The organism is Streptosporangium sp. LJ11, assembly GCF_051918945.1.
In the GTDB taxonomy this organism is placed as follows: domain Bacteria; phylum Actinomycetota; class Actinomycetes; order Streptosporangiales; family Streptosporangiaceae; genus Streptosporangium.
Genome location: NZ_JBPXMB010000015.1, coordinates 1 through 225859 on the forward strand (window position 1 = coordinate 1; position 225859 = coordinate 225859).

The following is a 225859-nucleotide window of genomic DNA, read 5'->3' on the forward strand; positions in this document are numbered from 1 at the left end:
GAACCACTGTTCTACCGGCCCAAGGACGCCGCCGTGATGCTCGGCATGAGCCGTACCGCCGTCTTCCGACTGATCAAGTCCGGCGAACTGAAGTCGATCAAGGACGAGGGATATCGACTGGTCCCCGGTGGGCGCTTCACGAGTTCGCGCGTGCCCTGGAGGCCAAAGCGGGTCTCTCACATGACGAGGCGGCGTGATGGCGACCAGGAAGCCCAACGGCCGTTCTTCCATCTACCTCGGTAAGGACGGCAAGTGGCACGGGTGGGTCACTGTCGGGGTCAAGCCGGACGGTTCACCCGATCGCCGGCACCGTAAGGGCAAGACCCAAGCCGAGGTGACCGCCCGCGTTGCCAAGCTGGAAAAGGAGCGTGAGGCGGGCCAGGTCAGCAAGCCGGGCAAGGCGCCTACCCTCGCCGAGTGGATGGCCGAATATCTCGACGTGATCTGTGCTCGGCTCGTCGCCTCGGGCACGATGGCTCCCCGGACGCTCGACGACTACCGGTCCAAGACGGAGCACTGGATCAAGCCACTGCTCGGCCGTCACCGGCTCGACAAGCTCACGCCGGAGCACCTCGACCAGGCGTATTCGACCATGATGGAAAGCGGGCTCTCGCCCAGCACCGTGCTCAAGATCCATCGCATTCTCTCCCGCGCGCTCAAGATCGCGATTCGCCGGAACAAGGTGGCCAAGAACGTCGCGACGCTGATCGACGCACCGGTGGCCAACGATCCTGACCTTGAGCCGCTGACCCGCAATGAGGCGCGCAAGGTTCTGGAAGCCGCCAAAACCAGGCGCAACGCGGCGAGGTGGTCGGTCGCGCTGTCGCTCGGGATCCGCCAGGGGGAAGCGCTCGGGCTGCGGTGGTCGTTCGTCGACCTGGAAACCGGTGTCATCAAGGCGTGGTATCAGGTGCAGCGCAAGCCATGGGAACACGGCTGCGACGACCCCCACGAGTGCGGCAAGGAGTGGCATCGCTGGCCGTGCAAGAAGAGGTGCACCGAGCACAAGCACCGGCCGGACTGCGCCAAAGCATGCAAGAGGCACGGTCACGTCTGCCCGAAGCGCACATGTCCCAAGGACTGCACCGGTCACGCCGATCGCTGCCCCAGGCGCACGGGTGGCGGCATGATCTTTCGTCAGCGCAAGGGCCGGAGCAAGCTCACCCTTCAATGTCCCCCCGAATTACTGCCTTTCCTGCGGGCTCATCGCGACGCACAGGCGGCCGAGCGGGAAAAGGCGGGAGATCCGTGGGAAGAACATGATCTTGTGTTCACCACCCGGCATGGCAGGCCGATGGAACGGAGCGAGGACTACAAGGCGTGGAAAGCGCTCCTGAAGCGGGCGGGCGTCCGTGACGCACGACTCCATGACGCTCGTCACACGGCCGGAACACTCCTTGTGGAACAAGGTGTGCACATCCGCGTCGTACAGGAGATCCTCGGCCACGCGCGGGTGACCACCACCGAGCGCTACACCCACGTGGCCGGCGCGTTGATGCAGGACGCGAGCACCCGCATGGGAGCCGCCCTCTGGGGCGACGCGTGAGAACTGCAACCCAAACTGCAACCCTGACAGGGTTCAGAGATCAAAAAGGCCCTCTCCCAAGACTCGGGAGAGGGCCTCTGATCTGCGGAGGCTCGGGGATTTGAACCCCGGATGGGCGGTAAACCCAAACCGCATTAGCAGTGCGGCGCCATAGACCTGACTAGGCGAAGCCTCCTGGTTGCCGTTCGGCTCAGCACAGAGTACCGGCCATCAGGCAAGGCGGCAAAGCGGTTGACGATCGCGTCTCGGGCAAGAGTTGGGGGAGAGTTATCCACAAGTAGTGGATAACTCTCCCCGCCCCTGTGGACAAACTGAGGAGTCCGCAGCTGAGCACGGTGGAAATCCTGTGGATTCCCAGTTCGCGAGACACCACATCTCAACAAGTGGACACCATTGAGGCCTCCCACCGCCTGCCGGGACGGGAGAGACCTCGGGTGGTCACGAAGATCAGGCGGCCGGGTTGGCCTCGCCCTCGATCTCGATCTTGATCTTCTTGCCGACCAGGACGCCGCCGGTCTCCAGCGCCTGGTTCCAGGTCAGGCCGAACTCCTCGCGGTCGATCTCGGTCTTGATCGAGAAGCCCCAGACGTCCTGGCCCCACGGGTTGGTGCCGGCGCCGCCGTACTCCACGGTGAGCTCGACCTGCTTGGTGACGTCGCGGATGGTGAGGTCGCCGACGAGGGTGAACTCGTCACCGGAGTGGCCGAGGACGCGGGTGCTGCGGAAGGTCAGCTCCGGGAACTTGTCAACGGAGAGGAAGTCGTCGCTGCGCAGGTGGTTGTCACGGTCGGGAGCGCCGGTGGTGATGCTCACCGTCTTGATCGAGAGCTGCGCGGAGGAGTCCAGGGGGTTCTCGGCGATGGTGACGGAGCCGGCGAACTCGTTGAACTGACCGCGAACCTTGCTCACCATCATGTGCTTGACGACGAAGCCGATCTGGGTGTGGGCGACGTCCAGAGCGTAGGTGCCCGGGGCGGGGATCTGAAGGTTCTCCCAGGTCCGAGTGGTCATTTTTCTGCTCCCGAAGAGGTGTTGCCGAGTGGATGCTTGCGTCAACAGATTTCTACACGAGGAATATTCCTCTCGTCAACTACTGTCCGGTAGAGTGATGAGAGTGAACCACTTCGACGACTCCCGGCTGACGGCGATGGGCCTCCTTGCCGAGGTCTACACCGGCATCTCAGCGAAGACGCATGAGTCCTTCGTCGCCGCGAAGCTCTCAGAGATCGACTTCGAGACGTTGATCAGGCTGGCGCGCTCGCCGCAGCGGCGGCTGCGGATGAGCGACCTGGCGGCGCAGACGGGGTTGTCCACGAGCGGGACGACCCGGGTCGTCGACCGGCTGGAGCGCGAGGGACTGGTCACGAGGCAGGCGTGCTCCAGCGACCGGCGGGCCTCCTACGCGGCCATCACCGAGGCCGGTGCCGACCGGCTCTGCGGCGTCCTCCCGCAACACCTGATCGACATCGACACCTGGTTCACCGGGCTTCTCCCTCCCGCGCAGCTCGAGACCTTCCTCGACACCCTGCGGACCATTCGCGACGCCGTACGACCGTGCGCCACCGCGGGAGCGGAGGACCTCCGGCCGGAAGCGGAGGAGACCACGCTCATCTCGTCCGAGTGACGCGTCCATCCGGCACGAAGTCCCGCGAGTTCCACACAGGTTCCGTGCGAGTCCCCCGCCGGGTGCGCGAGTCCTTACGAGACCCGTGGGCGACCGGTAGAGATTCCGTACGGGCGAACCGGCGGGGGTTCCCGCACAAGGTGCGCCGGTGAAGGTTCGCAGGCGAACCGGCGGGGGGCGTGCCGGCCACCTCAGATCTGCGGTTCCAGATGCCGCGGTTCGGAGGTGAGGTCGCCCCGGAGCTTGGCCATCCCCCGGGAGACCGTGCTCTTGACCGTCCCGACGCTGATACCCAGGGCCTTGGCGATCTCCGGCTCGGTCATGTCCTCGTAGTAGCGCAGGACGACGGCGGCCCGCATCCGGGTGGGCAACCGGTCGAGGGCCTGCTCGACGCGCTCGGGCAGGTGCTGGGCGCTCGCGACGACCGGCTCGGGGAGTTCGCTCGACGGATACTCCTCCAGCTTGCGCCGCCGCCACCAGGAGATGTTGATGTTGACCATCGCCCGGCGCACGTAACCGTCCAGGGCGGTACGGTCCTGGATGCGGTCCCAGGCGAGGTAGGTCTTCACCAGCGCCGCCTGCAGCAGGTCCTCGGCGTCGCTCGGGTGCCCGGTGAGCCGGTGGGCGGCACGCAGCAGTGCCGGGCCGCGAGCAACGACATACTCGCGGAACTCCTCGTCGGTCCCGCCGGCCACCGCGATCACCAGCCTGTGCTCCAGGTGCGTATGGTGGCCAGAATCGCAGCCAGATCCCATACTGCGGCTGAACCGAAATCTATATTTCATCCCGTCAACGGTAAAGATCAGCTTCGATGGGCGATGGAGCCTACAAGAAGGTTTAGATAGCGGTTTGTCATCAGGCAGACACCAATGCGTTCTACCGGGGAGGGGAACTTTAGTACCCGGTTGGACACCTGCCGTGATTATTGGTGGAGCGGACAGCGGGATTCCGCGAAGCGTGTGACGCTGGCTGCGACACCTTGCAGAACTGGGGAGCGACGATGCCCTATCGCAGCGCCGATCGCCGCCGTACGCTGGCGGCCGCCGCGCTTGGCCGGACCGTTCAGGAACCGGGTCCCCTCCCCGCGGAAGGTGAGCTCTTCCAGGCGGTCAGCGGCACGATCCTCGACGTCAGCCCGCACCTGATCGTCATCGACACTCCTGACGGCGACGAGGAGCGGCTCGTCATCGCACCGTGGGCGACCGCCTGGCGCGGGGAGGCCGTCAACCCCGCCGACCTCTCCCCGGGGTCCAATGTGATCATCAAGGCGCTGCGGGCCGGCCGGGTCGCGGACCGGATCTGGGCGGACATCACCAGGATCACCGGAGTGATCCAGTCGATCGGTTCCGAGGGCAAGGACCACACCGTGGAGCTGTACTGCGGGCCGCACCGCGGGCGGCGCACGATCGTCATCCCCTACCGGTCCTCCGGGCGGCTGCGGGTCAGGCACCCGCAGTTCGAACCCGGTTACCTGTTCGACGCCATCGGGGTCCGTGAGGACGGCACGGCACTGGCGCGGCTGCCCGCGACCTCGCAGCCGCCCTACCGGTGGACGGCCGTGCCGCCACCGCCCCCCGGCTACGTCGGCGTGCAGTCGCGGATCTCGGGCACGGCCACCTGGTCGGACACCTTCGACTGCGGGGAGCAGGGGGTGGCCTACCCCATGCTGGAGCGGGCCGACACGGCGTGCGACGACACCGGGGTGTCCTGCGCCGGCTTGCCCTACCTGGCGCTGGGGTCGATGCTCAACGTGCGCAACGTGTGCGCCGGGCGCACCTCGGTCCTGCCGATCGTGGCGTGCGGCTGCCTGGCCGGCCGGTTCTGCGATCGGTGCCTGGAATGTGGCACCTCGCCGCGCGGCCGGATCCTGGAACTGTCCCCGAGCTCCTTCGTGGAACTCGGCGGAGACCTGACCACCGGGTGCTTCAACGCCCGGCTTGGAATGGGGTGACACAGATGCTGACGACGATCGCCGCCGCGCAGTTGCCGGTCGTGTTCCTGCTGCTGGCCGCGGGTACGGTCGCGAAGATCTGGACGGTCGTGCGCGAGGCCGAACCGGGCATGCTGAGCAGGCTGGGACCGGCCGTGCTGGTGCCCGAGCGCTGGCGCGCGCCCGCGATGCTGGGCTGCGCGCTCGGAGAACTGTTCCTGGGGAGCGGGCTGCTGCTGACCGGCCATCCGCTCTTCCGATGGGGAATCGGCGGGTTCTTCGCGGTCTCCACCTACGTCCTGTGGGAACTGCGGCGCCGTCGCCCGGACGTGGGCTGTGGCTGCTTCGGCGAGGTGAGCGCGCTCCCGGTGGGACGGCGGTCGCTGGGACGCACCATGGTGCTGACGGCCATGTCCCTGGGACTGGTCTGGACGCCCGAGATCCCCGGCTGGGTGGCGATGGCGGACCTGACGTGGGCGCACGCGCCGGCCACGCTCACGGGACTGCTGGTGCTCGCCGCGCTCTCACCGGAGATCGAGGAGACGGTCGCCAGGCTCCGCTACCGGGCACCCTGCGAGCAGCGCCGCCTCGACCCGGCCTCCGCGCTCGGGCGGCTGCGGTCGAGCGCGGTCTGGCGCTCACACGAGGAAGTGCTGTTGAGCAAGGACCCGGTCGACAGCTGGCGGGAGCTGTGCTGGCGGTTCTTCGTCTATCCGGGCAACAGCCACGCGGGCGACCCCGTCGACGTGGTCTTCGCGATCTACCTGAGCGGGCGGCACCCGGCGGTGCGGGTCGCCATGGTCGGCTCTGACGGGCAGCCGGTGAGGACCGGAACTCTGCCGGAATCTCTGCCGATATCGGCTGGACACTAGAGAACCCTAGATTTTCCTAGGGCAGCATGATTGAGCTCTATATGGCTCTCTAGCTTCCCCACTAGAGAGCCATATAGAGGGCTAGGGTCTCCCTCGCATCATATCGAACAAATGTTCAGTCAGACCGGTTGTGACCGCAGGAACTTTCCGAAGTGCGGCACGGTGAACGCGATCAGCCCGCGTTCCGCGCTGTAGATCAGGCCCTTCTTGATGAGGCTGTCGCGAGCCGGGGAGAGGCTCGACGGCTTGCGGCCGAGCCCTTCGGCCACCTCGGCGGTGGCGACGGGCTCGTCGCCGATGGCGGCCATGGCGTGCATGTAGTCGCGCTCGGCGGGGGTGGCCCGCTCGTAGCGGCTGCCGAAGAAGCCGACCGCGAGCTCCTCCTCGGCCTCCGGCGCGGAGACCCTGATGTCGTCGGCGGTGATCGGGCTGCGCAGTGCCAGGTCCCAGGCGACCTTGCCGTACGCCTGGACGAAGTAGGGGTAGCCGTCGGCGGCCACGTAGAGGGCGTCGAGGGCGTCCTGGGTGAACTCCACGCCCTCGCTCTCGGCCGGGGCGATGAGCGCCAGGTCGGCCGCCTCGCGGTCGAGACGATCGATCCTGGCGTAGCGGAAGAGCCGCTCGGAGTAGCTCTTGCTGGCCGACAGCACGCTGGGCAGGTGCGGCAGCCCCGCGCCGACCACGATCAGCGGGCCGCCGCTCTGGGAGAGCTCGTGGCAGGCCGCGCAGAGCGCCGAGACGTCGGGGGCCTGCACGTCCTGCATCTCGTCGATGAACAGCGCGATGCCGACACCCAGGTCGGTGGCGACCGCGGCGGCGTCGACGAACAGCTCGGTGAGGTCGATCTCCAGGTCTCCGGAGTCGGCGCGCCCCCGTCCCGCGGGCACGTCGATCGCGGGCGACCAGTGCGAGGTGCCCTTGGCCGCGGAGGGGTCGCGCATCGCGAACGCCTTGAGCACGCCGAGGAACTCCTCGATGCGCTCGGGCGCCCGATGCCTCGGGGCAAGCTCCCTGACCGCCATGTGCAGGGCGGCGGCCACCGGGCGCCGGATCGACTGGTCGGGCCTGGCCTCGATCTTGCCGGTGCCCCACAGCCGTTGCATGGCCATCGACTTGAAGGTGTTGAGCAGAACGGTCTTGCCCACGCCGCGCAGCCCGGTGACCACCATGCTGCGCTCGGGGCGCCCTCGGGCCACCCGTTCCAGAACGATCTCGAACTGCTGTAGCTCGCGGTCGCGACCGGCGAGCTCTGGGGGGCGCTGTCCGGCACCGGGAGCGTAGGGATTGCGCACGGGGTCCACGCTCTCGGACTTTATGACGGGATATAGCGGCCGGCTTAGAATTCCGTAGAAAGTGCTACGGCGTGTCGCGCCGCGCTCCGCCGGCGACCGGGGAAGCGGGGGGCACGCCGTCGGCGGCACCGCGAGCATCGCCATGGCACACCCCTTCACCTGCGAGAACGTCAGCCCGAACCCGTGTTCGATCCCGTGCCCATGACTGTAGCGCGGGTTCGAACACAGGCGCGATACGTTTCGGTGAAAAGCCTTCCCAAGGAATGTGGACCCCGCGCCGAGCCGCCACGAATCAGACCGGGAGCCGCACCGGGCCGCACGAGGGACACAAAGGGATGTACAGGGACGTGACGGGGACGGAGGAGGACGGACGGGGACGCGTGGGGACGCGGCAGGGATGCGCGGGCGCGTGCGGGTGACTCAGTCCCGGACGGTGAGCCCCATCGAGCGCGCGGTGCCGGCGACGATCTTCTCCGCCTGGTCCAGGTCGGCGGTGTCGAGGTCGGGCAGCTTGGTCCTGGCGACCTCTCTCAGCTGCGCACGGGTGATCACTCCCGCCGCCTGGTGACCGGGGCGGGAGCCGCCCCGGTCCAGGCCGACGGCCCGGCGGATCAGCGAGGCCGTGGTGGGCATCTTGATCGCCAGCTCGAACGAGCGGTCCTCGAACACGGTGACGACGACGGGGACGACGAACCCCCGCCGGTCCTGGGTGGCCGCGTTGTACCGGCGGCAGAACTCCATGAGGTTCAGGCCCAGCGGGCCCAGGTCCTTGCCCACGGTGGCGGGACCGGCCTCACCGGCCGGGAGCTGCAGTTTCGCGATCCGACTTACCTTCTTCGACATGCCCGCCAAGCTAAAGTCTCCCGTAACTGGAAACTCAACGGAATAATCGAGGTCATGAGCTATACGATCGGACAGCTCGCCAGACTCTCCGGGCTGCCGGTGAAGACGATCCGCTTCTACTCCGACATCGGGGTGCTCCCCGAGCGCGGCCGCACCCGGAGCGGTTACCGCCTCTACGGCGACGAGGACCGCGGGCGGCTGGAGCTCGTCAGGACGCTGCGCGAGATCGGCGTCGACCTGGCGACCATCAGGTCGCTCGGCGACCGCGACCTGGGCGAGGTGCTCTCCCTGCACCTGCGTACGGTGGAGACGCAGATCAGGGCGCTGCAGCGGACCCGGGCGGTGCTCAGGGCCACCCTGGAGCGGGACGAACCCGCCGACGAGGACCTGCGCCGGCTCAACGCCCTCGGGCGGCTCGGCGCGGCGGAGACGGCGGCGCTGGTGAACGAGTTCGTCGACGAGGTCGCCGGCGAGAACGCCGTCAAGCAGGAGTGGCTCGGCGGCCTGCGCGAGGCCATGGTGCCCGACCTGCCCGACGAGCCGGGCATCGAGCAGCTCGACGCCTGGCTGGAGCTGACCGAGCTGCTCGCCGACGACGGTTTCCGCGCCGCGCTGCGCGAGATGAGCGGCGACTTCTGGGAGAACGCCTCCGAGATCGACGTGGCGGCCTGGCACGAGGCCAACACCCTGGTCACGAAGACGGCGCTGGCCGCGGCGCGGGACGGGGTGGCCCCGGACTCGCAGGCCGCCGCGCCCGTCGTGGCCGAGCTCGTCGCGGTCCTGGCCGGAGCGCAGAGGCGCGCCCCGGAGTCGGTCGTACGGGACTACGCGGAGCACGACCCGCGCGCCGGGCGATACTGGGAGCTGGTGGCCGTGGTCAACGGCACGCCCTGGCCACCGGAATCCGTGATCGCCCACGAGTGGATCGCCGCGGCGGCCGCCTCTCACCTCGGATAGCCGGTCACCTACAATGACTTTTTGTCGCTTTTGTCCGTTTTTCTGAGGGGGCGGCACGTGTCAGATTCCAGATTCACGATCCGCACGCGGGCCGTGCTCGCGACGACCGTCGGCTGCCTGGCGGCGGCCTCGTGTGGCACGGCCGCCTCCCAGCCCGCCCCCGCCGCGCCTCCGGCCACCTCGGCGCCGATCCCGGCATCCTCGTCCGCCACCGGTGCGTCCGCCCCGGAACCGACCGCCGCGACGCCGACGACCGGCCCGTCCACCACCGTGTCGCCGACCCCGACGGGCCCGCCGGCGTTCTCCGCGAAGGTCTCCCGGGTCCCCCGCGAACGGCTCGAATACTCGTGGCGGCCCGGATGCCCGGTCCCGGTGAGCGACCTGCGGCTGATCACGATGACCTACTGGGGCTTCGACGACAAGCCGCACACCGGCGAGCTGGTCGTGAACAAGTCCGCGACCGACGACATCGTCGCCGTCTTCCGCCGCCTGTACGCCTGGCGCTGGCCCATCTACAAGATGCGGCTCGTCGACGTCTACAAGGCCGACGACTACGCCTCGATCGACGACGACAACACCTCGGCCTTCAACTGCCGCCCCGCGGAGGGGTCGAGCAGCTGGTCCAGGCACGCCTACGGCCTGGCCGTCGACATCAACCCGCGCGAGAACCCGTACATATACGCCAACGGCACGGGGTCCCACAAGAACGCCCGCAAGTTCTTCAAGCGCCCCGTCCGGGCTCCCGGGGTGATCAACCCGGGCGACCGCGTGGTCAAGGCCTTCCAGCAGAGAGGCTGGGAGTGGGGCGGCTACTGGTCCGGGATCAAGGACTACCAGCACTTCTCCAAGGGCGGGAACTGAGACTCGCGGAAGCGCTCGTCCGGTGGTCCCGGGCCGCTGTTCGAGGGGGCGTCGGCGGGGACCGGGCTCAGCCGTACGCCGGTGAGACGTCGGCGGGCTGGAGCAGGTCCCAGCGGTTGCCGTACAGGTCCCGGAAGACGACGACCCGGCCGTAGGGCTCGTTGCGCGGGGCCTCCTCGAAGACGACGCCCGCCGACAGCAGCCGCTCGTAGTCGCGGGCGAAGTCGTCCGTGTGCAGGAACAGGCCGACCCTGCCGCCGGTCTGGTCCCCGATCCGGGCCTCCTGCTCGGGGCCGTCGGCGCGGGCGAGGAGCAGAGCCGTCTCCCGGGCGCCACGTGGGCGGACGGTCACCCAGCGCTTGCCGCCGCCCAGAGGCGTGTCCTCCAGAAGCTCGAAGCCGAGGACGTGGAGATAGAAGCCGATGGCCTCGTCGTAGTCACGCACGACGAGAGTGGTGAGCCCCAAGTAGGACCCCACCGGCGGCCCGGGCCTCTTCAGGGGCCGTCCCCCCGCCGGCAGGCCGGCACGGGCGGTCTCCTGAAGCTTGGTGATCGTCAGGACGACCCGGGCGGCGAGCACGCCCGTGACGATCGGCAGCGGGACGCAGGCGACCAGGGCGATGGTCTCCAGCGCGGTCATTCCCGCGTTCCCGAAAGCCACGAACGCCACCTCCATCACCGTCCACAGCAGCCACGTCAGCCACCACGCCCAGACCAGACCCGAGCGGCGTCCCCGGTAGAGGTCGGTTCCCGGCCGCAGCCCGCCGGGCCGGGAGGTGGTCAGAATGTCGTCGACGAGCCCCTTGGGGACGAACAGGTTGACGAGGGGAGCGAACCACCCGAACACCAGGAACGGCGTGGCGTACCTGTGGAAGACCCCGGGAGAGATCGCGTACGCGTTGCCCCGGGCGCGGAACAGCCAGCATATGAAGGCGATGCCCGCCAGCAGGGGGATGATCGAGAAGAGAAGGACGGCCGGGGAGAGGAGCAGCGTGTACAGGGCGTTCCACTGCCGGACCGTCAGCCACGACCAGCCCTCCCGGGAGACGAGCAACAGCGTCGAGGCGCCGGCGGAGGCGACCGAGCTCAACGCGATCAGGGTGAGGGCGACGGTCGCGTACGCGCGGATCGGCCGCAGAAAGCGAACGGGCGCGAAAAACGCGCTCGGGTAGACGCTCGAGTGCATGGGAGTCCTTCAACGAGGATCAAGGCGGCCAGTATGTCGGATTACGACATAGCGCCATTAATGCTTTTCCGCCTGTCGACGGCCTCCTCCGCCACCGGTGTCTCCCCGGTGGCCGGGGGCGGGGAGTACGCGTCCGTGCCCTGATGCATCATTGGTCCATGACGGCCGGGGACGGGGACGGATGGGCTCGCTGCGATCTCGGGCACCGGCACTGGGGGGTGCACGGCGCGGCCGGCCTGCTCGCCGTCCATCACGACGCCACGGACGGCCCCCGCGTCCTGATGCAGAAACGCTCCGCGTGGAGTCACCACGGCGGCACCTGGGGGCTGCCGGGCGGTGCCCGCGACAGCCACGAGGACACGATCGACACCGCCCTGCGCGAGGCCTTCGAGGAGGCCGCGCTGGACGGCACCGGTCTGCGGGTCCAGGGCGTCTACCTCGACGATCACGGCGGCTGGTCCTTCGAGACCGTGATCGCCGAGGCCGCCGAGCTGCTGCGCGCGATCCCCGCCAGCACCGAGAGCGACGACCTGCGCTGGGTTCCCGCCGAGGAGATCACCGCCAAGAACCTCCACCCCGGTTTCGCCGCGACCTGGCCGGTCGTCGGCCTCGCGCTCGCCCCCTCCCTCGTCGTCCTCGACGTCGCCAACATCGTGGGCGCCCGCGCCGAGCACGGCTGGTGGCGGGACCGCGCGGGGGCGGCGGCCAAGCTGCTCGCCGAGGTCGGCGCGCGTGCCGCCGACGGCCGGGTGACCGCGCCCGACCGCGCCCCGGTGCTGGCCCGCTGGTTCCCCAGGCTGACCGCGGTCGTCGAGGGTGCCGCCCGCGACACCGCCCCCGCGCCCGGTGTCTCCGTGATCGCCGCACCGGGCAGCGGGGACGACGCCGTCGTCCAGGCCGTACGGGACGCCCGCCCCTGGGAACGCGTCCTGGTCGTCACCGCCGACCGGGGGCTGCGCGAGCGGGTCACGGAACTGGGCGCCGAGGTCATCGGGCCTCGGTGGCTGCTGGCGCAGGTGTGATGTTCCACGTGGAACATCGACGCGACATCGCACGATGAGAGGCGTGTCCGAGCTTCGCAACCGTCTCGCGCACCCGTGAGGTCACGCGCGGAACGGCTCCGGTTCAGTCAGGTCAGGCCCGGGACGGCTCCGGTTCCGGGATCGGCACCGGTTTCAGATCTCGGGTGGCCCGGTGGAACAGCCAGTAACTCGCCGCGGCGACGGCGAGGAAGAGCAGCCTGGCCGGCCCGGGGATGTCCAGGACGAGCAGGCCGTCGCTGAGCGAGTGGAGCGTGGCCGCCGCGACGAAGGCGACGACGACGGGCAGGGTCACGACCGCGCGCCTTCTGACCTGCCAGGCCCCGAAGGCCACCGCGCAGACCAGGCCGGTCCAGACGAGGTGGCTGAAGGGGGTGCTGAGGCCGCGCAGGAAGAGGACCGTACCCGCGCCCACGGCACCGTCGTGGTTGGCGATGCTCTTCCAGGCGTAGGCCATCGACTCCATGATCGCGAACCCGGTCGCGCAGGACAGGCCGAGCGCGACCCCCGCGGCCTTGGTGAGGTGACGGCCGGTGAGCGCGACCGCGAGGGGCGGGACGAGTTTCGCGGGTTCCTCGATCCAGCCGACCCGCAGGATCGAGGTGCTGTTCTTCTCGGAGATGAAGAGCGCGTCGAAGTAGCCGCCGAGCAGGAGGGCGACGCCTCCGCCGAACAGGAACATGCCCATCAGCGTCATGGGCGGCACGCTGGTGGCGACGTGGATACGGTCGTGGATGGCGAGCAGGAGGGCGAGGGGCCCGGCCGCGGCCCCGTAGAAGAAGGCCGCGGGCAGGAGCGCCTGGTTGCCGGCCGCCTGCATCATGGCGATGAGCGAGAAGGACAGAACGATCAGGGCGATCCACACTTTGAACCATCGATGCCGATAGAAGCGCAAATGGTCTCGCATGGTAAGTAATTCCCCAGTACGTTTGCCCTAGATTCGGGTGATTTGTCGATATTTATCTAAATATCGACTCCGCCACGATGACGGCGCCGATGACCATGAACACCACGGGCACCAGCCACGCCCCCGTCCGCTCCACCAGGGCGATCACCTTCCTGTGCGACCCGAGCCAGGAGGCCGCCGCGCACCAGACCGCGACGAGCACCGCGAACACGGCCACCGTGACGGCGCCGGACGCCGGGCCGATCGTGCGGAGCATCGGGGTGTAGACGGAGATGTTGTCGGCCCCGTTCGCGATGGTCACCCCCGCGATCGAGAGCACGCCCGAGGCGACCCGGGGTGCCCCGTCGTCGCCGTCGCCGTCGCCGTTCTTCCCGGCTCTCCCGGCCTTGACCAGCCCCCACACCCCCATGCCGAACGGCACCAGGCCGAGCAGTCCCACCCAGCGGTCCGGCACCACCGCGAGGCCGAGCGCCGCCGCCGCCGAGACGGCCACCAGCGCGGCGATGCCCGCGTACTGGCCCACGACGATCTGCCAGGGGCGGGGAACGCCCCCCGCTCTGGACGCCAGGAAGAGCACCGTCAGAATGATGATGTCGTCCACGTTGGTACCGGCGAAGACGGCGACGGCCGTACCGATCGTCTGAATCACGCGCGCATTATGTCGGCTCCCCTTCCGGGTACGCGATGACCGTGGTCAGCCGAGAACCACGGACGTTATGATCACCTTCATCCGCTCTTGCCATTTCCCCGGAGACCGCACGTGGGCTATCCGCCGCAGTACGGCCAGCCGCCGCGGGGCGAGACGGGACGAGGGCTGGTCGTGATGGTCGTCATGGCCATCGGCGTGGCCATCGGGGCCGTCGTCACCGTCTTCATGGTGTTCAACCCTCCCTCGTCGCCACCGAGCGCGGCGACCCCGGCGCGCGGCGGCGAGCACTCGGAGGCCTCGGTCCGCCAGGCCGTCCAACCGGCGCTCGACGCCTACAGCAGCGGGTTGTACGGCGACTTCTGGGACCTGTGGACCACCGAGGCGCAGGGACTGATCGCCCGGGAGGAGTATGTGCGGCTGTTCGAGATCTGCCCCCCGATCCTGCCGAACTCCCCGCTCACCATCGCCACCGTCACGATCACCGGCGACCTCGCCAGGGTCCAGGCGACCCGGCTCGACGACTCGACGGACTTCGACTTCGCCTTCGAGGGCGGTACGTGGCGGTACGAGCCCTCACCCGAGGAGCGGCTCACCTACCAGGCCCCGGTCGACCAGATAGCCGAGCAACGGCGGGCCATGGGGTTCTGCGGCGCGGCCGCCCCCACCTCCACCCCCGGTGCGCCCACCCCCACCCCTCCCACCGACCCCTCCGTGCCCACCGGCCCTTCGGCGCCCGCCGTTCCTACGAATCCCACTGTTCCCACCGATCCCACCGCTCAGCCGCCCGGGTTCCTGTAGTGATGACCTTTGGCCCAGAAGTGCTGCCATAATCGACAATTCACAGCTACTGTCGAACGCATGGCCCACTCCATGCCGGCATGGCGAGACGGCACAGGATCGGAAAAACCATCATCGAATGATCACGATGGCGCCAGACAAGAGTCGGATTCGGTTCCGCTGTGGCTGGCCCATCTCCAGCTCAGAGAAGGACAAAAGGCGATCGGCACGCCGACTTCCGATACATCTATCACCATAGAGCTGGATAAAGCGGATTATGAGGCGCTTTCCCGTAAGGCGCGACTGACCGGAAACCGGGTCGCCGACGTGCTCCACGCGGCCGTCCAGCGAGAGATCGGCAACAAACCTCACGTGATCACCCTGATGCACCGCTGGAACCTGCATCGCGAAGACCTCGACACGGCGGCCGACTCCCTCGGGGTCGACCAGCTCTCCGAGGCGGAGTGGGGCCAGATCGGCATACGCCGTTTCCGGAGGCGCTGAGCCATGCTTCCCGGTCGAGTGCTCGACGTGAGCGCACTGGTCGACATCGCGGTGGCGAAGACCGAATACTCCCGGAGCGTCGCCGCCATGTGTCTCTTCCGTGGCGGCGGGATATGCGTCCCGGCCACCAGCCTCGCGGCCGTCCTGTCCATCTCCCCGCTCTCGACCCAGGAGGAGCTGTTCGAGCTCGTCACGACGCCCGGCGTGAGGATCGACGACTTCACCCACGGGAAGGTGGGGGACATCGCGGAGATCCTCGACGGGTCGCGCGACATCACGGCCGGACACGTCGTCTGGTGTGCCCGCGCCACCCGCTGGCCCATCCTCACCGATCGCGGGGCGGAGCTCATCCAGTACGACCAGAACATCGGGATCGACCCCCTGCCCTAGCGATCTCCGCTCCTGGTGGCCCACGGCGGTCTCGGTGACTACGGCCCTCGCGAGGCCCGGACCGAGGAGGGGGCCGGGCGCCCATACCTTTCCCGTCGAAAATGATGCCAAATATCGTCACGCGCACGATCGATTTTCGGGGCCGAGGCTTTCACACTGGGAGAGTGACATTCCAGACGAGGCGCATCAAGCTAGACATTCCTGACGGACCAGAATACGACCAGGTGCGCGATATGCACGGTCACGCGGTCACGGTGTTCGCGTCCACGGAGATCAACGGTGAACGTTCCCTGAAAATCGGCAGCCGGACTTTGCTGCTGAGGAAGGTGGGGGTGGACGAGGACGACGAGGGACCGATGGACGTCTATCGAGCCGAGTCGATTTCGGAGCCCTCTTACTGACGTCGTGGCGGTGCGTCACGGAGGTACACCGCGAGGGATGTCCGGGTGGGGGGGCGCGCGGGAATACGCCGTTCCAACGGGGGAACTCGTGAGGGAAACGTGCACGCCCGTCCAGCGCGGGCCCGTCCAGCACGAGGAGCCCCGAACCGATGCGCATCACCTTCGCCACCGAAGCGGCACCCGGCAGACAGAACGCGGACACCGGAAACGCCAGGAACGCCGGAAACGCCGGAAACGCCGGAAACACAGCGGGCAACGACGACAACGAGGACTTCTTCGGGGCGACCCCGGACGCCTTCGTCCTCCTCGACGGCGCGGGCACCCCGGCGGGGGCGGAGTCCGGGTGCGATCACGGCGTCAGCTGGTACGTCCGTTCCCTGGGCTCGACCCTCCTCGCGGGCATGACGCAGGACACCGGAACGCTCACGGAGATACTCGCGAACGGGATAAAGGCCGTCGCCTCCCTCCACGACTTCGTCTGCGACCTCACCCATCCCGGATCACCGTCCGCCACGGTGGTGATGGTTCGCCGTACGGCGGGCGACCTGGACTTCCTCGTCCTGGCGGATTCCGTCCTCGTCCTGGACGTGACCGGCCAGGCGGAGCCGACGGTCGTCTGCGACGACCGGGTGGATCAGATCGGCAGGGCGCACCGGTCGACCATGGACGGCCTCGCCTACGGAAGTTCCGAGCGTGTCACCGCGCATCGGGAGTACGTGGAGGCCATGCGGGACCATCGCAACCGCGAGGGCGGTTTCTGGATCGCCGCCGTCGACCCGCTCACCGCCGAGCAGTCGCTCACCGGCACGCTCCCCTCCCACCGGGTACGGGCGGTCGCCCTGCTCAGCGACGGAGCCTCCCGGCTCGTCGATCGGTTCGAGCTGGCCACCTGGCGTGAGGCCCTCGACACCCTCGAACGGTCCGGCCCGGGAGAGCTGATCCGCCGGGTCCGCGAGGCGGAGCACACCGACCCCGAGGGCTCCCGCTGGCCCCGGACGAAAATCCACGACGACGCGACGGCCGCCTACTGCCTGTTCGGCTGATCCCCGGCCCGCCGGCCCGCGTGGCAGGTGATCATCCGATGCCCCTCACCCGGACGGCGCCGGGCCGTCCAGATGGTGGAACAGCTCGTGCGCCGAACCGATGCTCGCGCGCAACGCCTGCTCCAGCTCGTCGGCCTCGCCGGTGAGATGCCCGATCTCGGGCATGCTCAGGCCGTCGGCCCCCGACTCGGCGAGCAGTTCCTCGTAGCGGGGCAACCGCTCCACCAGCGCCTCGATCTGGCCACGGGCCCGGTAGGCACGTTCGGCGTCGGCGACATGGGCCGCGTAACGCTCGAGCGCCTCGACCCTCGCGGTGACGGCGCTCTCGCTGCCGGCGAGCACGCGCTCCAGCGGCTTCATCGCGGCCGCCACCTCCTGGGCGACCCCGCCACGCATGAGATCGCGGTGTTCTCCACGCAGGGAGGACAGCTTGGCCAGCAGGCGTGCGACCTCCCATTCCTGCGGCGGCAGCATGACGGCGTTCCGTACGTCGTCGAGCAGTCCCTCGGCGTTGACGCGCGATCGCAGGACGGAGTCGACCGCCAGCCGCGCCCGGCCGAGCAGGCGGCTCGCGGCGGCGTCGAAGTCGTCGGGGAGAAGGTAGGAATCGCGGTAGCGGTGCGCGAGCTCGAACAGTTCCTGCTCCGGGCTGTCGCTCTCCTCGGAATCCCTCGCGGCCCTGATCGCCGCGAAAACGAAGTACGCGAGCATGACGAGCAGCAGGATTCCGAGCCCGGCCCCTTTTTCGAAGGAAAGCACCGCCAGAAAGCCGACCGCCGCGAACATACCGGCGACGGCCGGGAGAACCGCGGATCTCCTCGGCGGATTCTCCAGCGGCCTCCAACCTGCCCGTATGCGTTTGAGCAGGGATGGATTCGCGCGAAACAAACCCGCGACCTCGGGCGGCAGCCCGGGATCGACCACCACACCGGGCCGCTGCCTTCCTGAGCCTTCCAGATCCCACCGTCCTTCCTTCCGGTGGTCATTGTAAGACCCGGAAGCCCGATGACATATGAATCCCCGGCCGGGAGACGAAGAACATCGGAACAGACCGGAAGCATGAGAATCGATGGTTATTTCACGTCGCACAATGACTGTGGACACATAATGAGATTCTGGTGCAGACCGATAATCGCGGAGAATCGACGCGTCTCATGGCGCCGGTTCCTCGCCGCTCACTATGACCGATCAGCGCGCGTCCGGCGAGCCTGTTTTCCTGAGATCTCCGTGAGAGCGAGGGCCCAGGGGTGGCCCTCCCCGCTCTCGTCTCCGGTGTCGGCCGGGTCGGACTCGGAAGCGCTGGGCAGGACACGGACGCCTTCGGCCCGGAGTCCTTCGACGCTCCGGCGGAACGGCGCGCGGGTGGCGAGAGCGTCGTTGACGAAGGGCAGGACGACCACGGGGATGCCGAGGCCGGGGGCTTCGGCGAGGAGGCCGAGGGCGTAGGTGTCGGCGATGCCCTGGGCGAACTTGTTGACGGTGTTGTACGTGGCGGGGGCGACGATGATCGCGTCGGCTCGCGGGGGCTTGGGCTCGTCCGGTGTCCGGTACCGGCTGCGGACGGGGCGTCCGGTCTGCCGTTCCAAGGCGGGGACGTCGACGAAGTCCAGCGCGGACGGGGTGGTGACGACCTGGACGGTCCAGCCCTCGTCCTGGGCGAGGGTGACGAGACGGCCGACGTCCCGGGCGGCACCGGCCGCGCACACGATGACCTGAAGAAGCCGGCCGGACTCGTTCACGCGATCACTCCCGGGGACGCGGGTGGGTTCAAGGGGTCAGCGGGTTCACGATTCCACAGGGCTGTACCCCGTGAGATCAACGGGTTCACGATTCCACAGGGCCGCACCCCGTGAGATCAACGGGTTCTCTCCGCGAGGAGATCCTTCGCGGCCTGCGACGCCTTGGCGGGGGATCCGGCGTCGAACGGCCGAGAAGCACGTCGTCGAGCGGCGCCCGGCTCCCAGGACCTCCCGGGACGAGCAGCACGTCACAGGAATCGATCCCGGCGAACGCCGCGCTCACGGTGAGAGCCGGGACCGGCGACGTGCCGTCCCGCGCCCCGGAAGGCGCCTTGACGGGCGTGACGGACGGTGGAGACTTGTCCGGTGGTCAAAACACTACGTCCCCAGAACTACAACGAAGCGATCTACGTCGGGCACTTCTTCCGTACCGGCGTACCGGTGGTGATGGACCTCACCGCGCTACCGGACGACGAGGCGAAGCAGTTCGTCGACTTCGCCGCCGGCCTGGTGTTCGGCAGAGGCGGGGACATGGACCGCCTGTCACCCAAGGTGTTCCTGCTGATGCCCCGTGGACTGGGCAATCGGGTACCGGTCGCCGAAGAGGCGCCGTAGGCGGGTGACGTGCCGGTGGTGCGGCGGGTCGACCGCTCCCCGGAAAACGCCGGGCGGTCGTCGTACACGGCCCGCGCCGGTGTCCTTCGCCCTGCACAAGAGCCGGTCATGACGAAGAGCCGGTGGTGTCGTCTCCGGCCTGGGTCGAGGTGGCGGTGGCGGACGTGGTCGACGCGTGGCGGTCGTGAGCCGAGAACGCCGGTTCGCGGGTGGCCGCCCGGCCGGGTCGAAGGCCGGTTCTCACCGGGGTGAGCCCAACATGCCATGCTTTTCGTCTCATGCGGTACCGGTGCCGGGAAGCAGGGCGGATGCGAGTCCAATGGTGGTGGTCGGTGACTGCGTTGCTCGTGCTTCTTCCCTCGGTCACGGCCTGGTTCGGCAGCGAGGTCATCGCGAGCACCGGCCTCTTCCACTACGACTTCCACGTCATCGACGGGATCGGGATCTTCCCTCTGTCTCAGGGCCTCGGCATCGGCTACCTGGGCTCCGTCGGCATGGACGTCATGCAGGTGCTGTGGAATGCCGAAATCATCGTGCTGGCCTTCGCGCTGCCCGTACCCATGGTGGCCGTGGCGGCCCTGCTCCGGCGAAGGTGGCGGGATCGAACCACCCTGGTCCTGGCGGTCGTCCTGGCAGCTCTCGCGGTGGTCAATCTCGCCGCCAACATCGTCGGCCCCTGGTCGGACCTGACCCACTGCCCGCCGGCCGATTACCTGTCGCTCCCCAGCTGGTACTCCTGCTACCGGAACGGCACAGGTGTCGGCATCCCGCCTTTCTTCTACGGTCCTGCTTACGCCTTCGCCGCCTACGTCCTGATCGAGATCCATCGTCGTAACCTCACCGATATGCCTCATCGCCCTGAGGTGCAAAGCGGCGTCGACGTCGTTTCCTGACGTTCGCCCCGCGGACGGGACTCCGTGAAACACGCCCCTGTCTCGGATCCGGTGGTGACAGAACGTTCTGATACGCCGGTCGGTGCGCAAGAACTGACGTTTTCGGGTGCGGCCTCTCCTTTCATCGGAGAGGCCGCACCCGTCCCCTTCGCCGGTCGGGCTTCAGGGGCTGTTTCACCCGCCGGTCAGACCACGGTGCAGGCGATGCCGTTGAGGGTGAAGGCGGTCGGTTCGGTGGTGTTGCCGGTGTGGTTGGCCTGGAAGCCGATGTCGACGGTCGCTCCGGGGGCGAGCGTGCCGTTGTGGCTGACGTTGCGGGCGCTCACCTGACCGCTGGAGGGCGAGTAGGTGGCGTTCCAGCCCGAGGTGATGGACTGGCCGGAGGGCAGGGTGAAGACCAGCGTCCAACCGTTGATCGTCGAGGTCCCGGTGTTGGTGATGCTGATGTTGGCGGTGAAGCCGTTGTTCCAGGGGCTCATCGCGTAGGCGACCCGGGGCCCGGTGCCGGGCGTCGGGGTGGGCGTCGGAGTCGGGGTGGGACTCGGGGTGGGGGTCGGGGTGGGGTTGGAGCCCAGGCTGGTCACGAAGGTCATCACGCTTCGGGCGGGAAGCGTGACGGTGAGGGAGCCGTTCGACATGGTGGTCGCCCCCTGGGGCGCGACGTTCCTGCTCGCGTCGGTCAGCCAGGACGAGACACTGGATGATCCGGTGCTGTTCGCCACGGTGAACTGCTGACTCACCGCGGAGGTGCCCTTGTTGACGGCGACGATGACGACCGAGGAGTCACCGCCCCGGTACGCCGAGACGTAGACGTTCGACGCCGGGTTCGCCGTCGCGTCGACCCGCACATATCCGGGGCGGACGAACCTGGCGAAGTGCGCCATCATCGCGCCGCGCTTGCTGATCTGGCCGTCCTCCCGCATGGGGCCGTAGCTGCGCCGGATGTACCACCAGATGTACGCCTGGAACTCGGCGTCCACCATGGCGCGGTGGATGTGCTCCCCCACGTCGAGCGCCTGGGGCCAGGTGTCCGCTGAGTCGGTGCTGTTGGGGAGGTAGACCTCGGTCATCCAGAGTTCCTTGCCCGCGCCCTTCTGCTTGAAGAGGGGGTAGGGGAAGTTCGAGAACTGCGTGCCGTAGAGGTGAGCGCCGAGGATGTCCATGTTGGCGAGCGCCACGGGGTCGTTGAGGATCGGGTCCGAGATGTTCTTCAGGTACTGGAAGGACTCGGGCGCGATGACCCTGGTGTTGATCGAGCCGGCGTTCTCCCGCATGAACCGGAGGATCTCGGCGGGAGTCCACCACGTCCAGTCATGCGCGTAGTCGGGCTCGTTCTGCACTGATATGCCGTACAGGTTCACCCCGTTGTTCCGCATGTGCGTGCTGAAGTCGTTCAGGTGCTGGGCGTAGGCCCCGTACATGTTGGACCTGAGGCGTTTCGCATTGGTCTGGCTGCCGCGGACGAAGGTCTCGACCATGCCGGCGGGGGGATTCCACGGCGACGCGATGACCGTCGCCCCGAGCTCGATCGCGCGCCTCGCCGTCGCCACATCGCGGCTCCAGTCCGCCTGGTTCTCGGGGACGGGAATCCTCAGCACGGAGAACCCGAGCCGGCCCTCGCCGGTGCCGAACGCCGTTTCCCGCTGGGCAGCCGTCAGGTCGCCGATCCAGGACGCGAAGGTCATGCCGCCGAAGCCCCGGATCGTCTGCCGTTGCGCCGACGGATTGATGACCGCCGTGGCGGCCACGGCCTCCGAGGCTCCCATGACCGTGGTCGCGGCCGTGAGGACCGGCAGGGCCCCCATCGTCGTCAGGATGGTTCTCCGGCTCAGCGGCTTTCGCTCGCCGCTTGCGGGCTCATTCTGATCTTGCGTCATGTCTCGTCCTTTTGCCCGTTGGTGCTGATCCGCGCCTTCTGAGTCCCGTCGGCCCACTCGGCGCCGGTCCCCGGCGTCGTCATGGGATGAACGTTGATCGTGTTACCGCTAACATGAGCGGCTGCTATCGGCTCCCAAAATTGTTGGCGTTAACATTTCCCGCTACGAACCGGCGTGCGGGTGCGACGGCGAGGTGGACCACTCAGGTGGTCGCGCGGAGGGGTGACACTCCAGCGGAGTGTGGTTCCGTCCCGGCGGCCGGGTCAAGCACGAGGCGGGCCGGCGAGCAGGCGAACTGCGTGAACCTCTCGTCGAGCCGTGAAAATTTCAGATAAGGAACCCGCGGTCCCGCGCCGGTGCCGCGGGCGGGGACATCGGCAGCCATGTGAGCCGCCACCTCTCGCTCGACCATCCTGAGAGGGTTGTGGCCGTTCACCGTACCGACGCGTACCGAACGGCGATGACGGGCTGAGCGCGCCGGCACGGCGTCAACGGCGGCCCGGTTGTCGTACCCGTGCCTTCCCACCGGCTCTGGCCACTGTTGACGCCGGAACGGGCTGGGCCGGTCACAACGTGCCGTTCTCCCAGTGCGGGGTGTGCGATTCGATGTCCTCCGGCACGCGAATCCGCCCGTTCACGAGGACAAGTGACGCGATCTCGGTGTTCTCGTGAAAGCGCAGGTAACCGATGAAGGATTCGACACCGCCGGCATGCGCGTCGGCCGAACATCGGCCGAGCCAGTCCAGCAGTGTCCGGAGCCGGTAGAAGTCGTCGGGATGGAGTTCCTGGCGTACCGCCAGTGCCCAGCCGTCCGGTCGCTCTCGCGCGACCAACTCGGCGACGAGCGCGCCCCCCACTCGCCGGGCGGCGCCGCGCTGCGCGAACACGGGCTCCGCCTCCGCGTCCTCCCACTCGCAGTCGGGGTCGTCAGGATCACCGAGTGGATAGGTTCCCACGTATCTGTCAGTGCCGATCGGCAGTCGCTCAGGTCGTGGCCCCTGTCCCACATGCCACCGCAGCTCGGCGAGCTCGTCGTCGGTGACATCAGCACGGATGTTCACCGACAGTACGAATTCGTAGATGTCCGCCATCGGCACACCGTACCGTCGCGACACCCTGAAAGATCATCTTGAGGGGCTACGGCGGGGCGGGGCGGTTCGAGGGCCGGATCACGAGTGCGGTTCCGGCGACAAAAGTGATCGCGGCCGTCGCGAGGAGGGACCAGACCACGGGCCGATACCATTCGGGGCCTTCCGACACCGACAGATGAACCGGCTCCCCGTTGCCATGGACGAACGGCCCCAGCGCCACGGTCGCGAGCAGCACCGTCATATACGGCACGACCGCCACACCCGCCAGCGTCGCCGCCGTCACGTGCGCCCCGTTTCCGCCGCGTGCCGCGCCGATGGCGACCGCGCAGGCCACCAGCGCGGCCACGGCCAGCAGCGCCGCGTACACCCAGGCGTCTCGAACGGACAGGTCGAGCAGGCGATCGGCGGTGCCGGGATCGTGGACGAAGCCGCTCGCCGCGTCCGCTCCCTCGGCGACGGTCTCGCCGAGCGCCGCCTTCCTCGCCTGAGCGATGCCCGCGAAGTTCAGTGCCGCCACCGCCAGGGCACACGTCGCCGTCACGGCCATGAACCCGGCGGCGAGAGGGCGGGCGGACGCGGGCCCGCCGGTCGTTCTGACCGACCATCGAGCGATCAGGATGAGCACGACCATGTGGACAGCCGCCGCGAGCGCGATCACCACGGTCCGGGCGGGCGCGTACCAGTACGGGTGGACGGCCCGCAGCGCCTCCCCGTAGGGGGCGGTGAGCCTCGGCTCGGGCAACGGCTGGAACCACAGCGCCGCGCCGAGCCCGCACAGGTAGGGAGCCGTCACCACCCCAGCCCAAAACGACATGGCGACCGACCGGCGCCTCCAGGCGAACCAGGCCAGCGTGCCCAACGTCCCCGCGGCCACCGCGATGAACAGCGCGAAGGCGGTGGTCCGCCCCGCGGCCTCCTCCCTGACCCGCCGCACCTTCTCGGCCAGGCCACCATCCGAGCCCGCCACCCCTTCGATGTCCGGCCTCGCGTCCGGCAGCCGTGCGGCCGCCGATCCCAGCTCGGCAGAGGCGAGTACGTCGAGCACCACCACGGCCAGGCCCCACATCATGACGAGAGCCAGCACGACCATGGACACGACCAGGCCGCGGTCACGTCCGTCCGCGAAAGTCTTCGGCGCCATGGCCACCTCTGGATCTCAGGTCGTGTCCCGATGGGGGACCAAAGTATCCGTCATATGGGGAAGATTCCGATATCACCGATGTGAGGGTGGCTTTCCTGATCGCCGGAACCTGTCGGTGCCGGACCACGCCGTACGAGTTGTGCCAAGCCCGGAGGGCGGGGCGTCATCCGCGCACGCTCCGGCCGGACGGCAGTCCGGCAGTTCACGAGACCTGTCGAGGGCCGATCCGGCAGAACGGCGATGAAAGGAGTCGGCAGCAGCGGCTCGATGACCGCCCACAACTCGTCGCCGAGTGGGCGGGCCGCAGCAAGGCCACACCCGCCCCGTCTACGACGTGGCGATCGGCAAGCGCAGCAACGGCACCGCGGTCATCGTCTCCACCGGAGAGGACGGGACCGTACGAATCTGGGATCTCGACACCGGAAAGTCTCTGGGTAAGCCACTCAGATCCGGGCACGATCTCGTACACGCGGTGGCGACGGGCAGGCGCGACGATGGCACTCCTGTCATCGTCTCCGGTGGTGAGGGGCGTATCAGGGCGGCCTTCCATATCTGGAATCTGGACACGGGAAAGCTCATCGGCAGACCGATCAGAGGGCATTACTCCGGTGTCATGGACATAGAGGTCGCCAAGCGTGGCGACGGCACACCCGTCTTCATCACGGGCAGCACCGACGGCAGAGTGCGGGTGTGGAAATCGACGAGGTGAAGGCGCGGAAGCCTCCGAAGGTCCGGGAGGTCCTGGATCGGCGCGTGGCGGTCGATCCGGTTCAGGCGCGCGAACTGCTCACCGCGGTGACCTGCGTGAGCCGTCTCGACCGTGGTCGGCACCTGCGCGACTTCTTCGTCTGCCTCTACTTCGCCGGTCTCCGCCCGGCCGAAGCGCTCGGGCTCCGCAAGCATGGCTGCCGCCTCCCGGCGACACGCGGCGGTGTCCCGGTGGCTCGACGCCGGGGGCGGCTCCCGACGTGGCGGAGCAGGCGGGGTCGGGCTGAGGCCCGCAGGTGGCGAAGGTAGATGATGCGGGCCAGGGCGTGCAGCCCTTGATGCAGATCGGTTCGGCCGTGCCGGCATAGACCGACGCCCTGTCCGCGTCCTTGCTTGGTGACATCGCGAGGAGGACAGGTGGATCCAGGATTTGAGGCGGACTTCCGGGAGTTCGTCGTCGATCGATCGGGAGCGCTGTTCCGTACCGCGTACTTGCTGACCGGTGACCGGCACGCCGCCGAGGACCTGATGCAGTCGGCGTTGGCGAAGACAGCGGTGAAGTGGCGCAGCCTGCGCGACCCGGCGGCCATCGAGGGTTATGTCCGCCGTGTCATGTACCACGAGCAGGTGAGCTGGTGGCGGCGCCGTTCCCGCGTCGCCGAAGTGTCCACCGGATGGCTGCCGGAACAGATCGGCGACGGGCACGCCGAGATGGTGGACCTTCGCCTGGTGATGCGCGCGGCTCTTGCCCGGCTGACCCCGAGGCAGCGGACCATGCTCGTGCTGCGCTACTTCGAGGACCTGTCCGAGACCGAGATCGCGCGGTTGCTCGGTGTCAGGGTGGGCTCCGTGCGCAGCCAGATCTACCGGTCGTTGGAGCGTCTGAAGAAGGCCGCACCTGAACTGAGCACCGTGAGGGAGTTCGGATGAACATCGAGGATCTGCTGCGCGAGACCCTCTCCGACATGGCCCATGAGGAGCAGCCACCCCCACCGGGCCGGTTCTTCCCTGCCAACCGGAATCGATCCCGCCGGCGCGGCCTCGCCCTGACGGCAGCGGCGGCCGTAACCGTGATGGCGGTCGGATCCACGCTCGTGGTCCAGGGGCTGTCCTCTCCGGCGGCGGCCCCCAAGGACCTCACCGGGCGGGGCTCCGGTGAGACTCTTGCGGAGACCAGGCCAGGGCAGACCACCCTGACCGTGAGAGAAGGACAGCGGCTCACGCAGATCCTGAAGCAGCTGTCGACCGCCACCGGCAGACCGCTCGCGGAGTTCGAGCGGGCCGCCAGGGACGGCGAGGCACTCGGCCTTCCGGCCTACGCCAAGGGCGCGCTGGAAGGATTCGCCTTCCCCGCGACCTATGAGGTCTCACCCGCGTCGAGCCCCGGCGAACTCCTCGCCGCGATGGTGACACGCTTCAACCGCGCCGCCGAGGACAGCGACCTGGTGAACGGCGCCAGGCACGTCGGCCGTACGCCATTGGAGATCATGACCATCGCCAGCATCGTCCAGGCCGAGTCGACCGACAAGCGCGACATGCCCAAGATCGCGCGGGTTATCCACAACCGGCTGAACCACACGCCCGAGATGACGCTGCAACTGGACAGCACGATCATGTACGGCCTGAACAAGTTCGGCGCGAAGGTCTCGAACGAGGATCTCAGGAGCAGGTCGCCGTACAACACCTATGCGCACCTCGGCCTGCCGCCCGGTCCCATCTGCAACCCGGGTGCCGCCGCCATCAAGGCTGCCCTGAAGCCGGCCGCCGGGCCCTGGCTGTACTTCGTGAGGACCGATCCGGAGAAGGGCATCACGAAGTTCGCCAGCTCCGAATCCGAGTTCATCAAGCTGGTCGAGGAGTACAAGAAGAACCGCAGGACGGGGTGACGGAGCGGCGCGCCACGGCCTTGTTTGTCCGGGGCCCTCTCTTCTCGCCTGGCCGACCTGAACGGAGCCCGTGGAAGGCACCTACCTTGTGACCTCACCGGCCAAAACCTCACGAAACTCGCCGATAGCGGGACGGCTCTGCTGGTCAAAGGGAACCGTACGGAGCAGCATTCTTCCGGTTTCGATGATGTGGTTACTCCGGTAGACGGAAGGGAGAGGGGCTATCACCGCCGCCGCCTGTCGCATGCCTTCGTCGATGCCTCCTCTGACGACCGTGCAGAGTGCCTCATGGAGCAGCACATTGGCCTGATACTGATAATCCCCGGTCAGTCTGAGGACTTTCTCTCGGGCCTCGTCTGCCTTTTCCTCATCACCGGCACCAGCATAAACCCAACTCTCCGTAAAATGGATCTGGCTTTCCTTCCAGAAGCCCAGAGAGTCTCCGGTGGAACCCTTTTCTGTCAGGTCGAGAAGAACGTTCAGCGCTTCGCGTGCCTCGTCATGTCTGCCGAGCAGAGTGAGAGCCTTCGCCTGGGTGGACATTAGGTCGACAGAAGGTCCACCGCCAATCTGCTTCGCATTGTGGACGAGGTGCAGGATCGTCTCCGGAGCACGCTGTCCGTAGAGACCGTGGCCCACCTCCTCGCACCGGACCAACAGGCGCAACTCCCGATCTCCCGAGGCGTCGGCCGCATGACGGGCCGTGTGCCACCAGCGGATGGCGGCTCCGTGGTCACCTAGGCGGGTCAAGGCGTTGGCGTGGATCGTGGAGAGCCCCGCCATGACCTTTTGCAGTTCGACTACTTCGGCGGGAGGAGACATCTCCATCTGCCGTCGCACAGCGAGCAGATCGATGACAAGATCGGCTACGACCTGCGCGGGCGCACGGGTTCGAAGCGCGTACAAGTGATCGCTGGATGCCAGTTCCCATTCCTCGACGCTTCGGAAGTCGTGGCCGAGAGACAGGTCGAGCAGGTGGCGAACCGGCTCACCGAGCATTCCGATTCCGGCGCTCGCGACGGCAAGCTGCAGAAGCCTTCGGCGTTCCGTGTCCATGTCGTCTCCATGAGGTTCTTCCCAAACGAGACTACTCTGCGGCGATCTCTCCAGATTGGAGGCGCCTGGCACAAGGCCGGTGTACGCCGAGATCAGTGCCTCGACCAGGGCCGCGTCCATACGAACTCGCGGCATTCGCGCGAAGCCCTGAACCGGAAGACCTCCGTCGTCGGGAACAGCCGGTAGGCGGGCCTGAGCCGTTTTCCCGATGGCGAAGAGTTCCGCTTCGGTCATGTCGAACGCCCGGCAGTAGAGCGTGAGGTAAGGATTCTTGGGCTTGTGCCTGCCCGCTTCCCACCCCTTGATCGAACGCACCAGGGAATCTCTGGCCGGCAGACGTTCGCGTGCCCATTCGTCAGCCACCTCAGCCAGGCGCTTCGCCATTTCCTTTTGCGACCAAAGTCGGGCGCATCGCTCAACACGGAGTCGAACGGCCCATTCCGGAAACTCCTTCATCACGCACCTCGGACCAAGGGGGAAACGCCCGTCTCCCTCAGTTTCCCCTAACACCACCTGCCCATACACGGCTTTACGCCATGTGATTAGAGGACGGTCTCTTGAACAGACGGGACCCGCAGGCGCTCGCAACGCCGTACGGGTCCCTTGACCAGGAAGCGAGTCCTGACCCATGAACAAGGCTAGAACCATTCGTGTCCGCTGGAGAGCGGATGCCCCGCCCTTGCCGCTCGGTTGTCGCTGGTGCGGACACGCCCCCTACGCCCACGAGGCGCACAGCCTCCCCCATCGCCGCGACCATCTGTGGGAGCAGCCCACTCCCCGGCAGGTGCAGGCCCGTATGACCGCACGGCGCCGCCTCGGCCTGTGCGGTCCACTGCCGGCGGTGGCGTCACAGCCGACGAAAGTCCAACCGCCCATCATGTCCGCCCACGCACGCCCCGGGCGTCACGCCCGGCCGGTACCGGTCTCCGTCGTTCACGACCGGGGCCATTCGCCGGACACCCTCTTGCCGCGACAACACGACAGGAGGTCGTGGCGTGAGCGCATCCCCACGAGGTGACGCCCTCATGAGCGGGTACGACGACAGGCTCGCTTCCCAGACGCACCCCGTCGCGTCGTCGATCACCACTGGTCCGCCGCCGACCGAAGACCAGACCGGCACCGCTCGACCTGGCGAGCGGTCTCCCGCCTTTCGTCTCGCCGAGGAGCTGGCCGCCCTGCTGGACAGCACTCACGGCATCTCGGCCGACGTCCACCAACTCCGTTGCGGGAAGGCCGTGCTGTCGGTCTATTACGGGCTGCTGGTCTACACCGACGGTGAGAAGTTCTGGTGGACCACTCCCAGGCTCAGCCATTCCGGCGGTCCCCTGCTCACGTCCGCGGCAACGTCGACCGTGGCCGCCGAACGGCTCAGCGAGCACTACGCGATCCTGCGTACCCGCCCCCTTACCACGGTGCTGGGCAGCGAACTGCCGCTGCTGGCAGACGTGATCCTGGCCGACCATGTCGTCCCGCGCTGACGTGCACGCGCCTCGGCTTCGTCCCGAGGCGAAGAGACCAGAGCAATCCACATCGGAGAAACAGCCGTACGAGAAAGGACGCCCATGATGACCTCCCTGGCACAGCAGGTCGCCTGCACCGGGACGATCGACGCCGACGTGTTGGAACGGGTCCGTCACGAGACATTGACCGTCCCAGAAGGGTGGGTCGCCCAGTACGGCGAATACCAGTCGGGCGGCTGGGGGACGCTGTCGCTGCTGAACATGACCGGCGACGCCACCGACGTGACCATCACCGACTGCGATCCCGTGGAGACCGCCCTGCTGGCGTCGATGCCGGCCACCCGGCGGCTCCTGTCCACGCTCGGGTTGCGGTACATGTGGGCGCGGATCGCCCGCCTCGACGCAAGGACTTTCCTGTGGGAGCACCGCGACTACGGAGAGCTGCGATCCGTCGAACGGCACCGGCTGCACATCCCCCTCATCACCAGTTCCTCGGCCTATCTAGTCCTCGCGGGCTCAGCGGTCCACCTGACAACGGGCAACATATGGCGGCTCACTCCGACCTTCGCGCACGGCGCCTGCAACCTGTACGGGCCGACCCGCCTCCATCTGATCCTGGACTGCTACGCCAGCCCTGAGCTGACCGAACTGACCAGGGGACAACAGCTTCCGGACGACTGCGTACACCATCTGCCACACCTCGACGACGATCTGCTCCGGCGAAAGGTCGAGCAGGCACGCTCTCTGATCCGGTTCGGATACGGCCAGGCAGCCGAGCGGCACCTGCTGCGGCTGTTCTTCACCCACGCTCTTCCCGAAGGGCGCGCCTACGACCTGATCAGTGAGCTGTACGAGCACAGCGGCGCGACGCGAACCGCCGAGATGTGGCGTGATCGAAAATCCGTCCTGCTCGGTACGGACATTAGCTGAGAAGACCAACGACCAAGAAAGGAAACCCATGTTCGACACCTGCCATGAGGCCATCGACCGGCTTGCCGCGGTGAACCGGCCCAGCCAGTTCGCCGTCATGGAAAACGCGATCAATCACCTCGTCGCCTGCCCTGCCGTCACCCAACTGCTCATTCGCGGGTCCTTCGCTCGTGGAACCTCCGACCGGCTCTCCGACGTGGATCTCGTCGTAGGAGTCGCACCATCGGCCTTCGCCGAGTTCGTCGACATGCTCGACGCGCTCGCCGTCACCGAGTTCGGCGCGATCATGCCCGGCTGGCCCGACAAGATCGTGCCTCGCATGGGTGGCCTCGGCTATGTGCACCTGCTCGAGGCCGACGGCAAGCTCCACCAGCTCGACCTGTACGTGGCTCCCTCCGACAGGATCGACGACATCACCGCCTCGACCCACGGCCACATCATCTACACCACCCCCCATGCCAGGCACGAGACGTCTGATCCGGCCGTGGCTCAGTTCGTCACCGACCATCTGGCCACCCCGCCCACATGCGAGCAACTCATCGTCGAAGCGCTGGTGCTGGGCTGGATGATCCACAAACGGATCGCCCGGGGACAGAAGTTCATGGCCTACGCCGAGACGCACATGCTTCACACTGCGGCCCGCTCCCTGATCCGGACCGCCCTGTCCCCACGGACGGCGTTCTACGGCTGGTATCACCTCGACACCGACATCGGCGCCACTCCCATCGGCCGCTCCTGCCTCCGAGAACTGGAAGTGCTGATCACCTCCCCGCCGACCCCCACCGTCGCGTCCTTGAAGAACTCCCTCGAACGGATCCTGGCACTGGCCCAGCGCGCGGCCCCGGAGGCGGTGAGTCCCCTGCGCCTGTCCATCGACGCCTACCTCCACCATCTCGACCTCGGCTGAACACCACCGGCCGGTACGGTGAACTCGTGCCCTTACCCGCTACTGAACAGCGAGCTACCGGCGCCGAGCGGGGATAGACGAGACAGCGTCCCGTCCCGCTCGGCGAGATCGCGTCCGCGTCCGATCCATCCCAACACGTACAGGGCTTTCTCCATGTCATTCGACCGGTTCGGTGATCCACCGCTCGGCTTCACCGCCGTACGTCCCTCATGGGACGAGCTTCCTCACGAGCTGCGCGACTTCCTCACCACCCACCTCGGTTCGCCTGTTGTCAGGGCGGATGTGCAGAGCGGCGGTTTCACACCGGGGGTCGCGGCGCGCCTCACCCTCATCTCCGATCGAGTGTTCGTCAAGGCGATCCCGGACGACCACGTCCTGGCCGCCAAATACCTGGTCGAAGCCGAAACCTCAGAATGTCTTCCCTCCGGTGTACCGAGCCCGCGACTGCGATGGCACGGCGCGGCAGCCGGGTGGACGATCCTCATCTTCGATGACATCGAAGGACACCATCCCGACCTGACCCCGGGCTCGCCGGACGTCCTCACCGTCGCGTCGGCACTTTCCAGCATGGTCACCCTGCTGACACCGAACCCGATCCCCGGCCTTCCGCTCGCCTCCGCCACCCGGACGCACCAGCTACACGGCTGGCGCGACCTGCTCCTTTCTCCTCCCCAGGATCTGGGCGACTGGGAGGGACGCCACATTTACGCGCTCGCCGACCTGGAGACCCGCTGGATGCGCGACGCGGACGGCGCGACACTGGTCCACGGGGACATCCGGCCCGACAACCTGATCATCACCGCGAATGACACCACCGCGGTCGTCGTGGATTGGGCACAGCCCTGCCAGGGAGCCGCCTGGCAGGACATCACCGATCTCGTCCCTCACCTGATCATGACCGGCCACTCTGCCGAGGCTGCGGAGAAAATCCTGGCCGAATTCTCGGCTTGGAACCTCGCCGCGCCAGAGGTGATCACCAGCTACGCGGCGGCGTTCGCCGGATACTGGACCCGGATGAGCCGACAACCCGCACCACTGGGCGTTCCACACCTGCGCGGCTACCAGCGCAGGGCCGCCGCGGCGGCCATCACATGGACGATGTACCGCACCGGCTGGTAGCAGCCCGCGATGGCACCTCAATACCGGGGAAAGGCTACACACCTCGGAAACGATCAACGGCGCCCGATCCGAGGGAAGTCCCTGGTCAGACGCCGTTTGCGATGCTCAGCGGAGAGCGTGGGATTCGAACCCACGAGACCGGTCACCCGGCCTAGCGGTTTTCAAGACCGCCGCCATCGTCCACTAGGCGAGCTCTCCTGATGGCACGTCCGGAGAACGTGTCAGATTGCACCCTAGTCTCTCATTGACCCGGGCGTGCCCGGACCCGGCGGGCGCCTCGTCCCCGAATCGGGGACGAGGCGCCCGCCCGGTGCGGGTCAGGGCTGGGGACCGGCGAAACCGTCGCCGACCGAGGCGGCCAGGCGGAGGTAGGACTCGCGGGTGCCGGGCTGGAGCCTTTCCAGGTCGATCTCCGCGCCCTCCTCGAGGTGCGGGTCGTAGGGGACGCGGATGACGGCGCGGCAGCGGGCCGCGAAGTGGGCTTCCAGGCGGTCGAGGTCGACGGTCGACTTCGAGCGCGGACGGACGCTGCACAACACCACGGTCGCGGAGCGGACGAGCTCCTCGTAGTGGTGGGCCTCCAGCCAGTCGAGGGTCGCCGAGGCGGCGCGGGCGCCGTCCACGGAGGGGGAGCTGACCAGGACGAGCTGGTCGGCCAGGCCGAGCACACCGGACATGGCCGAGTGGAGTAGGCCGGTGCCGCAGTCGGTGATGCAGATCGAGTAGAAGTTCTCCAGCACCTGGGAGACCGACTGGTAGTCGGCCGCGCTGAAGGCCTCGGACACCGACGGGTCACGGTCGGAGGCGAGGATCTCCAGGCGCGACGGGGCCTGGGAGGTGAAGGCCCGGATGTCGACGTACCTCTTGATCTGCTGCCGCTCGTTGAGCAGGTCGCGGACGGTCGCGGAGGTTTCAAGCTCGACCTTGTCCGACAGGGTGCCCCGGTCGGGGTTGGCGTCGACCGCGATGACCCGGTCGCCGCGTACCTGGGCGAGCGTGGCGCCGAGGCCGACGGTGGTCGTGGTCTTGCCGACACCGCCCTTGAGGCTGAGTACGGCGACGCGGTGGTGGCCGGTGGCCACCGGGGTGCGTGCGCGGCCGACCAGCTCCCTGCGGCGACGGACCTCCGGGGACTCGCCGGGCTTGATCAGCCCGGCCGACGCCTTGTAGACCAGCTTCCGCCAGCCCCCGGCGGGCGCGTTGCGACGGCCCCTCAGCAGCGACTCCGGATCCAGGCTGTCGGCGGACTGCCGGGGAGCCGTGCCCGGAGGTTGGTGCCTGGCCGGTGCGCCGAAGGCGGGTGCCGGAGCCGTCTGGCGGCGGCGTGCCTGGTACGGCTCCCGCACCGGTTCGGCCGCGTCCCGTCCGGGCGCGAAGGGGCTCTCCCGTTCCACGCGCTCCTGGGACGAGTCCCGCTCGGGGGCGGGGGGCGCGTCCCGTCCCGGCGCGAAGGCCGTGGGGCCGGAGAAGGCGGCGAACCCGGAAGAACCGGAAGAGCCGGAAGGGGGCGGAGCCGAGCTGGAACGCTCCGTGCCGAAGGAGCCACGGGAGCCGGGGGCGGTGTCCGTACCGAAGGAACCCGAGGAGGACTCCGGGCCGAACGCGCCCGAGGTCGCGGGACGCTCCGGCGCCGCGGCCGGTTCCGGCCTGTCGGTGCCGAAGGACTCGGGGGCCCGGAACGACTCGGCGGGCTCCGGCTTGGGCTCGGAACCGGACGTGGGAACGGGCGCCGCAACGGGTTCGAAGCGATCCGAGTCGGGTTCGAAGCGCTCGGGCGCCTGCCTGGGCGGCTCCTTCACCACCGACGTCACCGTGGATTCGAAGGACTCGAAGGGTTCGAAGATCGTACGGTCGCGGTCGTGCTCGGCACCGGCGGCGGGGAAGCGGTCGGCCTCCGCGGCACCTGGCGAGAACCGGTCGCCACCGTCGGACGCACCGGACGTGCCGGACCCGGTCGTACCGGACGCGGACCGGTCGGTCTCGGCGGTTCCAGCGGAGAAGTCTCCGCCGGTCGAGGAGCCGGTCGAGGAGAAGTCCTTGCCGCCCGAGGTGGAGCGCGTGCCGCCACTCCCGAAGGAGAAGCGGTCGGGGTCGGTGCCGCCGAACTCCGTGCCGCCGAAGGTGAACCGCTCGGTGTCCGAGGACGACGGCTTGAGCGGCTCCAGGTCGGAGGGCTCGGCCGGGGCGGAGGCGGGGGACGTGAAGGGTTCGGCCGGCTCCGCCTGGCGCCGGGGTTGCTCGAACAGCCCGCGGGACGGCTCCTGTGCGGGCGCCGCGAACGGGGTGCGAAGGTGCGGCTCGGTGAAGTCGGCGACGCCGTGGTCGCCGGTGTCGCCCTCCTCCTGGCGCGGCAGCGGCTTGAGCGGCGCGAGGAAGCCGTCGTTGTCCTGCTCGCCGGATACCGGAGCGGGCACGGTGAAGGAACTCACCGTGTCGGAGGCCTCCATCCACTCGGCCGCGTCGGCGTCCTCCACCGGCGGGTCGGCGACCGGGTGAGCCGAGTCGACGGCCGCGCGGAACAGCGGCGAGGACGTCGTGTCCGGCTCGGTCGGGACCAGACTCCAGGGGTCCTTCGGGTACGGCGAGACGACGGCGTCGTCCACCGCGGTGGCCTTCACCGCCAGGGCGGGCGCCTCCTCCTCCTGCTCCTTGATGGCGTCGAGCCATGCGAGCTGTTCCTCGAGAGATTCCTCACGATCGTGTCTTGCCACCGTGTTCCCCCTCGGGATGGGCATAAAAGGGCAGCAAACACATAGCAGGTTAACGCCCTGTGTTCCTGTCAACGCGAGCAACCACCAAGTTGGGGCTCAGCGGATACCTTTGCTCACATGCGCGCCATCGTGATCGATAAACCTGGTGGACCGGAAGTGCTGACGTGGCGGGAGGTTCCCGATCCGCTCCCCGAACGCGGCGAAGTCATCATCGACGTGGCCGCCTCCGCGGTCAACAGGGCCGACGCGCTGCAGCGTCAGGGACTCTACGACCCGCCCCCCGGCGCCTCGCCGTACCCGGGCATGGAGTGCTCCGGCGTGGTCGAGGCGGTGGGCCCGGACGTCGAGGGGTTCGCGCCGGGTGACCGGGTGTGCGCGCTGCTCAGCGGCGGCGGGTACGCGGAGAAGGTCGCCGTTCCCTGGCAGCAGGTCATGCGGGTGCCGGAGGGCGTCGACCTGGTCGAGGCCGCCGGGCTGCCCGAGGTGGCCTGCACGGTCTGGTCCAACGTCTTCATGACCGCGCGCCTGCGGAAGGGCGAGACCCTCCTCGTGCACGGTGGCGCCAGCGGGATCGGCACGATGGCCGTACAGCTGGCGAAGGCGTTCGGCTCGCGCGTGGTCGTCACCGCCGGGTCCCCCGAGAAGATCGACCGCTGCCTGGAGCTGGGCGCCGACGAGGGGATCGACTACCGGCGGGAGGACTTCTCGGAGAAGGTCAGGGCCGATGTGGTCCTCGACATCATGGGCGGCAAATATCTTCCGGGGAACATCAGGGTTCTCAAGACGGGCGGCCGGCTGGTCGTGATCGGCCTGCAGGGTGGCGCGAAGGGCGAGCTGAACCTGGGAGCCCTGCTCGCGAAGCGGGCCTCGGTGTACGGCACCACGCTGCGTTCCCGGCCCGTCGACGAGAAGGGGGCGATCGTGCGCGGGGTCGTGGACAACGTCTGGCCCCTGCTCGACGCCGGGGCCATCCGTCCCGTCGTGCACGCCAGGGTGCCGATGAGCGACGCGGCCGAGGCCCACCGCATCCTGGAGTCCGGAGAACACATCGGGAAAATCCTGCTAGTAAGTTGAGGCTATGAACGCTGAGGAGAGCACTCCGCACATCGTGGTCGTGGGTCCCCAGGGCTCCCAGGGCGAGGAGGAGGGTGAGAGCCGGTCGATCGCCGACCTCGTTGAGCAGCCCGCCAAGGTGATGCGCATCGGCAGCATGATCCGCCAGCTCCTCGAGGAGGTCCGGGCGGCTCCGCTGGACGAGGCCAGCCGCAAGCGGCTCAAGGAGATCCACGAGAGTTCCATCAAGGAGCTCGAAGACGGTCTGGCACCGGAACTGGTCGAGGAGCTGGAACGGCTCTCACTGCCGTTCACCGAGGACGTCAACGGCACCCCGCCCAGCGAGGCGGAGCTCCGGGTCGCCCACGCGCAGCTGGTCGGCTGGCTCGAAGGACTGTTCCACGGCATACAGACCACGTTGTTCGCCCAGCAGATGGCGGCTCGCGCCCAGCTGGAGAACATGCGCAGGGCCCTGCCCGGCGGCATGTCCCTCCAGCAGCAGGAGGGCTCCCCGGGCGGCAACGCGGGTCCCTACCTGTAAGGCCCCGCACGACATCCCCACCGGCCCGCCGAGGGGCGTGGTGAAGGCTCGCGAACCGGGCGGAGAGTCCGGCGGACGCCGTCGGCTCCCCGATCGCGAAGCCTTCACCGGGCTTTCTGAGGGCTCGCGGAGCCCGTCACGATCTGTAGAGCTCCTCGAGAACCCCGGCGACCCCGTCGTCGTTGTTGGCCGCGGTCACGTGATCGACCGCGGCCAGCACCTCCGGGTGGGCGTTGGCGACGGCGTACGAGACGCCGGCCCACCGGAGCATCGGAAGGTCGTTGGGCATGTCGCCGAAGGCGATCACCTCTTCGGCCACGATGCCGAGCGTCATGGCCAGGTGGGACAGCGCCGACGCCTTCGTCACGCCGTGCGCGCTCATCTCGATCAGTGCCCGGCCGCTGGAATGGGTGGGGGTGACCAGGTCGCCGACCAGCCCGTAAACCGCCGCATAGAGGATGTCGGGGTCCATTCTGGGATGTAGCGCCAGAAGTTTGGCGCATGGCCGCGAGGTGAGCGTGTCCGTTCCGACGCGGCGTCCGCCGACCGTCTTGCTGTCCCATCCTCCGAGACGGAAGTCCGATTCGTGGGCGAATCCACCCTCGTATTCCACAGAGAACGCGAGGTCGGGAACCTTTTCGCGGAGACGCCTCACCACCTCTTCAAGCACGTCCGGGTGGATGAGGTGGGATTTGACGATCTGCTCACTGTGCAGGTCGTAGACGAGAGCTCCGTTGGCGCATATGGCCAGCCCTCGATGGCGTACGGCTCCCGCGACCATGTGCATCCAGCGAGGTGGCCTGCCGGTCACGAAGACCAGCGTGGCCCCGGCGTTCTCCACAAGCGCAAAAGCGGCGGCCGTACGGGGGGAGACGGTGCCGTCCGAGCGCAGAGCGGTGCCGTCGAGGTCGGTGGCGACCAGCCTGGGGCTTTGCATAACACGTCCCAGTGTGCACTGTGATGGTCGGCGTGTCGGCCCCAGGGATCCGGTCCGAGGAATCTTCCTCATGGCGGGAACACGCATGCGCCGGATAGTGTTAGATGTGATGGCGTTGTATTAGCTGAATCCCGTTGTGAAAACCAGTTTGACTGAGCCACCCCGGGGCCCGCTGTACGACACATGGGGTTCATGAGGTGTGAATCCCAAAGTTTCAAATCCTGAGGGAGAGCTTTAATGGCTCAGGGAACCGTCAAGTGGTTCAACGCTGAAAAGGGCTTCGGCTTCATCGCACCGGACGGCGGTGCACCGGACGTGTTCGTGCACTTCTCCGAGATCCAGGGCAACGGCTACCGTAGCCTCGAAGACGGCCAGCGGGTCGAGTTCGAGATCACCCAGGGCCAGAAGGGCCCGCAGGCCTCGCAGGTCCGCGCCGTCTGACGCATAGACCTCTTGGTTGAACCGGAAGGCGGGGTTCGCTTCTAGCGAACCCCGCCTTCTACCTTTCACCGGCGCTCCGGGGCCTTCCAGGACGTCCCGGAGCACTCCGGCGGCCCGGCCCCGGCCCGCTCCCCGGAGCGCGCCCGCAGACCGGCCCCCGCATGTTTCGCCCCGCTGCCGCCCGCGAGGACCGCTCCGCTCCCTCTGAGGACACCGGGCCGGCCCCTGGGGACACCGGGCCGGGATCCGAGGGCCTCACCGGTAGACCAGACCCGAGAGCCGCCAGGCGAGTCGCCGGCGGAAGGCCGGGCTGAGCGCCAGGAGTCGCAGGATCAGGTTCCTGAGCGGTCGCAGGCGCCTGTTCATGTTGGCCAGCCCGGAGAGCCGCCCGGCGAAGGTGACGACCTGGAGGGCGATGGGGCGACGGGCGGCGGCGTAGCGGTCCAGTGCCTCCTCCGCGCCCTTGAGAGCGATCGTGAGGGCTTCGGCCAGGGCGACGGCGTCCTGGATTCCGATGTTCATTCCCTGCCCTCCCGCGGGACTGTGGACGTGCGCGGCGTCACCGGCGAGCAGGACCCGCCCGGCGCGGAACGTACGGGCCACGCGATGGTGGATGCGAAAGCGCGATCCCCAGACGACCTCGCCGACCACGGCACGCTCCTTCCGGGGGCCCCGGGCGTCCAGCAGTCCCTGGACGAAGGCCACATCCGGCGTGGGAGGCGCCTCGTCCACGGTGGAGACGATCCTGTGGGTGCCGTCGGGCAGCGGCGCGACCACGACCAGACCGGCGGGCGAGAAGTAGAGGACGACCTCGTCGCGGGGCACGCCGCCGGTGAGGCGCACGTCGGCCAGGCTGAACGACTCCGCGTACCGCTCACCCTCGAACGCGACTCCCACCTGCTCACGGACCGTGCTGTGCATGCCGTCGGCGCCGACGAGGTACTTCGCGGTGACGACCGCGCCCCCGGAGAGGCGCGCGGTCACCCCCTCGGCGTCCTGGGTGAGGCTTTCCAGGGTGTACGGCCTGGCGACACGTCCGCCCAGTTCGGCGAGGCGCTCCAGCAGCACCCGCTCGGTCACCGCCTGGGAGATCATCAGCGTGTACGGGTAGCGGGTCGGGAGCCGGTCGAAGCCGACGGGCACCAGGATCCTGTCGCGGTCCCTGATGGTGAACCGCCGGGCGTGGATTCCCAGGGCCGCCAGACGCGCGGAGACTCCGAGGTCCTCCAGGACCTCCAGCGTCCTGGCGTGCACGACGGCGGCTCGCGAGGTGTTGTCGCCGACCGCCTGGTCGTCGACGACGGTCACGTCGAATCCCTGCCCGGCGAGGTGGACGGCGGCGGTGAGGCCGGTCGGGCCCGCGCCGACGACGAGAACGTCCGTGGTCGCGGGAAGCGTGGGGAGCATTTCGTCCTCCTTGAGAATGCCAACGCTTGTTGGTCAACGCTCGTTGGCATAACTGTGCATCTCCGCCCTGGCGATGTCAACAGTCGTTGGCCTACAGTTGTTGGCATGCGCAGAACCTCGGAGGACACCAAGGCCGCGATCCTGACCGCGGCACGCGAGCGCTTCGCGGCGGACGGTTACGAGCGAGCCACCATCCGGGCCATAGCCTCGGACGCGGGCATCGACCCGTCCATGGTCATGCGCTACTACGGCAACAAGGACAGGCTCTTCGCCGCCGCGGCCGACGTCGACCTGAGATTTCCGGATCTGGCGGCGGTCCCCCGGGAGGAGGTGGGCAGGACGCTCGTCGCCCACTTCCTCGACCGCTGGGAGGACGACGAGGGCATGATGATCCTGCTCCGTACCGGGGTCACCAACGAGGGCGCCGCCGAGCGCATGCGCGAGATCTTCGCCGCCCAGCTCGGCCCCCTCGTCGCCCGCCTCAGCGCCGACCCCGCCCAGGCCGCGCTACGGGCCGGGCTCACCGCCACCCAGGTCCTCGGCATGGCCCTGTGCCGCTACGTCCTGCGACTGCCGCCCGTGGTGGCCATGTCCCGGGAGGAGATCGTCGACTGGCTCGGCCCCACGATCCAGCGCTACCTCGCCGAGTGAGCGGAACGGCGAGGCGAGCGGGACAGGCGAGGCCGACGGGACAGGCGGGAGGATCCGCCGGGCACCGGGGGCGTGCGAGCCGCCCGGGTTCCGGGACACGCCTCGGTCACGAATGCCGCCGCACCCGAACCGGGCCGCGCCGCGGCGGATCCAGCCGGTCATGGAAAGTTCGCAAGAGCCCCTCCTCGCCTGGTTCGGGCATCCGGCGACCGTGACCGCCACCTTCGTCCTGCTGGTCAACGACCATCTCCTCAAGGCCCTGTGGCCGGGGCTCGTCACCGGCAAGCTGAGCGACGTCGCGGGGCTGCTGGTCGCCCCGCCCGTACTCGCCCTCGCCCTTTCCCTCGCCTTCTCCGCGGTTCTCGCCCTCCTGCGAATCGGTTCCTCCTCCTCTGCTCTCGCCTCCCTCCGAACCGGTTCCTCCCCGGTCCTCGCCTCCCTCCGAACCGCAGCCTCCCTCGCCCCCACCCGGCTCGCCGCCCACGGGGCGATCGTCGTCACCGGTGTGGGCTTCACCCTGGTCAAGACCACGGAGGCGGGCGCGGAACTCGCCTCCCGGGCCTGGACCCTGGCCGCGGGCCCCTCACGGACCCTGGCCGACCCGACCGACCTGGTGGCCCTGCCCGCGCTGGGCGCCGCGTGGTTGATCTGGCGCCGGTGCGGCACCGGTCACCGGGCACGGCGAGCCCGCGCGCTGATCATCGTCCCGGTCGCCCTCGTCGGGGTGACCGCCACCGCGGCCGAACCGCAGCCGCCCGCGGCGACGCAGGTCTTCGTACGCGGCGGTGGCATCACCGTGGTCCTGGACCAGGGGGCCGAGATCCTCTCCCGCGACGGCGGCCGTACGTGGATCGGTCGTCCCGCGCAGGAGCGGAGCCCTATGAGCCCCTCGCCCTCGCCGGACTCGGGCCTCCCGGGAGCCGGGCCCTCGCCCACCCCCGATCCGGTGACCCGGGCCTGTCTGCCCGACGAGCCCGCGCACTGCTACCGCGTCGTCCCTCCTCGGCTGGCGGTGGACGAGTCCCGGGACGGCGGGACCAGCTGGAACACGGTGTGGGCGGTCTCCGAAGGACGTCAGGGAGCACTCCGGCGGCAGATGGAGGACCGGTGGCAAAGACCGTGGCAGGGTTCCTCGGCCATCGCGGTACAGCGCGTACCGGGCGGGCACGTGGTGGTGGCGGCCAACGGCGACGACGGCGTCGCCGTGCGGGACGCGCGGGGGAACTGGCGGCGGATGGGCCTGTCCGACGGGGGTTTCTCCGCGGAGGCGGCGATCCCGCTCGACGCGCCGGGCGTCGACCTGACGACGGAGCACCGCGTCGGCCTCTTCGTCGGCCTGCTCGGCTTCATGTCCGGCATGGCCGTGGCACGCCGTCACACGCGGCGGGCCACCGGCTTGACCGTGCCCGCGTACGTCCTCGCCGCGGTCGGTTTCGTGCTCACCCTGCCGTCCGACAAGATTTACATCATCGGCGCTCTGGTGGCCCTGCTCGGCGGCGTCTGCGCCCTCGTCGCGACGATCCTCACGGCGGCGGCGGCGATCCGGGCGCGCGTACCGGCGCGGACCTGGCTGGCGCTGGTCGCCATCGCCGTCTGCACGCCGTTCTCGATGTGGATGCTCTTCACGGCCTGGCGGTCGGGCACCATCGACGATTATCCGACGGCCGGATTCCTCGCCTGGCTCGTCGGCGGGATCGGAGTCGGAGGATCCGTCCTGGTCGGCTGGGCGGGCGCGGCGCAAGCGGGGGAATCGGTGGAGGCGGAGGAGCGTCCGGCGTGAACACCGTGAGGGCCTCGCCGCGCGGCGGGGCCCTCACCGTGAGCCTCGCCGCGCGGTGCGGGTCTCTACTTGACGGGCTCGAGCACGTCGAGGCCGACGTACGGGCGCAGGGCCTTGGGGAGCACGACGGAGCCGTCGGCCTGCTGGTGGTTCTCCAGGATGGCGACGATCCAGCGGGTGGTGGCCAGCGTGCCGTTCAGGGTGGCCACGTGCTGGGGCTTGCCGCCGGAGTCACGGAAACGGACGCCGAGGCGGCGGGCCTGGAAGTCGGTGCAGTTGGAGGTCGAGGTGAGCTCGCGGTAGCGGCCCTGGCTGGGCACCCACGCCTCGCAGTCGAACTTCCGCGCGGCCGAGGACCCCAGGTCTCCGGCAGCGGTGTCGATCACCCGGTAGGGCAGCTCGACCTTGGCCAGCATCTCCTTCTCCCAGTCGAGCAGGCGCAGGTGCTCGGCGTGTGCCTCCTCGGGGCGCACGTAGGAGAACATCTCCACCTTGTCGAACTGGTGGACCCGGATGATGCCACGCGTGTCCTTGCCGTACGAGCCCGCCTCGCGGCGGAAACACGAGGACCATCCCGCGTAGCGGTACGGGAGCGCGGAGCCGTCCAGGATCTCGTCACCGTGGTAGGCCGCCATCGGCACCTCGCTCGTGCCGACCAGGAACAGGTCGTCGTCGGGCAGGTGGTAGACCTCGCTGGCGTGGGCGCCGAGGAAACCGGTGCCCTTCATCGACTCCGGCTTGACCAGCACGGGCGTGATCATCGGGATGAAGCCCGCCTCGATCGCCTGCTGCATGGCCATGTTGAGCAGCCCGAGCTGCAACCGCGCGCCGACGCCTTTCAGGAAGAAGAACCGCGAGCCCGAGACCTTCGCGCCGCGCTCCATGTCGATCGCGCCGAGCAGCTCGCCCAGCGCCAGATGGTCCTTGGGCTCGAAGCCGAAGGACGGCTTCTCGCCGATCTCCTCCAGCACGACGTAGTCGTCCTCGCCGCCGGCGGGAGCCCCCTCCTCCACGAGGTTGGGCACCGTGTAGAGCAGCTCGTCGAGCTCGGCGCCGAGCCCCTCCGCCTCGGCCTCGGCGGACTTGACCTGCGAGGAGAGGTCTTTCGCCCGCTCCAGCAGGGTGGCCTTCTCCTCCCCTGAGGCACGGGAGACCGACTTGCCGACGGTTTTCTGCTCGGCGCGGAGCGTCTCGAAGCGGCTCAGCGCGCCGCGCCGCCGCTCGTCGAGGTCGAGCAGCGTGTCGACGACAGAGTCGTCCTCACCGCGGGCACGCTGCGACGCCCGTAGCCGGTCGGGATCCTCACGAAGGGTACGCAGGTCAATCACAGCCACAAGGCTACCGATGTACGGCTCGCGCCCGCGCCCGGATTGACCGGCCCGCCCCAGCGGCGGCGGTGGCGAGCCGGCCGCGGCATCCGTTTCCCGCCCGCCGGGACGCCTTCGGCGGGCGTACGCCGGCACCGTCCCGGAACCGGGTGCCGGCTCTCGGGCCGGGTGGCGATCAGACCTGACCGGTGCGGACCCTGCCGAGCCAGCCGGCGGCCTCGGCGAAGTCGTTGTCGTTCGTACCGCGCTTGATCTGCGGGAAGAGACCGTCGGCGCGCGGGTAGCTGCCCAGGAAGCGCACCTTGGCGGAGATGCGGTGCAGACCCGAGATCGCCTCTCCGACGCGGGCGTCGGCGGCGTGGCCCTCGAATTCGAAGTGGAAGAAATAGCGGCCGATGCCGTCGCCGGTGGGCCGCGACTCGATGCGGGAGAGGTTGACGCCGCGGACGGAGAACTCGGTCAGCATCTCCTGCAGCGCGCCCGGGTGGTCGTCGGCGAGGAAGACGACCAGTGAGGTGCGGTCGGCACCCGTCGGCTCGGGCAGCGGGCCGGGACGCGACACCTGGACGAACCGGGTGACGGTGTCGGTGCGGTCACCGATCCTGGCCGCGAGCTCGACCAGGCCGTAGTGCTCCCCGGCGATGCGCGCGGCGATGGCCGCGTCGTACGGCGACCCGGGAAGCGCGACCTCCTGCGCCGCGGCGGCGGTCGACGGGGCGGCGACCACCACGGCGTCGGGCAGCTCGCGGGCGATGAAGTTGCGGCACTGGGTGATGGCCGCCGGGTGGGAGAAGACCCTCTTGATGTGGCCGATCTCGGTGCCGGGACGCGCCAGGAGCGAGAACTCGACGGGGAGCAGCAGCTCGGCGGTGATGAGCAGCGACTCACCCCGGGCGAGCTCGTCAAGGGTCGTGGTGATGGCGCCTTCGAGCGAGTTCTCCATCGGGACGACGGCTCCGTCGGCCTCGCCTCGCCGGACGGCCTCCAGGGCCGCGGTGACGTTCGGGCTCGGCAGGCGCTCGGCCTCGGGCGCCAGGATGCGCAGGGCTTCCTCGGTGAAGGTCCCCTCCGGTCCCAGGTAAGCGAGTTTCGACATGCCCCCAGGTTATCCGGCGACTGTCGGAAAATGTGCGCAGGATTACCTACTGACGCGACCGATTCCGACATGATCACTCGGAGTCGTTCCACGTCAGAGGCCATCTCCTGTCGATCATCCCCTCGACGGCCGCGTGCGGGGGCCGTCAGGAGAGCGCCCGGAACGCCTCTCTCCGCCTGGGCAGCCATACCCCCAGCAACCAGACCAGGGCCAGCGCGCCCAGGCCGAACCCGTTCTGCACGATCTTGCCCAGCACGGGGCTGAGCACCGGGATCTCCGCGGCCTTGATCGTCACCCCCCACCAGGGGATCGGCAGCACGTAGTAGAGCCAGACCCCTGCGGCCACCCGGAGCCTGACCGGGTCGCGCCCGTCACCGGCCAGCGCGCCGAGCACCACGACCACCCAGGCCAGATGATGGATCCAGGCGACCGGCGACAGCAGTACGGCCATCAGCCCGACCAGGGCGACCCCCGCCACGAGGTGCCCGTCGAGCAGGGCCCTGCGGGCGTGGCGGAAGCCGTACCAGGCGACCACCGCGACCAGCGCCACCCAGAGCAGGCTCGTCAGCACGTCGGGCAGGTAGAGGCGGATCAGCATGCCGCGCATCGACTGGTTGGTGGTCGCGGCGTTGGCACCGAGCCGCTCGGGATCGAGCAGCGCGCGGAACCAGAAGTCGGCGGCGTCCGCCGGGATCACCAGGAACGGCAGCAGGGTCAGCAGCGCCGCGGTGAGCGCGGCCACGAAAAAGGTGCCGCGCTGCTCCCGCCTCGCGCCGGGCCCGAAACCGACGATGAGAAGGTAGATCAGGAAGACGCCCGGGGTGAGCTTGACCGCGGTGGCCAGGCCGATCAGCATGCCGCGCGGCCACACCGGACGCCGGGCCACGCAGTCGGCCAGGCAGAGCGCGACGAGCAGGATGTCCACCTGGCCGAAGCGGACCTGGTCCCTGATCGGCATCAGGTAGGTGCACGCGATCATCAGGGCGGCGAACAACAGCGGCGTCCACAGGCGGCCCGCTCCGCCCTCGCCGCCCTCGCCGAACCTGGCGAGCCCGCCCAGCCGGGCGCGTACGCCCTCGAACGTCCCCGTTGTGCGCGCCGCGTCTCCGGCGGGCGCACCGGAGGCGGCGCCCGGGCCCGCGACGGCCGCACCGGGAACGGCCTCCGGGCCTCCGAGCACGGCGCGGAAGGAGAGCCGGACGGTGACCGCCAGCGTCAGGAAGATCAACGCGGTCCACGCCCACTGCGCCGCCGTCCAGGACATCACCGCCAGCGGCGTGGCCAGCAGCGCCGCCACCGGTGGGTAGGTGAAGGGCAGCAGCTGCGGCGCGGGAGTGATGAACCCGTAAACGGGCCGGCCCTCCAGGATCGCCGCTCCGCCGGTACGGTAAACATCGAGGTCGACCAGGCGCTGGTCGTCCACGTTGCCCAGCCAGTAGAGCACCAGCGGGGCCACCGCGGCGGCGACGAGCAGCAACGCGGGCAGCCACGACAGCCATGACAGCCACGTCGGGGGGCGCCGCTCGGTCGTGGTCACCTCGCCAGTCCTCACGAGCAGGCAGGTTACCGTGGGGCCGGGAAAACGGCCGCCCGGCGGATACGGACAGGGGGAACCGGATGGCTTCGGCACACCGCGGTCACGGGACCGCGCGCCCGGCCACCGGGGGGACCGCGACGCGACCGGCGCTCCACCGGGTCGCCAGGACCGCTCCGGCCGCCGCGTCCCTGCTGCCGTCCCTGCTGCTGACCGTGCTGCTGGCCGTGCTCTGCGTCCTCCTCGGCGTCCCGGGCGCCTCGAAGTCCTTCGCCGCCTCCGGCGCTCCAGGCGCTCCGGCCACCCTCGGTGCCGGTACGACGGGCGCCTCGGCGAGGACGCTTCCCGAGAAGGTGGTGATCGTCGGGATACCGGGCCTGGAGTGGGGTGACCTGGACCGGGAGCGGACCCCGAACCTGTGGAGGCTGGTGGGCGAGGGCGGTTCCGCGTCCATGTCCACCCGGGCGGTCCCGCCGCCCGACCGGGGGATCACCTGCCCGGTGGCGGGCTGGCTGACGGTCTCGGCCGGCCAGCGCGCGGGCGCGCCCGGTGCGGGCTGCGAGCCCCCGCGCCCGCCGGAGCCGGCCCCCGGCGGCGGGGCGAGCGTGCCCGGCTGGGCCGAGCTGGCCGCTTTCAACGCCGCCACCTCCTACCGGCCGGTTCTCGGGCAGCTGGGCGAGCTCGCGACCGGGGCGGGCCTGAAGGTGGCCGCCGTCGGGCCGGGAGCCGCCCTGGCCGCCGCCAACAAGTCAGGAAAAATCGGGAAATACGCGGCGAGCATCGAGCAACTGGGCGACCTGTCCCCGTACGGCCTGATCGTGGTCGAGGCCGACGACCTCACCAGGGCCTGGACCGGCCCCTCCCCGGACGGCACCGCGGACGGCACCGGGGACGGGATGACCGGCGAGGCCAGGCGGGAGGCCGTGGCCGGGGCCGACCGCGTGGTGGGCGCGGTCCTCGACCGCCTGCCCCCGTCACGCGGGACCCCGTCGCCCGGGACGGAGACCACGGTCCTGGTCGGGGGCCTGGCCGACACCTCGGTGATGCCCCACCTGCACGTGGCGATCGCCCGGGGCCCGTCCCCCGACGGGGGAACGTACGCGCGCGGCTACCTCACCGCCACCTCCACCCGCCAGGACGGCCTGGTCACGAACACCGACCTGACCGCCACCGCGATCGGCCTGCTGAACATGCAGATCCCCAAAGGGGTCGTGGGACGCCCCTGGCTGGGCGACGTGCCGAGCGGGGAGCCGGTCGCCGCGACGGCCGGGAAGCTGGCCGACGACGACCTGGCGAGCCAGGTGCTGCGCGAGGTGAGGGGACCGTTCTTCGCGGTGTTCGTGGCGGTCCAGATCCTGTTCTACCTGCTGGCCGCCGCCGCGATCCGCCGGGGCTGGGGCGGCTCCCGCGCCCTGACGGCCGTCCGGGTCGTCGCCGTGGTCAGCGGGGCGATCGCGGTCTCCACCTTCCTGGCGCAGCTGGTCCCCTGGTGGAGCCTGCCCGCGCCGATGTTCTGGGTGATCGTGACCATCCTCGGCTTCGCCTGCGCGGTCGCCGGGGTGGCGCTCGCCGGCCCGTGGCGGACGCACCCGCTCGGCCCGCTGACGGTGGTCGCCGCCGTCACCTCGGTGGCGCTGCTGGCCGACGTGATGAACGGCTCGACGCTGCAGGTGAACGCGGTCACCGGCTACGAGCCGGTCACCGGCGGACGCTTCTACGGTTTCAGCAACATCGCCTTCGCCGTCTACTCCGCCGGCACGATCCTGGCCCTCGCCGGGATCGCCCAGTGGCTGATCTCGCGCGGCCGGCGCTCGCTCGCGCTCACGGTGTGCGCGGCGTACGGGGGGCTGGCGGTGTTCGCCGACGGCTGGCCCGCGTGGGGTGCCGACTTCGGCGGGGTCCCGGCCTTCCTGGTCGGGGTCGCGGTCTTCCTGATCCTGCTGTCCGGCGGGCGGGTCTCGCCGGTCAGGCTGGTCCTGGTCGGCCTCGCGGGCGGCCTGCTGATCGGCGCCATAGCGGTGGCCGACTGGCTGCGGCCCGCCGAACAGCGCACCCACCTGGGCGCCTTCGTGCAGCAGGTGCTGGACGGGGAGGCCTGGACCGTGGTCGGCCGCAAGTTCGGCGCGATGATCGGGGTCACGGTCGGCAACTGGTCGCTGTCGCTGCTCACGCTGGTCGCGCTGGCGTTCCTGTTCCTGGTGCTCGACCGCCCGTCGCGGTGGGGCGCGTCGGCCCTGGGCCGGGCCTACGCGCTCGCGCCCGCGCTGCGCGCCGGGCTGATCGGGGCGCTGGCCTGCGCGCTGATCGGTTTCCTGATGAACGACTCGGGCATCGCGATCCCGGCCATGGCCCTCACGGTCGCTGTGCCGCTGACGCTGGCCGCCTGCGTGCGCGCCGTCCGGCTCTCGCCGCCCACCACGCCAGGGCGACCGTCAGTGCCAGCAGCGTCCACGGCACCACCGTCTCCCTGAGCAGGGTCTTCGTCCAGAGCAGGTCGTCGGGCCGCAGTGCCTCCCTGGCCGGGAGATAGCCCAGCGACAGCACGACGACCCTGGCCACCATGAACGCCTCCAGCGCGGGCCAGGACGCCAGGGCCAGCAGCGCGAAGGCCAGCCCGTCGTACCAGGGCAGCGCGTACGGCGCGGCGAACAGCCAGGCGACCACCATCGCGGCGGCGACGGCGGGCGCGGTACCGGCGGGCTGCATCTCCGGCGTCCCCGGCGTCCCCGGCGACCCCGACGCCCCCAGCGCCCGCAGCACCAGCCAGGCCAGGCAGGCCATCAGGAGCAGGGATCCGATCTGGATCCAGGCCGAGTACGCGCCCGGCCCGAAGAGCGACTGCAGCCCCACCTTGACGAGCTGCCAGGGCGTGGCGAGGGAGACCTTCCTGCTGGCGGCGCTCACCTGGTCGAGCACGTGCGGCCCGGCGACGGCGTAGATCGCCACCACGGTGGCCGTCGCGGTCCCCGCCACCACGGCGAGCCTGCCCGGCGAGCGGCGCAGCTCCCACGCCGGTCCGAGGGCGACGAGCCCGGCGTTGAGCTTGACCCCGATGCCCACCCCGAGCAGCAGCCCCGAGGCGGCCCCGCGAACCGTGAGCGCGGCGACCATGCAGGCGATGGCGAGGGTGTCGACGTGCATCCCGGCGGCCAGGTGGTAGATCATCAGCGGGTTGACCGTCCACAGCAGCGCCGCCCGCCGCTGGAGCTCGGCGTTCCCTCTGGCGAAGCGGTGCAGCAGCAGCGCCGTGCCGATGAACGCCGCCGCGTTGACGACGGCCATCGCGAAGACCGTCAGCCTGGCCGAGTCGCCGCCCACGAAACTCGCCAGCGCCTGCACCGCGGTGGCGACCGGGCCGTAGACGCTGGTCACACCGGCCCACTCCTCCACCGCGCCGGTGACCGGGTCGCCCGGGAGCGCGGCGGGGGTGATCGCGTACGGGTTCTGGCCGAGCGTGACCAGGCGGCCGTACGCGGCGTAGTTGAGGTGGTCGGCCGAGCCGGAGGGCGGCAGGAAGGCGAGCAGGCCCGCCACCGCGCAACCGGCGTAGAGCAGCCGGCGCGGGTCGGGCCGCCACCGGGACCTGAGCGCGGCGGCGAGGCCGAGCCCGCCCAGCACGATCGCGGCGGCGCCCAGGGCGATGACCAGATGGGCGCCGGGGTGGGCCTCCAGCGAGTACGGAGGGTGCCAGGAGGGCCCGGGCAACCTCGGGACCATGGCCGAGGGGCCCAGCAGCCCGATCAGGACCGTGGTCGCCACCGAGAGCCCCACGGCTCCGAACGCGGCCACGTCGAGCCCCCGCGGCGTATCGCCGGCGGGACTCCGCCTCTCGTCGACGACCGACGCATCCCGAGTCACCCGCAAATTCCAGCACACCCGGCACGGTGCACGGTGCAGTGCCCGGTGCGGGGCCCGGTGCGGGGCCCGGTGCGACACCGGTGAACCGGGTGGTGCCGCGGAGGCCGGCCGGGGTCAGCGGCGTGCCAGGAGGGCGCGGGCGACGTCGCGGAACTGCCTGGCCCGGTGGATCTGGGCCTTCCAGTCGGTGCCGGTGGCCCGGTGTGCCATCTCGACCGGGACCTCGCGCACGCGAAAGCCCTTCCTGAGCAGGTCGATCGTGAGACCGGTCTCCACGCCGAAGCCGCGCGCCAGCGGCCGGGCGGCTTCGAAGGCCGCCCGGGTCAGGCAACGCTGCCCGTTGAGCGGCTGGGCGGGCGTCCAGCCGGTGGCGCGCTCGACGCCCTCGCGCGCGAGCCTCACGACGAACCCGTGGCCGCCGAGCTTCACGCGGGTGACGAAGACGGCGATCGTCATGTCGGCCTCGCCCGCCGCGACCGGTTCGATCAGCGGAACGGCCGTACGGGCGGTCTCGCCCAGGTCGGCGTCGAGGAACAGCAGGTGCCGGGGTTCCTCGCCGTCGAGCAGGCGTACGGCGTGAGCGCCGCTCTCCATGGCGGCGGCCTTTCCCCGGTTGTGACTGTGCCGCACGACCCGGGCCCCGGCGGCCTTGGCCACCCGCCCCGTCTGGTCGACGGAGCCGTCGTCGACGACCACGACGAGATCGACGCCGGGCAGCGCCAGGACCGCGGCCACGGTGGCCCCGATCCTGTCGCCCTCATCCTTGGCGGGAATGATCGCCGCCGTGCCGGTCATCGAACACCTCCATTGTGGAGACCCCGGGCATCAGCCGTGGGGAGGACGTCATCCTTGGGAGTCGGAGGTCAGCAGCTTCTCCGGCAACGTCTCGTGCACGACGAAGACGGAGTCGAGGCCGGTGACCTGCAAAATCTTGCGTACGGCCGGCCGGGGCGCCGCCACCTCCAGCGTGCCACCCCGCTCGCGCAGTCGCTTGAGCGCGGAGAGCAGCACGTTCATGCCGGTGGAGTCACAGAACTCCACGGCGGACATGTCGAGGACGACAAGCATGGTCTGGCTCTGCCCAAGCAACCGAGTGAACTCGGCCTGCAGGCGAGGCGCGGTATATAGGTCGATTTCGCCAACGATGGTCACGACGGTGTGCCCGGCATGAGATCGAGTTGAGACTTTTAGCTCCACAGCGGGCACACTAGCGGCGCGAGAGCCGCTGGTCACGTTCTCTTGAACAACCCGAGTCGTCCGCCCTTTGTCCCCCGTTTCCGCCTCACGGAAACCCTGAGTGCGCGAAGCTTGACACTAAGCAACACCGGCTTGGCCGGAAAGGGGAGGAGACCCGGCGCCTCCCGATCGTCGCTGCGCTACGTCAGTGGCGGCCGTTGAGTTACAAGAAACGGGCTCGAACGCACCCATGAACACCGACCTACCTGAGGATCTCCAGCGACAGCGGCTCCGGGAGCACCTGGAGTCCATGATCACTCGCACCGACAAGGCCACCTCGTGGCGCGACGCGGCGAGTTCACTGCGCAGCCTGGTGAACCACGAGGGATACGTCCCGATCAGAACCCGCCTGTCGACCGAGGACCTCGACTTCCTCGAGGGAGCGCGCGAAGAGCTCCTCGACTTCGCCACGCTCGGCGTCAGGCTGCTCGACCTGCACCAGCCGCGCGACGCGGGCGGCATCACCAGCGACGCCGCGCATCCGATCCTGCGCTGCCGCAGCTGCATGTGGCGCTGGCCGTGCCCGACGTTCCGGGCGATGGTGGAGTCCCTCGGCACCACCAGGAGGCTGACCTCCTGCCAGCACGTCGAACCCGACACCGAGGGCGGCGAGTGCGCGCAGATGACCCTCATGGTCTCCGTGAGGCCCGAGGGCCCGCAGGGCACCACGAGCCACGTCACGCCCGCGCCGACCGCCAACGGCACCGCCGCCGGCAACACCGGTTCCAACGGCACCGGCGCGAGCTGACCGCCCGCCGCCCGCCCGCCCCGCGTTCCGCGCTCACCGGTGTCCGCCCGGACCGGACAGGACCCGGCAGGACCGGCCGGGCCGCTCAGGCGGAGAGCGGCAGGCGGATCTCGAAGCGGCAGCCGGGGCCGGAGTTGACGACGCCGATCGCCCCCTCGTGAGCCTCGACGATGCCGCGCGCGATCGCCAGGCCGAGACCCGCCCCGGCGCCGTCGGCGCTGGGAGTACGAGCCGTCTCGCCGCGGAAGGCGACGTCGAAGACGCGGGGCAGGTCGTCGGCCGGGATGCCGCCGCAGCCGTCGGCGACGGACAGGCAGGCGGTGTCGTCCTCGACCGAGGCGCGGACCACGACCGCGCCGTCGCCCGGAGTGTGCCTGATCGCGTTGACCACCAGGTTGCGCAGCGCCCGGGAGAGCTGGGCCGCGTCGGCCTGCACGGGGACCACCGGGCCGACCTCACCGCTCAGCCGCACTGCCTTGCCCCTGGCCAGCTCCTCCACCCCGGCCAGCGCGTCGGCGACCAGGTCGCCGAGGCCGATCCGGTCGCGCGACAGGCGCAGCGTCCCCGCGTGGATCCTGGACAGCTCGAACAGGTCGTCGACCATGCCCGACATCCGGTCCACCTCCAGGAGGATCTGCCGGTGGTAGCGGCCGACGGTCTCCGGATCGGCGACCACCCCGTCCTCCAGGGCCTCGGCCATGGCCCGCATGCCCGCCAGCGGGGTGCGCAGGTCGTGGCTGACCCAGGAGACGAGCTCACGGCGGGCGCTCTCCAGGGCGCGCTCGCGCTCATGGCCGAGGCGCAGCCGCCGGTAGGCCTGGTCCAGGCTCCCGGCGATCGTGCCGAGCTCCGCGGGCAGTCCCTCGGGGGGCGTGAACTCCCCCGAGGCCGGTACGGCGTGCACGGCGTCGACGAGCCTGCGGCTGGCCGCCACGACCCGGCGCGAGAGCACCGTCGCGACGCCCAGCCCGACCAGGCCGCTCACGGCGACGACGCTGAGCACGATGTCCCTCAACGTCCCCTCGATGATCATTTTCAGGGTGAGGGCCGTCATGCCGCCGACCGTCGCCATGACGGTCACCACGACGACCACCGCGAGCATCACGCCGATCGACCGCTCGCGCAGCAGCCGCATCGTGCCCAGCCCGGCCAGCGCGATCAGCAGGCCGAGCCCGGCGGTGACCGCGACGATCAGCAGGATCTCCGGGATCACGGCTCCGCCAGCGGTTCGTAGCGGTAGCCGACGCCCCACACGGTGACGATGCGCCGGGGGTCGGTCGGGTCGGGCTCGATCTTCTCGCGGAGGCGGCGGACGTGGACGGTCACCGTGGACGAGTCGCCGAAGGACCAGCCCCAGACCTGGTCGAGCAGGGCGGAGCGACTGAAGGCCTGGCGGGGGTTGCGCATCAGGTGGGCGAGGAGGTCGAACTCGCGGGCGGTCAGCATGATCTCGTCACCGCGGAGCCGCACCTCGTGGGCACCGACGTCGACCGCCAGCTCGCCGTCCCTGAGCACGCCGGTACCGGCCGGCAGGGAGGACCCGCGCGCCCGCCGCAGCACGGACTGCACGCGCAACGCCAGCTCCCGGGGGCTGAAGGGCTTCGTGACGTAGTCGTCGGCGCCGGTCTCCAGGCCGACGACCCTGTCCAGCTCGTCGCCGAGCGCGGTCAACATGATCACCGGAACCGGCCACCGCTCCCTGAGCTTCTTGCAGACCTGGAGGCCGTCCATCTTGGGAAGCATCAGGTCGAGCACCATCAGGTCGGGCGGATTGGCCAGCGCGCGTCTGAGCGCCTCGGCGCCGTCTCCGACGCACTCGACCACGTGACCGTCGCGTTCCAGGTAGCGGGCCACCACCTCGGCCACCATCGAATCGTCGTCGACCACCAGAATCCGCGCACTCATGGCCCCCACGGTAGGCCCGCGAGGGGACGATCCCTAAGCCGTGTCACCGGTCCGTAAGCACTCGATCGTTATGACCATCGTTACGATCAAGGCGCCCGCCGTCGCCCCGCCCGGCGTACGGTGGGCCGCATGAGTCGTATCGTGCTGGGAGTTCTGGGCGTCCTGCTCGCGCTCTACGTGGTGTTCGGGTTCGTGCTGCCCGCCCTCTTCGGGCTGCTGAAGTTCGCGCTCGTCCTGGCGGTGGTGGCCTTCGTGGTCGTCGCGCTGGTCACCGCGGTGGCCAAGTTCAAGAAGTGAACCTGCTGCTCGCCGTCCAGACCCTGGCGGTCTGGATGTTCGACGGCGGCGGTGTCCTGACGGCCGCCGCCGTGGTCGGGCTGGGCGTGCTCCTGCTCGCCTGGGCGCTGCGCCCGGCGCCTGTCACCTCGGGTACGGAGTCACGGTCGCCGATGTCCCGGCGCGACCGGGCCAGACGGACGATGTTCGTCCGGCAGCGCGACCCCGACGCGGCCGGGAGATCCCGGCCCAGAGCACCCTCCGCGGGCCCGGCGCCCGCGTAATCCTCCGCGACCTCTCGCGATCCCCGCGTGCCCCGCGCACACGTGACCGGCATGCCCCGCACGCGCGTGATCACCGTGTACACACGTGATCACCGTGCCCTCGCGGCCACCGGCCGCCGTGCGCCGCGCGTACGCGTCCCGGGAAAGACCCCGCGGTTCGCGGGCGCCTTCTGTGCCGTCTCCACTCCGCTCAGAAGGGCCCTTCCATGTTCGACCCCGTCATCGCGTTCACCGCCGGCCTCATCGCCGCGCTCGCCGAGCCGCTGGGCTCCACCGCACCGGCGATCGTCGTGTTCACCGTCCTCGTCCGGCTGCTGCTGCTCCCGCTCAGTGTCATGCAGGCCAGGGGCGAGCGGGCCAGGGTACGCCTCGCCCCGGAGCTCCAGAGGCTCAAGAAGCGCCACGGCCGCAACCCCGAGCGGCTCCAGCGGGGACTGGCCGCCCTCTACGCCAGGGAGAAGACCTCACCGCTGGCCGGGTGCCTGCCGTCCGTGGCGCAGATGCCGTTCCTCATGGTGACGTACCAGGTGTTCATCTCCTCGACGATCGCCGGGCAGGCCAACGCGCTCCTGACCCACGGGCTCCTGGGGGTGCCGCTCGGTCAGCAGTTCGCGGGCACGGTGGCCGGATTCGGGCTGTTCAGCGGCCCGACCCTGGTCTTCGCCGGGCTCTTCCTGCTGCTCGTCGCCGTGGCGTGGATCACGTCCCGCCGGATGCGGCGCACGATGAGCGAGGACGTGCAGCCCGCGGCGCTGCGCCGGATACTGCCCCTGCTGCCGTACGGGACCGTCCTGGTCGCCGCGGTGCTGCCGCTCGCGGCGGGGGTCTATCTCCTCGTCACGACGGCCTGGACGGCCGGGGAGAAGGCCGTGCTGCACCGTCCGGCGCTCGCCGGGGGGTGAGGGCGGGGCGGGCCTCCGGCGTTCCTGCGTCGGCGGAGAGACGGCAAGGAGGGAGACGGTGGAGAGTCAGGGGACGGACGCGGGCGTCTTAGGAGTCCACCGGTCCGGATCGGGGTCCACCGGTCCGGACCGGCCGGGGAGCGCCGGCGTCCCGTGAACGTTTCACGTCCACCGCGCGCCTTCTCGCCGATGTCGCCAGGTCAGGACCGCTCCGCGGGCCGGGGCCGCGTGACCGCCCGCGGACGACGCCGCCCGGCGGGACCCGGCCCGAGCGGTCGGCGGCGGGCGGGCACTCGGGGACCCGGGTACCGGACATCGAGGAAGAATCGCGTCCCGCCGATCGGCGGGAGGGGTGGCCGGCGCCGGAAAGCCTTCACGCCTGGTAAGGACGCCATTCCACCGGAAGACTTTCACGCCTGGTAAGGGCGTCATCCTGCAGGAAAGCCTTCACGCCCGATAACGACCTCGCCCGCCGGAAAGCCTTCACGCCTGAAACGACGTCGCCCCGCCGGAGAGGTGCCTGGTCACGTCCCGCTTCACGACATTTGAAGCGGGACGAAACCCGGAAAGAGGGTTATCCGCATTCCCTGAGAGCGGGTTCGGGAGTGGAAACGTGGCCGTTACCTACCGTGTCGACCGCCGTGACCACCGCCCATACCGTGGTGATGTCCCCTTCGTGTCTGACGCCCCAATTGGAGGCCAGATACTCGACGATTCCAAGACCTCGCCCTCCCAGGGAGGAGAGCGTCGGGCGTCCCGCCCGCGGTTCGGTGGCCGCGCCACCGTCACTCACAGCGACCTCGACATGCTCCTCGGTCCAGCGCCATGACACTTTGATCTGTCCTGACGGCAACGGGTGGGCGTGACGCAGCGCGTTGCTCAGCAGTTCGCTGACCACGAGCACCGCGTCGTCGATAGCGGTCTCGTACACACCCCGTTCCTGCAGGTCAGAGCAGAGGCGCTGGCGTGCGACAGCGACGCTGGACGGTGCATACGGCAACAGAACGACGCTCGACGCACTCACCTCCCCGTATGCCTGTTCCCCCCTGAGGAACTCACCCCAGTACGACCGAAATGCCCCGTTAGATAGTCTTGGAAACCGGGCGTCAATTACAGCTTGTGCACATTCGACAATAGATCAGCACATCCGTTACTGACTCGTTACTGGTTCGGCGTGTCGATCAGGTAAGGGTGCCCGGCGTGTCGGCGATACGAAGGGCCAGCCTCATCCGGGTGCCGCCGGAGGGACGCGGATGCGCCGAGACGTCCCCGCCCTGGGCCCGCGCGAGGCTCCGCACGATGTAGAGGCCGAGGCCGACCCCGCCGAACCTGCGGCGGTCGCCGCTGTCGGCCTGGACGAAGCGCTCGAAGACGCGCTCCCTGCTGGCATGGGCGATGCCGACGCCCTCGTCGTCCACCACCAGCACCACCCTGTCGCCGTCCACCCAGGCCTCGACCCTGATCAGGCCACCGTCCGGCGAGTACTTGAAGGCGTTCTCCAGCAGCTGGGCCAGCAGGATGTCGGTGGCCAGCGCGTCACCGGAGACCGGGGGCAGATCGTCGGGGACGTCGACCTCGACCCGGTGCAGGTCCGACAGGATCGGCAGGCCCAGCGTGGCGGCCCGGACCAGCTCGGCCAGGTCGAAGCTCTCGATCCTGAGCGTGAGCTCGCCGGCCCCCGCGCGCGAGCCCAGCAGCAGGTGGTCCATGAGCTGGCCCAGCGAGCGGGCCCGCTCGGCGATGGTGTGCACGGCGGCACGTCGCTCGGCCTCGGCCATGCTGTCCCAGCGGCTGTCGAGCGTGCTGGCGAAACCGCGGACCACGGTGATCGGCGTGCGGAGCTCGTGGCTGGTGGTGGCGAGGAAGAGGTCCTTGGCCTCCTCCAGCTCCTTCGCGCGGGTGACGTCGCGGAAGTCGACCACGATCTCGCCCGTCTCCACGATCTCCGCGCAGAGCACGTCCAGCCAGGTGCCCGAGGGCAGCTGGATGCTGAGCTTGTCCCCCGGCCCCGGCAGCTGGAACGGCGGCGGCCCGCCGATCACCTCGGCCGCGTGGAAGCCGGTCAGCTCGCTGGCGGCCGGGTTCCACTGGACCACCCGGCCCGTGTCGTCGAGGACCGCGATGCCGTCGGCGCTGGCGTCGAACACCGCCCGCTCGTGGGCGCGCTGCCGCACGGCCTCCTGGTAGGCCATGGCGTTGCCCACGGCGATGCCCGCGTGACCGGCGAGGAGCTCCAGCAGCTCCAGCTCCAGGTGGCCCGCCTTGCGCTTGGCGAACAGCGCGTACAGCGCGCCGTACGACCGCCCGCCCATGGCCGCGAGGCCGAGCGCGATGGTGTGCAGGCCGGGCAGTTGCGACCAGATCAACCGGTCCAGCCGGTCCTGGTCGCCGGTCTCCAGCAGGACGGTCCTGCCCTCGCGCAGCAGCTTGCCGACCAGGCTGGTGCGGAGGTCGGCGGTCGAGTCGCGCATCGAGTCGGGCAGGTTGTGACAGGCCACGAGGCGGAGCCGGTCACCCTCGATCATCACGAACCCGCCCGCGTCGGCCCCGGTCAGGTCGGCGAGGCTGGCCGCGATCCGGTCGAGCACGGCGGGCAGCTCCAGCTCGGCGTTGATGTCGGCGACCACGTCGGTGAGCCTGCGGACGAGCTGCGCCCGGCGGGCGTTGCGGTCGTTGGCGGTCTCGTCGTCCTGGGCCAGGTGGTAGACGCTGACGTAGCCGAGGAGGGCGCCGTCCGGCGCGGACAGCGCGGCGGTGTCGACCCGCACGTCGAGCAGGCTGCCGTCGCGGCGGAACCGCTTGGTCCTCAGCGAGACCTGGCCGCCGGTGCGGACCTTCTCCAGGACCGCGTTGTGCTCGGCCGTCAGCTCCTCGGGGACCACCGGCACCCGGCGGCCGACCATCTCGCCGGCCGACCAGCCGAACAGGCGCTCGGCGGCGGGATTCCAGGCGAGGACCGTCTGCTCGCGATCGATGGCGACGATCGCGTTGGGCGCCGCGGCGACGACCTCACGGCCGATGCCCCCGTCACTGTCGGCCCTGTAGTCCACCACACACCCATAGTGCCGTCTCAACCGGTCTGATCTTGGCACTTTCGTCCCGCACGTGTTGCCACTGGCCGGGCGATCCGTCCGATACTCTGCGGTCACCACACACCTGGATACGAAAGGGTGGGGCCATGTCATCCGGCGACATCGATGCATTGCTACGGGTGACCTCGCCCGACTACGTCGGCACGAGCCATCCCGACATCGCGTTCGGCACGCTCGACGGCCCGCTGGGGCGTCTGACCCTCGCCGTGACGAGCAGGGGTGTGGTGGCCTGCAGCTACGAGGACGAGAACGTCGTCTTCGAGCGGATCAGCAGGGAGGTCGGCACGTTCATCGGGCCGGACGCCCGGCGGCTCGACCCGGTGCGCCGGGAGCTGGACGCCTACTTCTCCGCCAGGCTCCGCGCCTTCACGACGCCGGTCGACCTGCGCCTGGCCACCCAGTTCTCCAGGACCGTGCTGCAGATGATGCTCGCGGTGCCGTACGGGACGGTGACGACCTACCTCGAGATCGCCGAGCGGATCGGCAGGCCGCGCGCGCTGCGCGCGGTCGGCAACGCGCTGGGCAGCAACCCGGTGTGCGTCATCGTGCCGTGCCACCGGGTGGTCGAGAGCGAGGCGGTCCTCGGCGGGTACGCCGGAGGCTCGGCCGCCAAGGAACGGCTGCTGCGCATCGAGTCCGCCGCCGTGCTCCGCGGGCCCGGCGGGCCCGGCGGCGCGTAGCCCGCCTTCCCCCGGGGGACCCCCTGGGGCCCCCTGTGACCGCCCACGACCACCTATACGACCGGAAGCCGAGCCGTAGGGCGGCGTGGTCAGGAGCGGCGCCGGAGCGCGCCGAGCCCCAGGGTGACGAGACCCGCGACGAGGAACGCGCCGACGGACGCGCTCATCCACGGCTGCGGGACGAAGCCGAGCGCGTCGCGGGCGCCGTTCCAGAACGAGGTCCACCACGCGACCTCCGGGGCGGCCGGCAGCGCGGCGAGCATCCACCAGGTCACGAAGCCCAGCACCCACGGGAGCACCATGAGCGGGCGCGAGGGCGCGGTCTCCGAGATGTCCCAGCGCCTGGCGCCGCCGAGCAGGAAGTAGTCCGCGGCGAGCACCGCGAACATCGGCACGAAGACCGCCCCGATGAGGCCGAGGAAGCCGGTGTAGGTCTCGGCGTTGACGAAGATCGCGAGCAGGGTGACCAGCACGCCGATGGCCACGGAGATGATCCGGCGGTCCAGCCGGGGCAGCAGGTTCTGCAGCGACATCGCGGTGGAGTAGACGTTCACGAACGACTGGTCGGTCTCGCGCAGCACCAGGATGCCGAAGAACAGCGGGCCGAGTGCCGCGGCCACGAAGGGGTCCCAGACCTGGTTCGGGTCGTTGCCGACCAGCGCGAGCGCCGCGATGCCGAGGACCAGGCAGGCCACCTGGGCGATCGTGTAACCGCCGACGACCCCGGTGAAGGCGGCCCTGCCGGAGCGGGAGAAGCGGGCGAAGTCCGCCGCGACCGGCACCCACGAGACCGACAGCGCGATCACGTAGTCGACCGATGGTGCGAACGCCTCCCAGGATCCGCCGCCGATCGCCGGTCCCCGCTGGAACAGGGCGACCATGAACCAGATCATCGAGATCACCACGCCGGCGGTGACGTACCTGCGGAGCAGGCGGACCGCTCCCAGCGGCCGGATGGTCAGCGCGGTGGTGATCACCCCCGCGACGACCACCCAGACCGCGTAGGGCACCTCGACGCCGAAGGATCCGGCGATGGCCTGGGCGCCCTGGGCGATGACCCACAGCTCGAAGGCCCCCCAGCCCAGCATCTGGACGATGTTCAGCACGGTCGGCAGGTAGGAGAGCCTGGCCCCGAACAGCCCGCGCAGCAGGACCATCGCCGGAGCGCCGGTCCGCTGCCCGGGAATCGCGGCCAGGCCGACCATCGCGGTACCGATGACGCTGCCCACGACGGCGGCCAGGATCGCGGCCACGAAGCTCAGCGGCCGGTCGCCGAGCGGATTGATCAGCGCGATCGCGCCGGAGAACCCGAGCAGGCTGACACCCAGGTTGGCCCAGAGCGCGCCCTGGTCGAGCACGCCGAGGGCCTTGGGAGGAGCCTCGCCGAGCGTGAGGGGCGCCTCGGCCGCACCGGAGTCCCCGGAATCACCGGAGCCCTTGGAATCAACGGCGGCAGACGTCATCACGCACACTCCCTACGCCGGCATTACCCGGACAGGTTCATGCGGTCGGCGGCGCGTCGGAGGTCGATGAGACCCTCCGCGTGGTTCCGCCCTCTCAGCCCGGTTACGCCCGAGCTCCCGCGGTAGACATTCGCCCTGATTATGCCATTCATTCCTTTCTTGGCAAGAGTCTCGGCGGAGGCTCCCCCTCACGTCTCGGCGAGGGCTCCCCCCCTCGCGCGGTTCGGACGGCTCAGGCGACGAAGGGGTCCTGGCCGCTCTCGGCGATCATCGGACGCCCCGCGCCGTCCCAGGACCGCATGCCGCCGCCGACGTTGATCGCGTCCCAGCCGACGTGGTTGAGCCAGGCGGTGGCGTTCGCGGAACGGCCGCCGACCCGGCAGATCACGTAGACGGGCGCGCCCTTGGGCACCTCGTCGACCCGGGACTGCAGCTCACCCAGGGGGATGTGGACGGCGCCGGGCGCGTGCCCGGCACGCCACTCGTCGTTCTCGCGCACGTCGAGCAGGAACGCGTCATCCGGCACGGCCTGCGCCTCGACCTCAGGAACACTCATGCGCCCATTGTTCCAACTCCTCCACCGGATGGGACGCAAAGCCCCGTGGATGCCCTCATCCGGACCTTCGATTTCCCCTGATAGCAGGCCAATTCGGTACGTCCAGCCCTACCGGGTCACCCGACCCGCGGCTGCAGCCGGGCAGCGAGGCGGACGGGGTCAGGGCACGTCCCAGAAGGCGAGTTCGTGAGCCATTCCCTCGGCGAAAAGCTTCCCGGCCCTGTCCGGATCCGGCGCCACCTCGTCGATCATCACCGCGATGCGCCCGGTCAGCTCGGCGAAGGCCGGGTGGGCGTAGGTGTCGACCCAGGCGCGGTAGCGGGGTTCGGCGGGCGGATTCTCCGCCAGGGCGCGGCCGAGCGTGGAGTAGCCCCACATGCAGGGGTAGAGCGCGGCCAGGCCGTCGGCGTAGACGGCCGCGGAGTCGAGCAGGAAGGAGGTGTACGCCGCGCAGGCCGGGCCCTTCCTCGCCCCGCCGAGGTCGGCGCCGAACTCGGCCGACAGCGACCGGTGCAGGCTCAGCTCCTCGTGGAAGGTGGAGTGCGCCAGGTCCACCAGGTCGCCCAGATGCCCGTCCGGGGCCTGCCAGGCGAGTCGCGAGAAGACGCGGACGTAGTCGAGCAGGAACAGGTAGTCCTGCTCCAGCCACGACCGGAACACCGGCTCGGGCAGATCTCCCCGCGCGATGCCCGCCACCGTCGGATGGGCGAGCTGCGCCTCGACGAGCGGGCGGCCGATGACGTGGAGTTCCTCAGAAACGCTCATGGGTCGGAGATTGTGTCAGGTCAGGGCGGCGGCGCCGAAGGAGACGCTGAAGCGCCTGCACCAGATGGTGACGGACTTCAGGCTGTCGAGGTCGGCCCCGGCGGGAATGACGTAGTTGGCGTTGCCCTTGTTGCCCTTCAGGTCGCCGAGTTCGAGGTGCTTGCCGTCGTCCAGGTTGAACCATCCCGCGTTGCCCTTCTTGACGGGCTGGTCACTGAGCCAGACCCGCAGGTCCGGGCCGTCGGAGGTGTTCAGGTCCTCGATCCGCAGGACCCGGCTCCCGTCGGGCAGCTCCAGCACCCTCGCCCTGCCCTCGGTCTCGTGCTCGTGGGAGATGAACGTGCCCGTGGCCAGGACCTTCGGCTCCGGGTCCTGAGCGGTCTCGGTGGCCCTGGCGGGCCCGCCCGTCTCGTCCTGCCGGGTGGCCTCCGGCCCGGGGGACGCGGCCGCGGCGGGCAGCGCCTCGTTCACCTCGACGGTGGTGAACAGGCGCCATGGCTGGAACAGGTACAGCGCGACACCGAGCGCGACGGCGCCCAGCGCCAGGACACCCCACGTGACGGGGTGCCGGAGCAGCCTCTTGACCCTCATCTGGACTCCCATCGCATACCTCCGGTGTGGAGACCCTGGCCTCCGGTTACGGCGAGGAAGCCGAGACGTCCCTCAGGCCTCGGTGCCGACGCTATCCGCGATACCGCCCTAGATCGCTTACGGAGTGCTTACGGCCGCGAAGCGCCCGCGACGTAGTGTCGAACGATGACGACGATCGCTGAGGAAGTGCTCCTGCTCGCGTACGACGAGGAGCAGGGCAGACAACTCATCGGCTCCTCGGAACTGGACGCCGCGCTCGGCGGCGCGTTGCTGGCGGAACTGGCCGTCGGCGGCCGGATCGACCTCGCGGACAGGAAGGTCGCCGTTCTCGACGCGACCCCGGTCGGGGACGAGGAGCTCGACACGGCGCTGGCCAGGATCGCGGCGGAGTCCAAGGCGCGCAAGCCCGAGTGGTGGGTGCCAAGGCTCCACTCCGGCAAGCTTCGCGCCCGCCTGCTGTCGCGCCTGGCGGAGCGGGGCGTGCTGGACGAGGAGCGGCGCAAGATCCTGGGGATCTTCCCGAGCACCCGCTACCCCGAGCGTGACCCGGGCGTCGAGCTGGCGATCCGCGAGCGGGTCCAGAGCGTGCTGTCCGGCGCCACCCCCGACGAGCGGGCCGCGGTGCTGATCGCGATCCTGCACGCGGCCAAGATCGACCGAAAGGCGTTTCCCGGCGCGAGCAAGGAGCGGATCAAGGAGATCACCGAGGGCGAGTGGGCCGGCAAGGCGGTCTCCCGGACCATCGCCGCCGTCAACGCCGCCGTCATGACGGCCGTGATGGCGGGGGTCGTCGTCAGCAGCGGCAGCTGAGGTCCGCCGGCCCTCGCCGGGCGGGCACTGTCACGAAGGTGCTCCGCCCGGCGAGGACGTCCGGTCCCGTGCCCGCCCCGCCTTCGCGTCGTCTTCGCGTCGTCTTCGCGTCGCTTCGCGGGGAAGACCGGGGCGAGAGGGCCGGAGGAAGGTGCCGTGGACGGGAACCGCCCGCCGGCGCCCCGGCCCGGGGGCCGGGGCGGGTCGTCACTTGCCGAGGGCGTCCTCGGGAACGGGCTTGTCCTGGGCCAGGGCCTCGAACATGCGCAGGGCCTTCTCCCGGTCCCACTTGACGACGGACTGGCCGTCGATGGTGGGCAGGGAGCCGATGGGCACGACCGTGGTGACCGGGTTGCCGCCCATGGCGAGGCCGAGGGAGAGCAGGTCGAAGGCGCCGGTCTCCTCGCCGACGGACACCGAGTCGGCCGCGCTCAGCGCGAGCGGGACGGACGTGAAGGGGTTGATCAGGACGCCGGGGCTGGCCGCCTTCTTCACCACCGCGGAGAAGAACTGGCGCTGGCGCTGGGTCCTGTCGAGGTCGGGGATCGCGCCGGTGGCGCGGGTGCGGACGTAGCCGAGGGCCGTCCCCCCGTCCATCGTCTGCAGGCCCTTCTTCAGGTTGATCCCGGCCTTGGGGTCCTTGATCGCCTGCTTGACGTTGATCTCGACCCCGCCGATGGCGTCCACGATCCCCACGAAGCCGCCGAAGCCGATCTCCATGTAGTGGTCGAGACGCAGCCCGGTGACCTGCTCCACGGTCTTGGGAAGCAGTTGCTGGCCGCCCTGGAAGGCGTAGGCGGCGTTGAGCTTGTTGCTGCCGTGACCGTCGATCGGCACGTACGAGTCACGCGGGAGGCTGACCAGGGTCGGGCGGCCGTCGCCTTCGGGGATGTGCAGCAGCATCATCGTGTCGGTCCTGCGGCCCACGGCCTTGCCCGTGGCGAGCTTCCTGCGCTGGGCCGCGGTCAGGCCGGCGCGGCTGTCGGAGCCGACCAGCAGCCAGTTGGTGCCGGGGGTGTCGGCGGGACGGCCCTCGTAGTCGGTGAGCGCCTCTATCTTGGTCAGCCGCGAGTTGATCATGAAATATCCGCCGACGGCCAGGACGAGCAGCACGACGACCAGCCCGGCGAGGATCCGTACGATGAGCCTGCCGGGACGCTTCGGCCGCCAGCCGGGCATGCGCGACGCGCTCCCGCTTCCCCGGCCGCCGGAGTCCCCGGGCGGGGCCGGGGGCGCGTTCAGCGGCTTGACCGGGCTGGAACCCGACCTGGCCTTGCCGTACACCCGCCCGCCCCGGGGCGGCGGCACCTCGCGCGGCGTCTCCTCCCGGACGGGTGCCTCCCGCCGCGAGGACGCCGGCTGCCGGACGGGCGTCCCCGGGCCGCCAGGCGAGGGGTAGGCGGGCTGCCCGGCCGCTCTCGGCGGCACGGGCCCCGGCGTGGGCGATCGCAGCGCGCGAGTGCGATCGTCGTCTTCGGGCCTGTCAGCCACGTCTTGTCCCGCCACTTCTTGATCTCATGGTGAAAACGTCATTATCGACGCTACGTCGTGGCTGGAGCGCCTGCCGCCAGGCGCCCAAGGTTTCCCTGTGTAAAAGTACTCAGACAGGTTGTTAGCGACCAACAATGCGATCGTCGGCCGATCCGGAAACATCGACCCCCACCCGGATCGTTACGGTAGAGGACTACCTCTGCTCGAAAGGATGATCGTGTCCACTCCGGACCCGTGGAATACCTGCCCGTGCGAACGCACGGGCACCACTGAACCGACCGGGAGAGCCGCCCGGTGAACACGGCTCTGGGCCTGCTGGCCATCCTCCTGCTCACCCTCGCCACCGGCTATTTCGTGGCCCAGGAGTTCGCCTTCGTCGCGGCGGACCGCGGCGTGCTGCGCGAGCAGGCCGACTCCGGCGACGCGGCCGCGGCACGGGCGCTGGAGGTGACGGGACGCCTGTCGTTCATGCTGTCGGGGGCGCAACTCGGCATCACCGTGACCGCCCTGCTCGTCGGCTTCATCTCGGAACCCGCCATCGCCACGGTCATCCGCCCCTGGCTGGAGACCGCGGGAGTGCCGAGTGGGGCCGTACCCGGCATCGCCGTGGCGCTGGCCGTCGCGGTGGCCACCGTCATCCAGATGGTCTTCGGTGAGCTGGCCCCCAAGAACCTGGGCATCGCCCGTCCCGAGCCGGTGGCGAAGTTCCTCGCCCGCTCGACGATGATCTACCTGCGGATCGCCGGGCCGGTCATCCGCCTGTTCGACTCCGCCGCCACCGGCCTGCTGCGCCGGGTCGGCGTGGAGCCGGTGGAGGAGATCGAGCACGGCGCCAGCCCCGAGGAGCTGTCCCGGATCATCTCCGAGTCCGCCACCACGGGTGACCTGCCGCCGAGGTTGTCGGAGCTGCTGGGCCGCGCTCTGGAGTTCGGCGACCGCACCGCCGAGGACGTCATGGTGCCGCGCCCCCGCGTGGTGCTGCTGAGGGACGACCGGCCGATCTCCGACCTGATCGACGCCGTCCGCAGGCACGGTCACTCCCGCTATCCGGTGCTCTGCAACCAGAACGGCGACGACGTCGTCGGCGTCACCGGCGTCCGCGAGCTGCTCAGGTCGGGACTGGCCGACGGCACGCTGGAAAAGATCACCCGCCCCGCGCTCCTGGTGCCCACCTCCTCGCCGCTGCCCCTCGTGCTGGAGCGCATGCGCACCGCCCACGACGACCTGGCGTGCGTCATCGACGAGTACGGCGGCCTGGCCGGCGTGGTCACCATAGAGGACCTCGCGGAGGAGCTCGTCGGCGAGCTCATCGACGAGAACGACCCGGAGCCCGCCGGGGTCATCGCGGGCGACGAGGGCACCTGGGACCTGCCGGGCACGCTCCGGCTGGACGAGATCGAGCGGGCCATCGGCCTGCAACTCCCCGAGAGCGACGACTACGACACCGTCGCGGGCCTCGTGCTCGCCACCCTCGGCCGGATGGCCGAGCCCGGCGACCAGGTGACCGTCACTCTCACGTCACGGAACGACCCCCTGGAGAACGACGGCGCCGACGAGAGGGAGGCGGCGCTCACCGTGCTCTCGGTGTACCGCAGGGTCCCCGAGTGGGTGCGGCTGTCGCTCACCGCGTCGCAGGACGCCGATCCCGGGGACGCCCCGGAGGCGAGAACCGAGAAAGAGGACCGACCGGCGATGACCGCGCCGCGGATGATCGAGCGTGGCCCCGAGACGCCCATGATCGAGCGGAGCGAGGCGAGGCGGCGATGAGCACCACCTCCGCCCTGCTGCTCGGCGTGGCCCTGCTGATCGGCAACGCCTTCTTCGTCGCCGCCGAGTTCGCGGTGATCTCGGCCCGCAGGCACCGCCTGGAGGAGCTCGCGGGCCGGGGAGGCCGGTTGACCCGGCTCGCCGCCCGCGCCGCCGTGCGCGGCGGCAGGGAGCTCTCCCTGATGCTGGCCGGAGCCCAGCTGGGCATCACACTGTGCTCGCTCGGCCTGGGCATGGTGACCGAACCGGCCATCGAACACCTGCTGGAGCCGGTTTTCGGCGCGGTCGGCCTGCCCGAGTCGCTGCGGGTCCCCGTCTCGCTCGTGATCGCGCTGGCGTTCGTCACCTTCCTGCACATGGTGATCGGCGAGATGGCTCCCAAGTCGTGGGCGCTGACCCACCCGGAGATGGCGGCGATGGGCCTGGCCCTGCCGTTCCGCGGCTTCACCTGGGTCGTCCGGCCGGTGCTCGCCGCGCTCAACGGGCTGACGAACGGGATCCTGAGACTGTTCGGGGTGCATCCCAAGGACGAGCTGGCCACCACCAGGACCCCGGTCCAGCTGGCGATGCTGGTCGGCGAGTCGGGCCGGATGGGCCTGCTCGACCGCGACGAGCACGACCTGCTCACCCGGGCCCTGCGGGTTCACCAGCAGCCGGTGGAGCGGCTGATGCTGCCGCTGGAGAAGACCACCTCGGTGCCCGCCGACGCGACGAGCGAGCGGATGCGCCAGGTCGCCGCACGCGACGGGCACCTGCGCATGCTGGTCACCTCCGGCAGGCCGGGCGACGTCCTGGGCGTGGTGCACGTCAGGGACATCCTCGTCCGGCCGGAGGCGAGTCCCGCCGAGCTCGCCCGCCCGGTGCCACGCCTGGCCAAGGAGACCACGATCCCCGACGCGGTCTCCGCGCTCCAGGACGCCCACGCGCACCTGGGCCTGGTCACCGACGGCGGCGAGGTGATCGGCATGGTGAGCCTCACGGACCTGCTCGGCGAGATCCTGGACGTACGGATGCTCGCGGCCCGCTAGCGGTCCTCGCCGTTCCCTGCGTCCGGCGGGAGCGGCGAGACCGGTGGAAGAGCGGCGACGTACCGTCCAGACCGGTGAGAGCCCCACCAGGCCGGCGAGAGACCGGCCAGATCGATCACGGAACCGGTGGGAGGACGACACGGGCCGGGAAAATATATTTTCCCGGCCCGTGTTCTCTGTAAGCGTAATCAGACACCGACGAATCCCTGCAAGTCATCCGAAAGTGATCAGCAAGCGTGGCCGGGTAGAACCGATAGGCATGTCGTAGCGGTCCAAAAACCACAAGACCCATGCGTAACCCCTGAGACTTCTCTATAACGGAGCGAGCGACTACCTTGATCGATGATCGACTCGGCCCGCCACGAGACCTTACGGACGGCTCAGATGGATACGCGGTTCGCCAGGAAACGACAAAACCCCGGTCGCGATGCTCGCATGACCGGGGTGATGATCTTGTGGGCGAGGAGGGATTTGAACCCTCACGTCCTTTCGGACACACGGACCTGAACCGTGCGCGTCTGCCGTTCCGCCACCCGCCCTTGTTGGGTGCGGTCGAAACATTAGCACGGATCGGCCCGTACCCATGAACCCGGATACGATCCTCCTAGATGCGAAAGCGGAGCAGCTGGGTGCGAGAGAGCGAGGAACGAGCCAACGAGCCCCCAAGCGGCCGCGACCACATAGACGGAGGAGGGGAGGTACCCGGTGGGAGTCCTTCAGCGTTTCGAGCGGAGGCTCGAAGGTTTGGTTGAAGGGGCCTTTGCACGGGCGTTCAAATCTGACCTTCAGCCGGTAGAGGTCGCCAGTGCGGTCCAACGGGAGATGGACGAGCGGGCGGCGATCGTCGCCCAGGGACGCACTCTCGTGCCCAACGACTTCGTGGTCGAACTGTCCACGACCGACAACGAGCGGTTGGAGGTCTACTCCGACAGCATCAGCCACGAGCTGGCCAACCTCGCCAGGGAGTACGCCAAGGAACAGGGTTACTCCTTCGTGGGGCCGGTCAGGGTCCGCTTCGAGACGGCCGACGACCTCGCGGTCGGCCTGTTCCGCATCCGCTCGGGCGTGATCCGTGGCGCGACGGTCGAGCAGGACGAGATCCGCCAGCCGGTGAGCGACGTGCCCGCCGCGAAATCCCACGCCTTCGGAGGCCGCCCCCGCCTGCTGGTGTCCACCCAGGACGACCCGCAGGGCCAGCGGTCCTTCGACCTGACAACACCGGTGACCCTGCTCGGCAGGGGCACCGACTGCGATCTACGGCTGGTCGACCCGGGTGTGTCCCGGCACCACGCCGAGCTGCGAGTGGAGGGTCCCCTGGTCGCGCTCGTCGACCTCGGCTCCACGAACGGCACCTTCGTCAACGGCCAGCCGGTTCGCCGGGTCGAGCTCCAGAACGGCACTCGCGTGACGCTGGGGCGAACGACTCTGGTTTTCCGGCGCGATTAAAGGTAAACAGACGGTCCATGTCCGAGCTCACGCTGCTGCTGATCCGGCTCGCCTTCCTCGCGGTGCTGTGGTTCTTCGTGATTGCCGCGGTCGGTGTGATCCGGACAGACTTGTTCGGTTCACGCACGGCCGCCGCCGTCCCCGCGCGCAAGGCGCCCAAGCCGGCGAAGACCCCGGCCAAATCCAAGAAGGGGGAACCCCGGGAGATGGTCGTCACCGGTGGCCCCCTCCAAGGCACCACCATTACCCTCTCGGAGACGCCCATCACCATCGGCCGGGCGAACGACGCGACGCTGGTGGTCAGCGACGACTACGCCTCCAGCCGGCACGCCCGGCTCTTCCCCCAGGACGGTCAGTGGATCGTGGAAGATCTCGGCTCCACCAACGGCACGTATCTTGACCGCTCCAAAGTCACCCGTCCGACTCCGGTGCCGCTCGGTGTTCCGATCCGCATTGGCAAGACCGTCATCGAATTGCGCAAATGACCATCGCACTCCGTTACGCCGCCCGCTCTGACGTCGGCCTCCTCCGCGAAGGCAACGAGGACTCCGCCTACGCCAGCGGCCGCCTGCTCGCCGTCGCGGACGGTATGGGCGGCCACGCACACGGCGAGGTGGCCAGCTCGGTCGCCATCGCCGAGATGTCCTTGCTCGACACGGACGCCCAGGGAGGTGACCTGCTCAGCGCCATCGAGGCGGCGGTACGCGACGCCAATCGCAAGCTGCACGAGATGGTGAGTCACAACCCCAGCCTCAAGGGCATGGGCACCACCCTCACCGCCATGCTCTGGTCGGGGACGAGGGTCGCCCTGGTCCACGTCGGCGACTCGCGGGCCTACCTGCTGCGAGCCGGAGAGCTCTACCAGATCACGCACGACCACACCCTCGTGCAGTCACTGGTGGACGACGGCCGGATCACCCAGGACGAGGCCGCCACCCACCCCCAGCGGTCGATCCTGTTGCGGGCGCTCGACGGCAGCGGCGAGGTCGACCCCGACCTGTCCCTGCGCGAGGCCCAGATCGGCGACCGCTACCTGCTCTGCTCCGACGGCCTGTCCGGGGTGGTGAGCGCCGAGACCCTGCACCACACGCTCTCCACGATCGAGGATCCCGACGGGGTGGTCCGCACCCTCATCGACCTGGCCAACCGGGGCGGCGGCCCCGACAACATCACCTGCGTCCTCGCCGACGTGCTGGAGGTGGACGAGACCCACGTGCCGCGCACCGACGCGGCCGTGGTCGGCGCCGCCGGTTCCAGCATGCCGCGGTCACAGCCGCCGGACACCCCGGCGGGCCGTGCCAGCGCGGTCACCATGCCGCAACCCGTCATCTCCGACGACGACGACACCGACACCGACGAGCCGATCGTCAGGGCCGCGGCCCGACCGGTCAAACGCCGCCGGCTGTGGCCTCTCCTGGCCGTGGCGGGCGGCGTCGTCGTCATCGGGGGCGGCTTAGGCTGGTACTTCGGCGGGCAGTGGCTGGAGGACCAGTACTTCGTGGGGGCCAAGGGCAACGAGATCGTGGTCTTCCAGGGCGTGAAGACCAACCTGGGCCCCATCGAGCTCTTCGACGTCGCCCGGAGCACCGCGGAATCGATCACGACTCTCGGCGCGTTCCAGCAGGGCCAGGTCCGCGACGGCATCCCCGTCCCCACCGTCGAGGCGGGCCTGAAGAAGATCGAAGAGCTGAAGACGTCCGCAGCCACATCCGACGGGAAGGACGAACCGACCGCATCCCCGAGCGCCTCCGCGTCCTCCGCGCCCGCCAGGGCTCCCGAACCCACAAGGTCACAGTAAACACATGAGCACCCCTAGCGCAGAGCCGGTCCCGCTTCCCGCCAAACGGCGGGTGGCCCAGTTGGCGATGCTCGCATTCGCGGTCGCCATCGTGATGCTGGCGTACGCCAACGTGGGGTTGGCCCTCGACGAGCAGATCCCGGCGGGAATGGTCACCTACGGCCTCGGCCTGGGCGGCCTCATGCTCGCCGCCTACCTGGTGCTGGCCAGGTTCGCGCCCTGGGCCGACCCGCTGATCCTGCCGCTGGTGACGCTGGTCAACGGCCTCGGGCTGGTGATCATCTATCGCCTCGAGGCGTCCGGCATGAAGGGGGCCTCGGCCACCAACCAGCTGATGTGGACCGCGGTCGGGGTCGTCATGTTCTCCGTGACGCTGATCGTGCTGCGCGACCACCGCGCGCTGCAGCGTCTGACCTACACCATGGGCGCCGTCGGCCTGGCGCTGCTGGTCTCGCCGCTGCTGCCGTTCGTCGGCAAGGAGATCAACGGCGCCCGCATCTGGATCGGCATCGGCGGCTTCACCCTCCAGCCGGCGGAGTTCACCAAGCTCGCCCTGGTCATCTTCTTCGCCGGCTACCTGGTCGCCAAGCGCGACGTGCTCGCCCTGGCCGGGCGGCGGCTGCTCTTCATCGATCTGCCCCGGGCCCGCGACCTGGGGCCGGTCCTGATCACCTGGGGCCTCAGCCTCGGTGTGCTGATCCTGCAGAAGGACCTCGGCTCCTCGCTGCTGATCTTCGGCACGTTCATCGCGATGCTCTACATCGCCACCCAGCGCACCTCGTGGGTGCTCATCGGCATCCTGCTCTTCATCGGTGGAGCGGTCCTGGCGGGGCTGCTCTTCAGCCACGTGCAGGACCGCTTCACGGTCTTCCTCAACCCCGAGGACCCCGCGCTCTTCGACAAGGTCGGCGGCAGCGCGCAGCTCATGGAGGGCCTGTTCGCCATGGGCGAGGGAGGCATACTCGGCACCGGCCTCGGCCAGGGCCACCCCTACGAGATCCCGCTGGCCTTCTCCGACTTCATCTTCCCCGCCACCGGCGAGGAGCTGGGCCTGACCGGGCTGATGGCCCTGCTGATGGTCTACGCCCTGCTGGTGGAGCGCGGCCTGCGCACCTCGATCGCGGCCCGCGAGCCGTTCTCCAAGTTGCTGGCCGGCGGCCTGTCGTTCATCCTCGCCTGGCAGGTCTTCATCATCGTGGGCGGCGTGACCAACCTGATCCCGCTGACCGGCCTGGTCACCCCGTTCATGTCCCAGGGAGGATCGGCGCTGCTGGCTAACTGGATCCTTATCGCGCTGCTGGTACGCATGTCGGATACGGCGAGGAAGCCTCCGCCCCAGGCCATCCAGGACGAAGGAATGACGCAGGTGTTCCAGCGATGAACGGTCCCCTCAAGCGCGCCGCCCTTGCCTGCCTGCTCATGTTCGGCCTGCTCATGATCAATGTGAACTACCTGCAGGCCGTGCGGGCGGACGATCTGCGCGCGAACCCGCGCAACGACCGCAACCTGTACGCGCGTTACGAGGTCGAGCGCGGCCGCATCACCGCGGGCAACAAGGTGCTCGCCGAGTCGATCGACACCGGCGACCCCGAGTTCCGCTTCGAGCGCCGCTATCCCGAGGGCAAGGTCTACGCCCCCATCACCGGGTTCTTCGCGCCCGAGAGCGAGAGCAACATCGAGCGGGCGGAGAACTCCCTGCTCAACGGCACCAGTGCCGACCTGCTGATCCGGCGCAGCATCGACCTGTTCACCGCCAAGCAGAGCAAGGGCGCCAACGTCGACCTGACGATCAACCCCAGGGCGCAGGAGGCGGCGTACAAGGCGCTGGGCGAGAGCGGCAAGAAGGGCGCGCTGGTCGCGATCGAGCCGAAGACCGGGGCGATCCTCGCGATGGTCTCGATCCCCACCTACGACCCCAACCCGCTGTCCAAGGCCAACAAGGCCCAGGTGAACGAGGTCTCCAAGAAGCTGGAGAACGACGAGGACACGCCGCTGCTGAACCGGGCGGTCGAGCGCACCTACCCGCCGGGCTCGACCTTCAAGGTGGTCACCGCGGCCGCGTACCTGGAGAGCGACGACACCGTGGGCCCTGAGACCCAGGTCGACGCCCCGCAGCGGCTCGACCTGCCCAACACCACCGCCGACCTGCCCAACTACGGCGGTGCGGCGTGCGGCGCCGGGCGGGTGACGCTGTCGTTCGCGCTGGAGAAGTCCTGCAACACGCCGTTCGGCAAGATCGCGATGGACCTCGGTTACGAGGCGCTGCGCGACCAGGCGGCCAAGTTCGGCATCGGCGGCGAGCAGCTGGCGATCCCGATGCCGGTGGCGGCCAGCAACATCGGCCCCGAGGAGGACCAGGCGGCCCTCGCCCAGGCCTCGATCGGCCAGCGCAGCAACCAGATGACCCCGTTGCAGATGGCCATGATCGCCGCCGGCATCGCCAACAACGGCGTGGTCATGAAGCCGTACCTGGTGAACAAGATCGCGGACTCCGAGGGTGGCGAGGTCGCGAGCGCCGACCCCGACGAGCTGGACACCGCGATGAGCGAGGAGAGCGCGCGCAAGCTCCAGGAGATGATGGTCAACGTCGTCAACAAGGGCACGGCGAGCGCGGCGCAGATCCCGGGCGTGACGGTCGGCGGCAAGACCGGCACCGCCGAGACCGCCCAGGGCCGTGACCCGCACGCGTGGTTCATCTCCTTCGCCCCCGCGGAGGACCCCAAGGTCGCCGTCGCGCTGATCGTCGAGTCCGGGAGCGCCGGCAGCGACGCCTCGGGCGGTCAGACCGCGGCCCCGATCGCCAAGAGCGTGATGGAAGCGGTGCTGGGTAGATGACCGCGTTGCTCGGGGGCCGGTATCGCCCGCTGGGGCGGATCGCGTCGGGCGGCATGGGTGAGGTGTGGCGAGCCAAGGACGAGCTCCTCGGCCGCGAGGTCGCGGTGAAGCTGCTGCGCCCGCACGTGGCGGAGGATCCGGCCTTCCGCCTGCGGTTCCGCTCCGAGGCGCGCATCGCGGCCGGGCTGTCCGACCCGGGCATCGCGCAGGTCTTCGACTACGGCGAGGGCGGCGGCGTCGCCTACCTGGTGATGGAGCTGGTGCCCGGGCAGTCCCTGGCCGGCATCCTGGCCCGCGACGGCGCGCTGAGCCCCGAGATCACCCTCGACGTGGTCCGCCAGACCGCCATGGGCCTGCACGCCGCGCACCGCGCGGGGATCATCCACAGGGACATCAAGCCCGGGAACCTTCTGGTGACCGAGGCGGGCGTGATAAAGATCACAGACTTCGGCATCGCCAGGGCGCTGGAGGCGGTGCCGGTCACCCAGACGGGCATCCTGATGGGCACCGCGCAGTACGTCAGCCCCGAGCAGGCGTCCGGCGACCCGCTCACACCCGCCACCGACATCTACTCGCTCGGTGTGGTCGCCTACGAGTGCCTGACCGGGCAGGCGCCGTTCCGCGCCGAGACGCAGGTGGCGATCGCCCTCATGCACATCGGCGAACCCCCGCCGCCGCTGCCGGAGTGGATCCCGCCGGCGGTCCGCGACCTGGTCATGGCGTGCCTGGCCAAGGATCCGCTGCGGCGCCCGGCCGGTGCCAGGGAACTGTCGGAACGGGCGGACATGCTGCTCGACGCGCTGACCGCCACCGGTGCCACCGGTCTCGGCATGCTCACCGACCCCGTGGGCTGGCGCGCGGAGCCCGCGAGCGAGTGGCCCCAGGAGGTCACCTCCGCCCTCGCCGTCCCCCTCCGGCCCGAGCCCGGTCAGGGCACGGGCTCCGGGGCGGGCGGGGGTTCCGGCAGGGGGCCCGGTCACGGCGCGGGCGCCGGTGCGGGATCCGGTGCGGGCACGACTCCGCCGGGTGCCGTCCCTGCGCGTCGCGGGCGCCGCGGTCTGCGCAGGACGACGGTGATCGTCGCCACGGTCGCGGGGTGCGCCGCCGCGGTCGGGCTGGGTGCCCTGGCGGTCCACGAGCTGACGAACCAGCCCGGTGACAGCGAGCCGGGAGAACCGGTCGTACGGTCGAGCCCGGCGACCACGTCGCCGACCGCACGGCCGACGAAAAGCAAGCCTCCGACGAGCAGACCATCGCTCTCGCCGACGAAGTCGGCCCGCCCCTCGGTCACGCCGTCGGCTACGGTAAGCACATCGGCCACGCCCACCGCAAGGCCGAGTACGTCGCCACCGCCCAGCCCCAGCCCGACGACTCCCACCCCGACACCAACCACCCCGACGGTGACACCGAGCCTCACACCGAGCACAACTCCTGAACCCGGTGACACAGACCCGCCGAATGAGGAGACGTGATGCGGCAACGGGTCGATGATGGACACCGGTGGCCCAAGAGCTCACCGGCACCCAAGATGAACGGTAAGGGACAGTGCAGGAAATGACTCAGCCCCGACGCCTCGGCGATCGCTACGAGCTTGACGGCGTCGTCGGGCGTGGCGGCATGGCCGAGGTCTATCGCGCCCGAGACATCCGGCTGGATCGGATCGTCGCCATCAAGACCCTTCGCGCGGACCTGGCCAGGGACCACATCTTCCAGGCGCGTTTCCGCCGTGAGGCGCAGTCCGCCGCGTCACTGAACCACCCGTCCATCGTCGCGGTCTACGACACCGGCGAGGACGTCTCCGAGGGTGCGCCGGTGCCCTACATCGTGATGGAGTACGTCGACGGCCGCACGCTGCGCGACCTGCTGCGGGCCGACCGGCGGCTGCTGCCCGAGCGCGCCGCCGAGCTGGTCGACGGGATCCTGCGGGCGCTGGACTACAGCCACCGCGGCGGCATCGTCCACCGCGACATCAAGCCCGCGAACATCATGATCACGCGCAACGGCGACGTGAAGGTCATGGACTTCGGCATCGCCCGCGCGATGGCCGACTCGGCCGCGACCATGACGCAGACCGCCCAGGTGATCGGCACCGCCCAGTACCTCTCGCCGGAGCAGGCCAGGGGCGAGCGGGTCGACGCCCGCAGCGACCTCTACTCCACCGGCTGCGTGCTGTACGAGCTGCTGACCGGGCAGCCGCCGTTCACCGGTGACTCGCCGGTCGCGATCGCCTACCAGCACGTGCGCGAGGACCCGATCCCGCCGTCGCAGATCGACCGCGACATCCCCCAGTGGGCCGACGCCATCGTGCTCAAGGCGATGGCCAAGGACCCGGCGCACCGCTACCAGAGCGCCGGGGAGATGCGGGCCGACATCCAGCGGGCGATGTCCGGCATCCCGACGGACGCCCAGACGATGGCGCTGAGCGCCAACAACAACTACGGCTCGGCCACCCGGACGATGCAGGCTCCGGGCCCCGGCGGTCCGGGCGGCCCGGCCACCCAGCGCACCACCGCCGTCCCGGCGTACGAGTACGGCGAGGAGGGCGGCGGCCCGCGCACCGGCGGGGGCGGCCGTCGCCGGCAGCAGAGCGGCGGGAACACCGCGGTCAAGACCGCGGCGTGGATCCTCATCCCGCTGCTGGTCATCGGTGCCTTCATCGGCGTCGGCTACATGTTCCTCAGCTCGCCGGGCACCCCCACCACCAGCGGCAAGGTGAAGATCCCGCCGCTGGTCTCGCAGACCGTGGAGGCGGCGACCAAGAGGCTCACGGACCTCGGCCTGAAGGTGAAGGTCGTCGACGCGTTCGACGAGGAGATCCCCAAGGGCTCGGTGATCGAGAGCGACCCGTCGGCCGACCACGAGGTCGACAAGGGCACCGAGGTGACGCTCAAGGTCTCCAAGGGGATCGAGAAGGTCGAGGTGCCCACCGTGCTCAACATGAGCGCCGAGGACGCCACGAAGACCCTTGAGGACGCCGGCTTCGAGGTCAACCTGCAGACCAAGCCCTCCAGCCGCAAGCAGGGCGTCGTCTTCGAGACCGTGCCCGCGCCGGGCAAGAAGGCCAACAAGGGCAGCATCGTCCGGATCTACGTTCCCAAGGAGGCGGTGGAGGTCCCGGCCGTGGTGAACCTCACGGTCGGGGACGCCAAGAACGCGCTCAAGGAGGCGGGCTTCAAGTGGAAGGTCGTCCCGCAGCCGAGCGACCTGCCCAAGGACACCGTGCTGAGCCAGTCTCCCGAGGCGGGCGGCAAGTACCAGCAGGGGACGACCATCACGCTGATCGTGTCGAGCGGGGCACCGCCCGAGCCGACCGAGGAGCCGACCTTCCCCGAGGAGCAGCCGACCATTCCCGAGGAGCCGACGGAGGACACGCCCACGGAGCAGCCCGACGACGGCACGATCTTCGATGAGGCGCCGCCCGGCGACGGGAACTGACCGGAGCACCTGACGGAGGCCCCCGCGACCGCGCGGGGGCCTCTTTCCTCTCCCGCCCGCGCTCTTTCCGGCGTTCTTGGCCGTTCCCGCGTTCCCATGGCTTTCGCGGCGTCTGGAGTTCGCGGCGTTCGATGTGTGCGGCGTCCGGCTTGCGGGACGTCGTCACCCGGTTTCCGGCCGGAAGATCCGGGAGACGGGAACCGGAAGGCCCGGAAACGGGGAAGAGTCCTTCCGCCACTCGGGGGCGATGGCGGAAGGACTCTCACTGGTCAATCGTTCAGGATGGGCTTCGCGTTACAACAATCTTTCGAGCCAGTTTCCGAGCAGCCGGTGACCGTGTTCCGAGATCACCGATTCGGGGTGGAACTGCACGCCCTCGACGGGGGCGGTACGGTGGCGCAAACCCATGATCACACCGTCGTCGCTGGTCGCGGTGACCTCGAGGATCTCGGGCACCGTCCCGGGCAGGACGGCCAGCGAGTGGTAGCGCGTCATGGTCACCGGTGACGGCAGGCCGGAGAAGACGCCGCGCCGGTCGTGCGAGATCGCGCTGGTACGGCCGTGCACCAGTTCGGGCGCCCGCCCCACGGTCGCCCCGTGGGCGATGGCGATGGCCTGGTGTCCCAGGCAGACGCCGAGCAGCGGGATGCCGTGGGCCTCACAGTGGCCGACGAGCGGGACGCTCACCCCCGCGTCCTCCGGGGTGCCGGGGCCGGGGCTGATCAGGATCCCGTCGAAGCCACGGGCGTCCTCGACCGCGACCAGGTCGCGCGGGCGCACGTCGCAGGTGGCGCCGAGCTCGCGGAGATACTGGACGATGGTGTGGACGAAGCTGTCGTGGTTGTCGACGACCAGGACGCGGCTCATCGGCCCACGGTGGTCAGGTCGAGGGAGACGCGAGGTTCGATCCAAGGGAACACGACATACCAGAGTACGGCCGCGACCAGCCCGGCCAGCACCAGGGCGGCGAACCCCCTGGTCACGAGGTTTCCGGGAAGCATTCGCCAGATCCAGCCGTACATGGGACCTCCTTCGTGTCCGGGGCGTCACCCGGGCCTTCCTGTTCGGGGTCTATCGGCTCACCCGGACCGCCCGAGGCGGTCCTCACGCCCCGTCAGCTCCCCCGAGACGATGAGCCGCAGGGCGGCCGAGTACTCCGGGTGGCAGGTGGACAGGGTGATCAGCGCTCTGGTCGGCTCGTGGCCCGGCCGGCCGGGAACCGGGGCGACCACGCTGATCTCGCCGGGGTCGACGACGCGTCTGCCGGTGACGCGGTAGGTGTAGCGGGCCTCGCGGGCGTCGACCAGGATGAGATCGCCCCGGCGGAGCTCGTCGATGCGGCTGAAAGGGGCGGCGTAGGTGGTCCGATGGCCCGAAAGAACGAAATTACCGATTTCTCCTGGCATGGCAGTGCCGGGATAGTGACCGGGGCCCATCCGCAGCCGATCCTGGTCGACGCCTTCCACGATGGCGTACCGGTAGTCGTCCCCGAGCCTGGGAATCGCCAGCATCGCCACCGCCCCGCCCAGCCGGATCGGCCCCGGCGGCTCTCCCCGCCGGCCTCCGGCCTCACCGCCTGGCGGGATCTCCTCTCCCAGGAGTTCTCTGCGCAGCAGCGCCTGCTGCCCGGCGGTGTAGGAGCCGGTGCCCCACAGGAGGTAGGCGCAGAAGAGGAGGATGACCAGCCCCGCGGTGACGCTCAGGTCGCCCAGAACCCTCAGCGCCGCTCTCATGGGGTCAGGCTAGTGACGGAAAAGGCCTCCGCGGCGGGCCGGATCACGGGTCCGGCGCAACATTTGCCACAGGATGGTGCCCCACGGAATCGCCATGGTCCAGCTGCGCAGACTATCCTTACACGGAACTTCACCCACTAGCGACTACGCTAATCGACACGGCCTGCGCACGATCCAGATCGCGCAGGGTTGACGCAGGAGAAGAACCCCAGTGCCCAAGCCCAAGACTCGCAAGAAGCCGGTCTACACCCCGCCGCAGACCTCACAGCAGGTCAAGATCAGCCCACGCTGGTTGGCACCGGTCATGGTGACCTGCTGGATCGTCGGCATCCTGTGGATCGCCGTCTACTACGTGGCGCCCACCGCTCCCCTCCTCGGCACCCTCCAGAACTGGAACCTGCTGGTCGGGTTCGCGTTCATCATCCTCGGGGTGATCCTCTCCACCCGCTGGCGCTAGCTTTTCCACAGGCATTGTCCACACCCTGGGGACTCAGACCACCGACGACAGCAAGAAGGCGGTCCTGGTTATCACCAATCCCACCAGGATCGCCAGAACGCCGAGAAGCAGCACACTCTGGAAGATCGTCCGACTGGCCTTCGGACCGTAGGCCAGAACAGCCGAGACGATCACCCCGGTGACGAGCCCTCCCACGTGTGCTGTCCAGCTGATGTTCAGCCCCGGAATGAACGTGATCACCAGGTTGATCACAAGCAGCACGATGATGGGGCGAAGGTCGAGACGGAGCCGCCTGCTGACCACGAAAATCGCACCGAACAGGCCGAAGATGGCTCCCGACGCGCCCAAGCTGGCGACGTTGATCGGATCGAACCAGTAACCGAGCACCGAGCCGCCGAGTGCGCCGAGAAAATACAGCGCCAGGAACCGAACGTGGCCGAAGGCCTGCTCCAGGTAGGGGCCGACCATGAACAGGGCCCACATGTTCAGCCCGATGTGCAGGTAGTCCCGGTGCAGGAAGGCGCTGGTGATCAGTCGGTAGTAGTCGGAGTCGACGGCGATCCCGAAGACCCACATCGCCAACTCCGCGGTCACCCGGCCGTTCGAGGCCATCTGAGCCAGGAACATCACGATGTTGACACCGAGAAGCGTCCAGGTCACGTAGGGCTTGGCGATCACACCGCCGCCGAACACGGACTGCGCCCGCCGCATGCCCTTGTTGCCCTCGGCCACGCACTCGGGACACTGGAAACCCACCGCGGCGTCGCGCATGCAGTCGGGGCAGATGGGACGGTCGCAGCGCTGGCAGCGGACGTAGGTCTCACGCCCTGGATGCCGGTAGCAGGTGGGGACAACGGTGTCGGGCTCGTTGGACGGCTGGGTGGTCATGTGTGTGGCTGGCCCCTTCGAGCGTTCTGTTATCCACAGACTGCCAGCCTATTCACGATCCCGAGCACCCGTACACCCGCGAAGGGAAGGGCTCGGGGGCGGGGGTGAGGAAGAGGACGTGCGGGAACGCGCCCGGCGGCCTCCGGAGGAGGCCGCCGGGCGAGAGATCAGCTCTGGACGCGCTCGATGGTCACCGACTCCAGGACCACGGGCTCCGTGGGACGGTCACGGGCGTCGGTTTCGGTCTTGGCGATGGCGTCGACGACGTCCTGGCCCTCGATCACCTCACCGAAGATGGTGTGCTTGCCGTTGAGATGCGGCGTGGGAACCACCGTGACGAAGAACTGCGAGCCGTTGGTGCCGCGGCCGAACTGGACGCCGGCGTTGGCCATGGCGAGCAGGTACGGGCGGTTGAAGTAGAGGTCCGGGTGGATCTCGTCGTCGAACTTGTAGCCGGGACCGCCGACACCCTGACCCAGCGGGTCGCCACCCTGGATCATGAATCCGGAGATGACCCGGTGGAAGATCGTGCCGTCGTACAGCTTGGCGTTGGACTTCTGGCCGGTCTCCGGGTGCACCCACTCGCGGGTGCCCTCGGCGAGCTCGACGAAGTTCCTCACGGTCTTGGGCGCGTGATCCGGGAAGAGCTGGACCTTCACGCTACCGCGGTTGGTGTTGAGGTTCGCGATCAACTTCTCAGCCATGATCGGACTGCCCCCTTCAGTTCGTAGGAATACCTGTGCAACGTATTGCTTTTATGGCACTTTGACGATTTCGGCCGCAGCCGCATCCCCAAGCATCCTCCCACGGGCCGTCATGATTGAGCCGCCTTCGAGCGGGAAGGGGTGGCGACGGGGCCCCAACGAATGGGGAGGTTGTTGTGCCTCTAGCACTGTTTGGAAAGCGCCACATGAAGATCGTGGCACCGGAAAGGCGGCTGCGCCACGTGAAGGCTCAGGCCGTCCGAGCCGCGGATCGGGTCGGCCCGATGGCCAGCCACGCCCGTGACGCGGCCAGTCATCATGCCCATGACATGGCCGTCCAGGCTCGCGATGTGGCCGGTCACGCCCGAGAGATGGCCGGCCAGGCCCGTGAAGTGGCCGGTCAGGCTCGTGACGTGGCCAGCGAGAAGATCATTGTGGCACGCGGGTGGGCGGCACCCAGGCTTGACGCCGCCGCGCACTCGTTCGAGGAGCAGCTCGCGCCGAAGATCAGCGCCGCGCTGTCCCAGGCCGCCGCGAGGATCGATCCCACTCCCGCGAAATCCAGGAAAACACCCATGATCCTGCTCTTCGCGGGCGTCGCGATCGCGGCGGCGGGTTATGTCCTGTACCGCAGGAACGCCGACCAATGGGCGGACACACTGAAGGAAAGCGCCTCCGACGCGTCCCAGTGGGTGGGGCAGAAGACGGAGGCGGTGGCCGGGAAGGTCTCCGACACGGCGGATGACGCCGCGACGAAGGCCGAGGAGGTCGGTGCCAAGGCCGACTCCAGGGCGGAGCACACCTCCAAGAAACTGTCCTAGGGATCGGAGCGCCGGCCGGTCACGTGAGTGCCGGTCGGTGGCACGAACACGGCGTACGGCCGGGTACGGCCTACGGCGACTGCCGGGGGTACGGCCCGCACCGCGAAGGTGCGGGCCGTACTCCTGTGCGGAGCCGATCGGACTCTCCGGTGCGGGCGTCCGTCGAACTCCCGCGCGGGCGTCCATTGACCGATCACCAAGCGCTTGTTAGAACGTGTTCCTCGGACCCAAGGAGCACCGATGACGCTGTCGCCCCTCGACGACCATCCCGTCCACCAGTCGCCAGAGGTCATGCGGCACGTCACGACGTCGGACCGCAACTTCTACGACCGGTACTACTTCAACTGCCACGCCGGGTCCGACGAGCTGATGCTCATCGTCGGCCTCGGCCAGTATCCCAACCTCGGGGTCACCGACGCGTTCGCCTGCGTGCGGTACCGGAACCTGCACCGCGTGGTCCGGGCCTCCCGGGAACTCAGCGGCGACCGGATGGACACGCGGGTCGGCCCGTTCAGGGTCGAGGTGATCGAGGGCCTCCGGCGGCTGCGGGTGGTGCTCGACGCCACGGAGCACGGCCTGTCCTTCGACCTCACCTGGGAGGGCACCGTACCGGCCACCCTGGAACCCCGGCACTTCCTGCGCTGGCAGGAGCGCGTGGTGTTCGACTCCTCCCGGATGGCCCAGACCGGCCGGTGGACCGGGCACATCCTGGTCGGCGACGAGCGCGTCGAGGTCACCCCCGACCGCTGGCAGGGCACCCGCGACCGCTCGTGGGGCATCCGCCCGGTCGGCGAGCCCGAGCCCCCCGGCATCCAGGCGCGCAACGCGGGCACCTTCTACTGGCTCTACGCGCCCGTCCAGTTCGACGACCACGCCATCCTGTGCATCGTCCAGGAGGACGAGAAGGGCCGCCGGGTGCTGGAGGAGGCGGTGCGCGTGTGGGGGTTCGGCTCTCCGAGGGAGGGTGAGGAGGAGTATCTCGGCCGTCCCGAGTACCGCCCGACGTACGTGGACGGCACCCGGGAGGTGCGCGAGGCGACGATCTCCTTCTCCCCGCCGGGCGGGAAACCCTTCGACCTGCGCTGCGTCCCGATTCTCCCGGTGCACCTGATGGTGGGCACCGGATATGGCCTGGAATCGGATTGGAAGCACGGCATGTACCAGGGTCCCGGCCCGGTGGTGCAGGGCGTCACCCACACGCTGCCCGAGGACGCCCCCAGGATGTGGGGCATGGTCGACGCGGTCGGCCGCTTCGAGTACGACGGCCGGATCGGCTACGGGTTGTACGAGTACTGGGCCCTGGGCCCGCACCCGTCCTTCCCCGAGGGCTGACCACCGCACGTGACCGGTCGTCCCCGGGGACCGGCCCCCGCACGTGACACGTCGTCCCCCGGGGACCGGCCCCCGCACGGATCTCCGCGCGGGTTTCCCGGATCGCCTCCGAACCGGCGGTGAACCGGCCGGAGACACCTCCGAACCGGCGTCAAACCGGCCGGAGCCGTTTCCGGGCCTGCTGCGAACCGGCCGGGGCAATTCCCGCACGGATGCCCCGGCCGGTTCGCAGGTCTTCGCGGGGACGCCCCCGGGCTCGCCGGGGCGTCCCCGAGGTCACTCCTCCTCGGCCTTCATGCCGGCCTTCTTGACGCAGGTGACGGTGGGCACGTCGCCCTCCGGGTGCTTGCCCGTCACCCTGATCTCGGTGATCCCGGCCCCCTCGGGAGCGGGTACGGCCGTGGAGAGCGTGGCCACCTCCCCGGGCTTCTGAGCGCCTTCGGGAAGGGCGGGCGCGGCCATGACCCTGATCCTCTTGGGCGGGATCGCGCCCTCGGGAAGGGCGGACGGCTCGGCGTCCGGCCGCACCGCCAGGATGTCCTCGGCGATCGTGACGCGTCCGGCCTCGGGCTTCCCCGGCTCACCGGCCTGTCCGGACGGCACGGCGGGAACGGCGGGAACCGCGAGAGCGGATCCCTCCTTCTCCAGCTTCTCGCGCTCGGCCTCGGTGAGCCGGCGCGTCGTCAGGGTCACCTGGCCGCCCCCCTCGCAGTCGACGATCACGACGTCGTCCTTGGGAAGAGGGGTGGGGGTGGGCGTGTCGGCACTGGCGGCTCCGGTCAGCGTGGCCATCAGAGCCCCCGCGGTCACCACCGCGGCGGCGAGCATGCGGATGCGCATGGATGTTCTCCTTGTCAGACGAGTGTCAGCGGATGGATACGGCAGGTGGACTGGTGAGCGGACCGGCATGCCGTTCTGGAGACCACAGGCTCCCGCCCGTTGCCTGAACCCAGCCTGAAGGCGCCGGAAATCGTCTTCAGGTTGGCTTTAGGCGGGGTACGGCAGGCTGGGCGGCATGCGCGTGCTACTGGTTGATGACGAGAAGCGCCTGGCCCACCTCCTGAAGGAGGGGCTGGCGGGCGAGGGATTCGCCGTCGACGTCGCGTACGACGGCCGCGACGGGCTGTGGATGGCGACCGAGAACCCGTACGACGTGATCGTGCTCGACGTCATGCTGCCCCGGATGAACGGCTACACCGTCTGTGCCAAACTCCGCGACGCGGAGAACTGGACGCCGATCCTGATGCTCACCGCCAAGGACGGAGTGCAGGACGAGGCCGAGGCCCTGGACACGGGCGCGGACGACTTCCTGTCCAAACCGTTCTCCTACGTGGTGCTGCTCGCCCGGTTGCGCGCGCTGGTACGCAGGGGCGGCAGGGCGAGGCCGGTGTCCATCGCGGTCGGCGACCTGACCGTCGATCCGGCGGGGCTTCGCTGCCGCCGCGGCGAGGTGGAGATCTCCCTCACGCCCAAGGAGTTCGCGGTCCTGCACGGCCTGGCGCGCAGGCAGGGCGAGGTGGTCTCCAAGAGCGAGTTGCTGGCCCAGGCGTGGGACTTCGCCTACGACGGCGACCCGAACATCGTCGAGGTCTACGTCAGCGCGCTCCGCCGCAAGATCGACTCTCCGTTCGGCCGCTCGTCGCTGGTGACCGTGCGCGGCGCCGGCTACCGGCTGGAGGCCTGAGATGGCGTCGCGCCTGTCGGTACGGCTCCGGGCGACCCTCGCGGCGACCGCCATCGTCGCGGTCGCGCTGGGCGTGGCGGCGTCGGTGCTCGTCGGCGTGCTGACGGGGAGCCTGACCCGGAGCGCCTCCGACGAGGCCGCCCGCCGCGCCGGCGCCACCGCGGACGTTCTCGCCGGCGCCACCGCCGACGTGCTCCCCGGCGGTACGTTGGTGCTCGGCGTCCCGGCGATCGACGCCACGTCCACCGGCGTCCCGGAGCACCCCTCGTGGGCGATCGACACTCCGTCGGCCACCGTGGTCACCGTCACCGGACCGCGGGCCGAGGCCGCCGGGCACTCGGAGCCCGCCCTCCTCGACCCCGACATCAAGATCTTCACGCGTCCCGCCTCACCGGCGCCGACGCTCCCCGGCCCGGGCCCGGTCGCCTCACGGTCGTCCGGCGGGAAGGCCTCGGCGCTGTCCGGGAAGGCCGCGCCGTCCGGTGGGAAGGGCGCGCCGCCGTCCGGGATGTCCGGGACGTCCACCGGGAAGGTGACGGCGTCCCCCGTGGTGGCCGTACGGAACATCGCGGGCGGAGCCGCGCTCGAGCCCGCCGAGGTGACCAGATGGGCGCCCGGCGACTCCTTCGCCCTGGCCACGATGCCCGTGGACACCGCCAACGGCACGCTGTTCGTACAGGCCAGGGCCTCACTCGAACCCACCGCGGACGCCCTGACGACCCTGCGCGGCCTGCTGCTTCCCGGTATTCCCGCGTTGCTCCTGCTGGTCGCCGCCCTCACCTGGCTCGCCGTCGGCCGGGCGCTGGCACCGGTCTCGGCCATCCGCGCCGAGATGGCCGACATCACCGCCAGCGACCTGCACCGGCGAGTCCCCGTACCCAGGTCGCGTGACGAGATCGCCCGCCTCGCCGAGACCATGAACCGTACGCTCGACCGCCTCGAACTTGCGGTCAGCCGGCACAAGCGCTTCGTCGCCGACGCGGCCCACGAACTCCGCAGCCCGCTGGCCATCCTGCGGACCCGCCTGGAGCTGGCCCGGCCGGGACCGCTGGCGGCCGAGGCCCTCACCGACGTGGAGCGGATCCAGGCCCTCACCTCCGATCTCCTCCTGCTCGCCCGCCTGGACGCCGGGGAGCCCATCTGCCACGAGGAGGTGGACCTCGGCCAGGTGACCGCCGAGGAGGCGGCCAGGTCGCGCCCCAGGCCGGAGATCGAGGTCACGCTGGAGGTGGCGGCCGACACCGTGCTCCTCGGCTCCGCCGGGCAGCTGCGCCGCCTGGTGGCCAATCTGGTGGACAACGCCGTGCGCCACGCGAGTTCCGCGGTCACCGTCCGGCTGGCCACGGACGGCGGCGAGGCGGTGCTCGACGTGCTCGACGACGGACCGGGCATTCCCGCCGAGCACCACGAGGCGGTCTTCGACCGGTTCACCCGGCTGGACGAGGCCAGGGACAGGGACGCGGGCGGTGCGGGTCTCGGGCTGGCCATCGCCAGGGACATCGCGGTACGGCACGGCGGCACCCTGCGTGTCGCGGGGAAAGATCGAGGAGCGTGGCTCCAGGCCCGCTTTCCTGTGATATGAACCACACACGTGATCTATCACGGAGCCCTTCACTCCCCAGGAGGCCCGCCATGCCCGCTCCCACCCGTCGCTTAATGATCTTTCGAGGTCTCGCGGGCGGCGCCGCCGCCGCGATCGCGTCGGCCACCGCATGGGTACGCCCCGCCGAGGCTTCCGAGGACACCGAGGAGGCCGCCGGTCCCATCCTCGCCAGGACCAGCAGCATTCCCGTCGGCGGCGGCCGCATCATCAACGGCAAATGGGTGGTCACCCAACCCGTCAAGGGCACCTTCCGTGCCTTCAGCGCGAAGTGCACGCACCAGGGCTGCCCGGTCTCGACCATCCGCGGCGGGACCATCAACTGCCCCTGCCACGGCAGCAAGTTCCGGATCGCCGACGGCTCGGTGGCCAGGGGCCCCGCCAAGCGGCCGCTGGCCCGTAAGAAGATCAGGGTCTCCAAGGGCGTCATCCGGCTGAGCTGATCAGCCTGCGCTCACCCGCACTTCGCGCGGGCCGCTCCCGCGACGTGCGTCACGAGAGCGGCCCGCGAGAGGGACGGGATCCGCGGTCCGTGAAGACGGGACTCCAGGATTCGCCCTCTTGCCGACTTCTCTTCCGGAAGCCGCCGAGGGGGACGGCCTCGCCACCGTTCAGACCGACCAGGAGCAGCCGGTTGCGGAACTCACCACCCCCGCGGAGGAACTCGGCGCCCTCCCGCTCGCGGGCCCGGACGACGAGCCGCTCGTCGTCCGCCCACGCCACGGACCGCTCGATCCATTGACACGCTCCCCGGCCTGAAGGCCGGGGATTCAGCCCGTGCCGCGTCAAGCGGCACCGAGGGAGGCTCGCGGGCGAAGGTGGGGCGGGGTGCCTTCTCAGGACATCGGCGAAGGTTTCACGTGAATCAATCGCTTCGCGCGGCGACGAGAAGCGGCGCGAGAATACGCGGTCCGGGATCCGGTGGTTCGGCGATCCGCGTGTTCGGCGATTCAGCGGGCTCAGGGGGTCTGTGATCCGGTCGTGCGGGCGGTCCGGGCTGGAACCGCCCGCGGAAGGGACGTGAGACCGATGGGTGACGTCACCGTACGCCCCTACGAGGGCGCCGCCGACCTGCGCAAGATGCAGGAACTCGTACGGGCGACCTGGGGTCCCGGCGTCCGGCCGCATGTCGGAGGCCTCGCCTGGAGCAGGTTCCAGCACGTGGGGCGGGAGGCGGAGTGGCCGACGGCGCTGTGGGAGCGCGACGGTGACACCCTGGCGTGGGGCTGGGCGATGCCTCCGGGCGAGCTGGAGATGTTCGTGCATCCGGAGCATCCCGCGCTGGCGGACGAGGTGCTCGACTGGTTCCGCGGTGTGGCCACCGGCGACGAGGCGGGGGTGACCATCCTGGAGGGCGAGAGGCGACTCGCCGCGGTCCTGTCCCGGCACGGCTACCGGCGGGAGCCCGCGGACGCGCCCTTCCTGCTGCACATGTCACGCGACCTGCGTGATCTACCGGAACCCGAGGTGCCTCCCGGCTTCGTCGCGCGCCACGTGCGCGGCGAGGAGGACGTGCCCGCGCGGGTGGCCGTGCACCGGTCGGCGTTCGCTCCCTCGTCGGTCACCGAGGAGAGTTACCGCAACGTCATGGGCGCGTGGCCCTACCGGCGCGAGCTGGACCGCGTCGTCGAGGCGCCGGACGGCCGCCTGGCGTCGTACTGCCTGATCTGGCTGGACGACGCCAACGGCGTCGGGGAGCTGGAGCCGGTCGGCACGCACCCGGACTTCCGGCGGATGGGGCTGGCCCGCGCGGTCTGCCTGCACGCGCTGCGCCGGCTCGGGGAGGCGGGAGCGGTCACCGCGATCGTCCGCCCTCGGGGGGACGCGGGACATCCGGTGCCCGCTCGACTGTACGAGGCACTGGGCTTCCGCACCCGCGACCGGACGGCCCGCTACTCGCGTCCCCGCCGACCCCCGCCGAGCACGTCCAGCGGTTTCAGAAGTGTTTAATGAATATCCTCATATAACGTCGTCCGGAAATATATGCATATTTTCCGGGGAAAATCATCTCGAGATAACCCTTGAACCGCACGCGGATGTATAAGTCTTACTCCCCGGCAAGTAGCATTACAGGATTGATCGCACCTGTCGGCGGATAGACGTCACATATGCGAAGCACAGTTCAACGCTCCCTGATCACCAGCACCGTCTTCGCCCTGGTCACGACCCTCCCCTTCAGCGTCACGCACGCCGTGGCCGACCCCGCCCCCGATTCCCGGCACGTCCCCCTGCCGGATCAGTTCACGACCCTCAGAACAGGCAGCAGGGGAATAGAGGTACACAACGCGAAGAAAAGACTTAGAGATTTGGGTTTCCCCCCGGGAAATCTCAGCCCCACGTATGATCCCGCTCTGCGCATGACCGTATGGGCCTTTCAGAAGGCGAACGGGTTGAAACCCGTCGACAGGATCGACCCGCCGACCTGGCAGGCCCTCCTGCACCCCCGTCGTGTCAGGCCCCTGGTGTCGCACGGGGAGCCGGAAAGGACCGAGATCGATCTACGGCGCCAGCTCCTCACGGCGTGGAGAGGCGGGAAACCCGTGCTGGTGACCCACATCTCGACCGGTGCCCGCAGGTCGTACTGCGAGAAGGGCCACTGCGGGTTCGCCGCGACCCCGCTCGGCGACTACCGGGTGGGAGCGCGGGTTCCCGGCTGGTCCACCGGGATCCTGGGGTCGATGTTCTACCCCGTCTACTTCAACGGCGGCATCGCCATCCACGGCTCCACCCTCGTCCCCCGTTACCCCGCGTCCCACGGCTGCGTCCGGGTCCCGCTGCACAACGCCCTCGACCTCTACCGGTTCCTCCAGCCGGGCGTTCCCGTACACGTCCGCCGCTCGGAGGCGCCCGCCGAGCGCCGCCCGAAGGCTCGCGGGGAACAACGCTCCCGGATTCCCGAGGCACGGCCTCCCAAGGCTCCGCACCGCTCGCACCGGCACTCCTCGCGCCCCGGGCGCTCCACCGGCCATCGGACGGGACGTGACGGCGGAAGCCGCCGGTGAACCGCGCGGGCGAGCTTGAGCCGGGAAGTGGCCTTTGCGGTGAGAAATCCCGGCCGGTACGGCGATCGAACCGATCTCACGGGCTTAGAACCGGTGCCATGAGGTCATGATGAAAATGTCGGCAGATCATTGCGAAGGGCGTGAATCGTGATACCAACCATGATCCTGTTCGGCCTGGTCTTCGGGCGATGGTGGCGGGTCTCCCTCCTCGCCGCCGCCGTGTTCTGGCCCGCCGTGCTCCTGGCCGGCGACGCGATCGGACTCGACGGGTCACTGGTGATGGCGGCCGCGCTGGGCGTGCTCAACGTCGCCGCCGGGGTGGCGATCCATCAGAGCGTCCTGTGGATCGTGAGGAACACGATCACGCAGCGCGCACGGGCGAAGAATCCGTAACCGTACGACCGGTCGCGCCGGGGGCTCGACTCGACGCCTCCGACGCCTCCGGCATCTCTGGCACAAAGCGGCGAGAACGGGTAGGTGACGAGGGCTGGGCGGAACGCGGGCCGGTGGCGTTCCTCCCGCGTCTCCGTTCCTCCCGCTTCCCCGCGGGTCCCGCGGTTCAGCGCCCGATCCCCGCCAGGATCACCTCGTCGAGCACGACCGAGGCGGTCGACTGGTCGGGCCTGTCGTACTGTCCCGCGGTGATGGCGACCACCAGGTCCAGTGCGGGCGCCACGTGGATCCGCTGGCCGCCGTTGCCGAACCCGCCCGTCCACGTGTCGCCCACGTACCAGTGGTAGCCGTAGTGGGACCCCTCGTCGATCCGCACGTGCGGGCGCAGCGCCGTCTCCAGCCAGGACGACGGGACGACGCCACCGCCCCCGTCGCGCACGAGCCGCCCGATCGCGAGAAGGTCGCGAGGGGTGAGCCGCAGCCCGGAGGCGGCCAGGGCCACCCCGTCCTCGCCGGTCGACCACTCGAAGCGCGTGATCCCCAGCGGCTCGAACAGCCTGGCACGCGCGTAGTCCTGCACCGCCTGGCCGGTGCCCTTCTCGATGAGCCGCGCCACCAGCGCCGAAGCGCCTCCGCAGTAGGACCGTCGGTTGCCCGGCTCGTCCACGATCCGCCGCTCCAGGATGTAGCGGAAACGGTCGGGGGCCAGCTCCATCGCGATCTCGCTGTTGGCCGCGCTCGTGTAGGGGGCGCTCTCGTCCCACTCCAGGCCGAGCGTCATGGTGAGCGCGTGCTCGACCGTGAGCGCGGCTCGCCGGGGGTCCTCGGCGAGGTCCGGATACTCGGGGAAGTGCCGTAGCAGTGGCTCGCGCGGCTCCGGCACCCGGCCGTCGGCGAGGGCGATGCCGTACAGGAGGCCGACGACGCTCTTGGTGATCGAGCGGACGTCGTGGAGCGTGCCGGGCGTGAAGCGCACCCGGCCGAGCGGCTCGTTCAGCCGGAAATCCTCGCCCTCGCCGTAGTACTCAAGGATCACCCTGTCACGGCGGAGGGCGACCACGGCGTGGAGGTCGGGCAGCCGACCCTGCTCCACGCCGAGGGCGAGGCGGTCGGTGAGGGTGTCGCTGCTCATGATCCTTTTATACGTCCTGCCGGCGTGTCAGGATCAACCCTGCGGGGTGAACTCCCACGCACCCTGCCGGGGGAAGCGGTCGGAGTGGTCGGCCTGGATCCAGCCGGGGTATTCGACCGGGAGCGCGCTGGCGGCGTCCAGCTCGGTGAGGTCCCGCTCGGTGAGCTCGAGCTCGACGGCGGCGAGGTTCTCGGTGAGCTGCTCCGGGCGCTTGGCACCGATGATGACGCTGCTCACACCGGGACGCGAGAGCACCCAGGCGAGCGCGACGCGGGCCACGCCGACCTCGTGGCGGGCCGCCACCTCGCGCAGGACGTCGATGACGTCGTAGGCGCGCTCCAGGTTCACCGGCGGGAACTGGAACTGGTTGCGGCGTGCCCCGCCGTCACTCGTGCCGGTGCGGTCGAACTTCCCGGACAGCAGGCCGGCGGCGAGCGGGCTCCAGACCAGCAGGCCGAGCCTCTGGTCCTGGAGCAGGGGGAGGATCTCGCGTTCGATGTCGCGCGCCGCGAGCGAGTACTGGGCCTGCAGGGAGGCGAACCGCGCCCATCCTCGCCGCTCGGAGACGCCCAGGGCCTTCATCGTCTGCCAGGCGGTCAGGTTGGAGGCGCCGATGTAGCGGATCTTCCCCTGGCGCACCGCGTCGTCGAGGGCGGCCAGGGACTCCTCGAAGGGCGTGATCGGGTCGATGTTGTGGATCTGGTAGAGGTCGATGTGGTCGGTACGGAGCCTGCGCAGGCTGTCCTCCAGCGACCGCATGATGTGCAGCCGGGACTGGCCGACGTCGTTGGGGCCGGAGGCCATCCGCGCGGTCATCTTGGTGGCGAGCACCACGTCGCGACGGCGTGCCCCGAGCACCTGGCCGAGGAGTTCCTCCGACTCGCCCCCGCCGTACACGTCGGCGGTGTCGATGAGGTTCACCCCGTGATCGAGCGCGGTGCCCACCAGGTGGTCGGTGTCCTTCACATCCAGCGCGCCGACCGCCTCCCAGACCTGTGAGCCACGCCCGCCGAAGCTCATCGCTCCCAGCGAGACGCGGGAGACGAAGACTCCGGTGGTGCCGAGCTGTGCGTATTTCATCGTCCTACTCCTTCCAGATGAGGGGGGCGTTGGAACGCTATAGCTCGCCTACCTGGACAATCCATAAGAAAGAGTCCGACATATATGCGAGATCGTCCGGAGTCACCGTGGACCCCCTGTCCGATGTCCTGACCCTGCTGAACGTCAGCAGCGCCCTCTCCTCGCGCTTCGAGGCCGGTGGCCGCTGGGCGCTGCGCTTCCGGAGCTACCGGCACATCAAGATCGGTGCGATCACGTCCGGCGCCTGCCGGCTCACCATCGACGGCACGCCCGCGCTGCGGCTGTCGACGGGTGACTGCTACCTGCTCACGGGCGGGCGGCCGTACGAGGTCGCCAGCGACCTGGACGTCGAGGCGGAGGACGGCCACGCCGTCTACCTCAACGCTCCCAACATCAGGAACGTACGGTACGGCACCACCACCCCGGACGCGGAGCCGACCGTCATCATCGGCGGCAGCATCACCCTCGACGACATGACCGCGACGCTGCTGCTCGACTGCCTGCCCCCGGCCGTGCGCATCCCCGCCGACAGCCCTCAGGCCCGGACCCTTCGCCCCGTGCTGGGGATGCTGACCCACGAGACCGCGACCGAGCCACTCGGGGCGACGGTGATGATCGAGCATCTGACCCAGATCATGTTCGTCCAGGCGCTGCGCGCCCATCTGGCCGGCGAGGAGGACATCCCCGGCTGGCTGGGAGCGCTGAACGACCCGCAGATCGGCGCCGCGCTCACCCTGATGCACCAGCAGGCCACCCGCCGCTGGACGGTCGCCGGCCTCGCCGCCGAGGTGGACATGTCCCGCTCCAGCTTCGCCCTGCGTTTCAAGACCCTCGTCGGGCTGCCGCCGCTGGACTATCTGCTGCACTGGCGCATCCGGTCCGCGGCCGAGGCGTTGCGTGCCGGTGACCGCACGGTCGCCTCGGTGGCCTCCGAGTGGGGGTACGCCTCGGAAAGCGCCTTCAGCAACGCCTTCAAACGCGTCACCGGCCAGCCGCCCGCCCGGTACCGAACCGCGAAGCCGCCCCCGCCTGCCGCCCCGCCCGTCTACGAATGACGTCTCCGCGAATTCATGAACATTCGTGAATGACGTCGGCGAGCACGCGCACCCGGCCGGCCCGCTGGTCGACGGCCTGGGCCTCCGCCAGATGCTTCCGCTTGCAGATAATCCAGAACGGTACCGGTTGGCTAGGGTAGGGCCATGACCGCCATGGCACCCGCCCGCACCGAGCCGGATCTGTCGTTCCTGCTGGACCACGTCAGCCATGTCCTGAGAACCCGGATGGCGGCGGCGCTCGCCGAGATCGGGCTTACGGCACGCATGCACTGCGTGCTGGTCCACGCCCTGGAGGAGGAGCGCACGCAGATCCAGCTCGCCGAGCTCGGCGACATGGACAAGACCACCATGGTGGTCACGGTCGACGCCCTGGAGAAGGCGGGGCTCGCCGAGCGCCGCCCGTCCAGCACGGATCGGCGCGCCCGGATCATCGCGGTCACCGAGAAGGGCGCGGAGGTCGCACGGCAGAGCCAGGAAATCGTCGACGGCGTGCACCGGGCGGCACTGGGCGCGCTGCCCGATGACGAGGGCGAGGTGCTCGTACGGGCGATGAACCGCCTGGTGACGGGCCATCTGGCCACTCCCACCGAGGCGCCGCGGGGGGTCAGACGAGCGCGGCAGCGCACAAAGTGAATCCATAAAGGATCGTCTACAACAAAACTATCTGCTACGGTCACTTCTGTTCCCCTTCGAACAGGAGACGGCCATGTCGCACACCGCACCCTCCCCTCGGCCCCCTCGGCCCCCTCGGCCCTCCCTGCCATCCCGCACCGGCGCGTCCCCGTCACGCCGGCTCGCGCTCACCGTGCTGTCCGCCGCGATGTTGATGACGATCCTGGACGGCAGCATCGTGACCGTGGCGATGCCGGCCATCCAGGCGGATCTGGGCTTCTCACCCGCGGGGCTCAGCTGGACCGTCAACGCCTACCTGATCGCTTTCGGCGGGCTGCTTCTGCTGGCCGGCCGGCTGGGCGACCTCATCGGCCGCAAGACCATGTTCCTGGCCGGGAACGTGGTCTTCACCGCCGCGTCGCTGCTGGCCGGAGTGGCCTCCGGGCCCGGCATGCTGATCACCGCCCGGTTCCTGCAGGGCGTCGGCAGCGCGATGGCCTCCGCGGTCGTGCTGGGCATCCTGGTGACGCTGTTCACCGAGCCCGGGGAGCGTGCGAAGGCGATCGGCGTCTTCAGCTTCACCGGTGCCGCCGGAGCCTCCATCGGCCAGGTCCTGGGCGGGGTCCTCACCGACGCGCTCAGCTGGCACTGGATCTTCTTCATCAACCTGCCGATCGGGCTGGCCACGATCGCGCTGGCGATCCGGGTACTGCCGGGCGAGCGCGGGATCGGGTTCGCCGCCGGAGCCGACGTCATCGGCGCCGTGCTGGTCACCGGCGGCCTGATGCTGGGCATCTACACCGTGGTCAAGATCGAGGAGTACGGCTGGCTCGCGGCCCACACCCTCGGTCTCGGCGCGGTGTCGCTCGCCCTGCTGGCCGCGTTCGTCATTCGTCAGGCGACCGCCGGGACCCCGCTGATGCCCCTGCGAATCTTCCGGTCGCGCAACGTCTCGGGCGCCAACCTGGTCCAGATCCTGACGCTGTCGGCCATGTTCGCCTTCCAGATCATCGTCGCGCTCTACATGCAGAGGGTCCTCGGGTACGGGGCGCTCGACACCGGCCTGGCGATGCTTCCCGCGGCGGTGGCCATCGGCGGCGTGTCCCTCTTCCTCTCCGCCCGGCTCAACACCCGTTTCGGCGAGCGTGCCGTCCTGCTGGCGGGCCTGGTGCTCCTGTTCGGGGCGATGGGCTGGCTCACCCGCGTACCGGTGAACGCGAACTACGTCACCGACCTGCTCCCGGTGATGCTGCTCATCGCGGGTGGCGGGCTGGTGCTCCCGGCCCTGACCACGCTCGGCATGTCCGGCGCCAGGGCCGACGACGCGGGCCTGGCATCCGGGTTGTTCAACACCACCCAGCAGATCGGCATGGCGGTCGGCGTCGCGGTGCTGTCCACGCTGGCCGCCCGGCGTACCGGGGAACTGCTGTCCGCGGGAGAGAACGAGGCGGCCGCGCTGACCGGCGGCTACCACCTCGCCTTCGGCGTCGCCGCCGCTCTGCTCCTGGCCGCCTTCACCGTCGCGCTCGTCGTGCTGCGGCAGCCCAGGCCGGACGCGACCCCCGCCACACCGGCGGCCCGGCCGGAGACCACCTGATCACCTGATCACCGCGGCGGCCGGCCCGGCCACACGCGGCGCGGACGGCCGGGCTCACCACCGCGCGGCGGGAGGCCCCTGTCGGAAACTGCGGCGGGCCCGGCGGTCAGAAGAGGGTCAGCGGCTCGACGGGCACGGGCTCGGGGAGCGGCTCGACCCCGGGCAGCAGGGCTCGTACGTCGTCGTGGAAGCGACGGGCGAGCGCCGGCGCCTCGGCGTTGTCGGGGGTGTGGACGAACACGGTCGGCGAGCGGCCCTCGCGCAGCCACCCGGCGACCGTGCCGACCCAGTCCCGCCAGCCCTCGATCGTGCTCGCCGTGTCGTCCCGGCCGAGGTAGCGGACGATCGGGCGGTCGGTGAGAGCGACCGACCTGCGCGGCATGCGCGGCTTCTTCGACCACGCCTCTCGTTCGGCGTCGCTGGTCGGAGGGCTCCGGAAGAGAGTGGTGGTGTCGAAGGGCACCCACTCGGCGCCGGCGCCGGCGAGAACCCCCTCGAGAAGCCGTACGGATCGCGCGTCGTCGAAGAACGCGCGGTGGCGGACTTCGACGGCGTACCTGTGCGAGCGGGGAAGCCCGCGGAGAAAGCCGGCCAGGGTACCGAGGTCGGCCGGGGCGAATGACCCCGGCAACTGGATCCAGAGGGTCTGGGCTCGCGGCCCGAGTGGTTCGATCGCCTCCAGGAACGATCGAACCTCCTCGTCGACGCCGGTGAGGCGCCCCTCGTGGGTGATCGTCCTGGGCAGCTTGACCACCAGGCGGAAGTCGGGGCCCGTCTGCCGCGCCCACGACTCCACCGTGCTCCTCGCCGGTGTCGCGTAGAACGTCGTGTTGCCCTCCACCGCGTTGCACCAGGTCGCGTAGGACCGCAGGCGCTCCCCGGGAGGGAGCGGATGGGGCAGGAAACGTCCCTGCCATGACGCGAGAGACCACATCGCGCATCCCACATGAAGCCGCATGACCTCGACGCTATCCAACGACCGCGGGGACGTCGTCCGGGCGGGCGCACTTTACGGGAGCGCTACAGCCGGGCGTCATACGTTAGATCCATTACCCAAGCGGGCATTTGGGTAGACCATCGCACTCGCGACAGATGGGATTTTCCTTAATGAAGGTGGCATTTCTCCTAGCAGGGTTCCTCACCGTGCTCATGGCGGCCCCGGCCGCGGCGGCCGAGACCGGATCCAGGGCCGACGCGTCCACGACCTCCGCCTCTTCCGAGAAGCCGGCCTATCCCACCGAGTTCTCCCTCCCGGACGGTTTCCAGCCGGAGGGGATCGCCATCGGCCCGGGAGCGGCCGCGTACTTCGGCTCGCGCGCGACCGGCGCGATCTACCGGGCCGACCTGCGCACGGGCAGGGGCCGGATCATCAATCCGGGTCCCGGCACCCCGTCGCTCGGCCTCAAGGTCGACGCGCGCGGCAGGCTGTTCGTCGCCGGCGGCACGGGCGGCGACGCCCGCGTGATCGACACCCGGAACGGCAGGGTGCTCGCGAGCTACCGGCTCGCCACCGGCGCCGCGTTCGTCAACGACGTCGTGCTCACCCGCGACGCGGCGTACTTCACCGACTCGACCAACCCCGTGCTGTACAAGCTGCCGTTCGGGCGTGGGGGAGCACTGCCGGACGAGGCGGTGAAGGTGCCGCTGAGCGGGGACATCGTCTACACGACCGGCATCAACGCCAACGGCATCGCCCAGACCCCCGATCGCGGGGCCCTGCTCGTCGTCCAGTCCAACACCGGCGGGCTGTTCCGCGTCGACCCCTCGACCGGCGTGGCCACCCTGGTGGACCTCGGCGCCGAGTCCCTGGTCAACGGTGACGGCCTGCTGCTGGAGGGCCGCACCCTGCACGTCGTGCAGAACCGCCTGAACACCCTGACGTCCCTCTCCCTGGACCGCGGCGCCACCTCCGGGAAGGTGATCCGCAAGCTCTCGGACGGCCGCTTCGACGTCCCCACCACCGTCGCCTCCTTCCGCGACCGCCTCTATCTCCCCAACGGCCGCTTCACCACGACCCCCACCCCGACGACCCCGTACAACGTGGTGGCCGTCGAGCGTCACTGATCGATCTCTCACGGCCGGCCCTCTCGACACGAGGCGGCGCGGGTGGGAGCGGGACGACGAGCCGTACCCGCTCCCACCCGCGCACCCGGTCCGCGGTGATCCACGCCCGGCGACCTGGGCCCGGTGCCCGTCCTTGGGTGCCGCCGTCCGCGTCACACAGGTCTCAGGACGTGCCGCCGAAGTCGACGTTCTTGGCCTCGACCGTCCCGGCCGTCCGTCCCGGCGCCGTCTGGTAGGTCCAGTACAGGTTCGTGTGCGCGATGACCTGGTCCGGCGGCGGCGCCCCCCACTCCGTCTGGTCCTCCGTCGTGTGGGCGTCACTGACGAGGGTCACGTCGTATCCCCTGACGAACGCGCCGTGGATCGTCGAGCGGACGCACTCGTCGGTCTGCGCGCCGGCGACGACGAGCCGCCCGACGCCGAGGCCCGACAGCACGGTCTCCAGGGTGGTCTCCTCGAAGGAGTCGCCGTAGTGCTTCTCGACGAGCGGCTCGGCGTCGTCCGGAGCCAGCTCGGGGACGATCCGCCAGTTGTCGCTCCCCCTGGCGAGCTGCTCGTCCGAGTGCTGGACCCAGACGACGGGGACCCGCTCCCGACGCGCCCTCTCGACAAGGCCGCCGATGTTCGCGACGACCACGTCGCGCCGGTGGGTCCCCTCGACGACACCGTTCTGCACGTCGACGACGAGGAGCGCGGTGTGCGGCCGGTTCTCGAGTGTGGTCATCGGATACCTCCAGCGTGGAGACCCCGGACTTTGGGCCGGAGAGGAAACGCGGCGCAGTGCCGCAGGTCTGGTATCGAACACACGTCCACAGTTAACTTCTGTGGCAGGGTGTGATGCGTGGCGCAGATCGTGATGCGGGCCTACAGGTTCCGCTTCCACCCGACGAACGAGCAGGCGGCGGAGCTGTCGCGTATGTTCGGCTGCGCCCGCCTCGTCTACAACAAGGCTCTTGAAGAGCGGACCCGCGCCTACGCGCTGGAAGGCCGGAAGGTCTCCTATGCGCAGTCGTCGGCCGCGCTGACAGCGTGGAAGAAGACCGACGACCTCGCGTTCTTGAACGAGGTGTCGTCGGTGCCGTTGCAGCAGGCGCTGCGGCACCTTCAGGCGGCGTTCGCGAACTTCTTCGCCAAACGCGCGAAGTACCCGACGTTCAAGTCCCGCAAGAAGTCCCGGGCAAGCGCCGAGTACACCCGCTCTGCGTTCACCTACCGAAACGGTCGGATCACGCTGGCGAAGATGGACGGCCCGCTGACCATCGTGTGGTCGCGCCCCCTGCCCGAGGGCGCCCAGCCGTCCACGGTGACCGTGACCAAGGACGCGGCCGGGCGCTGGTTCGTGTCGATCCTGTGCGAGGACACCATCGCCCCGCTCCCCCCGACTCCGAACGTGGTCGGGGTGGACGCGGGCATCACGGCACTGGCGACGCTCTCCACCGGAGAGAAGATCGTAAACCCCCGGCACGAGCGGGCCGACCGGCGCAAGCCGGCCAAGGCTCAGCGCACCCTCGCCCGTAAGGAGAAAGGGTCGGCGAACCGGCACAAGGCCAAAGTCAAGGTGGCCCGGGTGCATGCCCGCATCAGTGATCGCCGCCGCGATCATCTGCACAAGGTCACCACTCGGCTCGTCCGTGAGAACCAAACGGTCGTGATCGAGGACCTCACCGTGCGCAACCTGGTGAAGAATCACAGCCTGGCCCGTGCTATCTCGGATGCCTCCTGGCGCCAGATGCGGTCCATGCTGGAGTACAAAGCAGCCTGGTACGGGCGGGAGCCGGTCGTCGTGGACCGCTGGTTTCCCTCCTCGAAGCTGTGCTCGGCGTGCGGAACCACCCAGCGGTCCATGCCGCTGGGCGTCCGCGATTGGGTGTGTGCCTGCGGCGCCGTCCATGACCGGGATGTGAACGCCGCGAAGAACATCCTCGCCGCCGGGCTGGCGGAGAGGTAAAACGCCTGTGGAGCTGGTGTAAGACCTCATGGAGAGTTCTCTCTCTGGCGGGCGACCGGCGATGAAGCAGGAACCCTTACGGGCAACCGTGGGAATCCCCCTCCTTCAAGGAGTGGGAGGAGGTCAAGGTCTTCCCTCGCTCGCGCCGGAATCCTGTGCCCGTCCACGGTAGGCACACCCACCGACAGAAAATCCTCTCCCCGGACACCCGGGCACCTGGACACCCGGACACCCGGGCGCCCCCGCCCGGTGCCGAAGAGCCGAGGCGTTCCTGGGAGCCCGCGGTCACGATGGTCGCCGTGAGTGCTCCCGGCCGCCGCGGACCGGCACCCGAGGAAGCCGGGGAGAGCACCGCCCAGGCCCACAACCAGGGCCGATTTCCGCCAGCGCACCGGGGACGCGCGGCCGAACATGGATCCATGAGCACTCTCCGCGCATTCGCCATCGAGGCCGAGGTCGCCGCCGAGCTACGCGTCCGCGACGACGCCGGGCGTCCGCCCCGCACGGTCACCGACACCGAGGGAGACTCGCCGTAGCCTCCCGGGAGAGCGACTCGCCCTGCTCGCGTACGCGCCGCTGCGCCGGTGGGTGGCGCGGACCGGGGGCGACCCCGACCCGTACGAGGAACTGGGCCCGGTGTTCGTGCACGCCGAGCCGTGCGAGGGGCCCGGCGGGACGGGCTTCCCCGTCGACATGTGCGGTGAGCGGCGGGTCTTCCGCGCCTACGACGCCGGCGGCGACATCCTCGGCGGACGGCTGGTGGACGGGTACGCCAGCCGCGACGCCACCGCGGCGGAGACCGTCCTGGCGGAGCGGTTCGCGGACCCCGGCGTGGCGCTGGTACACGTTCGGGCGGTGGAGTTCGGCTGCTTCCTGTTCGAGGTGCGCCGCGCCCGACCCTTCCGCGCTACGCCTCGGCGGCGGGATCGGCGATGCGGTACCCCACCCCGGGTGTGGTCGTGATGATCGACGGGCTCCCCAGTTTGCGGCGCAGCCTCCCGATGGTCACGGTGACGGTGTTGGTGAACGGGTCGGCGTTCTCGTCCCAGACCTGCTCCAGGAGGTCCTCGGTGCTCAGGAAGCCGGGGCCGGCGCGCAGCAGGGCTTCGAGGAGCGCGAACTCCTTGACCGAGAGGTCGAGCCGCCGGTTGTCGCGGGTGGCCGTGCGGCGTACCGGGTCGAGCTCGATCCCGGCCGCGCGCAGTGTCCGCGCGCGGGCGAACGGCCGGCGCCGGGCCAGGGCGTGGAGGCGCAGGACCAGTTCGGGAAAGTGGAAGGGCTTGGCGAGGTAGTCGTCGGCTCCCAGGGTGAGGCCGCTGACCCGGTCCCCCGGAGAGCCGGCCGCGGTCAGCATCAGGACCATCGCGCGGTCGTCCCGTTCGGTGATCATCCGGCAGAGGACGTCGCCGTGGATCCCGGGTACGTCGCGGTCGAGGACCACCACGTCGTAGGCGTTGAGGTCGAGCCTCGCCGCGGCGGCCAGACCGTCATGGGCGACGTCGACGGCCATGCCCTGATCCCGTAGCCCCTCGGCCAGGATCTCGGCGAGCGGGCGCGCGTCCTCCACCACCAGGATCCTCACGTGGCGACGCCTTCCGGTGCGGGCGCAGGCGGCAGCGATACGGTGACGCGCAGGCCGCCTTCCGGCCGGGCGTGCAGGGCCAGGTCACCGTCGTGCGCGCCGACGACGGCCGCGACGATCGACAGGCCGAGGCCGGTGCCGGTCTCGGAGCCGGTCCGGTCGGCGGCGAGCCGCCGGAAGGGTTCGGTGAGCCGGGCGACCTGCTCCGGGTCGAGAACCGGCCCGTCCGTCTCCACGACCAGCCGCGCCCCGTCGTCCCCGGTCACGGTCGCGAGCCGGATCGAGCCACCGCGCCGGTTGTGGACGACCGCGTTGTCGATCACGTTGTTCACCATGCGGGACAGCAGGGGCGGGCTGCCCCGGGTCCACGCGGCGTCCTGGACGTGCGCCTCGACGGTCAGATCCCTCTCCGCGATGTCCGCCGCGCGGGCGGCCAGTGATTCGGACACCAGGGTGCCGAGCGCGACCGGGACGCGGCCGTGGAGCTCACCGTGCTGCGCGCGGGCGAGGTCGAGAAAGCCCTCCAGAAGGCTGTCGACCCGGTCGAGTTCGGTGCGCAGCCGGTCGGCGAGCGCCAGCGTCTGCGCCGGTACCGGCACCGGCTTGGCCACGGCCACGTCCAGTGACGCCCTCATGGTCGTCAGCGGTGTCCGCAGTTCGTGGGAGGCGTTGGCGACGAACCGGCGCTGGGCGGCGAAGGACGCCTCCAGGCGTTCCAGCAGCCCGTCGATGGTGTCCGCGAGATCCTTGACCTCGTCGGCGGGGCCCGGCACGGCCAGCCGCTCGTGCAGGTTCTCGGCCGAGATCCGCCGTGTCGCCGCGGTGATCGTCCGCAGGGGGCGCAGGACCCGGCCGGCCACGGCCCTGCCCAGCAGGAACGAGATCACCGCCATCACGACCAGCGCGATCACCGAGCCCACCAGGAGCTGGTGCGACTGAACCGCCTGGACGTCCGAGAGCTGCGCTTCGAGCTGGTGGACGCGCTCCTGGGCGCGGTCGAGGCCGGGCCGCGGAACGGGAGGGGTCTGGCCGGGTACCGGCCGGGTCATGCTGCTCGCGCCGACCAGCAGGTTGGTGAGGGCCAGCAGCCCCAAGCCGGAGAGGAGGAACAGGACGGCGTACAAAATGGTGAAACGCTGCCGTACCGTCCGTCTCGGTGGTGCGGAGCCTCGCGGCTTGCTCATCGAGCCTCTCCCGTTCGCGTGCGGACCTCCAGGATGGGGTGCCCGGCCTAACAGCGGCGTGACAGGGGTGGTTCGGGCCATGTTAGGGCCGGATCCGTAGAACCGGCCGCATGCGAGAAAACCACGAAGACACCACCGAGCCGTCCTTGACCGCACATGTACGCCAGGAGTGGGCGAGGTTCCGCACCCGGGGCCGGATGATCGCCATGGCGGCCGCGATCCTCGTCACCATCCTGCTCGGACTGCTCCACGCGATCACCCTGGGCAGCGGCACCCACTGCAGCAAGGGCCCGGTGGAGGTTCCCTGTCCCACCGATCCGGTCGGGCCGCACGGCCGGACGGTGAGCGACACGTTCTACTTCGTGCACCGGCCCCTGGGCGAGAACGGCAGCATCACCGTCCGCGTGACGTCCATGACCGGCATCATCACCTATCCGCCGCCCGACCACGACGAGATCGTCCCCGGCCTCGTGCCCTGGGCGAAGGCCGGAGTCATCATCAAGGACGGTGTCGCACAGGGTTCCCCCTACGCGGCGCTGATGCTCACGGGCGCGCACGGCGTGCGGATGCAGCACGACTACGTCCACGACACGGCCGGCCGCGCGGGCGGCGTCTCGGCGGGGACACCGCGCTGGCTGCGCCTGACCCGCGCCGGCGACACCATCACCGGCCACGAGTCGGCCGACGGCACGCGATGGGCGAAGGTCGGCACCGCCCGCCTCGCCGCGCTGCCCGAGACGGTACGGGTCGGGCTCTTCGTCACGTCCCCGGGTGACCTGACGCTCAGACCGGTCGCTCTGGGCGCGAGCCTCCCGGAGTCGCGCTTCACCCAGGCCACCGCCACCTTCGACCACGTCAGCGTGGAGGGCGGCGCGTCCGGCGGCGAATGGAGCCACGGCAGCGTGGGCGAGATGGGACACACCGACTGGGAGAAGCACCACCGGGCGGCCGGGCTCGTCGAGTCGAACGGCGCGTTCACCGTCACCGGAACCGGCGACATCGGGCCGAGCGGCCCCCAGGGCGGCCACCCCGTGGAGAGCGGCCTCGTCGGCCTCGTCATCGGCCTGATCATCGTGCTCGTGGTGGCCGTGCGATTCGTGACCGTCGAGTACCGGCCGGGCGTGACCGGAGGCGCGCCACTCACCGGCCGGACACTGGCGGCGAAGGCCCTCGTGATCGGCGCGGTCACCTTCCTGGCCGGACTGGTCTCCGCGGCGGTCATGGTGACGGCCGGCCCGGCCGTCCTGCGGGCCAACGGTCTCGGTGTCATTCCGGCGTCGGCCCTCACGGGACTGCGGGTCGCCACCGGTGTCGCGGCGCTGCTCGCGATCGCCGCCGTCCTCGCGCTCGCCCTCGGCGCGCTGTTGCGGCGAACCTGGGCGGCGATCCTCGTCGCGATCTCGGTGGTCGTCCTCCCGTACCTCCTGGCGGTCCTGCCGCTCCTGCCCGACGACACGGCCAGGTGGCTGCTGCGCCTCACACCCGCCGCCGGTTTCGCCGTCCAGCAGAGCATCCACGAGTATCCGCAGGTGGTCGCCCATTACGCTCCGTCGGCGGGCTACCACCCCCTCGCCTGGTGGGCCGGGCTCGCCGTGCTCTGCGGCTACACCACGGCCGTCCTCACCCTGGCCGGACGCCGGCTACACCGGAGCGTTCCGTCAGCACGACCGCGACCACGCTGGAGGTAACGGCCTGCCGGCGCGGGGCGTCCCCACCCGGCGGACGAACCCGGCCGGCGGCACCGCCGCGCCGGCCTCCGGGTGCGGGCCGGGGTCCGCGGAGGGGACGGCCGCGCGGATCCCGGTCCGGCACCGGGTCAGGCCGGAGCCATCCGGGCGACGATCATCCGCCAGAGAGCGAGCTGCAGCAGGGCGAGGAGCACGGTGGAGGGCATCAGGGTCCAGATCCCGGCGCTCTGTCCGACGACGCCGGTCAGCCAGGGAAGCGCCGCGCCACCGATGACCGACACCCCGTTCATGATGCCGATGGCCGTCGGCACCAGCCGGGTCGTGGTCAGATCGGGCACCACCGCCATGGCCGTCGGGAAGATGGGCCCGAGAAAGAAGCCGAGCAGGAAGAAACCGGCGGTGGCCACGACCGCTCCCGGCGCCGCCCAGGTGAGCACCGCGCTCGCCGTCACGCCGGCCAGGCAGGCGTAGGTCATGCCGGCCGCGGTCAGTCCCATCCGGGTGGCGACCGGACTGATCAGGAACCGGCCCAGGGTCAGCCCGAGCCAGTAACCGCTGGAGATGTACCCGGCGGTCAGGCCGGTCTGCGCGTGCTCCTCCACCAGGAAGGTGAACCCCCAGTTGCCCACACTGATCTCCAGGCCGACGTACACGGCGAGGAACACCGAGGCCAGCACCACCGCGGGCGAGCGCATGACGGCGGTCAGCAGACCGCCCCGCTCCGGTTCGGAGTCCTCGGGGACCGTCGGAGGCGCCGGGGCGTCAGGATACGAAGACCCCGCCCTCACGGGGGGCTCGGCCGCGCCGTCACCCGCGGGGGAGCGCCGGGGATAGGCCATCAGGAAGCCGGCCACCAGCGGCAGGCACGCCACCGCCAGTACCAGCCACACAGCCGTCCACGGCAGGAAGGTCAGCATCCAGGCGGCCGTCAACGGGCCGAGCAGCGCGCCGACCCCGAAGAACGCGTGCAGGCGGTTGAGCAGCGTCGTGGCCGAGGGCAGCTCCGCGAGGTAGGCGTTGAGCACCGACTCCAGCACGCCGGTGCCATAGCCGACCAGCAGCTGCACCGCCACGAAGGCCACGAACGGCGGGCGGGTGGCCATGTACAGCGTGGCCATCACGTACAGGCCGCCGCCGACGGCGAGGGCCAGGCGCGTACCGAGGCGCTCGAGCAGCGGACCCGTGGCGGATCCGGCGAGCATGAACCCGGCGGAGGAGGCGAAGAAGGTGATACCGATCGTCGCCATGTCGACGCCGTAGTCGCCGATCAGCGCGGGCAGCAGCACTCCGCCCACACCGGCGTTCAACCCGGCCAGTACGAAGGTCGCGTACGCCAGAACGACCGGTGCCCGCCGCGGGCTGTCAAGGACGGGCACATGCTCTCCAGCGCGGTCATTCGATGCGGATGGCTTCGGAACCGTCCGGTGACGGCCGCTCGCGTTGAAGCCCGGAGCACAACTCGATCATGGTAACCCGGGACCGCCCCGCAGGCCAGATCCTAAAAAACGCCGAAAAATGCCGAAGAGCACCGTCTCCACCACCTTGAAATCCGGCATGAGATCAGACCGGATCACGAGCCGAGGTCTGGCACGAACACCACCGCTGTCATCTCCGCCGGCATTCGACCGAGTGGCATTGTCACAACATCTCCTATCTTGCCGAGTGGTACATCTAAGCCAGGATCAAGATCAACCGATCCGGCGCGCGGGCGCATCGTCCTCGATGGCCTCGACCACGTCGAGGGGCGTGAGCTCACTGAGGGACCCGGCCAGGGTGAACCGAGGGCTTGGTGGTCCGCTCCGTAGATCCCTCTCCTGTTGCGGTGTCGAAGGGCGGATCTGGGAGCATTGCGAGATGGCGGACCCGCACATGCACATCAAAGACATCATCATCGACTGTGCCGACCCCGAACGCCTGGCCACGTTCTGGGGAGTGCTCCTTGGAAGACCGATCGCGGGGCGCATGGGCCCGTATGTCTGGCTCGAACGTGAGAACGGCCTGGGAGTGGGTTTCCAGAAGTCCGGCGAGCCGAAGGTCGGCAAGAACCGGGTTCACTTCGACCTCGCGGCGGCGGACCCGCCGGCGGAGCAGCGGCGAGTCGAGTCGTTGGGCGGACGGCGGCTGGAGGGATACGAGGAGGGAGGTTTCCTCGTCATGGCCGACCCCGAGGGAAACGAGTTCTGCATCATCCCCGAGGGCCCGTTCGAGCTTGATGACGAAGGGCGCGCCGACTATCTGGACGATCCCGGCCCGGTCTGAGCGCACCGGTTTCCTCACGCGTTTCAGACGTGCGGAGAACCACTCGCGGTCGACGACCACGGCCCCCGTAAGAGGCGCGCTCCGAGCATTTCGGTGAGTACTGCGACGCAGCATACGGCGCGAGAAGCATGGACGCTGAATGGCTGATCGGGAATGCTTACCCTCCTGGTTCGCAGAGCGGATGGGGAGTCTGGGATGGCGGAAGTTCTCGTCGTGCTCGTAGGCTGGGCGATTTCCGCTGCCGTGTTTTTCTTCATCGTTTACTGGGTGGTGCGGTTGGCGATCCGGCATGAGCGTCGAAGAGTGCCGACGTTACATGAGCGTGTGACGGCCGAGCGCGCGGCTCAACGGCTGGAATGGGCGAAACGCGAGGCTCGGAGGCGGCATGCGGAGCGCGACGAACCATAGTGTCGGCTCGGACTCGCCGGTCACGCGCGAGAACGGCCCCGGGTTCCCCACACAGCGCTTTCCTCGGTGCGGCGGACCGTGGCCCTGCCTCCGTTCGACAGATCACCGCGTGGGAACGACGCTCTTTCCTCGCCCCCTGCACGCGATGGACCACCACCCCTACGAGATCAAACATCCCTCAGGAAGGAACGCACCAGCTCAGTGATCTCTGCGGGAGCGGTCTTCGGCGTCCCGGCGTCGAACGGTGGCTCCGGTGCGTACTCCAACCCGAGCTGGATCGCCATGGCAATGTCCTCGCCGTCCTCGCCCGCCAGCAAGGACGCGAGGTGGAGCGCCATGTCGATGCCGGCCAGCACGCCGCCCGAAGTTATGATCCTGCCGTCCCTGACGAAGCGCTCGTCGACCGGCTGCGCCCCGAACCGCGCGAGCAGGTCGTGGGCCACCCAGTGAGTGGTCGCCCTGACTCCCTCCAGCAGGCCTGCCGCGCCGAGCGTGAGCGAGCCCACGCACACCGAGGTGGTCCACGTGGTGGTCGGGTGCGCCGCCTTCACGTAGCGGATCAACTCCTGATCCGCCGTGCTCCGCTTCACGTCCTTGGTACCCGGCACCACCAGGACATCGGGTCTGGGCAGGTCGGTGAAGGAAGCGGTGGCGGTCAGCGTGACCCCCTCGTCGGCGATGACGCCCGGCCGCTCTGCCACGAAGGTGACCGTCGCACCGGGAACGTTCCGGAGCACGAAGTACGGCCCCAAGGCGTCCATGGCGTCGTAACCCGCGTACAGGGGGATCGCGATGTGCATGTCAGCTCTCCTTGTCATGGAATCTGCGCCGGTACTCTCCCGGTGAGATCTTGAGATGGCGGCGGAAGACGCGATGGAGGGTCTCGGGCGTCCCGAGTCCGACCCGGGCGGCGATCCGGTCGAGCGGCTCATCGGTGCCTTCCAGCAGCCGCCTGGCCGCCGCCGCCCGCGCGTGCTCGACATACCGCGCGGGTGGCATGCCGACCTCGGTCCTGAACACACGTGAGAAGTGGCGGACACTCATGTTCACGCGTCCCGCGAGGACCTCCACCGACAGGTCGGCGTTCAGGCTCTCCTCGATCCACCCCTGCAGGTCGCGCAGAGGCTCACGCTTTGGTGTCCGCGCGCTCAGCGGCGTGCTGAACTGGCTCTGTCCACCTGGTCGCTGCAGGTACACGACCAGCCAGCGAGAGATCTCCCTGGCCAGATCGTGCCCGTGGTCGTGAGCGACGAGGGCGAGAGCGAGGTCGATTCCCGAGGTGACCCCCGCCGAAGTCCACACGTTGCCGTCGCGCACGTAGATACGATCGGCGTCCACCCGCACGTTCGGATGCTCGCGGGCGAGCATGTCCCCCACCGCCCAGTGAGTGGTCACCCGCCGCCCTTCCAGCAGGTCGGCCTCGGCCAGCAGCAACGTGCCCGAGCAGATGGATCCGAACCGGCCTGACTCCCCGGCGAGCCTGCGTACCTCCGGAACCAGTGCCGCCGTGTCGGCGACCGCCGTACGGGCCGGGAGACCGCCGACGACCAGCAGCGTGTCGATCGGGCCTTCCACGTTTCGCAGCGGCGTCTCGACGACCACGGTGACGCCGGACAGGGAGCGCACGGCCCCCGCCTCGACAGCCGTGACCTCCACCCGGTAGTCGGCGCTCGGATTCAGCAGTCCGGCCGCGGAGAAGACATCGGCCGGGCCGGCGAGATCGAGCAACTGGAAGCCGTCGAAAAGCATGATGACGACGCGGTGCGACATGTCGTCATACTTGGCCCTGCGCGGTCATGGCCGCAAGGACACATGTCTTGCAGATTCGGCCATGGTGAGGAGCCGCGGACCTCACAGGGCACGCGGGCCAGGTCTACCCGGTGGAGCCGCGGACGACCAGCCGGGTGGGCAGGACCCGCGGGAGAGGGGTGACGCCTTCGTTGATCATCGTGATGACCGCCGCGGCCGCCGCCGTACCGAAGCCCGCCTTGTCCTGGGCCAGGGTCGTCAGCCCCGGCGGCACCAGCGCGGCCAGCTCGATGTCGTCGAACCCGACCAGCGCGATGTCCTCGGGCACCTTCAGCCCCGCCTCGGTCACGGCCCGCAGCGCGCCGATCGCCATCTCGTCGCCCGCGGCGAACACCGCGTCGGGCGGCTCCTCCAGCTCCAGCAGGGCGCGCATCGCGGCCTGACCACTCGACAGGTAGAAGTCGCCCTCGACGACCAGCTCCGGCCGGTGCGCCAGTCCGAGCGCGGCCAGCTCCTCCAGGTAGCCGCGCAACCGCTCCGCGCCCGGTCTGGTGCGGGCCGGGCCGGTGATGGTGGCGATGACCCGGCGTCCGGTCGCGTGCAGGTGACGGACCGCCTCGCGCGCCCCGCCCACGTTGTCGGAGGTCACGTAGGTGGTCCGCGGCCCCTGGACGGGCCGGTCGAGGGAGACGCAGGGCACCTCCGACGCCGCCAGCGGCTGGAGCGAGGGGTCGGCCCTGCCGTTGTCTATGAAGACCACGCCGTCGAGGTTGTGCCTGCGCACGGCGCGGAGAAAGCTGTCGGGCGTGCCGTCCTCGCTGGTGGCGAGCATGAGCAGGTGGTAGCCGCGCTCGCTCAGCGCGGTCTTCAGCCCGATGAGGATTTCCTGGAAGAACGGGTGTCGCCAGCCGGGGCGGCGGTGGTCGGTGTCCCAGATCAGGCCGACCGTGCGGGACCTCTTGGTGGCCAGGGTGCGGGCCGACTCGTTGGGCAGGTATCCGATGCGTGCCGCGGTGCTGAGGATGAGTTCGCGGGTCTGGGCGTTCACCACCTCGGGGTTGTTGAACACGCGGGAGACAGTCGCCGACGACACCCCGCAAAGGCGCGCCAGCTCTCGAATCGTTGCCACGGGCGTACGTTATCGCATCTCGCTGAAACCGGTTTCATGTAACCGGTTGCATGGAAGTTATGTGAGAGCCCGAACCATGTCAACCCACCCCCGTGGATTTCCGCCGCGTGACTTTTCTGTGACTTGACAGAGGGTGCCGGCGATCTGTGAAATGTCCCACTAACAGGCCGATGCCGCACCGTTGCCGCGGGGCTCGGCCTTCTCATCGCATCTCGCAGTCACCATTCCTCTCCCTTCGAAGGAGTCCCAGGTGTCTGCTGGACGAATCCGTCTCGCCGCCGGAGTGCTGGCCGCCGGCATGCTCGCCGCCGGTTGCGGCGGCTCCCCCTCCCCCTCCGCGGGCTCCACGCCGGCCGACGGAAAGATCACCCTGACCCTCAACCTGTTCGGGAACATGGGCTTCAAGGAGCTCTACGCCAAGTACGAGGCGGCTCACCCCAACATCAAGATCGTCGAGAGGACGTCGGCGTACAACGACCACCACCGCAACCTCGCGGCGCACCTGGCCACCCGCAGCGGTACCGCCGACATCGAGGCGATCGACACCGGCTTCGTCGCCCAGTTCAGGAACCAGCCCCAGCACTTCGCCGACCTGCGCCAGCACGGCGCCGACCAGCTCAAGGACCGCTGGCTGCCGTGGAAGTGGGAGGCCTCGCTGGCCAAGTCGGGGGCCCAGATCGGCTACGGCACCGACGTCGGCGGCCTGGCCATGTGCTACCGCCGCGACCTGTTCAAGAAGGCCGGGCTGCCCACCGACCGTGACGAGGTCGCCAAGCTCTGGCCCGACTGGACGTCCTACTTCGAGACCGGCAAGCGCTACACCGCCAAGAAGCCCGAGGGCGCCGCGTTCTTCGACGGCGGCCCCCAGGTGTTCAACGCGATGATCGGCCAGGCCGAGACCGGCTACTACGACACCCAGGACAACGTCGTGGTCGCCACCAACCCGGCCGTCCGCTCCGCCTACGACGAGGTGCTCAAGGCCGTGGCCGACGGCCAGTCGGCCAAGCTCGTCGGCAGCTCGCCCGCCTGGAACACCGGCTTCGCCAAGAGCCAGTTCGCCACCATCGCCTGCCCCGCCTGGATGCTCGCCAAGATCCAGGACCAGGGCAAGGCCTTCGCCGGGCAGTGGGACGTGACCGCCATCCCCGGCGGCGGCGGCAACTGGGGCGGCTCCTACCTGACCGTCCCCGCGCAGAGCAAGCACCTGAAGGAGGCCGTGGAGCTGATCACCTGGCTGACGGCGCCCGAACAGCAGATCGAGGTGTTCACCAAGCACGGCATCCTGCCCTCCACCGTCGCCACCTACGACAAGCCCGAGGTGACCGGGCTCAAGCACGAGTTCTTCAACGACGCGCCGATCGGGCAGATCTTCACCACCGCCGCCCGCAACCTCAAGCCGCAGTACCAGGGCCCGAGGGCCGGCGACATCCAGACCGCCATCCGCGACTCGATCAACCGCGTGGAGGAGGGCAAGCAGGACGGCGCCGAGGCATGGACGCAGATGCTCGAGGACGTCGAGCGCATCAGCAAGTGACGCGCGTCGATCCGTGAGAGCCGGCGACGGCGGGCGGTCAGGGCCCGCCGTCGTCTTCCTTCCCCCGAGGAGCCGACCGTGACCTCCGCCTTCCCCGAGGAGCCGACCGTGACCTGCGGATCCCCCGAGGAGCCCCGACCGTGACCTCCGTCAGATCAGGGCCCCGGCGCCGCTGGGCCTACCAGCTCGACGTCAAGGGCTCGCCGTACCTCTACATCGCCCCGTTCTTCCTGCTGTTCGGCGTGGTGGGCATGTTCCCGCTGCTGTACACCGCCTACGTCTCCCTCACCGACTGGAACCTGCTGGATCCGGCCCGCGAGTGGGTGGGGCTGGCCAACTACGCCGAGTTGCTGGCCGACGACTACTTCTGGAACGCGCTGTTCAACACCGTCAGCATCTGGCTGTTGTCCACCGTGCCGCAGTTGCTGGCCGCGCTGTTCATCGCGCACATGCTCAACCGCAGGCTGCGTGCCCGCACGCTGTTCCGAATGGGCGTGCTGCTGCCCAACGTGACCTCGATCGTCGCGGTCACGATCATCTTCGCCCAGCTCTTCGGCCGCGACTTCGGCATGGTCAACTGGGCCCTCGGCCTGGTGGGCCTGGATCCGATCGACTGGCAGGCCGGCACGCTCTCCTCGCACGTCGCGATCTCGATGATCGTCATCTGGCGATGGACCGGCTACAACGCCCTCATCTACCTGGCCGCCATGCAGACCATCCCCGAGGACCTGTACGAGGCGGCCCGGCTGGACGGCGCGAGCCAGTTCACCCAGTTCCGGAAGATCACCGTGCCGATGCTCCGCCCCACGATCATCTTCACCGCCGTCGTGTCGACCATCGGCGGCTTCCAGATCATCGCCGAGCCGCTGCTGTTCCAGGCCGGCACCGGCAACCCGACCGGCGGCTCGGACCGCCAGTTCCAGACCGTCGGCCTCTACCTCTACGAGCAGGGCTTCAGCATGTACGAGTTCGGCTACGCCTCGGCGATCGCCTGGACGCTCTGCATGATCATCGTGGTCATGGCGCTCGTCAACTTCGCCATCACGCGCAGGATCAGGAGCAGCTGACATGGCAACCCTCACCGCCGTCCGGCGCGGCCTGAACCCCCGGGCCGTCCGCCGTGGCCTCAATCCCCTGGGGGCGGGGTTCTGGACCTACGCCGCGCTCGTCGCCGTGCTGCTCGGCTCGCTGTTCCCCATCTACTGGTCGCTGATCGTGGCCTCCCACGACAACGACGCCATCGCCAGCGTCCCTCCGGTCCTCACCCCCGGCGGTCACCTGTTCGAGAACATCGCCCGGGTCTTCGACACCACCGCGTTCGGCCAGGCGATGCTCAACTCCTTCCTCGTGTCCGGCTCGGTCACCGTCTCGGTCGTGCTGTTCTCCACGCTGGCCGGCTTCGCCTTCGCCAAGCTGCGCTTCCGCGGGCGCAACGTGCTGCTCGTCATGGCCATCGCCACCACCACCGTGCCGCAGCAGCTCGGCATCATCCCGCTGTACATCCTCATGGCGGAGCTCGGCTGGACCGGCAGGCTCGAGGCGGTGATCGTGCCCGGCCTGGTCACCGCGTTCGGCGTGTTCCTGATGACCCAGTACCTCTCCAGTGCCATCCCCGACGAACTGCTGGAGGCCGGTCGCATCGACGGGTGCAGCACGCTGCGGCTGTTCTGGCACGTCGTGCTGCCCGCCGCCCGGCCGGCCGCCGCCGTGCTCGGCCTGTTCACCTTCATGCAGGCCTGGAACGACTTCTTCTGGCCGCTGGTCGTCCTCACGCCGGAGAACCCGACCGTCCAGGTCGCGCTCTCCAGCCTGGCCAGCGGCTACACCACCGACTACGCACTCGTGCTCACCGGCACCGTGCTCGCGATCGTGCCGATCGTGGCGGTCTTCGCCGCGCTGGGCCGTCAGATCATTGGGGGAATCATGTCAGGAGCGATCAAGGGATGACCCAGGAACGTACCGCCTTTCCCGCCGGCTTCGTGTGGGGGACGGCCACCGCCGCCTACCAGATCGAGGGCGCCGTGGACGCCGACGGGCGTGGGCCCTCGATCTGGGACACGTTCTGCCGCGTCCCCGGCGCGGTGGCCAGGGGCGAGAGCGGCGAGCACGCCTGCGACCATTACCACCGCTGGCGGGAGGACGTGGAACTGATGGACAAGCTCGGCACCGGCGCCTACCGTTTCTCGCTGGCCTGGCCCAGGATCGTGCCCGACGGCGACGGCCGGGTGAACCAGCGCGGCCTCGACTTCTACCGGCGGCTCGCCGACACCCTGTGCGAGCGCGGCATCGAACCGTACGTCACCCTCTACCACTGGGACCTGCCCCAAGCGCTGGAGGACCGCGGCGGCTGGCGCGACCGCGACACCGCCGAGCGCTTCGCCGACTACGCCGAGATCGCGCACGAGGCGCTGGGCGACACGGTGTCACACTGGATCACGCTGAACGAGCCGTACTGCTCGTCCATCGTCGGCTACGCGGAAGGCCGCCACGCACCCGGCGCGCGCGAGGGTCACGGCGCGCTCGCCGCCGCCCACCACCTGCTGCTGGGCCACGGCCTCTCGGTGGCCAGGCTGCGGGCGCGGGCTCAGGCGGGGCAACAGGTCGGCATCACGCTCAACATGTCGCCCACGGTGCCCGCGACCGGTTCGGCGGCCGACGCCGACGCGGCACGCAAGATGGACCTGCTGGTCAACCGGCAGTTCACCGACCCGCTGCTGCTCGGCGCCTACGCGTCCGACATGGCGGAGACCTTCGGCGCCATCAGCGACTTCTCCTTCCGCCGCGAGGGCGACCTGGAGGTCATCGGCGCCCCGCTGGACTTCCTGGGCGTCAACTACTACTACCGCATCCACGCCGCCGCGGCGCCGTACGAGCAGGCGGACCCCGCGCTGCGCTCCGCCTTCGACCTCGGGGTGCGCAGCGTCACCCCGGACGGCGCGGCGACCAGCGGGCTGGGCTGGCCGATGGAGCCGCAGGGGCTTCACCAGACTCTCCTCGGCCTGACCCGGCGCTACCCCGCGCTGCCGCCGATCTTCATCACCGAGAACGGCTACGGCGACGACGGGACTCTCGACGACACCGGTCGCGTCGACTTCCTGCGCGACCACCTGGCCGCCATCCGCACCGCGATGACCGACGGTGTGGACGTGCGCGGCTACTTCTGCTGGTCGCTGCTGGACAACTTCGAGTGGGCCCGCGGGTACGCGGCCCGGTTCGGGCTCGTCCACGTCGACTACGAGACGCAGGTCCGCACCGAGAAGGCGAGCTTCCACTGGCTGCGCGAGTTCATCGGGATACAGGGGTGAAGATCCCGGCACTCGCCTCGGGCGGCCACGCACCGGCCTGAGCACGGGCTGAAGTCGAATCGATCGGGGAATCACCCGCGTTATGCGAAAATGCTCTTTCTGGCCCGACCCCTCAAGGGCCGGGCCCACCGTCGCACCTGGGGCTCGGCGATTACGCCGGATCCGTCGCGGCTGTTACCACCACGCCGTGAAGTGCCACTTGTTGGCCGTCGAATACGTGCAGGATGACACGTTGACCCCTGTCGCCTTGACCGCGGACCTCCAGTAATTGCAGTTACCTGAGTCGGGGTAGCCGCCGTAGAACTTGCTTCCCAGCGCGACGGTCGAGGTCGACGCCGTGCCGGCATGGGCGGTACCCGTCAGGGAGAAAGCCGCTCCGGCGATGGCGATACCGACGATCGCCCTTTTCATAACTCCCATGGTGTGACCCTTTCCGTGGATCCGCGAGAACCTTCCGCTGCCCGTTTATTCTCAACCGGCGATTACCGGCACGCAAGGCCGATCCGGTAATGGAACGTACCATTTGAAGAGATTAACAAATTCGTCCGACGCTTTCGAGTATTTCGAAATCAATGCGATTTCGAACTTTTGACGTCCCGCTTGCGAACGGGAGCCGGTCACCACCTGGGAGGCTCCCCGCCCTGCTCAGGCGTGTGATGGCGGACGCCGGCGCGCGGTGCTGTGCGGCGCTGTCGCTGTACCTCGCCGCCGCACAGGGCTCCGCCTCCACCTGGGTGTTCAGTGGCGAGCGCCCCCGGACGGCGCCCGAGACCTGCCTCCGGTGGCCGGGATGTCGCCGACACGGGGGAGACGACTCCCTCGTGAGAGGGAGCGCTGGGATCGCTCTCCTCGGCGATTACTTTCAGGCCGGAGAAATCCAGGATCGAGGCGTAAGCAAACCACTGAGGAGTCTCCCGGATGAACCCCCGCATCGCATTCGTCGCAGCCCCCCTGCTCGTCATGGCCTATGGAGTGATCCGGATCCTCGACGGACTCGACGGCAGCCGAGGTCCCGGCCTCGCCTGGACCACCGGCCACCTCGCCTTCCTCGCGGCCCTGGCCATGTTCGTCCCCACCTTCCTGCAGATGCGCCGGATGGCGGGGCGAAACACCCTCTCCAATGTGAGCGCCACGATCGGAATCGTCGGCACCCTGGCGCTTTCCGCGCAGTTCGTCATCGACATAGTGGTCGGCCTCCTGTCCGCCGACCGCGCCGGCATGGGCGTCCTCTTCGACCGGATCCAGGCCGCCCCCGGTGTCTCCATCGCCGTCTACGACGGCGGTCCGTTCCTCTTCTACATCGGCCAGCTCGCGCTCGTCGTCCAGCTCGCCGTCACCCGCCGCGTCAAGGTCTGGACGCCCTTCCTGGTCCTGCTCGACCTCCTCCTCCCGTTCGTCGACAAGGACCTCATCCCGCTCGGGGCCGTCCTTCTGCTCGTCTCCTTCGCCCCTCTCGCCGGTCAGGTCTCCCGTACCGCCAAGCCCGTCCCCGCCGTCGCGTGACAGGACGCCAACCGGCGGGCCATCCGGTCCGTCGTTTCGCGTTCCCCGTGTTCGCCGTGCCGGACGGCCGGAAAGAGGAGGCAAGATTGGACGCTGTGTCAGCCTTGCCGTTTTTTGTTCAAGCTCGCAGCTGGTTGAGATCTCTTCCACCCCCATGGCTGGACACAGCGCTCGCCGTACTGGTGATGGGCGTGCAGTTGTGGCCGTTCCTCTCCCGCGAAAACCCGTATGCCGTGCCATGGCACTGGTGGGGATACGCGGTCGTGGTCGCCGCCGCCGTACCGCTGGTGTGGCGACGGCGGGCGCCGGTGGTCGCGCTGGTATGCACCCTCGTCGCGACCTCCCTCTACGACCTCGCGGACGAGGTCCCCTCACAGCCGATCTGGTACGGCGGGCTCATCGCCATGTACACGGTCGCCGCCCACTCCTCGCGCCTGCCCCGCATGATCATGTTCGTCTTCTCGGTCGGCGGGGGCCTGCTCCTGGTCGGCTCCTCGGAGACCGCGCTGCGCGGCGTCGTGCTGTTCGTCGCCGCGTACGCGATCGGCCGCGCCTCCGCCGCCTCCCGCGCATACGCCGCCGCCCTGGAGGAGCAGGCCTCCCGGCTGAAGTACGAGCGCCAGGCCGAGATCGAACGGGCCGCCGAGCGCGAGCGAGCCCGGATCGCCCGCGACATGCACGACATCCTCGCCCACGCGGTCAGCCTCATGGTGGTACAGGCCGAGGCCGGTCCCGTCGTGGTCAGAAGCAACCCGGCCCGCGCCGAGGCCGCCTTCGACGCGATCGCCTCCGCGGGACGCGACGCCATGGTCCAGCTCCGCCGCATGCTGACCGCGCTCAAGGAGGACACGGGGTCGCGCGCGCCGCAACCGACCATCGACGACCTGGCCGAGCTGGCCGACCAGGTCTCCGACGCCGGGCTCGACGTGACCTACTCCACCTCGGGTGAGCCCAGGCCGCTGCTTCCCGACATCGAGGTCGCCGCCTACCGGGTGACCCAGGAAGCCCTCACCAACATCGTCAAGCACGCGGGCGCCACCCGTGCCGACATTCGGCTCCTCTGGCAGGACGGCACACTTATGATCATCATCACCGACGACGGCCGCGGCTCCGGGCCGTCCTTCCCCGCCGGCGGAAACGGTCTCATCGGCATCCGCGAGCGCGCCGCCGCCTTCGGCGGCTCCGCCACCATGGGCCCTCGCCCGGACGGACCGGGTTTCCAGGTGCTCGTACGGCTGCCGCTGGCGCAGGCGGTGACGGCATGACCCTGAGAATCGTGGTGGCCGACGACCAGGAGCTGGTGCGCGCCGGGTTCAGCATGATCCTCGACGCCCAGCCCGACATCGAGGTCGTCGCCGAGGCGAACGACGGTGCCGAGGCCGTCGCGGCGGTCCGTGAGCACCGGCCGGACGTGCTCCTCCTCGACATCCGCATGCCCACGATGAACGGCATCGAAGCGGCCAGGATCGTGTGCGCCGAGACCGACTGCCGGGTGCTCATGCTGACCACGTTCGACCTGGACGACTACGTTTACGACGCGCTACGAGCGGGCGCGAGCGGGTTCCTGCTCAAGGACGTCCGCCGCGACGACCTCGTCCACGCGGTGCGGGTGGTCGCGGCCGGGGAGTCACTGCTCGCGCCTTCCGTCACGAGGAAGCTGATCGCCGACTTCACCTCCAGAGCGGTCACCCGTCCTGTCACCCCATCTGCTGAGCGACTCGCCGTACTCACGGTTCGCGAGCAGGAGACACTTCAGATGATCGCGCGCGGGCTGTCCAACGCGGAGATCGCCGCAGCCATGGTGCTCAGCGAGCACACGGTGAAAACGCACGTCAGCAACGTGCTCACCAAACTCGGGCTGCGTGATCGGGTACAGGCGGTGGTCGCCGCCTACGAGACCGGTCTCGCGGTCCCCGGCGGATCGGCGTGAACGCCGACGACCCGCCGCACCGCTCCGGCCCGAACAGCCGGCAGAAACCGGACGAGCTCGAACGAAGATCAAAAACCGGGTTAGGTCACCCGCGCCTGGCCTGGGTTCTTCGTGTTCCGAGGGTGGTGAAGCCCAGGGGATTCGAGCTCCCCGCTTCCTGCTTGCAAAGGAATGCGAACGCCCACTCCTACGCGGCGCACCATTTCTGCCACCTGCGGCAGGGGTACGGCGAAGTTCGGTCACGGCGTAGGCGTCGACGGCATCCGGGGCCACATCCGTGGCGATGACCGTTGCGGCTTCGGCGCCGTCTTGCAGGATGTGTGCTCGTGCCAGGCAAACTCCGAGCCGGTCCCGCACCCTTTGGAGGGAGAACGGGTCCTGCGCGTGTCGAACTCGAGGTACTCCTCCCGCCCCTCTTCGAAATGCTCAACGATGCCGATCCGGCCGGTGCGCAGGTGAAGCTCGCCTTCCCACATGCGATCCCAGGAGGGAAGCGGGCCGGGCTCGGCGTCCCAGAGTTCGTAGCGGACGTGGATCGGACCACCCCGGCCCGTTTTCCCGCCGGGGGAGACCCCACTGGTGATGTCGACGCCGTTGGGCCCCACCCCTCGAGCTCGGGCGACCAGGGCGGCCGGTCCTCCTCGATCAGCAGGTGCAGGCGCCCGCCGTCCAGCTCGTGGCGGGCGGCGGAGGCCGCGCGGCCGCTCCACTGGAGCAGGTACCGGGGAACCCAGCGATCCTCGTCGAGGCGGTCGGCCTCGAAGGTGTCCTCGAACTCCAGCTCGTAGCCGGCCCACGCCACGCGTTCGCGCCTTCCTGCCGCCGTCTTTCCGGAAAGGACCATACGCTGGGCCGGCCGTCGCGGTCACGGGCAGGCGAAGGGAACCGGCTGGAATCCCCCGGCATCAGTCGTGGGGAGCGCTTGGGTTCAGTGATCGAAGAGCCCTTCGGGGTAGATGGTCTCAGAAGGTGTTCCGGTGGTGTGCATGTTCCACAGGAGGTCGGCCAGCGTGGCGGGGGCGACGGTCTGCCAGTCGGGAACGGGCGCACCGGTTGCCCTCGCGGCCTGCATCTTCTCGTCCATCGCGCTGCCGCCGATGAGGGCGCCGACATAGATCCTGCCGATGTAGACGCCCTTGTCACCAACCTCTGCCTGCAGGGACTGCAGGTAGTTGCGCTGGGCCGCCGTAGCGGGACCGGGGCCGCTCATGTTCGGCACGCCGGCGAGGGCGCTGGCGCCCTGCGCGGTGAGAACGGCTCCCTCACCGCGTTCGAGCATGCGCGGGAGGAACTCCCGCACAAGCGCCAGGGGCGTGTAGACCATCAGGGGCATGAGGTCGGCGAGCTGCCCGGGGGCCAGTTCGGCTGCCGGTGTGAAACCGGCATCGCCACCGGCCGGCCCATAGTAAAGAACATCGAGATGGCCGACGGCAGAGCGGATCTGCTCAGCCAGGGTGGGCACGGCGTCGGTGTCCGAGAGGTCGGCGGTGATGACGTGGGCGATGACGCCGTGGGCGGACAGGTCCTTGGCCAACTGCTCCAGAGGCTCACGGCGGCGGGCGACGAGGACCACGTCGTAGCCCTCGCGCCCGTAGCGGCGGGCAACGGCCTGGCCCAGCCCGGATCCCGCGCCGAACACCGCGATGGACTTGGGCATGCTGTGACCAACGGCCTGGTGCTGCGCGACTGGCCTGAGCCCGCCCGCGAGGACTACGACCGACGCACCCGCATCTTCCTCGACAGCCTCCAGCCGCGCCCTCAAAGCACGTAGACGAACCATGGAAGGCAACGAAATGTAGCTGTACATCTCAGCTGTACGAGCTCGAAGAGACCGCGTTCGCGTCAATGACGGCAATTGCGCTCTTCTTGCGCGAAGCGCCCCACGTGAAGACCTTCTTGCGGGCCGAACGCATGCCCGGGAAAGAACTCCCGAGCGGAGCGAGGATCATCGGGGCGAGATCCCGTCCAACGAGCGGGCAACGGGTGGGTGGCCTGAGGCCCGCGCCTGCCCGGCCCTTCGACGGTGAAGCCCAGGAGGTTCGAACTCCTGACATCCTGCTTGCGGAGACGCATTCCGATCTTGCTCGACCTGCGAAGACGCGGCCCACAACACTGATCGCGTTCCCCGTGACTCCCCGCTGTTCCCCCTCGTTTATCGCCCCATCGGGCACGCGACGTGCAAGGCCGGCAGACTCGCCATGTGGTCGGGGTCGACGGTCCCTTTCGTCGCATCGGCGATCCTGGCTTCGGGTGCTGAATCCCCGGCCGGGAAGGGCGTGATCCCGAGACCGCCGATCAGGCCGATGCGACCATCACGCTTCCTGACGGCACTCGGCGCCCTGCCACCTTCATGACCCTTGAGACCATCTCCGGGATCATGGATCGCAGGCAGGGTACGGGCGGATGCCTCAACGGCCGGTCTTTCTGGTGCCCGGACCTGGTGATCATTCACAAACCCGGCTTCGTCTCGATGGCTGATGTCGTACAAGTCATGATCGCGACCGGAGAGCTGAAAGCGCGTGCAGTGCGCTGCCGATCGACGACGGTCGGCATCCGGCCTCCCGCCCGGGGCGGAACGTAGGAACGCGGGGTGTCCGGGCCGCCGAACCGCCGTGTTCCGATCTGGTGGCCGGGACGGTTCCATACGGTCCCACCTGGCGGCTTCGCGTGGCCCCGCCTGGAGCCGATCATGATCGCGTGACGTCAGATCCGCCTGTGGACTCGGAGACCGCCGTCCCCGAACCCCTGCCGTGTCGTCGAGCCCTTCGCGGGTGCGTGACCCGGGAGGCGGCGGGCCGAACGCGTGTTCGCCGACCATGCCGCTTGTATGCGGTTCCCATGCGGGAGCTTCCTAGATTGATCCGTGTCGCAGCGTTCGGCTCCCTCGAAGAGAGGAGCCGTCATGAGAGAGAAGGTCAACCGATGCTTCGAACCGTTCGGTCGTTCGCCGACCGATTGCTGGAGAGTCTGGTCCCCGGCACGCAGGCGCAGGCGATGGCGTGCGTCGAGCAGTGGCAACAGTTCACCTGCCCTCCCGTCGGGGGCGTCCCGTACAACACGATAGGCCTGAAGCGGGTCAAGATCTGCAACGGTGTGACGCAGGTGCTGGAGACTCTGCCGTGCGGCACGCCGATCTGCGGCGGGAACAGCTCACCCTACGGGCCCTTCGTTCCCCTCCACCCGTGCCCGCCGTCCACCTGCCCGCCGTTCATGATGTGCTGAGCCGGGCCGCCTCGGCCGGACCCGTCATGTGAGTGACCGCCTCCATCGGGGAGGGACGGGTGCCGCGACTGGCGAAGAGTCGCGGCGCCCCCTCCAGATTAGGGGTTTCCATGGAGTACGTCCTGATCTGCTGCCGGCTTCTGGTCGGTGTGGTCCTCGTGGTCTCGGCGGTGGGCAAGGTGCGCTCCCGCGACGCCTACGCCTCCTTCCGCGCCGCCGCCGGTGAACTGGCACCGCGGCTGCCCCTGGTGCCGAGGGCCCTCGTGCCGCCTGCGGTCGTCGCGGGCGAGCTGGCCGCGGCCGTGCTGCTCGCCGTCCCGTCCACGGCCGGTGCCGGGTTCGTGATCGCGATGGTGCTGCTGGCCGCGTTCACGGTCGCGATCGCGACGGCCGTGCGCCTCCGCCGGCACGTGGTCTGCAACTGCTTCGGCCCTTCGTCCACGCCGGTGGGGCCGGGGCGGCTCGTCCACAACGGGGCGCTGCTCGTCGCCTCGCTGGCCGGGGTGGTGCTCTCCTTCGGCACCGCGTCCGCGTCCGTCGCGCTGGAACCGGCCGGTGTCGCGGCGGCGGCGGTCACCGGCCTGGCGGGGGCCGCTCTGGTGCTGCTCGCCGACGACATAACCGAGCTGTTCCGGCCGCTCGTCTGACCGCCGCAGGCGCCGGCGAACGTGTAACCGTGGAACCACTAAGGATGATCATGTTGAATGTCGTTGTGGTGCTCGTCGGCGCAGTCATGGTGCTGTGCGCGCTCGACATCGTTCTCACCGTGGGAGTGGCCCGGAGGCTGCGCGCGCAGGGCGAACTGCTGGCGCGTCAGGCCGCCTCGTTCCCGGCCGGGTATCCGCCGCCCGGTGCTCTCCCGCCGGTCATGCGCGAGGCCGGGGATCGGCTGGGCGCCTTCCGTACCGCCGCCGCGGACGGTACGCCTCTCGACGAGGGGTTCTTCGCCAATGCCCCGACCCTCGTGGCGGCGTTCTCCGTCGGGTGCCCCGCCTGCGAGGAACGGCTGCCCGAGTTCATCAGGTTCGCCCCGGCCTTCGCCGGCCGTGAGCGCGTGCTCGCCCTCGTGGTCGGCGCCGACGGCACGGCCGAGAAGGCCGCGCTCCTGGAACCGGTGGCCACCGTGGTGGTGGAGAAGACCCACGGCGGGCCGGTATGCGGGTCGCTGGGGGTCAGGGCCTATCCGGCGCTGGCGATCGTCGATCCCGGCGGCGTCGTCCGCGCTTCCGGCACCCTGATCCAGGACGCGGCGGCCGCCCTGGAAACGGTCTGACCCATGCGGAAGATCATCATCGCGTTACGGCTGAGCTGGCAGGCCGGTCCGCTGCTCACCGCCGTCGTCGTCACGCTCACGCTGGCGACCGCGCCGGCACCGGTCGTGACGGCGTGGCTGACCAAACTGGTGCTGGACGACATCACCGCCGGAGCCTCTCCCGGCACGGTCGCGGGGAAAGGCGTCGCGCTCGCCGTCACGATCGTGGTGACCGGTCTGATACCGCACGTCACCCAGTACGCCTCCCGTGAGGTCGAACGCCGCGTCGGGCTGCTGGCCCAGGAACACCTGTTCGTCACGGCCGAGCGCTTCGTGGGCATGGCTCGTTTCGAGGACCCCGTCTTCCTCAACCGGATGCAGATGGCACTGCAGCACGGCGCCACCACCCCTGGGATCATGGTCTCCGCCGCCCTGTCGGTCGTCCGCGCCGTCGTCACCGGTCTGGGCTTCCTGGGGTCGCTGACGGTCATCTCCCCCTGGCTGCCCGCGGTGATCCTCGCCTCGGTCCTGCCGATGCTGGCCGTGGAGCTGTCGATGGCCCGCCGCCGGGCCGGCCTGTCGTGGCGGCTGAGCCCGATCGAACGCCGGGAGATGTTCTTCCGCGATCTGCTGACCAGTGTCCAGGCCGCCAAGGAGATCCGGTTGTTCGCCATCGGCACCTACCTGCGCGAGCTCATGACGGCCCAGCGGCGCCTGTCCAACAGGGAGAACCGCGACATGGACCGCCGCGAGGTCGGCGCCCAGGCGCTGATCGGCCTGGGGAGCGCCGCGGTGTCGGGCGGGACGCTGCTGTGGGCGGTACTCGCCGCCGCCGGCGGCCGGATCAGCGTCGGTGACATCTCGCTGCTGGTCGCCTCGGTGGGCGGCGTGCAGAGCGCGAGCGTGTCACTGGTGCACACCATCGCCCAGTGCCACCGTCAACTACTGCTGTTCGACCACTACCTCCAGGTGGTCGCCACCGAACCCGATCTGCCCGTCGCCCGCTCTCCCAGGGCGATCGCGCCGCTGGCACGCGGGATCGTCTTCCGCGACGTCTGGTTCCGCTACTCTCCCGACCACACCTGGGCGCTGCGCGGCCTCGACCTGACCATCCCCCGCGGCCGGACGGTGGGTCTGGTCGGCCGGAACGGCGCGGGCAAGAGCACCCTGATCAAACTCCTGTGCCGGATGTACGACCCCGAGCGCGGCGCGATCCTGTGGGACGGCGTCGACCTGCGCGAACTGGACCCCGCCGAACTGCGTGCCCGCATCGGCGTGGTCTTCCAGGACTACATGGAGTACGACCTGTCCGCGGCCGAGAACATCGGCCTGGGCGATCTGGAGTACCTGCACGACCGCGAGCGCGTCACCGCCGCGGCCGTCGACGCCGGAGCCCACGAGTTCGTCAGCCGCCTGCCCCGCTCCTACGACACCCTGCTGTCACGGCTGTTCTTCCAGGGAGAGGACACCCCCGAGGACACCTCCGGCGCCATCGGCGTGACCCTGTCGGGAGGCCAGTGGCAGCGGCTGGCCCTGGCCCGCGCGCATCTGCGTACCGGGCACGACCTGATGATCCTGGACGAACCCAGCTCCGGCCTGGACGCCGAGGCCGAGTACGAGATCCACCGCAGGCTGCGGCAGCGCCGGACGGGCCGTACCAACGTGCTGATCTCCCACCGGCTCAACACCGTGCGCGATGCCGACCTGCTGGTCGTGCTCGACGAGGGAACCGTCGTCGAGCACGGCACCCACGAGGAACTGGTGGCCCGCGGCGGCACCTACGCCGACCTGTTCTCCATGCAGGCCGAGGGCTACCTGGAGGTCCTTCCCGGACAGGCCGGTCGGTGACCGCTCCGCTCGCCCTGATCCTCACACCGCTCGCAGCCGGTGCCGCCGCGGTGTTCTGGGCTCGCCGGAACCTCCTGGTGGCGATCATCTCGGGCGCCAGCATGCATCCCACCCACCGGCCCGGCGACAAGGTGCTGGTACGGCGGCTGCCCTCCGACCGGATCCGAACGGGAGACATCGTCGTGGCCGACATCGTGGCCGTCCCGGAGTACGTGGCGGCGCCCTCGTACGGCGGGATCCGGCGCGCCGCGCGTCCCGGCGTGGCCGGAACGGGCAGGCGGCGCGGAGCGGTTCCCCCATGGAAATCCTCTCCCGGCTCCGCCCCCAGCCGGGTCGTCAAAAGGGTCGCCGCCGTCCAGGGGGATCCCGTCCCCGCCTCGGTACCCCGCAGGGCGGGCGAGACCTCGGTCCCCGGCGGGTGCCTCGTCCTTCTCGGTGACAATCCGGGGCAGAGCCTGGACTCCCGCCATTTCGGATACGTGTCCGCGACGGACGTGGTCGGCAAGGTGGTCGGCGCCCTCTCGGCGGCAGGTAGCCGGTGAGGCGTCCGGTCGACGCTCACCGGAACCGCCGTCCGGTCCGCGGGCGATCCCGGCCGGTGCCCGGTCAGGCAGGGTGGCAGCCCATGGCGGGGGCAGCGGAGTTCGCGACGGGCCTCCCGTCGACGGAGAGTCGCCGACGTGGCCACGCGGGGTCGGGACGTGCCGGATCCGGGCCCTCGCTCCGGTGGCGGGAGGAGGGGCCGCGGATGGCGTCGTCGTCCCGGCGAAGGACGGAAAGGTGGAGTTCACGCAGCTCGGCGGAGGGGTCCAGGCCGAGATGATCGCTGAGCGTCGCCGTGGCGGAGGTCCACGCCGAGATCGCTCCCGCTGCGTTGCCGCCGAGATAGTGCGCACGCATCAGGTGTGCCCACGAGGTCTCCCGAAAAGGTGCCGTGGCCAAGATGTCAAGGATCTCGGGAACGAGATCGAGCGTGCGGCCCAGGTCCAACCGGGCTTCCACCAGGCGTTCCCGTACCGTCAGATGCAGTTCGTCGAGGGCGGCGAAGCGGGCTCTCATCTGCTCGGAGGCGGCGCAGTCCTGCCCAGCGGGCCCCTGCCACAGGCCGAGCGACTCCTTGAGCGTCGCCTCGGCCGCGCCGGCGCATCGGGCGCGCAACTCGGCGAAGCCCCGGGCGGCGAGCCGCTTGAATCTGATCGCGTCGACCTCGTCCGGCTCGATGAGCAAGCGGTACCCTCCTCCGCCGCCCCGTAGGGTGATCAAGCGCTCCCGCAGGGAGAACGCCGTCAGCTGGCTCCGTAGCCGGGCCACGTGCAGGCGCAGGTTCTTTCGGGCTGAATCTGGAGATTCATCCCAAAGTGATCTCATCAGCCGCTCCACGGGAACCGATCGCCCCTCGTCGAGGAGAAGGGCCGCGAACACTCCCCTGACCGGCGCCGACCTGATACCGATGGATGTTTCCGCGTTCTCGATCCGAACGCTTCCGAGCAGGCGGAACAGCATTTCTTCAACCCCTCTGGTAATCGATGAAAAGGTTCCCCGCCCGGGGCCGGAAAGGGGGGCGGCCATCCACGCTGACGGTGTGCCCGGGGCGGACCGCCGGCCCGCGGACGTCATGTCGTAAGACGCGGGCGGATGGCGGTTCGCCTATCAGGATGGGGACGCCGCCAGGGAGCGGTCATGAGTAACGATTACTCAATTTCCGGCTGACCCTCGTGCCGTCTCAGGCGTTTCCCCTACATCCTGAAAAGTTCCGGCCATCCAAAATCAGATTATAGTTCGTATATATACGCATTCCTCTGCGGCCGGGTCGGCGCCAGGCCGGAGAAATACATCCGATATCCTGATATTTCTGACATAGCGTCTGAACGGTGCCTGTTACAGAGCCTGCACACCGACGAGTTCGTCCCGGCTGCTGGAGTCGCAGGACTGGCGGAGGTACTACGGGATGAGCCAGGAGAGTTTGCTGGGGCGGTGGCCGCTCATAGGGCGTGCATCGCAACTGGAGAAGTTCGACGAGTCCCTGGAAGACCCTCGGGTCAGAGGCTTCATCGTCTTCGGGCCGAGGGGAGCAGGGAAGTCCCGCCTGATCGAGGAGTGCCTGGAGCGGGCGGAGGGAGCCGGTCGGCGCATCGGCCGCGCGGTGGCCACCGCGGCCGCTGCCTCGATTCCCCTGGGAGCCGTCGCTCATCTACTGCCCGCCGAGGCGGACCTGTCCGACCCGGTCACGGGGTTCGCATCGGTGGCGCGGCTGCTGGCGCGGTCCGGAACGGACCCGGTCCCGATGGTGATCGGAGTGGACGATGTCCACCTGCTCGACGCGACCTCGGTGGTGCTGCTGAGGCAGCTGATGGACGCCGGTGTGATCTTCCTCCTCGGCTCGGTGAGCACCGGGGAGCCGCCCGGCGCGGCGGTGGCGGCGCTGTCGTGCGAGGACTCGGTGCAGCAGATGGACCTTGTCGACTTCAGGCGGCCGCAGGTCGAGGAGCTGCTGGAACGGGTCCTCGGAGGATACGTGGGCAGCAACACGGTCAGCCAGATGTTCATCGCCAGCGGCGGTAATCCGCTCTACCTGCGCGAGCTGGTGATCGGAGCGGTGACCGGCGGGATCCTGACCTGCGACGGCGAGTTGTGGGAGATGACCCCGGGCCGGCTACCGGGGACGCGGCGCCTGACCGATCTCCTGCGCTCCCGGCTCTCCGCCGCGTCGCCCGAGGGCCGTGACGTGCTGGAGGCCCTGGCGCTGTGCGAGCCGCTGTCCGTGGCTCAGCTCACCCTCGATGTCCAGCCCCGTACACTCGACGAGCTCGAACGGGCGGGACTGATCGTCATCGGCCGGGAACGGCGGCGCACCGCCGTCCGGCTGGCGCACCCCCTCTACGGCGAGGTGCTGCGCGCCGACATCACCACGGTCCGGCGCCAGGAAACGCTGCTGCACCGCCTCTCCCTGCTGGAGAAAAGCGGGGCCCGGCGGCGTGAGGACGCGATGCGACTGGCCACCTACCAGCTGGCGGCCACCGGAACGGCGGATCCGGCACTGCTCATGCGGGCCGCGGCCCTGGCCATCCATACACGCGCCTACGCCAATGCGCTCTCCCTCCTGCGCGCCGTACCCGAAGAACGGCACGGCGTTCAATACCGGTTGCTCCTGGGCAAGACGCTGTACGAGACGGGCGAGTTCGGGCAGGCCGAGACCGTGCTGTCGCAGGCGGTCGCGCTGGCCGGCGACGAGCAGGAGACGCTGCTCGTGACGAGCCTGCGGGTGCAGAACCTCATCTGGGGTCTGGGAGCCTCGCAGCGGACGGTCCGCGAGGTCATCGAAGTCGCCCGCCACCGGGTCACAAGCCCTTCCGGCCGCCAGGTCCTCATCGCCACCGAGGCCGCCGGCTGCTTCGCTCTGGGCGAGTTCCCGCGCAGCCTCGCCCTGTGCTCGCGCCTGCCCCTGGACTCCGGGCCCGCACCGGATGTGATGACATGGCTGATCGCCGTGACGACCAGGTCGGCGGCGCTGGCGTTCCTGGGCCGAGGTGAGGAGGCCTTGACCTGGGCCCGACGCGCCACCTCCGTCAGCGCAGCCGTCGACGCCGAGCTGTACTCCATGACCACCCACGAGGCGGCGCACCAGTCCGTCCTCACGCTGGCTCTGGCGGAGACCGGCTGCCTGGCCGAGAGCCGGACAGTGGGCGAGGAGGCCTACCGAACGCTCGCCCAGGGCATGTCGAGCCCCGAACAGAGACTCCTCGCCTTCCAGCTGGGACGTGCCGCGTGGCTGGCGGGCCATCCCGGGCAGGCCCGCCGCTGGTACGCCGAGCTCGTCCGAGCGGCACGCCCCTACACCGCGATCGTCTTGCCGCTGGCACTCTCCGGGCTGGCCGCTTCGGCCGCCCTGCAGGGCGATCTACAGGCGGCCGAAGCGGCCCTGACCGAGTACGACCGGCTGACGTGCGCGGTGCACATGCCCGAAGAGCGGTTGGGAGTGGCCTGGCTGCACGCCGTCCAAGGTGAGCTCTCCCATGCCCGGGCCGTCCTCACCGCGGCGGCGCGGGAGGCCAGGGAACGCGGGCAGATCGCGTTCGAGTCCGTCCTGCTGACCGACCTCGTCCGGCTCGGAGGAGCGTGTGAGGTCGCAGAGCGGCTGGCGGAGATCGCCGAGGCGGTCGACGGCCGGTTCCACCGGGCGCGAGCCGACCTGGCCGCCGCTTGGGCCGAAGGATGCCCCGACCGGCTGCTCGCCGCCGCCGGGGAGATGGAGACCATCGGTGCCGACCTCCTGGCCGCCGAGGCGGCCAGCGTCGCCGCCGGAATCCTGCGGCAGGCCGGTGACTCCCGCCGCGCCCGGGCCGCCGCGCTCCGCGCTCAGTTACTCGCAGCCCGCTGCGAGGGGGCCCGGACTCCCGCCCTCACCACAGGGGGCAGCGGTGCCCGGCTCACCAGGAGGCAGCAGGAGATCGCGCTGCTCGCCTCACAGGGGATGCCCAGCAAGGACGTCGCCGAGCAGTTGGGCATCTCGGCCCGTACCGTCGACAACCATCTACGGCACATCTACGTGGAGTTCGGCATCACCACCCGCCGTGAGCTGGCCACCCACCTCAACGGTGTGGTTCCGTTGGGGCCGCGATCCCGCGGGACGTGACCCGTGTCCGTCTTCGCCGACGAGGGCAAGACCGAACCGGAACCCGCTCTCACCTGAGCTTACGGTCCACGGTGATCCATCGTCGTCCGGCCTCGTCCGTGGTCGTCTTCACCCAGTTGGTCCGGCGGCCTCGAACTGGCGAAGGTCGATGTGGCAGGTGGAGGCCGGCAGCGCCAGCCAGCCACCGGCCGTGAGAAGACGGCGGTGCTCGGCGAACGTCTTCTTGGCGTCGACCAGGTGCGAGACGTACGACAGGTGCCGACGTACCCGTTCCAGCAACTCGGCCGGTGGTGTCGCCTGGTAGGCCATCGCGAGGTCGTCGACGGCCGGCTCCAGCCGGTCGAGCGTTTCGGCGCCCACGTCGCCGGCGGCGACACGACGGGCCGGCTCCAACGCCTCGATCTCCTCGGCGAAGTGAGAACTGTCCGACGCCGTGCTCTCCGGCTCCTCGCTGAACAGCTCGGCTTCTTCCGCGCCGAACACCCGACAGTAGAGCAGCCGGTGGAACACCTCTTCAGGCGTGAGTCTGGCGATGAAAGTGAAGCAGAACTCTGGCCAGCGGGACTGGCCCCACCACGCATAGTCACTGGTGGCGGCCTTTCTCTTACCGAAAGTGTTCAAGATTCTTACTTCCTTAGGAGGCTGAGTACAGAAATCAGCGGTGGGCGGTGGCTCAGTAGGTGCGGTTGGGCCAGTGCGGGTCCTCCCAGCGAGCGGGGCCGGTGAGACCGAGCAGCCGTACCCGGTGGAGCAGTTCTGCGGGAGCGTTCTGGGCACGGAGCCGGACAGGGGCGTGGCAGATCAGCCAGGCCGTCAACTCGGTACGCGTCTCCTCCTCGTTCCCCCAGTTCCAGCTTTCCCAGGGAAGTTGATCCCCCAGTAAGCGGTACTCCCAGTGCGCCACCGCTTCGGCCAGGTGCCGGTCGGCCACGGCGTGCGTGTGTGCTTCCCAGGTGTGCAGCCATGGGCTGAGCGTGGTGGAGGCTTCTGCACACAGGGCGAGGACCTCGTGCGCGGGCACAGCGGGATCCGGGCCGGTGAGTGTGTGGGCCCACCAGGCGTGCAGGAATTCCCGCACCGCTGCGGCCTGCTCGGCGGGCCACTGCCACCACTCGCCCAAAGCAAGTGAATACCCGACCTCCTCGATGCCGAACAAGGACTCGGCGCGGCCGCCGGCGAGGGCCGTGGAGAGCTGAGGCAGGATGCGGCGCAGCACGGATGCGTGGTCATCCCAGTCCTCGGCCTGCCAGGCGGCACGCAGACGGTCAGGGCTCAACTCCGCATCCGGCACCTTCAACCGGGCGAGGTCTTCCGCGCCGCCCCAGTGGCACTCGCAGTTCTGCTCGTCGGGACGGGCGGTCATGCCGCGGAAAGTGACGGCCACTCGGTCCAGCGCGGCGTCGAGACGGAGGCGCTCGGGCGTCCGGTCAGGGTTCATCCTGGGTGTTCGCCTTCAAGGACTCCGGGAGCCTGAGCCAGCCGAAGATCGCTACCTTACCGGGCCCATGGTCTGCCCGGCCGCATCGGCATCTCATGGGACCGGACACCCGATCAGCACCTGTACTGATCTTCGAAAGGCTTCAGATCATCAAGACGATGCCGTCGTCGGCGAGTTCTTCGGGGGTGAACACCGCGCTGGTGTCGTCGGCCGGCTCGGCGCTGTAGCCGATACGGCCGGCCGGTTACCAGTTGTCCCAGCCTTGGTAGCCGTACCAGCGGTCCTTCAAATGGCGGTAGCTGCTGTCGGAAGTCTCGACCGGCTCACCGAAGGGCAGCCAGAGGAAGCCCTTGTTGTCGTGCAGGAACCAGTCCTGGGCGCTGAACTCCGCACTGCCGGGCACCTTTTCTCCGGTATCACCATTAAAGTGCTGTTGTCCACCGCACACGTAGTACAGGCCCACCCACTGACAGGGCTCTTCGCGGTCGGGATTTTCGGCAACGGCTTTGGCGTAAGCCTCCATGCTGGGTGCGGAGAGCGTGAAGCGTATCCAGAACGGCGCGTCGGTTATGAGGGCGAGCATGACGCCGCCCGCGACGAACCACGGGATGATCCAGCGGCCGCTGGAGGAGCTTCCCAAGGTTCCCTTGCGCTCGGCCCACACCATTCGAATGGCCCAGTAAGCGAGCAGCAACACACCAACGGGGATCGTGAACAGGAACATCTCGATCCCGTACCAGTACGGGTAGCTGGCCCATGTCAAGACGACGGCTGCCGCGGCTGAGAAAACGACCACGAAGGGCAACCCAGGCGGCTTGCTGATCACGACGTCACCTTAACGCTCATCCCCGCGACACCGGGCAGTCGGAGCGACGGGCCTTGTGCGGCGCCAGGTCGGCGGCGGGCGGGCGGACCGTGGTGATCCCCGAACTGATCATCGAGGACCTGCGGGCGCACGTGAAGGACTCCACCCGGGACGGCGACAACGGGCTGATCCTCGCGGGACCGGATGACGGGCCACTCCGGAACACCGACTTCAACCGCCGCGTCTGGGCTCAGGCTCTCGTGAGCGCGGGCCTTCCGAAGATCCATTTTCGCGACCTGGTCATTCACGCAAACGGCTTCCATGGTGCGAGCGTCTTCTCCGAGCGAGCGGGCGCGGCCCGTTTCGAACCCGCCGGATCGCGAAACCGATCAGCGACATCTGCACGGCCAGCACCGGAACCGCCGACAGCGCCCCGGTGGTGAAGGCTTCCCCCGTCGCGGGCGAGCCACCGCAGTCCAGGACGCCTCCCCGCTCGTACTGCTCACACTGGATGGCACGGATGACAGACGTCGCGACGACCCAGTTCACGAACGCGAGCACCGGCAGCGACATCACCGCGAAGAAAGCGACGCAGCCCGCCCTGCCCTCCCTCGTTGTGTCTGTTCGGGCCGGAACCGGCTCAAGACGCCGCCCCAGGTCCCGTTCCTGTCCCATGGGCGGAGCCAAGCATGGAGGTGTGCTGAAACCGAGGAGAGGAGGTGAAGGTTCTGCACGATCAGGTCTGTCCACGTTGCGTCTCGCATCAATGAGCGGCATCCGCGCAGCGTGGCCACCGCCGGCTCGAAGTCCTTCTTGGCCCCCGAGCGGTACCTCCGCAGGCTCTCCTCGGCGTACGGCCCCACCCTGCCCTCGGTGAACGTCACGGACGCGTACCGCACGCCCCGCTTCCTCTGCGTGCCGTTGCGCCGGGCGTCGAAGGGCTCTTGATGCAAGCCTGATGCTTTCGACCGGTTTCCCGGGTTGTGGCTATTTATTGGCTTCGGTTCGACGAACGATCTCGTCAACGACGTGCGCGAGCGGCGCGGTGGCGTCGATTGGGACGCCGTTTTTCGGGATGTCTTCTTTCGTTCGGTGCAACCGCACGATGAGTTCCCTTTCCACCGGCTTGCTGCCCCACTCGTCTTCCGGTCGCTGGTCAAGTCGCTGATTCAGCGTGTCGAGGTCGACCTCCAGGACGAAAACGCCGTCAAACAAATCAATGAAATGAGAAAAATTCCTGGAACCACCGCAGAAGAATGTCATCGCCTCATCCGGGTCGGCGACCAGGGCTCTTACCTTGTCTACCTGCCAAATGTGGTTCTCGTGCGCCAGGCTATCCGTTGGCCTACCTGTTTCCGGATCGCCCTGATAAGCCAACTCGGTGTCACCGTTGATGGCGTGGTAGCCGCGCCGCCGCAACTCTTTGCAGACCGACGTCTTGCCCGTGCAGGAAACTCCTTCGACCAGGTAGTTCCTGATGCCCATCGCCACAGGATAATCGAGGACGTACTCGCCCCCTCGATGTCGTCACCGATCGATTCCGGGCCGCCGACGGCTCGATGTCGCAGCGGTTTCTGTCTCCGCCCGTCCACGTCGAAGTCCTGCGGCCGTGCGGTCATGCTGGAGTCTCCTCTCCCCTCTCATAGAGCCTACGGACTTCCGACGGGAGGGCTCAGAAGTCCAGGCATCGGGGAGCGGCTGGATACCGGCGACGGACCGGCTGTGGTGCGGGTGGACGTGCGTGGTGTGCCATCCGGCACTGTCAGCTTTCACACCGATCGCGGGAAGGCGTACCGCGAATCGTCGCCCGTCGACGGATCAGGGTCCTTGGAGTGGCGTACCAGCGCGGAGGAGTCGGCGTTCGTTCGCATCGAGGTGCGTCATCCCGGCGGGCACATGGCGGCGCTCACCAACCCCATCAACCTGAGCTGAAACGCTGCAATGCCGACGCGCCGTTGGAGCGGGCGGCGGGAGTCTCACCGGCACCGGGATCTGGGCCTCTTCGTGCCCGTGAGGATGGTGGCGCCCAGGAGATTCGAACTTCTGACGTCCTGTTTTCAAAGCAACCCAGGCGGGGGCGAGACCATGGGCTATACCCGCTCCCACCTGGGCTTACGGTCCACGGTGATCCGCCGTTGTCCAGCCTCGTCCGTGATCGTTGTCACTCAATTGCTCACCCAGAGGTCCGGTCTTTGGCATGGCTCAGATACTGAAACCGTTGGTGCCCATCGGGCGTTGCCGTACCGCCGTCGTATTAAGCAGGATCATGGCCACTCAACACGGATGAGACACACCTCACGCTGCTCGTCCAGGACCACGTACGTCGCGAGCCCTGGCTCGCCGAACGCGTGAGTGAGCATGTCGGCCTTGGGGTTGGTCGGGTCTCCCTGCTCATAGCGCTTACAGACTTCCTACGGGATGGCTCGGAAATCCAGGACGTCCCCCACGCGTGGCGATACGGATCCTCCGCCACAGCCAGATCTCAGTGACCATGAACATTTACAGCGAGGTCTCGTCAGAGGAAACGCGCAGGGCACTCAAACGGCTGGGTGAGCAGCTCGGTTCACAGTCACTCCTGCACCAGACAGGCCACTTCTCGATCAGGGAGGTGGCCCTTGGTATGCGACCGGTCGCTATCGCAAGCTGAATCTGTCTGTTGTCATACCTGCTCGCTACGATCAACATGTGTTCGATCTGGATCAGGTTCGCTTGATTCTCTTTCTTCTCCTCCTCATGATCGTTGGATTCGGGATCCGTCACTGGAGAGCAAGGTCCAACGTGGTACGCGTCCACATCGATCTGGGCCTTGTCACTCCTGTCGGAGTACAGGTCCGAGCGCACGACCTCATCGAGGCGGGCAGGTTCACGGACGCCATTGAGCTGATCAGGAAGGAGAGCCAGGTATCTCAAGACGAAGCAGAGGATGTGGCGAAAACCCTGCGAGCCGGGCATGTTCTGCCGGACTTCCCGATGCCCTGGGAAGGTGACCTTCCCACCAGGGTTCGCAACCTGGTCTCCGCCGGCCGCCGGAAGGAGGCCGTGTTCCTTGTACGGAGCAAAGAGGGCATGAGCCAACCCAAGGCTGAAGCGTTCGTCGACTCTCTCCCCTCGGAACCGAGTGCCCCCGCCGGAGGTTGTGTTTCCAGTCGGCACAATGGGCTACTTCGGCATTACCAGGGAGATGAACAGCACGAGGGCTGTGAGGAGAGTGAGGATGATGCCTAAGCCAAACAGGAAACCGGGTCCTCCGAACCCTTTCCTGTTGGGGTCGCTAAGATCAACCACGACGGTTCCGGCAATCACGTCATGTAGGCATTGGCGCTTCGGGCCGACGAATATCCACAGCGCGTCGACCAGGTTGATCAGCACCCCGGAATACGGCGTCAACATGAGGGCTGGGTGGACAAGGGCTCGAATTCCCGCCTGGCTGAGGCCCGGTGGTTCTCCAGTTGTACTGGACACCACCTTCAAGCGGTAAAGTCGCTTGCCGAGCGTCTGGCCCCACAGTGCGTGTTGCAGCCAGAAATAGACAGCCAACAGGACGGTGACCGCGACTTCGATTGGCCAATTGGAATTCCCGGCGTACGGGTTGAGATAACTGATGAGGACCGATTCTTCAGACACCTCGGGGTCTTCAACAAGCAGCGGATAGATTGGCGAGATTGCTATGTAAAAAATCAGGTTATCGATAAGGAGAGCTATAAAACGGTGACGCCTTGCAGCGAGAGTTCGTGTTACCAGGGATGGGGGGGCCGTCGTCATGCCAGTCAGTGTGACGGATGAAACTAGAGCGGCGGGAGATCATGAGGGGCGACGCGGCGCTGGGGTCGGCGGATTCGTTGGGTACGGCGGGTGCGCGGTACGGCTACGGCCCGGGTCGCCGCTGGCCGGGACCGGCGCCCACGCCGCACGCCCGGACGGCGTGCGACAGAGGGCCGGGTACGGCGGCGCGCCGCGCCGCCGCCTTGAACTGGAGGGGGTAGAGATGCTGCTCGGTCCGCCCAAGTCCCGGGCCGGCCGGCGGATCATCGGCCGGGGAGAACGATGGCGGCGAGACGGCCACAGCGGCCTGAGTGAGCTAATGGCCCGTTAATGGCCCGGATGCCTCATACCAGGATCAGGGGATGGGTGTTTTGGCTGTGGAGCCCAGGAGATTCGAACTCCTGACATCCTGCTTGCAAAGACGGATACCGATCTTGCTCAACCTGTGAAGACGCAGCTCACAGCCCTGATCGCGTTCACCGTGACTCCCCGCTGTTCCCCCTCGTTTCCCGTCCCATCGGGCACACGACGGGCACGCCGTACGAGTAAGGGGTGTGTCTAGGACCTGCGCCTGTTTCCAAGCTCCTTCATCTGACGACCCGCATGGTTGATCGTTTTGAGAATGGCTTGGATCTCGTCTCTGCGGAAGCCCATGCGCGTGTGAAGGTCGGCGTCATCTAGGTGGATGCCGTTACAGACCTCGTTGAGCGCGTTGTTGATCAGGGAGACATCGTCGCGGCTCAGAATGACGACAACCTCGTCCTCAGTTATTGCGTTGATCTCCACATCCAAAGCATCGCAGACCTGCCCTACCCGATCTTCTCGGTTGCTATTTCCTCCGGAGCGGCCTTCTTCTCTGGGGCGGACGACGGGAATCGAACCGCGCTGTCAGCTTGGGAAGTCTCTAGCGCACCTGGTCGCTGATCTGGGGAAGCACTGACCTGCGGGGGAGAGGGCCGAGTATCCGTGGTTCCCCGTGAGTCCCCCTTGGTCCCCCTCCTGACGGGCACGCAACGGGCACGAGGAGGGCACGGGGAACAGTTGCCCCTTCATCGCCCTGGTGCCCGGCGGGCTGGGGCTGAGGAACGAAGTCCCAGACCTTCGATCGCCCCCGACCCTGAACGGAGATCAGCCCTCATCAGGCGATCGTGAGGGCTGTACTCGTACTTCAAAGCCCTGACTTCATCGGGTGGAGGCTCCAGCCGGGAGTGCAAACGGCCTTGACCAAGCTCGTCCGGGCGAACACTGTAGAGGCCAGTGATCTCGCCTGGAAGGGACGTGCATGTTTGGTCTGGGCTGGCTCGAAATTTTATTTTTTGTGGTTGTGGCCGTCGCTGTTTTCTTAGTGATGCGAGCTCGACGGCGATAGATGGGGCGGCGGTGCGGCCTCGGTGCGGTGGGTTGGCCGGGTACGGCGGGTGCTGGGTGCGGCGCGCGGCCCTGAGTCCCGCCGTCGGCTGGGACCGGCCCCCAGGCCGCATGCCCGGCCGGCGGGCGGGCGGCGGGCCGTGCGGCGGCGCGCCGCGCCGCCGCCTTGATACCCATAAGAACAATTCGGCAGTTACTCGTGAAGCTGTGAAGATCCGAGTAGACGGGTGCCATCGTGGTGGCGGATGGCCGGCGCCTGGTGCTGATGCATGGCGTCGAGGACGCGGATCGCGAATGCTTCGGATGCGAGTGATGAGACCTCGTCCGCGGTGACCCAGCGGAAGGCGCGGGCTTCGTCGGTTTCGGTGAGGTGGCCGCTGATGACCTTGCAGCGGAAGACCAGGGCGACGATGCCGCGTGTCATGTTCTTGTAGACACCGGTCAAGGTGACGGGCTCGACCGTCAGGCCGGTCTCTTCGTGGATCTCTCGAAGTAGGCCGGTGGTGATGTCCTCGTCGCGTTCGAGGACGCCGCCGGGTGCTTCCCAGTGGTCGTTGTCTCTGCGCTGGGTGAGGAGTGCTCGGCCTTGGTCGTCGATGATCACGCCTGCCACGCTGACGGAGTGCTGCGGGTGGTGATCCATCGGATGTCCTCCGGGGCGGCTGATCGCTATTCTCAAGCTGCGGTACACGTATGTACGAGTTGAGGAGTTGGTCGTGGCCGAGCTGCCGTTGCCGGGTCTGGACCCGACCAGTGATCGGGCTGTCTTTCGGCAGATCGCCGACCACATCAGGCATGCGATCGAGCAGGGCGTCCTGGCCGAAGGTGACAAGGTGCCCTCGGAAGCTCAGCTCATGCAACATTACGGCGTCGCGCGGATGACCATCCGCAACGCACTCCAGGTCCTTCAAAGCGAGGGGCTGACCGTGGCCGAGCACGGACGCGGCGTCTTCGTCCGCTCGCATCCTCCGGTGCGGCGGCTGGCCTCCGACCGGTTCGCTCGTCGTCATCGGGAGCAGGGCAAGGCGGCGTTCATCGCGGAGACCGAAGGGGCCGGCGGCAAGCCGTCCGTCGACTCCATCGAGATCACCGAAGAGCGGGCGTCGGCGGAGGTGGCCGAGAAGCTCGGGATCTCTTCGGAGGATCACGTGATCCGACGCTCACGTCGGTATCTGATCAACGGTCAGCCGGTAGAGACGGCGGTGTCGTACATTCCGGCGGAGATCGCGCGGGATACGCAGATCGCGCAGCCGGACAGTGGTCCGGGTGGGATCTATGCCCGCCTGGAGGAGTTGGGGTTTCGGCTGGATCACTTCGTGGAGGAGATCCGTTCGCGGATGCCGCTGCGTGATGAGGTGCGGGCGCTGAAGCTGGCGCCGGGTGTTCCGGTGTTTCGCCTGGTTCGTACGGCGTATGCCACCGATGGTCGCGCGGTGGAGGTGTGCGACACGGTGATGTCCAGCGATGCCTATGTGCTCTCGTATGAGTTGCCTGCGCGGTAGGACTTGACGTACTCCTCTAGAGGAGTCATAAATGTCTTACGCACTACTCCTCTAGTCGAGCAGACGTCTATTGGAGGCTGATCGATCAGGCGTAGGGATTGAGCTGAGGAGGTCGCACGGCGTGACGGAGCAACCATGCATCTCATGCGGCGGCAAAGGGTGGAAGTACGTCAGCCAGCGACGTGGCCTGATCGGCGGTCTACCGGGGGCGGCCCTGGCTTTCATCCGTGTCCGGGATGACTGCTCGCTGTGTCAGGGACAGAAGGTCAATCCGGCGTCGCTGATGCGGACCGGCACATGAGTCTCCTGCTGCCTACGGGACGGCTGATCCTCGGCGATGCCTGTTCGCCAGTGAGAGCGGCGGATTCTCTGCGGGCGGCGTTGGGACGGTGTGGGATCAATGCCGACGTCAACGACGGTTACGGGCTGGCCGTGGTGTCGGTCTGGACGGGATTGACGGTCTGGTCCGATGGCCTGACCTTCTGGTGGAGTACGGGGCGCTTGGACGCCAGGCGCGGACGGGTGCTGTACGCCTGGCATGCGGCGGAAGAACCTGACCGGGCCGCGCGGCGGGTGGCGTTCCGCTACGCCGATCTTCGGAAGGCTTATCCGCTGCCTGCTGAGAGGGCGGGGGGTCATCGTGCTGACCCTGTCTGATGAGTGCCTCGGGATCAGTCCGCATGTGCTTCTGGTTCAGCGTGATCATGTGCGCCTGGAGTGGCGGAAGCCGAACGGGGCTTTGGGGAGGGCGCAACCGGAGTCCTGGACGTGTGGGTGTCGAGCCACGATCTACGAACTCCATGTTGGTGCCGGCCAGGGGTTCATCAGGCGGACCGTTCGACGCGATGGCGATCATCAGATCCATGACACCCGTCCGTGGAGGATCACTGAAGCTCGGGCTGTTTGGTCGGCGTTGCTGGCTGGGCGGGCTCGGTAGACGAGTGTGGTGGTGCGGTGACTGGTTGCGGAGGGCGCCGGAGGTCTCGCATCACCACACTCCCCACCTGCGAGGGTGCTCGCTTTTCAAGTCGGGAGTTCGCATCTATGCTGACGATAAGTCGAGTAGTTGGGTTGTTAATATGTCTGTTTCCGGCGAGGAGTACGCGCCTCCGAAGTACGCCCAGATCGTTGCGCAGATCCGGCAGAAGATCACGGACGGCACCTATCCGCCCGGTTCCTTGCTGCCCTCGGAGACGCAGCTGATCCGGGAGTTCGCGGTCAGTCGTCCCACTGTGGTGCGAGCACTCCAGGTGTTGCAGCTGCGGGGCTTCATCGATCGGGAGCATGGCAAGGGCTCGTATGTGAAGATGGCGCCCCCGCTGGCTGAGGAGGACTTCTCCCGGCCTGGCCGTGCCGTCTTGGATCGCGCGGAAGCCAACCAGGGCGCTGCGGTACTGGAGGCGGGATCGCGTCCGGCTCCGGCGAACATCGCGGCGACGTTGGCTCTGCCCACCGGGGCGCCGGTCATGATGCGCCGGGTCTTGTTGAGCGACGGTGATCAGCCGTGCGAGTTGGTCACCTTCTGGTGTCCGATCGAGCTGGCCGAGGGAACCGATCTTGGCAAGGCGTTGCCGTTGACGGTGGGCATTCGCCAGCACGTGCAAGCGGTTAAGAGCCTGCGGCTGGATCACGTCATCGAGCGCTTGGCGGCTCGTCACCCTACGGCCGATGAGATCAAGCTGTTGGGGCTGGGCAAGAGTGCGGCGGTCATGGGGGTGACGGCTCGGGTCTTCGCTGGGAACCGTCAGGTCATGGTCATCGAGGTCGCCCTACCGGGGACGCTTCACGAACTGGAAGACACCTACTCTCTGTAGTGTGACGTAGGACACACATCTGAACGGAAACTCGTCTTGTCGAGCACCCGTTCATCAATTAGCTTCAACTCGACAGTACGAGTTAGCGATAGACCGACTAGACAACAGGAGAACACATCATGGCCATCCAAGGCCCCATCCCCGTCAGCTTCGACCAGGTCTTCCCGCACGGCTGCTACATCGTCGGCGACGTCGAGCAGGTCAAGGACTTCACCGCCTCCACCGGCGGACGCACCGTCTACGCCAAGGACAAGACCACCGGCGAACTCGTCTGGCAGGTCGCCGTCATGGACGCAGACCCCACCCTCAAGGCCACCCAGAAAACGGTGGCGGTCAAGATCCTGGCCCCGGTCCAGCCGGTTCCCCCGCCCGCGCTGCCCAACATGCCGTTCGTCCCGGTCGAGTTCGACGGCATGACCGCCACCGCCTACGTCGCTGAGAAGACCGGCCGGCTGGCCTGGTCTCTGCGCGCCAGGGCGATGCGCGCTCCCCGATCCGCTGCGGCCTCGACCAAGCAGAGCGCTGCGGCCTGACACGAAAGCGGGGCCGCTGGAACTGGCATTCCGGCGGCCCCTCGGTTCTCCCTCTCACGCGAACTCAAGGAAGAGGCTCCAGCCTAATGTTCAAAAAACTGCCCGGTGACGAGGCACGCACCCTCGTCACCACGACCCCCGACACTGCTGTGGTGTTTCGCCCGGCCGTGGTGCGGACCCCCGCCATCTTCACCATCACGATCTTCCTGTGGCGTCTGCTGGTCGGGGTGATCCGGCTCGTCTGGCGTCACCCGGTCATCGTGACCCTGCTTGCTGTTCCCGCCGTGCTCGGCCTCCTGTACGGCTGGGAATTCGCCGTCGTTCCGCTCGCCGTGCTCGTCCTGAACACAACCCTCTGGGCGCTGCTGGATCGGGCTTCGTTCCTGCGCTGGGTGGGCTGGCGCCTGCTGGCCTGGTGGCGCCTGGTGTGGATCTACCGCCGTCACTGGCAACCAGTAATGATCATCTCCGGCTTAGGTCGTCACCTCCAGGGCCGCGACTACCTTCCCCACCTCGTCCGCATCCGCTGTACCTCCTGGGCCGACGTGGTCACGGTGAAGATGATCAGCGGCCAATCGGTCAAGGACTGGTCCGACCGCATCGAGAACCTCGCCCACGGCTTCGGCGCCTCCTCCTGCCGGGTGGCCATCGTGCGGGCCGGTCGCCTCCAGCTGACCTTTCCCCGCCGTGACCCGCTGGCCGTCCCGCTGCCGGCGGTTCCGCTCCCGGTGATTGCCTCGGTGGGGCCGGTGGAAATCGGTACATGTGAGGACGGCCATCCGTACCTGCTCAAGGTCCACGGCACACACGTGCTGATCGCGGGCGCGACCGGCGCGGGCAAGGGCTCATTCCTGTGGTCGGCCATCCGTGGCCTCCTCCCGGCGGTCCAGGCGGGCATCGCTGAGGTCTGGGCACTCGATCCCAAGCGAATGGAACTGTCCTACGGACGCGAAATCTTCGCCGACCGCTACGCCGCCGATCCAGCCGCCTGCGCCGATCTGCTGGAAGCAGCCGTGAAGATCATGCAAGAGCGGGCCGACCGCTACGCCGGACTCCAGCGCTCCCACACCCCCACCCTCGATGACCCGTTCGTCCTGGTGCTCGTCGACGAGGTGGCGTTCCTGACCGCCTACCAGTCCGACAAGGGCCTCAAGCTCCGCATTTCCGCTGCGCTGGCGACGCTGACCACCCAAGGCCGTGCGGTCGGGTTCGGCGTGATGGCCGCTCTCCAGGACCCGCGCAAGGAGGTCGTGAACATCCGCAACCTGTTCCCCGACAAGATCGCACTCCGCCTGGACGAGTCGGAACAGGTGGACATGGTCCTCGGCGACGGCGCACGCGACAGGGGAGCGCTGGCCGATCACATCTCACCCATCCCCGAACAGGGCGCGGGCGTCGCCTACGTCCGGCTGGAGACCTCACCCGACCCGATCCGGATCCGCGCGGCCTACGTCTCCGATGCCGACATCAGAGACATGGCGGCCCTAGTCACCAGCGACACCCTGCCGATCGAAATGGACGGGGCGGCCTGATGCGCATCATCCTGCACGCCACCCCCGCCCAGATCGAGGGTCTTCCCTTCCGGCGACTGCGCACCGTTGACGGCTCCGACCTCGCAGAGGTGACGGTGATCGTTGACCTGGACTCCGCGCGGCTGCGCAAACACCCCTACCGCGACACCTACCGGATCTGCGCCGACCTCGTCGACCCGAAGGGGGCCATGTGACCGACACCCTCACTCCCTCCCCGACCGACACCCCTTCAACCGACACCCCGCCGAACGGCGCTGACCGCACCCTTCCCCGCCTCGTCCGCGACACCCTGCCCGTCGCTCTGGACGTGGCCATCGAGGTCGCCAAGCTCAATGGCGTGTGCATCCGCCCCATCGAGATGCGACGCCTGGACACCCACACCGGCCAGAGTGAACCGTTCGACATCCCCTGCGGCACCACGCAGGAAGCCAAGTGCCCGCCGTGCGCCAAACGCAATCAGCAGCTCCGCCGGGCGCAATGCCGGGAAGGCTGGCACCTCGACCACGAACCCGTCGCCGCCCCCCACCCCTCCACCGATGACCAGAAATGGCTGATCGAGTTCCGGGCCGACGTGGAAGCCAAACGGGATGCGGCCGAGAGGAACGGCGAAGAGGTCGCCGACTGGGACGAGGCCATCGCGGGCATCGATGCGGAGATCAACGCCGCCGGGATGCGCGGCAACGTCCTCGGCGGGCGGACAACTCCCAAGCGGTCGCGGTCGACCAGGCGTCGCCAGGATGCACCGGACCTGCCCAAGCGGGCCAAGCAGGACACCACCCTCGGCCGGACCTTCATCGCCCCCGATGGCAAGGTCTACCGGCCGTCGCTGTTCGTCACCCTCACCCTTCCCTCGTACGGCAAGATCCGCTCCGGCCTGGGCGTGCCGGCCGATCCGAGCACCTACGACTACGCGGCGGCTGCCCGTGACGCCCTGCACTTCTCCAAGCTCGTCGACCGCTTCGTGCAGAACCTCCGGCGGGTGGCGGGTTACGACGTGCAGTACTTCGCCACCGTCGAACCACAAAAGCGGCTCGCCCCGCACCTGCACATGGCAATCCGCGGCACCATGCCCCGCGCGGAGATCAAGGCGATTGCCGCCGCGACCTACCACCAAGTGTGGTGGCCATCGGTCACTGAGGTCCGCTTCGACGGGGAGCACCTGCCCATCTGGGCACCACGGGCCGACCTGGGCGAGGGCGCCACCTACCCGGACGGACAGAGCGGCGACTACCTCGACCCCGCTACCGGGGAACTGCTGCCCACCTGGGACGAGGCCCTCGACCAGCTCGACCAAGACGACGAGGCCGAACCCCTGCACGTGCTGCGCTTCGGTGCTCAGGTCGATGTTCAGGGCCTCGTCGCCGGATCACCGGACGCGCACAAGCGCATCGGCTACCTCACCAAGTACCTGACCAAGAGCCTCGGCGACCCCCTCGACCCTGACGACCCCGCCACCGAGAACCCCGCACGCCGTGACCACGCCACCCGGATGGTTGAGGCGCTGCGCTACGAACCCTGCTCGGCCACCTGCCCGAACTGGCTGCGCTACGGCATCCAGCCCAAGGGCGCCAAAGCGGGCATGCTGCCGGGCCGGTGCAAGGGCAAGGCCCACAAGGCCGAACACCTCGGCTACGCCGGACGCCGCGTCCTGGTCTCGCGCAAGTGGTCGAACAAGACCCTGCGCGAGCACAAGGCCGACCGCCGGGCCTGGGTCCTCGACATGCTCGGCCTGCCCGACGACACCGTGACCGACTCCCACCGCTATGTCTGGCGGCCGGTCTCGACCAGCGACCCCAACCGCACCCCTCTGGCCAAACGACTGCTACGCGGGGTCGCCGACCGCCACCGCACCAAGGCACGCCTGGCCGAACTTCAGGCCAGAGCAGACGGCATCCCTGTTCCAACTCTTTCGGCAACTCCGGCCCTGGGGGTGGCGGCATGACCAGGAAGACCAGGCAAGAGCCTGTCTCGCTCCTCCCGGAACTCGCACGGGGCCGGCTGCTCACCGTCGAAGAGGCGGCCGAACGGCTGAACACCTCGGTCCGCTTCCCTCGTCGCCTGATCGAAGAACGTCGTATCGCCTTCATTCACATCGGGCGCAACGTCCGTATCCCCGAAGCGGCTCTTGAGGCGTTCATCGCTGCCGGGCTGGTCGAGCCGATCACCACCACACGTCGCAGGAGGGCCGCGTAATGGCCAGGACAACACCGGCTACTTCTGACGAGGAACCCCGACGTTCGCGTAAGAGGAAGCCTTCCAAGAGGCGCTTCGGACGCGTTCGGCAACTGCCCTCCGGCCGGTTCCAGGCTCGTTACACCGGTCCGGATGGGGTGGACCGCCCCGCACCGGAGACCTTCACCACCAAGACCGACGCTGAGGTCTGGCTGACCAGAAAAGAAGCGGAGATCCTCGATGACGAGTGGATCGATCCTGACGCAGGAAAGATCACGCTAGGGGAGTACGGGCGGGCCTGGATCGACGAGCGGCCGAATCTCCGCCTGCGTACGGTCGAGCTGTACGGTTATCTCCTCCGCGCCCACCTCGTCCCGACCTTCGGCGAGAAGGCACTGAGCGAGATCAAGGACCCGCACATCCGGCGGTGGCGGAAAAAGCTGCTGGACGCGGGGGTCAGTGAGGTCACCGTGGCGAAGGCGTACCGGCTCCTGAAGGCGATTCTCACCACGGCCGTGGATGATCAGCTCATCAAGAGGAACCCCTGCCGGATCAAGGGCGCCGGTCAGGAGAAGTCGCCGGAACGGCCGGTGCTCACGGTGGCCCAGGTCTACGAGCTCGCTGACACCATCGAGCCGCGTTACCGAGCGCTGGTGCTGCTGGGAACTTTCGGCAGTTTGCGGTGGGGGGAGCTGGCCGGCCTTCAGCGCCGAGACCTCGACCTGGACGCCGGGACCGTGCGCGTGGAACGTCAGTTGATGCAGCTCACCGGCAAGGGGCTCGTCTTCACCGAACCCAAGTCGGCGGCGGGCAAGCGGACGGTGGTGATCCCCGAGTTGATCATCGAGGACCTGCGGGCGCACGTGAAGGACTTCACCCAGGACGGCGACAAGGGGCTGATCTTCGCGGGGCCGGATGACGGGCCGCTTCGGAACACCAACTTCAACCGCCGTGTCTGGGCTCAGGCTCTCGTGAACGCGGGCCTTCCGAAGATCCACTTTCACGACCTGCGGCACACCGGAAACACCCTCGCCGCGAACGCCGGGGCATCGATCCGGGAGCTGATGGAGCGCATGGGCCACTCCAGCACGCGGGCCGCGATGGTCTACCAGCACTCGACCGACGAGCGGCAGCGGGAGGTGGCACGGAAGCTCGATGGTCTCGCCCGTGGGGCATTGGCGAAGGGATCGGGCACGCAACGGGCACGGGAGCGGAAGAAGGCCGAATGAAGATCAAAGCCCAGGTTGCGGCAACATGCCTGACCTGGGCTTCTGTCTGTCCGAGAGGGAGTGGAGCCTAGGAGATTCGAACTCCTGACATCCTGCTTGCAAAGCAGGCGCTCTGCCAACTGAGCTAAGGCCCCGAGATTCAAGCCGGTGGCCTGGGGAGACACCCTCGCACACGACCTGCTTCAGTCGTACACGGTAGCAACAGGAACCGCTCCTACGCCACTTGGATCCGCGTGGCGGGGCGGGCTTCAGTGAACGGCGGCGACGACGGGGGGTGCGACCGGCGTGACACCGAGGAGGAGTTCGGGGAGGTCCGCGACGGAGTCGAGAAGGTGGGTGGCTCCGCCGTTGAGGAGACGCTCCTTGCTGTGGACGCCGGTCAGGATGCCGGCCACCACCGAGGCGCCCGCGCGGCGGCCGCAGAGCATGTCGCTCTCGGAGTCACCGGCGACCGCGACCTGGCGGACGTCCTCGACGCCGAGGCGCATGACCGCGGTGAGGACCATGTTGGGCAGGGGGCGACCATGTCCGGCGTCTTCGGGGCACAGGGCGAGGTCGATCTTTTCGGACCAGCTCAGGGTGCTCAGCACGCGGCTGAGCGTGGTGCGGCTGAAGCCGGTGATGAGGCAGACCTTGATGTCGGCACCGCGGAGCTTGTCGAGTGCCTCGACGACCCCGGGCAGCGGGACCAGGCCCGCGCGTGCGATGGCGCCCTCGTAGGAGCGCTCGAAGGTCAGATTGGCCGCCTGGGCCTGGGCCTCGTTGTCCGGGAAGATCCCCCGGAAGACATCGATCGTGGAACATCCCCGGGACCGGTGCACGTGCACCATGGCGCGAGCGTACGCACCGGTCCCGGGCACGATGCCCTGCGTGGCGATCGCCTCGGCGAACGCCCGCTCGACCATGGCGACATCGCCGATCGTGGTGCCTGCCAGATCCAGGCAGACAAGCCTGATGGGTGTTATTCCATCTTGGGCAAGGACCATGAAAGCACCCGAATCGGTAGCCGCGTCTGTCAGTTTTCGCTGCCGGTGGCTTCGGTCCACAGGTCAAGCTCGGCGCGGTCGGCCTGCACCTTGCGCCAGACCAGCAGCCCCCCGAGGGCGACGAGCGCCAGAACGAGCAACTTCTTCACGGTGTGACCCCACTTCTTGAGAAGTCTCACCTGCCGGGGTGAGACAACGCCCGGTTCGAACGGTTCCCTGCAGCCTAGCAAGGGATCGGGCCATGATCCGGTCTGCACGACAAGCCACCAGGGCCGATCCACACCAACCGGGTGATTTTCAGTATCATGCCGCACGGCACGCGTTCCGACGATCACAATCTGCCGTGAGTCTTATCGCGAAACCGTCCTGGTTCTCACGATAACCCCCGTGACGCTCCCGCTTTACCTTCCGGGAAGTTCCGGTCTCCGTCCGGCCGGGAATGATGCCGCCCGCCATGACCACGACCAGCGCATTCGCCGGCTCCGGCCTGATTACGCGGAGCGCGAATGACACAAACCCGCTTGGTATGAAGCTTTTGGGCCCGCCGGGCCTGCCGGGCCCGCCGGGCCTGCCGGGCCCGCCGGTCCTGCCGGGCCTACCGGATCGGTGGAGCCTGCAAACAGGGCCGCCGGGCCTGCCGGGCCGGTGGAGCCTCAAGGTCGGAGCGGTCAGGCGCTCTCGACGAGATCGGCATAGTCGGGATGACGGTCGATCCACTCCCGCACGAACCAGCAGAGCGCGACGACCTTCGCGTTCTCCGCGCGGGCCGCGTCCAGCGCCGTACGGACGAGGGCGGACCCCACCCCCCTGCCCTCGTACTCCGGCTGGACCGTGGTGTGCGGGTAGACGATGACCCCGTCACGCCGGATGAACTCCAGTTTCCCCGCCTGCCTGCCGTCCACCTCCACCACGTAGGAATCACCGCCGGGGGAGAGCTTGACGTCCGCCTGCATGGAGGTCCTCCTTCGCCAGGCCGCCGTACGGTCGTACGGCGGTTCCTCGGTCAGCCGATCCCGCGCGGCGTTCATTCCCGGTCCCCGCCTACCCGCTCCCGCACCGGGTGTCCCCGCCGGGCGGCGAGCCGGAGAACCTCGCCGGGGAGCGGGCGGCGGAGGTCTCGGCCGCGAGGAGGTATCCGATCGAACACGCCGGGTAGCCGACTCTCGTGGCACGAAACTCGCAGGCTGTGAAACGTACCGGTAGCCGTCCGATTGAAGGATGATGGGAACAGGTGTCCGGCATGGCCGGCACCCCATGGCGATCAGCCGACCCATCTGTGCCGACACGACAGATGTTGACTGACCTTCATGCGCACCCAGAAGGTGATCGCGATGACAGGTGACGTCGACCACGGTTCACTGCGCATTCTCTTCACCGACCGACCCGCCGGTGTGCACTGCGAGGGAGACATCGACCTCTGCACGCGGCGCGTCCTGGTACGGGCGCTCGCCATGGCCGTGGAACGGACCGATGGCGATCTGTACGCCGACCTCCGCAGAGTCGACTTCGTCGACGTCGGTGGCCTGAGAGTGCTGGCGGAGACGGCGTTCGGGATGGCGGGCGACCGGAAGTTGATCGTCGAGGGTCTTCGTCCGCACACGCGGCGGATCGTCGAGCTGTGCGGCTGGACAGAGGTGTTCAGCGTGGGTCCGGGCACCGTAACCACAGTGGGATAACGGCTGATTGCTCCTCAGTTGTACCGTAAGGGTTCTCTAGAGGAATTCGGGGGATCGTACGCTGAGAGTGACCAGAACGGCTCTCGGTCCCAAGGGGATCGTGATCGGGCCACCGCCTTCCGGTTCCGGTTCGAGCGCCACGCCCGGCGGCTGCCCCCCGGCCGAGTCTTCCTCCCATCGACTGTCTGCAGAGGTATATCCGTGAGCGCTGCCGTCCGCGTGACCGACGTGTCCGACCCCGCCGTGGAGGAGATGCTTCTTCTGGCCCTGGCCGGCGAGCTCGACTACAGCAACGCCGAGCGGTTCCACCACGACCTGCAGGAGGCCATCGGCCAGGGCCGGCGCGATCTCGTCATCGACCTGACCGATCTGACCTTCTGCGACTCCACGGGGATCCAGAGCTTCCTGACCACCCGCCAGACCGTCCAGGACCGCGGCGGCAGCATCATCCTGGTCAATCTGCACCCCCGCCTCGAGAGGCTCTTCCACCTGACCGGTCTCGCCCAGGCCTTCGGCGTCCAACCCACCGTGGCCGACGCCCTCAAGGTGCTGCGGCCGAGCCGGCCGTCGTAGCGGATCCCGGGCCCCGATCGGCCGTCGCTTCCCAGGAGACGACCGAGCGAACATCTGTTGGCTCAGGCGGTCGTAAGTTGGCAATGAGCGGGCAGGTGTCTAGCATCGTGTAACTCGTCAGCAACGCCCTGATTCTGGAGCAAGTCGGCTCGCCCCCCGGTGACTGCCAGACAAGGCGACCTCAAGGGGGTGTCGTGACCGGCGACCACGGCCAGCAGTGGCCGATCGACGAGGATCTCAGCGCTCTGCGGGATCGTCTCCAATATCATGCCGTTCGAGCCGGCATGCGGGGCGAACGGCTGGACGACCTCCTTCTCGTCACGAACGAGGCGGTCATCAACATCCTGGAGCACGGCGGGGGCAAGGGCACGCTGGCCATCTGGCAGAACGAGACCTATCTGACCGTCGACGTCACCGACACCCTGGGTCTCCTGAGCCGCTGGCACGTCCCCAGCGAACGCCCCACGGGCACCGTGCGAGGGTTCGGCCTGTGGCTGATGAACCAGCTGTGCGACGAGTTCACCATCGAGCAGATGGAGGAGGGGTCGCGCGTCCGCCTGCGCATGCGACTCGGCCTTCCGGCGGCCCGGAGCGGGGCCGCCGGTTCGGCCGACTCCGCGCAGGACGACCTCGACGACCTCAACACATCCAGCACATCCGGCACATCCGGCACACCCGATCCCGTGCGGAGCACCGCCGATTCCGTACGGGAGGATCCCGGCCAGGGCGAGCTCCAGGTTTCGTTCTGAGAGATCCCGGGAGGTCCCGGGGGGTTTGACGGCCCTCCCTGATGATCGCCACGTGGTCACCCGGAGCCTCGACCTCGGTCAGGCGTGGCCGGGGAGTGGGACCGCGCGCCGGCGAGCACCCTCGGCGGGCGTGAGGTCGGCGCCCGTGGCGTGGATGAACCGCGCCCGCGGCGTCCGGCCCCCGGCTTCATCGTGGCGAGACGTGTCACGCGTCATCTTTCCGTCACCGGTCCTCTCTCTCCGTACGCAATCCTTGACCGTCCTCTGACGCAAGGACGATGTACCGGCCGAATGTCCGGGTTAGCCTATTTAGGCAGGTCAGCGCCTTCCAGGTGGTGTCACGGGGGGATGTCTGATGTTCTCCGGAATCGGCCGGGGACATCGTCCCACCCCGGAACCGCACGCCCAGTCCTTCGTGTCCGCCGTTTCTCCCGCCCTTTCGAGGGCTTCGGAACCCTTCGAACCCCACAGAGTCCCCGGCCGCACGCGGAGCCGCCCGCCGGGACAGGCGCCAGGGCCGCCGCCCGCCGGAATCGACCTCGCCGTCCCGGTTCTCTCCGTCTCACTCAGCCGTACGAAGGTTCGGAAGGGATGGTCCGTATGAGGGTCGTCGTCGACCTGGCGCGATGCCAGGGATATGCGCAGTGTGCCTTCCTGGCTCCGGACACGTTCCGGATGCGGGGGGAGGAGGCGCTCATGTTCCACTCCAGTCCGGATGAGGCGCAACGGGACCAGGTCCTGCGCGCGGCGGCGGCCTGCCCGGTCCAGGCGATCCTCGTCGACTGGCTGGACGTGACCGCGATCCCGCCCGCGATGACCACCGGAACGGCGACGTCCGCGACAGCGGCGTCCGGCACGGGGCCAACGGCCGCGACAGCGAACGGAACGGCGACGGCGTGACCAGCGAGCGGAGCGAGGAGATGTTCAGGCGCGAAGGCCGCATCGTCATCGTCGGCGCCTCACTCGCGGGACTGCGGGCCGCGGAGGCGCTCCGTGACGAGGGCTTCACGGGCTCGCTGACCCTCGTCGGGGACGAGGCGTGCGAACCCTATGACCGGCCCCCGCTGTCCAAGCAGGTCCTGACCGGCTGGGTGCCCGCGAACGGCACCGCGCTGCCCCGGCGCCGCGAGATCGGCGCGGAGTGGCTGCTCGGCGTGCCCGCCTCCGCGCTGGACCTCGCGGGCAAGCGGGTCGAGCTCGCGGACGGGCGGGAGATCCCCTTCGACAAGTTGCTGATCGCCACCGGTGTGCGCGCCAGACTTTGGACCGACGAGGCCGAGGCCGCCCTGGACGGCGTGTTCGTGGTACGCACGTGCGACGACTCCGGCCGCCTGCGGGAGCGGCTGGCCGCCGGACCCGGCCGGGTACTCGTCATCGGAGCCGGTTTCGCCGGCTCCGAGATCGCCTCCGTGTGCCGCGAGCGCGACATACCGGTGACCGTCGCCGAGGTCGCCGAGGCCCCGCTGGTGGGAGCGCTCGGAAGCATGATCGGCTCGATCGCCGCGAACCTCCAGCGTGCCCACGGCGTCGATCTGCGCTGCGGCGTCAAGGTCGCGCGGCTGGAGGGGGACGAGCGGGGGCGGGTGCGCCGCGCCCACTTCTCCGACGGCGGCACGGTCGACGCCGACGTGGTGGTGGTCGCGCTCGGCGGGGTGCGCAACACCGAGTGGCTGCGGGACTCGGGGCTTGCCGCCGGTGTCTGGGGCGTGGCCTGCGACTCGGGCTGCCGGGCGTTCGACGTCAACGGCCTGGTCACCGACGACGTCTTCGTCGCCGGGGACGTGGCACGCTGCCCGCACCCGGTCTACGAGTACCGGTTCCTGTCGCTGGAACACTGGGCCAACGCGGTGGAACAGGCCCAGGTCGCGGCCCACAACATGGTCAGTTCCCCGACCGACCGCTGGCCGCACCTGTCCATGCCGGCGTTCTGGTCGACGCAGTTCGGCGTCAACATCAAATCCGTCGGTGTCCCGGTCCTGTCGGACGAGGTCGTCGTGACGCAGGGATCGGTGGAGGAACACCGGTTCGTCGCCGCGTACGGCTACCGCGGCCGGGTCACCGCGGCGGTCAGCTTCGACAACGCCAAGTGGCTCGACCACTACCGGCATCTGATCGAGACGGCGGCGCCCTTCCCGCCTCCCTGCCCAACACCCGACCAGCCCGCCGACATGAGGCCCGTGCCCGCCCACTTCCCCGACCCGGTGATCATCACCCACGGAGCAACGGTGATGGTCACCGGCCACGAGCCGAGCGAGCGGCGCGTGGCGTTCGCACGGCCGGGCGGCTGACCAGGTTCGACCGGCCTCGAACGAGCTTCACCCGGCTTCACGGGGCTCAACCTAGATCAACCGGTCTCGACCGGGTTCGATCGGTTCCGACCAGGGACGGTGGAACTCCGGGCGGCCGGAAGCGGCACAACCGAGGAGAAGCGGTCATGACAGTCACCCAGGCGTCCAGCACTTTCCAGCGGATTCTCGACCATTCCAGCCGGGCCGATCCGTACCCGCTCTACGCCGAACTGCGCAGGACCCCGGTGGCCCGGCAGGAGGACGGCGGCTACGTCGTCAGCACCTACCGGGAGATCACCGCGCTGCTGCACGACCCGCACCTCAGTTCCGACGCGCACAACCTCGACCAGCCGGGGCCCACCCTCGCCATGCGCGGGGACACCCCGGCGTTCATCGGCCTCGACCCGCCACAGCACGACCGGCTGCGCCGCATGGCGATGCGGCACTTCGGCCCCCCGCACTCGCCCACGCTGGTGGACGACCTGCGGCCCGACCTGAACGCCGTCGTCACGCGCCTGATCGACAACCTGGTGAGCAAGGACGAGATCGACGTCGTCGACGACTTCGCCTACCCCTTCCCCGTCACCGTGATCTGCCATCTGCTCGGCGTACCCCGCGAGGACGAGCCGCGGTTCCACGGCTGGGTCGAGGCGATCGTCGCCATGCTCGACGTCGACCCCGCGACGGACTCCGAGGACCGCATGCGGGAGGGCGTGCGGGCCCGCGAGAGCCTCAGGGCGTACCTCGCCGAGCTTCTGGAGAGCCGCCGCGGCCGGCCCGCGGGCGACGACCTGCTGTCCCGGATGGCCGACGACGACGGGCCCGACGGGCGCATGACGGACGAGGAGATCGTCAGCACCGCCAACCTGCTGCTCATCGCGGGCCACGAGACGACCGTCAACCTGATCACCAACGGCGTGCTGACGCTGCTGCGCCACCCCGACGTGCTGGAGCGCCTGCGCCGCGAACCGGAAATGATCATCCGGACGGTCGAGGAGCTGCTGCGCTACGAGCCTCCGGTGCAGCTCATCCCCTGGCGGGCCGCGTACAGCGACCTCACCGTCGCGGACACCGTCATCCCGAAGGGCTCGCGGATCACGCTCGTGCTCGCCTCCGGCAACCGTGACCCCGCCTACTTCCGCGACCCCGACCGGTTCGACCCCGACCGGCCGGACATCCAGCACCTCGGCTTCGGCGCAGGCGTCCACCTGTGCTTCGGCGCCCCCCTGGCCCGGCTGGAGGCGCAGATCGCGCTGAACGAGCTCTTCCGCAACCTGGAGAGTCCCCGGCTCGTCGCCGACCCGCCCCCGTACCGGCAGAGCGCGGTCCTGCGCGGGCCGCGCCACCTCCTCGTCAGGCAGGAGTGACGGTGCGGACCCGGGCCGGGAGGCAGGGCTCGCGCGTCACCGGGTCCACATCCCGATCCGTACCGGCACCCCGGACGAGGCGTGCAGCACGGGAGCGTGATCCGGGGCGTCGAGCCCTCCCGCCTGGAGCAGGTCCTGGTCCAGGTGGATCAGCCGGGCGTGGCGCAGCGGCCAGTCGGGGTGCTCGATCTGGGCCGTGGCCGTCCTGCCCGCGACCGTGGTGAACAGCCGGTAGCGGGCGGTCAGGAAGTGCGCCAGCTCGTCACGCTCCGGCTCCGCGAGCGGCGGTCCGAACTCCACGACCGCGTCGCAGCGCGCCCCCACGGGCCCCGGCAGGCGCCGGCGGCAGCGGTAGCCGCGCCGCTCGCCGACGGCGCTGACGGCCATCCGGGACCAGAAGTAGGGCAGCCGGTACCCGGTCCGCGCGCCGAGCACCGCGAGCAGCCGCCCGGCGTCCAGCGACAGGAACCAGACACCGTCCCGCCCCAGCTCGTCGCGTACGTACGTGCGCACGTTCGTCTCGGGAAACCGCGACAGCCACGGCAGCGCGGGCACGCCGGGCGCCCGTACGTCCTCCATCAGGAAGGTGGTGAGGCCGACCCAGGCCGCGCCGTCGAAGGTGTCGACCGTGAGCCCGGGGGGCAGCAGCCGCTGGATCGCGGCCGGCGGGTACCGCCAGTGCATGAAGGTCATCTCGGACCAGCGGTGGTACATGACCGGGCGGGTGAGGTGGGGGGACGGCGGAGCCTGCATGATCCGCTCCTTCTCGGGTCGCGGCGGCGCCCGGGTGGCGCGTCCGCCACTCATCTTGGCCATGGCGCCGGGTATCGTCCCGCGCGACACCCGGGAGCGGACATCCGTCTTGATTTTCGGCAGAGCCACGACAGAGCCATGATTTCCACGGAACCGCGATTCCGGCGGAACCATGATTTCGACAGATCCGGCATCTCGCCGGAGCCGGAACAGAGCTGAAGAGGCCAACCAATGATCTTCATCGCCGTCAAGTTCACCATCCGTCCCGAGCGCGCCGAGGAGTGGCTCTCGCTCGTCGACGACTTCACCCGGGCCACCCGGGACGAGCCGGGGAACATCTTCTTCGAATGGTCCAGGAGCGTCGACACACCCGGCCAGTTCGTCCTGCTGGAGGCGTTCGCCTCGTCCGCCGCGGGCGCGGCGCACGTGGGTTCGGACCACTTCAAGACCGCGATGGCCTGGATGCCCGAGGTGATCGCGAGCACGCCGGAGATCATCAATGTCGAGACGCCCGGTGAGGGATGGTCGCGGATGGCGGAGCTGACACCGGCCCAGGGCTGAACCATCCAGGGCTGAACCACTCAGAGCCGAGCGCCCCTGAACCGACACCGGTCCAGAGCCGAGCGGCCGTCCGCCCCAACCGTCCGGAAGGCCGGGCTTCACCCCCGGTGCCGCGTCTGTCGCAGGCACCTCCGCCGAGCACCGGGGGCGTCCGGCCCTGGAGACGGTCTAGCTTTCAGAACTCTCCGTAAAACAGTTCTCACAGCGTGCGCAGCGACGCGAGGCCGCGGGTGGTCACGGGATGTAATCGTCCCGGGCCCAGGAGCCCGTCGGCCGGTCACCGCCAGAAGTGGCCGGCGACCGAACACACGGGGGATTCATGCGTACACGGAGGAACGTCACGAAGCGTGAGGCGCCGCGGCCTGGCGTGATCCGCGGGGCCGGGCTGCGGGTGCTGGCAGTGGGGATCTTGATGGCCGCCCCGCCGCTGGCCTTCGCCGGGCCCGCGCTGGCCGACACCAACGTGGCCGTGACCGGAAGCCTGCTGTCCGTCAACGCGGGGAACCTGGCCGACGACATCAGCATCGACATCGACGCCGACGGCTCGCTCCTCATCAGGAACTCCACCGACACGCTCTCCACCGGAGGGACCTGCCAGAAGGTCGACGACAACACGGTCCGCTGCCCCGCCACCGGGATCACCGGCATCCAGGCCAACCTCCAGGGGGGCGCCGACACCCTGCGCAACAACACCGCCCTGTCCATGCGCGCCTTCCTGGGCGCCGGCAGGGACGGCTTCTCCGGCGGCGCGGCCCGCGACATCGTCTCCGGCCAGACCGGCGGCGACACCATGAACGGGAACGACGGCGACGACGTCCTCGAAGGCAACGCGGGCGCCGACTCCGTCGTCGGCGGGGCGGGCAGGGACTTCTGCGCCGCCGAAATCAAGGAGTCCTGCGAGAGCTGACGTCTCGAAGACCGGGGCGGACGGCCTCCGTATCCGTACGTCCTTCGAACGTCCGCCGGGGCGGCTGTCACCATGACGCCCGCATGACGCGGGGAGCCACGATGACAGACCGCCCCGAACCGTGCCTGGAGTTTCCGGTAGCCCGCAGGACACAAATCACTCGCGGACGCGTGGTGGATTAACACCCCAGAAACATATAGAACTGGTTCCACCCCCCGAGTGTGAGGAAAATCACATGAATAAGAAAGGCTCAGTTGGATCCAGTCCCAAAGGCATATCGCGTCGCGGATTCATAAGTGGAACTGGTTCCATACTGGGAATCACGGCCCTCGCGGGTCACACCACCGCGGCGCAGGCGCAATCCGTCACCGCAGCCGCTCCGATCGCCGACGGCGCTCACGTCCCAGCCCTGGTGATCGGCACCGGCTACGGAGGCTCCGTCGCCGCCCTGCGTCTCGCCCAGGCCGGTGTCAGCGTGCACATGATCGAGATGGGCATGGCCTGGGACACCCCGGGCTCCGACGGCAAGATCTTCTGCACCACGACCGCGCCGGACCACCGGTCCTACTGGCTGCGGACCAGGACCAAGGCCCCCCTCAACTACTTCCTCGGCTTCCCGATCGACAGGGACATCACCCGCTACACCGGGATCCTGGACGCCGAGGAGTTCGGCGGCATCACGGTCTACCAGGGCCGCGGAGTCGGCGGCGGGTCGCTGGTCAACGGCGGCATGGCCGTCACCCCCAAGCGCGAGAACTTCAGCGCCGTCCTCCCGTCGGTGAACGCCGACGAGATGTACGACACCTACTACCCGCGCGCCAACGCCGGACTAGGGGTCACCTCCATCGACCCGGCCTGGTTCGACACCACCGCCTGCTACCAGTACAGCCGGGTCGGCAGAAAGCACGCCCAGCGTTCCGGCCTCCCGTTCGTCTTCGTGCCCAACGTGTACGACTGGAACCACATGAAGCAGGAGGCGGCCGGAACCGCCACCAGGTCGGCGCTGGCCGGCGAGATCCTCTACGGCAACAACCACGGCAAGAAGTCGCTGCAGAAGACCTACATCGCCCTGGCCAAGGCCACCGGCAACGTCACCGTCTCACCGCTGCACAGGGTCACCTCGGTCGCCCCGGCGGCCGGTGGCCGCTACACGGTCGTCATCGAGCAGATCAACACCGGCGGCGACACCACGGCCACCAAGACCGTGACCGCGGACAAGGTGTTCTTCGCCGCCGGCAGCGTCGGCACCAGCAAACTGCTGGTCAAGCTGAAGGCCACCGGCGCGCTGCCCGACCTGAACAACGAGATCGGCAAGAACTGGGGTGACAACGGCAACGTCATGTGCGGCCGCGCCAACCACCTGTGGGACCCGACCGGCGGCCTCCAGTCGACCATTCCCTGCTCCGGCATCGACAACTGGGCCGCCGGCGGCGCGTTCGCCGAGGTCGCGCCGCTGCCGGTCGGCATCGAGACCTTCGCCTCGTTCTACCTGTCGATCACCAGGAACCCCAACCGCGCCCAGTTCTCCTGGAACGCCGCGACGGGCAAGGTCGACCTGAACTGGCAGACCTCCTGGAAGCAGCCGTCCATCGACATGGCCAAGACGATCTTCGACAAGATCAACGCCAAGGAGGGGACGATCTACCGGACCGACCTCTTCGGCGTGTACAAGATCTGGGGCGACCACCTCACGTACCACCCCCTCGGCGGCGCGGTCCTGAACAGGGCCACCGACAACTACGGCCGGCTCACCGCCTACCCCGGCCTGTACGTCATCGACGGTTCGCTGATTCCCGGCAACACCACCGTCAACCCGTTCGTCACCATCACGGCGCTCGCCGAACGGAACATCGAGAAGATCATAGCCACCGACCTGTGACGACGATCCGACGAGGCGGCCGGCCCCATCCTCGGCGAGGAGCAGCCGCGTGCCGTGGTGGTTCCGGTTCGGTCTCCTCCCCCTCGTGAACGAGGGGGATTCCACCGGTCCGTCCCGGGGGGCAACGGCCTGCCGTCCTCGTCGCACACGTGGATTCGCGTCCCGTCGGCCGGGCATGGACACCCACCTACAACCCCGGGGCAGGTGGGACCAGGCGCCCGGGTCACCTTGAAATCACCGTCCGACACCGCCTAGTACCGCCATGCTCAACCTCACTTTTCGGCCCGCCCGAATGCGCGTCATCGTCGACAAAGAGCGCCCGCATGTGGCTTTTACCTGCTGGTTAATTCGAATATCGCATGATCGCTCCTCAATCGACGCGTAGGTTTCGGTCGGCGTTAACCCTTTCTGGCAGGGCGTTTTGTAGCGTACGGCTCTAACAAACGTCCCTGGCCGGTGCAAGGAGATCTCGGTGAGATTGAGCGGATGACATCAGTGTCTCCCCTGCCGGTTGCCGACCGGCGGACTCATGGATCTCTTGACGTAGTCGCGCCGTAGATCAGCCACGCGCCGACGGGCGTGGTCGGCACGCCCCAGGACGACGCCGACACTCCCGAGCAGGAACGGGACGCGGTCCTGCCCCTCCCAGCGATCAGGCCTGATCTTTTTCTCCCCCATGTACGACTACCTGTCCGAGGAGACGCATGTCCACGGAAACCTTGACGTCTGCCGGCGCGCCCGCAGACGCGTACGGAACTCCGCTGATCGACGCCAAGGGCCTCCTCCCCGGAGCTCGCATCCTGATCAAGGACGAGAGCCGGTACGCCTCCGGCAGCCACAAGGAGCCGGCGGCTCGTGCGGTGGTGGCCCGCGCCGCCGCCGGCGGGTACCGGCGTGTGGTGATCGCGACCTGCGGCAACTACGGTCGCGCGATGGCGATCGCGTGTCAGGCCGCCGGCATGGCCTGCACGGTCGTCCTGCCGGAGGGCTGGAGCGACGGCGGCGCGTGGATGCGCGACGCGGGGGCCCACGTCGTCACGGTGCGCGGCGGCTACGAGGAGGCGGTGGACGCGTCCCGCAGGCTGGCCGAGGAGGAGGGCGCGGTCGACGGCAACGTGGACGGTCCGTACGTGGACGCGGTGTTCGAGGGACACGGCACGGTGGTGCCCGCGCTGCGTGAGGCGCTCGACGCGCCGCCCGCGGCGTTGTGGATCCCGGTGGGCAACGGCACCACGACCATCGCCGTCCATCGTCGGATGCGAGCGCTCGGCTGGCTCAGCGTGATCAACGGCGTGTGCTCCGCGGGCAACAACCCGGTGGTGACCAGCTGGCCGGACGAATACCGCATGCTGCCGCCGGACGCCGTCACGACATCCGATCACAACCAGCCGCTGGTCAACTGGCATGCCCTGCAGGGACCCGAGGCGATGGCCGCCATCGCCGACACCGGCGGCGAGGTGTTCGGGGTGAGGGACGAGGAGTTGATCGAGGCCAAGGCCATGCTCGTCCCGTACGGTGCGAACCCCACCTCAGCCGGAGCCGTCGCCCTCGCCGGGCTGCTCGCGCACGCCCGCATGACGGGCTCGCTGTCCGGAACCCACGTCGTGTTGCTCAGCGGACGTTGACATACCCCGACGACCGCACCTGATCGAGGAAATGATGACCGCAGTCACCCAAGACGGCCCCACGCTGCTCTTCGCACGTACCAAGGTGAACCGGAACGACCAGTGGGTCTTCGTCGCCAAGCTCGCCGCGCTCGCGGTGCTGACGGCAGTGGGGGTGGTCCTCGCGCTGCGCCCGGAGCCGCCGCTGATCGTTCTGGGCGTGGTGATCCTCGCCGCCATGTACACGCACGCCGTCGAGTTACAGCACCAGTGCCTGCACCACTCGGCGTTCCGCAAGTCCTGGCCGCACCGGCTGGTGGGTCTCCCCCTGGGCATTCCCCTGTTGGTCGTCTACAGCCACTACCGTCTACGCCACCTGCAACATCACCGCCATCTCGGCACTCCCCAGGACACCGAGTTCTTCGGCTTCGACATGCGGGCCCCGCTGACCGTGTCGCACCTGGCACGCGGGCTGTTCGACTACCGGCGGCTCGGCACGGTCCTGTGGGAGGTCGTGCTCGCCGCCACGGGACGCTGGACGTACGGGTTCGGGCCGGTCAGCCCCACCATGCGCCGCCGCATCGTCGTCGATCACCTCGTTCTGGGCGGCGCCGTCCTGGTCGCGCTCTGCGTCACCGCGGCCGGGTACGGTGACTACCCGCTGCGGCTGTGGGTGCTGCCGCTCCTCCTCGCCGTTCCGATGCACTTTCTCGTGGAACTGCCCGAGCACGTCCTCTGCGACACCGACAGCACCGACGTGCTGCGCAACACCCGGTCCATCAGGGGAAGCCGGCTGAGCACCTGGTTCACCAACGGCAACAACCTCCACATCGAGCACCACGCCGCGATGAGCGTGCCGATCAGCCAACTGCCCGAGCGGCATGACGAGACCCGGCTCTACGCCCTCCACGTCGAGCGCACCTACATGGACTTCTACCGCACCCTCTGGGCGGCCCTCAGCGGGAAGGGCAAGGCATGAGTGACGTGCGCGTCGCCGGTCCGGCGAAGGCGGAACGACACCCCGGTTCCGCCACCGCGTCGCAGAGCCCGCCCTTCGACGTGCTCGCCGCCATCAGGGAACAGGCGCGCAGGGCGCCCGACGCGCCGGCGCTGATCGACGCGACAGGCCGGACGACGTACGCGGAACTGGTCGCCGAGGTGGACCGCATGGCCGGTGCGCTGGCCGGCTCCGGGGTCGAGCCCGGCGGTCTGGTCGGGCTGTGCCTGCCGCGCGGACGAGCGGCGGTGACCGCGATGATGGCGGTGCTGCGCGCCGGCGCCGGCTACGTGCCGCTCGACCCCGGCTATCCGACGGCGCGACTGGCCCTGATGCTGGAGGACACCCGACCTCGGGTCGTGCTGGTACCGATGGACGCCGATCCGCCCCTGCCTGCCGGCACGCCGGTGCTGCGCCTGGGAGCGGCAGGCCCGGCCACCGCACCACCACCCGCCGACGTCGCCTCCCCGGACGACACCGCCTACGTCATCTTCACCTCCGGCTCCACCGGCCGTCCCAAGGGTGTCGTGGTGCCCCGGCGCGGCTGGTCGCACTTCTGCGGGGCCGCCCGGGACGAGTACGGCATCACGCAGGACGACCGCGTGCTCCAGTTCGCCTCGCTCAGCTTCGACGCGAGCGTTCAGGAGATCTTTCCCGCGCTGACCGCGGGCGCGGCCGTCTTCGTACGCGACGACGACATGATCAGCCGGCCCGACCTGTTCCTGGACGGCTGTGCCGACCTGGGCATCACCGTGCTCCCCATGGCCACGGCTTACTGGAGGGAGCTCGTCTCCGCGATCGACAGGGAAGAAGCGGCGCTGCCGGCGAGCGTTCGCATGGTGATCATCGGCGGGGAGGCCGTACACGCGCGGACCGTCGAGCGCTGGCACGCGCGCGTCCGCCGGCGCGTGCGGCTGCTCAACACCTACGGCCCGACCGAGGCGATCGTCACGGCGACCGCCGCCGATCTGACGACCTGGCACGGTGACGACCCGGTGCCGATCGGCCTTCCACTGCCGGGGGTGACCTGCCGGGTCGTCACGCCGCACGGCGCCGAGGCCGACGACGGCCGGCCGGGCGAGCTGTACATCGGCGGCGCCGCCCTGGCCACCGGCTACCTGCACCGGCCCGAGCTGACCGCGGAGCGGTTCGTCTCCGGGCCGGGAGGATCACCCGAATACCGCACCGGCGACCGCGTGCGACGGCTTCCCGACGGGACGCTGGAGTATCTGGGCCGGTTCGACCGGCAGGTGAAGATCCGCGGTTTCCGGGTGGAGCCTGCCGAGGTGGAAGCCGCGCTGCGCAGGATTCCCGGCATCACCGACGCGGTGGTACTGGTCGACGAGAGCGGCGGGCAGGCGCGGCTGGTGGGACACCTGATCGCGGACATCGGTGGCCCGGACACGGCCGAGGTGCGGCGGCGCCTGCGTGAGGAGGTGCCGCACTACCTCGTGCCGGCCGTGATCTCCCTGCACGCCTCCTTCCCCCTCAACATCCAGGGAAAGGTCGACAGGGCCGCGCTGGCGGCCGTACCGCTCGCATCCGACGGCGTGGCCGTCCGGGAGGCCGGTCCGCAAGACTCGGTCGAGGCGCGCGTCCGCGCGCTGTGGGAGAGCCTGCTCGGCGTCACCGGCATCGGCCCCGACGAGGACTTCTTCGCGCTCGGAGCCGACTCGCTCCACGCCATCCGCATGATCAGCAGGCTCCGCCGGGAGTGCGGGGCGGAGCTGGCGCTCAGCGAGCTGTACGCCGCCCCGACGTTCGCCGAGGTGGTGGCCGCGGTCCGTGCGGCCGACGCGCCGCGGGCTCCCCGCGTCGTCCTGGACACGCCGGAGGAGGGACCGGCCGAGGGCCCTCGGGTGCTGCCGCTCACGGGGCTGCAGCGGACGTTCTGGATGACCGAGCAGTTGAGCGCCGAGCTGCCGGCGTACACCCTCGGCATCCGGTACGGATGGGCCGGTACGGCACGGGCGGACCTGATCGAGGCGTGCCTCGCGGAGCTGGCCCGCCGGCACCCCGCGCTGCGTGCCCGCTTCCCGTTCCAGGACGGGGAACCTGTCATGGTCGTCGACCCCACGGGCACCGTGCCCCTGACCGAGATCGATCTGCGGGACCTGCCACGGGAAGAGCGGGCGTCAGGCGCCGAGCAGGCGCGCCGCCAGGCCGTGCGGGAGCCGATGGACCTCGCGGAAGGCCCGCTGGCCCGCATGGTGCTGCTGCGCACCGGCGGCGACGACGAACTGCTCCTCGTCGTCCACCACCTCTGCTTCGACGGCTGGTCGGCCGGCGTGCTCGCGGACGAGCTGGCGGAGCTGTACCACGACCTGGCGGAAGGCCGCGAGCCGGTCGAGACCCCGCCGGACAAGCTGCTGGAGCTCGGTCTCCGCAAGGAGTCCCGGGCCGCGGACACCTCCCTCGCCGCCTACTGGCGGGACCGGTTCGCCGACGCCGACCTGGACATGGAGCTCCCGGCGGACCGGCCGGCCCCCGCCGTACGATCCTTCGCGGCCGAGCGGGTCTCCCGCAGGCTCTCGCCCGCTCTGCTCGACCGGCTCGGCTCCTGCGGGCGGGAACACCACGCCAGCCTCTTCATGGTGCTGCTGGCCGGAGTGCAGGCCGTGATCGGCAAGTACACCGGGCGCAGTGACGTGACGGTGCTGGCACCGGTCGCCGGGCGCGACGACGTCGACCTGGAGAACCTGGTGGGCGCCGCCCTCAACATCCTGCCGCTGCGCGGCGACGTCGGAGGCGATCCCACCTTCGCCGACCTGCTCTCCCGGGTCCTGGAGTCCGTCGTACGGGACCTGGAGCACCAGGATCTGCCGCTGCCGGACATCATGGCGGCGATCGGCCAGACGCAGGCGGGCAGGGTCAACCGGCTCAGCGGAATCAGCGTGACCGTGCACAACACCCCGGCCCCGCGCCGCCCGCTCATGAGATACGCCGGTGACGAGCCGCCTGCCGCGATGATGGTGGATCTCGCGTTCGGCCTGCACTTCCCGCTGGACGGCCCGGTCCTCACCGTCGACTACGTCACCGAGCTCTTCGACGCCGAACGCGTCGAGGCCCTGGTCGACCACCTGCTCACCCTGTTGCAGGCGGCGGCCGGGGCACCGGCCACGTCGCTGAGTCAGCTGCCCCTGCTCACCCCCGTCGAGCAGCACCGGATCCTGCGGGAGTGGAACGACAACGCGATCCGGCTGCCCGCGGCGGACACCGTCCACGAGCTGTTCGAGCGATGCGCGGCGTCGGCCCCCGACGCACCGGCGCTCACCTCAGGCCCGGCGACCGTGAGCTACGGAGAGCTGAACGAGCGGGCCAACCGGCTCGCGCGGACGCTGCGCCGGCACGGAGTGCGCCCCGGCGTACGCGTGGCGATCTGTCTTGACCGGGGCATCGAGCTCTTCGCCGCGATGTGGGCCGTGCTCAAGGCGGGCGGCGCGTACGTCCCGCTCGATCCCGCCTACCCGCCGGACCGGCTCGCCTACATGGTGGAGGACAGCGGCGCGACCGCTCTCGTCACCAGGTTCGACCTGCCCGCGGCCGGGCCCGCGCCGGAGGGCGTGGCGGTCGTCGCCCTGGACCGGGACGCGGAGCGGATCCTCGCCGAGAGCGGCGAGGACCTGGAGGCGACGGCGGGACCGGCCGACCCCGCCTACGTCATCTACACCTCCGGTTCCACGGGCCGGCCCAAGGGAGTGGTCGTCACCCATGCCAACCTCGTCCACGCGGTGGCCATGTGGCAGGATGCCTACGCCCTCGAGCCGAGCTGGACGTACCAGCAGGCCGCCAGCTTCTCCTTCGACATGTTCGTGGGCGAGACGCTGCGCGCGCTGTGCACCGGAGGCAGGCTCGTGGTCGTGCCGCGCGAGGTGTTGCTCGACCCGGCGGAGCTGTACGCGCTGATGCGCAGGGAACAGGTCGACTCCACGGAGCTGGTGCCCGCCGTGTTGCGGAACCTGCTCGCGCACGTCGAGGCGACCGGGGAGAACCTTGACTTCGTCCGGCTGCTGATCGGCGGCGGTGAGAAGTGGCCGGTGCGGGAGTACCGGCAGGCGCAGCGGCTGGTGGGTCCCGGCAACCGGGTGGTGAACGCCTACGGCGTGACCGAGGTGACGGTGGACAACGTCTACTTCGACGGTGACGTCGCCGGCCTCTCGCCTGACGCGCCGCTGCCGATCGGCCGGCCGTTCCCGAACAACCGCGTCTACGTCCTGGACCCGCACGGCAAGCCCCTTCCCCCCGGCGTGGTCGGCGAGTTGTACCTCGGCGGAGCGGGCGTCGCTCTCGGCTACCACGAGCGGCCCGAACTGACCGCCGAGCGGTTCGTCGCCGACCCGTTCGACGACGAGCCGGAAGCCCGGATGTACCGGACCGGGGACAGCGCCCGCTACCACCGGGACGGGAAGGTCGACTTCCTCGGCCGCCTGGACGACCAGGTCAAGGTCAACGGCTACCGGATCGAGCTGGGCGAGGTGGAGACCGCGCTCGCCGGGCTGCCGGAGGTACTCGCCTCCGCCGCCGCGGTGCACCTGCCACCCTCGGGGATCGCCCAGCTCGTGGGCTACGTGGTGCCGCGACCGGGGAACGAGGTCACCGAGGCCGTGGTCCGCGAGACCCTGTCCACGAGCCTGCCGGTCCACATGGTGCCCACCCGGCTGGTCGTGTTGCCCCGGCTGCCTCTCACTCCCAACGGCAAGCTCGACCGGCGGGCGCTGCCGGCTCCGCCGGACTCGGAGGCGGCCTCTGCCGGCACCGCCCCGAGGACGGCCACCGAGCGTCGCGTCGCGGCCATCTGGTCGGAGACGCTGGGCATCGACGAGTTCGGCATCGACGACGCCTTCTTCTCCCTGGGGGGCGACTCCTTCAGCGCGCTGCGGCTCGTCCGGCGCATCGATCCCTCTTTGGCGCTGGTGGAGCTGTACCGGCAGCCCACCGTGCGCGGCCTCGCGACCCTGCTCGACGAGCGGTCGGCGGAGCCTGACGCGAGACCGCGACGACTGCTGCACCGGCTGACCTCGTCCGACGCCGACCAGGCGGCAGGCGGTGTGACGGTGGTGGCGATCCCTTACTCCGGCGGGAGCGCGATCTCCTACCAGCCCCTGGCGGAGGCGCTTCCCGCTCACTGGTCCCTCTACGCGGTCGAGCTTCCCGGCCACGACCAGAGCCGGCCGGACGAGCTTCTGCTGCCCGCCGCCGACGTGGCCGAGCTCGTACTCGCCGAGCTCCGGTCGCTGTCCGGGCCGGTGCTGCTGTACGGTCACTGCCTCGGCAGCGCGGTCACGATCGAGGCCGCCCGGCGGGCCGAGGAGGCCGGCGTCGAGGTGGTCGGTGTCGGTCTCGGTGCGAGCTTCCCCACCGCCCGGCTGCCCGGACGGTTCTTCGACTGGTTCCACAGACTGGTCCCGACCGACCGGTTCACCTCCGACCGGGAGTACGTCTCCTTCCTACGTGCGCGCGGCGGCTTCACCGATCTGGACAGTCCCGAGCAGGAACGGTTCGTGCTGCGCAACGTCCGGCACGACGCCCGAGACGCCGAGGAGTACTTCACCGCCGCCTATCAGGGGGCCGGGCAGGCGCGGCTGCGGGCACCGGTGCTCAGCGTCGTCGGCTCCCGGGACCGCGTCACGGAGCTGTACGAGGAACGCCACCACGAGTGGCGGCACTTCGCCGACACCGTCGAGCTGGCTGTGCTGCCCCGGGCCGGCCACTTCTTCGTGAAGACCCACGCGGAGCCTCTGGCCCGAGCCCTGGTCGAGCACGCCGGACGCCGGCCGGGCGGGGACGCGCCGCGGCAGGAGGTCCAGCGGGAGCCCGTGGACCCGGCACCGGTCCGCGGCCGCGTACCCCGTCAGGCGGCGCCCGGCCTGTCCCGGTTCGCGCTGGTGGCGCTCGGCCAGTTCGTTTCGATGATCGGCAGCAGTCTCAGCACGCTTGTCCTGAGCATCTGGGTCTACCAGCAGACCGGCTCACTCACGGAATTCGCGTTGATCAACGCGATCGGCATGCTGCCGGGAATCGTCGCCGGGCCGGTGGCGGGTGCGGTGGCCGACCGGTGGGATCGCCGGCGCGTCATGCTGGCCGGCGACTCCGCGGCGGCCCTGGCGATGGGAGTCCTCGGCCTGCTGGTGTTCGCCGGCGGGCTGCAGATGTGGCACATCTACCTCGTCGTGTCGGTCGCCTCGGTCGCCGGCGCCTTCCAGCGACCGGCCTACGTGGCCGCGGTGGCGCAGTTGGTGCCGAAACGCTACCTGGGCCACGCCAACGGGATCACCCATCTCGGCATGGGCTTGGGAACGGTGGTCGCACCGATGATCGGCGCCGGCCTGATCGGGGTCATCGGCATCGAGGGCGTCGTTGCGCTGGACGTGCTCAGCTTCCTCGTGGGCGCCTCGACCCTGCTCGCGGTCCGGTTTCCCGACATGCTCTTCCGCCACCGCGACGAAAGCTTCCTCAAGGAGATCACGAATGGCTGGCGTTACATCGTCCAGCGACCGCCCCTCCTCCGCGCGATGCGTTTCTTCGTCGTCCATCACGTCCTTTACATGATCGGTTTCTCTGTCATCGTCCCGATGCTGCTGACCGAACGATCCACCGGAATGCTCGGTGTGGCGCTGGCGGCGGGCGGTCTGGGAGCTCTGTGCGGCAGCCTGGCCATGGGCCTGTGGGGCGGCACTCCCCGCAGGACCACCGGACTGATCATCGCCCTGGGCGTGTCCGGCGTGGGAATGTTCGTCACCGGTATCGAGAGCCCGTACCTTCCCGTGATCGGCCTGTTCACCATCTGGTTCTGCGACTCGATCGCCGAGGGACACTGGCTGGCCCTGGTGCAGGCGAAGGTCGGGCTGGAACTGCAGGGCCGGGTGCTGTCCCTTTTCATGATGACGATGATGATGACGATGCCGCTCGGTTATCTGGTCATGGGGCCCCTGGCCGAGCGTTACGTCCAGCCGCTGCTCGAACCCGGCGGGGCCCTCGCCGGCACGGTCGGCTCCGTGATCGGCACAGGGCCGGGCCGTGGCCTGGCGCTGCTGGTCGTCCTCAGCGGCCTGCTGCAGCTGATCTGGGTGGTCTACGGCTGGCGCGACCGCCGGCTGCGCTTCATGGAGGAACAACTGCCGGACGCCGTGCCGCCCGCGGACCTCGGCAACCTGGACGACCTGCAGCGGGAGGCCGACGCCCGGCTCGCCGCCCGTACCTGACGCGTGGACGAGAGCATGGACGGTGGGAGCTCGCGGCCGGCGTTCTCGCCCCGGCCGTGACTCCGCCTTCTCCTTCGTCCACGGCGAAGCCGGCCGGGCGAGCCGCCTCGAGCACATCGAGACCGACCGGACCGGCATGCGGCCCAAGAGCCTGATCGCCCGGATGGACGACGCCTCCTGACCGTGCCGCCTCGGACGCGGCATGAGCTGCGGCCACGAACCACCCTCTAGAGGACTTCGAGCAGGCGTCCGGCCAGTTCGGCCGCCGAGGCGGGGTTCTGCCCGGTGAGCAGGTTGCGGTCGGCCACCGTGTAGGGCTTCCACATGTCGCCCTTGGTGAAGTCGACCCCGAGCTCGATGAGCTCGTCCTCCAGCAACCAGCGGGCTCTGGGGGCGAGCCCGACCGCGTTCTCCTCCTCGTTGGTGAACGCGGTGACGCGGTAGCCGGCGAAGGGCGACACGCCGTGGATCCTGGTCGCCAGCATCGCGGCCGGGGCGTGGCAGACGATGGCGAGGGGCTTGCCGGAGGCCAGCGCCGCGGTCAGCAAGCGGCCGGCGTCCGCGTCGGCGCACAGGTCTTCCATGGGGCCGTGGCCGCCGGGGAGGTAGACGGCGTCGTAGTCGTCCAGGCGGGCGTCCGCCAGCTCGATCGGTCGCCGCATCACCTCCGCGGAGCGGATGATCTCTTCCAGATCGATCGCCGCCTGCGCGCCTCCGGCCATCTCGGGGCGCAGGCTCATCATGTCCACGTACGGCACCACCCCGTTGGGCGTGGCGACCACGATCTGGTGGCCGGCGTCGGTGAGCGCCTTGTAGGGGGCCGCGAACTCCTCGGCCCAGTATCCCGTCGCGTGCCTGGTGCCGTCCTTGAGCGTCCAGTACGCCGTCCCCGTGATCACGAAAAGGAGCCTCGCCATCGGACAATCGCCTCCCCCGTTATAGGAACCATCCTATGTACGGCTGTGATCGAGGTCACATGAGGGGTTCGCCGGCCGCCGGCCTCGCGGGTCAGGCGGGGATCTCGGCGGTGGCGACCAGGACGGCGCGGCCGAGGATGTGGCTCGCGATGATCCAGCCCAGCCAGCCGGGAGTGGCGTCGGCCGGGACACCGATGGTCTCGACGTCGAGGGCGTGCACCACGATGAAGTAGCGGTCCTGGCCGCCTCCCGCCATCGGGGCCGCGCCCATGAAACGCGCCGCGCGGGTGTCGTTGGGCAGCTGGTAGGCGCCCTCGGGAAGGCCCGAGCCGGTCTCGTCCCCCGCGCCTTCGGGCAGATCGAGCGTGGTGGCGGGGATGTCGGCGACGGCCCAGTGCCAGAACCCGGAGCCGGTCGGCGCGTCCGGGTCCAGCACCGTCACGGCATAGCTCTTCGTCCCCTCGGGTGCGCCGCTCCATGACAGCTGCGGAGAGACGTCCCTGCCGCCCGGGACGCCGGCGTGCATCTGCTCGGCGGGCCAGGGTGCGCCGTCGGTCAGCGTGGTGCTGGTGACGGTGAAGGAGGGCACCTCGGGCAGGCGGGCGAAGGGGTCGTTGAGGTTCACCGCCTTGCTCCTTTCGGCTCCTTTCGGCCATTTCAGCCTAGTGACGCGGCAAAGGCAGAGCGCCACGGCGAGGTAATGCCTTCCCCTCGTCTGCACAGGCGTGCATGACCCGACGGTCGCCGCCGGCATGAAGGCAAACCAGGATTGCCCGCCTTTTTGTCTGTTTCATGGTGTTTAACGCCACTTTGAGGGTGTACGCATGCCTTTACGGCCATCTGATCTGAACAGAATGCGGGAGGCGTCACCATGCGCGCAGCGCGGATGCACGGCTACAAGCAGCCACTGCAGATCGACGAGGTTCCGGTTCCCGAACCGGGCCCGAACGAGGTTCTCATCAAAGTCCGGGCCACGGGGATGTGCCGCAGCGACTTCCAGCTCGTCGACGGCTACTTCCCGCTCGATCTGGAGTTCCCCTACATTCCCGGCCACGAGATAGCGGGCGAGGTCGCTCGGCTCGGCGCGGACGTTCCCGCTTCGGCCGGCCTGTCAGAGGGGGATCTGGTGGTCGTGAACCCCGCCTGGGGCGACGGGACCTGCCGGCAGTGTCACGAAGGCAACGAGCAACTGTGCACCGGCAGCGGGGGGTGGATCGGCTTCGGACCACCCGGAGGCTTCGCCGAGTACGTCACCGCTCCCAGCCGCCATCTCATCCGCGTCGACGCGAACGCGGGCCTGAAGCCCGAGTACCTCGCGCCGCTGGTGGACGCCGGACTGACCCCCTACCGCGGGATGAAGAAGCTCCGCGCCACCGGAAGGCTCGGACCGGGACGCACGGTGGCCGTCAGCGGCATCGGCGGGCTCGGAAGCTACGGCGTGCAGTACGCCCGGCTGCTCGGCGACGGAGCCACCGTGGTCGCCTTCGGCCGCAGCGACGACAAACTCGCGGTGGCCGAGCACAACGGCGCCGACCACGCGATCAACACCCGGGGCAAGGTACCCGACCAGGTACGGGCCGAACTGGTGGAGCTGACCGGCCGCGGCGAGATCGACGGCGCCCTGGACTGCTCCGGAGCCTCACCGTCACTCGAGCTCAACGCCGCGCTCCTGGCCCCCGAAGGAAGCCTCGTGTCGGTGGGCCTGATGGGCCGGCGCGTCGAATTCCCGATATTCCCGTTCGTCTCCGGCGAGAGAACCTTCTCCGGGTCCTTCTGGGGCAACCACAACGACCTCACCGAGGTCCTCGCCTTGGCCGGCCAGGGCCGGATCAAGCACACCGTCACACCGATCGAGCTCGACGACCTCAACGACAGGCTCGACGCGCTGGCCCGAGGCGACGTGATCGGCCGCCAGGTCGTCGTCTTCGGCTGACAACCGACCCATCGTTTCCAAGCGGGCCGCCCCCGGTGCCACCACGAGCCGGAAGTGGACCGCACCCGCCGTTCCAGCCCTCCGGTCAAAGCCCAAGACCCGGGTACCGTCGGCGTGGCCGCGCGCCGACTCTTAAGTATGATCACACCACGCGCTTGGACGAGCCCCGCAAGGCGCGATCACACCCTGGGAACCGGTGCGGAGGTGCGCTACGGGTGAGCGCTGACACGTCCGGGTCGCCGCAAGAGCGAGCCCTCCGCCATGTCACAGCCCTGTCGTCAGGTGGACCACTTGACCCCCACATGCGTGTGACCCTGAACTTCCATCCGGACCGGCTGGTGGGTGGCCGGCTGATTCTGCTCGGACTCGCGGACGACGGCCTCTACCACTCGCAGTTCGTCACGGGCACGAGCAATGGCGGTCTGACCGCTCATCCAGGCGGGGACCGGTGGCGCTGGGAGAGTCGGATCTTCGGCGGCGCATACGACCACGCACCCGCTCACGATCGCCCTGTCTACGGCGCACTGAATTTCCGCGGCAAGCCCATCGGTGCGGCGCCGAGGTTCGGATCCGCCCACTTCAGGCTGACCGAAGAGGCCCTTTCACGAGCCACGTTCTGTTATCCGGACAGTTTCTTCGAACCGTCGGCCTTCGGCGTCGTGTCTCGCATGGCACTCATCGAGTTGGCCGATGCCGATGATTCGGACGCCCTGGACGACTATGTCGAGGCGCAGGTACACGGATCGGTCAGGCTCGACCGTGACGTGGAAGCCCTGGTCCTGGATCCGAGTTATCGCGGAACGGCCGTGCAAGCCGCGGCTCAACGGCTTCCATGCCCCGTTGAATGGCACGCCGGGTTTCGGCTGGCCATTGATCAACTGCGACGCTACCCGGATTACCGCGGGCAGGAATATGTCGATCTGGGTACGGAGATCGCCGTGGACGGTCACCTGGACCCGCGGATCATCGGAGATGCGGCCCGCACGGGCCGCTATGACCCGCAGGCACTCAAAAAGGTCTGGCACTGCCTGGCGCGTTTCGGCTCGCCATTCGACGCGAGCCAGGCGAAGGCTCGTCGCGGTGTCGTCAGCTTGGGAAGTGCATCGAGTACGGCAGGTGAGACGGCTGCTCCGGGCCTTTGACCGGTCGTGAGTGACCGTGATCGCCCCCTCGTCACCCCGGCAGATCCGGTCGACAGTCGCTTGGTGCCACCTGAGCGCGACCATCCATTCGTCGCGTGCCTCGATATCGATGCACCGCAGGAGAACTTCGTCCTCATACCGCCAGGTCGCTGCCCAAGAAACCTGGCGTCGCGCCGCGTGACGCGATGGAAATCCTCGGGCACAGCCGCGTCTCGGTCACGATGGAGATCTACACACATGGGGACGGCGAGAGTCGCCAGGACGCCCTCAAGAAGGTCAACGGACTGTTCGCATGAGGCCGTTGCAGCAAAAAGCCCCGAAGAATGATCACTTCGGGGCGTTCGTCGAAGTGGGGCTACCAGGACTTGAACCTGGGACCTCTTCCTTATCAGGCAAGACGGGCGGGGGCGGGACCATGAGTTACACCCGCTCCCACCTGGGCGTACAGTCCACGGTGATCCACCGACGTCCAGCCTCGTCCGTGGCCGTTGTCACCCAGTTGGTCACTCATCTTGAGATTCAACCTCCGCCCCGGTCGCTTTGGAAGACCTGGCATAGTGGGCCCGTGCGGGCAGAGATGAAGGACTGGCCTGAGCCGGTGTCGACGTGCTGGAACCACTGGATCGCGATCCCCACCGGCGATCAGGCGGGCGTCATGGAAGTCCTAGGCCTGTCATCGCCCAGACCGATCACGTTCACCGAGGCCCAAGAAGTGATCGACACCGATGCGCACGGTGACCTGGATGACCGCCGTCACCTGTCGCGGGTCTTTGTCACCCCTGAAGTGGACGGCTGGACCCTGGTCATCGGAGCCTGGTGCGATCCTTGCGACAGCGAACGCCAAGAGGACGTGCTCAGATTGTGCGAGGCGCTCAGTGCCCGCTACGGAAGGGCCCAGGCCTACTACTACGGCGCGCAAGGAGACGGCTCGGCATGGCTGGTAGCCGAACACGGCAGCGTCGTACGCCGGTACGCGGCAACCGGCGAGCTCGATGACGCACTGCTCACCCTCGGCGAGCCGCTGCCCCAGGAACGGGCACGGCGCTCGGAACTGGGGCTTCCGGCCGACGGAGACCTGCAAGCCGCAAGCAGTGAACAGATCGAGGAATGGACATGGGCCGCCTTCCACCTGGCCCCCGAGATCGCCGCCGCGTACGGCGTCAGCCCGTTTACCTTGACGCGCGAGACAGAGGTCAGGGGAACCGGCGTGCTCGCGCTGACGCCGGACGCGGCCAGCCACGGAATCTAAGGCACGAGAGTCAGGGAACACCGCCCAGTCATCCCACGGTGGTACCGGTGTTGCGGAACCTCATCTCTGCTCTCATGCTGGATCTTCTTCCGTCCTTTTCAGCCGATGTACGGCGAGGCCGCCCCATCGAGAAAGTGCCCGATCCGGAGTCGCTGGGTGTCGTGCATCGACAGCGTGTCAACCTCTTCCCTGCTGACCCAGCGGACGTCGGTCGACTCGTCACTGATCGCGAGCGCTCCGCCGACGACGCGGGCCGTCAGACAGACGTTGAACTGGCGGCGTACCTCCCCATCGCTGTACGCGATGATGTGTCGGGCGTCGGTGTAGAGGCCGACCATGCCGGTCACCTCGACGTCGTAGCCGGTCTCCTCCTTCACCTCCCGTACGGCCGCCTGGGGCACCGACTCGGTGAGGTCCATCCCGCCGCCGGGCAGCGCCCACAGCCCGTTGTCGGTGCGCCGCTGCATGAGGATGCGTCCCTCGTCGTCGACGACCACGGCGGACACTCCCACGACCAGGCTGCTCGAAGTCACTGACGCTCGACCAGGCGGCGTCGGTGCTCAAGGCCGCCGAGGGGGCGATCCTGTACGCCTACGTCGTGGTGTCGCTGCTCATCGGCGCCAGGACCGAGGAGTTACAAGCACTCACCTGGGCGCATGTGGACCTGGACGGCCAGCCGGACGCGGATCCCCCGCTCCCACCGTCGATCATGGTGTGGCGCTCGGTACGAGTCGGGGGAGACACCAAGACCGAGAAGTCCCGGCGAACGCTCGCTCTCCCCAGGCTGTGCGTGGACGCGCTGCACGGGCATCGCGAGCGGCAGGCGCTTGCACGGGAGAAGGCAGGCGACCTGTGGCAGGAAAACGATCTCGTCTTCGCGAGCAAGCACGGGACCGAGCTGGACGCGGCCAACGTCCGCCGGGCCTTTCGGGTGATCCTCAAGAGGACCGATCTCAACGAGGACGAGTGGACTCCTCGGGAGATGCGGCACAGCTTCGTCTCGCTGCTGTCGGACTCCGGCATGGCCCTGGAGAACATCTCCCGCCTGGTCGGTCACAAGGGCACCGTGGTGACGGAGAAGGTCTACCGCAAGCAACTCCGGCCGGTGCTGCTCGATGGGGCCGAGGCGATGGACATGATCTTCCCCATTGAAGTCAAGGGAGCGTAGTCACTCGGAAGATCGAAAAAGGCCACTTCCCTGCCGGGAAATGGCCTCTGAGCTGGGTGGGGCTACCAGGACTTGAACCCTGGGACCTCTTCCTTATCAGGACCATCCCGGCCATGGTCAGGGGCTTACGACCTGCTCCCGAATGGTGCTAGGCGGGTGTGGTCGTGAGCCGTTGTGAGGGGCTGTTGCAGTACTCGTTGCAGTACTGCCCCATCTCCCTGATCCATGTCCTATCGGATCTGCGTCATGTATAGCCTGGCGCACTCCCGTAGCCATGAGGAAGGATTGCGACGTGGATCTTCCGCTGATGGAGTTCGACCCCAGCAGCAACGCTCTGATCACCCCGACTCCTCCAGCGTTGACCGAACCACTGCCGGAGCGGGTCGTGATGTGCTTTTTCCCCGAGGTGGTCGCTGGCCTGGTAGACACCCACGGAGGGCGACACATCGGTGAATTCTCCCGCGAGCTCGGGGGCCACGAGATCTATCAATTGATCCACGATGAGATCCCTGTAGCCGTCTTTCACCCAGGCGTTGGTGCACCGTTGGCTGTTCAGCACTTCGAGAAAGCGATCGCTGCCGGCGGCCGATCCTTCGTCGCCTGTGGCGGTGCGGGGGCCATCCAGCCAGGCCTCGCCCTCGGTCATATCGTTGTCCCAGAAGCCGCCGTGCGAGATGAAGGCACCTCCTATCACTACGCTCCACCCGCGCGGGTCATTCGGGCCGACCCGTCAATGGTGGACACGGCCGTGGCTACCCTCGCTGAACGCGGAATCCCGTGCACTACCGGCACGACCTGGACCACGGATGCTCCCTTCAGGGAAACTTCGGCCCGGGTTCACGCCCGGCGAGACGAAGGCTGCGTCACCGTCGAGATGGAGACCGCAGCTTTCCTAGCCGTCGCCCAGTTCCGGGATGTGCGTTTCGTTCAATACCTCTACGCCGGAGACGACCTCAGCGGTGAAGCCTGGGACCACCGCGGATGGACCATGGCCAACGTGCGTGCCGAACTTCTCCAACTCGCCATCGAGACAGCCGCAAAGCTCTAACCGACCACGGACGTTCGCCTAATGAGCAGGAGTTCCAGTCAATCCCGCGACCAGAGCCAGCGAAATGCCGTAGGTGCACGTAGAAGGGAAATGAACCCCTGACCACCAGTTTGGAAGACTGCGGCGCATGATCGCTTGTCCTGCCTCGACGCATCTCAAAGGCGGTATCGGCTTCCCCTCGGCTCCCCGCCGCTTCCCCTCCTTACGGGCACGTGACGGGCACGCCGGGCACAGTCCTCAGCTCCGTTACTCGGTGGACTGGGGCTGAGGCACGAAGCCCTAGACCGTCGATCGTCCCCAGCCACGCACAAAGATCAGCCATCCTCGGGCGATCGCCAGGGCCGCACTGGTCCACTACCGGGTTTTGGGTTCGATGGCACTGCCGGGGTCGATGGCATGATGGGTGACCGGATGGATTTGCAGCAGACCCCCAGGGTTTTCTGCACTACCGAAGGTTCAGTGCAAAATCCCGCCGGATCGCCTCCATGAGAAGACCCTTGAGGTGTGGCTTTACTCTGGGTCTTCATCGCCCCTACGAAGGGCGCAACCGGCGTCGGCGCTAAGGCCGTGGGCGGCGGAGCCCTTTGCCAGAGGCGAACGATTCCGGCAGCTCCCTAAGTGGTCGCTGTCACCGGATAATCTGCCTGCCGACAGCAAGGCGGATAAGGGGTTAGGGGGCGTCGGGTCATGGGCGTTTGGGACGTTAAAAGCGACGAGGAGCGTGATCACTGGAACTTCATCCCGTTGGCCAGCGTGGGACCGCTCCGGTTTGGGATGAGTTGCGACGAGGTGGTCGAGGCGCTGGACCCAGACCGACCAGGCGTCTCCGACGTCTTTCCGAGCCTGCGAGCGTCCTCTGAGATTCCGTTCACTTACATAGGCGTGACAACCTACTACGCGGACGGGCTGCTGTACTGCGTTGCGATCGACGCGCACAACGGCCCACAGGTCACGCTGGCCGACGCGGCGCTGGTCGGACGTGTGCCCTCTGAGGTGGAGCAGTGGGCGTGGGATTACGCGAAAAGGCACGGGCTGGAGATGCGTTACACACACGCGGCAGATCCGGAGTTGGCGGACCTCGGGTTAATTATCCGCGCCCAGCGGGCGGGCGATGTCGTTCTCAGCCGGCCGGTCTTCCTCCAAGAACGGGCAGAGGTCACGTGGGACTACGTACCCGACAGAGAGTGGTCCCGTTTCTGAAACCGCAGCTCAGAGCTGATGGGGAATACGGGCTGTGGCCCGGGGGTGAACAGTCATCAGCCCCTGCTGAAGGCTTAGGGAGAGCATCGTCGCAAAGTCGGAGACAGGTATACCAGCGCCCTTCGCCATACTTTCAACCGCATGCTTGGTTGTCCGTTCCGCTGCCTTCAAAACGGCGAGCTCTACGACGAATCAGCAGTCTTCGGAGTCCGACTCACGGCCGCAGCTTGACGCCTTACGGCCATCGGATGTCTGTGAGGGGCGGCGGTGCGGCCCCGGTGCGGCGGCTGAGAGTCGAGTGCGGCGTGCGGGTAGTGCGGCGGGCGGCCCGTGGTTCCGCCGCCGTCCGAGACCGGCGCCCACGCCGCACGCTCGGGCGGCGTTCGGGCGGCGGGCCGTGCGGCGGCGCGGCGCGCCGCCGCCTTGACTACTGGCTCAACGACGTTGCCCGTCACTCGATCCGCAAGACCACTTACGCCAAGTACGAGACGATCGTCCGTCTCTACCTCAAGCCGGGGCTCGGCCGGAAGAAGCTCGACAGGCTGACCGTCGCGGAAGTCCAGACGTTCCTCAACGGCAAGATCAATGGGGAGGAGCATGCGATCGGGACCGTCCATGTGATGCGGAACGTCCTCAGCGCGGCCCTGACTCGGGCGATGCGGGAAGAGATCATCTCCCGCAATGTCGCACGTCTGGCGACTCTTCCGGCAATCGACTCCCAGCGTAATCAGCCCTGGACAGCCGACGAGGCAAGGGCCTTCCTTCGGGTCGCGCGCTTCGATCCGCTGTATCCGGCCTTCGTGCTTCTGCTGCTGTACGGCCTGCGCCGGGGTGAAGTCCTGGGGCTTCGCTGGGTAGATGTGGACTTCGACGAGGGACACGTCAACATCCGCCGCCAACTCGTCCGTGTCGGTAAGGAGCTGCACCATGGGCCGGTGAAGACCAGGGCAGGAAACCGCTCGCTGCCTCTCCTCGGTGTCGTCCGTGAAGCCTTGGAGATCCAGCGGGGCGGGCGGAAGATCCGCCAGGAGGAAGCGGGCGAGGACTGGGTGGACACCGGGCTTGTGTTCACAACCAAGTCGGGCCGGCCGATCGAGCCGCGCAATCTCGCCCGGTCCTTCGCCCGGATCGTGGAGGCGAACAAGCTGCGGCTGACCCGGGTTCACGACCTGCGGCACACGGCCGCGTCGCTGCTCAAGAAACTAGGTGTCGCGCCGCGTGACGCGATGGAGATTCTCGGGCACAGCCGTATTTCGGTCACGATGGAGATCTACACACATGGGGACGGCGAGAGCCGCCAAGACGCCATCAAGAAAGTCAACGAACTGTTCGAATGAGGCCGTTGCAGTACCCGTTGCAGCAAAACGCCCCGGAGCATGATCGCTTCGGGGCGTTTTCGCTGGTGGGGCTACCAGGACTTGAACCTGGGACCTCTTCCTTATCAGGGAAGCGCTCTAACCGTCTGAGCTATAGCCCCTCATCACACAGACGAACGGTCTCGCATCCGTTTGGTGGAGGCGAACCCGTTCGCTCGAACAGGGAAAAGCTTACCCTGTTTCGGTGCCTGCTCGCGCCATGTCCCCGGCCGCGAACGGGCGGGAACATGGCGGGAACACGCGACGGGCCGGCTACTCGGCCTCGCTGAAGGTGACCTCCACGCCGCCGACCAGGTCGGAGGCGACGTTGTAGATCACCGCACCGAGGGTGGCGAGGGCGGTGATCAGCACGACGTTCACCGCGCCGATCAGGGCGGTGTAGCCGAGGATGCGGACCGGCTCGAACCAGGAGGCGATGTCGACGCCGCTGGTGGCCTTGCCGTCGGCCGTCGTCAGCTGGGTGACCGTCTGGATGATGTTCTCGAAGACCCCGAGGCCGGACAGCACCATGTAGAGCACCGCGACCGCGATGAACAGCACCACGAAGCAGACCAGCGACACGACGAAGCTGAACTTCATCGCCGACCACGGCTCGACCCTGCGCAGCACCAGATGCGCCTTGCGGGGCGACCTGGGGCCGCCGACTTCCGGGGCCTTCTTGCCGGACGCCTCAGGGGCCTGGGGCGACGACAGGCTGCCGGGCGACCACGGGGCGCGGTTGTTCTGCTGTCCGGCCGGGGAACGGCCCTGCTGTCCCCCGGGCGGCGGCGCGGGCGGGGCGACAGGGGAACGACCCTGCTGCCCTCCCTGCGGAGGTGAATTCTGCGGCGGAGGCGGCGTGGGCGACTGCAGCGATGGCGCCGAGGGTGGTGGGGATCCGCTTGGACGGATCCGCACCGTGGTGTCGGCCTGCTTGCCGTCCTCTGTCGTCACTTTTTTCCTGCCCTTGCGATCGTCGGATACCGATTCATCGGTTTCCGGCGCGGGCGCGCTACCGTTAACCGGTGACGAGGCCGCCTCGACGTCCTTCGTTCCAGCGGTCTTGTCCATCTTCTCCGTCGCCTGATCGCGTGTCGACGAGGTGGCGGGGCGCGATCTCGGTTTGCCCTGAGCACTCACGGATTCTCCCCTTCCCCGTTCTCGCCGGTCTCCACCTGCGACTCGGCATCTTCCTCGGTCGCCAGGTTCTCCCCGGCCTCCAGCGCCTCCGCATTACGGGCCAGCGCCACGACGCTGTCCCCCTCCGCCAGATTCATCAGCCGAACCCCCATCGTCTGGCGGCCAGACTGCTTGATCTCCCCGGCACTCGTCCGGATAACCCCTCCGGCGGACGTGATCGCGAAAACCTCGTCCTCGGGTCTGACCATGACCGCGCCAACCAGCTTGCCACGAGCGCTGACGATCTTGGCGGTCAGGACTCCCTTTCCGCCCCTTCCCTGAAGAGGGTACTGATCCACGGGAGTGCGCTTGGCGTATCCACCCTCGGTCGCGATGAGCACGTTGTCGCCGTCGGCGATCCGGTTCATCGCCAGGAGCTCGTCACCGTCGAGGAAACGCATGCCGATCACACCGCTGGTCGCCCTGCCCATCGGACGCATGGCCTCGTCGGAGGCCGTGAAGCGGATGGACTGGGCGCCACGCGAGACGAGGAGGAGGTCGTCGTCCTCCGACACCAGCCTGGCGGCGATCACCTCGTCATCTTCTCGCAAATTGATCGCGATGAGACCACCCGTGCGCGGCGAGTCGTACTCGGAAAGGCGCGTCTTCTTCACCAGGCCGCTGCGGGTGGCCAGCACGAGGTACGGGGCGACCTCGTAGTCGCGCAGGTCGAGGACCTCCATCACGACCTCGTCCGGCTGCATGGCCAGCAGGTTCGCCAGGTGCTGCCCGCGCGCGTCGCGGCCGGAGTCGGGCAGCTCGTACGCCTTGACCCGGTAGACGCGGCCCTTGTTCGTGAAGAACAGCAGCCAGTGGTGCGTCGTGGTGACGAAGAAGTGGTCGACGATGTCGTCCTGGCGCAGCTGCGCGCCCCGCACGCCCTTGCCGCCGCGCTTCTGCGCCCGGTAAAGATCCGTGTTGGTTCGCTTGGCGTAGCCGCCGCGGGTGATCGTGACGACCATGTCCTCCTCGGCGAGGAGGTCCTCGATCGACATGTCGCCCTCGTAGGCGATGATCTCGGTCTTGCGCTCGTCGCCGTAGCGCGCGGTGAGCTCGGAGAGCTCGTCCTGGACGATCGTGCGCTGCCGCTCGGGCGAGGCGAGGATCGTCTGGTACTCGGTGATCTGCGCCATCAGCGAGTCGTGCTCGTCGGTGATCTGCTGGCGCTCCAGGGCGGCCAGCTTGCGCAGCTGCATGTCGAGGATGGCCTGCGCCTGGATCTCGTCGATCTCCAGCAGCGTCATCAGGCCGCCCTGCGCCGCGGACGCCGAGGGCGACTGGCGGATCAGGGCGATGACCTCGTCCATCCGCTCCAGGGCCTTGAGCAGCGCGCGCAGGATGTGCGCCCGCTCCTCGGCCTTGCGCAGCAGGTATCGGGTCCTGCGGACCACGACCTCGATCTGGTGCGCCACGTAGTGGCGGACGAACTGGTCGAGCCTGAGCGTCCTCGGCACGCCGTCGACCAGGGCCAGCATGTTGGCGCCGAAGGTGGTCTGCAGCTGGGTGTGCTTGAAGAGGTTGTTCAGCACGACCTTGGCGACCGCGTCGCGCTTGAGCACGATCACCAGGCGCTGGCCGACGCGCGAGGAGCTCTCGTCGCGGACGTCGGCGATGCCGCTGATCCTGCCGTCCTTGACCGCCTCGGCGATGGTCAGCGCGAGGTTGTCCGGGTTGACCTGGTACGGGAGCTCGGTGACGACCAGGCACTGGCGGCCCTTGGCGTCCTCCTCGACCTCGACGATCGCCCGCATGGTGATCGAGCCGCGCCCGGTGCGGTACGCGTCGTCGATGCCGCGGCGGCCGACGATCAGCGCGCCGGTGGGGAAGTCGGGCCCCTTGATCCGGGAGATCAGCGCCTCGAGGAGCTCCTCGTCGTCGGCGTCGGGGTTCTGCAGGCACCAGGCGATGCCGCCGGCCACCTCCCGCAGGTTGTGCGGCGGGATGTTGGTGGCCATGCCGACCGCGATGCCCGCCGCCCCGTTGACCAGCAGGTTGGGGAAGCGCGAGGGCAGGACGAGGGGCTCCTGGGAGCGCCCGTCGTAGTTGGGGACGAGATCGACGGTGTCCTTGTCGATGTCGCGCAGCATCTCCATCGCGATGGGCGCGAGCTTGCACTCGGTGTAGCGCATCGCCGCCGGCGGGTCGTTGCCCGGCGAGCCGAAGTTGCCCTGCCCGTCGACCAGCGTGTAGCGCAGCGACCAGGGCTGGGCCATCCGCACCACGGTGGCGTAGATCGACGTGTCGCCGTGCGGGTGGTAGGAGCCCATGACGTCGCCGACGACGCGGGAGCACTTGAAGTAGCCGCGGTCGGGCCGGTAGCCGCCGTCGTACATGGCGTACAGCACGCGGCGGTGCACCGGCTTGAGGCCGTCACGGACGTCCGGCAGCGCGCGCGAGACGATGACCGACATCGCGTAGTCCATGTAGCTGCGCTGCATCTCGGACTGGATGTCGACCGGCTCGACGCGGTCGGTCGGAGGGCCGGGCGGAGTGTTGACTTCCGTCACAGGTCAAGATCCTTTTCTGGTACGGCTACCGCTACACGTCGAGGAAACGGACGTCCCTGGCGTTCCTGATGATGAAGGAACGGCGGGCTTCGACGTCCTCACCCATGAGCACGCTGAACAGCTCGTCGGCCTGGGCCGCGTCGTCGAGGGTGACCTGGAGGAGAAGGCGGGTGTCGGGGTTCATGGTCGTGTCCCAGAGCTGGTTGGCGTTCATCTCGCCCAGTCCCTTGAAGCGCTGCACGTTGTCGCGCGGCCGGGGGTCGGGCTTGCCCGCGTCGATGCCGGCCTGGATGACCACGTCACGCTCGCGGTCGGAGTAGGCGTAGGAGGCGTCCTCGCCCTTCCGGTCCCACTTGATCTTGTACAGGGGCGGCTGGGAGAGGTAGACGTGCCCGGCCTCGATCAGGGGACGCATGAAACGGAACAGCAGGGTCAGCAGCAGCGTGGTGATGTGCTGGCCGTCGACGTCGGCGTCCGCCATCAGGATGAGCTTGTGGTAGCGGAGCTTGGCGATGTCGAACTCGTCGTGCACGCCCGTGCCCATGGCGGTGATCAGCGCCTGGACCTCGTTGTTCTGCAGGACCTTGTCGATCCGGGCCTTCTCGACGTTGAGGATCTTGCCTCGGATCGGGAGGATCGCCTGGAACTTGGAGTCGCGGCCGCCCTTGGCGGAGCCGCCCGCCGAGTCACCCTCGACGATGTACAGCTCGCACTTCTCCGGGTCGCTCCACTGGCAGTCGGCCAGCTTGCCCGGTAGCCCCGAGCCCGACTCCAGCAGCGACTTGCGCCGGGTCAGGTCGCGGGCCTGGCGGGCCGCGAGGCGGGCGCGGGAGGCCTGCAGGGACTTCGTGATGATGTCCTTGGCCTCGCCGGGGTTGCGCTCGAACCAGTCGCGCAGGTGGTCGTTGCAGGCCTTCTGGACGAACGACTTGGCCTCGGTGTTGCCCAGCTTGGTCTTGGTCTGGCCCTCGAACTGCGGGTCGGTCAGCTTCACCGAGATGATCGCGGTGAGGCCCTCGCGGATGTCCTCTCCGGCGAGGTTGTCGTCCTTGCCCTCCTTGAGGAACTTCTGCTCGCGCGCGTAGCGGTTGACGATGGACGTCAGCGCCGCGCGGAAGCCCTCCTCGTGGGTGCCGCCCTCGGCCGTGTTGATCGTGTTGGCGAAGGTGTAGACGGACTCGCTGTAGGAGTTGTTCCACTGCATCGCGATCTCGACGGCGATGCCCTCGCCCTGCTCCTCGAAGTCGATCACCGAGAGGTGGGCCGGCTCCTTCTTGGAGTTGAGGTGCTTGACGAAGTCGGACAGGCCGCCCTCGTAGTGGAAGGTGGCCTCCCTGGGCTCGCCCTCGTCGCCCTCGGCGAAGTCGGGGCGCTCGTCCCTGATGGAGATCGTCAGGCCCTTGTTGAGGAAGGCCATCTCCTGGAAGCGGCGCGCGAGGGTCTCGAAGTGCCAGGTCGTGGTCTCGAAGATGGTCTCGTCGGCCCAGAAGGTGATCGAGGTGCCGGTCTCGTCGGTCTTCTCGCCCTTGGCCAGCGGGGCGGTGGGCCTGGACTCGACGTAACTCTGGCGCCAGTGGTGTCCCTCGGTGCGGATCTCCACGTCGAGCTTGCTGGACAGCGCGTTGACGACGGAGACGCCCACGCCGTGCAGGCCGCCGGAGACCGCGTACGACTTGTCGTCGAACTTGCCGCCCGCGTGCAGCACGGTCAGGACGACCTCGACCGCGGGACGGTTCTCGCCGGGGACGTTCCCGACGGGGATGCCACGGCCGTTGTCGACGACCCGCACGCCGTTGTCGGCGAGCAGGGTGACCTCGATCCGGTCGGCGTGTCCCGCCAGCGCCTCGTCGACGGAGTTGTCCACGACCTCGTAGACGAGGTGGTGCAGACCGCGCTCGCCGGTGGAGCCGATGTACATGCCGGGGCGCTTACGGACCGCCTCGAGCCCTTCGAGAACGGTGATTGAGCTAGCGTCGTAGGACAAGTGCGAAATCCTCCTGCCGCGGACACGCGGCAGGGAGACAACATGTAGCCCCGCCGTGCCCGTCACCGTCGTGAATGCCCCGATGCGTTCACCCAGGGGAACCGGCATGCGCGCCGGGGGTGACACGCAAACGGACGTGTCCGGAATTCGATTTCATTCTAGCGGCTCAGAGCACATCATGTGGCATTGACGGCCTCTGGAATGGCCTGTCGCGCGACGATCATCGCCTTGAACATCCCCCTACGGGGACGGGGTCCGCCGCGCCAGAAGGGCCACTGATCCGTTTTCGGGCTTCGGATCAGCCGTACGTGTCGCCCGGGCCGCGACTTCCGGTGACGCGCAGGCCGCCGCTGGAGCGGGGACCGTTCTGCGGCCCACGAACTTTTACCTTTTGCACTGTTCCGTCCCCGAGTTCCTCATTCAATCGCCTGACGAGCGTCCTCGCCAGCAAACGCACCTGGGTGGCCCAGGCGGTGGAGTCGGCGACCACCACGACCTCGCCCTCGGCGAAGGTCTCCGGCTTGGTGTGGGCCGCCATGTCGGCACCGACGATCTCGTGCCAGCGACCGAAAACCCCGCCGATCGCGGCGGGCTGCTCCCAGCCGCGGTCGGACAGCAGGTCGGCGATGGCCCTGCCGAAGAGCTGGGGGTCACCGGAGTCCCTGCGCGCCCCCGACGCCCTGCGCCGCGGCTCGCGGCGGGGGAGCTGCCCCCGTCTGGCGGCGTCCGACTTGGCCTGGGCCAGCTTCTCCCTGGCCAGCGCGGCCCCCTTGGCGGCCGCGCTCCTCGCCGATCCGGCGGCCACTCCGTCCACCCCCGTACCGCCGGTACCGCCCGGCGCGGGTGCCGCCCCGGACGGCCCGCTCGGCGCGGCCTCCCGGCCCTCGCCGCCCCGCTCCTGACCACCTCGCGCGGCGCCGCGCCGTCCCGGCTCCGGGGCCCGCGGTCCTGGCACCGGGCCGCCCGCACCCTCTCCATCGTCATCGGACACGGGCCACGCCCCCCTCGGTCACGTCGAAACGGCTCCCGGCCAGCTCCCCCGGCACGTCGTCGGGGACCGCGGCGGTGATCAGCACCTGCTCCGCGGGGGCGACCATCTCGGCCAGGCGGCGCCTGCGCCTGTTGTCCAGCTCGGCGAAGACGTCGTCCAGGATCAGGACCGGGTCGCCGCCGTCGGCCCTGAGCAGGTCGTAGGCGGCCAGCCTGAGCGCCAGCGCGAACGACCACGACTCGCCGTGGCTGGCGTAGCCGCGCGCCGGCAGCTCGCCCAGACCGAGGAACAGGTCGTCGCGGTGCGGGCCGACGAGGGTGACGCCGCGTTCGAGCTCGGTGGCGCGGACCTCCAGCAGGCAGGCCCGCAGCCGCTCCGCCAGCTCGGCGCGATCGGTCCCGGCGTCCGGGGGCAGGGTGCCGCGGTACTCCAGCCCCGCGGGGGCGGAGTCGGGCGCGAGCGAGGCGTACGAGGCGGCGACCAGCGGGCGCAGCGTCTCGACCAGCTCCAGCCTGGCCGCGAGCAGCTCGGCGCCGTGCGTCGCCAGGTGGGCGTCCCAGACCTCCAGGGTGCTGAGCGGGTCTCCCGCCCCGGCCTCGGCGAACGCGGCGTCGCTCTCGGCCCGCCGCGCGCTCCGGCTCCGTCCGGAGCCCCGCCGGGCCTGCGCGGCGGTGCGCAGCAGGGCGCCGCGCTGCTTGAGCACCCGGTCGTAGTCGGCGCGCACCCCCGCGAACCTGGGCGTCCTGGCCACCAGGAGGTCGTCGAGGAACCGGCGCCGCTCGGAGGGGTCGCCCTTGACCATCGCGAGGTCCTCGGGGGCGAACAGGACCGTGCGCAGCAGGCCGACGACGTCGCGGGGGCGGGAGACGGGCGAGCGGTTCAGCCTGGCCCGGTTGGCCCTGCCCGGGTTGATCTCCAGCTCGATCAGCGCGCGCCGGTCGTCGCGCACCACCGACGAGCGGACGATCGCCCGCGCCGCGCCCTGCCGGACCAGCGGCCCGTCGTTGGCGACCCGGTGGCTGGCCTGCGTCGCCACGTATCCCAGCGCCTCGACCAGGTTGGTCTTTCCCATGCCGTTGGGCCCGACGAAGGCCGTGACCCCCGGCTCCATGCCGAGGTCGACGGTTTCGTAGGACCGGAAGTCGGTCAGGGAGAGATGGGCGACATGCACCCCAGGAAGATTAGTCGGCCCCGCCCGTCACCGGGGCACCCCGCGTCCGTACGGCTCGCGCCCTGTGGAAAAGGTATGGCGCGAGCCGCGAGGGGACGGCGGGTCAGCCGGCCGTCTCGACCGGGGGGGTGACGTCGGCGCCGGGAGAGTCGGCGCCCTTCTCGGCCGCGCCCGCCTTGGAGGTGACCGCGTGGCCGCCGAACTGGTTGCGCAGGGCCGCGACGACCTTCATGGCCGGCGAGTCGTCCTGGCGGGAGGCGAACCTGGCGTACAGGGCGGCGGTGATGACCGGCAGCGGGACCGCGTGCTCGACGGCGGCCTGCACCGCCCAGCGGCCCTCGCCCGAGTCCTGCGCGTAGCCCTCCAGCTCCGCCAGGGACGGGTCCTCGTCGAGCGCGCGGACCATCAGGTCGAGCAGCCAGGAGCGGATGACCGTGCCCTGCCGCCAGCTCTTGAAGGAGCCGGCCACGTCGGTCACGATGTCGGAGGCCTCGAGCAGCTCCCAGCCCTCGGCGAAGGCCTGCATCATGCCGTACTCGATGCCGTTGTGGACCATCTTGGCGAAGTGGCCGGCGCCGACCGTGCCGGCGTGCACGAAACCGTCCTCGCCCTCGGGCTTGAGGGTCTCGAAGATCGGCATCACCCGCTCGACGTCGGCCTTCTCTCCGCCGACCATGAGCGCGTAGCCGTTCTGCAGCCCCCAGACACCGCCGCTCACGCCGCAGTCGACGAAGCCGACACCCTTGGCGGCGAGCTCGGCGCCGTGCTTCCGGTCGTCGACGTAGTGCGAGTTGCCGCCGTCGACGAGGATGTCGCCGGGCGACAGCAGGCCGCCGAGCGCCTCGACCGTGGCCCGGGTCGGGTCGCCGGAGGGCACCATGACCCACACGGTGCGCGGCGCCTGGAGCCGCTCCACCAGCTCCTCGAGGCCGGAGACGTCGCTGACCGCGGGATCGCGGTCGTACCCGATGACGTCGTGGCCGCCGCGGCGCAGGCGCTCAGCCATGTTGCCGCCCATCTTGCCCAGCCCGACCATGCCGATCTGCATACGAGACCCCCTTCAGGGTTTCATCATTCACCTACGCCAGACGTGCCCGCGCAAGCCTTACCAACTCGGCGTTCCCGCCGACGGGGTCACCCACAGGGCTGTGGAGGACGTCCTCCAGGCCGATGCGCGTGGCGAGTCCAGACTGCCCCGCCTCGTCCAGGAGAATCCAGGCGGGGTCCCCTTCACCGTGAAGCAGTCGCGGACCGGGGACGCCCAGCTCGGCGAGGCGGTCCAGAACGGCGCGTGCCCGGGAGACGGCGGTTTCCGCGGGGCCGCCGAGGATCTCGACGAGCACCCGCACACAGTCCAGGCCGGTCGCGGCGAGCGCGTCGGCGTCGTCCACCGACCAGACCCCGGCCTCCACCCCCACCCCGAGCCGTCGCAGATCATGCCACAGGGCGTCGAAGCCGGGTTCGGAGAGGTTCACCGAGGCGAAGTCCGGCAGCTCGCCGGGGGCGAGCGCGGCCCAGCCGCGGACGGCGTCGCGCCGCGCGCCCACATCCCCGCCGGTTATCCACAGCCCGGTGCTCACCCCCACGGGGAGGCCGGGGCAGGCCTCGCGCACGGCGCGTACGGCCGCCCCGATGTGGGCGGCGCTGAGCGACTCGCTGCCCGCCTCGTCGCGCGGATGCAGGTGGACGGCGTCCGCACCCGCCCCACGCGCCTCACGGGCCGCCTCAGCGAGCTCCAGGGGGGTCAGGGGGAGGGCCGGGTGGTCGCCGGGCCTCCTGGCGCCGTTCAGGCACGCCTTGAGCCACGTCGCCTCCTCCCGCCGCCCCGCCGTCCCATCGCGCGTCTCCGCGCCCGCGCCCGCCGCCGTTCCCGGCGCGGGATCACTTCCGGGACCCGTCGGGGGATTCACCGGGTGATCCCCCGCGCCGGGCCGTCGCGGGGCCTCCATCAGCTGGACAGGCGGATGGGCATGATCAGGTAGCGGTAGTCGGGAACACCGCCGTCGTCCGCGGGCTTGCCGCCGGTGAGGATGGCGGGCTTGGTGGACGTGGTCATCTGCAGGCGGGCCACGTCGGAGTCGATCGCGCCGAGCCCCTCCAGCAGGAACTGGTGGTTGAAGGCGATGTTGATGTCGTCGCCCTCGAAGTCGACGGGGAGCACCTCGACCGCCTGCGCCTCGTCGCCGCTGCCCGCCTCCAGGACGACCTCGTCGCCGCGGAAGGCGAGCCGTACGGGCGTGTTGCGCTCGGCGACCAGGGCCACGCGCTTGACGGCCTCGACGAAGGCGGCCGTCGGCAGCTCCGCGCGGGCGGAGAACTCCGTCGGCAGCAGCGAGCGGTACTTGGGGAACTCGGGGTCGAGCAGCCGGGTGGTGGTGCGGCGCCCCGCGCTGGAGAAGCCGATCATGCCCTCGCCGGTGCCGCCCGCGGAGCTCATCGCGATCTCGACCTCGGCGCCGGTCCCGCCCAGGGCCTTGGCCGTGTCGGCGAGAGTCCTGCCCGGGATCATCGCGATCGCCGAGAAGTCGGGCTGGCCCGGCTGCCACTTCAGCTCCCGTACGGCGAGGCGGTAGCGGTCGGTCGCCGCGAGCGTGACCGTGTCGCCCTCGATCTCCACGCGAACGCCGGTGAGCATCGGCAGGGTGTCGTCCTTGCCCGCGGCCACCGCGACCTGGCCGACGGCCGAGGCGAACACGTCGCTGCCCACCCGGCCGGCGGCGGGGGGCATGGTCGGCAGGGAGGGGTAGTCCTCCACAGGCATGGTCAGGAGTGTGAACCGGGCGCTGCCACAGGTGACGACCGCCTTGGCTCCCTCCACCACGAAATCCACAGGCTGCGCGGGGAGCGCCCTGGTGATCTCGGCGAGGAGCCTGCCGGAGACGAGCACCACGCCCGCCTCGCCCGTCTGCAGTTCGAGGGTCACCTCGGCGGAGACCTCGTAGTCGAAGCCCGAGAGCTTGAGCTGCCCGTTCTCCGTGACCTCAAGACGCATGCCGGCCAGCACCGGCACGGAGGGACGCGCCGGCAGGCTGCGCGCCGTCCATGCGACCGCCTCAGCGAGCACGTCTCGGTCGACCCGGAACATCACGTGGATCCGCCTCCTGTGTGTCGAGCGCCATCCGCTCGGTGCCTGGGGTTCAAGTGTTCACTGTCGCGCACCTGCGCTCCCTCGGAACCCCTCTTATGGCTCTTGGGTTTCCTAGTTAGAGATACAAGTGGCCTTCGTATTAGGGGCTGTGGATACTGTGGAAAGCCATTGTTTCCGCAGGTCAAGTGCTGTTTTTTCATCCACCGGGGCTGTGGGTGGAGACTGTGGACAACTCTTGGGGCTGGGGAGAACCTCGGAGTACACACAGGCCGTCCCCAGATTCGGTGCCCTCTGTCCCCAAGTTTTCCACGAGGTTTCCCCAGGTTATCCACGGGGTAGGAGGTCGTTTTGTCCTTGTGGAAAACTCTCCCCACAGGACGTCCCCAGGTTATCCACGAGTTGTCCCCAGGTTGTCCCCAAGTTCTCCCCAGGGTTGTCCACATGCGCCGAACAACGTTCGGACCAGCGGGTTTCCGGATGATCATGGTTCGACGCCCCGGAGCCTCCCCGGCCCCCACGAACCGTTGATCCACAAGGTTTTCCACAGCCTGTGCATCACGGGGTGAAAAACCTCATCATCCATTGCGGGACTGCTGCTTGATCCGGGTCGTCAGCTCGTTGACCTGGTTGTAGATCGAACGGCGCTCGGCCATCAGGGAGCGGATCTTCCGGTCGGCGTGCATGACCGTGGTGTGGTCGCGGCCGCCGAACTGCTGGCCGATCTTCGGCAGCGACATGTCGGTCAGCTCCCGGCACAGGTACATGGCGATCTGGCGGGCGGTCACCAGCACCCGTGAGCGCGACCCGCCGCACAGGTCGTCGATCGACAGCCCGAAGTAGGCGGCGGTGGACGCCATGATCGTGGCGACCGTTATCTCCGATCCCGCGTCCTCGGTGATCAGGTCCTTGAGCACGACCTCGGTGAGCTGCAGGTCCACCGACTGCCGGTTCAGGCTCGCGAACGCGGTCACCCTGATCAGGGCGCCCTCCAGCTCGCGGATGTTGGTCGAGATGCGGCTGGCGATGTACTCCAGCACCTCGGGCGGCGCGGCCAAACCCTCCTGGATCGCCTTCTTGCGCAGGATCGCGATCCGGGTCTCCAGCTCGGGCGGCTGGACGTCGGTGATCAGACCCCACTCGAACCGGTTGCGCAGCCGGTCCTCCAGCGTGACCAGCTGTTTCGGCGCCCGGTCGCTGGAGATGACGATCTGCTTGTTGGAGTTGTGCAGCGTGTTGAAGGTGTGGAAGAACTCCTCCTGCGTCTGCTCCTTGCCCTCCAGGAACTGGATGTCGTCCACCAGCAGGATGTCCACGGCCCGGTAGCGACCCCGGAAGTTGTCGGCCTTGTGGTCGCGGATGGAGTTGATGAAGTCGTTGGTGAACTCCTCCGAGCTCACGTATCTCACCCGCGCGCCGTCGTACAGGCTCTGGGCGTAGTGGCCGATCGCGTGCAGCAGGTGGGTCTTGCCCAGGCCCGAGTCACCGTAGATGAACAGGGGGTTGTACGCCTTGGCCGGGGCCTCGGCCACCGCGACCGCCGCCGCGTGCGCGAACCGGTTGCTGGAGCCGATCACGAAGGTGTCGAAGGTGTACTTCGGGTTCAGCCGGGCCGGCTCCCCCTGCGTCCGGCTCCCGCGGCCGTCCCACCTGTTCTGCACGCCACCGGCGCCGCCCGCGGCGGGCACGGGGGGCGCGCCGCGGTCGAACGAGTCGGGCTCGGACCGCGGCGGTGGCGGCTGCGGGGTGTAGCCGCGGCCGTATCCGGGACTCTGCTCTCCCTGCGCGGGCGTCTGCGAGGGCTCCGCGGACAGGTACGGCTGGGGAGACTCCTCGCCCTGCTGGTACGGGTAGGAGAACGGCTGTGCCTGTGGATAGTCGGTGGACGGCTGCGCGGGCTGGTTGCCCCCCGGATAGGGGTGCTGGAGCCCGGAACCCCCGTGGTGCTGGGGCGGAGCGGGCTGTGCATAACCCTGCCGGTCCCCGCCGGCCTGTGCATAACCCGGCGGCTGGGCCTGGGGATAAGCGTCCTGGCGGGGGGTGAGTCCGGACTCGGGGCCCGCGGCGCTGGGGTCGACCATGACCGCAACCCGCATCGGGCGGCCGAACTCCTGGGAGAGCGCCTGGCTGATGAGCGGACGAAGCTTGTTCTCCAGGACATCTCTGGCGAAATCCGTGGGTGCGGCGAGCACCACGGTGTCGTTCATGAGACCGAAGGGCCGGGTCATGTTGAGCCAGACCCGCTGCTGGGACGGGACGTTCTCGTTCAGGGAGTTCTCAAGAGCCCTCGCCCAGACCGCGCTGAGGTCCGTTCCGTCCATGGTCCGGCTCCCCTCCTCCCGACGCGGCCCCGCTGGCCCACCGCGATCTGTTTATCCACAATGGTGGCCGCCGGGCGCACCGGATCTCGTCGTTGTCCACATGCCGGGAGTCCCGTGGCCCCGTCGTGGGCGCCATACGAAATCCACATCGAATCCACAGGCTGTGCACAGCCCGTTACCTGCGGTCCGACGCGTCCTCGCAGCGGAGAGAGGGTCTGGAAGGGCCGACAGTAGCCCTGTCCACAGCTGTGTACAAGACGTTGTCCACAGCCTAGTGGCGTACGGGAGGGACGGAGCGCACATCCTGTGGACGGCGAGGCGCCGGTGGATAACGTGCCTGTGGAAACGTGGATAACCTGTGTGTGCGTGCTTCAGAACACTCTCCGGTTTGACCTGGGACACGCCTGACCCGTAACGTACGACGGTCGGCTTGCCACGCGGCGGCTATTTCGCATGCCCCGCATCCGGCAAGCCAGCCACTGTCGAGCGTCCCCATGTGCTGGGGATGCGTCTTGAGCCTGGAGCCCACTCGTGAGCAAGCGTACTTTCCAGCCGAACAACCGCCGTCGTGCGAAGACCCACGGCTTCCGGCTCCGCATGCGCACCCGCGCCGGCCGCGCCATCCTTGCCGCTCGCCGTCGCAAGGGCCGCGCCGAGATCTCCGCCTGACGCATCCGTTGCGCCCGGTTCGCCGGGCCTAGGCAGTAGCGCCCGTCGCCCGCCGGCATCGCTGCCGGCGGGCGACGGGCGTACCTGCCCAGGGTCACCAAGATCTCTCGTGCTGCCGTCCGGGTCCCGCATGCGCCGGGGCGACGAGTTCGCCGGCGCGATCAGAAGGGGAAGCCGAGCAGGCCGCCCCACCCTGGTCGCGCACCTTGGCATGCGCTCTGACAGGGATGCTCCCCCCCTGGTCGGATTCGTGGTGAGTCGTGCCGTAGGAGGCGCGGTCATCAGAAATCGGGTTAAACGTCAGTTGAGACACCTCATGCGAGACCGTCTCGACCGGCTTCCGAGAGGTAGCCTGCTGGTGGTACGCGCCAATCCACCGGCCGCGTCCGCGCGAAGCGAGCGCATCGCCGCCGAACTCGACGTCGCGCTGGATCGTTTACTCAGGCGGCTGGAGCCCCCTGGGGCTCGCATGGATGGGCGATGATGACGGCGCAGCAGACCGCTGGAATTTCTCCGGCTGCCAGGATCCTGATGGCTCCGATCCGGTTCTACCGGGCCTTCGTGAGTCCTCTGCTGGGTCCCCGTTGCCGCTTCCACCCCTCGTGCAGTGCCTACGGCCTCGAGGCCGTGGCCGTTCACGGCGCGCTGCGCGGCACATGGTTGACGATCCGGAGAATCGGGCGTTGCCACCCATTCCATCCCGGAGGCTTTGACCCGGTGCCCTCGCGCCCGGGCCGGTCCGACGAAACGCAAGGGAGCTAGCTCGGTGGAGCTGTCCTGGCTGAACTGGCTTTACACAGCCGTCGCCCATGTAATCACCTGGATTCACCAGGGCTACAGCACCTTCATCCCGAAGGACAACGGGCTCAACTGGGCGCTGACCATCATCACGCTCACCGTGCTGATGCGGCTGCTGATCTTCCCGCTCTTCCTCAAGCAGATGCGCTCGTCGAAGAAGATGCAGGAGCTGGCGCCGAAGGTCCAGGAGATCCGTAAGCGCTACAAGAACGACAAGCAGCGCATGAACCAGGAGGTCATGGCGCTGTACCAGGGGCAGGGGGCCAACCCGCTGGGTGGCTGCCTCCCGATCCTGGCGCAGTTCCCGATCTTCATCTCGATGTTCACCGTGCTGCAGGCCATGGCCGCGGGCCAGGCCAAGTTCGGGATGTCGCAGGACCTCGTCAACAGCGCCCGGGCCGCGCACATCTTCGGCGCCCCGATTCCCGCGACGTTCTTCACGAGCTCGGCCGACATCCTCAAGCTGGACGCCGACCCGATCGTCACCAAGGTCGTGCTGGCCATCTTCGTGGCGGTCAGCTCGCTGACGACCTTCCTCACCGTCCGGCAGAGCGTGACCCGCTCGATCGCCCAGATGCCGGACAACCCGATGGCGCAGCAGCAGAAGATCCTGATGTACGTCTCGCCGCTGTTCGCGATCTTCTCGCTGAACTTCCCCCTCGGCCTGATCCTCTACTGGGTCACCACGAACGTCTGGACCCTCGGCCAGCAGCACTGGTTCTACAGCCGTAACCCCTCCCCGGTGGTCGACGCCAAGGGCAACGTCACGACTCCCGAGCCCAAGCCGAGCCTGCTGAGCAAGGTCAAGAAGACCGCCCCCGAGCCTGAGGCGCCGCCCGTGCCGGAGGCCAAGGTGATCCGACAGCAGCCCACCCGCCAGCCCCGCAGCAAGCGGACCGGTAGCAAGAAGTCCTGACGTCTCATCCCGACAGCACGAAGGAGTGGCCGGACGTGACCGAGGCCGAGGCCGAGAAGGAGCCCGCGAAGACGGCTCCCGATCTCGCCGCCCTGGAGCAGGAAGGCGAGATCGCGGCGGACTACGTCGAGGGTCTGCTCGACATCGCCGACATCGACGGTGACATCGACATGGATGTCGAAGGCGATCGCGCCGTGGTGTCGGTCGTCGACATCAAGGGCGGCGACCTGGTCGGCCCCAACGGCGAGGTGCTGGAGGCCATCCAGGAGCTGACCCGCCTCGCGGTCCACCGCCAGACGGGTGAGCGCTCGCGCCTGATGCTCGACATCGGCGGCTACCGCGACCGCCGCCGGAGCGAGCTGAGCGAACTCGGCACCAAAATCGCGGCGGACGTCAAACGGAACGGCGAGCCCAAGTCGCTGCAGCCGATGACCCCGTTCGAGCGGAAGATCGTGCATGACGCCGTCGCGGCGGCGGGCCTGCGGAGCGAGTCCGAGGGCGAGGAACCCCGCCGTTTCGTGGTGGTGCTTCCCGTTTAGCGCCGCTTGGTGATGGCGTGGGCCGGCAGAGGCCGCCGCCCCCGGTTCCCCGGGGACGGCGGCCTTTTTCGTGGACCGCTCTCGTGGCCCGCTTTGTGAGGCCTTTTCGTAGCTCGCTTCGTTGCCGACGCCGTACGGCCGTCGCGTCCCGGAGACCTCTGCCCGCCGTGTCCCGGGATCCTGCTTTGCGGCGCCGGGAAGGCCGTGACTCTCACCACATGATCCGTCCGATACCGTCCGCACGCGTCGCACGGCATCGTGTCCCGCGTGCCGGCTGCGGCGTCGCCACCCCGTGCTGTACGACGGCGCCGAAGCGGGCCGTTAGCCTTGAGATCGGCCTGACCCCGATATCTCCGAGGGAAGAGTGAGCATCGAGTGAGTGACCAGATCCCCGAACCGCCCGAGGTCGCGCGCGAGGTGTTCGCCGGCGACGCCTGGGCCAGAGCGGAGGCCTTCGCGGAGCTGCTGGCCGGTCCCGGGGTGGTGCGCGGGCTGCTCGGCCCGCGGGAGGTGCCGCGCATCTGGGACCGCCACCTGCTCAACTGCGCGGTGATCGCCGAGGCCGTGCCCGCCGACGTGCGCCTGGTCGACATCGGTTCCGGTGCCGGCCTGCCGGGCCTGGTCCTGGCGATCGTACGGCCCGACATCACCGTCACCCTCCTGGAGCCGCTCCTTCGCCGGACGGTCTTCCTGGAGGAGTGCGTGGAGTCGTTGAAACTCGACAACGTCGAGGTACTGCGCGGCCGGGCCGAGGAGTTCGCGGGCAGGCGGGAGTTCGACGTCGCCTCCGCCCGCGCGGTGGCGCCGCTCGATCGCCTGCTGAAATGGGCGCTGCCCCTGCTGCGCGAGGGGGGTGAGCTGCTGGCCATGAAGGGCGAGCGTGCCGCCGAGGAGTTGGCGGACGCCGAGCCGCAATTGCGGGCGAGTGGGGTGCAAACCGCCGAGCTTACATCGGTCGGGCACGGTAAGGTCGAGCCGCCCGCAACTCTCATCCGAGTGGTCGCCGGTCGGGCTCCCGAAGGAGCACGGAAGGCCTCCCGCCGGAAGGATCGTGCCTCGCGAGGCAGGTAAGCGCGAGGTCACCAGGTAAATCGAGCAAAGCGAGTACGAGGCCAGTGAACGACCGTTCGAGTGCGATCGCCAGCGCGAGGAGCGGTCTCGGCTGGCCCGAGGTTCCCGCCGTTTTGCCCCATGGACGCCTTTCCGGTCTGGGCTGGCCGGCAGCGGCACCCGGTGCCGTAGTCAGGCCGGTTGAAAGGAAGACGACCGTGACCCAGACCCCCCTTAATCCCGGCGACTCGCCGCTGGTACGAGAGGCACTCAGCTCAGTGGTTTCACGTGAAACATCGGCCCAGAAGTCCGCCGCCGCCCCCGGAGGTTCCACCGGGGTCCGGGACGGTGACTGGCCCCGCCCTTCCAAGACCCGGATCTTCACCGTCCACCACGTCGGTCAACCTGGCGGCGGCGCTGTCCATGCACGGCCAGCGGGTGCTCGTGGTCGACCTCGACCCCCAGGGAAACGCCTCGACGGCCCTGGCCGTCGAGCACCGCGGTGACGTACCGGACATGTACAAGGTGCTCGTGGAGGACCTGCCGCTCGCGGAGGTCGTGAAGGAGGTCCCGGACATGCCGGGCCTCTACTGCGCTCCCGCCACGATCGACCTGGCCGGTGCCGAGATCGAGCTGGTCTCCATGGTCGCCCGCGAGGCCCGCCTGCAGCGCGCGCTGGCCGCGTACGACGCCGTCGAGTTCGACTACATCCTCATCGACTGCCCTCCCTCGCTCGGCCTGCTGACGGTCAACGCGCTGATGGCCGCGAACGAGCTGCTGATCCCCATCCAGTGCGAGTACTACGCGCTGGAAGGCCTCGGCCAGCTGCTGAGGAACGTGGATCTGGTCCGCGCCCACCTGAACCCCACGCTCGACCTCTCCACCATCCTCATGACGATGTACGACGGGCGCACCCGCCTCGCCTCCCAGGTCGCCGACGAGGTTCGCTCCCACTTCGGCGCGACGGTGTTGAGCACGCTGATCCCCCGAAGCGTGCGTGTCTCCGAGGCTCCGAGCTACGGTCAGTCGGTCATGACGTACGATCCGGGCTCCAGTGGCGCGATGGCCTACATGGACGCCGCCCGCGAGATCGCTTACCGCGGTGCGGCCGTATGAGCACCGCGAGCCCCGTGGCCGCGGCCACGGGTATGTCAGGGAGTGCGACACCTTGAGTCTCGGGAGGGGCAGTGAGTAAGCAGCCGAGAGGGCTGGGCAGGGGACTGGGGGCGCTCATCCCCACGGGGCCGGCCGCCGTCGCGGAGACGCCCGTGTCGATGACCGTGACCATGGTCGCCCCCGAGCCGGTGGTGCCGGAGCAGCCGGGCCCCAAGCCGGTCGTGGGAGCCTACTTCCTCGAGATCCCCGTCGACGACATCGCGCCCAACCCGCGCCAGCCCCGCGATGTCTTCGACGAGGAGGCCCTCCAGGATCTGGCCGCCTCGATCAGCGAGGTCGGCCTGCTCCAGCCGGTCGTGGTACGGGCCACAGGGGAGGGGCGCTACGAGCTGGTCATGGGCGAGCGCCGCTGGCGCGCCTCCAAGCTCGCCGGGCTCTCCGAGATCCCCGCGATCGTGCGGAACACCCAGGAGGACAAGCTCCTGCTCGACGCGCTCATCGAGAACCTCCAGCGCGAACAGCTCAACGCCCTGGAGGAGGCGGCGGCCTACCAGCAGTTGCTCGACGACTTCGGCGCGACCCACGAGCAGCTCGCCTCACGGATCGGCCGTTCCCGCTCGCACGTGACCAACACGCTGCGCCTGCTGAAGCTGCCACCCGGGGTGCAGCTCAGCGTCGCGGCCGGGACGATCAGCGCGGGCCACGCCCGAGCCCTGCTCCGGCTGGACGATCCCGCGGCCCAGGAGCATCTCGCCCGCCGGATCGTGGCCGAGCTGCTCTCGGTCCGTGCGGTCGAGGAGATCGTCGCCGTGGGCGACGCCAAGGCGGCCCCGGCACCGGCTCCGCGTGCTCCCCGGGCGAAACCCGAAGAGGAGCCCGCCCTCCGGCATCTGGCCGACCGTCTCTCCGACCGCTTCGAGACCCGGGTGAAGGTCGACTTCGGTCGTCGCAAGGGGCGCATCGTGGTGGAGTTCGCGACCATCGACGACCTGGAGCGCATCATCGGCACGATGGCTCCGGGCTCGCTGCAGGCGATGGAAGGATGATCGAACCGGCTCCGGAAGCCCGGGAAGGCGAGTCCGTGGCGCACTCGCCGGGGCGGTGAATCTCTCCCGAGGCCCCTTCCGGGATGGCTGCCTTCCGGGATGACCCCCGGCGGCCGACCTTCCCGGACGGTTCCCCGACGACGAACGGCCTCCCTGTTTCACGTGAAACAGGGAGGCCGTTCGCGTTCTCCCCGGCTCGCGTGTACCGGTCGCTCCCGCGTGCTCGGTCGTTCTCCCCGGCTCCCCCTCTGGTTCAGCTGGTTCGACCGACTCTCCGCCCCCCGCTCCGCCGGTCCGCCTTCCCTCGGCTGCTTCCCTCCCATGCGCAGCCCTTTCCCGCGCTCGGCCTTCCCACGCTCCCGCTTTCCCTGCCATCCGTGCCCTTCCCGCATCCAGGCGCCCGGGACTTCCTTCTTCTCCGTTCATCGCCCTGTGCTCGCCGCACGGCGTTGCGATGATCGACTGGGCCCCTGCCCCTCAAGATGCGTTCAACACGCACGCATGCGCGGTTCCAGGGGCGTAGAGCCCGCTTCGACGAGACCGTCGCGCGTGGAGTGCCGCATCCCGGCGGGGGCTTTCGTGTGGCTGGCGGTCGACCGCATCTCACGGCCGCCTCGTCGGGTGGTCCCGCTGCCGGTCATCGTGGAGGCGGCGTCGTTTCACGTGAAACATGAAGCGGTGGGATGCGCGAGCCGGACCTCGGCAAGGTGGACCGGCGGAGCGGGGGCGAAGCCCTCGCCCATGAAGAACGGGCGAGATCTTGACGTACGGGAGAAGGAGGCGGCCCGGAGACAGCGGCCGGTGTTTCACGTGAAACGTCACCGTCTCTGGAGCCAGGCCGTTTCACGTGAAACAGACGTCGTTCAGGAGCCGAGGTTCTCCTGGACGGCGAGACGGATGTCGGCGACGAAGGCGTCGACGTGCTCGGGGGTGGTGTCGAAGGCGGTCACCCAGCGGACCACGTTCTCGGCCGCGTCCCAGACATGGAAGAGATAGCGCTGCTGCAGTTCCGCGATGGCCTTCTCGGGGAGGGCCGGGAAGACGGCGTTGGACTGCACGGGATAGCGCAGGGAGACGCCCGGGAGGTCTGCGACGCCGTCGGCCAGGCGGTGGGCCATGGCGTTGGCGTGGGCGGCGTTCTCGCGCCAGAGGTCGTCGGCGAGGAGGGCGGTCAGCTGAGCGGAGACGAAGCGCATCTTGGAAGCGAGCTGCATCCCCTGCTTGCGTAGGAACAGCGCCGGGGAGTCCAGCTCCGGGCGGAGGACCACGAGCGCCTCGGCACCCATGGCGCCGTTCTTGGTGCCCCCGAAGCTGAGCAGGTCCACCCCCGCGTCCGTGGTGAGGGAGCGGAGTGAGCAGCCGAGTTCGGCCGCCGCGTTGGCCAGCCGGGCGCCGTCCATGTGCAGGAAGAGGCCGTGCGCGTGCGCGAACTCCGCGAGTTCGGCGATCTCGTCGGCGGTGTAGCAGGTGCCGCACTCGGTCACCTGGGAGATGGAGATGACCCTGGGCTGGGAGTGGTGCTCGTCCCCCAGCACGGACAGCTGGCCGCGGACGTCATCCACGGAGATCTTGCCGTCTTCGGTGGGAAGGGTGACCAGCTTGGCGCCCAGCACGCGTTCCGCGGCACCGCACTCGCTGGTGCTGATGTGGGCGGTGGCCGGGCAGAGCACCGCGTCGTACGCCCGCAGCACGAGTCCGAGGCCCACCACGTTGGCGCCGGTGCCGTTGAACATCGGGTAGGCGGTCGCGCGTGCGCCGAACTCGGCGCGGAAGGCGTCCTCCATCGCGGTGGTCCAGGCGTCCCCGCCGTAGGCGAGGGCGTCTCCGGTGTTCGCTTCGAGGATGGCGGTGATAACCGCAGGATGCACGCCCGCGTGGTTGTCACTGGCGAAGCTCTTGGGGAATGGGGTGGAGGTCAGCACACGGCCAGCGTAGGGGGAGGCCCGGCCCGCCCGCCGACCAGGCCCGCCGGGTCCGTCCGCCTACCAGTCCCGCCGAGCCGGCCCGCCGGCCCGGCACCATGCCGGCCCGGCCCGCGCCCGCGGTGTGGTTCACGCGGGGGAGCCGGGCGAGAGGTCAGGCGCCGCGGGCGGCGGCCTGTTCCAGGAGAACGCGGCAGAGGGTGCCGAGGTCCTCCCCTGCGGCCTCGGCCGCCATGGGGAGAAGGGACGTCTCGGTCATGCCCGGGGCGACGTTCACCTCGAGGAAGTAGGGCAGGCCGTCCGCGTCGACGATCAGGTCGGTACGGGAGATGTCCCTGAGGCCGAGGGCGGTGTGCGCGGTCACGGCCATCTCGGCGCAGGCGTCCGACGCCTCGGGCGACAGGCGTGCCGGGGCGAAGAACTCGGTGTGTCCGGCGGTGTAGCGGGCCGCGTAGTCGTACACGCCCTCGTTGGCGACGATCTCCACGGGGGGCAGTGCCACCGGCCCGCTCCCGAGGTCGACCACGGAGACGGCGACCTCGACCCCCTGGATGCAGCGCTCGATCAGCGCGGTGTCGCCGTAGGCGAAGCAGCCGACCATGGCGGCGGGGAACTCCTCGGCGCTGCGGACGATCGACGCGCCGAGCGCCGAGCCGCCGCGGGACGGCTTGACGAACAGGGGAAGGCCGAGGCGGTCCACGATGCGGGCCAGCACCGCGGAGGCGCCGAGGTCGTGGAAGGTCTCCTTGGGCAGCGTCACCGACTCGGGGGTGCGCAGCCCGACGGAGCGGACGACGGTCTTGGCGGTGGGCTTGTCGTAGGCGACCCGGCAGGCGTCGGGGCCGGCGCCGACGTACGGGACGGAGAGGAGTTCGAGGACCGAGCGGATGGCGCCGTCCTCGCCCGCCCCGCCGTGCAGGGTGACGAAGACCGCGTCCGGCGGGTCCGCGAGCACGGCGGGGACCAGCGACGCGTCGGTGTCGCGGGTCTCCACGGAGACGCCCGCGCCGCGCAGCACCTCGCTCACCCGGCGGCCGGAACGCAGCGAGACCTCCCGCTCGTAGGAGAGCCCGCCCGCCAGGACGAGCACATGGCCCAGGTCACTCATCCGACATACCTCTCGTCAAGGCCCGCTCCGAGCCTGTCCTGTCGCTCTCGTCACGCGCGGTCCGGCTGTCCCGGCGAACCGGATCGATCACCGCGCACCGGCGCAGGAAGTCACCGTACGGTACCGGCGGGGAGGAGCTCATGCCGGAGGCGCCCCGTGGCACGGAGCACCTACCGGACGGCGGGGTGTGGCGGGGTCACGCGAGGTCGGGTCCCGGAGTGTCGATCCCGGCGCGCTCGGTGGGCGAGCCGGTCCCGAAGGTGTCGCGGACGCGGAGCTCCTGCCCGATCACCCCGGCCAGGCGGCGGACGCCCTCGCGGATGCGCTCGGGCTCGGGGTAGCAGTAGGAGAGCCGCATGTGCCGCGCGCCGCCGCCGTCGGCGAAGAAGCCGGTGCCCGGTACGAAGGCCACCCGCTCGGCGACCGCGCGGGGCAGGAGCGCCTTGGAGTCGAGCCCCTCGGGGAGGGTGGCCCAAACGAAGAACCCGCCACCGGGGCGGGTCCAGGTGACGCCGTCGGGCATCAGGGCCTCGAGCGAGGAGAGCATGGTGTCGCGGCGCTCGCGGTAGAGCTCCCTGAACGACTTGATCTGCTCGCGCCAGGGCTGGGTGGCGAGATACTGGCCGACGGCCAGCTGCGTGAAGGAGGAGTGCGACAGCACCGCGGACTCCATCGCCAGCACCAGTTTCTCGCGGATGGCGTGCGGGGCGAGGGCCCAGCCGACCCGGAAACCGGGGGCCAGGGTCTTGGAGAACGAGCCGAGGTAGACGATTCCGTCGGCGTTGTCGGCGCGCAGCGTCCGCATGGGGTCACCGTCGAAGCCGAGCATGCCGTACGGGTTGTCCTCGACGATCAGCACGTCGGCCCGCTGGCAGATCTCCAGGACCTGCTGCCTGCGGGCGACGCTGAGCGTCACGCCCGCGGGGTTCTGGAAGGTGGGGATCGTGTAGAGGAACTTGATCCGGTTGCCCGCGCTCTTCAGGGCGTAGATGGTCTGGGCCAGCGACTCGGGGATGATCCCCTCGCTGTCCATCGCGATGTGGATGACCTTGGCCTGGTAGGCGGAGAACGTGCCCAGGGCTCCGACGTAGGAGGGGCCCTCGGCGAGCACGACGTCACCCGGGTCGATGAAGATCCGGGTGATCAGGTCGAGGGCCTGCTGGGAGCCGACGGTCACGACGACGTCGTCGGGGTTGGCCTCGATGCCCTCCATCCGCATGACGTCGCAGATCTGCTCGCGCAGGTGCGGGTCGCCCTGCCCCGAGCCGTACTGGAGCGCGACCGGGCCGCGCTTGGCGATCAGGTCGGCGACCAGCTCCCCCACCACGTCCAGGGGGAGGGCGGTGACGTACGGCATGCCGCCGGCGAGCGAGACCACCTCGGGCCTCGACGCGACGGAGAAGAGAGCTCGCACCTCGGAGGCGACCATCCCGGTTGCCCGTGCCGCGTAACGGTCGACATAGGCGTCGATGCGCGACCCTTGGGTGGGGGCGATGGTCTGACCGTGTTCGTTGTCCTGGGGCACGGTCCACCTCCTAGGTAGTGTGGAGCGCAAAGCGCTCATACTAGAGAAACCAGGTTACGTCAGGGGCTGCAGTCGTCTGCGTGTGGGGACGGGACCTCCTGAAACCAGGACCCGCACTGGGCTACGATGCCAGCTGGAGACGCCGTTTTCGCGCGTTTTTCGCCATGGCTTGCACTCGTCTCGCCAGGATTGGGGCCAACAGGTGTCGCGTCGGCTGGCAAACGTCACCCTCGACAATCTCGACGACCTGCCGCGCCGCTGCCGCCGGTGCGTCTTCTGGGAGCTCGATCCCGTCAACGCGGACCGGGCCGTGAAGGTCGGTGATCCGGGACTGGAGAAGGAGGCCTGGATCTCCTCCACCCTGCTGGAGTGGGGAAGCTGCGGAAAGATCGTCTATGTGGACGGGGTGGCGGCCGGCTTCGTGCTCTACGCGCCGCCCCACTACGTGCCGCGCTCGGTGGCCTTCCCGACCTCTCCGGTCAGCGCGGACGCGGTGCTGCTGATGACCGCGCACATCATCCCGGAGTTCTCCGGGGGCGGCCTGGGCCGGATGCTGGTCCAGGGCGTGGCCAAGGACCTGACCCGGCGCGGGGTGCGGGCGATCGAGGCGTTCGGCGACCTGAAGTGGGAGCAGCCGGGCGCGTGCCTGATGCCCGCCGACTACCTGCTCTCCGTGGGGTTCAAGACGGTCCGCCCGCACCTGCGTTTCCCCCGCCTCCGCCTGGAGCTCAAGAACGCCGTCTCGTGGCGTGAGGACGTCGAGGTGGCACTGGAGAGGCTGCTCGGGTCGATGAGTCCCGAGAGGGCCCTGCGGCCCGTCTGAGACCATCTGGAGCCCGTACGGCACGCTGTGGGGGACGAACGCGCCCTCCGGGGTCCGTAAGCACCCCTCCGGGAGTCTCGCGAGCCCCCCCGGCGCGTGCCGGCAGCCCTGGGCGTGTGCCCTGTACGGGTACCCGGTGCATGTGAAAGCCCCCCGCGGTGGGGCGGGGGGCTTTCAGTGGGTGGGTGTGCCGCTCGGAAGCGGGTGATACGGGCGGACGCCGTGGGGGGCGGCCGACCCGCAGGGGGCCTAGATGATGCCCTCGAGCTCGCGAAGCAGCATGGCCTTCGGCTTGGCGCCGATGATCTGCTTCACAACCTCTCCGTTCTTATAGACGTTCAGAGTGGGAATCTGGAGTACGCCGTAGTTTGTCGCCATTGTCGGATTCTCGTCGACGTTCAGCTTGACGACGGTGAGCTTGTCGGCCTGCTCACCGGCGATCTCCTCCAGGATCGGCGCGACCTGGCGGCACGGGCCGCACCATTCGGCCCAGAAGTCGACGATCACGGGCTTGTCGCTCTTGAGGACGTCGGCGTCGAAGCTGGCGTCGGTCACGTGCTTGATGGTGCCCAAGGTTCCTGCTCTCCCTCTTGTCCGAGGACGTGTTCCTGATGACGTTGCTCATGGGTGACCGGTGTGCGCACGGTGCCGTCCGGCGGGGGTGCGACGCGCGCCCGAGGCCTGCCTCGCGGGGGCGTCACACCCGGCCGTGCACCCTGTCGTCACACGCCGTCGTCACGCGCCGTGGTGCTCGGCCAGCCAGCGCTCGGAGTCGAGCGAGGCGGCGCACCCGGTGCCGGCGGCGGTGATCGCCTGGCGGTAGGTGTGGTCGACGACGTCACCCGCGGCGAAGACGCCCTCCAGGTTCGTGCGCGTCGAGGGCGCCTCGACCCTGATGTAGCCCTCGTCGTCCAGCTCCACCTGGCCCTTGACCAGCTCGGTGCGCGGATCGTGGCCGATCGCGATGAACAGCCCGGTGGCCGCCAGCTCCGCCTCCGCGCCGGTCTTGAGGTTGCGTACCCGCACCCCGCTCACCTTGTTCTCGCCGAGCACGTCGACGACCTCGCTGTCCCACAGGAAGTGGATCTTCTCGTTCGCGAACGCCCGATCCTGCATGATCTTGCTGGCGCGCAGCTCGTCACGACGATGCACCACCGTCACCGAGGCCGCGAACCGGGTCAGGAAGATCGCCTCCTCCATCGCGGTGTCCCCACCGCCGACGACCACGATGTCCTGGCCGCGGAAGAAGAACCCGTCACAGGTGGCGCACCACGACACCCCGTGGCCCGACAGGCGCTTCTCGTTGGGCACGCCCAGCTCGCGGTAGCCCGAGCCCATCGACAGGATGACGGACGTGGCGTAGTAGGTGTCGGTGGCGGTCTTGACGACCTTCGGGTTGGCGGCCAGGTCGACCTCGACCACGTCGTCGGCGACCAGCTCGGCACCGAACCGCTCGGCCTGCTTGCGCATCCCGTCCATCAGGTCCGGGCCCATGATGCCGCCGGGAAAGCCTGGGAAGTTCTCCACCTCGGTGGTGTTCATCAGGGCGCCACCGGCGGTGACCGACCCCTCGAAGACCAGCGGATTCAGCTCGGCACGCGCGGAGTACACCGCGGCCGTGTAACCCGCGGGTCCCGACCCGATGATGATCACATTCCGGACGTCCATCAGCGCTCGCGCCTCTCCCTCTGTCGATGCCACCGGCGTCAACAGATCCTAGGCGCCGCTGATTCCCGCCCGGCGCGGTGACGGATCCCCCGGTGGAACCCGAAAGCCCGGCACGGACGAATCCATGCCGGGCACCCACGGTGGAAGCGAGGGTTTTGGCAGCGGATCACCCGCCGCGGATCACCCCGGGATCCTTGTCACCGGTCTGTCACCGGTCGTCCCTCGGGATTCTTGTCACCGGTCATCCCGGGTGTTTCGCCGCCGGCCGTCCCGGATGGCCTGTCGAGGTCACCCGGGACGGCACCGCCGGTCACTTCCAGCGTGCGAGGCCTGGCTTGCGCACGTCGTCACACTGCGGGCCCACGACGTGGACGCGCACCGTGTTCTTGGCCTGGTCCTGCCAGAAGAGCAGGATGTTGGCCTCCTGCCCGTTGTAGAACCCCTGGTCCACGGCGAAGGGCGAGATGCCGACCTGCGCCGAGACCTGCCGGACACACTTGTCGATCCCCGAGTTCTCGGTCGTCCCGAGGATGGTCCCGGGACCGATGTAGTCGAGCAGCGAGCCGCGAAGCTCGGCGTCGGTGTAGTTGTAGTTGCTGTCGGTCAGCGCGTACTGGATCGTGTCCGCCGGCGCGGACTGAGCGATGGGCGCCGGGGCCGGGCCGGACGCCGTCAGCGTCCCGGTGGCCAGCGCGGTCGCGCCGATCACCGCCGCCGCCACGCCCGCCGCCGCGGCGGGCATCGCCCACCGGCGCCGCAGGTTCGCGCCGCGACGCCTGGCCGCGGCCGCCGGGACCACGGTGCCGTCGTCGCCGACGACCCCCAGCCGCACCGGCTCGAGCTCAGGCTCCTGCTGCGGGAGCGGGGCCCGCAGAGGGGTCGTCTCCCATGGCGCCGGTTCTGCGGGAGAGGACGTCTCCCACGGCGCGTCACGCATTATGTCGTCCCAGGCCGGTGCTTCCACCAGGCCCACTCCACCTCCACGGAAGCTGTCTGCCTCAGCGGCCAGTGCGCGGTCGATCCTCAGCGCGACTCCCATCGGCATCGCCGGTGTAGGAGTCGCCGCCAGCACCTCACGAACTGCCGCGAGGTCGGCGAGGCTCTCACCACAGGGATCGCAGATCGCGAGATGCTCGCGTACCCGCATGGCCGTGGCGGCGTCGAGGAGCCCCTCGGCCAGTTCGGCCAAGATCTCCAGGTCGTAGTGCGTATCACCCGTCACGAAGTTCTGCTCCCTTCGCGGATGAGACGCGAGACAGGTCTGATCGGTTCCGTAAATGGGAAAGAATCGGGGCGAGTTTCGCCCTTCCGCGCGCACACCGGCTCTTCACCGTGCCGCTCGGCACCTCCAGCACCTGGGCCGCGTCCTCGACCGAGTAGCCCATCATGTCCACGAGGACCAGCGCGGCGCGCTGGTCGGAGGGCAGCAGCTTCAGGGCCGCCGAGACCTCCATGGACACCTCGCGCTCGGCCGTCTGGTCGAGCACCGGGGTCTCGCGCTCCGCGGCCTCGACGAGCTCGTCGTCGGCCACCGGGCGCACCGATTTCCTGCGCATGCGGTCGAGGCAGGCGTTGACCACGATGCGATGCAGCCACGTGGTCACCGCCGCCTCGCCGCGGAAGCTCCCGGCCTTGCGATAGGCCGAGACGAAGGCGTCCTGAACGGCGTCGGCCGCCTCGTCGGGATCGCCCAGCGTGCGCAGGGCGACCGCCCACATGCGGTCTCGATGTCGCTTGACTATTTCACTGAAGGCATGCGGATCCCCGGCGATGTGCCGGGTGAGCAGGTCGGCGTCGGACACGGGGGCCTTCGCCGTCTGCTCGTCCGCCGCTGGCGGGGTCTCGGGTGGGGAATTCACAAGGAGAGTCCTGCTATACCGATCCGGGGAGAACACCTCTACGGGATAGATGGTGCCACGGATTCTCCGATGATCTGCAAGAAGCCGGGTAAAACAGATCAAATCGGAGCGGTGTCACTTGGTCGCGAGGACCTTCATGTCCAGCACCTGGCCGCGGAACTTCCCCTGGTAAGTGGGCATCTTGGTGAACCAGACGAGCACGTAGCGACCCTTCTTCGGGCTCTCCGCGGTGAACGTCTTCTTGCCGGAGACTCCGTTGATCTTCTGCAGGACGGACAGGTCGTCGAGCTGGGGGGAGTCGCCGACCCTGAGTTCCACGGTGCCTCCCGAGGTGCCGCCGAACTCCACCGTCACCTGCTTGACCGGGACGCTCTGGCCCATGTCCAGCAGGAGGCCCACGCCCGTCTTGAGCCGGCCGAAGTCGGCGGAGTCGTACGACTCGGAGTGCCAGTCGGTGGACTCCTTGCCGTCGGTCGCGTTGACGGCCAGCTCGCCGCGCTCCTCGTTGTCGCCCAGCGGGTCGAAGCCGGTGACCGAGGAGGGCTTCACCTCCCGGGTGCCGACGGCCGCGGTCGGCGTGGGCGTGGTGCTCTCCTCGCCGGGCGCCGGAGTGCCGGCGTTGCCGATGCTGCGGCCGAGCGTCCAGGCGCCCAGGCCGACGGCCACCATCACCAGCAGCACGACGACGGTCATGGCGACCTTGTTGACCATGCCGCCGCCCGTCTGGCGGGGCATCGGGCGGTGCTGGTTCTGGTGGTGGTGCTGGGGAGGGGGCGTGTGGCGCTGGGGCGCCGCGGTGTCGATGCCCTCGGAGCGGGAGGCCGCCACCGGCAGCGCCGTCATGGGCATCGGCGTCGGCATCGGCAGGGGACTGGGCCGCGACACCGAGGCCAGGGCCTCGGCGACCTCGGCGGGCGTGGTCAGCGGTTCGAGCCCGCGCCTGGTCTCCGGCAGCAGTGCCCGGCAGACGATGGCGTCCAGGTAACCGGGGACACCCGCGGTGACCTGGCGCGGCGTACAGAAGTGCCCGTCGCCCATGGGCGCGACGGGCAGGCCGCCGCCGTCCTGCTCGTCGCCCGGCCAGTGGCCGGTCAGCCCGGCGTACAGCAGGCGGCCGAGGCCCTCGGCGTCCTCGCGGGCGGGGTCGTCGCTCGTCACGTCGTCCAGGACGGCGTCGACTCCCAGGCCGAGCAGCTTGACGGTGCTGCCCGCCGTCCACACCAGGTGCTCGGGGGTGAGGCAGAGGTGGGCGAGGTTCGCCTCGTGCGCGTGGGCCAGCGCCTCCGCGGCCTCGGCGACCATCGCGGCGGCCCGCTCGGGGTCGAGCGGCCCGTTCGCGATCATGTCGCCGAAGGACTCGCCGCTCACCCACTCGCTGACGACGTAGGAGTGGCCGTCGTCCTCGGTCGCGTCGAAGACCTGGGTGAGGCGGGGGTCGGTCAGCCGGCTGGCCACCCTGGCCGCCGTGACGACCTCGTTCAGGCGGGGGAAGTCGGGATCGAAGGTGTGGACGGCGACGGGCCTGGCGAGCACCTCGTCGATGGCCTTCCACAGCGTGGCGCCGCCCGACTCGTGGACGCGGTCCTCGAGCCGGAAACGCTCGGCCAGCTTGGTGCCGGGCTCGACGGCGGGGGAACTCACGAGGACCCCGTACCTGAGAACACGACAGCACCATGCCCGGTCAGCACATCACGACACATCACACGATGCTGGGTGGATCCGCCCACGCCCTCCTGCTTCCATTAGCCGCATGTCACCACACGCGTCGCACCATGGTAGTCCCGCGCCGGTTCCGCCCGTGTTCGTCTTGTCAGACGTTTGAGACAAGTCTTTGGGTTACCGGCCTACCCGTCCTGCCACCATTCCAACGATCGAACTCACCTCGGGGATGCGCATCCGGTGGGCGATCGCCAAGTAAAGAACCATACCGAGTCCGCCGCCCACCGCCAGCATGATGGCCGCGCTCAGCGCGTCCAGCCCCGTGAGCTCCTGCGTGAGCCACAGAACGCCGAGCGCGAGCGCCGCCGAGGGGAGCGCGGCCACGTACATCCGGGACAGCCCGGCGGCCACCCTGCGCCCCGCCAGGCCCCCCACGCGGCGCGCCGCCAGGATCCAGGCGACCGCCGCGCCGACCACGTAGGCGACGGTGAACGCGAAGGCCAGGCCCATCACGATGTACCGGGGGGGCAGGGCGTAGTAGGCCGTGAGGCTGAGCGTGGCGTTGACCGCCACGTTGCCGAGGGCGAGGAAGGCCGGGGTGCGGGTGTCGCCGAAGGAGTAGAAGACGCGCAGCAGCAGCTGGAAGATCGAGAACGGCACCAGCGCCAGCCCGAAGACCTGCAGCACGTTGCCGATGTGGACCGCCGAGTCGACGGTCATGTTGCCCCACGAGAAGATCAGCACGGTCACCGCGGGGCCCAGCACCATCAGCAGCAGCCCGGCGGGCACCAGCAGCACCGACACCAGCCGCACCCCCGAGGCGAACTCCTCGCGGACCGTGTCGAGCTGCCCGTCGGCCACCCCCCGGCTCATCCTGGGCAGCATCGCGGTGATCACCGAGACCGCGATGATCCCGTACGGGAGCTGGAAGAACTGGTAGGCGTAGGCGTAGGCCGAGTTGCCGGCACCGGGCGCGCGCTCGCCCGCGCCCGAGGCGAGCTTGGTGGTGATCAGGAAGCCCAGCTGGCTGATCCCGACGTAGGCGAAGGTCCAGGACGCGGTCCGGCCCATCTCGCCGAGACCGGCGTTGCGCAGGTCGAACCGGGGCCGGAAACGGAAGCCGACCCGGTGGAGCGCGACGATCAGCACCACGCACTGGGCCACGATGCCGGCGGTGGTGCCGAGCCCGAGCAGCAGCAGGTCGCCGTCCGTCACGGTGTCGATGTCGGTGCCCGACCCGCCCAGCTTCACGTAGTAGACGATCGCGACGCCGATCATCACGATGTTGTTCAGCACCGGCGCCCACATGGGCGCGGCGAACCTGTCACGGGTGTTGAGGATCGCGCCCGCGATCGCGCCGATCCCGAAGAAGGCGATCTGCGGCAGGATGTATCGAGCCAGGGTGACCGCGACCTCGGTCTTCTCCGTGCCCCAGTCGGCGCTGTAGAGGCCGATCAGCGGCCTGGCCAGCGCCACCGCGACCAGCGCCATCAGCGTCAGCGCGACGACCCCGAGGGTCATCAGGCGCTGCTCGTAGGCCCGGCCGCCGTCGGGGTCCGACCGCTGCCGCCTGACGATCATCGGAACCACGACGCTGCTCAGGATCCCGCCGATGAGCAGGTCGAACAGGATGAGCGGGATCGTGTAGGCCACGTTGTAGGCGTCGCCCAGCGCGAAGGTGCCGATGGCCGCCGCGAGCACCGCCGTCCGGACGAAGCCGGTGACGCGGGAGACCATCGTCCCCGCCGCCATGATCGCGCTCGCGCGCAGGACCCTGCTCATGCGCTTTCCTTCGCTAGGTGCTCGGAGCGCCGGGCGCTCACGATTCGGTGCCGGCGGGCTCGCGCTCGCGCTCCGGCGGCGGGGCGGCCGCGGGACGGCGGCCTCCCCTGCGGCGCAGGACGCGCAGGACGACGGCCGCCAGCATCACCACGAGAGCCGCCCCCACGATCACCAGGGCGACCCCGGTGTAGCCGGTGGTCCGCACGGTCAGCTCGATCGGCTTGCCGTACTTGCGGCCGTCCTCGGTGGTGAGCTGGACCGTCACGGTCGTCTGGCCGCTGGACCTGGAGGTCATCGGGATCCGGATGGTCTGGTTCTGGCCGCCGCGGATCTCCAGCCTGTCCTCGTACGGCTCGATCTTGAGCAGGTCGGGCTGGTCGGAGGTCACCTTGAGCCGGACCGCGACCGCGACCTCGCCGGCCTCGCCGCTCAGCTCGTTGCGCACGCTGATCGGCACGTCGCCGTTGCTGCCGGCCAGGGTGCGCAGCCGCGACTGCTCGCTGCCGGTGATGTTGACCATGGCGATCCGGCTGTCGATCGCCTCGGCGACCTGCTGGACGTACGGCGTCGCGGCGCCGGTCCGGCCGCGCCACGCCGAGGAGGTCAGGCGCAGCAGCGCCAGGTCGAAGACGTCGAGGTCCTGGGCGGTGGTGATCGCGGCGGTCAGGTCGGCGCGGGCGCCGACGCGCTTGACGCCGGTCAGGTACTGCTTGGGGAGTTCCAGCTTCCGGTCCTGGTCGGTGTAGGTCAGGCCGGCCCGCGGGACCGGGGGGACGCCCTTGGCGCGCTTGACCGTGTCGAGCGTGACGGGCGCCAGCCAGGGCAGGGTGGCGGCCGTCTCGATCAGATCGGTCACGTACTCCGGATCGGGGTCCCAGCGGCGGTGCGGGACGGCGATCACCGTCCTGGCCGGGGCGCCGGGCTCCGAACTGATCATCGCCGTCTCCGCGATGAACCGCTGGCGGTTCGCCAGCGCCGCGCCGGGGGCGGAGGTGTCGGCGCCGACCGTCTCGCTCAGCGCCGCGTCGGCGACCAGGGCGGTGACCGGGCCGTTCACGCTCTCCAGCGTCGCCGAGGCGTCGGGGGTGGTGACCGGGGGCGTCACCGGCGGCAGGTTCGACACGTTCAGCAGCACGGTGCCGACGCCGCCGGTGGCCAGCAGGTCCAGCCCGTCGTAGTCGATCAGGCCGCCCACCGGCCAGTTCACATTGGTGATCACGTCGCGGCCGAGGGTCTGCCTGGCGACGATCCCGGCCGCGGCGATCCCGGTCCCGGTGGCGTCGTCGACGCCGTTGTGGGCGAGGGCCGCCACGTCGGGGTCGCCGTACGGGGTCGCCACCACCGGGTGGTCGGCGACGGCCTCGCGGAAGTCGTTCAGCCACTGGGCGGTCTCGGGGGTCGCGGGGCGCTGCTGGGTGCGGTCCTTGACCCTGACCGCGTGCGGCTCGCCCATGGCCCGCGCGTCGTCGAGCAGGGCGGGGTCGACGATCCAGGTGAGCCCCTTGGCGGACGACGTGTCCTGGGCGATCTTGAGCAGGTCGCCCAGCCGCTTGCCGGGGGCCATGGCCGCGGGCAGGCCCTCGTCGACGAAGGTGGAGTCACCGGCCCGGCGCGGCTGGTCGACGATGGGCAGCACCGTGGCGAGCCGGGTGCGGGCCACCCTGGTCTCCCTGGGCATGTAGGTCACCGTGGTGCGCAGGGTGCCCTGCTGCCCGAAGGCGTTGAGCACCTCGACCATGACCGGGTAGACGCCGAAGCCGGAGAACTTCAGCTCCTGCGGCGTGAAGGAGAACTCCCACGGCAGCTTGCCCGAGGGCGCGATCGGCGCCTGGACGAAACTCTCGCAGCACCACGAGTTCGGGAGGGTCTGTCCCGCCTGGTAGGCCTCCAGGTCGGCGCGCCGGGCGAACGGCTGGGGGGAGTAGTGCATCCGGATGCGCAACCCGTTCAGGGTCTCGGTGCCGGAGTTGACCAGGGAGCCGGACAGTTTGATCTCGGTGGTCGGGTCACGGGGGGCGTCGGGGCCGATCGCCTCCAGCACGACCTGGAGGCCCGCCCGGCTCACCGAGGTCGTCCGGGCGTTCGCCGTACCCGGAACGACCACGGCCGCGGGAACGAGCAGCGTGGTGGCGAGCAGGGCGAGGAGCGCGGCCTTGTGGATCACGTGCCGGCCAGGGGTCGAGTACGGCGCACGCCGGTAATGCTATGGCCTAACCGGCGAGAGGAAAGGTCGCCGGCTCCCTGCGGGAGCCGTGCCGGGTCAGGTCGACGATCTTTCCTGACACCAGTGTGAGCAGATGGTCGGCACGGATCAGGAGTGCCGTACGACGCTCCCCGGTGGGCACGTAAACGGGTGTGACGGTACGGGTGAGCCGCTCGTCCACCAGCACGGTGAGCGTGGCGGGCAGCAGCAGCGGGCAGACCAGGCCCGAGGCGTAGTCGGTGGCGGAGTTGACGGTGAAGGCCGAGGCCTGCCGGACCCGCCGGGCCTCCAGGATGCCTGCGACCACGCCGGGGCGCGGCGGGGAGCCGACGGAGGTGACGACCGCCACGGGTTCGCGGCCGATCCGCGTCGTGACCTCGAGGACCGTGACTCCCACGCAGATCTCGGGACTCGCCGACAGCACCTCGGGGAGTTCGTCCGAGCATGTCATCGCGCGCGGAAGGCGTACGATCTCATGATGGACCTGGTGTGCGAGGAGCCAGCGGTGGATCGCGAGCGCATCCTTCATGTGTGTGCTCCTTGCCTCGACGCACAGTCCCCGAGGTTCCCTGACCGACCGTAACCTGGTGATCGCTTCAGGTGTATCCCCGCAGGGGAACATGTTCCGTAACCGAAGGACCTACCCGGCTTGTCCCTTTCAAATCTGACCCAGAGCCAGCGCCACGGCATGAGCGAGCTGTTCCGGAAGATCGCACCCGTGGCGGACGAGCTCGGCGAGCTCTTCGCCGCCAGGGGATACCAGATCGCCCTCGTCGGCGGCTCCGTACGCGACGTCTTCCTGGGCAGGATCGGCAACGATCTCGACCTGACCACGGACGCGAGGCCCGAGACGGTCCTGGAGCTCGTCCGCGACTGGGCCGACTCCATCTGGACGATCGGCATCGACTTCGGCACCGTCGGCGTCCGCAAGGGCGGGTGGCTGCTGGAGATCACCACCTACCGCAGCGAGTCGTACGATCCCAAGTCGCGCAAGCCCGACGTGGCCTACGGCGACACGCTGGAGGGTGACCTGGCCCGGCGCGACTTCGCGGTCAACGCGATGGCGCTGCGTCTGCCGTCCCGCGAGTTCGTCGACCCGCACGGTGGCCTCGACGACCTGCACGCCAAGGTGCTGCGCACCCCGGGCCCCCCCGAGCGCTCCTTCGGCGACGACCCGCTGCGGATGCTCCGCGCGGCCAGGTTCGCCAGCCAGCTCGGCTTCGCCGTCGACCCGGCGGCGCTCGCCGCGATGGGCGCGATGGCCGACAGGATCGACATCGTCTCCGCCGAGCGCATCCGCGACGAGCTGGACAAGCTCATCGGCGGCGACCACCCCCGCGAGGGCCTGCGGCTCCTCGTCGAGTCCGGGCTCGCCGACCACGTGCTGCCCGAGGTGCCCAAACTCCGTCTGGAGATCGACGAGCACCACCGGCACAAGGACGTCTACGAGCACTCGCTGATCGTGCTGGAGCAGGCGATCGACCTGGAGGAGAGCGGTCCCGACCGGATCCTGCGCTGGGCCGCGCTCCTGCACGACGTGGGCAAGCCGAAGACCCGCCGCCACGAGCCCGGCGGCCGGGTCTCCTTCCACCATCACGAGGTGGTCGGCGCCCAGCTCGCCAGGAAGCGCATGGCGGAGCTGAAGTTCCCCAAGGACGTGGTGGCCGACGTCTCCCGCCTGGTGGAGCTGCACCTGCGCTTCCACGGGTACGGCACGGGCGAGTGGACCGACTCGGCCGTGCGCCGCTACGTCCGCGACGCCGGGCACCTGCTGGAGCGCCTGCACAAGCTGACCCGCGCCGACTGCACCACCCGCAACCGGCGCAAGGCCCAGGCGCTGTCGCAGACCTACGACCAGCTGGAGGAGCGCATCGCCCGGCTGGCCGAGGAGGAGGAGCTCGGCAAGATCCGCCCCGAGCTCGACGGCAACGAGATCCAGGAGCTCCTCGGCGTCCCGCCGGGCCCGGTCGTGGGCCGCGCCTACAGGTTCCTGCTGGAGATGCGTCTCGACCGGGGTGTCCTCGGCAAGGAGGCCGCCGCGGACGCCCTCCGCGAGTGGGCACGGGCGAACGGGGTCGACGGCCGGACCGGCGACGTGGGCGGTGAAGCGGGCGGCGCCGGCGGTGAGGTGGACCCTGAACGGCGTCCCTGACCTCGGCGGTCCCGGTGGCCTCGGTGGCCTCGGCGCTCCCGGTCCTCGTCCCGGCCGGGACGGCCGCGGCGGTCCCGGCGGCCTTGACGAGATCGCGGGAACGGCCGGGGGCGCGGAGATCGCCCCGGCGGAGATCGCCCGGCTCGACCGTGAGCACGTGTGGCACCCCTACGCGGCCACACCCCAGCCGGTGGCGCCGCACGTCGTCTCCCGCGCGGACGGGGTGCGGCTGACGCTCGCCGACGGGCGCGAGCTGGTCGACGGCATGTCGTCCTGGTGGGCGGCCGTCCACGGCTACAACCACCCCCGGCTCAACCGGGCGCTGAAGGACCAGCTGGAGGACATGGCGCACGTCATGTTCGGCGGGCTCACCCACGAGCCCGCCGTGCGGCTGGCCGCCACGCTCGCCGCGATGACCGGGCTGCCGAAGGTGTTCCTCGCCGACTCGGGGTCGGTCGCCGTCGAGGTCGCGATCAAGATGGCGTTCCAGTTCACCGGCAGGGGACGGCTGCTCACGGTGAGGGGCGGCTACCACGGCGACACCTTCGGGGCGATGTCGGTCTGCGACCCGGTCAACGGCATGCACCACCTGTTCTCCGGCGTGCTGCCCGAGCACGTGTTCGCCGACCGGCCGCCGCGCGAGTACGACGAGGGTTACGCGGCCCGGCTGGCGGACCTGGTCGCCCGGCACGCCGGCGAGCTGGCCGCGATCATCGTGGAGCCGGTCGTCCAGGGGGCGGGCGGCATGCACTTCTACCACCCGGCCTACCTGCGGCTGCTCCGCGAGCTGGCCGACGAGCACGGCGTCCTGCTGATCGCCGACGAGATCGCCACCGGGTTCGGCAGGACCGGGGAGCTGTTCGGCTGCGACCACGCCGGGATCAGGCCCGACATCATGTGCCTGGGCAAGGCCCTGACCGGCGGCTACATGTCGCTGGCCGCGACGCTGTGCACCGAGCGGGTGGCCGGGGGCGTCGGCGTGCTGACGCACGGGCCGACGTTCATGGGCAACCCGCTGGCCGCGGCCGTCGCGAGCGCCTCCCTGGAGCTCCTGCGGGAGCGCCCGTGGCGCGAGGAGGTCGGCCGGATCGAGGCCGGTCTCCTCGCGGGCCTGGCCGGGGCCTCGGGGGCACCCGGGGTGAGCGACGTGCGGGTCCTCGGCGCGATCGGGGTGATCGAGGCCCGCGAGCCCGTCGACGTCCCCGCCGTCCAGGACCTCGTCATGCGGCACGGCGTCTGGCTCCGCCCGTTCGGACGGCTGATCTACGCGATGCCGCCCTACTCGATCGGCGACGACGACCTGGAGCGGGTCACGACGGCGATGACGGCGGCGGCCCGGTCACTGTGAGGGTGGCGACGGCGATGACGGCAGCGGCTCGATGACCCGGGCCGGCGTGACGATCCGGTAGATCACCGCGCCCGCGACGTATCCGGCGGTGATGACCACCAGCACGAGCAGCGACCTGCCGTCCGGCGGGAGCAGTGCCGCCGCCAGGGCCGCGGCCAGCACGTAGCTGCCGTTGAAGAGCATGTCGTAGATGGAGAAGGCCCGGCCGAGGTAGGCGTCCTGCAGGTCGCGCTGGACGGCGGTGTCGGCGCAGATCTTGATGCTCTGCCCGGCGATGCCGAGGACGAAGCCCGCGGCCGCGAACCCCCACTGCTGGAACGGCGCGCAGAGCGCCAGCGTCAGCACCCCGGCGGTGACCAGCATGGCCGGGACCCACCGCTCGATGCCGAAGCGCTCGGTGGCCCACGGGGTGACCAGGATGGCCAGGAAGTAGCCGACCCCCGAGGTGGCGACCACGACGGAGACCGCGTTCAGCGCGTCCTCGGCGTTCTCGGCGAAGTAGTAGCGCGACAGCAGCACGAGCATGGCCGTGCACATGCCGTACATGAACCGGTGGGTCGCCATCGCGCCCATCGCCGCGGCGGCGGCCCGGTGCCGGGCGAGGTGCCGCGCGCCGTCGGTCAGGCCGGTCAGCACGTGGCGCACGGCCTCGCGGGCCTGCGGCCGGTCGGGGTCGTAGGCGGGACCGAGCAGCCGCCTGCCCATGGTCATGGAGATGAGCGCGCTGAGCCCGAAGACGAGGCCGGAGACGACCAGCAGCACCGCGGTGCCACGGTGGTCGGAGCCGAAGACCGCCCGGAGCAGGTAGCCGGCGCCGATGCCCACGAAGGTGAGCACGGTGCCCGAGGTCGGGGTGACCGCGTTGGCCACCATCAGCCGGTCGGCCGGCACGACGTGCGGGAGCGAGGCCCCCAGCGCGGCCAGGAAGAAGCGGTTCACCCCGAGCACGCCGAGCGCGGCGGCGTAGAAGATCCCGTCGGGGGCGTCCGCGGCGACGAGCGCCGCCGCGGCGAGCAGCAGCGCCCCGCGGACCAGCGGCGCGATGACCAGGATCTGCCGCCGCGACCAGCGGTCGATGAACACCCCGACGAAGGGGCCCAGGATCGAGTACGGCAGCAGCAGCACGGCCAGCCCGGCGGCGATCTCCACCGCGCTCGTGCTCTTCTCCGGGCTGAAGAACGCGAACCCGGCCACGGCGAACTGGAAGATCCCGTCGGAGAACTGCGAGACCAGGCGGGTCGCGTACAGCCTCCGGAAGTCCCGACCTTCCAGGACCACGCGTAGATCGGATACGAATGACACGCGCTCAGCCTATGTGCGACGGCGATGGGCGGGCATCGGGAACATCCCTGATGGGGTAGTTGGACATTTCGTACCTTTGCCTACGTATCGCTTAGGGGGCGCGGTAAACCGACATGATCACGTACCCTCGGTCGAGTGACACCTGATGAACACGTTGTGCTCGTCGACACCGAGGGAAACGCGATCGGCACGGCGGCCAAGGCCACGGTGCACGGTCTCGACACTCCCCTCCACCTGGCCTTCTCCAGTTACGTGTTCGACGAGCAGGGGCGGGTCCTCCTGTCCCGCCGCGCACTGCACAAGATCACCTGGCCGGGGGTGTGGACCAACAGCTGTTGCGGCCACCCCCTGCCCGGCGAGCCGCTTCCCGAGGCGGTGACCCGCAGGCTCTCCCACGAGCTGGGCCTCGCGGCCGGCCAGGTCGATCTCCTCCTGCCCCGCTTCTCCTACCGCGCGGTCATGGACAACGGCACCGTCGAGCGGGAGCTGTGCCCGGTCTACCGGGTGCTCGTGACCGCGGAGGCGGCGCCCAACCCCGACGAGGTCGACGACGTCCGCTGGATGCCGTGGAAGGAGTTCACCGACGGGGTGCTCGGCGACCGTCTGCCGATCTCCCCCTGGTGCCGCGAGCAGGTCCCTCAGCTGGCCGAGCTCGGCGCCGACCCGCTCGCCTGGCGGGCCGCCGACCCCGCCGACCTCCCGCCCGCCGCCCGCTGATCCGTCCGCGGCCCGCCATACCGGCGGCCGCCCTACGGCGAGAGCCCCCGGCCCGTGTGGGCCGGGGGCTCTCGCCGTCCGCTCGATCGTCGTGCGACGCCGGCAGGTCAGCGCTCGACCTCGCCGCGGATGAACTTCTCCACGTAGTCGCGCGCCTCGTCGTCGGAGTACTGCTCCGGCGGTGACTTCATGAAGTACGAGGAGGCGGACAGGATCGGGCCGGAGATGCCCCGGTCAAGGGCGATCTTGGCGGCGCGCACCGCGTCGATGATGATGCCGGCGGAGTTGGGGGAGTCCCAGACCTCCAGCTTGTACTCCAGGTTGAGGGGAGTGTCGCCGAAGGACCTGCCCTCCAGGCGCACGTACGCCCACTTGCGGTCGTCGAGCCACGGCACGTGGTCCGACGGGCCGATGTGCACGTCGGCCTTCTGCATCTCGTGCGGGATCTGCGAGGTGACCGACTGTGTCTTGGAGATCTTCTTGGACTGCAGGCGCTTGCGCTCCAGCATGTTCATGAAGTCCATGTTGCCGCCGAAGTTCAGCTGGTACGTGCGCAGCAGCTCGACACCGCGGTCCTCGAACAGCTTGGCCATCACGCGGTGCGTGATGGTCGCCCCGACCTGCGACTTGATGTCGTCACCGACGATCGGGACCCCGGCGTCGACGAACTTCTGGGCCCACGTGGGGTCGGAGGCGATGAACACCGGCAGCGCGTTGACGAACGCGACCTTGGCGTCGAGGGCGCACTGGGCGTAGAAGCGGTCGGCCTCCTCCGAGCCCACCGGCAGGTAGGAGACGAGAACGTCGACCTTGCTGTCCTTGAGGACCTGGACGACGTCGACCGGGGCCTCGTCGGACTCCTCCACCATCTCCCGGTAGTACTCGCCGAGACCGTCGTAGGTGGGACCTCGCTGCACCGTCACGCCGAGCGGCGGCACGTCGCAGATCTTGATCGTGTTGTTCTCCGAGGCCACGATCGCCTCGGACAGGTCACGCCCGACCTTCTTGGCGTCCACGTCGAAAGCCGCGACGAACTCCACGTCGCCGACGTGGTAGTCGCCGAACTTCACGTGCATCAGGCCCGGCACCCGGGCACCGGGGTCGGCGTCCCGGTAGTAGTGCACGCCCTGAATGAGCGACGTGGCACAGTTGCCTACACCGACAATGGCTACGCGCACCGAACCCATGGCACTCGCTCCCCTTTGTTCTCTCAGTGGTCAGTTCTCTTCCGGGGTGGCGTGCCGCCCCGTCGTGCCCGTCCCTGGCGCGGGCGCCCTGGACGTCTCATCTCGCGCGGGCCGCCGTTCCCCTTCCGGCGGCGATGCTCGCCGTTCGGTGGCGATCAGCTCATTCAACCAGCGCACTTCGCGTTCGACCGACTCCAGACCGTGACGCTGGAGCTCGAGGGTGTAGCTGTCCAGCCGTTCGCGCGTACGGGCGAGTGCCGTGCGCACGGCGTCCAGACGTTCCTCCAGCCGGCTGCGGCGACCTTCGAGAATGCGCAGGCGCACCTCGGCCTCGGTGTGCCTGAAGAAGGCGAAGTGCACGCCGAAGCTCTCGTCCTCCCAGGCGGACGGGCCGGCCTGGGTGAGGAGTTCCTGCAGGCGTTCCTTGCCCTCCGCGGTCAGCTTGTAGACGATCTTCGAACGGCGGCCGGGGAGCACGATGGCGCTGTCGGCGGCCGTGGTGGCCGCGGCGGCGTCGCCGTCTTCGACGATCAGCCCGTCGTTGAGCAACTGGCGGAGGCACGGGTAGAGGGAGCCGTAGGAGAACGCCCGGAACATGCCGAGTAGGGCGTTGAGCCGTTTGCGCAGCTCATAGCCGTGTAGCGGGGTCTCGTGCAACGACCCGAGCACGGCCAGCTCCAGCACGCCGCCACGTCCGCCGGCCACTGGAAACCACCACCTCTCGCGTCGATGTATCGAACCGATACATCGACAGGATACGTCCATTCAACATAAGGCTGCAATCAGCGACTTTCCCAAGAGGTTGGGAGCAAACCGCAAAAAGCCGTAGTCTGGCGCGTATGTGGTCACAGCAGGCGGTGGTGGGACACGGCCCCCGCGCGGCGTGGACCGCTTTTCAATGCCGGGAATCCCGCGTCAACGCGGGGGAGGTCTGCCAAGGTTGTTGCTCGAACCACCTGGCGATCTCGTTCGTCCCCGGGAATGGAGATCCACCCGAATAGGCCGGCTACCAGTGAGCCAAGGCGGCGAGGTCCCCGTTGATCAGGAGGTAGTCTCGCCCGCCTGCACGCCGTCATAGACCCCGATGACCAAACGAGGACGCGTGAGTTACAGCCACAGCAATGACCCGGAGCCGGACGGGCGCCATGAGGGCGCCGACGGATCGGCTCGCCAGGGGCGGCGCCGTCGCTCGAGCCCAGGAGCCGCTCCCCGTGCAGTTCCCCCCTCACAAAACCCCCAAACTGACGCGGGCTGGGATTCTTCCCGGCAGGCACCGCAGGCCCGGCCGCCGCAGAGAGCGGGAGCCGATCCCCGGACCGCGATGATGCCCCAGCCCGGCGGGATGCCCTACCCCGGCGGCGCGTCCCCCCAGCCCGGCGGACCGCCCCGGCGCGACGCGGGCGCCCCCGGCGGGATGCCCCCACGTGGCCCCGGTGGCCCCGGCGAGGCGCGCCGCCGCGACACCGACCCGACCGGCCGCCGTGCCGAGGCCGCCTTCGAGGACACCCAGGCGATGCTCGCCGCCCAGGCGGGCGGCGGGCGTGCCGCCGGTCCGAGGCCGGGCGAGGGCGGGCGCAGGCGCCGCGGGCGTGGCGCGAGCGGTCCCGCCGCGGGCGGACCCGAGGGTCCCGGGGGTCCCGGGGGAGGCGGTCCCGGCGGCGACGACGAGCCCGAGGCCAGGAGGTGGACGCGCTTCCTGCCCAACTGGAAGATCGTCATGGCCAGCTTCGTGGTGCTCAGCGCGGGCGTCTTCGGCATGATCGCGGTCGCCTACGCCAACACGCCCATCCCCAATTCCACGCAGGCCAGCGCGGACGACCGGGGCAGCGTGATCTACTACCGCGACAAGAAGACCCCGATCGCGCGGCTCGGCGTCCAGCGCGTCCCGGTGAAGCTCGCGCAGATTCCCCGGCATGTCCAGGACGCGGCGATCGCCCTGGAGAACCAGACCTTCCGCACCGACAGCGGCATCGACCTCGCGGGCATGGCCCGCTCGGTCTGGAGCACCGTCAGCGGCACCCAGCTCCAGGGCGCCTCGACCATCACCCAGCAGATGGCGCGCGGCTACTACGAGGGCCTCAGCCAGGAAGTCTCGATCCAGCGCAAGATCAAGGAGATCTTCGTCTCGGTCAAGCTGAGCAAGACGATGGAGAAGGACCAGATCCTCGAGGAGTACTTCAACCTCATCTACTTCGGTCGCGGCGCGTACGGCATCCAGGCGGCCGCGAAGACGTTCTTCAACAAGAACGTCGGCCAGCTGACCGTGCCGGAGGGCGCCTACCTGGCCGCCCGGGTCCAGAACCCGAACGCCTTCGACGTCCAGGAGCAGAAGGGCGACTACTCCGCGATCAAGTGGCGGTTCGGCGCCGCGCTCAAGAACATGGCGGAGATGGACCCCGCCGCGTACGGCAAGTACGCGGGGAGTTCCTTCGACGACCTGGAGTTCAAGAAGGCCAAGGTCGCGAACACCTACAAGGGTCTCAAGGGCTACATGCTCAACATCGTCCTGCGAGAGCTCAAGGAGCGGGGCATCAAACAGGAGGACCTGGAGACCGAGGGCTACAAGGTCTACACCACCTTCGACGAGAAGATGATGAAGGAGGCGCAGAAGGCGGTGAAGGCCCGCACCGCCGGCCTGGAGCGGACCATCCACGCCAGGCTGGCCTCGGTGGACCCGAAGAACGGCCGGGTGCTCGCCTTCTACAGCGGCGACGACTTCGTCAACGACTTCAACAACCGCGCGTTCGACTCCACCAAGCAGGCGGCGTCGGCGTTCAAGCCCTACGTGCTCGCGGCCTGGCTGGAGAACGACAAGTCGCTCGACAGCCTGGTCGACGGCATGCGGACGATCAAGATGCCCGGCACCACCCCGATCAGCAACTCGGGGAACCAGGCGTTCGGGCCGATCGACATGGTCAAGGCGATGGCCAGCTCGGTCAACACCGTCTTCGTGCAGATGGGCGAGGAGGTGACCCTCGAAGAGGTGGCGAAGATCGCCAAGACGGCGGGGGTCGGTGAGACGGCCAAGTACAACCCCTCCTACGGGGGCAAGAACGCGGTCGACTACGCGGTCCAGGAGCAGAAGTACCAGGTCACCATCGGCAGCGCCTCGGTCACCGCGGTCGAGCAGGCCGCCGGTTACGGGATCTTCGCCAACGAGGGCAAGCACTTCAACTGGCACACCGTCACCAAGGTGACCACGGTCGACGGCTCCCTCGTGCTCCCCGAGCAGGTCGTCGAGACGCAGGTCATCACCCCCGAGACCGCGGCCGACACGACCGTCGCGCTGCAGGCCGTCGTCAGGAGCGGCACCGGCGGCGCCGCCAACCTCGGCACGCGGCCGGTGGCCGGCAAGACCGGCACGAACAACGGCTACAAGGACGCCTGGTTCGTCGGCTTCACCCCGCAGATCGTCACCGCGGTCGGCATGTCCAACGACGTGCCCTACAACAAGGCCGGGACGCGCAAGCTCAAGGTCGACAAGTACGGCCTGCCGAACAGAAAGATCAAGGACGAGAACATCCTCTGGAAGGAGCAGCCCATGCCCGAGTTCATCGGCGGCGGCGGCACTCCGACCCAGATCTGGCACGACTACATGCAGGCCGTGACCGCCAAGGACGAGGTCCTGCAGTTCCCGCCGAGGGCCAACACCGGGACGCGGAACAACCTGGTCACGCCCACCCCGACGCCCAGCCCGACGCCGACGATGGACGACACCAACCCGTTCCCCGACGAGAACGGCGACGACGGCGGCTGGCCGAACGACAACAACAACAACGACGGCGGCGGGCAGGGCGAGCCCGACGGCCGCGAGTGCCTGCCCTGGGACGGCTCGTGCGACGTCGGCGACGGCGGCGATCCGGGCAACGATCCGCCGAACGGCGAGCTGGAACAGAACGGCGCGCCGGGCGCGGTCGGCGCCCCCGGCACGCCGGCCGCGGCCCTGGTCCCGACACCTTCGGCGAGCGGACGGCGTCCCTGATGAAGAACCTCCTGTCGTCGCGAAGCCCGCTGCCCGAGTTAGGCACCCGGGCCATCCCGTACCTGCCCCTGGCCCTGTTCGCGGGGCTGGGGGCGATCCTGGCCTGGTTCTGGAAGTGGCCGTGCCGCGTCGACGGGGCGTGGAACCACGGGACCCTGCAGTTCACGAACTTCTGTTACACCGACATCTATCCCCTGTGGTGGAACGAGAAGCTCAACGAGGGCAAGATCCCCTATTTCGACTATCCGGTCGAGTACCCCGTCGGCATCGGCGGGATCATGGAGTTCTTCCGCCGGATCGTCACCCCGATGAGCGACCAGGGGACGGCGTTCTACGACCTCACCGTCATCCTCATGGCGCTCTGCCTGGTCGTCGGCGTGCTGCTGATGGCCACGCTGGCCGGTCCCGCCAGGCGCTGGGACGCGCTCTGGTACGCCCTGGCCCCCGCGCTGATCCTCACCGCGTACATCAACTGGGACCTGGCGGCCAACGCCCTCGCGCTGGGCGCGCTGCTGGCCTGGTCGAAGCGGAAGCAGTGGCTCGCGGGCATCCTGCTCGGTCTGGCGATCGCCACCAAGTTCTACCCGCTGATGTTCCTCGGCCCGCTGTTCCTGCTGACGCTGCGCACCGGCAGGTGGATGCCGTTCCTCAAGACGATCGGCGGTGTCGCGGGCGCCTGGCTCGTCGTCAACGTGCCGATCATGGTCTTCGCCTTCGACGGCTGGAAGAGGTTCTACGTCTTCAGCCAGGAGCGACCGGCCGACTGGGGCTCCATCTGGTACTTCTTCAACCAGAAGCAGTGGCCGATCCTCGGTGACTCCGAGCTCCTCGACAGGCTGGGCGTCATCTCGCTCGCCGCGTTCTGCCTGGCGATCGCCGTGATCACCCTGACGGCCAGGACCCGTCCCCGCCTGATGCAGCTGTGCTTCCTCACCCTGGCGGCGTTCATGCTGACCAACAAGGTGTGGTCGCCGCAGTACGTGCTCTGGCTGATCCCCTTCGCGGTGCTGGCCAGGCCGGGCTGGAAGCCGATCGCGCTCTGGCAGCTCGCCGAGTGCTGGTACTTCTTCGCGATCTGGCTGTATCTCGTCGGCATCCAGCCGGGCAACGAGGCCCTGGGCATCGCGGGCGACACCTACTTCACCGCCGTGTGGGCCCGCGCGATCACCATTCTGATCATGATGGCGTTCGTCGTACGGGACATCTTCGTCCCGGACAAGGACGTGATCCGCGAAGACGGGACCGACGACCAGGCGGGCGGCGTCTTCGACGGGGCACCCGACCGCTTCAGGCTCGCGCTCTCCTAGCGCCGGGCGGGGGCGTCCACCGGGCGTCCGTGCCCGGCGGGTCCGGTGAGTCCGCCGAGGTGGCAGGGGCCGGGCCGAGGGTGTTAGCCGAGCGCCCGGCGGGTCGGCGAGGTGGCAGGAGGCGGAGTGGGTCCGTTCGGGGAGCGTCCGAGTCTGGCGGTCCGCCGAGGTGATCCGGAACAATTCGACCTTGTGACCACTCCTTCCGCTCCCCCTCGCGAGACCCCTCCGCGCGACACCGCGACGGAAGGGCTGCTGCTCTGGCTGGCCTCCCGCCTGGGAATCGTCGTCCTGGTCGCCGTCGGCGCGCAGGCGCTGATGGAGGGGGACGCCGTACCGAAGCCGTTCCTGGAGCGCTGGCGCAACTGGGACGCGAACCTCCTCATCACCATCGCCGAGCACGGCTACGACGGCGTCCCGGGCAGCGAGCCCGACAGGGGGCTGCCCGCCTTCTTCCCCGGAATGCCGCTGATGCTCCGCGCGGTGCATCTCGTGATCGACGACTGGACGCTCGCCGGTCTGCTGATCTCTCTGGTGGCCGGTGCCGTCGCGATGGCGGCGCTCGCCAGGCTGGCCGAGTTCGAGGGGCCGGAGGGAACCGGCCGGCGCGCGGTGCTGGCGCTGCTGCTCTGGCCGATGGCGGTGTTCCTGTTCGCGGGCTACAGCGAGTCGCTCTTCCTGGCCTTCGCCGTCCCGGCCTGGCTCGCGGCGCGTCAGGGCCGCTGGCCGCTCGCCGCGGCCCTGGCGGCGGGCGCCTCCTGCGTGCGCATCACCGGCCTGTTCCTGGCCGTCGCGCTGATCGTGGAGTTCCTCGTCCGCAGGCAGCCCTTACGGCGGGCGGGGTGGCTGCTCCTCCCGTTCGTGCCGCCGGCGCTCTACTCCGCCTACCAGTACTCCCGCACGGGCGACTGGCTGGCCTGGAAGAGCGCGCAGGAGGCCGGCTGGGGGCGTCACATGGTCTGGCCCTGGGAGTCGCTGATCACGACCTTGAACGCGGCCGCGGGTGAGGGGCGAATGGCCTGGGCGTTCCGGATGGAGATCGCGGGGGCGATCGTCGGGGTCGGGCTCGTGCTGGTCCTGCTCTACCTGCGGAGGTGGAGCGAGTTCGTCTACGTGGGGCTCCAGGTGGGTGCCCTGCTGTGCTCCGCCTACTATCTGTCGGTCCCGCGCTCGGCGCTGCTGTGGTGGCCGCTCTTCATCCTCATCGCCAAGGCGAGCGGCGGGCCGGCGCCGTGGCGACGATGGATCATCATCTTCTACGCCCTGATCGTGGGCCCGTTGATGACGCTCAATGTGTTGATCTTCGCCGACGGGGCGTGGGTGGGCTGAGCCGCGGGGGAAAACTCCCTACCCACTCTCCGGGAAAAGTAATCCCATGAAGTTATCCACAGGCTGTGGATCAATTCTCGTCCCGGAACCTCGCCCGAGCCTCCCTCGGAGCTCCTAGAGCTTCGTCCTGAGGAAGGCGATGTCCTCGGCCTGGCCGTCGAAGGGGGTCTCCACCACGATCGGGGCGTTCGCGCTCCGGCACACCCCCAGGATGAGCTCGGGATCGATCCGGCCCGCGCCGAGGCTCGCGTGCCGGTCGGCGCCGGAGTCGAAGGCGTCGCGCGAGTCGTTGCAGTGGATCAGGTCGATCCTGCCGGTGATCGCCATGACCCGCTCGACCACGTCCGCCAGGTCCTCGCCGCCCGCGTGGGCGTGGCAGGTGTCGAGGCAGAAGCCCACGTCGAAGCCATCGAGCGCGTCCCACAGCCGGGCGACGCGCTCGAGCTTGCGCGCCATCGCGTTGCCGCCGCCCGCGGTGTTCTCGATGAGCACGGGGACCTCGTGCTCCTCCAGGCGCTCGAACACCTTGCGCCAGTTGTCGAAGCCCGTCTGCGGGTCGTCTCCGGCGCCGACGTGCCCGCCGTGGACGATCAGTCCCCGGGCGCCCAGCTCGGCCGCCGCCGCGAGGTGCGAGCTCAGCAGCTTGCGGCTGGGGATGCGCACCCGGTTGTTGGCGGTCGCCACGTTGATGACATAGGGGGCGTGGACGTACACCTCCACGTCCGAGTCCTTGATCTCCCGCGTCTTCTCGCCGATGACCGGGGCCTTCCACCCCTTCGGGTCACCGAGGAAGAACTGCACGACCTCGGCGCCGCGCGCCCTGGCATGCGCCAGCGGGTCGTCCTGGTCGACATGAGCTCCGATAAGCGGCATGTATCCGAGAGTAGCCGTTTCAACGCCGAGGGCATGGGCAGTCGCAGGTCGCGCCCCACCGCCCGCCCCCACGGGCCAACCCCAAGGAGTTCCCAGTGGCTGCTCGCTATCGCAGAGGGATCAGTCTCATCGGCCTCATCTACATCCTGATCGGCATCTACGTCGCCTGGGTGTACGAGTACATCACCCCCGCACTCCTGAAGGACATCGCCGAGGCACTGCTCGCGGTCTTCCTGTGGTTCCTCATCCTGCTGGGCGTGGACCTGCGCCTGGCCGGCTAGCCGTTCCCCGCCCGCGTGCCGCTCGGCGGCCCGGCCCGCATGGCCTGGCCTCCGGCCCGGCCCTCGCCGGTGTGGCCCTCGTCAGGTTCGGGACCCTACGGGAGGAAACCCCCGTTGCGGATGCCGAAGGCCACACCGACGAACGAGGCCACGATGCCCACGATGTTCAGCGCGCGCTCCGGCGTCGTCGCGGAGACGTACTGGGAGTAGAGGCCGCCGAAGAACCCCAGCACCCCCAGGAACGACGCGACGGAGTGCGCCGCGGGGAAGAACCCGGCCACGAAGGCGATCAGCCCGCAGAGGATCGTGCAGACGCTCAGCGCGTTCTCCAGTGGGTGGCGCCGCCCGTCGCTGTTCAGCCTGAACCGGGAACGCCCGCTCCGGCCGTGCCCGGACACCTGCGGCATCCTCCCCGCCCCCTTTCCCGGTGAGGACGTGTCTCACCAGGACGTACCCGTTTCCCCTGATGGGGACGTGCCCGGCGAGGTGACGGCCCAACCCTTGCCGGACTGGTAGGCTGGCACGGCTACGTCGAATGGGTGTGTCATGGCCCACCCTCCACCCCGAGCGCCGAAATGGGAGCCCGAGGTGAAGTACGTCAGCGTCCTCCTGTCACGGCACGGTGTCGTGACCGCAAGAGTCCAGAGGAGGTTGGAAGTCAGCATGCGCCGTTACGAAGTGATGGTCATTCTTGACCCCTCGCTCGATGAGCGTACGGTCGCCCCTTCCCTCGACCAGTTCCTCACGGTCGTCCGCAACGACGGCGGCACCGTGGAGAAGGTCGACGTGTGGGGTCGCCGCAGGCTGTCCTACGACATCGCGAAGAAGCCCGAGGGCATCTACGCCGTCATCGACCTGAGCGCCGAGCCCGCCACGGTCAAGGAGCTCGACCGGCAGATGAACCTCAACGAGGGAATCCTGCGCACCAAGGTCCTGCGCCCGGACGTGCACTAATCTCCGGCATTTTGTCGGGCGGCAGCCGTACTCTGAGCCGATAACCAGCGAAGGCCGCAGGAAGGGCAGCGCTAGCCATGGCAGCAGGCGACACCACGATCACCATCGTCGGCAACCTCGTCGACGATCCGGAGCTGCGCTTCACCCCTACGGGGCAAGCGGTGGCCCGGTTTCGCATCGCGTCCACTCCGAGGTTCCTCGACAAGACGACCAACGAGTGGAAAGACGGCGAAGGCCTGTTCCTGACCTGCAACGTGTGGCGGCAGGCGGCGGAGAACGCCGCCGAGAGCCTCCAGCGCGGCATGCGGGTCATCGTTCAGGGACGGCTCCGCCAGAGGTCTTACGAGACCAAGGAAGGCGAGAAGCGCACCGTTTACGAGGTTGAGGTCGACGAGGTCGGCCCCTCCCTGAGAAACGCGACCGCCAAGGTCAACAAGACCGCCCGTCAGGGCGGTGGCGGCGGTGGCGGCTTCGGCGGCGGCCCCGCCAACGACCCGTGGGCCTCCGCGGCGCCGGCCGCACCGCAAGGTGGCGGCTTCTCCGGCGGCGGCGGCAACAACTACGGGGGCGGCGGCGGTCAGCAGCAGCAGGGTGGCGGCGGCTTCGGCGGCGGCGACTTCAGCGACGAACCGCCTTTCTAGGGAGCTCCTGCGGGACGGCCGCGACCGCGTCCCGAAATCCCAGTCCATATCCGCAGCGACCATTCCCGCCTGACGGCGGGGCTCTGAAAGGAGCACCACGATGGCCAAGCCGGCACTGCGCAAGCCTAAGAAGAAGGTT

Annotated in this window: 214 protein-coding genes, 5 tRNA genes, 2 pseudogenes and 1 riboswitch (1 of these 222 cut by a window edge); of the genes and pseudogenes, 125 read left to right on the forward strand and 96 right to left on the reverse strand. The window is 69.2% G+C overall.

Translation table 11 applies throughout. From position 1 onward, the window contains the following. Both ACTOQ3_RS22075 and ACTOQ3_RS22080 read left to right on the forward strand, forming a co-directional pair. Positions 1-243 (forward strand): helix-turn-helix domain-containing protein (locus tag ACTOQ3_RS22075; RefSeq protein WP_440085240.1); only part of this gene is annotated, 243 nt, incomplete at its 5' end. Then, a complete protein-coding gene (locus ACTOQ3_RS22080; RefSeq protein WP_440085241.1) occupies positions 197-1546 on the forward strand; it encodes a tyrosine-type recombinase/integrase in 1350 nt (449 codons plus the stop codon). The genes ACTOQ3_RS22075 and ACTOQ3_RS22080, both read left to right, overlap by 47 nt. 85 nt (positions 1547-1631) lie before the next feature. Here ACTOQ3_RS22080 and ACTOQ3_RS22085 read toward each other — a convergent pair. Both ACTOQ3_RS22085 and ACTOQ3_RS22090 read right to left on the reverse strand, forming a co-directional pair. Continuing rightward, positions 1632-1721: transfer RNA gene (locus tag ACTOQ3_RS22085), tRNA-Ser, on the reverse strand. 272 nt (positions 1722-1993) lie between these two features. Beyond that, positions 1994-2557: a YceI family protein gene (locus tag ACTOQ3_RS22090; RefSeq protein ID WP_440085242.1), complete on the reverse strand. Its 564-nt coding sequence runs from the start codon at positions 2555-2557 to the stop codon at positions 1994-1996. 97 nt (positions 2558-2654) lie between these two features. Here ACTOQ3_RS22090 and ACTOQ3_RS22095 point away from each other — a divergent pair, with 97 nt between their 5' ends. Beyond that, positions 2655-3170, forward strand: a complete 516-nt coding sequence (locus tag ACTOQ3_RS22095) for a MarR family winged helix-turn-helix transcriptional regulator (RefSeq protein ID WP_440085243.1) — start codon at positions 2655-2657, stop codon at positions 3168-3170. A 191-nt stretch (positions 3171-3361) separates the two neighbouring features. Here the strand turns inward: ACTOQ3_RS22095 and ACTOQ3_RS22100 are convergent, their stop codons facing one another. Next, positions 3362-3874, reverse strand: coding sequence for a SigE family RNA polymerase sigma factor (locus ACTOQ3_RS22100; RefSeq protein WP_440085244.1), 513 nt, complete (start codon positions 3872-3874; stop codon positions 3362-3364). Positions 3875-4170: 296 nt separating this feature from the next. Here ACTOQ3_RS22100 and ACTOQ3_RS22105 point away from each other — a divergent pair, with 296 nt between their 5' ends. After that, a complete protein-coding gene (locus ACTOQ3_RS22105) occupies positions 4171-5121 on the forward strand; it encodes a hypothetical protein (protein ID WP_440085245.1) in 951 nt (316 codons plus the stop codon). 5 nt (positions 5122-5126) lie between these two features. Next, positions 5127-5972, forward strand: coding sequence for a MauE/DoxX family redox-associated membrane protein (locus ACTOQ3_RS22110; protein ID WP_440085246.1), 846 nt, complete (start codon positions 5127-5129; stop codon positions 5970-5972). A gap of 119 nt (positions 5973-6091) precedes the next feature. Here the strand turns inward: ACTOQ3_RS22110 and ACTOQ3_RS22115 are convergent, their stop codons facing one another. Both ACTOQ3_RS22115 and rplK read right to left on the reverse strand, forming a co-directional pair. Next, a complete protein-coding gene (locus ACTOQ3_RS22115; protein WP_425581868.1) occupies positions 6092-7264 on the reverse strand; it encodes an AAA family ATPase in 1173 nt (390 codons plus the stop codon). Between the two features lie 420 nt (positions 7265-7684). After that, positions 7685-8107, reverse strand: coding sequence for a 50S ribosomal protein L11 (gene rplK / locus ACTOQ3_RS22120; RefSeq protein WP_440085247.1), 423 nt, complete (start codon positions 8105-8107; stop codon positions 7685-7687). Positions 8108-8161: 54 nt separating this feature from the next. On the opposite strand from rplK, the gene ACTOQ3_RS22125 reads away from it, so the two are divergent. Both ACTOQ3_RS22125 and ACTOQ3_RS22130 read left to right on the forward strand, forming a co-directional pair. Continuing rightward, complete coding sequence (locus ACTOQ3_RS22125) at positions 8162-9064, forward strand: MerR family transcriptional regulator (RefSeq protein WP_440085248.1); 903 nt, start codon at positions 8162-8164, stop codon at positions 9062-9064. Positions 9065-9121: 57 nt separating this feature from the next. Continuing rightward, positions 9122-9925: a M15 family metallopeptidase gene (locus ACTOQ3_RS22130; protein WP_440085249.1), complete on the forward strand. Its 804-nt coding sequence runs from the start codon at positions 9122-9124 to the stop codon at positions 9923-9925. Between the two features lie 67 nt (positions 9926-9992). Here the strand turns inward: ACTOQ3_RS22130 and ACTOQ3_RS22135 are convergent, their stop codons facing one another. Beyond that, on the reverse strand, positions 9993-11111 hold the full coding sequence (locus tag ACTOQ3_RS22135; RefSeq protein WP_440085250.1) for a DUF4328 domain-containing protein: 1119 nt from the start codon (positions 11109-11111) through the stop codon (positions 9993-9995). A gap of 158 nt (positions 11112-11269) precedes the next feature. Here ACTOQ3_RS22135 and ACTOQ3_RS22140 point away from each other — a divergent pair, with 158 nt between their 5' ends. After that, complete coding sequence (locus tag ACTOQ3_RS22140) at positions 11270-12133, forward strand: NUDIX domain-containing protein (RefSeq protein ID WP_440085251.1); 864 nt, start codon at positions 11270-11272, stop codon at positions 12131-12133. A gap of 112 nt (positions 12134-12245) precedes the next feature. Here the strand turns inward: ACTOQ3_RS22140 and ACTOQ3_RS22145 are convergent, their stop codons facing one another. Then, positions 12246-13058, reverse strand: a complete 813-nt coding sequence (locus ACTOQ3_RS22145) for a PrsW family glutamic-type intramembrane protease (protein WP_440085252.1) — start codon at positions 13056-13058, stop codon at positions 12246-12248. Between the two features lie 52 nt (positions 13059-13110). Then, complete coding sequence (locus tag ACTOQ3_RS22150; protein WP_440085253.1) at positions 13111-13707, reverse strand: cadmium resistance transporter; 597 nt, start codon at positions 13705-13707, stop codon at positions 13111-13113. 111 nt (positions 13708-13818) lie between these two features. Between ACTOQ3_RS22150 and ACTOQ3_RS22155 the strand changes: the two genes are divergently transcribed. The 5 genes from ACTOQ3_RS22155 (at position 13819) to ACTOQ3_RS22175 (ending at position 16822) form a co-directional block, all read left to right on the forward strand. After that, on the forward strand, positions 13819-14505 hold the full coding sequence (locus ACTOQ3_RS22155; protein WP_440085254.1) for a hypothetical protein: 687 nt from the start codon (positions 13819-13821) through the stop codon (positions 14503-14505). 60 nt (positions 14506-14565) lie between these two features. Further along, entirely contained in the window at positions 14566-14988 is a 423-nt protein-coding gene (locus ACTOQ3_RS22160; protein ID WP_440085255.1) for a hypothetical protein, read from the forward strand. Between the two features lie 3 nt (positions 14989-14991). Next, positions 14992-15378: a hypothetical protein gene (locus tag ACTOQ3_RS22165; RefSeq protein WP_440085256.1), complete on the forward strand. Its 387-nt coding sequence runs from the start codon at positions 14992-14994 to the stop codon at positions 15376-15378. 164 nt (positions 15379-15542) lie between these two features. Next, positions 15543-15779 carry a hypothetical protein gene (locus ACTOQ3_RS22170; RefSeq protein ID WP_440069583.1) on the forward strand — a complete coding sequence of 79 codons (237 nt, stop codon included), beginning with the start codon at positions 15543-15545 and terminating at the stop codon, positions 15777-15779. A 149-nt stretch (positions 15780-15928) separates the two neighbouring features. Next, positions 15929-16822 carry a protein phosphatase 2C domain-containing protein gene (locus ACTOQ3_RS22175; protein ID WP_440085257.1) on the forward strand — a complete coding sequence of 298 codons (894 nt, stop codon included), beginning with the start codon at positions 15929-15931 and terminating at the stop codon, positions 16820-16822. Between the two features lie 45 nt (positions 16823-16867). Here ACTOQ3_RS22175 and ACTOQ3_RS22180 read toward each other — a convergent pair whose 3' ends face one another. Continuing rightward, positions 16868-17608, reverse strand: a complete 741-nt coding sequence (locus ACTOQ3_RS22180) for a hypothetical protein (RefSeq protein ID WP_440085258.1) — start codon at positions 17606-17608, stop codon at positions 16868-16870. A gap of 392 nt (positions 17609-18000) precedes the next feature. Then, entirely contained in the window at positions 18001-18561 is a 561-nt protein-coding gene (locus ACTOQ3_RS22185; RefSeq protein WP_440085259.1) for a flavoprotein, read from the reverse strand. Between the two features lie 366 nt (positions 18562-18927). On the opposite strand from ACTOQ3_RS22185, the gene ACTOQ3_RS22190 reads away from it, so the two are divergent. Together ACTOQ3_RS22190 and ACTOQ3_RS22195 are read left to right on the forward strand one after the other, a co-directional pair. Beyond that, the gene (locus ACTOQ3_RS22190) at positions 18928-19176 is read left to right on the forward strand and encodes a cell division protein SepF (protein ID WP_362688623.1); all 249 of its coding nucleotides are present in this window, start codon (positions 18928-18930) and stop codon (positions 19174-19176) included. A 332-nt stretch (positions 19177-19508) separates the two neighbouring features. Further along, positions 19509-20069, forward strand: a complete 561-nt coding sequence (locus tag ACTOQ3_RS22195; RefSeq protein WP_440085260.1) for a hypothetical protein — start codon at positions 19509-19511, stop codon at positions 20067-20069. 185 nt (positions 20070-20254) lie between these two features. Here ACTOQ3_RS22195 and ACTOQ3_RS22200 read toward each other — a convergent pair whose 3' ends face one another. From ACTOQ3_RS22200 to ACTOQ3_RS22210, 3 genes are all read right to left on the reverse strand, one after another. Next, positions 20255-21874, reverse strand: coding sequence for a cellulose binding domain-containing protein (locus ACTOQ3_RS22200; RefSeq protein ID WP_440085261.1), 1620 nt, complete (start codon positions 21872-21874; stop codon positions 20255-20257). Positions 21875-22512: 638 nt separating this feature from the next. After that, complete coding sequence (locus tag ACTOQ3_RS22205; protein WP_440085262.1) at positions 22513-23037, reverse strand: hypothetical protein; 525 nt, start codon at positions 23035-23037, stop codon at positions 22513-22515. A 46-nt stretch (positions 23038-23083) separates the two neighbouring features. Next, positions 23084-24178, reverse strand: a complete 1095-nt coding sequence (locus ACTOQ3_RS22210; RefSeq protein WP_440085263.1) for a hypothetical protein — start codon at positions 24176-24178, stop codon at positions 23084-23086. A gap of 292 nt (positions 24179-24470) precedes the next feature. On the opposite strand from ACTOQ3_RS22210, the gene ACTOQ3_RS22215 reads away from it, so the two are divergent. From ACTOQ3_RS22215 to mltG, 3 genes are all read left to right on the forward strand, one after another. Next, complete coding sequence (locus ACTOQ3_RS22215; RefSeq protein WP_440085264.1) at positions 24471-24887, forward strand: WD40 repeat domain-containing protein; 417 nt, start codon at positions 24471-24473, stop codon at positions 24885-24887. Between the two features lie 416 nt (positions 24888-25303). Beyond that, the gene (locus ACTOQ3_RS22220; protein WP_440085265.1) at positions 25304-25816 is read left to right on the forward strand and encodes a SigE family RNA polymerase sigma factor; all 513 of its coding nucleotides are present in this window, start codon (positions 25304-25306) and stop codon (positions 25814-25816) included. After that, positions 25813-26772, forward strand: coding sequence for an endolytic transglycosylase MltG (mltG, locus tag ACTOQ3_RS22225; RefSeq protein WP_440085266.1), 960 nt, complete (start codon positions 25813-25815; stop codon positions 26770-26772). The genes ACTOQ3_RS22220 and mltG overlap by 4 nt, the downstream gene beginning before the upstream one ends. A gap of 81 nt (positions 26773-26853) precedes the next feature. Here mltG and ACTOQ3_RS22230 read toward each other — a convergent pair whose 3' ends face one another. Then, positions 26854-28284 carry a hypothetical protein gene (locus ACTOQ3_RS22230; RefSeq protein ID WP_440085267.1) on the reverse strand — a complete coding sequence of 477 codons (1431 nt, stop codon included), beginning with the start codon at positions 28282-28284 and terminating at the stop codon, positions 26854-26856. A gap of 539 nt (positions 28285-28823) precedes the next feature. Here ACTOQ3_RS22230 and ACTOQ3_RS22235 point away from each other — a divergent pair. From ACTOQ3_RS22235 to ACTOQ3_RS22250, 4 genes are all read left to right on the forward strand, one after another. Continuing rightward, the gene (locus tag ACTOQ3_RS22235; protein WP_440085268.1) at positions 28824-29306 is read left to right on the forward strand and encodes a hypothetical protein; all 483 of its coding nucleotides are present in this window, start codon (positions 28824-28826) and stop codon (positions 29304-29306) included. 84 nt (positions 29307-29390) lie between these two features. Next, positions 29391-30218 (forward strand): aspartyl/asparaginyl beta-hydroxylase domain-containing protein, encoded by an 828-nt coding sequence (locus ACTOQ3_RS22240; protein WP_440085269.1) that lies wholly within the window; start codon positions 29391-29393, stop codon positions 30216-30218. Positions 30219-30246: 28 nt separating this feature from the next. Next, the gene (locus ACTOQ3_RS22245) at positions 30247-31125 is read left to right on the forward strand and encodes a hypothetical protein (RefSeq protein WP_440085270.1); all 879 of its coding nucleotides are present in this window, start codon (positions 30247-30249) and stop codon (positions 31123-31125) included. A gap of 153 nt (positions 31126-31278) precedes the next feature. After that, the gene (locus ACTOQ3_RS22250) at positions 31279-32244 is read left to right on the forward strand and encodes a phosphotransferase family protein (RefSeq protein WP_440085271.1); all 966 of its coding nucleotides are present in this window, start codon (positions 31279-31281) and stop codon (positions 32242-32244) included. Positions 32245-32353: 109 nt separating this feature from the next. Here the strand turns inward: ACTOQ3_RS22250 and ACTOQ3_RS22255 are convergent. Together ACTOQ3_RS22255 and ACTOQ3_RS22260 are read right to left on the reverse strand one after the other, a co-directional pair. Continuing rightward, positions 32354-32442: transfer RNA gene (locus ACTOQ3_RS22255), tRNA-Ser, on the reverse strand. A gap of 119 nt (positions 32443-32561) precedes the next feature. Next, positions 32562-34955, reverse strand: a complete 2394-nt coding sequence (locus ACTOQ3_RS22260) for a nucleotide-binding protein (protein ID WP_440085272.1) — start codon at positions 34953-34955, stop codon at positions 32562-32564. Between the two features lie 117 nt (positions 34956-35072). Between ACTOQ3_RS22260 and ACTOQ3_RS22265 the strand changes: the two genes are divergently transcribed. Together ACTOQ3_RS22265 and ACTOQ3_RS22270 are read left to right on the forward strand one after the other, a co-directional pair. Beyond that, on the forward strand, positions 35073-36029 hold the full coding sequence (locus ACTOQ3_RS22265) for an NAD(P)H-quinone oxidoreductase (RefSeq protein ID WP_440085273.1): 957 nt from the start codon (positions 35073-35075) through the stop codon (positions 36027-36029). A gap of 4 nt (positions 36030-36033) precedes the next feature. Further along, positions 36034-36549 carry a bacterial proteasome activator family protein gene (locus tag ACTOQ3_RS22270; RefSeq protein WP_440085274.1) on the forward strand — a complete coding sequence of 172 codons (516 nt, stop codon included), beginning with the start codon at positions 36034-36036 and terminating at the stop codon, positions 36547-36549. Between the two features lie 136 nt (positions 36550-36685). On the opposite strand, the gene ACTOQ3_RS22275 is transcribed toward ACTOQ3_RS22270, so the two are convergent. Further along, a complete protein-coding gene (locus tag ACTOQ3_RS22275; protein ID WP_440085275.1) occupies positions 36686-37486 on the reverse strand; it encodes an HAD family hydrolase in 801 nt (266 codons plus the stop codon). Between the two features lie 237 nt (positions 37487-37723). Here ACTOQ3_RS22275 and ACTOQ3_RS22280 point away from each other — a divergent pair, with 237 nt between their 5' ends. Continuing rightward, a complete protein-coding gene (locus ACTOQ3_RS22280) occupies positions 37724-37927 on the forward strand; it encodes a cold-shock protein (protein ID WP_012886943.1) in 204 nt (67 codons plus the stop codon). Between the two features lie 255 nt (positions 37928-38182). Here ACTOQ3_RS22280 and ACTOQ3_RS22285 read toward each other — a convergent pair whose 3' ends face one another. Then, on the reverse strand, positions 38183-39334 hold the full coding sequence (locus tag ACTOQ3_RS22285; protein ID WP_440085276.1) for an FAD-dependent oxidoreductase: 1152 nt from the start codon (positions 39332-39334) through the stop codon (positions 38183-38185). A gap of 105 nt (positions 39335-39439) precedes the next feature. Here ACTOQ3_RS22285 and ACTOQ3_RS22290 point away from each other — a divergent pair, with 105 nt between their 5' ends. Both ACTOQ3_RS22290 and ACTOQ3_RS22295 read left to right on the forward strand, forming a co-directional pair. Continuing rightward, positions 39440-39985, forward strand: a complete 546-nt coding sequence (locus ACTOQ3_RS22290) for a TetR/AcrR family transcriptional regulator (RefSeq protein WP_440085277.1) — start codon at positions 39440-39442, stop codon at positions 39983-39985. Between the two features lie 160 nt (positions 39986-40145). Continuing rightward, positions 40146-41765 carry a hypothetical protein gene (locus ACTOQ3_RS22295; RefSeq protein ID WP_440085278.1) on the forward strand — a complete coding sequence of 540 codons (1620 nt, stop codon included), beginning with the start codon at positions 40146-40148 and terminating at the stop codon, positions 41763-41765. Between the two features lie 65 nt (positions 41766-41830). Here ACTOQ3_RS22295 and serS read toward each other — a convergent pair whose 3' ends face one another. From serS to ACTOQ3_RS22310, 3 genes are all read right to left on the reverse strand, one after another. Beyond that, a complete protein-coding gene (gene serS / locus ACTOQ3_RS22300; RefSeq protein WP_440085279.1) occupies positions 41831-43093 on the reverse strand; it encodes a serine--tRNA ligase in 1263 nt (420 codons plus the stop codon). Between the two features lie 175 nt (positions 43094-43268). Continuing rightward, positions 43269-44189 carry a prephenate dehydratase gene (gene pheA / locus ACTOQ3_RS22305; RefSeq protein ID WP_440085280.1) on the reverse strand — a complete coding sequence of 307 codons (921 nt, stop codon included), beginning with the start codon at positions 44187-44189 and terminating at the stop codon, positions 43269-43271. A gap of 145 nt (positions 44190-44334) precedes the next feature. Further along, positions 44335-45726 (reverse strand): glycosyltransferase 87 family protein, encoded by a 1392-nt coding sequence (locus ACTOQ3_RS22310; RefSeq protein WP_440085281.1) that lies wholly within the window; start codon positions 45724-45726, stop codon positions 44335-44337. Between the two features lie 80 nt (positions 45727-45806). Here ACTOQ3_RS22310 and ACTOQ3_RS22315 point away from each other — a divergent pair, with 80 nt between their 5' ends. Beyond that, the gene (locus tag ACTOQ3_RS22315; protein WP_440085282.1) at positions 45807-48194 is read left to right on the forward strand and encodes a hypothetical protein; all 2388 of its coding nucleotides are present in this window, start codon (positions 45807-45809) and stop codon (positions 48192-48194) included. Here the strand turns inward: ACTOQ3_RS22315 and mptB are convergent. The 3 genes from mptB to ACTOQ3_RS22330 all read right to left on the reverse strand — a co-directional run bounded on the left by mptB (position 48076) and on the right by ACTOQ3_RS22330 (position 50778). Beyond that, positions 48076-49581, reverse strand: a complete 1506-nt coding sequence (gene mptB / locus ACTOQ3_RS22320; protein ID WP_440085283.1) for a polyprenol phosphomannose-dependent alpha 1,6 mannosyltransferase MptB — start codon at positions 49579-49581, stop codon at positions 48076-48078. The genes ACTOQ3_RS22315 and mptB overlap by 119 nt on opposite strands. A 114-nt stretch (positions 49582-49695) precedes the next feature. After that, entirely contained in the window at positions 49696-50376 is a 681-nt protein-coding gene (locus ACTOQ3_RS22325; RefSeq protein ID WP_440069628.1) for a glycosyltransferase family 2 protein, read from the reverse strand. A 48-nt stretch (positions 50377-50424) separates the two neighbouring features. Further along, on the reverse strand, positions 50425-50778 hold the full coding sequence (locus tag ACTOQ3_RS22330; protein WP_329088376.1) for an STAS domain-containing protein: 354 nt from the start codon (positions 50776-50778) through the stop codon (positions 50425-50427). A 229-nt stretch (positions 50779-51007) separates the two neighbouring features. Between ACTOQ3_RS22330 and ACTOQ3_RS22335 the strand changes: the two genes are divergently transcribed. After that, the gene (locus tag ACTOQ3_RS22335; protein WP_440085284.1) at positions 51008-51565 is read left to right on the forward strand and encodes a hypothetical protein; all 558 of its coding nucleotides are present in this window, start codon (positions 51008-51010) and stop codon (positions 51563-51565) included. 85 nt (positions 51566-51650) lie between these two features. Here the strand turns inward: ACTOQ3_RS22335 and ACTOQ3_RS22340 are convergent, their stop codons facing one another. Beyond that, positions 51651-52778, reverse strand: a complete 1128-nt coding sequence (locus ACTOQ3_RS22340; RefSeq protein WP_440085285.1) for a sensor histidine kinase — start codon at positions 52776-52778, stop codon at positions 51651-51653. Continuing rightward, positions 52775-53470 carry a response regulator transcription factor gene (locus ACTOQ3_RS22345; RefSeq protein ID WP_440085286.1) on the reverse strand — a complete coding sequence of 232 codons (696 nt, stop codon included), beginning with the start codon at positions 53468-53470 and terminating at the stop codon, positions 52775-52777. The genes ACTOQ3_RS22340 and ACTOQ3_RS22345 overlap by 4 nt, the downstream gene beginning before the upstream one ends. A gap of 129 nt (positions 53471-53599) precedes the next feature. Here ACTOQ3_RS22345 and ACTOQ3_RS22350 point away from each other — a divergent pair, with 129 nt between their 5' ends. The 3 genes from ACTOQ3_RS22350 (at position 53600) to ACTOQ3_RS22360 (ending at position 54932) form a co-directional block, all read left to right on the forward strand. Next, positions 53600-53767 carry a hypothetical protein gene (locus ACTOQ3_RS22350; RefSeq protein ID WP_344915193.1) on the forward strand — a complete coding sequence of 56 codons (168 nt, stop codon included), beginning with the start codon at positions 53600-53602 and terminating at the stop codon, positions 53765-53767. After that, a complete protein-coding gene (locus ACTOQ3_RS22355) occupies positions 53764-54030 on the forward strand; it encodes a DUF6412 domain-containing protein (protein ID WP_440069638.1) in 267 nt (88 codons plus the stop codon). Before ACTOQ3_RS22350 ends, ACTOQ3_RS22355 begins: the two co-directional genes overlap by 4 nt. 206 nt (positions 54031-54236) lie before the next feature. Beyond that, entirely contained in the window at positions 54237-54932 is a 696-nt protein-coding gene (locus ACTOQ3_RS22360) for a YidC/Oxa1 family membrane protein insertase (RefSeq protein WP_440085287.1), read from the forward strand. Between the two features lie 574 nt (positions 54933-55506). Here the strand turns inward: ACTOQ3_RS22360 and ACTOQ3_RS22365 are convergent. Beyond that, positions 55507-55956, reverse strand: a complete 450-nt coding sequence (locus ACTOQ3_RS22365) for an ATP-binding protein (RefSeq protein ID WP_440085288.1) — start codon at positions 55954-55956, stop codon at positions 55507-55509. Between the two features lie 157 nt (positions 55957-56113). Beyond that, positions 56114-57985: a PAS domain S-box protein gene (locus ACTOQ3_RS22370; RefSeq protein ID WP_440085289.1), complete on the reverse strand. Its 1872-nt coding sequence runs from the start codon at positions 57983-57985 to the stop codon at positions 56114-56116. A 125-nt stretch (positions 57986-58110) separates the two neighbouring features. Between ACTOQ3_RS22370 and ACTOQ3_RS22375 the strand changes: the two genes are divergently transcribed. Then, a complete protein-coding gene (locus tag ACTOQ3_RS22375; protein WP_440085290.1) occupies positions 58111-58704 on the forward strand; it encodes a methylated-DNA--[protein]-cysteine S-methyltransferase in 594 nt (197 codons plus the stop codon). An 89-nt stretch (positions 58705-58793) separates the two neighbouring features. On the opposite strand, the gene ACTOQ3_RS22380 is transcribed toward ACTOQ3_RS22375, so the two are convergent. From ACTOQ3_RS22380 to ACTOQ3_RS22395, 4 genes are all read right to left on the reverse strand, one after another. Further along, complete coding sequence (locus ACTOQ3_RS22380; protein WP_440085291.1) at positions 58794-60167, reverse strand: purine-cytosine permease family protein; 1374 nt, start codon at positions 60165-60167, stop codon at positions 58794-58796. Continuing rightward, positions 60159-60298: riboswitch (TPP riboswitch) on the reverse strand. (Overlaps the previous gene by 9 nt.) A gap of 101 nt (positions 60299-60399) precedes the next feature. Continuing rightward, positions 60400-60723 (reverse strand): rhodanese-like domain-containing protein, encoded by a 324-nt coding sequence (locus tag ACTOQ3_RS22385; RefSeq protein WP_362688508.1) that lies wholly within the window; start codon positions 60721-60723, stop codon positions 60400-60402. 159 nt (positions 60724-60882) lie between these two features. Further along, positions 60883-61488: a TenA family protein gene (locus ACTOQ3_RS22390; protein WP_440085292.1), complete on the reverse strand. Its 606-nt coding sequence runs from the start codon at positions 61486-61488 to the stop codon at positions 60883-60885. Between the two features lie 15 nt (positions 61489-61503). Beyond that, positions 61504-62079: a DM13 domain-containing protein gene (locus ACTOQ3_RS22395; RefSeq protein WP_440085293.1), complete on the reverse strand. Its 576-nt coding sequence runs from the start codon at positions 62077-62079 to the stop codon at positions 61504-61506. A 165-nt stretch (positions 62080-62244) separates the two neighbouring features. Here ACTOQ3_RS22395 and ACTOQ3_RS22400 point away from each other — a divergent pair, with 165 nt between their 5' ends. Then, positions 62245-62889: a GOLPH3/VPS74 family protein gene (locus tag ACTOQ3_RS22400; RefSeq protein ID WP_440085294.1), complete on the forward strand. Its 645-nt coding sequence runs from the start codon at positions 62245-62247 to the stop codon at positions 62887-62889. Between the two features lie 207 nt (positions 62890-63096). Here the strand turns inward: ACTOQ3_RS22400 and ACTOQ3_RS22405 are convergent, their stop codons facing one another. Continuing rightward, positions 63097-64317, reverse strand: coding sequence for an LCP family protein (locus ACTOQ3_RS22405; protein ID WP_440085295.1), 1221 nt, complete (start codon positions 64315-64317; stop codon positions 63097-63099). Positions 64318-64674: 357 nt separating this feature from the next. Between ACTOQ3_RS22405 and ACTOQ3_RS22410 the strand changes: the two genes are divergently transcribed. Both ACTOQ3_RS22410 and ACTOQ3_RS22415 read left to right on the forward strand, forming a co-directional pair. Next, positions 64675-66147 carry a hemolysin family protein gene (locus tag ACTOQ3_RS22410; RefSeq protein ID WP_440085296.1) on the forward strand — a complete coding sequence of 491 codons (1473 nt, stop codon included), beginning with the start codon at positions 64675-64677 and terminating at the stop codon, positions 66145-66147. Then, entirely contained in the window at positions 66144-67175 is a 1032-nt protein-coding gene (locus tag ACTOQ3_RS22415; RefSeq protein ID WP_440085297.1) for a hemolysin family protein, read from the forward strand. Before ACTOQ3_RS22410 ends, ACTOQ3_RS22415 begins: the two co-directional genes overlap by 4 nt. A gap of 456 nt (positions 67176-67631) precedes the next feature. Here ACTOQ3_RS22415 and ACTOQ3_RS22420 read toward each other — a convergent pair. Then, a tRNA-Leu gene (locus ACTOQ3_RS22420) sits at positions 67632-67714 on the reverse strand. Positions 67715-67880: 166 nt separating this feature from the next. On the opposite strand from ACTOQ3_RS22420, the gene ACTOQ3_RS22425 reads away from it, so the two are divergent. The 7 genes from ACTOQ3_RS22425 (at position 67881) to pknB (ending at position 76689) form a co-directional block, all read left to right on the forward strand. Next, positions 67881-68621, forward strand: a complete 741-nt coding sequence (locus tag ACTOQ3_RS22425; protein WP_329088344.1) for a DUF3662 and FHA domain-containing protein — start codon at positions 67881-67883, stop codon at positions 68619-68621. Between the two features lie 17 nt (positions 68622-68638). Next, a complete protein-coding gene (locus ACTOQ3_RS22430) occupies positions 68639-69106 on the forward strand; it encodes an FHA domain-containing protein FhaB/FipA (protein WP_440085299.1) in 468 nt (155 codons plus the stop codon). Next, a complete protein-coding gene (locus ACTOQ3_RS22435) occupies positions 69103-70419 on the forward strand; it encodes a PP2C family protein-serine/threonine phosphatase (protein ID WP_440085300.1) in 1317 nt (438 codons plus the stop codon). Before ACTOQ3_RS22430 ends, ACTOQ3_RS22435 begins: the two co-directional genes overlap by 4 nt. Before the next feature lie 4 nt (positions 70420-70423). Then, the gene (locus ACTOQ3_RS22440; protein WP_440085302.1) at positions 70424-71800 is read left to right on the forward strand and encodes an FtsW/RodA/SpoVE family cell cycle protein; all 1377 of its coding nucleotides are present in this window, start codon (positions 70424-70426) and stop codon (positions 71798-71800) included. After that, positions 71797-73254, forward strand: coding sequence for a peptidoglycan D,D-transpeptidase FtsI family protein (locus ACTOQ3_RS22445; RefSeq protein WP_440085303.1), 1458 nt, complete (start codon positions 71797-71799; stop codon positions 73252-73254). The genes ACTOQ3_RS22440 and ACTOQ3_RS22445 overlap by 4 nt, the downstream gene beginning before the upstream one ends. Further along, a complete protein-coding gene (locus tag ACTOQ3_RS22450) occupies positions 73251-74726 on the forward strand; it encodes a serine/threonine-protein kinase (RefSeq protein WP_440085305.1) in 1476 nt (491 codons plus the stop codon). The genes ACTOQ3_RS22445 and ACTOQ3_RS22450 overlap by 4 nt, the downstream gene beginning before the upstream one ends. Positions 74727-74808: 82 nt before the next feature. Beyond that, positions 74809-76689: a Stk1 family PASTA domain-containing Ser/Thr kinase gene (gene pknB / locus ACTOQ3_RS22455; protein ID WP_440085306.1), complete on the forward strand. Its 1881-nt coding sequence runs from the start codon at positions 74809-74811 to the stop codon at positions 76687-76689. 294 nt (positions 76690-76983) lie between these two features. On the opposite strand, the gene ACTOQ3_RS22460 is transcribed toward pknB, so the two are convergent. Genes ACTOQ3_RS22460 through ACTOQ3_RS22470 form a run of 3 tightly spaced genes read right to left on the reverse strand, consistent with a single transcriptional unit; the run spans position 76984 to position 78422 of the window. After that, positions 76984-77556, reverse strand: a complete 573-nt coding sequence (locus ACTOQ3_RS22460; RefSeq protein WP_440085308.1) for an anthranilate synthase component II — start codon at positions 77554-77556, stop codon at positions 76984-76986. Further along, positions 77553-77711, reverse strand: coding sequence for a hypothetical protein (locus ACTOQ3_RS22465; RefSeq protein WP_440085309.1), 159 nt, complete (start codon positions 77709-77711; stop codon positions 77553-77555). Before ACTOQ3_RS22465 ends, ACTOQ3_RS22460 begins: the two co-directional genes overlap by 4 nt. Before the next feature lie 57 nt (positions 77712-77768). After that, complete coding sequence (locus tag ACTOQ3_RS22470; RefSeq protein WP_440085310.1) at positions 77769-78422, reverse strand: class E sortase; 654 nt, start codon at positions 78420-78422, stop codon at positions 77769-77771. Between the two features lie 211 nt (positions 78423-78633). Here ACTOQ3_RS22470 and ACTOQ3_RS22475 point away from each other — a divergent pair, with 211 nt between their 5' ends. After that, positions 78634-78879: a cell division protein CrgA gene (locus ACTOQ3_RS22475; RefSeq protein ID WP_344744891.1), complete on the forward strand. Its 246-nt coding sequence runs from the start codon at positions 78634-78636 to the stop codon at positions 78877-78879. A gap of 33 nt (positions 78880-78912) precedes the next feature. Here the strand turns inward: ACTOQ3_RS22475 and ACTOQ3_RS22480 are convergent, their stop codons facing one another. Further along, a complete protein-coding gene (locus ACTOQ3_RS22480) occupies positions 78913-79767 on the reverse strand; it encodes a rhomboid family intramembrane serine protease (protein WP_440085312.1) in 855 nt (284 codons plus the stop codon). 167 nt (positions 79768-79934) lie between these two features. Then, the gene (locus tag ACTOQ3_RS22485) at positions 79935-80471 is read right to left on the reverse strand and encodes a peptidylprolyl isomerase (RefSeq protein WP_440085313.1); all 537 of its coding nucleotides are present in this window, start codon (positions 80469-80471) and stop codon (positions 79935-79937) included. Between the two features lie 206 nt (positions 80472-80677). Here ACTOQ3_RS22485 and ACTOQ3_RS22490 point away from each other — a divergent pair, with 206 nt between their 5' ends. Together ACTOQ3_RS22490 and ACTOQ3_RS22495 are read left to right on the forward strand one after the other, a co-directional pair. After that, positions 80678-81292, forward strand: a complete 615-nt coding sequence (locus ACTOQ3_RS22490) for a hypothetical protein (RefSeq protein WP_440085314.1) — start codon at positions 80678-80680, stop codon at positions 81290-81292. A gap of 240 nt (positions 81293-81532) precedes the next feature. Next, positions 81533-82624 carry a hypothetical protein gene (locus ACTOQ3_RS22495; RefSeq protein WP_440085315.1) on the forward strand — a complete coding sequence of 364 codons (1092 nt, stop codon included), beginning with the start codon at positions 81533-81535 and terminating at the stop codon, positions 82622-82624. 276 nt (positions 82625-82900) lie between these two features. Here ACTOQ3_RS22495 and ACTOQ3_RS22500 read toward each other — a convergent pair whose 3' ends face one another. Then, a complete protein-coding gene (locus tag ACTOQ3_RS22500) occupies positions 82901-83464 on the reverse strand; it encodes a hypothetical protein (protein WP_440085317.1) in 564 nt (187 codons plus the stop codon). Between the two features lie 175 nt (positions 83465-83639). Between ACTOQ3_RS22500 and ACTOQ3_RS22505 the strand changes: the two genes are divergently transcribed. The 7 genes from ACTOQ3_RS22505 (at position 83640) to ACTOQ3_RS22535 (ending at position 89303) form a co-directional block, all read left to right on the forward strand. Then, positions 83640-84308: a response regulator transcription factor gene (locus ACTOQ3_RS22505; protein ID WP_440085318.1), complete on the forward strand. Its 669-nt coding sequence runs from the start codon at positions 83640-83642 to the stop codon at positions 84306-84308. A gap of 1 nt (position 84309) precedes the next feature. Beyond that, a complete protein-coding gene (locus tag ACTOQ3_RS22510) occupies positions 84310-85890 on the forward strand; it encodes a sensor histidine kinase (RefSeq protein ID WP_440085320.1) in 1581 nt (526 codons plus the stop codon). 74 nt (positions 85891-85964) lie between these two features. Then, positions 85965-86351: a Rieske (2Fe-2S) protein gene (locus ACTOQ3_RS22515; protein WP_440085321.1), complete on the forward strand. Its 387-nt coding sequence runs from the start codon at positions 85965-85967 to the stop codon at positions 86349-86351. A 118-nt stretch (positions 86352-86469) separates the two neighbouring features. After that, the gene (locus tag ACTOQ3_RS22520; protein ID WP_440085323.1) at positions 86470-86667 is read left to right on the forward strand and encodes a hypothetical protein; all 198 of its coding nucleotides are present in this window, start codon (positions 86470-86472) and stop codon (positions 86665-86667) included. Between the two features lie 270 nt (positions 86668-86937). Continuing rightward, entirely contained in the window at positions 86938-87858 is a 921-nt protein-coding gene (locus ACTOQ3_RS22525; protein WP_440085324.1) for a GNAT family N-acetyltransferase, read from the forward strand. Positions 87859-88016: 158 nt separating this feature from the next. Continuing rightward, positions 88017-88910: a L,D-transpeptidase family protein gene (locus ACTOQ3_RS22530; protein WP_440085326.1), complete on the forward strand. Its 894-nt coding sequence runs from the start codon at positions 88017-88019 to the stop codon at positions 88908-88910. A gap of 147 nt (positions 88911-89057) precedes the next feature. Beyond that, positions 89058-89303: a hypothetical protein gene (locus ACTOQ3_RS22535; RefSeq protein WP_362842578.1), complete on the forward strand. Its 246-nt coding sequence runs from the start codon at positions 89058-89060 to the stop codon at positions 89301-89303. A 166-nt stretch (positions 89304-89469) separates the two neighbouring features. On the opposite strand, the gene ACTOQ3_RS22540 is transcribed toward ACTOQ3_RS22535, so the two are convergent. Beyond that, entirely contained in the window at positions 89470-90435 is a 966-nt protein-coding gene (locus tag ACTOQ3_RS22540) for a serine hydrolase domain-containing protein (RefSeq protein WP_440085327.1), read from the reverse strand. A gap of 33 nt (positions 90436-90468) precedes the next feature. Beyond that, positions 90469-91515: an aldo/keto reductase gene (locus ACTOQ3_RS22545; protein ID WP_440085328.1), complete on the reverse strand. Its 1047-nt coding sequence runs from the start codon at positions 91513-91515 to the stop codon at positions 90469-90471. A 107-nt stretch (positions 91516-91622) separates the two neighbouring features. Here ACTOQ3_RS22545 and ACTOQ3_RS22550 point away from each other — a divergent pair, with 107 nt between their 5' ends. The 3 genes from ACTOQ3_RS22550 (at position 91623) to ACTOQ3_RS22560 (ending at position 94779) form a co-directional block, all read left to right on the forward strand. Then, complete coding sequence (locus ACTOQ3_RS22550; RefSeq protein ID WP_440085330.1) at positions 91623-92570, forward strand: AraC family transcriptional regulator; 948 nt, start codon at positions 91623-91625, stop codon at positions 92568-92570. Positions 92571-92714: 144 nt separating this feature from the next. Then, the gene (locus ACTOQ3_RS22555) at positions 92715-93203 is read left to right on the forward strand and encodes a MarR family winged helix-turn-helix transcriptional regulator (RefSeq protein ID WP_440085331.1); all 489 of its coding nucleotides are present in this window, start codon (positions 92715-92717) and stop codon (positions 93201-93203) included. Between the two features lie 73 nt (positions 93204-93276). Continuing rightward, complete coding sequence (locus ACTOQ3_RS22560; RefSeq protein WP_440085332.1) at positions 93277-94779, forward strand: DHA2 family efflux MFS transporter permease subunit; 1503 nt, start codon at positions 93277-93279, stop codon at positions 94777-94779. Positions 94780-94885: 106 nt separating this feature from the next. On the opposite strand, the gene ACTOQ3_RS22565 is transcribed toward ACTOQ3_RS22560, so the two are convergent. Further along, a complete protein-coding gene (locus ACTOQ3_RS22565; RefSeq protein ID WP_440085333.1) occupies positions 94886-95737 on the reverse strand; it encodes a DUF72 domain-containing protein in 852 nt (283 codons plus the stop codon). Between the two features lie 155 nt (positions 95738-95892). On the opposite strand from ACTOQ3_RS22565, the gene ACTOQ3_RS22570 reads away from it, so the two are divergent. Beyond that, entirely contained in the window at positions 95893-96843 is a 951-nt protein-coding gene (locus ACTOQ3_RS22570; protein ID WP_440085334.1) for a superoxide dismutase, read from the forward strand. A gap of 163 nt (positions 96844-97006) precedes the next feature. On the opposite strand, the gene ACTOQ3_RS22575 is transcribed toward ACTOQ3_RS22570, so the two are convergent. Further along, complete coding sequence (locus ACTOQ3_RS22575) at positions 97007-97567, reverse strand: cysteine hydrolase family protein (protein WP_440085335.1); 561 nt, start codon at positions 97565-97567, stop codon at positions 97007-97009. Positions 97568-97684: 117 nt separating this feature from the next. Between ACTOQ3_RS22575 and ACTOQ3_RS22580 the strand changes: the two are divergent. Further along, a pseudogene (locus tag ACTOQ3_RS22580) lies at positions 97685-98963 on the forward strand (RNA-guided endonuclease InsQ/TnpB family protein). 416 nt (positions 98964-99379) lie between these two features. After that, the gene (locus tag ACTOQ3_RS22585; RefSeq protein ID WP_440085336.1) at positions 99380-99754 is read left to right on the forward strand and encodes a DUF1203 domain-containing protein; all 375 of its coding nucleotides are present in this window, start codon (positions 99380-99382) and stop codon (positions 99752-99754) included. Here the strand turns inward: ACTOQ3_RS22585 and ACTOQ3_RS22590 are convergent. Beyond that, the gene (locus ACTOQ3_RS22590; protein ID WP_440085337.1) at positions 99699-100373 is read right to left on the reverse strand and encodes a response regulator transcription factor; all 675 of its coding nucleotides are present in this window, start codon (positions 100371-100373) and stop codon (positions 99699-99701) included. The two genes, ACTOQ3_RS22585 and ACTOQ3_RS22590, sit on opposite strands and share 56 nt — an antisense overlap. Beyond that, entirely contained in the window at positions 100370-101557 is a 1188-nt protein-coding gene (locus ACTOQ3_RS22595) for a sensor histidine kinase (protein ID WP_440085338.1), read from the reverse strand. The genes ACTOQ3_RS22590 and ACTOQ3_RS22595 overlap by 4 nt, the downstream gene beginning before the upstream one ends. Positions 101558-101667: 110 nt before the next feature. Here ACTOQ3_RS22595 and ACTOQ3_RS22600 point away from each other — a divergent pair, with 110 nt between their 5' ends. Then, positions 101668-103245, forward strand: coding sequence for a hypothetical protein (locus ACTOQ3_RS22600; RefSeq protein WP_440085339.1), 1578 nt, complete (start codon positions 101668-101670; stop codon positions 103243-103245). Positions 103246-103373: 128 nt separating this feature from the next. Here the strand turns inward: ACTOQ3_RS22600 and ACTOQ3_RS22605 are convergent, their stop codons facing one another. Further along, positions 103374-104621, reverse strand: a complete 1248-nt coding sequence (locus ACTOQ3_RS22605) for an MFS transporter (protein WP_440085340.1) — start codon at positions 104619-104621, stop codon at positions 103374-103376. Positions 104622-105114: 493 nt separating this feature from the next. Between ACTOQ3_RS22605 and ACTOQ3_RS22610 the strand changes: the two genes are divergently transcribed. Then, positions 105115-105504 (forward strand): VOC family protein, encoded by a 390-nt coding sequence (locus ACTOQ3_RS22610; RefSeq protein WP_440085341.1) that lies wholly within the window; start codon positions 105115-105117, stop codon positions 105502-105504. A gap of 195 nt (positions 105505-105699) precedes the next feature. After that, a complete protein-coding gene (locus ACTOQ3_RS22615; RefSeq protein ID WP_440085342.1) occupies positions 105700-105912 on the forward strand; it encodes a hypothetical protein in 213 nt (70 codons plus the stop codon). A gap of 167 nt (positions 105913-106079) precedes the next feature. Here the strand turns inward: ACTOQ3_RS22615 and ACTOQ3_RS22620 are convergent, their stop codons facing one another. The 3 genes from ACTOQ3_RS22620 to ACTOQ3_RS22630 form a co-directional block, all read right to left on the reverse strand. Further along, positions 106080-106712, reverse strand: a complete 633-nt coding sequence (locus ACTOQ3_RS22620; RefSeq protein WP_440085343.1) for a DJ-1/PfpI family protein — start codon at positions 106710-106712, stop codon at positions 106080-106082. Position 106713: 1 nt separating this feature from the next. Next, the gene (locus ACTOQ3_RS22625; RefSeq protein WP_440085344.1) at positions 106714-107682 is read right to left on the reverse strand and encodes a GlxA family transcriptional regulator; all 969 of its coding nucleotides are present in this window, start codon (positions 107680-107682) and stop codon (positions 106714-106716) included. Positions 107683-107785: 103 nt separating this feature from the next. After that, positions 107786-108790 carry a LacI family DNA-binding transcriptional regulator gene (locus ACTOQ3_RS22630; RefSeq protein ID WP_440085345.1) on the reverse strand — a complete coding sequence of 335 codons (1005 nt, stop codon included), beginning with the start codon at positions 108788-108790 and terminating at the stop codon, positions 107786-107788. 250 nt (positions 108791-109040) lie between these two features. Between ACTOQ3_RS22630 and ACTOQ3_RS22635 the strand changes: the two genes are divergently transcribed. From ACTOQ3_RS22635 to ACTOQ3_RS22650, 4 genes are all read left to right on the forward strand, one after another. Beyond that, positions 109041-110324: an ABC transporter substrate-binding protein gene (locus ACTOQ3_RS22635; RefSeq protein WP_440085346.1), complete on the forward strand. Its 1284-nt coding sequence runs from the start codon at positions 109041-109043 to the stop codon at positions 110322-110324. A gap of 140 nt (positions 110325-110464) precedes the next feature. After that, positions 110465-111391: a carbohydrate ABC transporter permease gene (locus tag ACTOQ3_RS22640; protein WP_344744927.1), complete on the forward strand. Its 927-nt coding sequence runs from the start codon at positions 110465-110467 to the stop codon at positions 111389-111391. Position 111392: 1 nt separating this feature from the next. Then, positions 111393-112271, forward strand: coding sequence for a carbohydrate ABC transporter permease (locus ACTOQ3_RS22645; protein WP_350968579.1), 879 nt, complete (start codon positions 111393-111395; stop codon positions 112269-112271). Then, positions 112268-113629 carry a GH1 family beta-glucosidase gene (locus tag ACTOQ3_RS22650; RefSeq protein WP_440085347.1) on the forward strand — a complete coding sequence of 454 codons (1362 nt, stop codon included), beginning with the start codon at positions 112268-112270 and terminating at the stop codon, positions 113627-113629. Before ACTOQ3_RS22645 ends, ACTOQ3_RS22650 begins: the two co-directional genes overlap by 4 nt. A 174-nt stretch (positions 113630-113803) precedes the next feature. Here the strand turns inward: ACTOQ3_RS22650 and ACTOQ3_RS22655 are convergent, their stop codons facing one another. After that, positions 113804-114049: a hypothetical protein gene (locus ACTOQ3_RS22655; protein WP_440085348.1), complete on the reverse strand. Its 246-nt coding sequence runs from the start codon at positions 114047-114049 to the stop codon at positions 113804-113806. 498 nt (positions 114050-114547) lie between these two features. Here ACTOQ3_RS22655 and ACTOQ3_RS22660 point away from each other — a divergent pair, with 498 nt between their 5' ends. From ACTOQ3_RS22660 to ACTOQ3_RS22670, 3 genes are all read left to right on the forward strand, one after another. Continuing rightward, the gene (locus ACTOQ3_RS22660) at positions 114548-115132 is read left to right on the forward strand and encodes a hypothetical protein (RefSeq protein WP_440085349.1); all 585 of its coding nucleotides are present in this window, start codon (positions 114548-114550) and stop codon (positions 115130-115132) included. Positions 115133-115266: 134 nt separating this feature from the next. After that, the gene (locus ACTOQ3_RS22665; protein ID WP_440085350.1) at positions 115267-116397 is read left to right on the forward strand and encodes a sensor histidine kinase; all 1131 of its coding nucleotides are present in this window, start codon (positions 115267-115269) and stop codon (positions 116395-116397) included. Next, entirely contained in the window at positions 116394-117062 is a 669-nt protein-coding gene (locus tag ACTOQ3_RS22670) for a response regulator (RefSeq protein WP_440085351.1), read from the forward strand. Before ACTOQ3_RS22665 ends, ACTOQ3_RS22670 begins: the two co-directional genes overlap by 4 nt. 928 nt (positions 117063-117990) lie before the next feature. Here the strand turns inward: ACTOQ3_RS22670 and ACTOQ3_RS22675 are convergent. Continuing rightward, entirely contained in the window at positions 117991-118719 is a 729-nt protein-coding gene (locus tag ACTOQ3_RS22675) for an SDR family NAD(P)-dependent oxidoreductase (RefSeq protein ID WP_440085352.1), read from the reverse strand. A 1265-nt stretch (positions 118720-119984) separates the two neighbouring features. Here ACTOQ3_RS22675 and ACTOQ3_RS22680 point away from each other — a divergent pair. The 5 genes from ACTOQ3_RS22680 (at position 119985) to ACTOQ3_RS22700 (ending at position 123926) form a co-directional block, all read left to right on the forward strand. Next, complete coding sequence (locus ACTOQ3_RS22680) at positions 119985-120284, forward strand: hypothetical protein (protein ID WP_440085353.1); 300 nt, start codon at positions 119985-119987, stop codon at positions 120282-120284. A gap of 110 nt (positions 120285-120394) precedes the next feature. Continuing rightward, the gene (locus tag ACTOQ3_RS22685) at positions 120395-120931 is read left to right on the forward strand and encodes a MauE/DoxX family redox-associated membrane protein (protein ID WP_440085354.1); all 537 of its coding nucleotides are present in this window, start codon (positions 120395-120397) and stop codon (positions 120929-120931) included. Between the two features lie 50 nt (positions 120932-120981). Further along, the gene (locus tag ACTOQ3_RS22690; protein WP_440085355.1) at positions 120982-121557 is read left to right on the forward strand and encodes a hypothetical protein; all 576 of its coding nucleotides are present in this window, start codon (positions 120982-120984) and stop codon (positions 121555-121557) included. Positions 121558-121560: 3 nt separating this feature from the next. Next, positions 121561-123384: an ABC transporter ATP-binding protein gene (locus tag ACTOQ3_RS22695; protein WP_440085356.1), complete on the forward strand. Its 1824-nt coding sequence runs from the start codon at positions 121561-121563 to the stop codon at positions 123382-123384. Beyond that, a complete protein-coding gene (locus ACTOQ3_RS22700; protein ID WP_440085357.1) occupies positions 123381-123926 on the forward strand; it encodes a S26 family signal peptidase in 546 nt (181 codons plus the stop codon). Before ACTOQ3_RS22695 ends, ACTOQ3_RS22700 begins: the two co-directional genes overlap by 4 nt. Before the next feature lie 64 nt (positions 123927-123990). Here the strand turns inward: ACTOQ3_RS22700 and ACTOQ3_RS22705 are convergent, their stop codons facing one another. Continuing rightward, a complete protein-coding gene (locus tag ACTOQ3_RS22705; RefSeq protein WP_440085454.1) occupies positions 123991-124611 on the reverse strand; it encodes an AfsR/SARP family transcriptional regulator in 621 nt (206 codons plus the stop codon). Positions 124612-124635: 24 nt separating this feature from the next. Next, positions 124636-125001 (reverse strand): annotated as a pseudogene (locus ACTOQ3_RS22710) (AfsR/SARP family transcriptional regulator); the annotation flags it as partial. 331 nt (positions 125002-125332) lie between these two features. On the opposite strand from ACTOQ3_RS22710, the gene ACTOQ3_RS22715 reads away from it, so the two are divergent. Continuing rightward, positions 125333-128017, forward strand: coding sequence for a LuxR C-terminal-related transcriptional regulator (locus tag ACTOQ3_RS22715; protein ID WP_440085358.1), 2685 nt, complete (start codon positions 125333-125335; stop codon positions 128015-128017). A 108-nt stretch (positions 128018-128125) separates the two neighbouring features. On the opposite strand, the gene ACTOQ3_RS22720 is transcribed toward ACTOQ3_RS22715, so the two are convergent. The 4 genes from ACTOQ3_RS22720 to ACTOQ3_RS22735 all read right to left on the reverse strand — a co-directional run bounded on the left by ACTOQ3_RS22720 (position 128126) and on the right by ACTOQ3_RS22735 (position 130833). Beyond that, a complete protein-coding gene (locus ACTOQ3_RS22720; protein ID WP_440085359.1) occupies positions 128126-128638 on the reverse strand; it encodes a hypothetical protein in 513 nt (170 codons plus the stop codon). Positions 128639-128690: 52 nt separating this feature from the next. Next, the gene (locus ACTOQ3_RS22725; protein ID WP_440085360.1) at positions 128691-129455 is read right to left on the reverse strand and encodes a hypothetical protein; all 765 of its coding nucleotides are present in this window, start codon (positions 129453-129455) and stop codon (positions 128691-128693) included. Positions 129456-129699: 244 nt separating this feature from the next. After that, complete coding sequence (locus ACTOQ3_RS22730) at positions 129700-130281, reverse strand: hypothetical protein (protein WP_440085361.1); 582 nt, start codon at positions 130279-130281, stop codon at positions 129700-129702. A 279-nt stretch (positions 130282-130560) separates the two neighbouring features. After that, entirely contained in the window at positions 130561-130833 is a 273-nt protein-coding gene (locus ACTOQ3_RS22735) for a hypothetical protein (protein WP_440085362.1), read from the reverse strand. A 213-nt stretch (positions 130834-131046) separates the two neighbouring features. On the opposite strand from ACTOQ3_RS22735, the gene ACTOQ3_RS22740 reads away from it, so the two are divergent. Further along, positions 131047-131208, forward strand: a complete 162-nt coding sequence (locus ACTOQ3_RS22740; RefSeq protein ID WP_440085363.1) for a hypothetical protein — start codon at positions 131047-131049, stop codon at positions 131206-131208. Positions 131209-131247: 39 nt separating this feature from the next. Here the strand turns inward: ACTOQ3_RS22740 and ACTOQ3_RS22745 are convergent, their stop codons facing one another. Further along, the gene (locus tag ACTOQ3_RS22745; RefSeq protein ID WP_440085364.1) at positions 131248-131745 is read right to left on the reverse strand and encodes an AAA family ATPase; all 498 of its coding nucleotides are present in this window, start codon (positions 131743-131745) and stop codon (positions 131248-131250) included. A 1200-nt stretch (positions 131746-132945) separates the two neighbouring features. Between ACTOQ3_RS22745 and ACTOQ3_RS22750 the strand changes: the two genes are divergently transcribed. Further along, complete coding sequence (locus ACTOQ3_RS22750) at positions 132946-133485, forward strand: hypothetical protein (RefSeq protein WP_440085365.1); 540 nt, start codon at positions 132946-132948, stop codon at positions 133483-133485. Here the strand turns inward: ACTOQ3_RS22750 and ACTOQ3_RS22755 are convergent. From ACTOQ3_RS22755 to ACTOQ3_RS22765, 3 genes are all read right to left on the reverse strand, one after another. Beyond that, positions 133420-134022, reverse strand: a complete 603-nt coding sequence (locus ACTOQ3_RS22755) for an RDD family protein (RefSeq protein ID WP_440085366.1) — start codon at positions 134020-134022, stop codon at positions 133420-133422. The two genes, ACTOQ3_RS22750 and ACTOQ3_RS22755, sit on opposite strands and share 66 nt — an antisense overlap. Positions 134023-134580: 558 nt before the next feature. Continuing rightward, positions 134581-134808 carry a hypothetical protein gene (locus tag ACTOQ3_RS22760; RefSeq protein WP_440085367.1) on the reverse strand — a complete coding sequence of 76 codons (228 nt, stop codon included), beginning with the start codon at positions 134806-134808 and terminating at the stop codon, positions 134581-134583. A 775-nt stretch (positions 134809-135583) separates the two neighbouring features. Beyond that, complete coding sequence (locus tag ACTOQ3_RS22765; RefSeq protein ID WP_440085368.1) at positions 135584-136033, reverse strand: NUDIX hydrolase; 450 nt, start codon at positions 136031-136033, stop codon at positions 135584-135586. Between the two features lie 73 nt (positions 136034-136106). On the opposite strand from ACTOQ3_RS22765, the gene ACTOQ3_RS22770 reads away from it, so the two are divergent. The 9 genes from ACTOQ3_RS22770 (at position 136107) to ACTOQ3_RS22810 (ending at position 144172) form a co-directional block, all read left to right on the forward strand. Next, on the forward strand, positions 136107-136892 hold the full coding sequence (locus ACTOQ3_RS22770; protein ID WP_440085369.1) for a GntR family transcriptional regulator: 786 nt from the start codon (positions 136107-136109) through the stop codon (positions 136890-136892). A gap of 297 nt (positions 136893-137189) precedes the next feature. After that, a complete protein-coding gene (locus tag ACTOQ3_RS22775; protein ID WP_440085370.1) occupies positions 137190-137549 on the forward strand; it encodes a hypothetical protein in 360 nt (119 codons plus the stop codon). 422 nt (positions 137550-137971) lie between these two features. Continuing rightward, positions 137972-138706 (forward strand): GntR family transcriptional regulator, encoded by a 735-nt coding sequence (locus ACTOQ3_RS22780; RefSeq protein WP_440085371.1) that lies wholly within the window; start codon positions 137972-137974, stop codon positions 138704-138706. Between the two features lie 119 nt (positions 138707-138825). Further along, entirely contained in the window at positions 138826-139239 is a 414-nt protein-coding gene (locus ACTOQ3_RS22785; protein ID WP_440085372.1) for a plasmid replication, integration and excision activator, read from the forward strand. A gap of 86 nt (positions 139240-139325) precedes the next feature. Beyond that, positions 139326-140771, forward strand: a complete 1446-nt coding sequence (locus ACTOQ3_RS22790; RefSeq protein WP_440085373.1) for an FtsK/SpoIIIE domain-containing protein — start codon at positions 139326-139328, stop codon at positions 140769-140771. After that, complete coding sequence (locus ACTOQ3_RS22795; protein ID WP_440085374.1) at positions 140771-140965, forward strand: hypothetical protein; 195 nt, start codon at positions 140771-140773, stop codon at positions 140963-140965. Before ACTOQ3_RS22790 ends, ACTOQ3_RS22795 begins: the two co-directional genes overlap by 1 nt. Continuing rightward, on the forward strand, positions 140962-142713 hold the full coding sequence (locus ACTOQ3_RS22800) for a replication initiator (RefSeq protein WP_440085375.1): 1752 nt from the start codon (positions 140962-140964) through the stop codon (positions 142711-142713). Before ACTOQ3_RS22795 ends, ACTOQ3_RS22800 begins: the two co-directional genes overlap by 4 nt. Then, the gene (locus ACTOQ3_RS22805) at positions 142710-142964 is read left to right on the forward strand and encodes an excisionase family DNA-binding protein (RefSeq protein ID WP_440085376.1); all 255 of its coding nucleotides are present in this window, start codon (positions 142710-142712) and stop codon (positions 142962-142964) included. The genes ACTOQ3_RS22800 and ACTOQ3_RS22805 overlap by 4 nt, the downstream gene beginning before the upstream one ends. Before the next feature lie 137 nt (positions 142965-143101). Then, positions 143102-144172: a tyrosine-type recombinase/integrase gene (locus ACTOQ3_RS22810; RefSeq protein WP_440085377.1), complete on the forward strand. Its 1071-nt coding sequence runs from the start codon at positions 143102-143104 to the stop codon at positions 144170-144172. 61 nt (positions 144173-144233) lie between these two features. Here the strand turns inward: ACTOQ3_RS22810 and ACTOQ3_RS22815 are convergent. The 4 genes from ACTOQ3_RS22815 to ACTOQ3_RS22830 form a co-directional block, all read right to left on the reverse strand. Continuing rightward, positions 144234-144306 (reverse strand) — tRNA-Ala (locus ACTOQ3_RS22815). Positions 144307-144420: 114 nt separating this feature from the next. Continuing rightward, positions 144421-145158, reverse strand: a complete 738-nt coding sequence (locus ACTOQ3_RS22820; RefSeq protein WP_440085378.1) for an HAD family hydrolase — start codon at positions 145156-145158, stop codon at positions 144421-144423. 29 nt (positions 145159-145187) lie between these two features. Beyond that, on the reverse strand, positions 145188-145307 hold the full coding sequence (locus ACTOQ3_RS22825; protein WP_211264163.1) for a DLW-39 family protein: 120 nt from the start codon (positions 145305-145307) through the stop codon (positions 145188-145190). Positions 145308-145826: 519 nt separating this feature from the next. After that, a complete protein-coding gene (locus ACTOQ3_RS22830) occupies positions 145827-146186 on the reverse strand; it encodes a GNAT family N-acetyltransferase (RefSeq protein ID WP_440085379.1) in 360 nt (119 codons plus the stop codon). Between the two features lie 279 nt (positions 146187-146465). On the opposite strand from ACTOQ3_RS22830, the gene ACTOQ3_RS22835 reads away from it, so the two are divergent. The 6 genes from ACTOQ3_RS22835 (at position 146466) to ACTOQ3_RS22860 (ending at position 151811) form a co-directional block, all read left to right on the forward strand. Beyond that, positions 146466-146834, forward strand: a complete 369-nt coding sequence (locus ACTOQ3_RS22835) for an STAS domain-containing protein (protein WP_440085380.1) — start codon at positions 146466-146468, stop codon at positions 146832-146834. A gap of 201 nt (positions 146835-147035) precedes the next feature. After that, complete coding sequence (locus tag ACTOQ3_RS22840) at positions 147036-147407, forward strand: STAS domain-containing protein (RefSeq protein WP_440085381.1); 372 nt, start codon at positions 147036-147038, stop codon at positions 147405-147407. Positions 147408-147601: 194 nt separating this feature from the next. Continuing rightward, positions 147602-148156 carry an ATP-binding protein gene (locus ACTOQ3_RS22845; RefSeq protein WP_440085382.1) on the forward strand — a complete coding sequence of 185 codons (555 nt, stop codon included), beginning with the start codon at positions 147602-147604 and terminating at the stop codon, positions 148154-148156. A gap of 600 nt (positions 148157-148756) precedes the next feature. Next, positions 148757-149056: a ferredoxin gene (locus tag ACTOQ3_RS22850; RefSeq protein ID WP_440085383.1), complete on the forward strand. Its 300-nt coding sequence runs from the start codon at positions 148757-148759 to the stop codon at positions 149054-149056. Beyond that, positions 149053-150444 carry an NAD(P)/FAD-dependent oxidoreductase gene (locus ACTOQ3_RS22855; RefSeq protein ID WP_440085384.1) on the forward strand — a complete coding sequence of 464 codons (1392 nt, stop codon included), beginning with the start codon at positions 149053-149055 and terminating at the stop codon, positions 150442-150444. The genes ACTOQ3_RS22850 and ACTOQ3_RS22855 overlap by 4 nt, the downstream gene beginning before the upstream one ends. A 146-nt stretch (positions 150445-150590) precedes the next feature. After that, a complete protein-coding gene (locus ACTOQ3_RS22860) occupies positions 150591-151811 on the forward strand; it encodes a cytochrome P450 (protein ID WP_440085385.1) in 1221 nt (406 codons plus the stop codon). Between the two features lie 36 nt (positions 151812-151847). On the opposite strand, the gene ACTOQ3_RS22865 is transcribed toward ACTOQ3_RS22860, so the two are convergent. Further along, positions 151848-152564 carry a YqjF family protein gene (locus ACTOQ3_RS22865; RefSeq protein ID WP_440085386.1) on the reverse strand — a complete coding sequence of 239 codons (717 nt, stop codon included), beginning with the start codon at positions 152562-152564 and terminating at the stop codon, positions 151848-151850. A 231-nt stretch (positions 152565-152795) separates the two neighbouring features. Between ACTOQ3_RS22865 and ACTOQ3_RS22870 the strand changes: the two genes are divergently transcribed. From ACTOQ3_RS22870 to ACTOQ3_RS22900, 7 genes are all read left to right on the forward strand, one after another. Continuing rightward, on the forward strand, positions 152796-153125 hold the full coding sequence (locus ACTOQ3_RS22870; RefSeq protein ID WP_440085387.1) for a putative quinol monooxygenase: 330 nt from the start codon (positions 152796-152798) through the stop codon (positions 153123-153125). Positions 153126-153492: 367 nt separating this feature from the next. After that, a complete protein-coding gene (locus tag ACTOQ3_RS22875) occupies positions 153493-154032 on the forward strand; it encodes a calcium-binding protein (protein ID WP_440085388.1) in 540 nt (179 codons plus the stop codon). Positions 154033-154444: 412 nt separating this feature from the next. After that, positions 154445-155911 (forward strand): GMC oxidoreductase, encoded by a 1467-nt coding sequence (locus tag ACTOQ3_RS22880; RefSeq protein ID WP_440085389.1) that lies wholly within the window; start codon positions 154445-154447, stop codon positions 155909-155911. A gap of 704 nt (positions 155912-156615) precedes the next feature. Further along, the gene (locus tag ACTOQ3_RS22885) at positions 156616-157536 is read left to right on the forward strand and encodes a pyridoxal-phosphate dependent enzyme (RefSeq protein WP_440085390.1); all 921 of its coding nucleotides are present in this window, start codon (positions 156616-156618) and stop codon (positions 157534-157536) included. Positions 157537-157567: 31 nt separating this feature from the next. Further along, positions 157568-158494: a fatty acid desaturase family protein gene (locus tag ACTOQ3_RS22890; RefSeq protein WP_440085391.1), complete on the forward strand. Its 927-nt coding sequence runs from the start codon at positions 157568-157570 to the stop codon at positions 158492-158494. After that, a complete protein-coding gene (locus ACTOQ3_RS22895; RefSeq protein WP_440085392.1) occupies positions 158491-165714 on the forward strand; it encodes an amino acid adenylation domain-containing protein in 7224 nt (2407 codons plus the stop codon). The genes ACTOQ3_RS22890 and ACTOQ3_RS22895 overlap by 4 nt, the downstream gene beginning before the upstream one ends. 22 nt (positions 165715-165736) lie before the next feature. Next, positions 165737-165895 carry a hypothetical protein gene (locus tag ACTOQ3_RS22900; protein WP_440085393.1) on the forward strand — a complete coding sequence of 53 codons (159 nt, stop codon included), beginning with the start codon at positions 165737-165739 and terminating at the stop codon, positions 165893-165895. Positions 165896-165941: 46 nt separating this feature from the next. Here ACTOQ3_RS22900 and ACTOQ3_RS22905 read toward each other — a convergent pair whose 3' ends face one another. Continuing rightward, positions 165942-166631, reverse strand: a complete 690-nt coding sequence (locus tag ACTOQ3_RS22905; RefSeq protein ID WP_440085394.1) for a type 1 glutamine amidotransferase domain-containing protein — start codon at positions 166629-166631, stop codon at positions 165942-165944. Positions 166632-166722: 91 nt separating this feature from the next. Continuing rightward, the gene (locus tag ACTOQ3_RS22910; RefSeq protein ID WP_440085395.1) at positions 166723-167256 is read right to left on the reverse strand and encodes a YbhB/YbcL family Raf kinase inhibitor-like protein; all 534 of its coding nucleotides are present in this window, start codon (positions 167254-167256) and stop codon (positions 166723-166725) included. Between the two features lie 246 nt (positions 167257-167502). Between ACTOQ3_RS22910 and ACTOQ3_RS22915 the strand changes: the two genes are divergently transcribed. The 3 genes from ACTOQ3_RS22915 (at position 167503) to ACTOQ3_RS22925 (ending at position 170955) form a co-directional block, all read left to right on the forward strand. Beyond that, positions 167503-168564 carry an NAD(P)-dependent alcohol dehydrogenase gene (locus ACTOQ3_RS22915; protein ID WP_440085396.1) on the forward strand — a complete coding sequence of 354 codons (1062 nt, stop codon included), beginning with the start codon at positions 167503-167505 and terminating at the stop codon, positions 168562-168564. 302 nt (positions 168565-168866) lie between these two features. Further along, on the forward strand, positions 168867-169706 hold the full coding sequence (locus tag ACTOQ3_RS22920; RefSeq protein ID WP_440085397.1) for a DUF3626 domain-containing protein: 840 nt from the start codon (positions 168867-168869) through the stop codon (positions 169704-169706). A gap of 565 nt (positions 169707-170271) precedes the next feature. Beyond that, a complete protein-coding gene (locus ACTOQ3_RS22925) occupies positions 170272-170955 on the forward strand; it encodes a hypothetical protein (RefSeq protein WP_440085398.1) in 684 nt (227 codons plus the stop codon). 98 nt (positions 170956-171053) lie between these two features. On the opposite strand, the gene ACTOQ3_RS22930 is transcribed toward ACTOQ3_RS22925, so the two are convergent. After that, positions 171054-171488: an NUDIX hydrolase gene (locus tag ACTOQ3_RS22930; protein WP_440085399.1), complete on the reverse strand. Its 435-nt coding sequence runs from the start codon at positions 171486-171488 to the stop codon at positions 171054-171056. A 23-nt stretch (positions 171489-171511) separates the two neighbouring features. Between ACTOQ3_RS22930 and ACTOQ3_RS22935 the strand changes: the two genes are divergently transcribed. The 4 genes from ACTOQ3_RS22935 to ACTOQ3_RS22950 all read left to right on the forward strand — a co-directional run bounded on the left by ACTOQ3_RS22935 (position 171512) and on the right by ACTOQ3_RS22950 (position 175708). Then, positions 171512-172123, forward strand: a complete 612-nt coding sequence (locus tag ACTOQ3_RS22935) for a site-specific integrase (RefSeq protein WP_440085400.1) — start codon at positions 171512-171514, stop codon at positions 172121-172123. A 292-nt stretch (positions 172124-172415) separates the two neighbouring features. Then, positions 172416-173171: a nucleoside phosphorylase gene (locus ACTOQ3_RS22940; protein WP_440085401.1), complete on the forward strand. Its 756-nt coding sequence runs from the start codon at positions 172416-172418 to the stop codon at positions 173169-173171. Positions 173172-173858: 687 nt separating this feature from the next. Continuing rightward, positions 173859-174371, forward strand: a complete 513-nt coding sequence (locus ACTOQ3_RS22945) for a hypothetical protein (RefSeq protein ID WP_440085402.1) — start codon at positions 173859-173861, stop codon at positions 174369-174371. Between the two features lie 305 nt (positions 174372-174676). After that, entirely contained in the window at positions 174677-175708 is a 1032-nt protein-coding gene (locus ACTOQ3_RS22950) for a tyrosine-type recombinase/integrase (RefSeq protein WP_440085403.1), read from the forward strand. Between the two features lie 63 nt (positions 175709-175771). On the opposite strand, the gene ACTOQ3_RS22955 is transcribed toward ACTOQ3_RS22950, so the two are convergent. From ACTOQ3_RS22955 to dnaA, 10 genes are all read right to left on the reverse strand, one after another. Next, positions 175772-175848 (reverse strand) — tRNA-Ile (locus ACTOQ3_RS22955). 151 nt (positions 175849-175999) lie between these two features. Beyond that, the gene (locus ACTOQ3_RS22960) at positions 176000-176680 is read right to left on the reverse strand and encodes a DUF3566 domain-containing protein (RefSeq protein ID WP_440085404.1); all 681 of its coding nucleotides are present in this window, start codon (positions 176678-176680) and stop codon (positions 176000-176002) included. Positions 176681-176862: 182 nt separating this feature from the next. Further along, on the reverse strand, positions 176863-179412 hold the full coding sequence (gene gyrA, locus ACTOQ3_RS22965; protein ID WP_440085405.1) for a DNA gyrase subunit A: 2550 nt from the start codon (positions 179410-179412) through the stop codon (positions 176863-176865). 31 nt (positions 179413-179443) lie between these two features. Next, positions 179444-181396, reverse strand: coding sequence for a DNA topoisomerase (ATP-hydrolyzing) subunit B (gene gyrB, locus ACTOQ3_RS22970; protein WP_440085406.1), 1953 nt, complete (start codon positions 181394-181396; stop codon positions 179444-179446). Between the two features lie 298 nt (positions 181397-181694). Next, entirely contained in the window at positions 181695-182387 is a 693-nt protein-coding gene (locus tag ACTOQ3_RS22975; protein ID WP_440085407.1) for a DUF721 domain-containing protein, read from the reverse strand. Then, positions 182377-183558, reverse strand: a complete 1182-nt coding sequence (gene recF / locus ACTOQ3_RS22980) for a DNA replication/repair protein RecF (protein ID WP_440085408.1) — start codon at positions 183556-183558, stop codon at positions 182377-182379. The genes ACTOQ3_RS22975 and recF overlap by 11 nt, the downstream gene beginning before the upstream one ends. A gap of 103 nt (positions 183559-183661) precedes the next feature. Then, the gene (gene gnd, locus ACTOQ3_RS22985) at positions 183662-184606 is read right to left on the reverse strand and encodes a phosphogluconate dehydrogenase (NAD(+)-dependent, decarboxylating) (RefSeq protein ID WP_440085409.1); all 945 of its coding nucleotides are present in this window, start codon (positions 184604-184606) and stop codon (positions 183662-183664) included. Between the two features lie 31 nt (positions 184607-184637). Beyond that, on the reverse strand, positions 184638-185468 hold the full coding sequence (locus ACTOQ3_RS22990) for a 3-keto-5-aminohexanoate cleavage protein (protein ID WP_440085410.1): 831 nt from the start codon (positions 185466-185468) through the stop codon (positions 184638-184640). A gap of 38 nt (positions 185469-185506) precedes the next feature. Next, a complete protein-coding gene (gene dnaN / locus ACTOQ3_RS22995; protein ID WP_440070683.1) occupies positions 185507-186646 on the reverse strand; it encodes a DNA polymerase III subunit beta in 1140 nt (379 codons plus the stop codon). A 575-nt stretch (positions 186647-187221) separates the two neighbouring features. After that, positions 187222-188964: a chromosomal replication initiator protein DnaA gene (gene dnaA / locus ACTOQ3_RS23000; protein WP_440085411.1), complete on the reverse strand. Its 1743-nt coding sequence runs from the start codon at positions 188962-188964 to the stop codon at positions 187222-187224. A gap of 531 nt (positions 188965-189495) precedes the next feature. Here dnaA and rpmH point away from each other — a divergent pair. The 8 genes from rpmH to ACTOQ3_RS23040 all read left to right on the forward strand — a co-directional run bounded on the left by rpmH (position 189496) and on the right by ACTOQ3_RS23040 (position 195098). After that, positions 189496-189633, forward strand: coding sequence for a 50S ribosomal protein L34 (gene rpmH, locus ACTOQ3_RS23005; protein WP_329088117.1), 138 nt, complete (start codon positions 189496-189498; stop codon positions 189631-189633). Positions 189634-189742: 109 nt separating this feature from the next. After that, positions 189743-190117 (forward strand): ribonuclease P protein component, encoded by a 375-nt coding sequence (gene rnpA / locus ACTOQ3_RS23010; RefSeq protein ID WP_440085412.1) that lies wholly within the window; start codon positions 189743-189745, stop codon positions 190115-190117. After that, complete coding sequence (gene yidD / locus ACTOQ3_RS23015; protein WP_440085413.1) at positions 190114-190395, forward strand: membrane protein insertion efficiency factor YidD; 282 nt, start codon at positions 190114-190116, stop codon at positions 190393-190395. The genes rnpA and yidD overlap by 4 nt, the downstream gene beginning before the upstream one ends. Positions 190396-190399: 4 nt before the next feature. Then, positions 190400-191347, forward strand: a complete 948-nt coding sequence (gene yidC, locus ACTOQ3_RS23020; RefSeq protein WP_440085414.1) for a membrane protein insertase YidC — start codon at positions 190400-190402, stop codon at positions 191345-191347. A gap of 35 nt (positions 191348-191382) precedes the next feature. After that, positions 191383-191886 carry a Jag family protein gene (locus ACTOQ3_RS23025; RefSeq protein ID WP_344744242.1) on the forward strand — a complete coding sequence of 168 codons (504 nt, stop codon included), beginning with the start codon at positions 191383-191385 and terminating at the stop codon, positions 191884-191886. A 375-nt stretch (positions 191887-192261) separates the two neighbouring features. Then, complete coding sequence (rsmG, locus tag ACTOQ3_RS23030) at positions 192262-192957, forward strand: 16S rRNA (guanine(527)-N(7))-methyltransferase RsmG (RefSeq protein WP_440085415.1); 696 nt, start codon at positions 192262-192264, stop codon at positions 192955-192957. A gap of 327 nt (positions 192958-193284) precedes the next feature. Further along, on the forward strand, positions 193285-194052 hold the full coding sequence (locus ACTOQ3_RS23035) for a ParA family protein (protein WP_440085416.1): 768 nt from the start codon (positions 193285-193287) through the stop codon (positions 194050-194052). Between the two features lie 71 nt (positions 194053-194123). Next, the gene (locus tag ACTOQ3_RS23040; protein ID WP_440085417.1) at positions 194124-195098 is read left to right on the forward strand and encodes a ParB/RepB/Spo0J family partition protein; all 975 of its coding nucleotides are present in this window, start codon (positions 194124-194126) and stop codon (positions 195096-195098) included. An 863-nt stretch (positions 195099-195961) separates the two neighbouring features. Here ACTOQ3_RS23040 and ACTOQ3_RS23045 read toward each other — a convergent pair. The 3 genes from ACTOQ3_RS23045 to ACTOQ3_RS23055 all read right to left on the reverse strand — a co-directional run bounded on the left by ACTOQ3_RS23045 (position 195962) and on the right by ACTOQ3_RS23055 (position 199557). Continuing rightward, complete coding sequence (locus ACTOQ3_RS23045) at positions 195962-197020, reverse strand: threonine aldolase family protein (protein WP_440085418.1); 1059 nt, start codon at positions 197018-197020, stop codon at positions 195962-195964. Positions 197021-197174: 154 nt separating this feature from the next. Next, a complete protein-coding gene (locus ACTOQ3_RS23050; protein ID WP_440085419.1) occupies positions 197175-198128 on the reverse strand; it encodes a D-alanine--D-alanine ligase family protein in 954 nt (317 codons plus the stop codon). Positions 198129-198324: 196 nt separating this feature from the next. After that, complete coding sequence (locus ACTOQ3_RS23055) at positions 198325-199557, reverse strand: PLP-dependent aminotransferase family protein (protein ID WP_440070719.1); 1233 nt, start codon at positions 199555-199557, stop codon at positions 198325-198327. Between the two features lie 298 nt (positions 199558-199855). Here ACTOQ3_RS23055 and ACTOQ3_RS23060 point away from each other — a divergent pair, with 298 nt between their 5' ends. Next, the gene (locus tag ACTOQ3_RS23060) at positions 199856-200476 is read left to right on the forward strand and encodes a GNAT family N-acetyltransferase (RefSeq protein ID WP_440085420.1); all 621 of its coding nucleotides are present in this window, start codon (positions 199856-199858) and stop codon (positions 200474-200476) included. A gap of 249 nt (positions 200477-200725) precedes the next feature. On the opposite strand, the gene trxA is transcribed toward ACTOQ3_RS23060, so the two are convergent. The 8 genes from trxA to ACTOQ3_RS23100 form a co-directional block, all read right to left on the reverse strand. Beyond that, entirely contained in the window at positions 200726-201049 is a 324-nt protein-coding gene (trxA, locus tag ACTOQ3_RS23065; RefSeq protein ID WP_440085421.1) for a thioredoxin, read from the reverse strand. Between the two features lie 162 nt (positions 201050-201211). Further along, positions 201212-202147 carry a thioredoxin-disulfide reductase gene (gene trxB / locus ACTOQ3_RS23070; protein ID WP_440085455.1) on the reverse strand — a complete coding sequence of 312 codons (936 nt, stop codon included), beginning with the start codon at positions 202145-202147 and terminating at the stop codon, positions 201212-201214. 307 nt (positions 202148-202454) lie between these two features. Then, complete coding sequence (locus tag ACTOQ3_RS23075) at positions 202455-203366, reverse strand: zf-HC2 domain-containing protein (RefSeq protein WP_440085422.1); 912 nt, start codon at positions 203364-203366, stop codon at positions 202455-202457. After that, positions 203356-204003 carry an RNA polymerase sigma factor SigM gene (gene sigM / locus ACTOQ3_RS23080; RefSeq protein WP_329088091.1) on the reverse strand — a complete coding sequence of 216 codons (648 nt, stop codon included), beginning with the start codon at positions 204001-204003 and terminating at the stop codon, positions 203356-203358. The genes ACTOQ3_RS23075 and sigM overlap by 11 nt, the downstream gene beginning before the upstream one ends. Positions 204004-204117: 114 nt before the next feature. Further along, entirely contained in the window at positions 204118-205644 is a 1527-nt protein-coding gene (locus ACTOQ3_RS23085; RefSeq protein WP_440085423.1) for a protein kinase family protein, read from the reverse strand. A 195-nt stretch (positions 205645-205839) separates the two neighbouring features. Next, positions 205840-207444, reverse strand: a complete 1605-nt coding sequence (gene murJ / locus ACTOQ3_RS23090; RefSeq protein WP_440085424.1) for a murein biosynthesis integral membrane protein MurJ — start codon at positions 207442-207444, stop codon at positions 205840-205842. 37 nt (positions 207445-207481) lie between these two features. Next, positions 207482-209608 (reverse strand): DUF6049 family protein, encoded by a 2127-nt coding sequence (locus tag ACTOQ3_RS23095; RefSeq protein ID WP_440085425.1) that lies wholly within the window; start codon positions 209606-209608, stop codon positions 207482-207484. Between the two features lie 46 nt (positions 209609-209654). Further along, complete coding sequence (locus tag ACTOQ3_RS23100; protein ID WP_362688175.1) at positions 209655-210176, reverse strand: aminoacyl-tRNA deacylase; 522 nt, start codon at positions 210174-210176, stop codon at positions 209655-209657. A 159-nt stretch (positions 210177-210335) separates the two neighbouring features. On the opposite strand from ACTOQ3_RS23100, the gene ACTOQ3_RS23105 reads away from it, so the two are divergent. Both ACTOQ3_RS23105 and ACTOQ3_RS23110 read left to right on the forward strand, forming a co-directional pair. Next, entirely contained in the window at positions 210336-211799 is a 1464-nt protein-coding gene (locus ACTOQ3_RS23105) for a CCA tRNA nucleotidyltransferase (RefSeq protein ID WP_440085456.1), read from the forward strand. A gap of 133 nt (positions 211800-211932) precedes the next feature. Then, complete coding sequence (locus ACTOQ3_RS23110; protein WP_440085457.1) at positions 211933-213147, forward strand: adenosylmethionine--8-amino-7-oxononanoate transaminase; 1215 nt, start codon at positions 211933-211935, stop codon at positions 213145-213147. Here the strand turns inward: ACTOQ3_RS23110 and ACTOQ3_RS23115 are convergent. Further along, positions 213139-214449 (reverse strand): MFS transporter, encoded by a 1311-nt coding sequence (locus ACTOQ3_RS23115; RefSeq protein ID WP_440085426.1) that lies wholly within the window; start codon positions 214447-214449, stop codon positions 213139-213141. The two genes, ACTOQ3_RS23110 and ACTOQ3_RS23115, sit on opposite strands and share 9 nt — an antisense overlap. Positions 214450-214584: 135 nt before the next feature. On the opposite strand from ACTOQ3_RS23115, the gene idi reads away from it, so the two are divergent. Next, positions 214585-215166, forward strand: a complete 582-nt coding sequence (idi, locus tag ACTOQ3_RS23120) for an isopentenyl-diphosphate Delta-isomerase (protein WP_440085427.1) — start codon at positions 214585-214587, stop codon at positions 215164-215166. A 107-nt stretch (positions 215167-215273) separates the two neighbouring features. Here the strand turns inward: idi and ACTOQ3_RS23125 are convergent, their stop codons facing one another. Next, positions 215274-216353: an inositol-3-phosphate synthase gene (locus ACTOQ3_RS23125; protein WP_362688163.1), complete on the reverse strand. Its 1080-nt coding sequence runs from the start codon at positions 216351-216353 to the stop codon at positions 215274-215276. Between the two features lie 30 nt (positions 216354-216383). Then, entirely contained in the window at positions 216384-217058 is a 675-nt protein-coding gene (locus ACTOQ3_RS23130) for a helix-turn-helix transcriptional regulator (protein ID WP_440085428.1), read from the reverse strand. Between the two features lie 616 nt (positions 217059-217674). Here ACTOQ3_RS23130 and ACTOQ3_RS23135 point away from each other — a divergent pair. The 3 genes from ACTOQ3_RS23135 to ACTOQ3_RS23145 all read left to right on the forward strand — a co-directional run bounded on the left by ACTOQ3_RS23135 (position 217675) and on the right by ACTOQ3_RS23145 (position 222971). Further along, entirely contained in the window at positions 217675-220335 is a 2661-nt protein-coding gene (locus tag ACTOQ3_RS23135; protein ID WP_440085429.1) for a transglycosylase domain-containing protein, read from the forward strand. Next, the gene (locus ACTOQ3_RS23140) at positions 220335-221642 is read left to right on the forward strand and encodes a glycosyltransferase family 87 protein (protein ID WP_440085430.1); all 1308 of its coding nucleotides are present in this window, start codon (positions 220335-220337) and stop codon (positions 221640-221642) included. Before ACTOQ3_RS23135 ends, ACTOQ3_RS23140 begins: the two co-directional genes overlap by 1 nt. Before the next feature lie 192 nt (positions 221643-221834). After that, on the forward strand, positions 221835-222971 hold the full coding sequence (locus tag ACTOQ3_RS23145; protein ID WP_440085431.1) for a hypothetical protein: 1137 nt from the start codon (positions 221835-221837) through the stop codon (positions 222969-222971). 114 nt (positions 222972-223085) lie between these two features. Here the strand turns inward: ACTOQ3_RS23145 and ACTOQ3_RS23150 are convergent, their stop codons facing one another. Then, on the reverse strand, positions 223086-223844 hold the full coding sequence (locus ACTOQ3_RS23150; RefSeq protein WP_440085432.1) for a deoxyribonuclease IV: 759 nt from the start codon (positions 223842-223844) through the stop codon (positions 223086-223088). A 95-nt stretch (positions 223845-223939) separates the two neighbouring features. Between ACTOQ3_RS23150 and ACTOQ3_RS23155 the strand changes: the two genes are divergently transcribed. Continuing rightward, positions 223940-224125, forward strand: coding sequence for a hypothetical protein (locus ACTOQ3_RS23155; RefSeq protein ID WP_344922769.1), 186 nt, complete (start codon positions 223940-223942; stop codon positions 224123-224125). A 95-nt stretch (positions 224126-224220) separates the two neighbouring features. Here ACTOQ3_RS23155 and ACTOQ3_RS23160 read toward each other — a convergent pair whose 3' ends face one another. Beyond that, a complete protein-coding gene (locus ACTOQ3_RS23160) occupies positions 224221-224532 on the reverse strand; it encodes a hypothetical protein (protein WP_440085433.1) in 312 nt (103 codons plus the stop codon). A gap of 256 nt (positions 224533-224788) precedes the next feature. Here ACTOQ3_RS23160 and rpsF point away from each other — a divergent pair, with 256 nt between their 5' ends. From rpsF to rpsR, 3 genes are all read left to right on the forward strand, one after another. Beyond that, complete coding sequence (gene rpsF / locus ACTOQ3_RS23165) at positions 224789-225079, forward strand: 30S ribosomal protein S6 (protein WP_030919721.1); 291 nt, start codon at positions 224789-224791, stop codon at positions 225077-225079. A 77-nt stretch (positions 225080-225156) separates the two neighbouring features. Next, positions 225157-225720, forward strand: coding sequence for a single-stranded DNA-binding protein (locus ACTOQ3_RS23170; protein ID WP_350968673.1), 564 nt, complete (start codon positions 225157-225159; stop codon positions 225718-225720). 100 nt (positions 225721-225820) lie between these two features. Beyond that, a protein-coding gene (gene rpsR / locus ACTOQ3_RS23175; protein ID WP_012895699.1) for a 30S ribosomal protein S18 crosses the window boundary here: on the forward strand, positions 225821-225859 show its beginning. It continues 198 nt past the right edge of the window; 39 of the gene's 237 nt are visible here — the first part of the coding sequence; it begins with the start codon at positions 225821-225823; its stop codon lies beyond the right edge, outside the window.

Excerpts from the sequence above, each read along its gene's own strand:
- ACTOQ3_RS22080 (WP_440085241.1), top strand. The coding sequence starts at position 197 with ATGGCGACCAGGAAGCCCAACGGCCGTTCTTCCATCTACCTCGGTAAG.
- ACTOQ3_RS22090 (WP_440085242.1), bottom strand. The coding sequence starts at position 2,557 with ATGACCACTCGGACCTGGGAGAACCTTCAGATCCCCGCCCCGGGCACC.
- ACTOQ3_RS22095 (WP_440085243.1), top strand. The coding sequence starts at position 2,655 with ATGAGAGTGAACCACTTCGACGACTCCCGGCTGACGGCGATGGGCCTC.
- ACTOQ3_RS22105 (WP_440085245.1), top strand. The coding sequence starts at position 4,171 with ATGCCCTATCGCAGCGCCGATCGCCGCCGTACGCTGGCGGCCGCCGCG.
- ACTOQ3_RS22110 (WP_440085246.1), top strand. The coding sequence starts at position 5,127 with ATGCTGACGACGATCGCCGCCGCGCAGTTGCCGGTCGTGTTCCTGCTG.
- rplK (WP_440085247.1), bottom strand. The coding sequence starts at position 8,107 with ATGTCGAAGAAGGTAAGTCGGATCGCGAAACTGCAGCTCCCGGCCGGT.
- ACTOQ3_RS22125 (WP_440085248.1), top strand. The coding sequence starts at position 8,162 with ATGAGCTATACGATCGGACAGCTCGCCAGACTCTCCGGGCTGCCGGTG.
- ACTOQ3_RS22135 (WP_440085250.1), bottom strand. The coding sequence starts at position 11,111 with ATGCACTCGAGCGTCTACCCGAGCGCGTTTTTCGCGCCCGTTCGCTTT.
- ACTOQ3_RS22140 (WP_440085251.1), top strand. The coding sequence starts at position 11,270 with ATGACGGCCGGGGACGGGGACGGATGGGCTCGCTGCGATCTCGGGCAC.
- ACTOQ3_RS22145 (WP_440085252.1), bottom strand. The coding sequence starts at position 13,058 with ATGCGAGACCATTTGCGCTTCTATCGGCATCGATGGTTCAAAGTGTGG.
- ACTOQ3_RS22160 (WP_440085255.1), top strand. The coding sequence starts at position 14,566 with ATGGCCCACTCCATGCCGGCATGGCGAGACGGCACAGGATCGGAAAAA.
- ACTOQ3_RS22165 (WP_440085256.1), top strand. The coding sequence starts at position 14,992 with ATGCTTCCCGGTCGAGTGCTCGACGTGAGCGCACTGGTCGACATCGCG.
- ACTOQ3_RS22175 (WP_440085257.1), top strand. The coding sequence starts at position 15,929 with ATGCGCATCACCTTCGCCACCGAAGCGGCACCCGGCAGACAGAACGCG.
- ACTOQ3_RS22180 (WP_440085258.1), bottom strand. The coding sequence starts at position 17,608 with ATGTTCGCGGCGGTCGGCTTTCTGGCGGTGCTTTCCTTCGAAAAAGGG.
- ACTOQ3_RS22200 (WP_440085261.1), bottom strand. The coding sequence starts at position 21,874 with ATGGGGGCCCTGCCGGTCCTCACGGCCGCGACCACGGTCATGGGAGCC.
- ACTOQ3_RS22205 (WP_440085262.1), bottom strand. The coding sequence starts at position 23,037 with ATGGCGGACATCTACGAATTCGTACTGTCGGTGAACATCCGTGCTGAT.
- ACTOQ3_RS22210 (WP_440085263.1), bottom strand. The coding sequence starts at position 24,178 with ATGGCGCCGAAGACTTTCGCGGACGGACGTGACCGCGGCCTGGTCGTG.
- mltG (WP_440085266.1), top strand. The coding sequence starts at position 25,813 with ATGAACATCGAGGATCTGCTGCGCGAGACCCTCTCCGACATGGCCCAT.
- ACTOQ3_RS22230 (WP_440085267.1), bottom strand. The coding sequence starts at position 28,284 with ATGAAGGAGTTTCCGGAATGGGCCGTTCGACTCCGTGTTGAGCGATGC.
- ACTOQ3_RS22240 (WP_440085269.1), top strand. The coding sequence starts at position 29,391 with ATGATGACCTCCCTGGCACAGCAGGTCGCCTGCACCGGGACGATCGAC.
- ACTOQ3_RS22245 (WP_440085270.1), top strand. The coding sequence starts at position 30,247 with ATGTTCGACACCTGCCATGAGGCCATCGACCGGCTTGCCGCGGTGAAC.
- ACTOQ3_RS22250 (WP_440085271.1), top strand. The coding sequence starts at position 31,279 with ATGTCATTCGACCGGTTCGGTGATCCACCGCTCGGCTTCACCGCCGTA.
- ACTOQ3_RS22265 (WP_440085273.1), top strand. The coding sequence starts at position 35,073 with ATGCGCGCCATCGTGATCGATAAACCTGGTGGACCGGAAGTGCTGACG.
- ACTOQ3_RS22270 (WP_440085274.1), top strand. The coding sequence starts at position 36,034 with ATGAACGCTGAGGAGAGCACTCCGCACATCGTGGTCGTGGGTCCCCAG.
- ACTOQ3_RS22275 (WP_440085275.1), bottom strand. The coding sequence starts at position 37,486 with ATGCAAAGCCCCAGGCTGGTCGCCACCGACCTCGACGGCACCGCTCTG.
- ACTOQ3_RS22280 (WP_012886943.1), top strand. The coding sequence starts at position 37,724 with ATGGCTCAGGGAACCGTCAAGTGGTTCAACGCTGAAAAGGGCTTCGGC.
- ACTOQ3_RS22285 (WP_440085276.1), bottom strand. The coding sequence starts at position 39,334 with ATGCTCCCCACGCTTCCCGCGACCACGGACGTTCTCGTCGTCGGCGCG.
- ACTOQ3_RS22290 (WP_440085277.1), top strand. The coding sequence starts at position 39,440 with ATGCGCAGAACCTCGGAGGACACCAAGGCCGCGATCCTGACCGCGGCA.
- ACTOQ3_RS22295 (WP_440085278.1), top strand. The coding sequence starts at position 40,146 with ATGGAAAGTTCGCAAGAGCCCCTCCTCGCCTGGTTCGGGCATCCGGCG.
- pheA (WP_440085280.1), bottom strand. The coding sequence starts at position 44,189 with ATGTCGAAACTCGCTTACCTGGGACCGGAGGGGACCTTCACCGAGGAA.
- ACTOQ3_RS22315 (WP_440085282.1), top strand. The coding sequence starts at position 45,807 with ATGGCTTCGGCACACCGCGGTCACGGGACCGCGCGCCCGGCCACCGGG.
- ACTOQ3_RS22325 (WP_440069628.1), bottom strand. The coding sequence starts at position 50,376 with ATGACCGGCACGGCGGCGATCATTCCCGCCAAGGATGAGGGCGACAGG.
- ACTOQ3_RS22335 (WP_440085284.1), top strand. The coding sequence starts at position 51,008 with ATGAACACCGACCTACCTGAGGATCTCCAGCGACAGCGGCTCCGGGAG.
- ACTOQ3_RS22345 (WP_440085286.1), bottom strand. The coding sequence starts at position 53,470 with ATGAGTGCGCGGATTCTGGTGGTCGACGACGATTCGATGGTGGCCGAG.
- ACTOQ3_RS22350 (WP_344915193.1), top strand. The coding sequence starts at position 53,600 with ATGAGTCGTATCGTGCTGGGAGTTCTGGGCGTCCTGCTCGCGCTCTAC.
- ACTOQ3_RS22360 (WP_440085287.1), top strand. The coding sequence starts at position 54,237 with ATGTTCGACCCCGTCATCGCGTTCACCGCCGGCCTCATCGCCGCGCTC.
- ACTOQ3_RS22375 (WP_440085290.1), top strand. The coding sequence starts at position 58,111 with ATGTCATCCGGCGACATCGATGCATTGCTACGGGTGACCTCGCCCGAC.
- ACTOQ3_RS22380 (WP_440085291.1), bottom strand. The coding sequence starts at position 60,167 with ATGACGTCTGCCGCCGTTGATTCCAAGGGCTCCGGTGATTCCGGGGAC.
- ACTOQ3_RS22385 (WP_362688508.1), bottom strand. The coding sequence starts at position 60,723 with ATGAGTGTTCCTGAGGTCGAGGCGCAGGCCGTGCCGGATGACGCGTTC.
- ACTOQ3_RS22390 (WP_440085292.1), bottom strand. The coding sequence starts at position 61,488 with ATGAGCGTTTCTGAGGAACTCCACGTCATCGGCCGCCCGCTCGTCGAG.
- ACTOQ3_RS22395 (WP_440085293.1), bottom strand. The coding sequence starts at position 62,079 with ATGAGGGTCAAGAGGCTGCTCCGGCACCCCGTCACGTGGGGTGTCCTG.
- ACTOQ3_RS22400 (WP_440085294.1), top strand. The coding sequence starts at position 62,245 with ATGACGACGATCGCTGAGGAAGTGCTCCTGCTCGCGTACGACGAGGAG.
- ACTOQ3_RS22415 (WP_440085297.1), top strand. The coding sequence starts at position 66,144 with ATGAGCACCACCTCCGCCCTGCTGCTCGGCGTGGCCCTGCTGATCGGC.
- ACTOQ3_RS22430 (WP_440085299.1), top strand. The coding sequence starts at position 68,639 with ATGTCCGAGCTCACGCTGCTGCTGATCCGGCTCGCCTTCCTCGCGGTG.
- ACTOQ3_RS22435 (WP_440085300.1), top strand. The coding sequence starts at position 69,103 with ATGACCATCGCACTCCGTTACGCCGCCCGCTCTGACGTCGGCCTCCTC.
- ACTOQ3_RS22440 (WP_440085302.1), top strand. The coding sequence starts at position 70,424 with ATGAGCACCCCTAGCGCAGAGCCGGTCCCGCTTCCCGCCAAACGGCGG.
- ACTOQ3_RS22445 (WP_440085303.1), top strand. The coding sequence starts at position 71,797 with ATGAACGGTCCCCTCAAGCGCGCCGCCCTTGCCTGCCTGCTCATGTTC.
- ACTOQ3_RS22450 (WP_440085305.1), top strand. The coding sequence starts at position 73,251 with ATGACCGCGTTGCTCGGGGGCCGGTATCGCCCGCTGGGGCGGATCGCG.
- pknB (WP_440085306.1), top strand. The coding sequence starts at position 74,809 with ATGACTCAGCCCCGACGCCTCGGCGATCGCTACGAGCTTGACGGCGTC.
- ACTOQ3_RS22460 (WP_440085308.1), bottom strand. The coding sequence starts at position 77,556 with ATGAGCCGCGTCCTGGTCGTCGACAACCACGACAGCTTCGTCCACACC.
- ACTOQ3_RS22465 (WP_440085309.1), bottom strand. The coding sequence starts at position 77,711 with ATGTACGGCTGGATCTGGCGAATGCTTCCCGGAAACCTCGTGACCAGG.
- ACTOQ3_RS22470 (WP_440085310.1), bottom strand. The coding sequence starts at position 78,422 with ATGAGAGCGGCGCTGAGGGTTCTGGGCGACCTGAGCGTCACCGCGGGG.
- ACTOQ3_RS22480 (WP_440085312.1), bottom strand. The coding sequence starts at position 79,767 with ATGACCACCCAGCCGTCCAACGAGCCCGACACCGTTGTCCCCACCTGC.
- ACTOQ3_RS22485 (WP_440085313.1), bottom strand. The coding sequence starts at position 80,471 with ATGGCTGAGAAGTTGATCGCGAACCTCAACACCAACCGCGGTAGCGTG.
- ACTOQ3_RS22490 (WP_440085314.1), top strand. The coding sequence starts at position 80,678 with ATGAAGATCGTGGCACCGGAAAGGCGGCTGCGCCACGTGAAGGCTCAG.
- ACTOQ3_RS22495 (WP_440085315.1), top strand. The coding sequence starts at position 81,533 with ATGACGCTGTCGCCCCTCGACGACCATCCCGTCCACCAGTCGCCAGAG.
- ACTOQ3_RS22500 (WP_440085317.1), bottom strand. The coding sequence starts at position 83,464 with ATGCGCATCCGCATGCTCGCCGCCGCGGTGGTGACCGCGGGGGCTCTG.
- ACTOQ3_RS22505 (WP_440085318.1), top strand. The coding sequence starts at position 83,640 with ATGCGCGTGCTACTGGTTGATGACGAGAAGCGCCTGGCCCACCTCCTG.
- ACTOQ3_RS22510 (WP_440085320.1), top strand. The coding sequence starts at position 84,310 with ATGGCGTCGCGCCTGTCGGTACGGCTCCGGGCGACCCTCGCGGCGACC.
- ACTOQ3_RS22515 (WP_440085321.1), top strand. The coding sequence starts at position 85,965 with ATGATCTTTCGAGGTCTCGCGGGCGGCGCCGCCGCCGCGATCGCGTCG.
- ACTOQ3_RS22525 (WP_440085324.1), top strand. The coding sequence starts at position 86,938 with ATGGGTGACGTCACCGTACGCCCCTACGAGGGCGCCGCCGACCTGCGC.
- ACTOQ3_RS22530 (WP_440085326.1), top strand. The coding sequence starts at position 88,017 with ATGCGAAGCACAGTTCAACGCTCCCTGATCACCAGCACCGTCTTCGCC.
- ACTOQ3_RS22540 (WP_440085327.1), bottom strand. The coding sequence starts at position 90,435 with ATGAGCAGCGACACCCTCACCGACCGCCTCGCCCTCGGCGTGGAGCAG.
- ACTOQ3_RS22545 (WP_440085328.1), bottom strand. The coding sequence starts at position 91,515 with ATGAAATACGCACAGCTCGGCACCACCGGAGTCTTCGTCTCCCGCGTC.
- ACTOQ3_RS22555 (WP_440085331.1), top strand. The coding sequence starts at position 92,715 with ATGACCGCCATGGCACCCGCCCGCACCGAGCCGGATCTGTCGTTCCTG.
- ACTOQ3_RS22560 (WP_440085332.1), top strand. The coding sequence starts at position 93,277 with ATGTCGCACACCGCACCCTCCCCTCGGCCCCCTCGGCCCCCTCGGCCC.
- ACTOQ3_RS22565 (WP_440085333.1), bottom strand. The coding sequence starts at position 95,737 with ATGCGGCTTCATGTGGGATGCGCGATGTGGTCTCTCGCGTCATGGCAG.
- ACTOQ3_RS22575 (WP_440085335.1), bottom strand. The coding sequence starts at position 97,567 with ATGACCACACTCGAGAACCGGCCGCACACCGCGCTCCTCGTCGTCGAC.
- ACTOQ3_RS22595 (WP_440085338.1), bottom strand. The coding sequence starts at position 101,557 with ATGAGCAAGCCGCGAGGCTCCGCACCACCGAGACGGACGGTACGGCAG.
- ACTOQ3_RS22600 (WP_440085339.1), top strand. The coding sequence starts at position 101,668 with ATGCGAGAAAACCACGAAGACACCACCGAGCCGTCCTTGACCGCACAT.
- ACTOQ3_RS22610 (WP_440085341.1), top strand. The coding sequence starts at position 105,115 with ATGCACATCAAAGACATCATCATCGACTGTGCCGACCCCGAACGCCTG.
- ACTOQ3_RS22615 (WP_440085342.1), top strand. The coding sequence starts at position 105,700 with ATGGCGGAAGTTCTCGTCGTGCTCGTAGGCTGGGCGATTTCCGCTGCC.
- ACTOQ3_RS22620 (WP_440085343.1), bottom strand. The coding sequence starts at position 106,712 with ATGCACATCGCGATCCCCCTGTACGCGGGTTACGACGCCATGGACGCC.
- ACTOQ3_RS22625 (WP_440085344.1), bottom strand. The coding sequence starts at position 107,682 with ATGTCGCACCGCGTCGTCATCATGCTTTTCGACGGCTTCCAGTTGCTC.
- ACTOQ3_RS22645 (WP_350968579.1), top strand. The coding sequence starts at position 111,393 with ATGGCAACCCTCACCGCCGTCCGGCGCGGCCTGAACCCCCGGGCCGTC.
- ACTOQ3_RS22650 (WP_440085347.1), top strand. The coding sequence starts at position 112,268 with ATGACCCAGGAACGTACCGCCTTTCCCGCCGGCTTCGTGTGGGGGACG.
- ACTOQ3_RS22655 (WP_440085348.1), bottom strand. The coding sequence starts at position 114,049 with ATGGGAGTTATGAAAAGGGCGATCGTCGGTATCGCCATCGCCGGAGCG.
- ACTOQ3_RS22660 (WP_440085349.1), top strand. The coding sequence starts at position 114,548 with ATGAACCCCCGCATCGCATTCGTCGCAGCCCCCCTGCTCGTCATGGCC.
- ACTOQ3_RS22670 (WP_440085351.1), top strand. The coding sequence starts at position 116,394 with ATGACCCTGAGAATCGTGGTGGCCGACGACCAGGAGCTGGTGCGCGCC.
- ACTOQ3_RS22675 (WP_440085352.1), bottom strand. The coding sequence starts at position 118,719 with ATGCCCAAGTCCATCGCGGTGTTCGGCGCGGGATCCGGGCTGGGCCAG.
- ACTOQ3_RS22680 (WP_440085353.1), top strand. The coding sequence starts at position 119,985 with ATGCTTCGAACCGTTCGGTCGTTCGCCGACCGATTGCTGGAGAGTCTG.
- ACTOQ3_RS22685 (WP_440085354.1), top strand. The coding sequence starts at position 120,395 with ATGGAGTACGTCCTGATCTGCTGCCGGCTTCTGGTCGGTGTGGTCCTC.
- ACTOQ3_RS22690 (WP_440085355.1), top strand. The coding sequence starts at position 120,982 with ATGTTGAATGTCGTTGTGGTGCTCGTCGGCGCAGTCATGGTGCTGTGC.
- ACTOQ3_RS22695 (WP_440085356.1), top strand. The coding sequence starts at position 121,561 with ATGCGGAAGATCATCATCGCGTTACGGCTGAGCTGGCAGGCCGGTCCG.
- ACTOQ3_RS22715 (WP_440085358.1), top strand. The coding sequence starts at position 125,333 with ATGAGCCAGGAGAGTTTGCTGGGGCGGTGGCCGCTCATAGGGCGTGCA.
- ACTOQ3_RS22725 (WP_440085360.1), bottom strand. The coding sequence starts at position 129,455 with ATGAACCCTGACCGGACGCCCGAGCGCCTCCGTCTCGACGCCGCGCTG.
- ACTOQ3_RS22735 (WP_440085362.1), bottom strand. The coding sequence starts at position 130,833 with ATGTCGCTGCCGGTGCTCGCGTTCGTGAACTGGGTCGTCGCGACGTCT.
- ACTOQ3_RS22745 (WP_440085364.1), bottom strand. The coding sequence starts at position 131,745 with ATGGGCATCAGGAACTACCTGGTCGAAGGAGTTTCCTGCACGGGCAAG.
- ACTOQ3_RS22755 (WP_440085366.1), bottom strand. The coding sequence starts at position 134,022 with ATGACGACGGCCCCCCCATCCCTGGTAACACGAACTCTCGCTGCAAGG.
- ACTOQ3_RS22765 (WP_440085368.1), bottom strand. The coding sequence starts at position 136,033 with ATGGATCACCACCCGCAGCACTCCGTCAGCGTGGCAGGCGTGATCATC.
- ACTOQ3_RS22775 (WP_440085370.1), top strand. The coding sequence starts at position 137,190 with ATGAGTCTCCTGCTGCCTACGGGACGGCTGATCCTCGGCGATGCCTGT.
- ACTOQ3_RS22780 (WP_440085371.1), top strand. The coding sequence starts at position 137,972 with ATGTCTGTTTCCGGCGAGGAGTACGCGCCTCCGAAGTACGCCCAGATC.
- ACTOQ3_RS22785 (WP_440085372.1), top strand. The coding sequence starts at position 138,826 with ATGGCCATCCAAGGCCCCATCCCCGTCAGCTTCGACCAGGTCTTCCCG.
- ACTOQ3_RS22790 (WP_440085373.1), top strand. The coding sequence starts at position 139,326 with ATGTTCAAAAAACTGCCCGGTGACGAGGCACGCACCCTCGTCACCACG.
- ACTOQ3_RS22795 (WP_440085374.1), top strand. The coding sequence starts at position 140,771 with ATGCGCATCATCCTGCACGCCACCCCCGCCCAGATCGAGGGTCTTCCC.
- ACTOQ3_RS22805 (WP_440085376.1), top strand. The coding sequence starts at position 142,710 with ATGACCAGGAAGACCAGGCAAGAGCCTGTCTCGCTCCTCCCGGAACTC.
- ACTOQ3_RS22820 (WP_440085378.1), bottom strand. The coding sequence starts at position 145,158 with ATGGTCCTTGCCCAAGATGGAATAACACCCATCAGGCTTGTCTGCCTG.
- ACTOQ3_RS22830 (WP_440085379.1), bottom strand. The coding sequence starts at position 146,186 with ATGAACGCCGCGCGGGATCGGCTGACCGAGGAACCGCCGTACGACCGT.
- ACTOQ3_RS22835 (WP_440085380.1), top strand. The coding sequence starts at position 146,466 with ATGCGCACCCAGAAGGTGATCGCGATGACAGGTGACGTCGACCACGGT.
- ACTOQ3_RS22850 (WP_440085383.1), top strand. The coding sequence starts at position 148,757 with ATGAGGGTCGTCGTCGACCTGGCGCGATGCCAGGGATATGCGCAGTGT.
- ACTOQ3_RS22860 (WP_440085385.1), top strand. The coding sequence starts at position 150,591 with ATGACAGTCACCCAGGCGTCCAGCACTTTCCAGCGGATTCTCGACCAT.
- ACTOQ3_RS22865 (WP_440085386.1), bottom strand. The coding sequence starts at position 152,564 with ATGCAGGCTCCGCCGTCCCCCCACCTCACCCGCCCGGTCATGTACCAC.
- ACTOQ3_RS22870 (WP_440085387.1), top strand. The coding sequence starts at position 152,796 with ATGATCTTCATCGCCGTCAAGTTCACCATCCGTCCCGAGCGCGCCGAG.
- ACTOQ3_RS22885 (WP_440085390.1), top strand. The coding sequence starts at position 156,616 with ATGTCCACGGAAACCTTGACGTCTGCCGGCGCGCCCGCAGACGCGTAC.
- ACTOQ3_RS22890 (WP_440085391.1), top strand. The coding sequence starts at position 157,568 with ATGATGACCGCAGTCACCCAAGACGGCCCCACGCTGCTCTTCGCACGT.
- ACTOQ3_RS22895 (WP_440085392.1), top strand. The coding sequence starts at position 158,491 with ATGAGTGACGTGCGCGTCGCCGGTCCGGCGAAGGCGGAACGACACCCC.
- ACTOQ3_RS22905 (WP_440085394.1), bottom strand. The coding sequence starts at position 166,631 with ATGGCGAGGCTCCTTTTCGTGATCACGGGGACGGCGTACTGGACGCTC.
- ACTOQ3_RS22915 (WP_440085396.1), top strand. The coding sequence starts at position 167,503 with ATGCGCGCAGCGCGGATGCACGGCTACAAGCAGCCACTGCAGATCGAC.
- ACTOQ3_RS22920 (WP_440085397.1), top strand. The coding sequence starts at position 168,867 with ATGCGTGTGACCCTGAACTTCCATCCGGACCGGCTGGTGGGTGGCCGG.
- ACTOQ3_RS22945 (WP_440085402.1), top strand. The coding sequence starts at position 173,859 with ATGGGCGTTTGGGACGTTAAAAGCGACGAGGAGCGTGATCACTGGAAC.
- gnd (WP_440085409.1), bottom strand. The coding sequence starts at position 184,606 with ATGCAGATCGGCATGGTCGGGCTGGGCAAGATGGGCGGCAACATGGCT.
- dnaA (WP_440085411.1), bottom strand. The coding sequence starts at position 188,964 with ATGGACGGAACGGACCTCAGCGCGGTCTGGGCGAGGGCTCTTGAGAAC.
- yidD (WP_440085413.1), top strand. The coding sequence starts at position 190,114 with ATGATGACGGCGCAGCAGACCGCTGGAATTTCTCCGGCTGCCAGGATC.
- ACTOQ3_RS23050 (WP_440085419.1), bottom strand. The coding sequence starts at position 198,128 with ATGAGTGACCTGGGCCATGTGCTCGTCCTGGCGGGCGGGCTCTCCTAC.
- ACTOQ3_RS23055 (WP_440070719.1), bottom strand. The coding sequence starts at position 199,557 with ATGGTCGCCTCCGAGGTGCGAGCTCTCTTCTCCGTCGCGTCGAGGCCC.
- murJ (WP_440085424.1), bottom strand. The coding sequence starts at position 207,444 with ATGAGCAGGGTCCTGCGCGCGAGCGCGATCATGGCGGCGGGGACGATG.
- ACTOQ3_RS23100 (WP_362688175.1), bottom strand. The coding sequence starts at position 210,176 with ATGAAGGATGCGCTCGCGATCCACCGCTGGCTCCTCGCACACCAGGTC.
- ACTOQ3_RS23105 (WP_440085456.1), top strand. The coding sequence starts at position 210,336 with ATGAGCGAGCTGTTCCGGAAGATCGCACCCGTGGCGGACGAGCTCGGC.
- ACTOQ3_RS23125 (WP_362688163.1), bottom strand. The coding sequence starts at position 216,353 with ATGGGTTCGGTGCGCGTAGCCATTGTCGGTGTAGGCAACTGTGCCACG.
- ACTOQ3_RS23135 (WP_440085429.1), top strand. The coding sequence starts at position 217,675 with ATGATGCCCCAGCCCGGCGGGATGCCCTACCCCGGCGGCGCGTCCCCC.
- ACTOQ3_RS23140 (WP_440085430.1), top strand. The coding sequence starts at position 220,335 with ATGAAGAACCTCCTGTCGTCGCGAAGCCCGCTGCCCGAGTTAGGCACC.
- ACTOQ3_RS23150 (WP_440085432.1), bottom strand. The coding sequence starts at position 223,844 with ATGCCGCTTATCGGAGCTCATGTCGACCAGGACGACCCGCTGGCGCAT.
- ACTOQ3_RS23160 (WP_440085433.1), bottom strand. The coding sequence starts at position 224,532 with ATGCCGCAGGTGTCCGGGCACGGCCGGAGCGGGCGTTCCCGGTTCAGG.
- rpsF (WP_030919721.1), top strand. The coding sequence starts at position 224,789 with ATGCGCCGTTACGAAGTGATGGTCATTCTTGACCCCTCGCTCGATGAG.
- ACTOQ3_RS23170 (WP_350968673.1), top strand. The coding sequence starts at position 225,157 with ATGGCAGCAGGCGACACCACGATCACCATCGTCGGCAACCTCGTCGAC.